This is a genomic window from Gilliamella sp. B2889 (assembly GCF_026536885.1).
GTDB classification, from domain to species: Bacteria; Pseudomonadota; Gammaproteobacteria; order Enterobacterales; family Orbaceae; genus Gilliamella; species Gilliamella apicola_E.
The window spans coordinates 1-230,686 of the sequence record NZ_JAFNNF010000002.1 but is presented as its reverse complement, the minus strand read 5'-3'; the positions used below and the strand labels follow the sequence as shown (position 1 = coordinate 230,686).

Here is a 230,686-nt window from a genome sequence, read left to right as displayed (position 1 = left end):
AAATTATTCGATTGCGGATCGTCAAGTGGATCAGGCGGTCATATCAACAAATTTACCAGCTGCCGACTTTGCCAATCGTTTACGTAAAAATTGTCAAAAATTGGAAAAATGGGCCAGCCAAGAACAACTTGAATGTTACCGTCTTTATGATGCTGATTTGCCGGAATATAATGTGGCTATCGATCGTTACAAAGATAAAATTGTGGTACAAGAATACGCTGCACCTAAAAATATTGATCCACAAAAAACGCGACAACGACTGTTTGATATTATTAATGCTACCATGTCGGTATTGAAATTAACCGCCGATCAATTGGTACTAAAAACCCGTGAAAAGCAAAAGGGAAAACAACAATATCAAAAACTTGGACAAAAACAGGATTACTTTTTAGTTCATGAATATCCAATTAATCACAAAAAAACGCAGTTTTGGGTTAATGTGGTGGATTATTTGGATACTGGTTTATTTTTAGATCACCGCTTAGCCAGAAAAATGATCGGACAAATGAGTGCAGGCAAAGACTTTTTAAATCTATTTGCCTACACGGGTAGTGCAACCGTCTACGCAGGTCTTGGTGGAGCAAAATCGACCACGACAGTTGATATGTCACGCACCTATTTAGAGTGGGCCGATCGTAATCTAAAACAAAATGGCTTAACCGGTAAAAATCATCGATTAATACAGGCTGACTGCTTGCTCTATTTATCTCAAGCTGATGAGCAGTTTGATTTAATTTTTATCGATCCTCCAACATTTTCCAACTCTAAACGGATGAACGATACTTTTGATGTTCAGCGCGATCATCTTAAATTAATGAGTGATTTAAAACGATTATTAAGACCAAACGGTGTAATTGTCTTTTCTAATAACAAACGAGGCTTCAAAATGGATGCCGACGGTATGCAAAAATTAAATCTGACGTTTCAAGACATCACCGACAAAACCTTATCGCTCGATTTCAGACGTAATAAACAGATCCACTGCTGTTTTCTTGTTAAACATCAATAATAAAATACCGCCGAAAGGCGGTATAATCTTAGCTTAGCTATAATGTTCAATTCTTTAGGAAAGCCCCACGAGAAATCATGTCGGCATACCCCCTACTCCATCATTCCATCTTCGCGTACACTAGATTATGCCATTAATTATCTCTAATTTATAAAAAGACAACCTTTTGCACAACAATCTTATTTGGAGTAAATAAATTCTTTATTATCGTTTCCTGCACTTACTTTTTGTAAATATATTGGAGCTTAAAATCTTTTTTAAAATCAAAAAAGGTTGAAGATTTTGAGCAAAAACTGATGTCCTTTTGGAGGACATCAGAAAAATAAAAATTAACGTACTACTAGCACTGATGTTTGTGCACCTCTCACTACACCAGAAGCATTTGATCCAAGTAGATGTGTTGAGATATTTGGGCGTCTTGACCCTATGATAATTAGATCGGGCTCAATCTCTTCCGCTAGATGTAAGATCTCATCTCGTGGATTACCAAACGCGATTGAAAAAGATAAATTTTCTTTTGGTAAATTAATTGAGTCAATCAAGCGATGTAGCCATTGCTCTGTTTGTACTGTAGCTTGATCTTTAAACTCATCAAAACCAAATGAGTAAGCATTTACAATAGCCGATGCAACCGGTAAGGTATGAAAAAAGATAACTTGCGCATTGGATAACTTCGCTAAACACTCAACATGTGGGATCACTTTTTGAGTGAGTTCATCTTCAAGGACATCAATCGGAACTAATATTTTTTTGTACATACCGCCTCCTCATTTTAACTTATCTTTCTTAATTAATTTAAGATGGTGTTAATTTTAAATTAAATCTAATATTGTTATCCTAACGCTAATTTAAAATATTGAAATAACTTTTTTGCAAAATCATGATGGAGATCAACTATGGATAATATTATTTATCGCCATGACATCAAACCCAGTATAGAACAAGCGACATTATTATATTCTCGCTGCTCATTGGCGGAACGTCGACCAATAAGTGATAAACCTCGTTTTCAAGCAATGTTAGATAATGCTAATTTAGTCATTACCGCATGGCATGATCAGAAACTTGTCGGTATTGCCCGCTGTTTAACTGACTTTGTCTACATAACTTATTTAGCTGATTTAGCCGTTGATGAAGCTTATCAAAAATCAGGTATTGGTAAACAGTTGATAAAAGAGATTCAAATTCATACCGATAATCAATGTGCAATTACTTTGCTTGCAGCACCTCAAGCAGTCGATTATTATGGTCATATTGGTTTTAATGCTCATCCTTCCGCATGGATTTTACAAGAACAGTTAAAATGAAAATTATCCTAGCATCAACATCACTTTCACGTAAAAAAGTACTTGAAAAATTAGCTATTCCTTTCGATTGTGTGCCACCGATTTGTGATGAAACACCTCTACCAAATGAAAGTGCACAGCAGCTGGTGGTACGATTGGCTAATGCTAAAGCGCAGTCATTGGTGGCAAGCAATCCTGATAGTTTAATTATTGGTTCCGACCAAGTAGGTGTTTTAGATGGAAAGATTGTATGTAAACCCCTCACTATTGAAAACGCTAAGCAACAATTAAAAAATAGCAGTGGTAAAGCGTTTTACTTTTATACTGGAATGACGGTCATTAATACTCACACAGGCCAATCGCAAACGATTTGTGAACCGTTTAAAGTCACCTTTCGTCAGTTAACTGATGCAGAAATCGATGCTTATATCGCTAAAGAGATGCCACTACAATGTGCTGGCAGTTTTAAATGTGATGAGTTAGGGATTACTCTTTTCGATAAGCTTGAAGGCGATGATATAAATTCTTTAGTCGGATTACCGCTAATAAAGTTAAATAAAATTATGATTGATATGGGCTGTAATCCGCTGTTTTTATAATTGCTGATAATGACAGAGCCGAATTTAATCGATTAACCGCCCCGCTGACATTTTTAATGTTTTTTGGCTGTAACTTGCTACATCATTATCATGAGTAACAATCAATAGTCCTGTGCCTTGTTGATGAATATCGGCTAATAATGCCATAATTTGTGTTGAACTTTCATCGTCAAGATCGCTGGTGGGTTCGTCGGCAATGACTATTTGTGGCTGGCAAATTAGTGCACGTAAAATAGCTATTCGACGCATTTCACCACCTGACATGTTGGCTGGATAAGCATCTTTTAAATAGCTAATTTGGGCTTTTTCTAGCAATTCCATTGCAGAATTTAAGCTCGATTGGTTTTCACGTTTCGTTAAAGAAAACGGTAAGCGAATATTTTCCAGAGCAGTTAAATTAGGTAATAAACTGCTGCCTTGTGGAATGTAACCAATATTTTGATTACGAAATGCTGATACTTGTTTGTCATCAAGATCGAATAAATTGGTGCCGTTAATCGTGATTTTACCTTGAGTAGGCGTTAACAACCCAGCAATCATATTAAGCAGCGTCGTTTTACCACTACCTGATTTACCCATAATGCTGATAAAGTCACTTTGTGCCATTGAAAAACTAACATTATTCACCGCTGAAAAGTGTTGTGATCCGCGCTTGTAATCTTTGCGAAGGTTTTTGATATCCAATAACATTATTCACCCTCTCTTAATGTTTGATAAGTATCAAACTTAGTTAATGATAATGCTGAATATATACTAGACAGCGGACCAATAATTAATGTCAGCAAAAATACGATGAATGCATAAATTAATCCATCTGTAATTGAAATATTCATACATGGCAAACCTATCGTTTGGCATATCAATAAGCTGAAGGCATAAATTAATACGCCAGCAACCACTATACCAGCAAGGCCACCTAAAGCACTAATGATAAGGGATTCTCGCAGTAACATTTTAACCAGATCACTGCGCGATGCACCTAGAATACGTAATAAGCTGATTTCGCGTTTTCGTTCATTAAGAGATGAGGAAAATATTACAAAGATCACAATAATCGCTAACACCCAAAATATTGCCGATAAGCTATAGACAATAGTTGAGAAGCCATTTAACCATTTAGATATATTACTTAACATACCTTTGGTCATCACAAAATCAATATTGTAATCGATAGCATATTTGGGCATGATTTGATTAACAATATCTTTAGACTGATAGTCAGGGTCGACTTTAACAAAAATCGATGACACATAGTTAGCAAAGTGGTCAGTATCGCCTTCAATTAAATTGGCTTCTTTCATAAGCGAATGAGCAGCAGGAATGGTCATAAAAACTGAGGTGTCAAAGCCCATTCCTGTGCTATCCATTTTAGCGGCAATTTTAAAGGGATGATTGAAAAATTTAATTTCATCACCTACATTTGAGGTAATTTTGCTGCCTACCACGACCTGATTGTCTTGCAATGGTTGCTCTAACTGAGTTTGTAGCCAAGGTTTGATTACAAAATCACTTTGCTGATCAAAACCAATTAATTGAACTTTAGAAGTACAACAACCAGCACTTAACGAAGCAATGAATAGTTGTGGTGAGACCGCTTCGATTCCTTTGATATCTTTGATTTTATCAATTAAGTCAGCTTTTAGATAAAAGCTACTTGGTTCGCCTCTTAATAAGGCGACTTCAAGATTTTTTTCATAACCATAAGGCACAATAAGAATGTCCGCACCTAACCGATTAGCCATGCCTGAAATTCCTAAGCTTAGGTTTTTCATCAATACACTACCGCCAAATAGCGTAGCGGAAAAAAGCATAATGATGATAATCAAGCAACAACTTCGAAAAGGTCGTCGTTGGATATTTCGCCATGCTAAATTCGCTATAGTTATTTCTTGCATGTTGGATTTCTCTATAATTGGTGTTAAGGCTGACTAATGCTTTTAATAGTTGCTAATAGTTACTAGCGATTAGCTTGTTTATTTAAATATATCACATTGATAATAGCAACAATCGCTAATACTACTGACAATAATATCAATGCTGGTTTAGCCCCCATATTGCAACGCATCATCTCATTACCGCATACACCAATTAAAATAGTTGGAATCGCAGCTGCTAAGACCGCAGTGCAAGCTATAGCCATACTTAACCCCATACGTACAAATAACGAGCGGCTAAGTAATACCAAGGCACCAATAGCTATCACTAAACTACCAATACCAATTTCCGCCCTTGATGTCCAAAAACATTTCATGATTTTGCCACCAGCATTGTGCATGTGGCCATCCATCGGTGCAGAATGCATAGCATCGGCTGGCATAGATTGCACATCCGGCAGTGGGCAGACGGGTAAAATATAAAGCGGGAATAGAATAAGTAACGCTCCGATTAAGATAAATAGTACAGATGAAACAATGCGATTTTTCATAAATATAGACCTTATAATCATTAATTATTGATAATACTTGCTACTTTACCATGTTCAAGAACTACCGTTGTTTGCGCATGTTTTGATACTTCTGGTGAATGCGTAACAACGATGATTGTGCTTCCTTCTTCGTGAAGTTGATGTAGTAAGTTCATGACCATTGCTTCATTGCTTTCATCTAAATTACCGGTTGGCTCGTCAGCTAAAATCAGTTTTGGGTAATTGATTAATGCCCTAGCAATACAAACGCGTTGTTGTTCACCCCCCGATAATTGACGCGGTAAATGTTTGGCGCGCGCTGCAAGCCCCACACGCTCTAATGCTTGTAAGGCTTCTTTTTCATCTACCATGCTATGATAATATTGTGCCACCATCACGTTTTCTAATGCGGTTAAATAAGATACGAGGTGAAATTGTTGAAAGATTAAGCCGATTTTATCACGCCGAATTTCCGTTAGTTGGGGTAATGAAAGTTGGGTAATATCTTGTCCATCAAGAATTACTGAACCCAGCGACGGTTTATCCATACAACCAATAATATTCATTAACGTGGTTTTACCACTGCCTGAAGGTCCCATAATGGATAGCCATTTACCTTCTTCAACGGTTAAGTTAACTTCTGACAAGGCATGTAAAGAGCCATAGATCTTTGAAACATTATTAACTTCTAGCATATTCATACTTTACTATCCTATTCGCCACGTAAAACTAATGCTGGTTCAACTTCAAGTGCACGTTTTACCGGAATCAAACACGCAATGATGGTTACCACAGCCGAAATGACAATCGTTGTTGGTATCAAATAAAATTCAATGACAATTGAGCGCCCAAATACATTGGCGCTGATTACTTGAGCAAAAATTAAACCACAAATAACCCCAATCACCCCACCAATAATACCTAAAATTAGCCCTTCTACTAAAAACTCTTTGGCAATACTCCTATTGGTTGCACCGATGGCTTTTTTCAGTCCTATCTCTTTGCGACGCTCCATTACTACAGTCATCATGGTAGTGGCCACACAGATCATGGTCAAAATTAACACCACTAAAGTTACTAGGTAGAGTAAAGATGATAGCTTACCGAGCACAGATGCTTCTGATTGCGTTACCCATTTTATAAGATGCGGTTCGATTGTGGTGGAGTGTTCTTTGATGGTTTGAATATAGTGCTGTAACTCATCTTGGGTTGCTGTAATACTAATTTCGACTACTTCAGCTTGATTGCTTTCTTCAAGTAGCGTTTCAAGAACGCTAAGATCGATAAAGATAAAATTATCCTCAACACGGCCTGTTTTCACGATACCAGTAATAGTTAAATCTTCATCAAAGCGAGAGTTTTCTTTAGATTTTCCTGAAATCGGCATGGTGCTACCAATGCTAAGTTTAGCAAACTGGGCTATATCAGTACCGATCATAATTTCATTGGCTTTTTGAGGTAATTCACCTTCTATCTTCCAATAAGGACTGGTTTTGGTGACCTGATCAAATTGTGTGCCAACGATGGTATAGGGTTGTTGATTACTGCGGATAGAGTTATAACGAAAAGGTGTGACACCTAGTACTTTATCTCTCGGTAGTAAATCAACCGCTTTTTTCACCTCAGTCATTGATATGGTAGGTTGATTATTGGCTGGCATCATTAATAAATTTGCGCCATAAGAGCGGAACTCTTGTCCCATTTGTCTTGGAATATCATAACAAAGCGTCACCATACCAAGTAATACTGTCGCTCCAATTGCTACGCCGAGTAGAGCAATAATAATCCTAGAACGACGGCGAATTAGCGAGCTAAATATCGTTTTTAAAATAAAACGTTGGTTTCTATTCATCATCATTTAGCCTCGCTTATCGTCCATGCAATACATCGGTTGGGCGTAAGAACATCATAATACGTAATGCTGGCAAGCTACCTAACAATGTAATCAGGCTTACCATAATTAATACCAATGGAACAATAATCATTTTAGGCTCAACAAACGAACCAAACACCGTCTGGCCAATAATTTGCGCAAAGCCAAGACCAATAAAATAACCAGCCATACCGCCGAATAATGCAATAATCAGTATTTCGCTAAGAATCAACATGGATACCGAGGTATTAGTTGCGCCTAGTGCTTTTAATAAGCCAATTTCAGTGCTACGTTCAATCACGTTAGCAGTAACTAAGTTAGATATCGCCAGTGCCGAACAGATTAACGATAAAATTGTCAGCAATAACATTAATAATTGTGTTTTTTGTAAAATAGAGCCTTCCGATTCAGCTACTTGCATTATCGCTTTTACTCGAATATCTGGCATTAATTCTTCTAATTGATAGGCGATCGAACTGATGTAAGCAGTACAATACCATTTATCCCACTCAGCTCGCGTTAAGCTGTTGGGATCTTGTGCTGCTTTACGGGCTAAATCGTTTTCAGGAGTGGTGAGAGCACTTACTTCAACCCGTTCTACCAACCCTTCTTTGTTCGCCATATACTGAGCAACTGGCAGTGATACATAAAGATCATTGTCTTCAACACCACCACTATGAAAGATGTTATTCACAGTTAGGGTAGTTTTTTTAGTAGCTGAAGTTATCTCAATATTATCACCTAATTTAAGATTCAATTGCTTGGCAATAGTTTCTCCCACCATTACGCCTTGCAAATTATCATCCTTCATGGTGTTGCCTTCAATCGACCACCATGACTTCATGGCTAATATTCCAGTATCAACTTTGTCACCAGTTGGAATAGTCAGATGTTTATTAAACCATGTTCCAACTAGTGTAACCGGTTTATCATTAACCGTAACTTGGGTGGTTAAATAAGGGGCAAAATCAACAATGTTATACGCCCAGAAAATCATTTTAATTTTGACTAAATCATCTTGCTTAATATATGCGTTTTGTTTGTCATCGAGCTGATATAACTCATTAACCATCGACGCACCTTTTGGCACAATGCTTAAGTTAGCGCCATAGGCTTTTAATTCTTGGTTAACTTTATCACCAACGTCAAACATCACATTTAACATGGCAGTCGCAAGTGAAACACCTAAAGCAACGGTTAAAGCAATTAAAAATAGCTTCTTTTTTTGACGAACTAACACGCTAAGTAACATTCTACGAAACATATTTTCTTCCTTTTTATACCGTCTACTTAAAGCGACTCTTTTCTGCTTCAAGATGAGTAGGTCGAATAATCATATTGCCATCTAAAATTTCGTATTTGAGCGGGACAGGATTACAGCCACCAGAAAAACCAATCGTGGCAATGTTCATCACCACATCACACAAAATGCAGACAACTTGATTACCGCGCTGATAGTAACCACTTGCACCACAGATGTCACAAGCATCAAAGCCAACACCATAAGCATTTTCACTTTTCTTTATTACAATAAATCTGATTAATGTTCCATCCGTTGCTTTGTAACCATAACGATGCAGATTGCCATCATTGACTTTATCTAATGGGATTACAATCAAACCATCGGCATTAGGTGTTACTGGCTCAGCCGGGGTTAATTCCACCCCTTTTTCAAAAATATAGCGCGCACGAGTAACGGTGTAAGCGGTGATAGCAATGCCCGCCATTAATAATAATGAGGTCCGACGATCCCGGCGTAAACTTGCTTTCAATTTACGCACTTGGGCAGGATTACTGCCGACTAAGGAGGTAGTTTTGGATTTAATGTATAACAAAATACTTAGTACTAGCACCAATACAATAAAGATAAAGGTAAACAAATTGACATGATCTAAAACGGAAGTCACTAAATCCATCATCCACTTTTGTGGCAAGATAAACCGTCTCACAATTAGGATTCGAAGTAAGTTAATTGCATTTTGTGCAGTAAAGAAAATAATGGCTAGCGATGTAATGGCAATTACAAATCGAGTTGAAAACCTTGTACAAAGCCGATAAACAAACAATCCAATTAAAATACAAACGAATAAAGAAAAACCGTAACCCACCCATTTAAACAGATAATCATTATTGAAAATTGAGTCCATGCCAACATCAAATTCAAATGGGTAAAGCAAAATATTCGGTAGGCTTTGTGAGGTGATAATTCCGGTAGCAATCACTATTAATAAAATATTGAGAGCTTGAGATTTTCTAAAAAATAAACTAATAAGCAATGGAACAACAATGATGCACCAAGCAACATTGGTACCAAGATCATAAAATTCACGAACTGCAATACCCGTATTTCGTTTTAATATTGCATAAATAAACGCGGCTATCATGCCCAATACAAAACCGATGATAAGATGTTTTTTACTTAATTGAATAACTGTCGCACTAAGTAATGCAAACATGATCACTGGTATAAAAGTATTATCGGTAATTTTGATAAGATATTGGAGCATAATAATTGCCTAAAAATTACAACGTCTATTGGCGAGCTGTTATACTCGCCAATATTACAACTAATTATTTATTAATTTAATTCAATTAAAAATAATTATTACCATGCATGAGGGATATAGTTAAAGTCCCAAGAAACTTCAATTGGTTTAGTCCAGAAACGACCTTCAACACCAGTTTCTTTATCAACATGTAATAAATAACCTTGTTTTTCAGGGTTTTCGATAGTAAATGTTACTTTGTATTTACCTGCACCATCTAACTTAATATTGTTACCATAGTGAGGACCATCTGAAGCATTCATAGGCATAAAAGTACCTTCGATAGCTTTATCACTTCCTTCTTTTTGGATTTTATATTTTACAGTTAAGTAAGGCACGAAATCACCAGTACCAAAACCTAAGTTATTACCTTCAGCCGCTGAAATATCAGCTTCAATATGCATATCAGATTTTGAAGCAGGTAAACCACCCATACCAGCAGGTTCCATATCAACAGGTTGGAAATAAACTGCACCAATATGTAAAGGACCAACAGTTACTTCATCACCAATTGGAAACTCTTCGAAGCCTTTTTCTTCACCTGGTGCAGGTGCAGCAGCATAAGCCATTGAAGAAAGTGCAAGTATTGATGAAATACCAGCAGAGACTAATAGTTTTTTCATTGAAAACTCCTTAATTTTGTTTTTCACTTTTAATCACTAATCAATAAAATCATGACTAGTCAATAACAATTTACTACCAATGTATTTACGATTTATCACTAATCATTAATCGTTTTTAATGTTTTATATTAATTATTTCTTTTTATATTTTGTGGAATAGATAATCGACCCTATCACTGCCACTACCATGAACAACTGTGGTAGTAATGTTTCAACTGTTGGATAGATACCCAATATCTCAACCGAATGAACAAAATCGACCGGTGTAACCTGAATAATATCAGCTTCTTGCAACTCTTTTACACCACCACCAGCAAACGCAATCGCCATCAGATACATTAAGGCACTGGTACAAATAAAGAACGGTTTAAGTGGCAATTTAACCGTACCAAAGCGAATAATAACAAACACAAACGCTAATACAATCATTCCCACGCCCAAACCATACCACACCATATCCATATGCTCATTAGCATCTGCTAACATGGCTTGATAGAAGATGATAGTTTCTGCGCCTTCACGAAATACTGCTAAAAAGGCAGCAAATCCTAAAGCAAAACTACTGCCTGTAGAAACCGCATTTTGGACCTTACCTTCCACATAGTTTTTCCATGCTATGGATTCTGACTTAGACAGCATCCAATTACTAATAAAGAACAGCATTACCGTTGCCAATAACATGGCGCAACCTTCCATAATTTCTTGGTTGGCACCGCTTAATCCTACAATTGTATGTAACGCTATCGCCGCTAAAATACTAGCGAACACCGCAAACAAACTACTAAGATAAACGACTTTAAGCATCGGTTTATTATTTGAGCGAACAAGATAGGCAGAGATAGCCGCGATAACCAATATCGCTTCTAACCCTTCTCGGAAAATGATGATAAACGACGCCAAAAAGACACTCCAACCACTCTCTTTTTTACCATCTAACTCGTTGGCATCTTCATGGAGCATTTTTAAAATAACGTCAATTTCTGCTCGCACCGTTTTATTCGGCGCATTTTGTGTCATTAATCGTTTAATTTTTGCAAACTGGTATTCAGTGTCAGTACCGCGCTTACCTGAAATATAAGACATCACTGCGCGCTCAACGCCATGCTTTTCGTAAAATCCAAAGTAAGCATTGTTAACACGGGCTTTAGCACCTTCGACGTCTTTCATAAAATAGATGTTGTAGGCATCATTCAAAATGATATCCATCTCATCAATAATTGCATTCCAGCTTTCATATTTCTTTTCGGCTGCATAAGAAGGGGAACTAAAAACAGCTAAACTTGCAATTAGTAGAACAACTAAAGTTAAATACCTTTTCACTTCCTACTCCTTTATTTTCCTAACAACATAATCCCTATTGGTTTGCTGTTTTCTGGCAATTGTAATGATTGACTAATAAATTCAGGATTGATTGAATGGATATAACGTGTGCTGAGTTTTAATGCTGTCGCCGACAAATAAACATTTTGGCTCATTGCGCCAACAGCAATTTGACTAAAATCATTGGCTTGTTGGGTATCATAATCTTTAAGATTGTCACCATCAGACACAAAAATAAAAATATAAGGTGCACGTTTAGTAAAACTTTGTTTACCGATGTCGCCACGAATATCTTGATTATTGATCTCACGAAGATAGTGCCCTTCCCACTCGTATATAAAGGTTCCCTTTTCACTTGCAACATACAGGCGAACATAAGGTGGTTTACCACTTGCCATTGGTACTGTCCAACCGTTTTTACCTCGATTTAAGCCACTGGCTGCCCAAAGTACACTTGAAAGCTCATCGTCAGACACCATACCTGTTGGAAATCCTCCACCCGGCGTTGAAGCACGCTTTTTAAGACTATCAAATAATCCCATACCCTCTTTCTTTTGTGGGGCCGGTAAAGTGACATCAGCATAGCTATAGGAAAAACAAGATAATAGCAAAACAATGGCAAATCTACGTAACAACATAGCATAAACCTTTCAGCTTTAGGAAATAAAATAATTGTTGCTATCTTATTGCTAATGCTTTCAATTATCAACAATAAACAATAATAATTATCATTAAGCTTGTTACATATAATAAAATCAACGCATTAATATTACCTTGCAATCTACGATTTTTATTTTTCTGATTAAAACGTATATACTGATGCAATATTCCCGTTTTAAGAAAATCTGAGTATCATTAACTATGCCGTTTTCGACTTTAATCGTATTACCACTTTTTATCTTAACTATTACCTTAGCTTCTTTTTTTAAACAAAAAAAATGGCAACTGCTCACTATTGTCTTAATGACCGTCATCATTGTTATGGAACTCACCTCTATCTATTTTAGTGGTGGATTTATTGATTATCAGTTTTACGTGAATTTAAATGTGAATGACATTATTGAAGGATTATTTATCTTCAAGTTACAGGCTGTATTAGTGATTGTAGTCTTTTTAGGATTAGTTTTTATAATTAGTAAATTAGCCAACTTATTTCGCAATAAATGCCGATTGTTATGGCGCTTATCGTTTGCTGTCATCGCAATTGCTTCAATTAGTTATCATAATGGTCCAATTAGTCGCCTCTATGAAATCTATCAAGTCACCTGTGCGCCAAAAGCAACCTTCGAGCAAGCATTACAAACGCTCAATATGAATGATTATGTTGCAAAATCACAGTTAAACAGTCAAAAAGGCAAAAATATTATTGTGTTATCGTTAGAATCTTTCGAGCAAGGATTTTTAGATTTTGCTGATATTACGCCTAATTTAAGACAGCTAAAGCAACAATATACCTTTTATCCAAATATGCCAATGAGTGCAGGTAGTACCTGGACAACCGCCTCAATGTACACTTATATGACCGGTGTACCATTTTTAATTGGTGAACATTCAACATCACCTTTAAAAAACGCTAACTCGACTAAATTAGTCACATTAGGCGATGTGTTAAAACAAGCAGGCTACCAAACTCGTTACGTTATGGCTGGTCCTGAATTTGCGAGCATTGGCCACACAGCAGAAGTAGTTGGAATGCAAGTGGTATCTGAAAAAAACTATCCAGGCAAATACCCAAATGCGCCATTTGGGTTATATGATAAAGATATATTAGACATCGCCGAACAGCAAATACAAGAGATGAAAAATAATGACAAACCATTTGCGCTATTTGTTTCGACCGTCTCAACCCATGCACCAAATGGCTTTAACGATGAACGCATGACCTCTGCTATTAGTCCAAAGCATGACAACATGTCTTTTGTAGCCGCATCTCTCGATTACAATTTAGGGCAATTTATTAACCACCTAAAAGAGCAAGGTTTACTAGACAATACCGTATTTTATATCTTCCCTGACCATTTAATGATGGGTGCGGGTACCGAAACCGTTAAAAAATTGTCGGAAAAAGAACGCAAATTGTACTTATTAACCAATGCGAATAGTGATGATTTACAAAAATCATCCAACCAAACCATTTACCAAATCGACTTACCAAGAATGATTTTGAATGGTGCACAAATTAAAACGAATGCAAAATTCTTAACTGATTACTTAATTGGTGAAAATTTCGATAAAAAGCAATTTATCGAACAACATAAATCAAACATCGCCACGTTAAACAATGCAGCACAAGAGCAAAAATGACAGTCGATACCTTAATTTTGGTCATAACCATTAGTTGTTTAGGCATGATATCACCCGGGCCAGATTTTTTTCTGGTCTTAAAAAATAGTTTAAGCTATAACCGAAAAATAGCATTAATGACCTGCTTAGGAGTAATTAGTGCTATCGCCATTCATATGAGTTACTGTGTGGCAGGCATTGCTGTATTAATCACCGCCACCCCTTGGCTCTATAATGCATTACGTTATGCCGGTGCCGCTTATTTGTTATGGATTGGCGTTAAAGCGTTACTAGCCAAAAGCAGTGGCACCGCCTATGTTTCCAAACAAACGCAGGAACTGGATGTCACAGCCAAATCTGCGTTTATGCAAGGGCTATTATGTAATTTACTTAATCCAAAAGCCACGCTGTTTTTTCTAGCTATCTTTACTCAACTACTTAATGCCAGCTCAACGATGGTAGATAAACTGGTAGTTGCTTTTATAATCTGGCTTGAAGCTGCAATTTGGTGGCCGATGGTAGTATTCGTCTTCCAAACCCAAATTGTCCAACGTCGTTATTTTAAGTTACAGGTGATTATTGATAAGTTGTTAGGCGTGATATTAATCGTGCTTGGAGTTAAAGTTGGATTAGGATTCTAAAGCTTTAAAAACCCCGTTCCTCAACATTTTTTATTCCAAAAAGTGCGCTCCTCAATTATTTCTTATCTTTTTATTCTAAAAGGCTTTTGAATATTGAATAGTTAATTGCTAGACTATTAATAATTTAATCAATATATATTTTTTAGTTTTAATTTGATGAGTGGCTAAAAATGGACAAATTATTACAATATGGTCGAGAATTACTTGAACTTGAGCTTCATGAGGCACAGAAGCTGCCAGCTCGGCTTGGTGAGAGTTTTGTTAAGGCCTGCCAGTTAATTTTGTCAACAAAAGGCAAAGTTGTAGTGTCAGGCATTGGTAAATCTGGTCATATTGGTAAAAAGATCGCAGCATCATTAGCCAGTACTGGTAGCCCAGCATTTTTTATGCATCCATCTGAAGCATTACACGGTGATTTAGGAATGGTGACCGAGAATGATGTCGTGATTTTGATTTCTTATTCAGGACGAGCTAAGGAATTTCAATTTATTTTACCCATTCTTGCAGCAATGAATATTCCAGTTATTGCCATAACAGGTGGGCTTGATTCCCCATTAGCATTAGCTGCGCAAGCAGTGCTGGATATTTCAATCGAAAAGGAAGCGTGTCCAATGGGATTAGCTCCAACCTCAAGCTCAACTAATACGTTAATGATGGGCGATGCGCTGGCAATTGCCGTTATGCGAGCTCGTGGATTTAAGGAAGAAGATTTTGCTCGTTCACATCCAGCTGGCAGTTTAGGCGCTAAACTATTAAATCATGTAAAAGATATTATGCGTAAGGGTGATTTAATTCCTAGAGTACCACAATCAGCAACAGTACTTGATGCCATGTTAGAATTAAGTCGTACTGGTGTGGGGTTAGTTGCAATATGCCAAGATGATAATAAAATAGTTGGCGTTTTTACAGATGGCGATTTACGCCGTTTGTTATTAAAACATGGTACATTACATGATAATATTGTCGATGTAATGACAAGTCCAGGACATCAAATACCTGAAACTTGGAAAGCGGTCGAAGCTTTAAAATCATTTAATGATCATAATATTACTGCTGCACCTGTGGTAAATAATCACGGCGAATTGGTTGGTGCGCTGAATATTCATGATCTGCATCAAGCAGGTATTAGTTAATCGATTAATAAATACCTGTTGCAAAATGGGGCTATCTATTGAGATAATTACCGACCTAAATTTTTGTCGTTAGACGGAGATCCAAGTAAGTTACACAATTCAATACCGAAATGATGAGTTATTTAAGTCATTATAAATTGATATTGTGTTGTAAATTTTAACCAAAATTAATAGATGATGAAACTACAATGGCAGAAAAGCGAAATATCTTTCTAATTGGCCCTATGGGGGCAGGAAAAAGCACAATAGGCCGACAAATTGCACAACAGTTAGGTATGGAATTTTTTGATTCTGACCAAGAGATCGAGAAACGTACAGGTGCTGATATTGCATGGATTTTTGACTTAGAAGGTGAAGACGGATTCCGAGCCAGAGAAGAGAAAGTCATTAATGAGTTGACTGAAAAACAAGGTATAGTTCTTGCTACTGGTGGTGGTTCAATTTTATCTAAAGAGACACGTAACCGTTTATCAGCTCGCGGTATTGTAGTTTATTTAGAAACTACAATAGAAAAACAGATGGCAAGAACCCAGAAAGATAAGCGTCGTCCTTTATTACAAGGTGGCAATACTCCCCGTGAACTTTACGAAGAATTAGCCGAAGAGCGTGATCCACTTTACGAAGAGATCGCTGATATTACGATTAAAACTGATGAGCAAAGTGCTAAAGGTGTTGCTGGATATATTATTGAAAAAATAGAACAAATTTAAAATTTCAATTTTTTAAATTCGGCTGGCCATGAGGCAATAAACCATTTGAAAGGAGTTAATATGCGTGTAGATAAAGATGATCGTTATATACCAGAACAATCAAGTAAGTCTTCTACGCCTTCTTTTAGTATATCAACTTTTTTTCAGCATTATTCGAAGAAAAAATTGATTATTATGGGATTAGCTTTAGCTATTATTGTCTTGTTGGTTTGCTTTGTGATATCTCGTCCATCAAAAAAAACAACCATACTGACTCCTCCTGAAGTCAATGGTGTTTCGTCGACGCAAACGCCTGATTCAACAATCAGTGGCGATAGTGGGGCGTTAGCGCAAGGTCAACAAAATTCTGCACCTGTGCCACCAGCCCCAATTAATAGTAATGTTAATGAGCACGATAATGGGGTTAGTCAACCTCCAGCATCAACACAGTCAACATCGGGTTCTAGACCAGAGCTGCAACCAACGGGTAACAGTACAACTCAAAATACTAGTGGTTCATCAACTAATTTAAATAAACCAATAAATCCAGATAGAGGCAATCCTACTGTTTCTAACTCAAATAATAGTGTAATAACAGGTAATAATTCAACTTCGATTGCCAAAATTAAGAATGATCAGTTTTCAATTCAACTTAGTTCTTCTAGTTCAGTTGATGGTTTGAAAAGATTGGTTAAAGAACATAATCTTACTAATTACCAAATTTATGAAACCAAACGAAATAATGTTAAATGGTATATCTTAGTTAAAGGTACATATGATTCTGCTGACGAAGCCAGAAAAGCGATCAAATCTTTACCAAGTGCACTACAAAAAGATAAGCCTTGGATTAAATCTGGCGAAACAATTAATAAAGAAAAATCAGCAAAATAGGAGTTTCCGTTGAAGAAGCAACGAGCCTTTTTAAAATGGGCTGGAGGAAAATATGAGCTTGTGGACACAATTAAACAATATCTACCAGAAGGGGACCAACTCATTGAGCCCTTTGTAGGCGCTGGTTCTGTTTTTTTAAACACAAACTTTAAAAGTTATATTTTAGCTGATATCAATCATGATCTAATTGCGTTATTTAGGTTATTACAATCCAATCCTGATAAGTTTATTAATGATCTTAAGCTATTATTTAATCATCAGAATAATCAAGCTGAGGCTTTTTATCAGCTACGAGATGTCTTTAATTATAGTAAAGATCAATATCTACGATCGCTTTTGTTTGTCTATTTGAATCGCCACTGTTATAACGGTTTATGTCGCTATAATAATAGCGGGCTTTTTAATGTACCCTTTGGACGTTACAAAACTATCTATTTTCCTGAGAAGGAGCTCTACTATTTTGCTCAAAAAGCACAAAAAGCTGAGTTTATCTGTACTCCTTATCATGAAGCAATGAAAATGGCAAAACGCAATTCTGTCATTTATTGTGATCCGCCTTATCTTTCTCCAAATGAATCTATCGGTTTTACGGCTTATTATTCCAATAATTTTGGTTTTGAAGAACATAAGCGATTGTCACAATTAGCTGAAAAAATAGCTTATAAAAAAAATATTCCTGTACTACTATCAAATCACGATACAGAGTATACCAGAACGTTATATAGTAAAGCGCGCCATCTTTACCGTGCAGAAATGCGACGCTCAATTAGCTGTGCTGGCGAAGGACGCAAAAAAATTGATGAAATATTAGCCTTGTACCAAAAATAACCTATTTTATGTATAAGGTTTTATTAGTAGAGGTATGTTATGAAAGAGTTTATTATTGCACCATCAATATTATCCGCTGATTTTGCTCGTCTTGGAGAAGATACGCAGAAAGTATTAGACGCTGGTGCCGATGTTGTCCATTTTGATGTAATGGATAACCATTTTGTACCAAATTTGACGATGGGTAGTATGTTTTGTAAGGCTCTTCGTGATTATGGTATTAAGGCTCCGATTGATGTTCATTTGATGGTTTCGCCGGTTGAAGATTTAATTACCTCATTTGCCAAAGCTGGCGCAACTAATATCTCTATTCACCCTGAAGCTACTATTCACCTTGACCGTTCTTTGCAATTAATTAAAGATCATGGTTGCAGTGCGGGAATTGTACTTAATCCTGCAACGCCGTTAGATTATTTAGATTATGTGATGGATAAAGTCGACATTATTTTATTAATGAGCGTTAATCCAGGTTTTGGTGGACAATCATTTATACCAAGTACTCTAAAAAAATTGCAACAAGTTAAACAGCGCATTATTGAGTCTGGCAGAAAGATTCGTTTAGAAATTGATGGTGGTGTTAAAGTTGATAATATCGCTGAAATTGCCAGAGCGGGTGCTGATATGTTTGTTGCTGGTTCGGCAATATTTGGTCAACCGGATTATAAAGCCGTAATTGATGCAATGCGTAAAGAATTAGAAGGTGTTAACCATGGCTAAGTTAAATGATATTCAAGCTATTGCTTTCGATTTAGATGGAACTTTAGTCGATAGTGTGCCTGGCCTTGCCTTAGCTGCACAAAAGATGTTAGCAGATTTGGAGTTACCCACCGTTACTAATGAGCAAGTAAAAAACATGGTCGGTAATGGCATTGATGTCATGCTCGAACGCGTATTCAACGTGATTGGTCGCAATCCGTCTAAAGAGGATTTCAATAAAGCGAAACAGTTGTTTAATCATCATTATGATAAGGTTATGGATGAGCAAACAACGCTATTCCCGCATGTTAAAGAAACCTTAAAAACGCTTTATGAAAATCATTATCCCTTAGCTTTAGTTACCAATAAACCTGCGCAATTTTTACCTGCTTTATTGACGTCATTAGGTATTAAAGAATACTTTTCATTGGTACTTGGTGGTGGTGATGTGATTAAGTTGAAACCACACCCTGCCCCACTTTATCAAGTCATGGCAACCTTTGGATTGTTTAGTGATCAGTTGCTGTTTGTTGGTGATTCAAAGAATGATATTACTGCTGCTAAAAATGCTAATTGCCCGACTGTAGCATTAAGTTATGGTTATAATTATGGGGTGTCGATTGCATCTAGCAAGCCTGATTTTTTATTTGATGATTTTAAAGATATTTTAACCTTATTACCTCAGCCAAAGGCTGATGCAAAAAAATAATGAGTATAAATTAGGAATAAATTATGAGTAAACCAATTGTATTTAGTGGCGCTCAGCCATCAGGAGAACTAACATTAGGCAACTATTTAGGGGCTTTGAAGAATTGGGTGTCTTTGCAAAATGAATATGATTGCGTTTATTGTATTGTCAATCAACATGCGATCACGGTCCGTCAAGATCCTAATAAGTTGCGAAAAGCAACACTTGATACGTTAGCGCTTTATTTGGCGTGTGGTATCGATCCACAAAAAAGTACTATTTTTGTTCAATCACAAGTACCAGCTCACGCTGAATTAGGTTGGGCGTTGAACTGTTATACTTATTTTGGTGAACTGAGTCGTATGACGCAGTTTAAAGATAAGTCATCTCGTCACTCTGAAAATATTAACGCCGGGCTATTTGATTATCCAGTATTAATGGCTGCTGATATTTTGTTATATCAAGCTAATTTAGTTCCTGTAGGTGATGACCAGAAACAACATCTCGAGTTATCACGTGATATCGCTATGCGTTTTAATGCACTTTATGGCGATATTTTTACTGTTCCTGAGCCGTTTATTTCTAAAGTAGGTGCTCGTGTGATGTCTTTACAAGATCCAACCAAAAAGATGTCTAAATCAGATGAGAATCGTAACAATGTTATTGGTTTACTTGAGAATCCGAAAGATGTCGAGAAGAAGATTAAACGGGCAATGACCGATTCAGACGAACCACCTGTTGTACGTTATGATTCAAAAAACAAAGCCGGTGTTTCAAATCTGTTAGATATTTTGACAGGTATTACAGGTAAGCCGATTGCTGAACTTGAAAAAGAGTTTGAAGGCAAAATGTATGGTCATCTAAAAACCGAGGTGGCAAATCAAGTTATCGAGATGTTAACCGGTTTACAAGCAAAATATCATCAATATCGAGATGATGAAAATTATCTTCTTTCAATTATGCAAGAAGGAGCACAAAAAGCTCGCGCTAAAGCAGAGCCTACGTTGAAGAAGGTTTATGACGCAATCGGTTTTGTATAATCTAAAATAAGATTGCGATTATTACTAAACAATATCAAACGGCTTTAATTGATATGAGCTCTATTGTTCTAATAATGAGTTAGCTTGAGGCCTTTTGATTATAATAGGTTTATTATGAAAATTATCATTCTTGGTGCAGGCCAAACTGGTAGTGCACTTGCTGAATATCTAGTAACTGAAAAGCAGAACGATGTGACTGTCGTTGATGAAGATCATGATAAATTGCAATCTTTGCAAGAGCGTTTTGATTTACAAGTCATTTGCGGTAAATCCTCTTACCCACAAGTATTAGAGAGTGCTGGCGCGGAATCAGCCGATATGTTAGTTGCCGTTACCAATTCTGATGAAGTCAATATGATGGCTTGTCAGATTGGGCATGTGATGTTTAATATTCCACAAAAAGTTGCTAGAATCCGTGCTCCTGAATATAACGATGAAAGATACCCATTCTTCAATAAAGATTGTATCAACATCGATCATATTATTGCTCCTGAAAACTTAATTACAAATCATATTAGCCAATTAGTTCAATATCCTGGTGCTCTACAGTTTGCTTCGTTTTATGATAATCGTGTCTGTTTGGTTGCTGTAACCGCTTATTACGGTGGTGCGTTAGTGGGGAGCGAACTGTCCGAACTTAAAGAGCATTTACCACATGTCGAAGCGCGTGTTGTTGCTATTTATCGTCAAAATCGTTTTATTCGTCCAATAGGTTCGACTTTAATTGAAGCTGGAGACATGGTTTATTTTATTACCCCTCCTCTTAACATTAAAGCTGTAACCAGTGAACTACAACGGCTAGAAAAACCTTATAAACGTATTATTATTAGCGGTGGTGGTGGCGTTGCCATTGCTTTAGCTAAACGTTTAGAGAATGATTATCAAGTTAAGTTGATTGAACGTAATGCAGAAAAAGCTGAATTAATAGCTGAGCAGTTAGTTAATACCACCGTGTTACATGGTGAATCATCAGACCAAGAATTATTATCGCAAGAGCAAGTCGAGTTAACCGATCTGTTTGTGGCGGTCACTAGCGATGATGAAGCCAATATTATGTCATCTATGCTGGCAAAAAGAATGGGGGCAAAAAAAGTCATCGTTCTTATCCAGCGACAAGCCTACTTAGAATTGATTAACGATAGTGTTATTGATATCGCGATTTCACCACAACATGCCACTATTTCAGAACTACTAAGCCATGTTAGGCAAACGGGTGTAGTTAAAGTTGTCTCATTACGCCAAGGTGAATCAGAAATTGTCGAAGTAGTTGCTCGTGGTGAAGCGGAAAATTCAAAATTAGTCGGTAAAAATATCAACAGTTTAAAATTACCTTCAGGTGCTACGATTGGTGCCGTGGTTCGTGGTGAAGATGTAATTATAGTAAATACGGATTTAATGATTGAAGATGGCGATCATTTAATAATTTTCTTACCGGATAGACGCGCCATTAGTGATATAGAAAGATTATTACAATAACTTGTTTAATTTTTAAACTCAGTTCATAATAGATTCAATTTTATCCAAATTTGTTATTTAGACTCGGGGTGTTTTTTGTTAGAGCAAAAAACTGAGAATTTACCCGTTGAACCTGATCTGGATCATGCCAGCGTAGGGAAGTCTCTGTCTTAATTACCGCTTTTGACACATTCTTCCCTTAATATTATTTATTAGATAAGGAAAGAATATGTCGGTCATTAAATTATTTTCAAATCAAGATGCCATTCCTTTTATTGAGCAAGTTCATCAGAAGCGACCTTTAATCCATTGTATTACCAATGATGTGGTACAAAATTACACCGCTAACGTTCTTTTGGCGATTGGGGCTTCACCAGCGATGGTGGTAGCTGAGCAAGAAGTTGAGGACTTTGTTGCCATTGCAAATGGTTTGTTAATTAATATTGGTACGATCAATAGTCATAGCGCTAAAAGCATGTTACTAGCCGCCGCAAAAGCTAATCAAACTCCTTGGGTATTAGATCCTGTCGCAGTTGGAGCAGCATTGAAATATCGTACTGAAATTGCTAAGCAATTATTAACATTTAAACCGACAGTTATTCGAGGAAATGCTTCAGAAATTCTATCATTAAGTGGTCAACAATCATCATCAAAAGGGCCTGATGGACTGGATTCTACTGATTCTGCATTAAATGCGGCAATGCTATTAGCCAAGAAATATCAAACCATTGTTGCAATAACAGGTGAGACCGATTATGTCACAGATGGTGAGCAGGTTTATAGCATTGTTGGGGGTGATATCGCGCTAACACAAGTAACTGGTACTGGTTGTTCATTATCTGCGATTGTAGCTGCATTGATTGCAAGTTCTGAAGATCATTTAAAGGCTACTGCTTCAGCCTGCTTTATGATGAAAAAAGCGGGTGAACTCGCTAATAAACAGCAAGGGCTAGGTACTTTTGCTATGTCAATTATTGACCAACTTTCTGTTTTCACCACAAATAAGGATTTTTGATGAAGAAGCAACTTGATTTAACACTCTATTTAGTACTTGACCCAGTACTTTGTGATGGCATAAATGGTATGGTTAATACCACTAAGTTTGCAGTTGAAAATGGTGTTACTGCCGTTCAATTACGTTCAGAACAAGAATATTCAGGTAGAAATTGGTATAAAGCCGCCCAAGCTTTAAAAGAAGTATTAATCGACACTCAAGTTCCACTATTGATTAATGATCATATTGATATAGCTTTAGCTGTCGATGCCGATGGTGTTCATGTTGGACAAAGCGATCTACCTGTCGAAGTTGCACGACGATTAATTGGAGAAGATAAATGGATAGGGCTTTCAGTCTCTAATTATTCGCAACTTGAGCGCGTTCCTTGGCAACTAGTCGATTATCTAGGTATTGGCCCTATCTATCCAACCCCCACCAAAAAAGATGCAGCAGAAGCAATAGGCATCGCCCAATTGACTGAACTTGTTAAAGCAAAACAATGCCCTGCCGTTGCGATCGGTGGTATCGGTGTAAACAATTTAACTGAAGTGATTCAAACTGGCATTGAAGGTATTGCCGTTGTATCCGCAATTTGCGGGCAAGGAGATATTGCTAAGGCCACATCTGATTTGATTAGAAAAATAAGACAAGCAAGATAGGAAATTAAACCATGACAACAGTTTCATTAACTATAGCTGGTAGCGATCCTAGTGGCGGTGCAGGTATTCAGGCCGATTTAAAGGCCTTTTCAGCGCTTGGCGCTTATGGGATGTCAGTCATTACTGCTTTAACCGCACAAAGTACACAAGGTGTTAATAGCATATACCCGGTGCCACCCGAATTTGTTGAGGCTCAATTTAACACACTTTATCAAGATATCCATATTGATAGCGTTAAAATCGGTATGCTGATGAATAAAGAGATTGTAACCACAGTTAATCATCTATTAAGCAATAATCCTATTGCCAATATTGTTCTTGATACGGTAATGATAGCCAAAGGGGGGCATCCTTTATTGAGAAATGATGCCATTACCGCTATTCGAGAATTGCTATTACCATTCGCCACTATCATCACCCCTAACCTTCCAGAAGCAGCAGCATTACTTGATTGTCATGAGGCACAAAACGAAGATGAAATGCAACAACAGGGTTATGAGCTACTCAAATTAGGCTGTCAGGCAGTATTAATGAAAGGGGGACATTTGCCAAGTCAAGAAAGTCCGGATTATTTAATCACGCCAACAAAGATCATCAGAATGGCATCACCACGTATCCAAACTAAAAACACACATGGTACAGGTTGCACATTATCCGCAGCTATTGCAGCATTACTACCAAAATATGAGTTAGAAGAAGCCGTTAAACAAGCAAAAAAATACCTACAAGGTGCCATTGAAAATGCAGATAATTTGAAAATTGGTAAAGGAATTGGACCTACTCACCATTTTTATCAATGGTGGGACACCGCAGGAAAAGGCTAGAAAGCTAAATGTGGTATTTTCGGCAAACGCTATTTTCAACAGCTATATACTTCATCGACAATCCGTGCCAATGAAGTATATGAAAACTTTTTTAGTGCATTATCTAGTCAAATAGAGGCTATTGGATATTTGTATTATCTAGTATTTAAGCGATTGTCTTAATCGTTTAAAATGAGAAATTGTAAAAGTATTGCCTTAATACGAAATACCCACAAACTCAAACCCTGCTTGATTAACGGCTTGAATTGCAGCTTCTTGCGAGATAGTACCACCTTCTATATCAACTTCATGTTTCGCTAAATCAACAGTCACTTTAGCTTTAGGATCAATATCATTAATTGCTTTAGTAATGGTTTTAACACAATGTTGACAACTCATATTATCGACGATTAATTTCATCATTATCCCCTTTTGTTATCTATAATTCATCTAGTGCAACGTTGGAACATCTATAATTAAAATAAATTTGCCTGCCATATAAAGTATAGTGATTATATTACGCCAATAAGCCTACAAAAAAAACACCTCAGAATAGTGAAAATTTATAAGATTTATATCTGTTATTAATAAAACGTAATGATTGAGCGTTTCTGCTCCTTTATACTCAAATAAACCATGGTGCCAAGAAAAATAAGCAAGGTTATCCTTCAAGAATAAAAATTGAATAACAGAAATAATCGACTTATACAAAATTAGATTGTATATTTATTCATCTATGTGGTTTTGATAATAAAGTTAGTTTTTGTTTTTAAATATAATTTTAACTTAGATGTATAGTTCCATTTTTATTTTTTCTCATAAACGATATTCAGGTTAATTAGGAGCCTAAAATGCAGCATATTATGGAAACGATTAGAAAAACAGAACAAGAATTTGTTGATATTCGACATCAGATTCATAAACATCCTGAGTTAGGTTTTGAAGAGAAAAAAACCAGTGATTTAGTTGCAAATAAGCTATCTGAATGGGGCTATGAGGTTCATCGTGGTCTAGCAAAAACTGGCATCGTTGGTGTTTTGAAAAATGGCGCTAGTAATAAGAAAATAGGTATTAGAGCTGACATGGATGCATTACCTATTGTTGAAGCTTCGGGTAAACCTTGGAGCAGTGTTAGCCATGGTAAATTCCACGGTTGTGGTCATGATGGGCATACCACTATTTTGCTATGTGCAGCTAAATATCTTGCCGAAACACGCAACTTTGATGGGACTTTACATGTCATTTTTCAACCAGCTGAAGAGTTGTTATATGGTGGGAAAGTGATGGTCGATGAGGGTTTATTTAAACAATTTCCTTGTGATGTGATTTTCGGTATTCACAATATGCCCGGATTTAAGGAAGGCCATTTTTATTTTAAAAGCGGTGCTCTTATGGCTTCATCCGATACGATTCATATCACCATCAAAGGGAAAGGTGCTCATGGAGCCATGCCTGAGCGAGGAATTGATGCGACGCTTGTTGCTTGTTATATTGGCATTGCTTTACAAAGTATTGTTTCCCGCAATGTTTCACCCTTTGAGAAAGCTGTTATCACGATTGGTTGTATTCAATCTGGCGAAGCCCCCAATGTGGTCAATAGCGATGCATTGATGAAGCTAACCGTCAGAGCATTAGATAATAATACCCGGACTTTATTGCTCAAGCGTATTACCGAAATTGCCACTTCGCAGGCGGAAAGTTTTGGCGCCTCAGTTAAAATCGAACATATCAATGGTAGCCCTGTTTTACATAATGGTGCTAATGCAACAAAATTTGCATTAGAAGTTGCTCAGAAATTAGTCGGTAAAGATCGTGTTCATGATAATTGCCATCCTTTTATGGGCAGTGAAGATTTTGCTTTTATGTTAGAGAGCAATCCAAATGGTTGTTACATGATTATCGGCAATGGAGACGAACCAGGATTTTGTAGTGTTCATAATCCTGGTTATGATTTTAATGATAAATGTATTGTTCCTGCTGCGTCATATTGGGTTGCATTAACTGAAACATATTTAAGTAAATAAGGATAAATCGCATCTATGTCTGGTTTAAATATGTCAACTTCAAAGAATTCTAGCACCAAGCAATTTAAAAGTTATAACCGGTTAACATTAGGTATTGTATTAGGAGTTATTACTTTTTGGCTGTTTGCTCAATCAATAGTCAATGTTGGACCGGCTGTTCAGCATACTGTTGGTATCACTCTAGCCTCTTTTAATTTAGCAGTAAGTTTGACTGCACTTTTCTCTGGCTGCTTTATTGTGGTTGCTGGTGGTTTAGCTGATCGCTTTGGACGAGTTCGTTTTACTTACTTTGGTTTTATTTTAAGTATTATTGGTTGTCTTTGTTTGATTTTCGCCCAAGGAGAAATATTATTTACCTTTGGACGCATTATTCAAGGCTTATCTGCAGCCTGTATTATGCCATCGACTTTAGCATTAGTGAAAACCTATTATCAAGGCAAAGATCGTCAGCGTGCATTGAGTTTTTGGTCGATTGGATCTTGGGGCGGCTCGGGCACTTGTGTGCTTGCTGGCGGTGCAATAGCGACTTATTTAGGTTGGCAATGGATCTTTATAATCTCTATTATCTGTGCTGTATTAGGTATGCTTTTGTTGAAAGGAACTCCTGAAACCAAAATTGAAGATCCTTCGAGTCTGCCAAAATTTGATTATGTAGGGCTATTTGTTTTTGTTATTACGTTAGTTTCATTAAATCTTGTGATAACCAAAGGTTCTACTTTTGGATGGACTAGTCTAACAACATTATCGTTGGCTACCGTTTGTTTTGTTTTTATGATTTTATTTTTTGTTATTGAAAAAAGTAAAGCGAGTGGCGCTTTCATTGATTTTGCATTATTTAAAAATATCCCTTACCGTGGTGCTACCTTATCCAACTTTATGCTAAATGCTGTTGCAGGCACGTTAATTGTGGCCAGCACTTATACCCAACAGGGGCGAGGGTTTACCTCTTTCCAAAATGGATTATTAACTATTGGTTATTTAGTTTCGGTTTTATGTATGATTCGTGTTGGTGAAAAAATCTTACAAAAGGTAGGTGCGAAAAAACCAATGTTAATGGGACCGTTAATTACTGGTTCCGGAATTGCATTGATGACGCTGACATTTTTACCAGATATGCTTTATATCATTTCAGTATTAGGTGGCTACATTTTATTTGGTCTTGGTTTAGGTTTTTATGCGACACCTTCGATCGACACAGCAATTTCTAGCGCCCCTGAAGATAAAGTTGGTATTGCATCAGGAATATATAAAATGGCAAGTTCATTAGGCGGTGCTTTTGGTGTCGCCATTTCAGCATCAATTTATGCTGCAGTTATTGCCAGTGGTCAAAGTATAGCAACTGGCGCAGCAATTGGATTATGGATTAATGTCGGATTTTGTCTGTTATGTTTTATTTCAATTTTATTTTTAGTTCCAAATAATGCCGGCAAAAATAAATAGCTTAAGTTAATTTTTAATTCTTAAAACACTTCATAGGGATATGACTTTTTATTTATATCCCTATATTTCTAACCAACATTATGTTCAGCTTATTTACCAATGCAAAATGAGCTGAATATGCGCCCTAGTAGATCATTGGAGGTAAATTCGCCAGTGATTTCACTCAATGACTCTTGCGCAAGCCGAAGTTCTTCTGCTAATAGTTCGCCAGCATGAAATGTTGTGAGCTGGTATTTACCATTATTTAAATGCTCTGCTGCTTTTTCAAGTGCTTATAAATGTCAGTGATAAGCCAAAAGTCTCATCCCGTGCTACTCATAAAACACATTACCTGTTTGATATAATCACATATTTAGGTTAATAGCTGATCCTTTTCGTACTAATTGAATGAGGGAATAGCCATAACGAGTACAAATCTACTTAACCGTCATTGCACAAAACATTAAATGACATTTTACTCAAAAAATCTTTAAACAAAAAAACTCTCGAACTTATGGTTAATTATGTCAAATAATGATTATTGAATTGTGATATTAGGACTTTTTTAACGATTAATTTTTAATATTTGATAAGATCCTGTCGCATATATCACTCCACTTATAACTAAAAGGGCTCCAGCTAACTGTAATAAATTGGGTATTGTACCGGTTATAAAAGCGAGTAATAAAGTAAAAACAGGTACGAAATTGAAAAACAATGAAGTATTAGCTGCACCTAGTTCTTTTATCCCAACATTCCAAAATAAATATGCTAATACTGAACCAACAAGTCCCATATAAATAAGAATAATTTGATTGTATGTTGAAATTTCTTCAATCTCTTTTATTAAGTCACTTTGATAAAAAGAAAATACAACTATTCCTATAGTACCAAATAACATCGTAAAAGCTGTTGTTTGTAATGGTGTCGAATCGGATATAAATCTACGACATCCAACAGTGTAGGTTGCCCAAGCCAGATTTCCCAATAAAATAATCAAATCACCACGAGTAAAATGTAATTTAAATATATTATTTATATCACCATGGCTTATCACTAAAATTACACCAATCAAGCTGATCAACATCCCTACAGTTTGTGGCAATGAAACACGGTGTTTTTCTGTAATTGATGATATTAATATGGTTGTCACTGGCGATGTAGCCATAATAAGTGCACCATTTAAAGCGGATGTAGTTTGTAACCCGATAAAAAAGGCTAAATTGAAGCCTGTAATGCCACATAATCCAAGTAAAATTAATGGTTTCCAATTTAATTTAAATGCATTGATGTTGCCTTTATCTTTAATGATCATAAAAACAAAAATAGCTAATGTTGCAATAATAAAACGTTCAGAAGCTGCTGTAAGTGGCGATACGGAAGAGACAACTATCGAACCAGCATTAAAATTAGTTCCCCAAAAAAAGGTTGATAGTATAACAAGTAAAATTGTAATTTTTTTTTTCATTTTAATCTCTATTTTATTCATAAAAAGGCATCTAATGGTATCAAGTTAGTTCACGTTGCTTAAGGTAGGTCAATAACTGATAGATTTTGATTTTATGAATAATTCATTCATAGTACAATAAACAAAAAAACAAGGTTAAATTTCAAAAATGAAATTATCATTAGATGATTTGGTCATTTTCGTTAATGTAATCAAAGAAGGTAGTATTGTTAAGGCATCGCATAAACTTTGTATGCCTTCACCAACTATAAGCAGACGTCTAACTCAATTAGAAGAGGCTATTGGCGGTCTTTTGATGCATAGAAGCAGTAGGAAGATCACCCTTACCACATTAGGACAAATGTATATTGCTAAATTTACTACCTTAGTTGAGGAGTTCGTTGAAACAGCTGTAGATTTGTATGATTTTAATAAAAAGTTATCCGGAACAATAAGAATAACTGCACCATTAAGCCTAACACATCAATGGCTTGGAAACTGTGTGTTTTCATTTATGAAAACATACCCTGATATAAAAATAGATTTAATGGCTACGAATCAAATTGTCAATTTAGCTGATATGAATATAGATATTGCCATACGTGTGGGAGATTTGACCGATAGTGATTGGATAGCAAAACGAATACTATTATCGAAAAATATATTGTGCTCATCCAAAGATTATTTAGAACAAATACCTATATGTACACATCCCATTGATTTGCTCGACAAAAATTTAATTAATATAAGCCATAACCTAAGCTGGTCACTTACTAATACCACAAATAAAGAATATTATGAGGTACAAGCAAATCCTTATTTAATTATGGATGATACTGAACTAATAATTGACGCAACCAAAGCAGGAATGGGGATATGTTTTGTTCCATCTCAGTTTGTTCAAAAAAGTTTAGTTAATGGAGAGTTAGTGCAAGTGTTACCTAATTGGATCGGTAGCATTCGACCTATCTCTTTAATATTCAAGGATAGAAATTATATGCCAAACAGAGTGAAAGTTTTTAAACAATACATTGAAAATTATGTAAATTTAATGCTTTAGAATCCATACCTAAACGATTATCTCTCGTATTTACTGAGTATATTTTTTATCTTTTTTTGAATAACACTGAATTATTCCAGACATTACAGTAGTTCAACTCTTCTATGTCTTTATGTTCAAAAACCAAAACAACTGAATTCTGGTTTTTGACAAGTATTAGCTCGTTAACTGTAAAACTTGAATTATTTACCAATACAAAATGAACTGAATATTCTTCCTAATAAATCATCTGATGTAAATTGACCAGTGATTTCACTCAGAGCTTCTTGAGCTAATCTTAGTTCTTCTGCTAATAGTTCGCCAGCATGAAATGTTGTGAGCTGGTATTTACCATTATTTAAATGCTCTGCAGCTTTTTCAAGTGCTTGTAAGTGTCGTCGACGAGCTAAAAAGCCCCCTTCTGTACTACTAGTAAAGCCCATTACCTGTTTAAGATGATCACGTAATAAGGTAATACCTTCTCCAGTTCGTGCTGATAGTTGGATAAGGCAATAACCATTTTGTTCACTATAGCCTAATGGTTCACCTGTTAAGTCTGCTTTGTTTCGAATAACGGTTACTGGCATATTTTTAGGCAAGCGTTCAATAAATTCTGGCCAAAGTTTTTCTAGGTTGGCCTCATTGGTTGTTGCGCTATCAACCATAAATAACACCCGATCCGCTTGGTCAATTTCTTGCCATGCCCGTTCAATACCGATTCGTTCTACTTCATCGCTGGCTTCTCGTAGTCCGGCAGTGTCAATGATATGCAAAGGCATACCATCGATATGAATATGTTCACGCAAAACGTCACGTGTTGTCCCTGCTATGTCAGTAACAATAGCCGCCTCACGACCGGCTAATGCGTTAAGTAAACTTGATTTACCCGCATTAGGTCGACCGGCAATGACAACTTTCATGCCTTCCCGCAGTAATGAACCTTGTTTGGCTTCATGACGAACTTTATTTAATCGTTGAATAACTTGGTCAAGCTCTGCTTCTATTTTTCCGTCAGATAAAAAGTCTATTTCTTCTTCAGGAAAATCAATAGCTGCTTCTGTAAAAATACGCAAATGAATAAGCGATTCCACTAATTCATTAATCTTTTTAGAAAACACGCCTTGTAAAGATGACAAAGCAGATTTGGCCGCTTGTTCTGAACTCGCATCAATTAAATCTGCGATGGCTTCAGCTTGTGCAAGATCTAATTTATCATTTAAGAAAGCTCGCTCTGAAAATTCACCCGGTCTTGCAATACGCACACCAGAAATTTCTAAAATACGTTTTAAAAGTAGATCTAAAATAACTGGTCCACCATGACCTTGTAGTTCAAGTACATCTTCACCAGTGAACGAATTTGGATTTGGAAAAAATAAAGCAATGCCTTCATCTAACGTTGTACCATCAGCGGCTAAAAAAGGCAGATAATGAGCGTATCGTGGTTTAGGTAAGATACCTAAAACGACTTTAGCTACCTCTTGTGCTTTAGGTCCAGAAATACGCAATATACCAACACCACCACGACCAGGTGGTGTTGCCTGTGCAACAATTGTGTCTGAATTCATATTTATTAATTGTAATTAAAAATAGCAATGATTAATCATACCATGACTATCATTAAAAATCTGTAAAGGCAAGCTATCTAACTTAATTAGAATGGCTAATTATTATTTTTAACATAATCTAATGGATGGTCAAACAGCCATGAATTAAGTAAAGCTAATGGCTCTCTTATCATTGCTATATATTTATCAATATTGGTATAAGCTAACGGTGCAGGTAAACCAGTAATATCACTAATACCCGAGCGTTTAGCTAGCATAATTGAACGAAGAATATGAAAATCATTGGTCACAACAACTGTTTTGCCTAATGGTAATATTTGATTAGCATAAACAAACTGTTGAGCCGTTCGTCTTGATCTGTCTTCAAGATATACTCTCGAGGAATCAATACCTTTTTTGATTAGGTAATCAGCCATTACACTCGCTTCAGTTGCAGATTCATCGCTTCCTTGCCCACCACAAACAATTACTTTAGTATTTGGATTACTCTGCAAATAATTATATGCTTTATCTAAGCGATTTTGTAAAGTAAGTGGGGCTTCAGCTGGTGTTCCAACCACTTGTGATCCTAATACGACTAAAGTATCAGCATTGGTAGATGGCTTTTGATTAGCATAAATAAAAATAATAATATTACAAATAATGAAATAAACTAATATTAATATTAGGCAATATTTTATTAATTTCATGATTGTCATCAATTTCCCCTCATTTTTTAAAGCAATCTTCGAAATGGTCGTTAACTAAGCCCATAGATTGCATAAATGCATAACAAATTGTTGATCCTACGAATGAAAATCCTTTCTTTTTCAGTGCTTTTGACATTTTATCGGATATTTCTGTATTAACTGGAACCTCACTTTTATCTTTGTAGTGGTTGACTATTGGCTTACCATCAACGAATGACCAAATAAATTGTGAGAAATCCTCATTATTATTTTGCATAGCTAAATAGGCATGGGCATTTTTTACAATGCTATTAAGTTTTAAACGATTTCGAATTAATCCTTTATTTTTAAGTAATGACTCTATATCAATAGCGTTTAATTGAATAATTTTTTCTGGGTCAAAATTAAAAAAACATCGACGATATTCTTCTCTTTTTTTTAGTACGGTAATCCAAGATAATCCAGCTTGTTGTCCTTCAAGACAAATTTTTTCAAATAGTTTAAGGCTATCATATTGTGGATAACCCCATTCATTATCATGATAATTTATATATAACGGGTCTTTTGTAACCCAACTGCATCGTTTTGCCATTATTTTTATCCAAATATTTTAAAATTATTATATGAGATATATAGATAGAATTTTAGCTTAATATCATTTTTTATACATATTATAAATCAAACAAACATATCGCTATTGTTGATTAAATTTTTTTATGATTAAACAAAAGACTACTTTTTATGGCAGAATGCCTTTTCAAGATTAAAATTTATCAAAGAATAGTCATTTCCTTTACTGGCTATATTCATTTAATAATAAAAATAAGGTTTTTTCATGAGTCAATCTGAAATTAACGCTGAATGGCAACCGGTCGCCCGACCATTAAATAGTAAGGATTTTAAAACATTAATATTGTCATCTTTAGGTGGAACGCTTGAATTTTATGACTTTGTTATCTATGCACTATATATTGATACCATTGTCAAGCCACTATTTTTACCACATACCTTGTCACCATTAACCTTAGATTTATTTGCATGGGGGATTTTTGCTGCTGGTTATTTAGTTCGTCCTGTTGGCGGAATTATTATGGCCCATTTTGGAGATAAAGTTGGCCGAAAACGGATGTTTACCTTAAGTGTAGCAATGATGGCTTTACCTACTTTTATTATCGGTATTTTACCAACCTATGAAACAATTGGTATTGTAGCACCATTATTATTATTGTTGATGCGTATGCTACAAGGTGCAGCTATTGGTGGAGAAATGCCGGGTGCATGGGTATTTATCGCAGAACATACACCAAAACAACGCTATGGTTTGGGCGTTGGTACGTTAACATCAGGTATTACAGGCGGAATTTTACTTGGATTTTTCGTTACAATTATTGTTGATCTCTATTTTACTAGCCAAAATATTTTAGATTATGCTTGGCGTATACCGTTTATTATTGGTGGAATTTTTGGTGTGATTTCAGTCTACTTACGAAAATTTTTATCTGAAACGCCAATCTTCAAGGAATTAGCTGCACGTAAAGCATTAGAAAAAAGCATTCCTGTTGTTACCGTACTAAAAAAACATAAGACAGCTTGTTTGATAGTCGCTTTGTTAACTTGGTCATTATCAACAGCAATTATGGTTGGTATTTTAATTACTCCTGGCCGTATCGTTGGCGGTATGTATCATTTTGCTAATCTGGATTGGCGTATAGGTGGATGTATTGCTGCCTTAACATTATCAATTGGCTGTGTTATTTCTGGTTGGTTAGATGATAAATTAGGCACAGCAAAAACAGTCGTCATAACATGGGGTGGATTGGCTGTGGTAAGCATCTATTTCTATAGTTCACTAACGCCAGATATGTCATTAGCTAAACTATATTCGATTTGGGCGATATTTGGCTTATTTATCGGATCAATCGCTATGACACCAATTATAGGAACTAGAACCTTTCCACCAGCCATTCGCTATTCTGGTCTATCATTATCTTACAATTTAGCCTATGCATTGTTTAGTGCAATAACGCCGACTTTAACTATCTACTTATTAAGTCCCGATCATATATTAGGTGAATACAGTTATCTGGGAGCAGGTATTTACATCTCAGCAGTGGCTTTACTTGCTGTTTTAGTTGGTTTTTCATCATTAGCTCAAAATGGTTGGCAAAATAGAGTAGATAATTAATCATTTAACACCATATAAAAACAGGGCTAAAGCCCTGTTTTTTTTAACAAGATATAATAAATTTTCTATACATTAGCGCATTGTAACAAACTCTTCTGCCGCTGTTGGGTGAATGGCGATGGTGTTATCAAAGTCTTTTTTTGTTGCACCCATTTTTAATGCGACAGCAAAACCTTGTAAAATTTCGTCCATACCATAGCCTATACCATGAATGCCGACTATTTTTTCTTGTTCACCAATACAAACTAATTTCATTTTACACGGTTGACGATGAGAAGTTACGGCAGTATACATAGCAGTAAACGTAGATTTATAGACCTTCACGTTTTCAGGGCCATATTGTAACATTGCTTGTGGTTCTGTTAACCCAACTGTCCCGATCGGTGGATGGGTAAATACCACCGTTGGAATATTAGTATAATCTAGATGTTCATTTGGTTTATTGTTGAAAAGTCGTTCAGATAAGCGTCGACCAGCAGCAACTGCAACTGGTGTTAATGCCGCTGCTCCAGTATCATCGCCAACAGAATAAATTCCTGCTACATTAGTATTTTGATACTCATCAACAATAATAAACCCATTACTGTCAACTTTAATGCCAGCTGCAGATAAATTCATTTCTTTAGTTGCAGGTTCTCGTCCTATTGCCCAAATTAAACAATCAACAGTATAATTTTTACCATCTTCTAATGTTAACGTTAATGATTCATCAACGTTTTTAGTGACAGAAGATGGAATTGCAAAAGTATGCAAATGCTGACCATCATTAGTTATAACTTCCATTAATGTTTCAACAATTAATGGATCGAAAGCACGTAAAGGTGTGCCTTGCCGAACAAATTGATGAGTTTCAGCACCTAGCGAGTGTAAAACACTGGCAATTTCACAAGCTATATAGCCTGCACCAACAACGGCCACTCTTTTTGGTAATGCTTTTAATTCAAAGAATCCATCAGAAGTAATTCCATATTGCGCTCCGGGAATATTGGGTATACTTGGCTTACCACCGACAGCAATAAGAATATGATCGGCACTATAATGCACACCATTGACATCAAGCGTTTTGCTATCAATAAATTTAGCATATCCATGAATAACATCGACATTATTATTGTTTAATACTCGATCATAAGATTGATGAACACGATCAATATAAGCTGTTCGGCTAGCGATTAGTTTATCCCAATCAAAATGATTAATTGTCGTATCAAAACCATAATCAGGGCCATAATGATTAATCGCCTCAGCAATTTGTGCACCATACCACATAATTTTTTTGGGAACACACCCAACATTGACACAAGTTCCGCCTAATAATTTAGCTTCAATAATAGCGCACTTTTTACCGTAAGATGCCGCTCGATTAATTGAAGCAATACCCCCACTACCACCACCGATAGCAATATAGTCATAGTGTTTAGTCATAAAAGAAATCCTTTAAATAAATTAGCATTTGGTAGTTGATAGGTTTGCATAAAGCAGATAATAAAAAAAGTATTAATTTTGAAATTTAACGATAGTTATTATCTATTAATTGATTTTAAAATATACCCAAACCTAAATAATTCGATAATTGACTAATTAGCTACTTAAATAAATAGCTAATTATTATATTATTTATTTCTGTTTAATCTTATCAATGATGTTTGTAGTCGAACATCCATCTTCAAAATTAAGGACTTTAACTACTCCACCTGCTTCTATAACTTCTTTTCCACCAACGATATCTTCAGGTTTATAGTCACCACCTTTTACTAATACATCAGGTAAAATACTGGCAATCAACCTTTGTGAAGTCTCTTCTTCAAAAGGAACAACCCAGTCAACTGAATCAAGTGCACCTAATACTATCATTCTTTGCATTAATGGATTTATTGGTCGGGATTCCCCTTTCAATTGTTTTACTGAGGTATCACTATTTACTGCTACAATCAAACGGTCACCAAGCTTGCGAGCATTAGCAAGATATGAAACATGCCCAGCGTGTAAAATGTCAAAACAGCCATTAGTCATGACAATTTTTTCACCACGTAATCGTGCTTTACGAATTTCTTCTTTTAATTCATCTTCAGTCATCACCCCAAAACCATCATCTGCGCGAGCCCGAATAGCATTACTTAATTCAACTTGCGAAACAGTTGATGTTCCCAATTTACCGACAACTACACCGGCTGCAGCGTTTGCTAAATAACAGCTTTCTTCAAGTGATTGCCCTGCAGCTAATGAAGCTGCTAAAGTTGCGATTACAGTATCACCCGCACCGGTAACATCAAATACCTCTTTAGCTTGAGTTGGTAGATGGTAAACAGGTTTATCTAATTGTATTAACGTCATGCCTTTTTCACTACGAGTAACAAGCAAGGCTTTAAGATCATATTGCTTAATAAGTTGAGAACCTTTTTCAATGATCTCTTCTTCTGTTTTACATGTTCCAACTACAGCTTCAAATTCAGACATATTTGGTGTCAGTAATGTTACACCACGATAACGCTCAAAATCAGTACCTTTAGGATCAACCAATATTGGTACATTAACTTTTCGTGCTTGTTTTATCATTTCTTGTACAGCAGTTAATGCACCTTTGGCATAATCCGATAGAACCATTACTTTAGAAGTTGTAAGTGCGGTATCAATACGCTCTAAAATAGGAGTATGATCCACATTATTAAAACCTTCCTCAAAATCAATCCTTATTAATTGTTGATTTCTTGATAACACTCTTAATTTAGTAATAGTTGGATGTGTTGAGACAGATACAAAATCGCAATGAACATGTCGATTAGTAAGTTGCTCATCAAGCACCTTAGCAGGTTCATCCATTCCTGTAAGACCAATTAAACGCGCTTTACCTCCGAGGGAGGTAATATTGAGTGCAACATTAGCTGCACCGCCAGGACGTTCTTCAAGAGAATCAATTTTAACAATTGGTACAGGTGCTTCTGGTGATATGCGATTGGTACCGCCATACCAATAGCGATCTAACATAATATCGCCAACAACAAGAACATTTGCCAGATTAAACTCAGGAAGAGATGTTTTCATTTAGTTATCCTTTACTCGTATTCATTGGATCAATTATCAATCTATTATTCATCGTCTATATTTTTATCATCATCTTGTATGATTTTTTTTCTTGGTTGATAAAACCGGGCAAAGAATGTCCCAACTTCAAATAATAAACAGATAGGTACAGCTAATAAAATTTGTGAAAATACGTCTGGTGGTGTAACAAACATAGCTACAGCAAATACTGCTACAATAATATAAGGTCTTTTTTTACGTAGATTTTTAGGGGTTGTTACTCCTGTCCAGCACAGCAATATTATTGCAACAGGGACTTCAAATGCAAAACCAAAGACTATAAATAATGTCATGACAAAATCAAGATATTTAGTTATATCGGTATTTATCGCAACATCAACTGGAGCAGTATGAATAAAGAAGTAAAAAGCGAGAGGAAATACTGCAAAATAAGCAAACGCAATACCAATATAAAAAAGTACCGTACTTGAAATTATCAATGGCATAATTAGACGTTTTTCATGTTGATATAATGCAGGTGCAATAAATCCCCATACTTGATACAAAATATAAGGAATCGAAATAAATATCGAAACAACAGCAGTCAGTTTAATAGGAGTAAAAAATGGTGCCGCAATGTCAGTTGCAATCATGCTACTACCTTTTGGCAATTGACTAATAAGCGGATTAGCAACAATATGGTAAATATCATTCGAGAAATAGAGTAAACACGTTAATACAATTAATATACAGATGATACATCGTAAAAGCCGTGTTCTTAGTTCTACTAGATGACCAATAAGTGGTTGCGTTGCGTCGTCTGTCATAATTTATCTTTGTCTGAATGAATTGTTGTATCTATTTGAGAGGCGGAATCGATCTCTTTTTGTAGTGTTTCGGTTACGCGTTTTAATTCATCAATGGATTCTTGAATTTCCGGTGTTAGAGTATTTAGCCCACTTTGTTCTGCTTTTTTTAAACTATCTTGTAACTCTTGTAATTTAAGCTCTTTATTCAATTCTAACTGAACAGTTGCAGACATACGGCGGAGTACTTTTATCCAGCTTGCAACAGTTTTAATTGCAATAGGTAGACGCTCTGGCCCTAATACGACCAACCCGATAATTAAGACTAATAGTAGCTGACCAAAGCTAATATCAAACACAAGTTACTCTTTATTGGTGTGGTTATCATCAGATGAGTTAAGACGTTCCACTTTTTGTGAATCATCTGCCTCTTTTTGATCATCGTCGTCATTCATAGCTTTCTTAAAACCTTTAATGGAAGCCCCAAGATCAGAGCCCAATGAACGCAATTTTTTTGTTCCAAATAATAGAACGATAACCGCTACAAATATGAGTAATTTGGGCAAACTTGGCATATGATAAGTCTCCAATAGCTTAAAATAGTAAAATTATACACTTAAATGGTGAGATTCCAAAAAATAACTCGCTTAATGCCCGACAAGTAAAGCAATACATAAAAGACTAAGAATACTAATTGCAAACATTAATCTTTGTTGGTTTCTTTTACTACGTTGAAGTTGTTGATTAATCTGTTTTAACTGAACATGCATCAGCTTAGTCATCCGAGCCTGATCATTCAACTTTTCCGGTAGCTCAACAACAAGGTTTTTCCATTCTGGTAAGGAAGTCCAAACTTGATGTAATAACTTTTTAGCACTGTATTTATCTTCATACCAATTTTCTAAAAATGGTTTAGCCGTTTGCCACAAGTCAAGTTCTGGATAGAGTTGACGCCCTAACCCTTCTATATAAAATAACGTTTTTTCAAGTAAGGTTAATTGAGGTTGAATATCCATCTCAAATTGACGTGCAACTTGAAATAGTGATAATAAAATTTGCGAAAAGGAGAGCTCACCAAGTGGTTTAGCAAATGCAGGTTCGCAAACATTGCGCATAGCCATTTCTAATGCGGCAACATCCGTTGTTTCAGGAACCCAACCTGATTTGATATAAATTTGTGCAATTTTTCGATAATCTTGGTTAAAAAATGCAAGAAAATTTTCAGCCAAATAGCGTTGATCATCTTCAGTCAAAATACCTACAATTGCACAATCTATCCCAATGTAACGAGGATTTTGGGGTTCGCTTATATCCACAAAGATATTGCCCGGGTGCATATCTGCATGAAAAAAATTATCCCTAAATACTTGGGTAAAGAAAGCTTGAACACCACGCTCTGCTAATAACTTCATATTGACATTATTTCTTTTTAATTCATCAACATTAGCTATCGGAGTACCATAAATTCGCTCTTCAACTAAAACATTTTTTCGGCACAAATCTTGGTACACATAGGGAATATAAAGGATCTCACTATTAATGAAATTGTCGCGCAAACGAGCTGTGTTATAAGCTTCTTTCTGAAGATCCAATTCTTTTAGAAGCGTGTTTTCATAATCACTGACAATTTCTACAGCCCGTAACTTTTCACCAAATTTTATCCGTTTAGTAAATTGGTTAGCAATCCAATACATTAAGCGAATGTCAGATTTAATTATAGGTAAAATATTTGGTCGCAAAACTTTGATTACCACTTCAGCTTGGCTACTTTTTAAAGTTGCTGTATGAACTTGTGCGATGGATGCTGATGCTAATGGTTGATCATTAAAATCTGAAAAATAAAAATCGATAGGACACCCTAGAGCAGTTTCAATAATTTGTTTTGCAATTTTTCCATCGAAAGGGGTAACTTGGTCTTGTAATTTGGCTAGAGCATCGACAAGATGTTTTGGCAACACATCGCGTCTTGTTGAAACCATTTGCCCAAATTTTATCCATACCGGGCCTAGCTCTTGTAAGGCTTGACGCAACCTTTCACCAATCTCTTGTTGATTTGATTTAGGTCTAACCCAAAACAAACAAAACAATAATACTCGTAACCACATTGAGACACGGTGTTTTGGTAATAGCTCTTCTAATCGATAAGCTCGAAATATGGTTAATATTTTATAAAGTCGAAAAAATGTCATTATTTGTTTATCACATTAAAATTTAAAACCAGTATGTAAGGCTACAATACCGCCTGTCATATTGTGATATTTAACATCGACAAACCCAGCATCTTCCATCATTTTTTTCAGTGTTTTTTGATCTGGGTGCATTCTGATAGATTCAGCTAAATATCGATAACTATCTGAATCATTCGCTACGATTTTTCCCATTAATGGCAACATAGTAAATGAGTAAAGATCGTAGGCTTTATTTAAAATTTGGTATTGTGGTTTAGAGAATTCTAGAATCAATAAACGCCCTCCTGGCTTTAAAACTCGCCACATAGATTCTAGCGCTTTTTGCTTATCAGTCACATTTCGTAGACCAAATGAGATAGTGATACAATCAAAATAGTTATCTGCAAATGGTAACTCCTCTGCATTTGCTTGTACATATTCAATATTTTTAAATAAGCCTTTATCTCGTAGTTTGTCTCTACCAACCTTAAGCATTGACTCATTGATATCTGCTAATACAACTAAGCCATCATCTCCAACTATTTGTGAGAATTTAGCTGTTAAATCACCTGTACCACCAGCTAGATCAAGGACTTTTTGTCCTTTCCTAACACTACTATACTCAATAGTTATTTTTTTCCAGATTCGGTGAATACCAAATGACATTAGATCGTTCATGATATCGTATTTATCTGCAACAGAATGAAACACCTCTGCTACGCGTTTTACTTTATCTTGTTTTGGAACTTGGGTGTAACCAAAATCAATTTTATCCTGATTTTCATTTGGTTGAGAAGATTGAGACATAAAAATTCACCTATCACAAAAAGTTAGCTTATTTTAACATAAGCTAACCTAAATGTGATGAGCTAAATCAATAACGATTCAACCATTTTAGAAACAATTTCAAAATGCTGTAATGGAGTGGAATTCGCCGGTAATTCATTTTCATGAATAATTAAATCAAATTGGTAGCTACTTTTTAGTCCAATTAAGACTTCATTAGATTTATCAAAAATTTGCTCGTAGTAGTTAGATAATGTCCCAAAATCGATAGAAGTAAAGAGAAGTTTATTAGCATTTTCTAATGATTTACTCATTCTCTCTACATGTAACATTGCAATTCTTAGATAATCATTTTCACTTAAGTAACGTTTATTTTCTAGAGTTGAAATTTCTCGTTGAATATAATTTATATACCCATTTGAAACATATTGTGTATTATAAATATTAGCTAATTTTACGGGCAATTCATTAAATTTATCATGTCCTATGATGGCGACTTTTTTAACAAAAAAAGGTCTAGCTGCTTGGGCAATAAAAGACCAATTTTGATAAGGATTTTCTCGAATTTTGGTCGCACTGATATTAACGAATTCACGATTAGCATCAATAACAAATACTGGGCAACCAAAATAGCGCTCATGCTCCGTTACATCTTGTGGTTCACTAGTAAACACAACAGATGGTTCAATTTTATTTTCTGATAATATATGTTTAATACTATCACTCCACTCTTTCCAACCATTAGGATAATAGTTAATTCCAGTTTCATCAGAAATATAAATATGAATATTATGCCTATCTTTGAAGGTATCTTTTAACCATGAAAAACGATCACTAACTTGTGGCTGTCTAGGTAAACGACTTTTCTCAAATAGTTGTTTATCGCGAGTTGCTTCACAACCAAGCATTACATGTAATTCATCAACTTGCGTTAACGCTTTTTCAATAAGATAAATGTGGCCACTGTGTAATGGATAGAACTTACCAAAAATTAAACCAACTCGATGTTTAGATGACATAATAATTACCAATACATTAAAAAACTCGATACCAATGTACAGAAAAAACAACCATTTTCTAACCAATTGATGCTATTTAATATAATGAGAAGATAAAAGTGTTAACTTCATCAAAATATTCAAAAATAACTAGAGCAATATCAATTAAGATTGATATTTAATAGTAGATAAAACAATCCCTGCTGCAACAGAAATATTTAATGCCGACATATTATCATTACCACTCAAATGCACAACATTATCAGCACAATTAATTAACTTTGTATTAATTTGTTGAAATATAATTAATACAACTTTCTTTTTAAATTCAAGTTGTGATAATTCGGTTGATTTAATAGATTTTGACTGACATGGTAATAAGGCAATTATTTGATAACCATTCTTTTTTAATATATCTATGGATACAATAAAATCATCACTTTTAATTGGTTCAATCGCTTCAATACCACCTTCAGCGACTCGCATTGCTGATCCACTATCAAGCAAATTAGTTTGACGCAAAATGATACCATTAACGCCAAAAAAAGCAGCGCTACGAACTAATCCACCTAAATTATGAGGGTTATTAACATCATCAATCGCAAGAATACAATCACGAACTCTATCATCATGTTCATGTAAATAATCAAGTAAAGAGAGTGGTATCCGTTTTTTAACAATTAAACAAACTCCACCATGATGTAGGTTTTGAGTTATTTTAGTAATTTGTTCTGTTGATACAACGTCATAACCTAGTCGTTGTTTGACTAACCAATTAATTAAATCTTTAAACTGGTAAGTCATTTCTTGAGTAATAAATAATTTCACTATAGCAGAGCGTCGATGCTTAAATACAGCTCTACAACTGTTTTCACTATAAACTAAAGTCTCTTCTTTTTTTTGTCGATACTCATCGTAACCAAATGTTGGAGTTTGATCGTTATCTTTAACTTTTTTTTGCCAAGGAGAATCATGTTCATCTGATAAATTTAAGTTTACTTTAGATGACTTTATAGTTTTATTTGATGATTTTACTTTAAATGTTTCAATTCGATCATTTTTTGCATTTGAATTAGACTGAAAACTATCATTTTTACGCTTACTTCGATGATCATTGCCTTTGTTTTTTACAGATTTCACACTTGATTGACTATTTTTGGCATAAAAAATTGAAGGCCTGCTTTTTTCGATCGTGTCGTTCATAATATTCCCAATTTAAGACAGTTATCGTGTACGAATAGTTGGAGCAACTTTATCCAATACACCATTTATAAATTTGTGGCTTTCTTCTGCGCCAAAAGTTTTCGCCAGATCAATTGCTTCATTGATAACCACTTTATAAGGGACATCATGTCTCTTCATTAATTCATAAGTTGCAATTCGTAGTACCGCTAATTCAATTTGTCCTAACTCATCAACAGTTCTTTCTGTTAGGTAAGGTGCCATTTTTTCATCTAATTCTGCTGTGTTTTTGGCAACACCATGAAGTAATTCTCTAAAATATTTACTATCAACACCTTTCATATCTTGTTCAGCTATAAAACTGCTCTCAACATCAGCAAGATCATTTTTAGAAATTTGCCAAGAGTAAATGGCTTGAACGGCACACTCTCTTGCTCGACGACGAGGATTAACTAACGCCACTAAATTACCCCTTAATTGTTTTGATAACATTTAACATTTCAAGTGCGGTTAATGCTGCTTCAGCACCTTTATTACCCGCTTTAGTTCCAGCTCGTTCGATCGCCTGCTCAATACTTTCGGTGGTTAAGATTCCAAAACCAACTGGTATTGAATACTCTAAACTAGCATTCAATAAACCTGAACTTGATTCTCCAGCAACGAAATCAAAATGAGCCGTACTGCCACGAATTACCGTACCTAATGCTACAATGGCATCATATTTTTTTGATTGTGCAGCAACTTTTGCTGCTAAAGGAATTTCGTAAGCGCCTGGTACCCAAATAACTGAAATGTTTTTATCTTCAACTTGACCAATACGAGTTAATACATCTACTGCTCCAGTAACTAAACTTTCGTTAATAAATTGGTTAAAACGTGCCACTATAATGGCTACTTTAGCTTTTGGTGCAGCAACTTTACCTTTAACTATTTGCATATTTATTCCTTATCGATAGATTCTAGATGCAATTTTATAATCACTTTTAGTGAAAAATTTATAAGCCAATTATAGCACAGATTAAAGGGTTATCCTATTAGCAAAAATAGTGAATTAATATGTTTATAACAAGCATAAGTAAGCATGATTATTCCAAAGTTATTGTTTGTAAATTTACAGTTTATAAAATGTAATTTTTACATTTATAAATTATCATTCCTTCAACAAAGATTTATAAATTTTTTTAATAATTGCATCAAAGTTTTTTCTTACTATAAGAAATTTCGTTTTTATTACTTGCAAGCTGTTATTAACGAATTACAATAATAAGAAAAACTTTTTATAAAAAGGGGTAAAATTGATGTACATTAACACTATTCGAGATGAGCTAAATCAAGCAATTGAAGTTTTAGCCAATTTCATTTCAAATGATGATAATCTTAAACAAATCCAGCAGGCGGCCATTTTAATCGCTAACTCATTTAAACAAGGTGGTAAAGTACTTTCATGTGGTAATGGAGGTTCTCATTGTGATGCTATGCATTTTGCAGAAGAATTAACTGGTCGTTTTCGCGATAACCGACCATCTTATCCTGCTATTGCAATATCAGATGTGAGTCATATATCCTGCGTTGGAAATGATTATGGTTTCGATTCTATTTTTTCTCGCTATGTAGAAGGTGTTGGTCAAAAAGGTGATGTACTACTAGGTATTTCAACTTCAGGAAACTCAACTAATGTCATTAAAGCGATTGAAGCAGCAAAACAAAAAGGTATGAAAATTATCACGCTTACAGGTAAAGATGGTGGAAAAATGAATGGTTTGGCTGATGTAGACATTCGTGTACCTCATTTTGGTTATGCTGATAGAGTTCAAGAAATCCATATAAAAGTGATTCACATTTTGATTTTACTCATTGAAAAAGAGATGGCTTAATATGTGCGAATTATTGGGTATGAGTGCCAATGTACCGACTGATATCTGTTTTAGTTTTACCAGTTTAATCAAACGTGGCGGTGATAAAGGTCCACATAAAGATGGCTGGGGAATAACATTTTATGAAGGTAAAGGATGTCGTACTTTCAAAGATCCTGAACCTTGTAGTTTTTCTCCTATAGCTAAATTAGTTCAACAATACCCAATAAAATCAACGGCAGTAATTGCTCATATTCGTCAAGCTAATCGAGGAGGGGTGGCCTTAGAAAATACTCATCCTTTTACTCGTGAATTATGGGGAAAAAATTGGACATTTGCTCACAATGGGCAATTGACTGATTATCAAACATTAGATATAGGGATTTTTGAACCTGTTGGGTTAACAGATAGTGAATATGCTTTTTGTTATTTAATTAATCAATTGCATAAAAAATATCCCAAACAACCCTCTGATGATATTGAGCTTTTTACTTATATTCAAGAATGTGCGCTTAATCTAAATCAATTTGGTATATTTAATATGCTGCTTTCTAATGGGCAATATGTCTTTGCTTATTGCTCAACTAATTTGCATTGGATAACCCGCAAAGCACCATTTGGTAAAGCTAAATTAATTGATGAGGATGTCGAAATTGATTTTCAAAAGCATACCACACCAAATGATATTGTCACCATTATTTCAACTATGCCATTAACTTCAAATGAAACTTGGCATAAATTAAACGTTGGTGAAGCTATTTTATTTAAATATGGTGAAATTAACCGATATTTTTCATCTTAACTAAATTGATGGGGGTTCATCTTTAAATAAATACTGTAAATAACCTAACGTTAAGAAACCAACTAAAGTTAAAATAATCCACGGCAAATGCGGAAAACTGATCTTGATTGCAATTTCATAAAGCCAACCGGCACCGGTATAACCAACAAACCCACCTAAAGCAAGCCCTAATCGACTAAATCCCATATAACTACCTTTGGCTTTTGGATTAGTTAAAACGGTTGCTAAAGTTTCTCTAGCCGGCTCTGCTACAATTGCCCCAAGGTAAAAAAGCGCTATGAGTGATAACAAAATAGATAATTGGGATGTAAATCCGATTATTATAAAGGCAAACGACATCAATAGTAATCCAAATTTAAGGCGTTGATCTAATCTAAAATGTTTTTCACTAAACCGAGCAATAGGATAAAGCAGAGTTAGTGAGATAATTGCTTCAATCACGTACATCCATTTCACATAGCTTGAACTTCCTGAAATATTGGTAATAGTTAGAGGTAGCATCAACATGACTTGTACCCCAAGCACATAATAACCAGTTAAAGTAAGCACATAATGAGTAAACTTTTTATCTTTCAAAACCATTTTCATACCATTAATAATTGAAGCTTTACCAATTGCAATATGATAAGAGGGTAAAAAAAACAGATTAAAAATGCCACATAAGAAAAAGATAAAAGCGCCGCACCAACAAACTAATTGGAAATCATAATCTATTAAGATACCACCAATAAGAGCACCAATAACTGCACCTGCATTATCTTGTATCATTAATAAAGATATAAATTTGCCTCGTTCGTGAGGTCTAGTAAATTTTATGGTTAATCCCATTCGAGGTGGATCAAATAACAGTCCACCCAATGCAGACAATAAGCAAGATACAAGTAATAACCAGTGTTCAGTTGCTAAAGCCATTGAAATAAAGCCAATCGACCGCAAAAACATACCTGTTATGATCATGGGTTTTGCACCAAATCGATCAGCTATAGCACCACCAATTAAGCCAAATCCTTGTTGAACAAATTGACGAAATCCTAAAGCAAAACCAACAAATAGTGCACTCCAACCTATTTGGCTAACAAAGTGCGTAGAAACGAGCGGAAATACGACATAAAATCCCAATACAATAAACAGATTATCAAATAATAATATGTATCTACCTGTTTTGCGAACTTGTGAAGGAATTGGCATTTATTTTACTCTTTCATTTAAATAGCCTTGATAATCAGGGATCTCTATCTCCACTTCTTGAGTAAATATTGAGGACTGTATTAATGCGTTAGCTGTTGCTTGATTAGTTGCAACCGGAATGTTCCAAACCGTTGATAAGCGTAATAGTGCTTTTACATCTGGATCATGAGGAACGGCATTTAGAGGATCCCAGAAAAATATAAGAATATCAATTTTACCTTCTGCGATTAAAGCGCCAATTTGCTGATCGCCCCCCATTGGGCCACTAAGCATTGGCGTAATATTTAATCCGGTTTCTTTCTTAATTAATGTACCTGTTGTACCTGTTCCACATAAATTATGATGAGAGAGTTCTTCGCGATTTGTTTTGCACCAATTTAATAATGCTTCTTTCAAATGATCATGTGCAACCAATGCAATGTTTTTCTTTCCGGATAGCTTTCGAGTAATATAAAGCATCAAATAATCCTAATTTCTTATTATTTTGTGTGTTTTTTAGCAAACTATCTATTAAAGTGCAAGCAGTATTTGATCCAGAAAGACAAGAAAAAAGGCACCGAAGTGCCTTTATCAAATCAAAAGATAAAATAATTAGAATTGATAAATTAATCCTAATGCAACAGTATCCTTAGCTGTTGCTTTAATTTGAGATTTACTAAATGTACCGTCTTCATATAAAGCACGACGTGCGCCAATATCATTCTTATCTAACAAATTGATTTTATAATCAACAATGGCTGATAAATTTTTATTAAAATCATAAGTTAAGCCAACATCAACATATTTAACTAAATCATTACCTTTAAGACCTGCATCACCACTTCTTGAGAAGTTTGAAGCATCTTGTACTTTATGTTGAATATAAGCAACAGAAGGCGTTAAACGACCAACTTCAAAGTCAATACCATATTGTGCAACTAATTCAAAACCTTTGGTTTTCAAATCATCAGTATTACTTGTGGTTGATGCTTTTTCCCAACCATATTTTTGTTTACCTTGAATATAAAGTGCGGCTAAATAAAGATTGTCGTTATTATATTTAGCACCTGCTGACCATGCTTTAGCATCTTTATGTCCACCAGTTTGCGCATAACCTGCACCAATAGATAAACCACTATCAAGCACATCCCAATCAATTACAGAACCCCATGCTTCTGCACTATCATGGTCAGTACGATCGTGTTTATTTAGATATTGAGTTGAACTATTATCTCCGTTATCTGCATACTGTACTGCAAAACGCAAACCGTCAACTAATCCAAAAAAGTTTGAATTACGGTAAGTCGCTACTGCTTTTGTTCTAGCCGTTAATGCATAAATATCATTATTTGAAGCATCACCACCAAATTCAGGTAGAACGTCAGTATAAGAAGTTAAAGTTTTTAATACGCCATCGTTACGACCGTAGTCAAATGAACCAAAATCACCAAAATTTAAACCAGCATATGCATAACGAGTTTCGTTATCAGCATCTGCTCCAGTTTTTGCTTCATATTCCCAACGACCATAGCCGCTCAAACTATCTGAAATTTGTGTTTCACCTGACATACCTAAACGAGCTGTCGTTTTGTCACCTTCGCCAGTTTGATTATTTCGATCAGTAAGATAATTTAAAGCATAGACTCGACCATAAAAGTCAACTTTATTGCCATCTTTATTCCACACTTCAATAGAAGCGCTAGCTGTTCCGGCAATTAATAGTGCAGGAATAGCAATTGCTAATAGATTACGTTTCATTTAATTACCCTCTTAGGTATTTTATTATTGAAAAAAGATACAAAAATATTTGTTCTTGGTTTAATAAATAGTTGCTTTCAAATAGCAACTAAATTATTACTAGGATATCTACTATTGAATACTAGATTTTTATTGAAACACTGTAGATTAACAATGTTTATCACATGTAATTCTGCGAATCAGGACTATTTTATGACTTAAAATTAATTTTTTTTAAGCATAAAATGTTTTTTTGTATGGTTTGACATTTAATAGACGAAAAAAAAGGCACCTAAGTGCCTTTTTGAGATATTTAAGGATATTAAGAGATTAGAATTGGTAAATTAAACCAACACCTAACACGTCTTTAGTACCTGGTTTGTTCGCATGTTTACCACGTTGAGTTTCAGTATTACTTGCTGCACCGATATCTTTACGATCAAGTAAGTTAAATTTGTATTCAACAATTGCACTAAAGTTTTTATTTAGATCATAAGTTGCACCTACAGATACATACTTAACTTCTGGTGAATTAAATCCTTTGTATTTCCAAGTTTCACCATATCTGTGGAAATTGCTATAATCAGAAGATTTAACTTTGTGTTGAACGTAAGCAATTGACGGAGTTAAACGACCAACCTCAAGATCAATACCATATTGAGCTACTAATTCGAAACCTCTAACTTTGAAATCAGTATTTCTTACAAAAGTATCCACACCAGCTACTTCACCATAGGTAGCAACACCATTTTTGTGTTTACTTTGGAAGTAGTTAGCACCTAAATATAGGTTATAGTTGTCATATTTGATACCTGTTGCCCAAGTGCTATGACGATTATCACTACCAGCATCTTGTGCATAACCACCACCAAGAGTTAAACCAGTATCAAAAATACGCCATTGTGCATTTGCACCCCAAGCTTCTTTTGATTGTTTATTGTACTTATCTAAATGACTATTTGTTAAACGATACGCTTTAGTTGCATCACCATTATCAGCATATTGTAATGCAAAGCTCAAGTCATCAGTTAAACCAAAGAAGTTATTATTACGGTAAGTAGCAACAGCTTTAGTACGTTCAGTTAATACATGCCATTTGTTGTTTGCTGCATCACCACCAAATTGTGGTAATACGTCAGTATATGCAGTGATTGCTTTTAACACACCGTCATTACGACCGTAATCGAATGAACCAAAATCACCAAAGTTTAAACCAGCGAATGCATAACGTACTTCATTGTCAGCATTGTTTTTTCCTGCTTTAGCTTCATATTCCCAACGACCATAACCAGTGATGCCGTCAGTGATTTGTGTTTGACCAGACATACCTAAACGAGCTGAAGTATCATCACCTTCACCTACTTGTCCACGGTCAGTGATGTTGTTAGCAGCTTTTACTCGTCCGTAAAAGTCTACTTTGTTACCATCTTTATTCCATACTTCGATAGAAGCATTTGCACCTGCTGCTACTAAAAGAGCAGGGATAGCGATTGCTAATAGATTACGTTTCATTTCTTACCCTCATGGTTATTTTTCTTAAAAGACACGTCTTTTGGGTTGTGTCAATTTTGTTACAATGATTATTCATCCAAAAATAATGTTTTTAACTATTATTTTTATCTCAATTTTCACAGTACTGTAAATTATGTATAAAAATTTATTAAAATCAAGTGAACTTTTCCTAAAACTTAGTGTCTAAGCTTAAAATTGCATCCGTTTGATTAGTTTTTATACGATTTTTGTATTTTATTTATATTAATTTTTATATCAACTGACAAAAAGTCAGTTGATAATTTGAGCAAATTTTAGAAATTTGCATTACGAGGTGTTCTTGGGAATGGGATCACATCACGAACATTTTGTACTCCAGTGACATACACTATCAATCGTTCAAAACCAAGTCCAAAACCTGAATGTGGTACAGTTCCATAACGACGTAAATCACGATACCACCAGTAGTCTTCTTTTTTAAGACCTAACTCATCCATACGTTTATCTAACATATCTAAGCGTTCTTCACGTTGCGAACCACCAATGATCTCGCCGATTCCTGGCGCTAATACATCCATTGCTGCAACAGTTTTACCATCATCATTCATACGCATATAAAATGCTTTGATATCCTTAGGATAATTTTTAACAACAACAGGCGCTTTAAAATGTTGTTCAGCCAAATACCGTTCATGTTCTGAAGCTAAATCAATTCCCCAACTGACAGGATTTTCAAATTTTGCATCACAGTTTTGTAAAATGGAAATGGCATCGGTGTAATCAACTTGAGCAAAATCAGCATTAATAAAGTTTTCTAAACGATTGATTGCTTCTTTATCAATATGCTGAGTAAAAAACTGCATATCATCAGCACGTTTCTCTAGTACCGTCTTGAAAACATATTTCAACATATCTTCGGCGAGTTTTGCATTATCGTTAAGATCGGCAAAAGCAACTTCCGGCTCCATCATCCAAAATTCGGCTAAATGGCGAGTAGTATTTGAATTTTCAGCCCTAAATGTTGGACCAAAAGTATAAACTTTAGAAAGTGCACAAGCATAAGTTTCTGCATTGAGTTGACCCGAAACAGTCAAAAAGGCTTCTTTACCAAAAAAATCTTTATCAAAGTCAATTTTACCATTATCTGTTTTAGGTAGGTTTAACATATCAAGAGTTGAAACTCGAAACATTTCTCCCGCACCTTCTGTATCTGATGCGGTAATAATTGGTGTTGATAACCAGAAGAATCCACGTTCATCAAAAAATTGGTGAATAGCTTGGGCTAATGTATGTCGTACACGAGTGATTGCTCCCACAATATTGGTTCTAGCACGTAAATGGGCAACCTCACGAAGATATTCAATTGAGTGACGTTTAGCGGCCATAGGATAAGTTTCAGGATCGTCAACAAAACCATAAACTTCAACATTCGTTGCTTGCAACTCATATTTTTGACCTTGACCAGGAGATTCAACTACTTTTCCTGTTACTTTTACTGAACAGCCAGCAGTTAAACGTAAAATATCCTGTTCATAATTTAGTAGATCTTTTTCTATGACAGCTTGAATAGGATCAAAGCATGAGCCATCATAAACAGCCAGAAATGAAATACCGGCTTTCGAATCACGGCGCGTCCGTACCCAGCCTTGAACAGAAATAGTGCTACCAACAGCAATTTTGCCTTGTAACACGTCAACAATAGGAGCAACTGAATTCATTTTAATTATCCATCTCTATTTTATTATCTATATAGTTAATATTATTAAAAGTAATATAAGTTTAAAATGACTAATCATAAAAATTTCCTTTATGATTAATAATACCGGTTAATGATATATTACTTATTTAATTTTTAGCATTAATAATCTACTTTTATTATTAATGATTGACTTTGAACGTTCTTTTCAATTCATCAATATAGGCCAAATCTTTCGAAATCGTTTTTCCAGGACTATCTGATAATTTAGCTACAGGTTGATTATTACATTCAGTGAGTTTTAACACAATATTCAAGGATTTGGTATTAAACTCTGTAGACGGAATGTCACAAGCTAAAAAACCGCCTATACCAAAAGATAATTTTACTCGGTTATTGAAGTATTGATAGATTTTAAGCGCTTTATCAAAGTTTAGGCTATCAGAAAAAACCAGTAATTTTGTTTTAGGATCAATTCCTAATTGCTGATAATGACGAATCGCTTTTTCGCCCCACTCTATCGGATCGCCTGAATCATGGCGTAATCCTTGATAATGAGAGGCTAAATAATAATCAAAATCCCGTAAAAATGCATCCATCGTAATACAATCAGTTAATGCAACACCCAAATCATGTGGATACTCATCTAACCAAACTTGTAGTGCCGTCTTCTGGCAGTCTTGTAAATTGGTACTTAAACGCTGATGAGCTTGAAACCATTCATGTGCTTGAGTACCAATTGGTGTCAATCCTAAACGATATGCCAATAAATAATTACTAGTACTATTAAAATTGGTAAAATGGTTTTGCAAATAACTAACAACGGCTTCTTGTACAGCAAAAGAGTAACGTCTTCGTGTGCCAAAATCCATCAAATTGAAACCAGATATATCGATATCATTAGTATCAAATATTGCTAATTTATCTTTAAGTCTTACCAGTGCTTGATCAACACCAATATTAGGAGAACGATCTTTATGAACAATCTCACTAATTACTGCAAGCAATGGTACTTCCCACAAAATCACATCAACCCATTTACCTTCAATTTGAATAACTAGCTGACCATCTTCATTTTTAATCGTTAACAATTGACTATTAAAATGCCAATTTTTTAGCCAATTTAAATAATCTGGTTTAAAAAAAGAAATATGCGACAAATAGGCGAACTCATCTTCAGTAAGAGCTAGAGACTCCATTAATTTAACTTGATGAGCAATTTCATCAGCATACTGACCTAGTAAATCATCACTACGACACCGGAACTGTGCATTCACAGTCACATCAGGATAATGATGAAAAACAGCTTGCTGCATATGCAATTTATAAGCATCAGTATCTAATATTGATGTAATTATTGCGGGTAACATGTCTATCTATTATCAGTTCTTTTAAGAAAATTCTGGAGATTATAGCAGAATAATAATTAAGATATAGATTAATTATCTAATAAGATTATTTTTAATACGCTATAATAGCCAATAAAGATATTTTGATAAATTAATCCATATCTATTCCAAAATGGTTAATATTGATAATTCATTTACTTTTATCTGATTAATAAATGAAAGTGAAAGTAATTAAGACCTATTTTGATGAATTCAAATACATGATCAGCGCATCACTTTAGAAGGCAAAGAAAAATGAGTACAACTGATATCCAACCAATTGCTAAATTTCGTCATGACTATAAAACACCCAACTTCACGATTACTGATATTGACCTCGATTTTGATTTAGCTGCAGAAACAACTACAGTTATCGCTCGTAGTCATGTTATTAATAAAAATCCTCAAGCTGACGATTTAATTTTAGACGGTGAAGAACTTAAATTAGTTTCAATAAATATTGATGAGCAACCTTGGAGTGATTATCAAATCACAAAAACCGGATTAATCATCAAAAATGTTCCATCTGAATTTACTTTAACCATCGTCAACGAAATCAAACCAATTGATAATACCGCACTTGAAGGACTATATGTTTCAGGTGATGCACTTTGTACACAATGTGAAGCAGAAGGTTTCCGTCATATCACTTACTACCTTGATAGACCAGATGTATTAGCTCGTTTTTCAACTCGAATTACTGCCAATAAAAAACAATATCCTTTTCTATTATCTAATGGAAACCGCATTTCACAAGGCGAACTAGCCGACGGTAGACATTGGGTTCAATGGCAAGATCCATTTCCTAAACCAGCCTATTTATTCGCATTAGTAGCTGGTGATTTTGATATATTAAAAGATCACTTTATTACTCGCTCTAATCGAAAAATTGATATAGAAATTTATGTAGATAAAGGTAATTTAGAGCGTTCACAATGGGCAATGACCAGTTTAAAAAATGCCATGCGCTGGGATGAAAATCGTTTCGATTTAGAATATGACTTAGATATTTTCATGATTGTGGCTGTTGATTTCTTCAATATGGGCGCAATGGAAAATAAAGGACTAAATATTTTCAATTCTAAATATGTCTTAGCTAAACCTGAAACCGCGACAGATGACGATTACATTGGAATTGAATCCGTAATTGGTCACGAATATTTTCATAACTGGACTGGTAATCGCGTTACTTGTCGAGACTGGTTCCAACTTAGTTTAAAAGAAGGGCTAACTGTATTTAGAGATCAAGAATTTACTTCTGACCAAGGACTTAGATCAGTAAAACGTATTAATGATGTCAAACTACTACGAACCGTACAATTTGCTGAAGATGCCAGTCCTATGTCTCATCCTATTCGCCCTGAACAAGTAATTGAAATGAATAATTTCTATACTGTTACCGTATATGAAAAAGGTGCAGAAGTTATACGTATGATGCACACATTATTAGGTGAAGAAAACTTTCAAGCAGGGATGAAACTCTATTTCAAACGACATGATGGAAGTGCTGCTACCTGTGATGATTTTGTTGCTGCTATGCAAGATGCATCAGGCATTGACTTAACACAATTCAAATTATGGTACAGCCAATCAGGCACGCCCGTTTTAACTGTAACTGACAGTTACGATCCTCAAAATCATCAATATACCCTAACTGTTGAGCAACATACACCAGTAACCCAAGATCAAAGCCAAAAACAAGCACTACATATTCCTTTAGATATTGAACTTTATCAACATGATGGCGAAGTAATAGGATTGCAATATCAAAACAAATCTATACATCATGTATTAAATGTAACACAAGCAAAACAACAATTTGTATTTGATAATATTAGTGAAAAACCAATTATATCTTTATTGCGTGATTTCTCAGCACCGGTAAAACTCAATTACGATTACCAAGATGGTGATCTTATATTCTTAATGCAACATGCTAGTAATGCTTTTAGTCGTTACGATGCTGCGCAAATGCTATTAGCAAAATATGTGCGTTTAAATGTCAGTAATTATCAGCATAATTTATCTATGACTTTCTCTGAACTTGTTTTGGATGCTTTTAGAGGAATACTATTATCAGACTCTGTTGAGCCTGCACTTATTGCACAAATATTAACATTACCTTCAGAGAATGAATTAGCAAATCTGTTTGATATTATTGATCCGATTGCGATTTATCAAGCACGCCAATTCTTATTAGGTGTGTTTGCTAATGAACTTTATGATGAGTTAACAGCGGTCTATCATCATAATCAAACAGCTCAATATCATATTGAACATTCAGATATCGGCAAACGTATGCTGAAAAATTGTTGTTTATCATTATTGGCTTATGCTAACAATAAACAGCAAGTAGATGTCTTAGTCAAAAGACAATATGAACAAGCGAATAATATGACAGATTCATTAGCTGCACTTACCGCAGCGGTGAAAGCACAGCTTGATTGCCGTCATACTTTACTTGTCGATTTTGATAATAAATGGCATCAAGATGGTTTGGTTATGGATAAATGGTTAGCCTTGAATGCAACAAGCCCTGAGCAAAATGTATTATCAACAGTAAAAAAACTGCTCAATCATCGATCTTTTTCACTAAATAATCCAAATAGAATAAGAAGCCTAATTGGTGCTTTTGTAAATAATAATCCTGTCGCTTTCCATGCAGAAGACGGTAGTGGTTATCATTTCTTAGTAGAAATATTAACAGAGTTAAACCAAAAAAATCCACAAGTGGCATCACGACTCATTGATCCACTTATCCGTCTAAAACATTATGATAAAGATCGTCAGAAAAAAATGACAGCCGCTTTAAAAAGTTTATTGAAGTTGAATAATTTATCTAAAGATCTTTACGAAAAAATTAGTAAAGCTTTAGCTGCATAATAAAATCCCATCTTGTCATTCTTTAGCAAGATGGGATTTTTAATAAAAAATACATAAAATAGCGTTCAAAAACCCCGTTCCTCAACTTTTTTTAGATAGAATGAGTTTGAATAATGTCAATAATAAAAGAAATAACACCTTTGCAACTAAAACAACAGATCGATAATAACGTACCGCTTTTTTTACTTGATGTACGCGAACCTAATGAAGTAGAAATTTGTGCAATAGCAGGAGCAATACATATTCCTATGAATCTCATACCACTTTATTTAGATAAAATCCCAGATGAAATTGATATTATTATTTATTGCCATCATGGTGTAAGGAGTCTTAACGTTGCAAATTACTTGGTTGAAAATGGATTTGATTGTGATGTTCTCTACAATCTAACTGGTGGCATTGACGCTTGGGCTCGAACTGTTGATACCAGTATGCCTAAATATTAAAAAGCCCGCATTTAAACGGGCTAAATGATCACTATTCTTGTGGCATAACCCAATAACCATTTTGATTATGTGTTTGCATGTAATCTTTAAATTGTTGTGATTGGTAAATACGCTTTATATCTTTTGCCCATTGACTATTTTCATTACCTTCATTAACTACAACCATAATTTCTAAATCAGGAATAATTGTTTCAGACAAAAGTGCTTTTTTCGAGTCAATATTAGCGGAATAAACGATACTGCCTGGAATGACGGCGAAATCTAACTCATTTAAAACTCTTGGAATATTGGCTGAATCCATTTCAACAATATCAACACCCGCAATATTTTCGGCAATATCATTTTTGCCGACAATAATTGGATTACTATTTGGTTTTAACTTAATCCAACCAGCTTTTTCCAACAAGTTGTAAGAACGTGCTGCATTTGATGCATCTTGAGGAATTCCAATTTTAGCACCCGGAAAAACATTTTTTATCGACGTATACTTATTCGAAAATATTGCAGCTGGAACCGAAGGTACATGCACCACTGGTTTTAAATGAGCTTTGCGTTGACTATTAAACACATCCATATATGCAGTATGTTGAGCTACCGTTAAATCAATACTGCCTTCACTTAATGCCACATCTGATTCTAATAAATGTGGAAAATTAACTAACTTAACTTTATAGCCTTCTGATTCTAGTATTGGTTTAACCGCATCATTAAACAGATCATTGTACGGTCCTGGTGAAACGCCCATACTGATCTCTTTTTTAGTTTGATTATCGGTTTTCGATGATGAGTTATCACATGCTGTAATAAAAAAAAGAGAACTAAATAAAGCTAACACCACAACATTATTAACTAATTTTTGCTTGATGAACCTCATTTTCATTTGAACTATCCTCAGTGAAGTGTAAATTTTAAAACTACTCTAACACATAAAAAATAATTCATTTATTCCATGTAATTCTATCTTATAACTTTTTGGAATAAGTTATAAAAAACGATTATTAGAGCCAAAATATCAGCTGTGCTACTGTAAAAATATCAATATTTTTATAAATTGGACTTACCATGACAAAAGCTATTGCATCTATTATCGAGCAGCTTTTTCTCGACTTACATCAAAATCCAGAGCTTTCAAATCAGGAGTTTGAAACAACAAAAAAATTAAGGTATTACTTAGAAAAAGCGAATATTCGCATATTAGAGCTAGGCGCAAAAACTGGTGTTATTGCTGAAATTGGTTCAGGATCACCAGTCTTAGCCTTAAGAGCCGATATTGACGCCCTACCCATTTTTGAACAATCAGACTGCCAATACCGTTCAACCCAAAAAGGAGTAATGCATGCTTGCGGTCATGATCTGCATACTTCTGTTTTAATGGGAGCAGCTTACTTATTGAAAGCCAATGAACGACATTTAAAAGGAACGGTTCGATTACTTTTTCAACCCGCTGAAGAAAATTTTAGTGGTGCATTACATTTCATAGAAATTGGTGCGCTTAATGGCGTTGATGTTATTTTAGGAATGCACAATAATCCTAATTTAACCATTAACCAAATGGCTTCACGAGCTGGCCCCTTTTCAGCAAACGTTGACCGAATTGAAATCACAATAAAAGGTGTTGGAGCCCATGCGGCAAGACCTGAGTCAGGTATTGATCCAATTGTTATTGGTTCACAAATTATTAGTGCTATCCAAACAATATCAAGTCGTACAATAAGTGGTCTTGATGCTGTGGTTGTCAGCATTACAAAATTCTTAGGAGGGAACACATGGAATGTCATTCCTGAAATTGTTGAGATGGAAGGCACTGTAAGAACGCTAACCCCTGATATAAGATTAAAAGTCAAACAACAATTAAAAAGCATTGTTGAAAATATTGCACTTAGCATGGGAGCCAAAGCAGAGTTGAGATGGTTTGATGGCCCGCCATCAATCATAAATGTTGCTAAGTGGGTCGATTTTTGTCAAAAGATTGCCAAACAACAAGGTTATGAAGTTGTTGATTTTCAACCGCAACTTGGTGGTGAAGATTTTGCCCACTATTTGCATCATGTACCTGGCGCATTTATCAATCTTGGTTCACAAAGCCCTTATGCTTTACATCATCCAAAATTTTTAGTTAATACTGACATGATAATGCCAGCAGCCAACTATTTAGCCAATCTCGCTAAGCAAGGATTAATTGTAGTAGCACAACATTGATAGGTATCACATAATGATAAAATTTGAAAATGTATCGAAACAATACGAACGAAATGGAGTTACCACCCAAGCATTACAAAACATCAACTTAACTATCCAAAAAGGCGATATCTACGGCATTATTGGTTATAGTGGTGCAGGAAAAAGTACGCTAGTTCGTCTGATAAACTTTCTTGAAAAACCAACTCAAGGCAATGTTGTTATTCAAAACCAACCATTGAATCAGTTATCAAACTCTCAATTACGCCAAGTTCGCCGTAAAATAGGCATGATTTTTCAACATTTCAATTTACTTGAATCCAAAAACGTATATGAAAATGTTGCGATCCCTCTAGTTCTCATCAAAAAAGATAAACAAACGATTAAAAAGAAAGTTCATGAACTGCTCGAATTTGTTGGATTAAGCGATAAAGCTAATAGCTATCCTAAAGAGCTATCAGGTGGGCAAAAGCAACGTATTGGAATTGCTCGGGCCTTGGCGAACGATCCCGATATTTTGCTTTGTGATGAAGCCACATCGGCACTCGATCCACAAACTACTCAAGCTATTTTGGAATTAATAAAAAAAATTAATGATAAATATAAAATAACTGTCGTTCTAATTACCCATGAAATGCATGTAATACAGCAAATATGTCACAAAGTAGCAGTTATGGAAAAAGGTAAAATTATCGAACATGGCAATGTACTTGATGTTTTTGGTCATCCAACGCATAAAACCACACAAAAATTTGTTAGTTCAGTTATTAATGACCAAATCCCTGAAGGTGTTGTTGAAAATCTGTTAAAAATTGAGGGTGATAAACATAATATTAAGTTGTTTAAGCTTGAATTTTTAGGTCGTTCGGCCTCAGAGCCAGTTATGAATGCATTGATCTTACAGCAGAAAGTAGTAGTGAATATTTTATTTGCCCATATGTCTGAAATCGAAAAAACGGTATTAGGCAGTATGTTTGTTCAATTAAAAGGAAGTGATAATAATATCGAACAATCGGTGCAATTTCTTCGCGAAAATGGTGTTAACGTTACAGAAATCAAACATGGGGAGAACAACTAATGGAAATAGTCAACGATTTTATCAATTATATAAATACTAATTTTCTAACCAGAGTAACCGTTGAGCAATATGCACAAGCATCATTAGACACATTATATATGGTTTTTTTTTCATTAATATTAGGCGCATTAATCGGCGTTCCATTAGCGATCTGCTTAGTCACCACCCGACCATCTGGTTTACTCGAAAATAAACGGGTTTATCAGATTATCAACCCAATTATTAATTTTGTTCGCTCATTACCTTTTATTATTTTACTCTTTTCACTTCATTCATTTACTTACTTTATAGTTCGCACATCAATCGGTACGACAGCAGCAATTGTGCCCTTAACTTTTTATGTTGCTCCTTATATTGCTCGGCTTGTTGAAAACTCATTATTAGAGGTAAAAAGTGGTATTATTGAAGCAGCTGAATCGATGGGCGCAACGCCAGTACAAATTATTTGGCACTTTATGCTACCAGAAGCATTTAGTTCATTGATTTTAACTTTCACAACCGCCACAATTGGTTTGATTGGGGCAACAGCAATGGCAGGGGCTATTGGCGCAGGTGGTATTGGAGATGTCGCCTATTCGCAAGGTTATCAACGTTTTGATGATACCGTCATATATATCTGTGTTGTGATCTTAGTTATTGCAATACAAATTGTACAAAGCATTGGTAATTATTTGGCACGCAAGGCAAGACACGAATGATCCCAACTATTTAAACCCTATTGCAACACTTTATACTGGCGTTTACTTCAAAACGCCACTATTTACCACAAAAAATCAATAAATATAATTCAATATTCTCATATAGTTAAAATATTAAAAAAGTTTTAGCATAAAATGACGAACAAATAAATTCAGCATATTTTATGATTACCGTCACTAAATCAGCTACTTGGTTAATACATTTGTTTATTTGTAATAATCAAGTAAAATAACCAACATTTAATTATGGTAGTGTAGGAACTCATTGTGACCAACACATTACAACAAAATCTGGTCGAAATACACGATATGTCTTTTTATCGTGGGACTCGTCCAATTTATAAAAATATGAACTTGACGGTTCCCAAAGGCAAAGTTACCGCAATTATGGGGCCATCGGGAATAGGTAAAACTACACTATTAAGACTGATTGGCGGGCAACTTAAGCCACAATCAGGTCAAATCCTATTTGATGGTGAAGATATACCTAGTATGACTCGTTCAAGGTTATATGAAGTCCGTAAAAGAATGAGTATGTTATTCCAATCTGGGGCTCTATTTACTGATTTATCAGTATTTGATAATGTTGCTTATCCATTAAGAGAACATTTTAATTTACCAAAACCTATTTTACATAATTTGGTATTAATGAAATTACAATCAGTAGGACTTCGTGGTGCAGCTAACATGATGCCTTCAGAACTATCTGGAGGAATGGCACGGCGGGCAGCATTAGCCAGAGCAATAGCACTCGATCCTGATTTAATCATGTTTGATGAACCTTTTGCTGGGCAAGATCCTATATCCATGGGCGTAATTGTCAAACTTATATCTGAAATTAACCAATCACTTGGATTAACCTGTATTGTTGTTAGCCATGATGTTAGTGAAGTATTAAGTATTGCCGATTATGCCTATATTGTTGCTGAACAACATATTATTGCTGGCGGTACATCTGAAGAATTACGCAATAATGATGATTTACGAGTAAAACAATTCCTTGAAGGATTAGCCGATGGCCCAGTACCATTTCATTATCCTGCGGATGATTACAAATTAGACCTAAGTAGAGGTGCAAACTAATGTTAAACTTAATTGCAAAACTTGGGCGATCAATAATCAATATTATCGCGATGCTAGGTCGCTCAGGCGTAATGCTATTTGGTGCACTTATCGGTAAACCTCAATTTAGCAAACAATTCCCATTACTTGTTAAACAATTTTACTTTGTCGGTGTACAATCGCTATCAATTATTATCGTATCCGGTCTTTTCATAGGAATGGTACTAGCGCTACAAGGTTACTTCATTTTAACCACCTTTGGTGCTGAAGCCAGTTTGGGGATGCTAGTCGCACTTGCGCTGTTGAGAGAACTTGGGCCTGTAGTAGCAGGATTACTATTTGCAGGCCGTGCCGGCTCAGCGTTAACCGCTGAAATTGGTCTAATGAAGGCCACCGAACAATTATCAAGCATGGAAATGATGGCGATCGACCCATTAAGACGAATTATCGCGCCACGATTTTGGGCTGGATTTTTTTGTATGCCGTTTCTAACAGCAATTTTTGTCGCTGTTGGCATTTTAGGTGGTGAATTAGTAGGTGTTGATTGGAAAGGTATTGATGCAGGATTTTTTTGGTCATCCATTCAAAGTAATGTCGATTGGTGGCACGATTTAGGCAATTGTTTTATTAAAAGCTTTGCATTTGCAATCGCTAGTACTTGGATTGCTCTATTTAATGGCTATGATTGTGTGCCAACATCAGAAGGAATCAGTCGGGCAACAACGAACACCGTTGTCTATTCATCATTAGTTATTTTGGGGTTAGATTTTATTTTAACCGCATTAATGTTTAGTAATTGAGGTCATTAAACATGAGTCGTAAAGTTGAAATTACAGTAGGGTTATTTATGGTACTGGTTATCTGCTCAGTGCTGTTTTTATGTTTTAGAGTTACCGATCCAACGTCTTTCGCTCGTCATAACTCCTACCGTGTTTATGCTGTATTTGATAACATTGGTGGATTAAAAGTAAGATCACCAATTAAAATTGGCGGTGTAGTGATTGGTCGTGTAAGCAATATTAGTCTTAAATCAGAAAAAGGTGCAACGTATAAACCTTATGTCACTATGGATTTAGATGCTCAATACAATAGAATTCCAAGTTCTAGCTCGCTTTCAATCAAAACTTCTGGCCTATTAGGTGAACAATTTATTGATATCAATTTTGGGTTAGATCAAAGCATTGAACACGAACTTGATTCATTAGATTCTGATACCACTACAACAACGAGTAATAGTAATAATAAACCAGCTTATCTTATAGATGGTTATGTCATTAACAATACAAAACCAGCCATGGTGATCGAAGACTTGATTGGACAATTTTTATATAGCACAGGCGGATCATCAGATAAAAAACAAGATACCAATGATAGTAAGGAGTAACTATGTTAACCAAATTTAAACAAGCCCTTTTTTTAGTACTTACATTAGTAATAAGTTCGTCAGCATTTGCAAACGATCCTTATAACGATATGCAAGTTGCTGCTGACAAAATATTTAGTACGATGAAAGCTCAATCAGCATCAATTAAGTCAAATCCAAATAAACTTAAAGATATTGTAAGAGCGGATTTATTGCCTTATGTCCAAGTTAAATATGCAGGCGCATTAATTTTAGGTGATGCTTATAAATCAGCAACTGACGCACAACGAACAGCTTATTTCAAAGCTTTTGAAAACTATTTAGTTCAAGCTTTTGCTCAAGCACTTTCTATGTACAACGGTCAAACTTACCAAGTTGAGGCACCAAAAGATTTAACTAACAAATCACTTATTTCAATTCGCGTGCTTTTAAATCAGCCAGATAAAAATCAACAACCTATTCGTATCGATTTTCAATGGCGAAAAAATACAGTAACAGGTGAATGGAAAGCTTATGACTTAACAGCTGAAGGAGTAAGCATGGTTACAACTAAACAAAACGAATGGGCAGCTATTCTTCGCCAAAATGGAATAGATGCATTAACCAAACAATTAAATGATCTATCCAATCGCAAAATTGATCCAAACGCTAAACAAAAAGGTTAGTTCATTATGTCGCGAATCCAAGCAGAAAAACAACAAAATGCACTTAATTTAATCGGTGAACTTGATTTTCACTCTTTAAATGATTTATGGATTGCTCAAGATACACTATTAAGCAATATAAGCCATATTGATGTATCTAGAGTAACACGGGTTGACTCTTCTGGACTCGCGACACTTGTCTATTTTTGTAATCAATATAATGTAAAATTGATTGGGATCAGCCCACAATTACAAACACTAATTGAGCTTTATGATTTGCAAACAGTGATTAATCATTAAAATTGATGCAATTTGAGAGCTCAAAAACCCCGTTCCTCAACTTTTTTTTATAAAATAGTTAATACTGAGTTTAAATAATGGATAAACAAGAAATTATAGCTAAATTAAAAAATTCACTTAACCTCGACGATGTGCATGTACTGACAAACGACGGCAGCCATTTTCAAGTTATTGCCGTTGGTGAAATGTTTGCTGAATTAAGTCGTGTAAAAAAACAACAAGCTATTTATGCACCATTAGCGGAATTTATTAATGATAATCGAATCCATGCATTATCAATCAAAACCTATACACCGACTGAATGGCAACGTGAGCGAAAATTAATGGGTTTATAATTACCCTCCATGAACATAGAAACTTGAATAAAGTTTTTTTAGCCACATGTTTTATAAATAAACATAATCATTGCATAAGGTATTCCAGAATGACTAACCCACTATTAAGTAATTCATCATTACCCCTATTTTCACAAATCAAACCTGAGCATGTTTTACCAGCGATTAAAGAGACATTAAACAATTGTCGTAAAACGATTGAATCTGTGCTTGAACAAAATAGTGAATACACTTGGGATAATCTTGTTCAACCCATTGATGAAATGGATGAAAAATTTAGCCGAGCATGGTCACCGGTTAGTCATCTTAATTCAGTGAAAAACAGCCCAGAACTACGTGAAGCATATGAAGCTTGCTTACCTTTGCTATCTCAATACAGTACTTGGGTAGGACAACATAAACCACTATATAATGCCTATAAACAACTTAAAGATAGCAAACACTTCGAAAATTTAAGCAAAGCACAAAAAAAAGTAATCAACAATGCATTGCGGGATTTTGAATTATCGGGTATTGGATTGGCGGATGATAAGCAAAAACGTTATGGTGAAATTGTTGCCAAACTTTCAGAATTATCATCTCAATATAGTAATAATGTATTAGATGCCACTATGGGCTGGTCAAAATTAATCACGAATATTGAAGATTTATCCGGAATGCCTGAAAGTGCCTTAGCCGCAGCTAAAGAGCAAGCTAAGGCAAAAGAGCAAGATGGTTGGTTATTAACGCTCGATATCCCAAGTTATTTACCGGTAATGACTTATTGCGATAATCGAGATTTACGATTTGAACTCTATCAAGCATACAATACTCGAGCGTCTGACCAAGGACCTAATGCCGGTAAGTGGGATAATACAGAAATCATTAAACAAATTATATCGCTTCGAGCTGAACTTGCTCAGTTACTTGGTTTTGACACATATGCCGATAAGTCATTAGCAACTAAAATGGCTGAAACTGTAACGCAAGTTACCGCATTTTTAACCGATTTAGCAACCAAAGCTAAACCTCAAGGTGAAAAAGAATTAGCCGAACTTAAAAGATATGCTTATGAATATTTTGGTGCAAGTGATATCAAACCATGGGATATCGCTTATTACAGCGAAAAACAAAAACAACATCTTTATACCATCAATGATGAAGAACTTCGTCCATATTTTCCAGAGGATCGAGTTATTAGTGGATTATTTGAAGTCGTTCGTCGTATTTTTGGCATTACTGCAAAACAGCGTCATGATGTTGAAGTTTGGGCACCTGAGGTAAAATTTTATGATTTATATAATGCCAATGGTGAATTAAAAGGTAGCTTTTATCTTGATTTATATGCTCGTGAACATAAACGCGGTGGTGCTTGGATGGATGATTGTATTGGTAAAATGCGTTTTGCTGATGGCCATATCCAAAAACCTGTTGCCTATTTAACTTGTAATTTCAATCGACCAATCGGTGATAAACCAGCATTATTTACTCATAATGAGGTAACCACATTATTCCATGAATTTGGTCATGGACTACATCATATGTTAACTGAAATTGATGTGTCATCTGTGGCTGGTATTAATGGTGTTCCATGGGATGCCGTTGAATTACCGAGTCAATTCTTAGAAAATTGGTGCTGGCAGCCTGAAGCTTTAGAATTTATTTCAGGTCATTATCAAACTGGCGAACCATTACCACAAGAAATGCTAGAAAAAATGCTTGATAGCAAAAACTTCCAAGCTGCATTATTTATTCTGCGTCAGTTAGAATTCGGTTTATTTGATTTTAAATTACATAGCGAAAAAACACCTGATATTTTAGAAACTTTAAAACAAGTCAGAGAACAAGTTGCAGTAGTACCAACCGTAGATTGGGGACGATTCCCTCACGCATTTAGTCATATTTTTGCAGGAGGTTATGCCGCAGGTTATTACAGTTATCTATGGGCTGAAGTTTTATCTGCTGATGCGTTTTCTCGCTTTGAAGAAGAAGGTATCTTCAATGCAAATACAGGTAATGCTTTCCTAGATAATATATTATCTCAAGGTGGCAGTGATGAACCAATGACATTATTCAAAAATTTCCGTGGTCGTGAACCGCAACTTGAGGCATTACTTCGTCACTATGGTATCCACTAAAGTTAACACTGCTCAGCTCAAAAAGTTAGCTGAGCAGTGGCTATTCGAGCATCCTGATCTTCCATTTACTCTCGTTAATCAAAACAATCAACTTGAGTTACAAAAAACTGATGAACCTAAATTAGGTGCAATCGCGGTTAATTTTGTGTCTGGTGCGATGGCTCATCGTCGTCAATTTGGTGGTGGTCGTGGTGAAGCGATAGCTAAAGCTGTTGGCGTTAAAGGTAATTATTTACCCACTATTATTGATGCAACAGCTGGATTAGGACGAGATGCATTCGTATTAGCTTCTATTGGTTGCCATGTTACTATGTTTGAGCGACATCCTGTTGTTGCTGCCTTGTTAGAAGATGGGCTTAATCGTGCTTATCAAGATCCAATCATTGGTCAGCAATTACAAAAGCTGTTACATTTAATTTATAATTCAAGTTTACTTGGGCTCAATTCACATCAAGAAAAACCTGACGTTGTTTATCTTGATCCGATGTTTCCGCATCGACAAAAAAGTGCATTAGTGAAAAAAGAGATGCGAATTTTTCAACAATTAGTTGGTAACGATCTCGATGCAGAAAGCCTACTTGAACCCGCAAGACGATTAGCTAAAAAACGCGTTGTGGTTAAACGACCTGATTATGCACCATTTTTAGCCAATCAAAAACCAACGGCGGAAATTAAAACTAAAAATCATCGTTTTGATATTTACACACCATGTTTATAGGAATAGTATTTGAATATGCGACTGGATAAATTTCTAGCTCACCATCTAGGGGTAAGCCGAACAATAGTCAATAAAGAACTGAAAGCCCAAAAGGTAACTGTTAATGGAGCTGTTGTAAAATCAGGTGCTTACCATATCTCAGATGATCAAATTGTAGAATATGATGGTTTCGAAATTATACCTATTACCGAAAATCGTTATTTCATGCTCAATAAACCACAAGGTTATGTTTGTTCTACTGATGATCCTGATCATCCAACTATCCTCTATTTTATTGATGAACCTATGTCTGAAAAGCTGCATTCAGCAGGTCGACTGGATTTAGACACCACTGGGCTAGTTTTATTAACCGATGATGGTAAGTGGTCACATCGCATTACTTCTCCTAAACATCATTGTGAAAAAGTTTATCAAGTAACCGTTGAGCAACCTCTTAATAATGATCTTATTGAGATATTTAAACAAGGTATTCAGCTAAAAAGTGAAAAAACACTTACTCAACCAGCTAAATTAGTTATCCTTGATGATTACCATGCAGAACTTACAATAAGTGAAGGTCGATATCACCAAGTGAAACGAATGTTTGCAGCTGTAAATAACCATGTCACCCAGTTGCATCGTAAACAGATTGGCAATATTATTCTTGATATACCTGAGGGGGAATACCGCCCTCTTACTCAAGATGAGATCAATTCGTTTAATTAGCCGTTTGATTCTTAACTAATGTTTTCTTTTACTAGGTTTTATAGTTAAAACTTAGTAACTTTGTATCCAAAGGAATGACAACGTGCAAACACAAGAACCACAAGTAGAAATTAAAGTTTCTAAACAAGCACTTATCTTTATTCTTGGTTTCATTTCAATGTTAATGCCATTATCTATTGATATGTATTTACCAAGTATGCCAACTATTGCGAACAAATTTAATGTCGCCGATTCAACTGTGCAGTTGACAATCAGTTTCTATTTATTAGGATTTTCATTAGGTCAGCTTTTGTTTGGTCCACTCACCGATAGTTACGGACGAAGAAAAGTTTTAACTGCTGGACTAATTATTTTCATAATTGCAGCATTATGTTGTGGTCTTGCTGCTAATATAAATCAGTTAATCACAGCCCGATTTTTTCATGGAATAGCAGCATCAGCAACCACTATTGTTATTAATGCATTAATGAAAGATATCTATCGCGATCGTGATGATTTTTCTAAAATGATGTCTTTTGTAACATTGATATCGAATGTTGCCCCATTACTCGCACCGATTATTGGTGGTTTTATTCTTTATTGGTTCGATTGGCAAGCTAACTTCTATGCGCTTTGCTTAATGGCGATTATTTGTTTTGCATTAGTAACAATCAATATCCCTGAGACATTAGCCAAATCCAAACGTGATAAATTCAGTATAATTCGAATTTTAAGTAACTTCATTGCCCTATTTAGACATAGACAAGTGTTTACTTACATGATGATTGGTGCATTTTCCGGAGCCGGATTATTTTCCTTTCTAAGTTTAGGACCATTTGTCTATATGAACTTACATGGTGTTGCATCAACCAATTTCGGCTATTACTTTGCTATTAATGTTATGGTCATGGTTTCAATGAATACGCTCAATAGCCGTATTGTAAAACGGGTTGGTTCTATTAAGATGATTCAGTTAGGCTTACTCCTCCAATTTATTACAGCCATAGGTATGGCTACAGTGAGTATATTTGACTTAGGTTTTGTCTTTTTAGTGGCATGTATTGCTGGTTATATCGGTTGTATTTCAACCATAGGTGGTAATTGCATGGCTGTAATACTCGATTATTATTCTCATATAGCAGGCACAGCCTCCTCGCTTGCAGGCACAATCCGCTTTGCCGTCGCTGGTGCTATCGGAGCCTTACTTTCAACACTCGTTTCAACTCATAATACAGCAACTGTTACGAATAATTTAACAGAATGGCTAATGGTTGGCTCAATGGTTATCTGTAACTTTTTTGCGGCCGGATTGTTTTTGAGTGTCAAAAATATAAAAAGGAATTAACCATGATTTATCAATTAGAAAATCTAAAACCACAAATTAATTCTAAGTGTTTTATTGCTAAATCAGCAGACATCATTGGTGATGTTATTTTAGAAGAAGGCGTATCTATATGGTTTAACGCAGTTTTGCGAGGTGATATCGCAACGATTCATATTGGTAAAAATAGTAATGTTCAAGATAACAGTACTATTCATACAGAAACTGACATTCCCTGTATTGTTGGTGAGAATGTCACCGTTGGCCATAATGTTATTTTGCATAGTTGTAATATTGAGGATAATAGTTTAATTGGTATGGGAAGTACTATTTTAAACAATGCTAGAATTGCCAAAAACTGCCTAGTAGGTGCTAACTCACTAGTTACACATAGTCTGCCTTATGAGGAAGGTTGTTTGATTATGGGATCTCCAGCTAAAATTATTCGTAAACTCACAGATGAAGAAATTCAAGCAAATATTAAAAATGCTCAACATTACGTGTTGAATGCAAAAAGATTTAATCAAACCTTAACGCTATCGAATTAATAGTTGCTAATAAATTAGTTTTTATACACCTTTCACGCTATGAGTAGGTTCAATTTATGATAAAATACTCAAAATTTTTAATTAAGATAGTTTTTAGGTACGTGTTTGAAAAAATCTAAAATTACAAGAAGACAGATTGTTGCACAATTAATTCTATTATCATTAATAGGCCTGTCTGTTTACTTATTTTTATCACTGTTTACTTACAACCCATCAGATCCTGGCTGGTCACGTACAGCTTGGCACTATCCTATTAGCAACTTAGGCGGTTATATTGGTGCATATATTTCTGATATCTTATTTCAGTTTTTTGGATTAATCGCCTATAGTTTACCGGTTATTATTATCTTTTTTTGTTTACAATTAATGGGTTATTTTTACCGCCATGCCAATGATCCTATTAACTATTTTAGTGTTTCTTTCCGAATTATCGGCATTTTAGCTTTTGTACTTAGTTGTTGTGGTTTTTTTGCTCTTAATATTCGCGATCCAGAACAATTCCAAGCAGGTGGTTATTTAGGTTCGATAGTAATTGAAAGCCTTCTACCTGTTATGAGTAGCTTAGCTACCTCTCTAGCTTTGCTTGCAACAACACTAGCATGTATTACGCTTTTAACTGGTTTCTCTTGGCTTTATCTGTTTGAAAAAATTGGTGCGTTAGTTATGTTCATCTTGTCACCAATAAAATGGTTATTTACTCCGGATAAAGTTTCACAACCAGCTGATTCGAATCAAGAAGACAAATTAACAACAGAAAAACAGCCACAATTTGATCTACCTATTGATGTTGATACTAGTGATAATATTGACTCAACCAAATTGGCGACAGAATCAGATATTAGTACAACTAAACCTATTTCATTAAAAGATGATGAAGTATTTATAAAAACTGCTGCTCAATTATTGCAATCTATTGAGGCAAATACATCTCCTAACGAAACCAACCAACCGACTAAAGATATATCTAAAAAAGAAATGGATCCTGACGCGATTTTAGCGCGAATGGAAACTATTTTGAAAAATATGAATGAAAGCACCACGAGTGATATGAGTTCAACAGAATCTGATGGAGTAATTAATAGTCGTGAGGCCTTAGAACCTTTTGAAGAAGATAAATACGCTATTGCCGATGCACCAAGTAAACCTTTATTCACTATGGAGCATAATGAGCCAAAAATTAATCTAAATCATATTACATCTCAAGACTCAGTTGATCCAATTGTAATCGAACCTTTAGCGGAAACATCACCAAGTATTACACCTGAATATCATAATACTAATGATATTCCAGCCGAATTTGAGATACCCGAAGATGTTGATATATCACTTCTTAAAGAAGAAAATCCTCTCATTGATGACATATATCAAAATGAGGTAGTAAACGAATCAAATGAACAACAAACTAATAATGAAATAAAAGAAGTTACGGATGAGGATGAGGAAGAAAGCCTTATTCATCCTTTGCTAAAACGCAATGATAAGCCTTTACCAAAACCAACAACGCCGTTACCTTCGTTAAATTTATTAACGCCACCACCAACAACTCGAATTGAAGTTGACCACGCGGCGTTAAATACAATGTCAGAACAAATCGAAAAAAGCCTCTCTGATTATCGAGTAAAAGCTAGAGTTGTCGATTATTTACCTGGACCCGTTATTACTCGCTTCGAAATTGAACTTGCACCAGGCATAAAGGCAGCAAGAATTTCGACACTTGACCGAGATTTAGCACGCTCATTATCAATGCCTTCAGTACGGGTGGTCGAAGTTATTCCAGGTAAACCGTATGTCGGAATTGAATTACCAAATAAAAATCGGCAAACTGTTTATTTCAGAGAAGTATTAGATAGTCCACAATTTAAAAATGCACAATCTCCTTTAACAATTGTATTAGGAAAAGATATTGCAGGACAATCAGTGGTTGCAGATTTAGCTAAAATGCCACATTTATTGGTTGCAGGAACGACCGGTTCAGGTAAATCAGTAGGTGTTAATGCCATGATATTAAGCATTTTATACAAATCACAACCTGAAGATGTTCGGTTTATAATGATTGATCCTAAAATGTTAGAACTATCTATCTATGAAGGGATTCCTCATCTATTGACCCAAGTAGTAACTGATATGAAAGATGCGGCTAATGCTCTTAACTGGTGTGTTAATGAAATGGAGCGTCGCTATCGATTGATGTCAGCATTGGGCGTTCGTAACATTGCTGGTTTTAACGAAAAAATCAAACTTGCCGAAGAAATGGGACGACCAATTCCAGATCCTCTTTGGAAACCCACTGATAGTTTGGATCTTGAAATACCAACGCTTGAAAAACTTCCATATATTGTGGTTATGGTGGATGAATTCGCCGACTTAATTATGGCCGTTGGAAAAAAAGTCGAAGAGCTCATTGCACGACTTGCACAAAAAGCTCGAGCGGCTGGCATCCACTTAGTGCTTGCAACCCAACGCCCATCAGTTGATGTAATTACTGGTTTAATTAAAGCCAACATACCAACTCGAATAGCATTTACTGTTTCAAGCAAGATTGATTCACGTACAATCCTAGATCAAATGGGGGCAGAATCACTTCTAGGTATGGGTGACATGCTCTATTTAGCACCAAATAGCTCAATTCCTATTCGTGTTCATGGCGCATTTGTACGTGATGAAGAAGTTCATGCAGTTGTACAAGATTGGAAAGCGCGTGGCACACCTAAATATATCGAGAATGTAACAGTTTCAACTGATGATAATGAAGGTAATAGCTTCGATATGACCGATGAAGAACTCGATCCACTTTTCGATCAAGTAGTAGCATTTGTGGTTGAAACCCGTCGAGCATCAATATCAAGCGTCCAACGCAAATTTAGAATTGGTTACAATCGCGCTGCACGAATAGTAGAACAAATGGAAGTGGAAGGCATTATAAGTGCGCCAAGTCATAATGGTAATCGCGAAGTACTTGCACAAGCATCACCTAATGATTATTAGGCTAAATTTCAATAGTAAAACCATTTAACTAATAAGATAGTGTGTCACTATATAAAATTTTAAGTGATCTACTTTCTAAATTTTAACCAGTAAATCATTGATAAAATTGCGCCTATTATTGCTATACCGGCTAAGGCAAAATAGGCGATTATCATCGACCATTTCAAACTAATTATTCCAACAATAATTGGAAATAGCGTCATACCTAGTGCATAAATAGCTTGAAATAATCCCATGGCAGCAGAACGGGCATACGATGGCACATCTATCATCGCTTCAAAATTTAAAAACGAAAATAGTATACCCGTCCCTATACCAGGGATAATTTGCAATAGAAGAATAATATAAACAGAAGAGACCTGAGGTACTAAAATACAATAAAGTGCTAGTAATAGAAAAGATAAAATTACCCAGCTTGAAATTCTCATCAGATTAATCCACTTAGTCGCCCCCAATTTAGCAAATAGAACTGAAGATAACATATAGACAATTGAAGAAATGCCAATTAAAAAGGCATTCCCCCCTAAATCACTCAATATCTGATTAGTAAAAGACATTGTGGTAGACATTTGAATGCCTTGCTGAATTAAAGCAAGAAATGAGAAAAACAATAATTTTCGATTACATAATGCGCTAAACAAAAGATGATAGTTAAAATCATGATGGATCTTTTCCGGATATTTTAGCTTTATTGCTAAAATAAAAGCCAATAACCCGCTAAAGCAACTAAGCACACAAATTCCTACCATATGAATATAATCATACAATAATGTACTTGTTAAAAAGGCTAAAAACACACCTAGATTATTAACCATTATAATTAAACTAGTTGCATACCCTTTTTTAGATTTGGGATAAAAACCTAAAAAAAGCACCATAAAAGAGATCCACATTGCACTGGCGAAACCTGAAATTATATTACCAACGAGAAAACCAGTTCCATTCGGTTCAATAATACGAATCACCGATGCAATTCCAGCAAAAAAGGTGCCTAATACAATAAAAATTTTATGTTTCTCTTTTACATTGGCTAATAAACCAACCGGCAATCTTAAGAATAATTGCGAAAATCCATAAGCACTAACCACCATTCCGATCATAGTAGTCGATATATTTATCGCCGCAAGATAAGGGGTTTGATAAGGAATATAGATATATTGTGCATACCAGAAAAAAAACACAATACACAACAATAAATAAGACTTCTTCTTGGCTGACTTCATTTATCCACAATTTTAATACTGATAATTTTTGCTCTAAAAATATATCTAAATAAATTATTTAGCAATAATTATGACAAACTTGTCTAATTTTTTAAACTATGCTAGCTTGAAGTGAATTAAAAAGTGATAAAAATTGATCTTACTAAATTCATAATACAAACATCTTAATTTTATGATTTATATAATAATGATAATTTTTAGTGTATTAAGCTTTTTTATCAATGAATAACCATTCTTTAAGTAATGGAGAAAATAATGGACTATCAAAAAATTGCACAGCAAATACTCGAATTAGTCGGCGGTAAAGAGAATATTATCAACTTAACACACTGCTTTACTCGCTTACGGTTTCAATTAAATGACAGTAAAAAAGCTAATCGCGAAAAATTATTACAGACAGAAGGTGTGATTTCCGTTGTTGAAAGTAGTGGACAATACCAAGTAGTATTAGGCAATAAAGTCACCAAAATTTATGAGCAACTCCTCCCTCTAATTGGCGAGTTAGAACAAAGTAATCAAACGGAACCTAAAGTTTCATTAGGGGTAAAAATACTTAATGCTTTTGCAGCTATTTTTACACCAATCATCCCAGCTATTGCAGCATCAGGTATGTTAAAGGGAATTTTAGCTATAGCGGTTATGATAGGTAATTATTACTATCAAACTGATATCAAAACTTATAACACCTACACGATTTTACATGCTGCATCAGATGCAGTTTTCTACTTCATGCCAATAATACTTGGCTATACCGCTGCTAAAGTATTTAAAGCTCATGAATTTATATCGATGATAATTGGTGCAACATTATGTTATCCATCAATTGTCAATTTAATGGCTAGTAAAACTGAAGTCACTCTGTTTACCATTGAATTAACCAAAGCAAGTTACACGTCTAGCGTTATCCCAATTATATTAGCGGTATTTATTTTAAGTTATGTACAAAGATTTTTGGAATATATTATCCCTGAAGTATTAAAAATTATCATGGTGCCAACTTTTTCATTACTTATCATGATACCAGCTACTTTACTTATTTTCGGTCCTATTGGCATCTATATTGGCGAATTTATAAACTGGATCTATTACTACATTATGGGCGTTAGCCCTATATTATTAGGAGCATTTATTGGTGGTGTATGGTGTATTTTAGTCATCTTTGGCGCACATCGTGCTATTGTACCAATCGGCATTAATGACGTAGCTCAAACTGGACGCCAGAACTTACTTGCTTTCGCTGGAGCGGCGAACTTTTCACAAGCTGGAGCCGCATTAGGTGTATTTTTCAAAACCAAAAATAAAAATTTAAAAACCGTTGCCGCATCGGCAACAATCACAGCCTTGTTCGGCATTACCGAACCAGCGATTTATGGCGCTAACTTAAGATTGAAAAAACCAATGATTTGTGCGGTTGTGTGTGGTGCACTTGCTGGAGGATTAATGGGTTGGGGAGGATCTTATGGTACAGCCTTTGCCAACCAAGGGGTATTAACAATACCTGTTTATGCGGAAGCAGGTACAAAAGCGTTCTTATGCTATTTAATTGGTATAGGCTTTGCATTTTTTGGTTCATGCATTATGACAATGATTGTTGGATTTAATGACATACCAAACGAAAAAGAATCAAAAACAATTCAAACTCCATTAACCACTGATACAACTATTCTATCGCCTGTTGAGGGTGAGGTCATTGCCTTAAATCAAGTCAAAGATGAAGTATTTGCTTCAGGAGCGATGGGCAAAGGGATAGCAGTTTATCCTAAAATTGGTGAAATAATTGCTCCAGCAGATTGTACAGTATCAGTACTCTACCCTACTTTACACGCAATTGGTCTAAAGTTAGACAATGGCATTGAACTGTTGATCCACATTGGAATTGACACCGTTAAATTACAAGGTAAATATTTTAAATCCTATGTACAAGCAGGACAACACATTAAAAAAGGAACCAAAATAGTTTCATTTAATATTGATAAAATAAAAGAATTCGATTTAACGACTTCGGTTATTGTCGTTAATTCGGATCAATATAAAAATATAGAATATTGTCAAGAAGATCACGTCAGTAAAAAAGACAATTTATTATTTATTCAAGTTTAGAGGTTAATATATGAAAGCTTTTGCTAAGGATTTTTGGTGGGGAGCATCATCTTCTGCCTTTCAAATTGAAGGTGGATGGGATGCTGATGGAAAAGGGATGACCGTTGCTGATTATAACTCATTTCAACGCTCTGCAGTGCAAGCCGATAGCAAAGTTGCCAGTGATTTCTATCATCATGTAGAGAGTGATATTGCTTTGTTTAAAGAATTGGGATTAAAAACTTATCGTTTTTCAATATCATGGGCACGTATTATTCCTGATGGGGACGGTGAAATAAATCAAGCTGGGATTGATTTTTATAATCGAGTAATTAACAAATTAATCAAAAATGATATCATTCCATTTATTACCCTTTATCACTTTGATTTACCATTTGCCTTAGTTAATAAATATAATGGTTGGCAAGACCGCCGTTGTGTCGATGCGTTTAGACACTATGCTCAGGTCTGCTATAAAGCATTTGGTGATCGGGTAAAAAACTGGCAAATCAATAATGAACAAAATTTGATGATTCGTGTTAATGAACGAATGAACATGTACAAAGTCGCACCAGCCGACACAGAAAAAGTGAGAGCTCAAATGGATTATCACATGTTTGTTGCTCATGCGATGGCAACAAATGATTGTCATGAACTAATTACTGGAAGCAAAGTAGGACCAGCGGTATCATCCACCATGACCTATCCTGCAAGTAATAAACCAATGGATGTTTGGGCAGCTAAAATGAATGATAATTTTAAAACTAATTATGCCCTAGATATGTACTGTTTTGGTGATTATCCGGGATACTATAAACATTATTTGCAACGTTGTGGTATCTACCCTATTACACAACCAGAAGATGCCGAAATATTAAAAAAAGCTAAACCTGATTTTATTGCCGTAAATTACTATCGAACATTAGTCGCAAGCTATTTACCGGAAGATGATGCTCATCCATTTGGCACTAAAGAAAAAGATATTGATTTCGATTTATATGGTTATTTCAAAATTGAGAAAAACCCAAATTTAACCGCATCTACTTATGGCGCACAAATTGACCCGATGGGGTTGAGACTAGTATTAAATGAATATTATCGCCAATATCGTTTACCATTAATTATTACTGAAAATGGATTAGGTACTCCAGATACATTAACTGTTGACAATAAAGTACATGATGATTATCGAATTGATTATATCAAATCGCACATATTAGCTTGTCATGATGCAATTGAAGATGGGGTTGAACTATTTGGATATTGTCCATGGTCAGTAATTGATTTACTAAGTTCTCATCAAGGTTTCAAAAAGCGTTATGGCTTTGTTTATGTTGATCGAGATGATCATGACTTAAAAACACTTAATCGAATTAAAAAAGATAGTTTTTATTGGTATCAGCAAGTCATCAAAGATAATGGTATTAAAGATTAAAAACAGGGATGGGCTTTAAAAAAGCCCATGATGATAGTTGTTGAAACAAACAGCTATACTGGAAATGATTGTTTGCCTAATCTTGTCATAACTTCAAATATGAACCACATCATTGTATTAGCCTGATAATAATTCAGTTTTATTCTAAATTAGATGATTTATAGATATGGAGTGATATTGAATTTTTGAGTTGAGGAACGGGGTTTTTGAGGCAAATATAAACACTAATTTAACCACTTTAGTTAGTCAAAAAGTAAAATAGTGCATTATTATGAAAGTAAAGGAAAATAGGATTGATAAAATCAATTATTTCTCAATCCTATTGATCAGCAGATAAAATTTAGATTTGAGCTAGTGCTTGTTCTAAATCATTAAGAAGATCACTGATATCTTCAAGACCAACCGAAATACGTAATAATTGATCGGATATACCTGCGGTTTTACGTGCTTCAGCACTAATTCCTGAATGAGTCATAGTTGCAGGATGACAGATTAAACTTTCCACACCACCAAGTGATTGGGCTAATGTAAATATATTGAGTGCATTTAAAAATTTCGGCATAACATTAGCATCACCGGCTAATTCAAAACTTAGCAGTGAACCAAAACCTTTTTGTTGTCTTTTCGCAATATCATGTCCAAGATTTGAAGGTAATGATGGGTGAAAAACTTTTGCAATTTTAGGGTGATTTGCTAAAAATTCTACCACTTTTTGCGCATTTTCTTGCTGTAATTTAACTCTTGCTGCTAGCGTTCTTAAACCACGCAATAACAAATAACTATCAAATGACGAAGTAGATGTTCCGATATTATTGGCCCACCATAGTACATCCGTTGCTAATTGTTGATCTTTAAACACCAATATTCCAGCGAGTAAATCTGAATGGCCATTTAAAAACTTAGTACAAGAATGGCTAACAATATCAGCACCAAGCTCCAATGGTTTTTGTAAAATTGGTGTCATAAAAGTGTTATCGACTAAAACCAAAGCACCAACCTCATGAGCTTGTCGAGTGATCGCTTCTATATCGACAACTCGTAACAAAGGGTTACTTGGTGATTCAATTAAGACTAATTTAGGTTTTAAGCTAAGTGCTTCTTTCAAAGCAACAGAATCTGATTGGTCAACAAATTTTGTTTTAAAATAGCCTTTTTGACTCAAACTATTAAATAATCGATAACTACCGCCATAACAGTCATGAGGCGCAACAACAACATCATTTGGACTAAGTAAGGCAACGCTAATTAGATGTATTGCTGACATACCGCAATTAGTTAAAATAGCATCCGCCCCATCTTCTAATTTAGCAACGGTTTCTTCGACTAATCGTCTACTTGGATTGGATTTGCGACCATAATCAAACTTCCTCGGTGTTGCAAACTCTTCATAACGATAACATGTTGAAGGCGTAATAACAGGAACTACGCTACCAAATTGATCATCTGTATTAATTCCACCACGAACAGCTATCGTGCCTTGGCTAAAATTAGCACCTTGTCTTAGATTTTTAGAATCACTAGCCATAACAACCTTCCTACCAATCATTTTATATATCTAATAATTGTATAAGAATAGCACAATAAAAAAAGACGTCAACATGTCTAGACGTCTAACTATCTTGGTGTATAGATTGCAGCTAAATAAAAAAAACGCTAAAATTACCCACATTATTTGTGATGTGATTTGGTGAAAAATATGATGGAATGGAACGGCGATTATATCAGCCCTTATGCTGAACATGGTAAAAAAAGTGAACAAGTAAAAAAAATTACAGTCTCAATTCCGTTGAAAGTACTTAAAATATTAACTGATGAGCGAACAAGGCGACAAGTCAATAACTTACGTCATGCAACGAATAGTGAATTATTATGTGAAGCCTTTTTACACGCTTATACTGGTCAACCACTCCCTTGTGATGAAGATCTTCAGAAAGATCGTGATGATGGAATTCCACAACAAGCACAAAAAATGATGAGAGATTTAGGCATCGATCCGGATTTAATCGACTAATGATTGAATTAAAATAGAATAGTAGATACAAAAAAGGCGCTTAAAGCGCCTTTTTGACAACGTTAGTTTAGTAAAACTATTTTTTACCACCAACCATTGCAAAACGTTGTTTGAATTTATCAACACGTCCGCCAGTTGCAACATCACGTTGTTTACCAGTATAAAACGGGTGACATTCACCACATACGTCAAGATGAATATCATGACCAATAGTTGAATGAGTTTTAATTGTGTTACCACAAGAACAAGTTGCTGTAATTGCAGTATATTCTGGATGGATACCTTCTTTCATAATAAACCTCTAAAGTTTGTTCGTATCGCTATATAAACGGCTTAATCGCAAAATCTATACACCATACGAGTGTTAAATAACATGATAAGGGTGCGAATTATACGTCCTATATGAAAGATAATCAAGTAATAATCGACCAATCTAAACCGGTAATTGCCCGATAGTTACTTGAAGTTCAATCTTTTCTCCATTTCGCAAAACTAATATGGGGACGATTGTTCCTGGTTTCAACTCTGCAATTTGATCCATAGTTTCTACTATGGATTTTACTGGTTTATTATCAACCATAATTAATATATCATTTGCTTCAACGCCGGCCTGTAATGAAGGTCCTTCAGCATTGGTAACTAATATACCTAATACCTTCGGTAAATCACTAGGATTTTGCGTTGGGGCGAATTCTAACCCATCAATGCCAATATAACCTCGAATTACTTTCCCATCTTGAATTAATTTATCCATTATTTTAACGGCTAATGCTGTTGGGATGGCAAAACCAATTCCTTCAGGAACATCATTACCGAGATTTTTAGCAAATGTTAATGTATTAATGCCTACCAACTCACCTTTAGTATTTACTAAAGCTCCACCTGAATTACCATGATTAATCGATGCATCAGTTTGAATAAAGTTTTGTCGACGATATGGGCTTAATCCGTCACGCCCTGTCGCACTAATAATACCTTGGGTAATCGTTTGACCGATGTTGTATGGATTACCAATAGCTAAAACAACATCACCAATTTTGGGGTCTCGTTTAGAATTAATAGGTATGACCGGGATATTAGTTGCCTCTATTTTAAGCACAGCAATATCAACCAACTTATCGGAACCTACAGGTAATGCTTCAAAAATTCGACCATCTTGCAAGGCAACAATAATTTGTTCAGCTCCATCAACAACATGATAATTGGTAATAATATAGCCATACTCACTCATAATTACACCAGAACCTAGCGGTGTAATTGGGCCATCTTGTGATTGTTTTGGAACAGAATTAATCGATCGACTGTAGATATTTACTACTGCTGGAGCAGCAATCTTAACCGCGTCAGAATAACTCATAGGTTCTTCATTAAAAATAGATCTAGAAAAATCTGATTGTGTTCCATTTCTTAAAGAAGGGAAAATAATGAGTAATACTATCGCTAACACACCACCAATTAATATTGGCCAAAGAAACTTTTTAAGCATAATTATTATAAAGATGAGAATAGTTGATAGGATTCTATCATATCTAACTGATGGTTAAAATGAAGTTTTCGTCGATGCAAAGCATCGACGATTTTTAGCTATATAATTACTTAGCGTAAGATAAGATATAAACGGCTATCTCCTCGGACAATATTTAAAGCGATTGCAGAAGGATTGCTATCAATCACTTTACGTAGTTCAGAAATACTATTAACTCTAGACTTATTGACCCCAGTGATAAGATCACCTTCTTGTAAACTTAAACGTGAAGCAGGAGAGTTTTTAACAATACTCTCAATTAATACACCTTTTTGTCCTTTTATATCACCATTAACAAGTGTTGCACCTTCAAGTGCTGGATGTAAAGATTTTGCTTCGGTACTGGATGCATCACCGTTTTTCAATTTAACCTCAACAGAAATCTCTTTGCCATCTCGAATCAAACCTAATTTAACTGTACGACCAGCTCCAGTTGTCGCGATTTTTGCGCGTAACTCTGCAAAACTATCAACCGGTTTACCGTCCATAGAAATGATGACATCACCAGATTTAATTCCTGCTTCTTTTGCAGCAGAATCATCTATAACTTCACTAACAAAAGCACCTTTTTGTACTTCAAGGTCAAAAGCTTTAGCAATATCTGATGTTAATTCATTACCTTTTATACCTAAAACACCTCGTTTAACTTCACCATACTCAATAAGTTGAGAAGTCAAACTTCTAACCATATTACTAGGTATAGCGAAACCAATTCCTACATTACCCCCACTTGGCGCAATAATAGCAGTGTTTATCCCAACTAGTTCACCATTTAAGTTAACTAAAGCACCACCGGAATTACCTTGGTTAATTGACGCGTCAGTTTGAATGAAATTTTCAAAGCCATCCATACTTAACCCACTACGAGCTAACGCAGAAATGATACCAGAAGTAACAGTTTGACCGATACCGAATGGATTACCAATCGCAACAACGTAATCACCAACTCGTGTTTTATCTGAATCAGCAAGTTTGATTGAGGTTAATTTTTTTGCATTATCCACTTTTAATAAAGCAATATCACTTTGTGGATCTTTACCAATTAGTTTTGCTTGATATTCATGACCGTCATTTATTACTACCGTAATTTTATCGGCGCTATCAATTACATGATTATTGGTAACAATATATCCTTTTTCAGCATCAATAATGACACCAGAACCTAATCCCGAAAAAGGCCTAGATTGACTATCCGGATAGCCGAAAAATCGTCTAAATTCTTCCGGCATATTATTTTGCATTTGAGCAGTGCCTTCAACTTTAATACTTACTACCGAAGGTAAAACGGTTTCCAACATTGGTGCCAACGATGGTTGTTGTTGGTTATTATCCGTTGGTAAAAATGGGAATGCCGCATTGGCATTAGATAATGTAGCTAAACTTAAACCTAAACTTAATGCAATTATACTTAATAATTTTTTTGGTTTTCGTAAAGAATGACTCATCATAAAACTCTCTTATTTAAGAAATTTGATATTTAAAACATAAATAGCCTAATAAAACTAAGAAATGTTGAAAATTAATTAAGATTTCACTTCATCATTTTTGAATAATCCTGAAGGATTATCTGAATAGTCTTTAGGCTGCTTTTCAAGTGTTAATTCATTTTTGACACTGATATCATTATTGACGGCTTCTAAATCAATCATAGGCATATCATCAGAAGTTACAAATTGCCCAGAAGTTTCAGCAATATGTTGATATAAGCGACGAAAATCTTTGGCCATATTATCCAATATTTCAGCACTATGAGAAAAATGTTTAACCATCATCTGTTTTTGAGATGCTAATTCTTCTTGGGCTTGTTCCAATTCGCGTTTAACTTTGGCATATTTACGTCCTTTTTGAGAAACAAAATTGATGAAAATTATTCCCACAATAAAACCAATTATTAAGGCGATGATAATATAGGTCATCATACTTTTATCCATATTTCACTCCTGTATCTTTTCATTTATTATTTCTAAATATTGTTTAGCTTATTTTGCATGGTTAGCAAGTTTTATCAATTGTTTTTTTAGTTTTTCAGGTGCTTGCTCAGCCAAAGCATTTAAATATATTGTTGTTTGAATCGTAATCACATTATTAATTTTAGCATTCTTATTTGAAAAATTAACTAATTGTGAGTTATTTGTCGCAATAGTGGGATTAATCTTATATTGAATAGAGGATAACGAAGGTAAGATTTTTTCACGTATACCTGAAATCAAATTACTTTGTTCGTATTTTATTCTTGTTAACCAGTTAGCAGAACTAACCTCAAGAATAAGAATGCCTTGACGATAATTTGCGACTCTATATTGCTGATTCAACGGTGCTGGAAGCAATTCATCAATAACCTTCGTTAATTGACTCAGTGCTAATGTCCTTTCTTTTATTTGGGATAATAGAGCCCCTTGTGACAAAAGGCTGGTCAACATTTTTGGCTCATTATCACGCATGAATTAGGCTCATCCTTAGTTCTTGCTAAAATTAAAACAAATCTATTTATAATATAAATAACTCAATACTCAATAATTTACCTGATCTATTCAAAAAAGTCGTGTAAAAAAATAATATTTACACATTATTTGAACTATTAAAAATGAAATAAATAATAAGGCTAATTAAAATAATTAATCAATTTCAAAAAAATAGGTAGAATCAAAAATTTTGATCCTACCTATGTTAGTTATTATTAATTATTTGTTAGTTATCTAGTTATGATTAATTAGTGGTACTTTGATTAACTTGGTTCTCTCGAATAAATGTCCAAAGCACAATTGCACCGATGACATCAAAGAAAGCTAATGCAATAAAGAAAGGACCAAAACCAATTATGCCTACAAATGCACCAATGAAAAGGTTAAATATTAATTGACCTGTCCAAGCACAAGCACCGGCCATCCCAACTGCTGTAGCAACTTGATTTTTCTTAAATAAGTCGCCGCCTAAAGTTGATGCAACAGTAGATAACAATTGATGTGAAAAACCACCAAGGCTGATTAAAAATACCGCTAAGTATGGGTTTTCAACAATACTAACAAAACCAATGGTCATCATTAACACAGCGCCGATGGTAAAGGTGATCAATCTTGAATTGATTAATGATATTCCACGGTCATTAAAAAACTTCGCAACAAAACCACTTGCTAAACAGCCTAGATCAGCCATCAAAAACGGTAGCCAAACAAACATAGCAATTTCTTTTAAACTAAAGTGTAATGTTTCAACGAAGAAAATTGGCACCCAAAAATTGATTGTCCCCCAGGCTGGATCTGCAAGAAAACGTGCAATACCAATACCCCAGAAATTACGCTGAGTAAGGATCGTTTTTAAAGATACTTTTTCTTTATCATTGTCTAAATATTTTTCTTGACCTGCTTCAATATATTCTCTTTCTTCAGGAGACAATATTTTTGAATCTTTAGGGTCACGATAAAAAATAAACCAAGCAAGAGCAGCAATTAATGCTAACGAACCAGAAACAACGAAAGCAAATTCCCAACCTTGGAATAAAATACACCAAGCGATTAGAGGTGGAGCTAACATAGCACCAAAAGATGTCCCCATATTAAACACACCTGATGCGATCCCTCTTTCTTTTGCAGGGAACCATATAGAGGCAGTTTTTATTCCTGCTGGGATAGCTGATGCTTCACTAAAGCCCATTACACCGCGCATGAAAGCTAAACCTTGCCATGTACCTGTCAATGCATGACCCATGGTTGCTAATCCCCAAATTACCGCACAGATAGCAAACCCAAGTCTTAGACCTATAGTATCAATAAAAAAGCCCATGATAGGTTGACCTATCGTATACGCTAACTGGAATGCGCTAACAATCCAAGAATATTGCTCTTTAGTAATACCTGTGGTTTCTAAAATTGTCGGCGCGGCAACGCCTAATGCCGTTCGATCAAGATAATTGATTATTGTAATAGCACAGACAAGTAAAATCATGTACCACCGAAATTTTGGAATTGTTCTCATTTTATTTCCTTCATCTTATTTATTGTTAATTCGTGTTATTTAGAAAAATAATGATTTGCATTGTTAAAACAAATATTTCTAATCATGTTGCCAACTAAGTCAAAATCTTCAGGAATTTCTCCATTTTCCATCCAATTCCCCACCATATTACAAAGAATTCGTCTAAAATATTCATGTCTTGTAAATGATAAAAAACTACGGGAATCAGTTAACATACCGACAAATTGACTTAATAATCCCATTTGAGAAAGTTGCATTATCTGACGTTCCATTCCATCTTTTTGGTCATTGAACCACCAGCCCGAACCAAATTGAATTTTTCCTGCAATATTTGAACCTTGAAAGTTACCAGCCATAGTCGCTAAGACCTCATTATCACGAGGGTTTAGACAATACAAAATAGTTTTAGGCAGTTCATCAGTTAAGTCCAAAATACCTAATAATGAAGAAAGTGGTTCGGCGATGGGTCTATCACCAATCGAGTCAAACCCAGCATCAGGACCAAGCATTTTAAACATTCGTTGATTATTATTACGCAAAGCTCCTAAATGTAATTGCATAACCCAATTACGTTTATGATATTGCTTACCTAACCAAACAAGTACTGCCGTACTAAATTGTGCAATTTCCAGTTCAGAAAGGGACTGATTAGTAAGACGTTTTGCTATTATTTGATCAAGCTGTTTTTCCGAAGGAATATCAGCATAACGGAGAATTTCGATGCCATGATCTGCAGCTTCACAACCATGTTGTTCAAAATGATCTAATCGTTTGGTTAACGCACAAAGTAATTTTTCAAAACTATTAATTTCAATATCAGTTACTTTTCCTAATTCAACAATATAATCAACAAAGCCTGTTAGTTCTATTTTAAAAACTCTGTCTGGTCGCCAACTTGGTCTTACTTTAGTTTTAAATGAAGCATCTAAAGCGATTTGTTTGTGATATTCAAGTGAATCAATAGGGTCATCAGTTGTTCCTACTGCTTTGACATTCATTTGTGTCAAAATACCTCTGGTTGAGAATTCAGCAGTCGCTAATTTATCATTAGCCTCAGACCAAATTTTATCAGCTGTTTTTTCGTTAAGAAGAATATTTTTTATACCAAATGGTCTTTTTAACTCTAGATGAGTCCAATGGTAAATCGGGTTTCCAAGCGTTAAAGGAACAACTTTTGCCCAAGTAAGATATTTTTCATAGTCAGATGCATCACCTGTGATATATTTTTCATCAATTCCAGCTGTCCGTAACACACGCCATTTGTAATGATCACCAGCTAACCAAATTTCAGCTAAATTACGGAAATTTTTATTTTCAGCGATATCTTTTGGTGGTAAATGGCAATGATAATCGTATATAGGTTGATCTTCAGCGTAATCAAAATAAAGCTTTTGTGCCGCATCAGTTTGTAACAAAAAGTTATCATCTAAGAATTTTTTCATTGTTTTTCTTTCCAATTTATAAAGCTAAATCCTTAATAGTCTGTTTGGCACCTTTTTTCATTAAAGAAAGATAATGTTCTGTTATTTTTTCTCTGAATAATGAATTGGCTGGTAAATCTGATCCAAAAACAGCTTCTAAACTTAATAACGAGTTAACTCTTTCTACCCCTTCATCACTCTCAGCAACACGTTTTTTCAACTCATCAACCATTGGATCACGAATATCGATTACTTGTTTATGGTCATCAATACCACCAACATATCGCATCCAACCAGCTACCCCTAAAGCTAGTAATGAAAAATCAGAATTATGTTTAATATGCCAACGGATAGAATCAAGTATGCGTTGCGGTAGTTTTTGTGTACCATCCATAGCGATTTGCCATGTTCTATGTTTTAGTGATGGGTTACTAAATCTTTCAATAAGTTTTTCAGCATATTGTTGTAAATTAACGTGCGAAGGAACATTTAAGGTTGGTGCTTGCTGTTGCATCATTAACGATAAAGTCGCTTTTTTATAATTTTCGTCATTCATACAATCATTGATATGCTCATAACCAGCTAAATAACCTAAATAGGCTAAAAATGAATGGCTACCATTTAGCATTCGAAGTTTCATTTCTTCATATGGCACTACATTATCAACAAATTCAGCACCAGCTTCGTTCCAATTAGGTCGTGAAGTGACAAAATTATCTTCAATAACCCATTGAATAAATGGCTCACAAGCAATACCACACGGATCATACATTCCACCTAAAACATCTTGAATTTCTTCTAAGGTTTCAGATGTTGCAGCAGGAACAATACGGTCAACCATCGTACAAGGGAAAGTTGTATTATTTTCAATCCATTTAGCCAGCTCAAGATCGCGTGCATTCGCTAAATCTAAAATAGCTTTCCTCAAAACTAAACCATTTTCTGGCATGTTGTCACATGATAAAGCCGTAAACGATTTCAATCCTCTTTGCATTCTTCTATATAAAGCTTCAACAATAACACCTGGCGCTGACATAGGTTTACTTGGAGAAGCTAAATCTGCTTTGATTAATTCATTATTCAAATCCAAACCAGTCCCACCAGGCAACATACAGTAACCTTTTTCAGTTACCGTTAATGAAACAATTTCGACAATAGGATCAGCCATTTTTTCTAAAATTGTTTCAATACCGTCTGTTGGTGCTAATAATGATTCTTTTACACTTCCAATAATATAGGCTTGTTTAGATGTCGCGCCTTTTTCAAGCACTGTATATAGATGATCTTGTTTTCTAATATCATTGATTAACTCTTCACCACCAACAATATTTACCTCGCAGATAGCCCAATCACTATTACCTTTATTCAATAAACGATCAGTAAATAGTGCCTGATGTGCTCTGTGAAATGCACCAAAACCTATATGTACAATACGAGCGGTCATTTTCTCCCTATTGTATAAAGGTTTATTTTTGATTGATTGTGGTATTTCTAATAAATTCAACATTTTATACACCGTAATTAACTAACTGCAATATTTATTGGTTAGACATATTTTCATTTGTTGACAAAATTTTCATCTTTATTTTTCAATTTTTGTGATTCACGTCACATTTTTTGGTTTATTTTATAGGGATGTTTGCTAAAATCTTTATAATGGCCGACAATATTGGTAAACCAATTTAAAGATGTAATGGATTTCTTTTATTATTAACTTAGAGGAGTTTAATAATTAGCGTATAATTATCTTCAATAAACTTAATAGTATTCTGAGGATTATAGATTATGCCAAGAGGCAAACGACTCTATCAAGAAATTGGTAATGAGTTAAAATTGTTATTAAAAAGTGGAACTTTTAAAATTGGTGACCGTCTACCACCAGAAAGAGATATTGCTGAGACCTTTGATGTTAGCAGAACGGTAGTTCGAGAAGCATTAATTATGTTAGAGCTAGAAAAATTAGTTGAAGTAAAAAAAGGCTCTGGTGTTTATGTAATTGGTTTACCAAGCGAGTTCTTGTCTGAAAAAGACAGGGAAATAGAAGAAGAGGATTTTGGTCCTTTTGAATTATTACAAGCGAGACAATTAATTGAAAGTAATATTGCCGCTTTTGCTGCCTCACAAATTGTAAAAGCTGATATTGTAGAGTTAAGAGCTATATTAGAACAAGAACGTCAAATTTTAGAACAAGATGTACTTGATGACTATAGTGCTGATGAAATGTTTCATATTGCAATAGCTCGAGCCACAAAGAACTCAATACTTGAGCGGTTATTAGAAGATCTATGGACAAAACGTTCATCAAGTAAAATGTGGGACCAACTACAAAGTAGAATAACCGATCATAGTTATCGAAAAAAATGGTTATATGATCATGAAAAAATTCTACAGGCATTACAGTTGAAAGATGCAATGGCTGCACGCCATGCTATGTGGCAGCACTTAGAAAATGTTAAACAAACATTAATGACTGTTTCTGACAGTGAAGATCCAAATTTTGATGGTTATTTATTTGACTCTATACCGGTCACTATCGTTAACCAATAGAAACAAATATGCATTGTTTATGGATCTTCATTTTAGAATAATTTTGTAAATGAAGTATCTTTGAGGAGAATTTAAATGGAACAAACAATGCGTTGGTTTGGACCTAACGACCCTGTATCATTGGACGATATTAGACAATCAGGGGCAACAGGAATTGTTACAGCTTTACATCATATTCCCAATGGTGAAATCTGGACAATCGACGAAATTAAAAAACGAAAAAAAATGATTGAAGACAAAGGTCTAACTTGGTCAGTTGTTGAAAGTATTCCTGTTCACGAAGAAATTAAAACCCATTCTGGCAACGTTGAACAACATATTGCCAATTATCAACAATCAATTCGTAATTTAGCCGCTTGTGGTATTGATACTGTTTGTTACAATTTTATGCCAGTATTAGACTGGACTCGCACCGATCTAGGTTATGAATTATCAGACGGTTCAAGAGCTCTACGTTTCGATCAAATTGCTTTTGCTGCATTTGATATTCATATTTTAAAGCGACCTAATGCCGAAAAAGATTATTCACAAGAAGATCAGATTTCAGCAAAAAAATATTTTGAAAATATGACGCAAGCCGATAAAGATAAACTTGTTGGAAATATTATCGCTGGGTTACCAGGTGCCGAAGAAGGTTACTCACTAGATCAATTTCGAGCACATCTTGCAACATATGACGGTATTGATAAAGCTAAATTACGTGAGAATTATGCTTATTTCTTGAAAGCTATCGTTCCAGTCGCCGAAGAAGTTGGCGTTGTTCTGACAGTTCATCCTGATGATCCTCCTAGACCTATTTTAGGTTTACCACGCATTGTTTCAACTATTGAAGATATGCAGTGGATAAAAGAAACAGTTGATAGCATTCATAATGGATTCTGCTTCTGTACTGGTTCTTATGGCGTTCGTAGCGATAATGATTTAGTTACAATGGCTGAAAAATTTGCTGATAGAGTTCACTTTATTCATTTGCGCGCAACAGTTCGTGAAGATAATCCATTATCTTTCCACGAAGGTGATCACTTAGCAGGTGATGTTGATATGTATGGCGTAATTAAAGTGCTTATTGCTGAAGAAGAACGACGTAAAAAAGCGGGAATCAAACGTTTAATACCAGTTCGTCCTGATCATGGTCACCAAATGCTTGACGATCTTAAAAAGAAAACCAATCCAGGTTATTCTGCAATAGGACGCTTAAGAGGTTTAGCGGAAATTCGCGGCGTTGAATATGCGATTAGACGTGCATTTTTTGAATAAAGACTAATCGCCTTTGACTAGAGAAGCCCATAATATTGGGCTTTTTTTAATTTGAACATAAAAATAGCGTGATATACACGCTATTGTTCTTATATAGTTAGAATGTCTTTATTTAAAATCATGATTTTAAATATTTATTATCGATATTTTTTATTTAAAGCAACACCAAAAAGATAGCCGAATAAGCACTGCTTAAAAAACATCATATTAAAGAAAGAAATTTTACTGTCTATCCAATTATTTATTCAAATAAAATATAACCAATAATTGGTGAACCAAATACTACTATTATTTTTAGTCGCTGTATTGAGTTATTTATTGAATTTGTGATGTATATCACAATACTTTCTCAAATTGGTATAATAAGTTTTTTGATTGTCGATAGCTTTAATTAATTTGAAAATATGAGCTATTGAATAAAAATATATTTCTAAAACTTTAATAGCATTATTACAAAAAATGCTATTGGTTCATTGTTGCTTTGACACAATTTATATTTAACAGCTATACTTTAGGGGATATTTTCTACATCTATATCGTTAAGCAGTTTTTTAATAAGCAGTTTAAACATAAGGGGTGTAAAATGGGTATCTTAAATAATATTTTTTCTAAAATATTTCCAAGCGCACAAGCCGCTGTAGGTCATGCAAAAGATGCAGTGAAAGAGCAAGTTGATAAAATCACTGACACCGTTAAAGGCAACACATCAAGTAACAACACAAATAGTAATACTGAACAAAATCAACAAAATACATCAGAAAATAAAAACCCAATTTCTGAAATCGATGTGATGTCAATTTTAGATAATTTAGCTAAAAAATTTCCTGAAAAACTTAACTGGAAGACATCAATTGTTGATTTATTGAAATTATTAGGTATTGATAACAGTTTAGATGCACGTAAAAAATTAGCAACTGAACTTAATTATACCGGTAGTACAGACGATACAGCAGCAATGAATACATGGTTGATTAAAGAAGTTATGAAGAAAATTGCTGAAAAAGGTGGTAACGTTACTCACTTATTTTCTTAGTCTGGAATGAATACGTGATTTGTCATCCACCTGTTAATCAGGTGGATTTTTTTTAATTTAGTTGAATACAGAAAATATTAATCTTAGCAAATTTAAGCTTTGAATGAATGCAAACGATTCATTGCACTTTCTACTCCATCTTTCAGTAAGATATCTGTGCAATATACTGATTCATCGATTGCTTTATCAATTAAATCTTGTTCTGGTTTAGATGGTTTATTTAATACATAACCAACTACTTTATTCTTATCACCAGGGTGTCCAATACCAATTCTTAACCGATAAAAATTCAAATTATTGCCAAGTTTATTTGCAATATCTTTCAATCCATTATGACCGCCATGACTACCACCAAATTTTAATTTAGCAATACCAGGATTAAGATCTAACTCATCATGAGCAACTAATATCTCATCGGGCTGAATTTGATAAAAAGAAGCCATTGCTTGAACAGCTTTACCACTTAAATTCATAAAGGTAGTTGGTACTAACAAACGGACATCATGACCATGAATATTAATCCGTGAGCAATATCCAAAAAATTTAGGATCAATTTTTAGCGGTTGGTTATAACGTTCAGCAAGAAGATCTACATACCAAGCTCCTGCATTATGGCGAGTTGCAGCATATTCGTTACCTGGATTAGCTAAACCTACAATAAGTTTAATTGTTGTCATAATAGTCTGTCGTCAATTATTATTAGCAAAAAAGCCCCTAGAAGGGGCATTTATCTAATTCAGAAAAAAAGATTATTGATGGAACATTGCTGAAATTGATTCTTCGTTACTAATACGTCGAATTGCTTCAGCAAGCATACCTGATAATGTAAGTTGGCGTACATTTTTCAATGCTTTCACTTCTGCTGTTAATGGAATTGTGTCACAAACTACAATTTCATCAATGGCAGAATCTTTAATGTTACTTACCGCTTTTCCTGAGAAAATAGGGTGAGTTGCATAAGCGAAAACACGTTTTGCACCACGAGCTTTCAATGCATCAGCCGCTTTACAAAGTGTTCCGGCAGTATCAATCATATCATCAACTAAAATACAATCTCTGTCGGCTACATCACCAATAATATTCATCACTTCTGCTTCATTTGCACGTTGACGACGTTTATCAATAATGGCCATGTCAGTATCATTTAAAAGTTTTGCAATTGCACGTGCACGAACAACACCACCAATATCTGGTGATACCACGATTGGGCGTTCAAAATCACGTTGTAGCATATCTTCTAAAATTACAGGGCTACCAAATACGTTATCAACAGGTACATCAAAAAAGCCTTGAATTTGTTCAGCATGAAGATCAACCGTTAAAACCCTATCTACACCAACAGTTGATAAAAAGTCTGCAACAACTTTAGCTGTAATAGGCACACGGGCTGAACGCACTCGACGATCTTGTCTTGCATAACCAAAATAAGGAATAACAGCAGTAATACGACCGGCAGATGCTCGACGCATCGCATCAATCATTACTAATAATTCCATTAAATTGTCATTTGTAGGCGCACAAGTTGATTGGATAATAAAAACATCTTCACCACGGACATTTTCATTAATTTGGACATTGACTTCACCATCACTAAAACGGCTAACAATAATATCACCAAGAGAAGTATAAAGACGATTAGCTATACGTTTTGCTAGTTCGGGTGTGGCGTTACCAGCAAAAAGCTTCATATCAGGCACGAGAAATCCTCAAGCATGTAATCATGATTACATAAAACGTAATCGGTTAAATCGGAGTGATAATTATATAATCATTTACAGATCATCCTCAACTACATTATAAAAAATTATTACAAATATTTTATATCTATCACAATAATATATAGAAATATAAGTTAAAATGATGTTTTTTGAAGTAGATTAAAAATCGGTTAAAATACTGTACCACAAAGGTGAATAATTACCTTGATAAATCATTTAATACTAACAGCAGACACACAATGAGTGAACAATTAAAAACGAATAATCAAGAGACAGAATCTAAACGAACAATACGTAGTTTTGTATTGAGACAAGGCCGCTTAACTAAAGGGCAGCAACAGGCTTTAACTCATTTATGGCCTATATATGGCATTGAATATAATGCACACTCACAAATCACTTTCGAAAATGACAAACCGCTGGTTCTAGAAATCGGTTTCGGTATGGGTGCATCATTGATTGAGATGGCAAAATCCTCACCAGACAAAAATTTTATAGGTATTGAAGTCCATCGACCTGGCGTAGGCGCTTGCTTAATGGCAATCGAAGAAAATAAATTAACCAATTTAAAAGTAATGTGTCATGATGCAGTTGAAGTATTAGAAAATATGATACCTAATGAATCATTAGATAAAGTTCAAATTTTCTTCCCTGACCCTTGGCATAAAGCAAGGCACAATAAACGCAGAATTATTCAACCTGAATTTGTTAAATTAATTCATGAAAAATTAAAAGTTAATGGTGTATTACATTTAGCTACTGACTGGCAACATTATGCTGAGCATATGCTTGAAGTATTAAGTCAAGCTGATGGGTTTAAAAATTTATCTACAACAAATGACTATATCCCGAGACCTGATGACAGACCTATTACCAAATTTGAAAAACGTGGGCAAAATCTAGGGCATGGTGTTTGGGATTTGCAATTTATAAAAAAATAATGGTGCCTAGGAGCCAATATGCAAAATGAAACAATCGATTTAATTTGTCAGCGCCGCTCAATTCGGTCTTATAAATCAACACCACTGACTAATGAACAGTTGGAATCAATTTTTCAAGCGGCACAATCGGCTCCGAGCTCTAATTTTCTACAATGCACCACAATTATCCGAATTACAGACAGCGATAATCGTTCAAAGCTAGCACATTATTCAGGAGAGCAAAGTTATATTAATCAAGCTTCTGAATTTTGGGTATTCTGTGCCGATTTTAATCGCCACTTTCAAATTGATTCAACTATTCCACTTGAAAAAGCTGAGCAGCTTTTAGTTGGCTGTATCGATACAGCACTTATGGCGCAAAACGCCGTTATTGCAGCACAGTCATTAGGTTTAGGAACTGTTTTCATTGGTGGATTACGCAATAATATTTCGAAAGTTACCGAATTACTAGCATTACCTAAATATGTCCTTCCTTTATTTGGGCTTTGTATCGGTTATCCTGATCAAAATCCAGAAATAAAACCAAGATTACCGAAAGAATTAGTGTTTTTTGAAAATTACTATCAACCAATAGATGATCAACTATTAGCAAAATACGATACTCAAATGAGTGAATACTATAGTCATCGACAGACAAATCAAAAAGCAAGTGGTTGGAGTGATAAAATTGCTGAAACAATTATCAAAGGGCAAAGAGATTTCATTTTAACTTATTTGCATGAACAAGGATGGATAACTAAATGAACAACACTCAATATCAGTTAGACAAAGTCGTTATACTAAGTCGCCATGGCATACGTACTCCATTAGAAAACACGATAGCGTTCTTAGAAAAATCAAGCCCTTTTAAATGGCCAATTTGGGATCATGCTTATGGTTATCTAACAACACGAGGGGCCGTTTTAGAAACGTTCTTTGGACATTATCTATCACAATGGCTAGAGCAACGAAATATTAAGCTCTCACCAGAGAATCCTGATATATATGTTTATGCAAATAGCCTTCAAAGAACAGTAGCTACGGCTCAATTCTTAGTTGGCGGTGCTTATGCTGGTTATGACATACCTGTTCATCACAAATATACCATCGAAAAAATGGATCCTATTTTTGATCCAAGTGTACAAGATGACTCCCCAGAAATTAAACAAAAAGTCTTAAAAGATATTAATGATGCAGACAAAGCAGCATCAATTTTCAAAAATTTAGCGCCGGCTTATCAAATCGTGTCGGATATATTAGATTATAAAAATTCGCAATTATATTCTGAACTTAAATGTGATTTTGCTGATATTCCTTATGAGCTTCATTTTGTGAAAAATGAAGAACCCGAATTACATGGACCATTAGCAATTGGAATTTGTGCCGTTGATGCTTTTTTATTACAGTATTACTCTGCATTTCCTAAAGAACAAATTGCTTGGGGAAGAATAACCAGCCAAGAACAATGGCAACAAATAATACAAATTCGTAACCACTATATTAATTTAGTTTTTCACTCTAAAACGATTGCACGAAGTATTAGTAAATTATTAATCAATAAGATAGATGATTTAATACACAGTCAATCTCATAAAGTCAATTTATTGGTTGGTCATGATAGTACTATTGCTGCACTGCTCGGTGCTTTGGATTTTGCTGAATATCAACTGCCTAATCAATTTGAAAATACACCAATTGGCGGAATGGTTATATTTCAACGTTACCGCCATCTACCATCAGGTGAATACTTCTTCAAAGCTGAATATGTCTACCAAAGTTTTGATCAGCTATTTACTGGTGAAGCTATTGATATTAATAATCCACCACAACATTATCAACTTAAGTTGCTTAATGCAGAACAAAACAGTGATGGATTCTACCGATGGCAACATTTTGAAAATAGGCTAAAAGAGTTTCAATAAAATTCAGATTAGATTGCCGATATGACTTTAAGTTTCAAATCATTAGGCAATCTATAAATATCAGTCACATTTAAAATTGTTATTTTAATTTCGCCTCAAAATGTAATCGATACCACAAAAATAGATAATAATTTTCATAAGTATCTATTCTTTGTATAAAATTTGTTACTTAAAACTTAATTAAAATACTATGAATTACTATTTCAATTAGGCACATATTGAATTTTGATATAACTTATTTGAATGTTATTTAACTAATCCAAAATAATTCAATAAAAATGTAATCGATTTCACAAAATGTTAACTAGATCACTTTTTTTGCATTTTTTTAATGTTATTATCCTGAGCAATTTATAGCTTTTAGTTTATTTCTTACATAAACGATTTCTGAATGATTAGGTAATCATTTAAAGCTTAGCAAAGGAAATTCACTATGAATCAGAAAATTAAATCTGCAATGCATAACAAAAATTATTGGGTATTTAGCCTCTACTTTTTTCTTTATTTTTTCATTATGGGAGCTTACTTTCCATTTTTCCCAGTTTGGTTAAAAATGATAGGTTTAGATCAAGCGGATACTGGATATGTTTTCTCATTTATCTCATTATTTGCACTATTCTTTCAGCCGTTATTTGGGTTGATATCCGATAAGTTAGGTTTAAGAAAACACCTTCTTTGGATTATCACCTTCCTTTTAGTTTTATTTGGACCATTCTTTATATTTATATTAGGTCCTTTACTTAAACTAAATGTTACTCTAGGGGCTACTGCAGGCGGCTTATATCTTGGTATGGTCTTTAGTGGTGGTGCTCCTGCAATTGAAGCATTGGTTGAAAAAATCAGTAGACGTAGTGGATTTGAATTTGGTCGTTGCCGTATGTTTGGTTGCTTCGGCTGGGCGATTTGTGCTTCATTTGTTGGAATCATGATTTCTAAGGATATTAATGCTGTTTTTTGGTTATGTTCTGGCTTTGCCTTAGTGTTACTTATTTTAGTCAAAATAGCCGATCCAGCTAAAACAGCAACCACAGATGTTGTCGACCAAATGGGACTAAATAAACCTGAACCATTTAATTTAAAACTTGCGGTTAATTTACTAAAAATGCCTAAAACTTGGTATTTTATGCTCTACATTATTGGTGTGGCTTGTACTTATGATGTATTTGATCAGCAATTTGCTAACTTCTTCACCTCATTTTTCTCAAGTGAACAAGTTGGTCGTGAAGCATTTGGCTACGTCACAACACTGGGTGAATTTTTAAATGCGACTGTAATGTTTTTTGCTCCAATTATTGTCATGAAAATCGGAAGTAAAAATACTTTACTCGTTGCTGGTGCAATTATGTCAATTCGTATTACAGGTTCAGCATTTGCTAGTAGCGCAGTTGAAGTTATTATTTTAAAAACCTTACATATGTTCGAAGCACCTTTATTGTTAGTTGGTGCATTTAAGTATATTACAAAACATTTCCCAATTCGATTATCAGCAACTGTTTACTTAATTGCTTTTTGTTTTGCAAAACAATTATCTATAATGTTTATGTCCACCTTTGCCGGTTTAATGTATGTTAAAATTGGATTTGAAGGGGCATATTTAGTGCTTGGCTTAATTGCATTAAGTTTTACACTTATTTCTGCTTTCACCTTATCAGGACGTGGACCTTTGGATCTTTTCAAAAAGAAAAGCAACGTTGGAATTGAAGAATAGTTAAATAATAACAATTCAAAAAATTAAGGTATCAAAATGAAAATATTAGTAACAGGTGGTTGTGGGTATATAGGCAGTCACACTTGTGTTCAATTAATTCTTGCTGGCTATACTCCTATTATTATTGATAATTTATTTAATAGTAAAGCCTCAGTATTAGAAAGAATAAAAACCATCACAGGAAAATCAGTCGATTTCTATCATGGTGATGTTTGTGATGGAAATTTGCTTGCAAGAATTTTTAAAGAACACGATATTAAAGCTGTTATTCATTTTGCAGGATTGAAAGCCGTTGGTGAATCAGTATATAAACCACTTGAATACTATGAAAATAATGTTTATGGCAGTATTGTTTTAATGAAAGCAATGCGTGATGCTGGCGTTAAACAATTAGTCTTTAGTTCTTCAGCTACCGTATATGGTGAGCTAGCGCCAGTTCCTTACGTCGAAACATTACCACAAGGTTTACCAACTAGCCCGTATGGAAAAAGTAAGCTTATGGTTGAACAATGTATGATGGATTTAGCTATTGCTGAACCTGATTGGTCCTTAACTTTACTGCGATATTTCAATCCTGTAGGTGCTCATCCTAGCGGTTTAATGGGAGAAGATCCGCTTGGCGTGCCCAATAATCTGATGCCTTTCATTACCCAAGTTGCGATAGGTAAACGAGAATCGCTATCAGTATTTGGTAATGATTACCCAACAGTTGATGGCACATGTGTGCGTGACTTTATTCACGTTGTGGATTTAGCAGATGGTCATATTGCAGCACTTAAAACTGATAGAAATAAAGCTGGAGTTCATATCTATAATTTAGGTTCTGGTGTAGGCTTCAGTGTACTGCAAGTGATTAAAGCCTTTGAAAAGGCATCAGGAAAATCACTTAATTGGCATTTCGCACCAAGGCGAGCCGGTGATCTACCTGCATTTTGGGCTGACGCGAAAAAAGCTGAACAACAATTAGGTTGGAAAACAAAGTTAACCCTTGATGATATGGTAAAAGATTCATGGAATTGGCAATCAAAGAATCCGCAAGGTTATCCTGATTAGAGAAATGTTTACATCAAAATTGCAGTAAAACTATAATTAAAGAGGCAAATATGGATATTTTTAACCCAGTTGATCATCCTCATCGCCGATATAACCCATTGACCGCACAATGGGTGTTAGTTTCGCCCCACAGAGCAAAACGCCCTTGGCAAGGTCAACAAGAAACCTTAAATGAAGAACAGAAACCCCATTATGATCCTAATTGTTATTTATGTCCGGGCAATAAACGTGTCACTGGCGATATAAATCCTGACTACACTGGAACGTACGTTTTCACGAATGATTTTGCTGCATTAATGGAAGATACGCCTAATTCACCCGATAGTAACGATCCTCTATTTCAAATCCAAAGTGCCAGAGGAACAAGCCGAGTTATCTGTTTTTCACCAGATCACAGTAAAACTCTACCTGAACTTGATTTACCTGCAATTGAAACGGTGATAAAAACTTGGATCACCCAGCAACAAGAGCTAGGAAAAAAGTACCCTTGGGTACAAGTTTTTGAAAACAAAGGGGCAGCAATGGGCTGTTCAAACCCTCATCCACACGGACAAGTTTGGGCTAATAGTTTTATCCCTAATGAAATAGCGCGAGAAGATCTCAATATGCGCAACTATTTTCAAAAAAATGGACGAAATTTATTAGTAGACTATGTAGAAAAAGAGTTGATCAATAAAGAACGCATTGTGATAGAAACAGAACATTGGTTAGCCGTCGTTCCTTTTTGGGCTATTTGGCCATTTGAAACCCTACTATTGCCAAAGAAACATATTGCTAGATTAACAATGCTTAACCAATCTGAGCAAAAAGATTTAGCCTTAGCATTAAAAAAACTGACCTGTCATTATGATAATTTATTCAATTGCTCTTTCCCCTACTCTATGGGATGGCATGGTGCACCGTTTGTGGAAGGAAATACTGATTATTGGCAAGTACACGCCCATTTTTATCCTCCGCTATTACGTTCAGCTACCGTAAAAAAATTCATGGTAGGTTATGAAATGTTAGCTGAAGTACAAAGAGATTTAACGCCAGAGCAAGCAGCCGAAAGACTGCGCAACGTTAGTGATGTGCATTATAAAGATAAGAAGGATAAATAAATGAAAGCATTAATCAATAAAACCGCGCAAGCATTTGAGGATCAATTTGGTTATAAACCCGATACCATTGTACAAGCACCGGGCAGAGTAAACTTGATAGGCGAGCACACAGATTACAATGATGGTTTTGTATTACCTTGTGCCATCAATTATGAAACTGTAATTAGCTGTCACAAACGTTCTGACAACTTAGTTAGGGTAATAGCGGTTGATTATAATAATGAACAGGATCAATTTTTACTTAATCCTTCAATTGAAAAACATCCAAATTACCAATGGGCGAATTATGTCCGAGGTGTAATTCAATATATCGTAAAATATTCAGAAGATATTAGAGGTGTTGATTTAGCTATCAGTGGTAACGTGCCACAAGGTGCAGGATTAAGTTCATCCGCTTCACTTGAAGTTGCAATTGGTAAAATGTTTCAGGTGCTTTACGATCTACCTTTTGATGGCAAAAAAATAGCCTTAATCGGTCAAGAGGCAGAAAACAAATATGTTGGTTGCAACTGTGGCATAATGGATCAATTAATATCCGCGCTTGGCCAAGCACAACATGCTTTATTAATTGATTGCCGATCATTAGAAGCATTACCTATTTCTATCGCCAAAGATCTAGCCGTTGTAATCATTAATTCCAATATTAAACGCGGATTAGTTGATAGCGAATATAATACTCGTCGTAAGCAATGCGAAGCCGCAGCCAAAGCGCTAGGTGTAAATGCCCTTCGTGATGCATCATTGGTTGATTTACTACAGATCAAATCCTCACTCGATCCGCTAGTATTTAAACGTGCTCATCATGTCATTACCGAAAATGAACGTACACTTAAAGCCGCTTATGCGCTTGCTAATGAAGATTATCCATTACTCTCAAAATTAATGGCTGAAAGCCACAATTCGATGCGCGATGATTTTGAAATCACAGTACCTGCAATAGACTACCTGGTTAAAATTATACAAGACGTTATTGGAAATGAAGGTGGTGTACGGATGACTGGTGGTGGTTTTGGTGGTTGTGTTGTTGCCTTAGTTCCTAAGAACAAAGTTGATGAGGTAAAAGATGTGGTTAACCAAAACTATCATAAGAAATTTAATATTAAGGAAGATTTTTATATCTGTCAGCCAAGTGAAGGGGCTCATAAATTATGTCTGTAAAACAAATTATCACCCTTAAAAATAGCCAAGGCATGAAAATTAAATTGTCCAATTGGGGCGCAACTTGGCTTTCTTGTACCATGCAAGTTGAAGGAGAAAACCGAGAACTAATACTTGGTTGCCAATCATTCGAACAATACGAACAACAAGATGCATATTTAGGTGCTACTGTTGGACGATATGCCAATCGCATTGCAAATGCTGAAATAGATATAGCAGGAAAACATTATCAGCTTATTGCCAATCAAGGCGTTAATCAGTTACATGGTGGCAAATCAGGCTTTGATAAAAAAATATGGAAAATTGAATCACAATCGGAACAACAAGTTACATTTGGATTAATTTCTCCAGATGGTGACCAAGGCTTTCCTGGCGAACTTAAAGTTACCGCTAGTTATACATTAACTGACGATAATCAAGTCATCGTCGAATATAATGCGAGCACAACCAAATGTACGCCAGTTAACTTAACTAACCATGCCTATTTTAATTTAGATGGTGAAACTAATGATATACTTGCACACAGTTTAAAAGTAAATGCTAACTATTATTTACCTGTCGATGCCAATGGTATTCCATGCAATGATTTGCTTGATGTTACTCAAGACGATATGGATTTAAGACAGTCACGAGTTCTATCCGATAATTTGCTAACTAGCCCAGCACGAAAAATCACAGGCGGTTATGACCACGCTTACTTATTAGATAAATCAAAACCAGTTGCAGCTCAACTTGTATCGTCAGACAAAAAAGTAACAATGGACGTAACAACGTCTTATCCTGCCCTACAAGTCTATACTGGTAACTTTTTAGCCAACACACCAAATCGTCACAATGGTAAATATGCTAATTTTGCAGGAGTAGCATTAGAAGCACAGTTTTTACCCGATAGCCCTCATCATTTGACATGGCCACAACCAAGCTGCTTCTTAGAACCGGGACAAACTTACCATCACCAAATTACCTATCAGTTTTTTATAAGCTGATAAATTTCTCTTTTTATTATTGATGAAAAATAAATAACTTCATCAATAATAAAAATTCAACAAGTTTAACCATACCTCAAATAGATTTATGATAATAAAAAAAGTTGAGGAACGGGGTTTTTGAACATAAAAAAAGAAGATTTTGTACGGTTAAACTAACAATCCAAGTCAAAATTAGGTATCATATTCTCCTATTCGCTAATGGATAAGATAAATGAAAAGTAAAAATCTCACGGCTATTTTTCCGGGAACATTCGATCCAATTACTAATGGTCACATTGATCTGATTACCCGTGCATCCCAACTTTTTCCTCGTTTGATTGTCGCAATAGCGGAAAGCCCTAATAAAAAAACGCTATTTACTTTAGAAGAAAGAGTTAACTTAGCCTCAACACCAGTGGAACATTTACTGAATGTTGAAGTGATTGGCTTTGATAATCTTATGGCTGACTTTGCCCAGAAACACGGAGCAACAGTTATTGTTAGAGGTGTGAGAACAACTCATGATTTTGAATATGAAAGACAACTTGCAGAAATGAATCGAGCATTAAAACCAGATTTAGACACCATCTTTTTAATGCCTTCAATTGCAATGGGATTTATTTCATCTACCATCGTTAAAGACGTTGCTTACCATGGTGGTGATATATCCAATTTAGTCCCCTTGCATGTTAAAACAGAGTTATTGAAACGGTTAACATAATATCGATTTATTAATATGGTCAATTTTTATACTCCTCCGAAAAAAAAACTAGCCTCTCAAAAACTGACAGTTACAGTTACAAAATTAGATGCCTTTGGACAAGGGGTAGCAAATCATAAAGGTAAAACAATCTTTATTAAATCAGCCTTGCCGGACGAGACCGTCGATATTCAATTAACCGAAGATAAAAAAAATTACGCTAAAGCCAAAGTAATAAAGTACCATAATTACAGTCAATATCGAGTTAAACCACAATGTAAGTATTTTACCCAATGCGGTGGCTGTGAATTACAACATATTTCGCCAGATCTACAACAACAAGCAAAATATGAAGCACTAATTAAGCTAATACAAAAAGAAACTGGGGCTTTGTTGGAAGATAACGCACCTAATATCATTGCTGATCAACCCTATCATTATCGTAGACGTGCTCGGTTATCAATTAATTTCTTCAAAGGTGAATTACTTATTGGTTTCAGACAATCCGAATCGAACAAAATTATAAATATTGACCACTGCCCAGTATTAGTTGAACAGCTAGATGATTTACTCATTCCATTACAATCTTGCTTAAGACAAATCAAACAGAAAAAAGCACTTGGCCATATTGAATTAATTGCAGTTGATAGTGGAATAATTATAGTGTTAAGGCATACTGAGCTATTGACTGAGCAAGATAGTCATTTATTAAAACAGTTTGCTGAAATTCATAACATATCACTCTATTTACATGGTGATAATCTGGTTCATGTTTTTGGCAATAAAGAACATTACTACCTTATCGATCAATTAAAACTAACCTTTAGCCCACTCGATTTTATTCAGGTAAATAACCAGATTAATCAAAAAATGGTAAATAAAGCACTTGAATGGTTAGATATATCATCAAATGACAAAATACTTGACCTATTTTGCGGCATGGGCAACTTTTCATTACCTATAGCAAAATATTGCCAATCTATTACCGGTGTTGAAGGCGTAGAGGAATTAGTCGAAAAAGCTAAACTTAATGCCAACTTAAATCAAGATAAAATTCAGGCTAAAACCCAATTTTTTACCTGTAATTTAGAAGATAAACAACAATTTTCGATATGGAATCAAACAGTATTTGACAAAGTATTATTAGATCCTGCAAGAGCAGGCGCTTATAATGCTACAGCAGAAATTGTTAAATTATCACCATCAAAAATAGTTTATATTTCATGTAATCCTGCTACATTAGCTAGGGACTGCAAACTCTTTATTGAGGAAGGATACAATATTGCAAAGATTGCTATTTTGGATATGTTTCCACAAACTAAGCATATTGAATCAATGTTGATGTTAACCAGATCAGGGTAATAATTATGGTATCAATTAGAGGCGCCCATCAACAAAATGACGAGCATTATACTCTAACACAGTTTGATGTTGAACAATGGGCTAAACATGAACTTTTATTAACCAATTTTGAATCCTATCAAAAGTTTAAGGATATCTGGGATTTTTGTTTTGAACACAGTGCTGGTGCGCCTGAACAAACCTACTGCTTCCAAAATGCAATTGAGATGGTTGAGATTTTATCAACCTTGAACATGGACATTAACAGTTTATGTACAGCCCTTTTACTGCCATTCCTTGATACTAAAATTATCCGCCGAGAAGATCTGCCTGAAAATTTCGATCGCGACATTATTCACATCCTTTCCAGTGTTATCAAAATGAAGGATATCAGGCAACTACGAGCCATCCGTAATGGACATGCAACTACTGAGCAAATTGACAGTATTCGTCGTATGTTATTGGCTATGGTAAATGATTTCCGTAGTGTGGTAATAAAATTAGCAGAGCGTATTACTTATTTACGTAATCTAATGAATGCCCCAAAAGAAGATCAAGTCCTTGCAGCTAAAGAGTGCTTTAATATCTATGCTCCTCTAGCCAATCGATTAGGAATTGGGCAATTAAAATGGGAACTTGAAGATTTTTGTTTCCGTTATTTACATCCAGATCAATATCGTTTCATTGCTCATAAGTTACATGAAAAACGATTGGATCGTGAATCATACATTAATCAATTTGTTAAGAATTTACAGGATATGATGAATAAAGATCATATTCGTGCTGAAGTTTATGGTCGTCCAAAACATATCTATAGTATATGGCGAAAAATGGAACGCAAACATCTACAATTTGAAGAACTATATGATATTCGAGCTGTGCGTATAATTTGTGACCGAATTGAAGATTGCTACAATGCATTAGGTATTGTGCATAGCCATTATAAACATATAGCTAAAGAATTTGATGACTATGTGGCTAACCCTAAACCCAATGGCTATCAATCGATCCATACGGTTGTTTATGGTCCACAAGATAAAACTATTGAAATTCAAATCCGTACTGAACAAATGCACAATGATGCTGAATTAGGTGTAGCCGCACACTGGAAATATAAAGAAGGCAGTACGGATAAGATGACAGCTTACGATCAACGAATTTCTTGGTTACGTAAGTTATTAACATGGCAACAAGAAATGTCCGAAAGTGGCGAAATTCAAGAAACCGTCCGTAGCCAAATTTTTGATGACCGGGTTTATGTATTTACGCCTAAAGGTGATGTAGTCGATTTACCAACTGGTTCAACCCCTTTAGATTTTGCATATCATATTCATAGTGATGTTGGACATCGTTGTATTGGCGCCAAAGTGGGTGGTCGTATAGTTCCGTTCACTTATATTTTGAAAACTGGCGATCAAGTTGAAATTATTACTCAGAAACAACCAAATCCAAGTCGTGACTGGTTAAATCCTAATACGGGGTTTGTTAATAGCAGTCGTGCTCGAGCAAAAATACAAGCTTGGTTCAAAAAGCAAGATAGAGATAAAAATATTGCTGCCGGACAACAAATTTTAGAAAACGAGCTAGAGCCATTAAATATTAGCTTAAAAAGTGTCGAAAAAATTCTTATTAGTAAATACAATGCCCACTCTTTTGATGAGGTACTTGCTGGGATAGGTAGTGGTGATGTTAGGATTAATCAACTAGTTAACTTCATTAATGCCCAATTTAATAAACCGACAGCTGAAGAAGAAGATGAAGCTGTTCTAAAACAAATTACCCAAAAATCAACATCTCAAGCTAAAAATACAGGAAAATCGACCGCTATAAAAGGTGGTGAAATTATTATTGAAGGTGTCGACAATTTACTTTACACCATTGCTAATTGCTGTCGACCTATTCCTGGCGATCCGATTGTTGGCTTTGTGACACAAGGACGAGGTATTTCTATTCATCGAGCTGACTGTGAACAATTGCAAGAGTTAAAAAATCATGCTCCAGAGCGCATTACTAGCGCTATATGGAGTGGCAATCACAATTCAAGTTATACAATGGTTGTTAGAATCATAGCTAACGACAGGAGTGGTTTATTGCGAGATATCACCACTATATTGGCTAACGAGAAAGTAAATGTTTTAGGTGTCTCAAGCCGAATTGAAATGAAACAACAAATTGCGACTATTGATATGGATATGCAAATTTTTGATCAAGATTCACTTGAAAGAGTATTAAACAAAATTAAACAACTTCCAGATGTAATTGAGGCAAAACGGTTTCAAGGGTAGCTATTGATTAAGTTGCCACTAATTCTAGGTGGCAACTCATTTATTTTAATTGATTCGTTTTTTCTAGAATCTCAAATTGATAATCATATTGATTTTTTTCATCAGCTTTATGTTGTTCTGAGTGAATTTGTCGCCATGCTATTTGAGAATAATCTGGAAAATAAGTATCACCTTGTAATTGAGCATCAATATGAGTTAAGTAAAGACGATTCACTAAAGGTAATACCTGACTATATATATTACCCCCACCTATAAAAAATGCCTCTTCAACCGACTGTTTATCGATCAACAATATTGCTTCATCAACCGATTGAACCCAGCTAACATCAGAGTTTATTGAAGCTTTGTTATCAGCTTGACGACTAATGACAATGTTATGGCGATTAGGCAATGGTCTACCAATAGACTCAAACGTTTTTCGCCCCATAATAACTGGCTTATTTAATGTATTTTTTTTAAACCATGCTAAATCTGCTGGCATATGCCACGGCATTTGATTATTTAACCCAATAACTTGATTATCCGCCATGGCAACAATAATACTTAATATCATATTAGTTCCTTTACACATACCCTAAGGATTTTATACGCTCATTCACATTGTCAGGGAATATAGTCTGCTGCCAAAGTCTTTGACTTAAAGATAGTAATGATTCTTTTTGACCTGAAACAATCCAATTAGCTAACTCGGTCGCCACATCTGGATAAACAACTGGTTTCGGAGAAGGCAAGCTAACCCAATATTTAAGCTTCATGCTATTTAGATTTTCCATCACAGTTGCCATATCCAAAGATTGCAAACATTGAGCATTATAAACTTGTTCAAATTGACCTGCTACTGGCTTAGTTAGAATCTTCTTCCCTAAAGATAACGCTTCAGATATTAATGCAAATCCAGTATTTGAAATAATCCCAGAACAACTAAGCAAAGCTTGCGTAAAATTATCTCGGCTTAACGGTTGTAATAATAAATTCTTACGCTCTGTAACTTGTTTTACATCGGGATGGAAACAACAAAATTGATATTGTGGAAATTGAGTAACTAATTCTGCAATTTCATTTAAATCTTCAAAAGGTAAATACACAACAATTTTACCATCTTCAGTTGGTACAGTTTCAAATGAATCAATCATTGGTGGAATTAGTTTATGGCCAAAGTGAAACCAATGTAAGCCAATTGGTTTTGTAACAGGTGCATAATATTTCATAATAACATTGGCTATCATGCCGTATTCTTTTGGCTTAAGGTAATGGCAGACAGATTGGTTACTAATCCCTAAACATTCTCGATTTTGATAATGTGCAGCCCATGCACTTACTGGCTCAAAATCACTAATAATGCAATCATATTTTGATAAATCGAGATCACGAACATCTTTAATTAACCTAAAGGCGCGAATTTTTTGGATAGTTTTTCGATAATTAATTTTTCCATTAAGTGTTGCAAAAGATAGACCGCTAAATGTTCGATAATTGCCAAAGGCCTGCATATCAAAATAATCTTTAGGATCACGACCACTGAAAATGTAATCAACATCAGCACCAGCCTTTTTTAGAGCTTTCGCTAAAGTTCTACTACGACTGATGTGGCCATTTCCTGTTCCTTGAACTCCGTAAAGAATTTTCATATCGTTTTTAATCAGAATATTATTTTTATGCAAATATGATACCAGAACCATTTATATTTGGCTTATTTATTTTATGATTATAACAAATAAATGAGTAAGTGATATTTATCATTAAACGTTTGAACAGCTTTAATTCCTTGGTATTAAAATCAAATTTTTATATCAAGAGTTAAAACTGTATAAATTTGCTGCTATTTTTAGTAAAATGGATTCGAGGAGATTAATTGTGTGATGAATAATGTCGCAAATCATTAACAAGAAGCAATTTTATATTTTAATTATATTGGCAATATTTTTGCTTTTTTCTTCTATTGGGCATTTTTCTCTAATTATATCTAAACCTTGTTCAGATCATCATTCACCAAATTTAATATCATCTCAGGTGAACGCAAATCTTAATTATGCAAATACAGATTTGCCGACTTCTAAATCAACAAAATCTTTTATTGGTAATTCGGTTAAACATTGTGCCACTTGCAGTACAATTATAACTAATTATATTGTTAATTTTGATTATCCGATTCATAGTGAACAATATCTACTTACTAAATTTATTCCTGAATATAAAGAATTTATTCCTGAGTTAAAGCCACCAAAATTTATCTAATTTACGCAGTTAAATATTAGTAATAAGTACTGGAAATCAATAACACAATCTCACTTTTTATAGTCTTGACGGTTGTATGCAGGTTATTGTTTAACGTAATAAATAATTATAGGAATACTATGAAACGCCGAAATTTTATAATGAATATTACCGCTGCTGTCGGTGGTTTAATTGCAACTAAAGCCATAGCCAAATTGGATAATTCACCAATGTCTGACATGGTTTGTGATGTTAAATCTGATAATTGTGATAAGGGGGACAACATGCACGATCATATGAATATGAATATGAACATGAATAACAACATGCCACAAAAACTGTTATCGACTACAGCGCTACCACACGGTAAAAACTTATCCGAGTTAACTAATTTAAAAAATACCAGCACCCAAGCTGGCGTATTTGAAGCAACGCTACATTTAAAACCAGTTAAAATAGCCTTAACACCGGAAATTACCACCGAATTTTGGGCATATAATGGCATGATTCCTGGTCCGAAAATCGAAGTATTTGAAGGCGATCATGTTAAAATAACCGTTAAAAATGATCTCCCACAGCCAACAACCGTTCATTGGCATGGTTTGCTGATTCCTTCAGATCAAGACGGCAACCCGCAAGATGCTATTCCGGCAGGTGGCAGCAGAGTTTATGAATTTACCATACCGGAAGGCACTGCCGGAACCTATTGGTATCACCCACATGGACATAATACCGTTGCAGAGCAAGTATTTCGTGGTTTAGCCGGTACCTTTATTGTGCGCAGTAAAAATGATCCACTTGCTTCGCTACCGGAGCAACATTGGTTCTTTTCTGACTTAAAATTAACTGAAAACGGCGAAATCGCCGAAAATTCCATGACCGACTGGATGAATGGTCGGGAAGGACAATTTGTGTTGATCAATGGCGCTTACCAACCCAATATAAAAGTAGAAGGTGCAACACGAGTCAGAATCTGGAATGCGTGTTCAGGCCGATATTTAAATCTATCAATACCGGATTGTGATGTCTTTTTAGTTGCTACCGACGGCGGTTTCATTACCGAGCCGCATCAACTCAATAAACCGTTATTACTTACTCCGGCAGAACGGGCTGAAGTGGTTATCGTTCCGAAAAAAACCGCCAGTCTTTATCTGCAAAACATCGGCTACGATCGTGGCAAAATGGGAAATGTACCGCCGGAACCAAACATCATTCTTTCACAGCTCCAGTTAACTCAAACGGCCAGTACAGTTCTACCAACGCATCTAAAACAAGTACCCATTTTAGGCAAAGCCGTCGCCAAAAAATCACTTGAATATACTGAAGTAATGGATAAAAGTGAGCCTCGAGGTGGTATGCTATTTTTAATTAATGGCAAACGGCATGATATGTCACGAATCGACTTGGAAAGTAAACTTCACGATGTTGAAGAGTGGACAATTGTTAATAACTCACATATGGATCACAATTTCCATATACATGGAGCGCAATTTATTGTGCAATCTCGTGAATTAAATGGCACTAAAACTACACCCGAGTTTGTTGCTTTGAAAGATACCACTAACTTACGCCCGCACGAAACGCTTGTTATTAAAATTCAACAAAATATGCCGGGACTACGTATGTATCACTGTCATATTGTAGAGCATGAAACGCTGGGTATGATGGGGCAATTAATGGTTAAAGAATAAACATTCATTTTTTATTGGATGCAAAAAATTATTAATAAAAAATGAGGAAAATACTATATTTAATTCAATGGAGATTGCAATTTTTACTCATGCAATCTCCTTTTTATAATTATGAATGACTTTACAAATTTTTAATCCAGAAAAAATTAACTATCTGATTAACATAAAATCACATTAGTCTGTTTTTGTAATTCGGCTACTTTAATAACATCAGCAGCATCGTTAGTAATTAAAGCGGTTATCTCATCCCAATTACAAATTTTAAACAGGCTTTTTCGGCTAAATTTAGTATAGTCACCCAAAATATAGCGTTTATCTGCATGGGCAATAATTGCTTTATCAATACAGGCATCAGATGAAGATGGACTTGAAGGACCAGCTAAATTAGCAAAACCGTCAGTACCTAAAAAACAGACATCAACTTGAATTTCACTGATCATCGAAAGCGCCCACCCACCAAATACGGATGAGCTTTTATTGCGCAGTTCACCGCCAAATAAAAACACTTGGTTATCTGAGGCAATCAAGGTATTAGCAACAGGCAAAGAATCGGTAAAAATCTTATAACCAGAACGAAAACATAAAAGCTTAGCTAGCTCTAATGTTGTACTTCCTGTGCCAATAATCATCGAACAATTATCCGGGAGCAAGCTCAAAGCTTTTTGCGCAATACTCTTTTTTAAACTGGCATTTTCTTTTTCTCGAATCTGAAATGGATGTTCAATCACACCTTGCTTTAGCGTTGCTCCGCCATGGCATTTCACTAAAAAGCCTTTTTCTTCTAATTGCGATAGATCTTTTCGAATAGTTTCATAACTTACATCATATTTGCGTGCTAATTCACTAACATATACGGTGCCGGCTGTAATCAAATCTTCTAAAATTAATTCTCTTCTCTCATTCATTAATTGCATAGTTAGCTATCTCTAAGTGTCAAATTTCGGTCGCAATATTAACACTAATCATACTCAATTATTATCGACATTCTACAATAATGTTGCATTTATGCCTCATTAATATCGCATCATTTTCTAAAAAAAGTAAATAAAAGCCATAAAACAACAAATATAATATTGGTTTATATTGGTTTTTATTTTATTTAAAAACAATGTCTTACTAATTATGTGATCTCGATCACATTGACTTACCAACAAAAACCAATTATAAAATTGGTTATCAATTAATTATCACAAGGAAAACCAATGAAAACCAAAATTGCAATTGCTAGCGACGATCTTGGATTTGAATATAAACAAGCGCTTAAAAATTATCTCATTGAGGAAAAAAATGCCGAAGTGGTATATGACCCTGTCAAAGTCAAAGAAGATGGGATTAACACATTTGCCAAATTGGCAGATGAGATGTCGATACTTATTCAAAAAGATGTTTGCCGTCTAGGTGTATACATTTGTGGTACAGGAATTGGATTTACTTGTCAGGCAAACAAACATTGGGGAATACGGGCAACTGCTGTCACTAACCCTTATTCTGCTAAACGTGCAAGGCTTAGTAATAATGCACAAATAATTGGACTGGGATGTCGTGTTAATGGGTTGGAATATACAAAAATGATACTCGATGCTTGGTTTGATGAACCTTTTGACTTTGCCACTGCTCGTGAAAATTCGAAAAAAAACCTATTGCAAGCTGAACGCAATGACAATGCCTTATTAGTTAAACCAGCCCATATCGCTTGGAATATGGGTTTTAGAGCCGATGAATAAGCATCAAAGGAGTAACACATGGAATTAATCACACAATTTATCAACGATTTAGGTAATTTTATTTTTATCCCTATCATCTTTCTTATACTAATGGCCGCGCTTGGGCGGCCTATTTCAGAATGTATATCCTCAGCCATGAAAGTGGGTATTGGCTTTATTGCTTTAAGTATGACAATAAAGTTTATGTTGGATAAAATGGCGCCCGCTGTCACTGGACTTGCTGAAAGTACCGGCTCTTCACTGAGCGCAATTGATGTTGGCGGTGCAGCAACAGCGGTAATGGGATTTGGATCGAGTATGGGACCAATAATTATTCCATTATGTGTTGCAGTCAATGTTTTATTGTTGATTTTAAAAATCACCGATTGTGTCAATGTCGATGTATTTAATCTACATCAAAATGCATCAATGGGGGCAATTGTTGGCGTCTATTCAGGCAGTTTTTTATATGGCGTACTAACAGCCGCACTATTTCATGTTTGGGCATTAATTGCCGCAGACCTTGGCGCTAAAAATAATGAAAAATTCTATAATTTACCGGAAGGTGTTTCCATTTCACACCCTGTCGCAAATACTTATCTGATATTTGCTTATCCATTCAATTGGATTTATGACCGAATACCTGGTTTTAGAAATATCAGTATCACTGCTGAAACTATCCAAAAACGCTTTGGCGTATTAGGTGATCCAACTATTGTTGGTTTTATTATTGGCGTTATGCTTGGTTTTTGTGGTTATTCTTGGCAAAGTCCATATCATACAATCATATCCAGCCTTCAACTTGGCATGTATCTGGCAGCAGTCATGCTTCTACTACCAAGAATGACATCAATAATGATGGAAGGTTTAGTCCCTTTATCCAACGTCGCTCGCAAGAAATTAGTTAAACGATTTCCAAACCGTGATATTACCGTCGGTATGGATACCGCATTGATTGTTGGAAATCCCGCCGTTATCGCTCCAGCTTTATTACTCATTCCGGTTATTGTGATTTTAGCCGTTATTTTACCGGGAAATAAAGTGATGCCGTTAGGCGATTTATCACAATTCGTGTTCTTTATTGCCTGTATGGTGCCTGTATTTAAAGGCAATATTATCCGAACTTGGGTGACATCTATCTTCCTGTTTGGTGGCGGTTTGTATATTGCATCATGGATGACGCCTGCAACTAATGAAGTATTTCAGGAATTTGGTAGCAATCCGGATGCATCAGTTATGTACACCTCATTAAATCCATCAGCAAATCCATTCACAGGGCTATTTGCCGCAACCAGCCATATAGGCGTTCTGGGTTATGTATTAATTGGTTTAATCCTGCTCTCTGTAGGTTACCTATTAAAGAAAAAAGAGAAAAATTCAACTATCAATAGCGAGGTATCAAAATGAAAAAAGTATTAGTTGTTTGTGGAAACGGGATTGCTTCATCATCAATCATGGTGTCAATTTTACAAGACTATCTTAAAGAACAAAAGATTGATGCACAAGTCGATAAATCATCACTTATGGCATGTTCTACCGATACATTCAACAGTTACGATTTAGTGGTGTCTTCCACCAAAATCGATAATCCGGATATTACAACTAAAGTGATTGTTGGTGCCGGTTTATTAACGGGAATCGGTGAAGATGCAATCTTTGAAGCCGTAAAACAAGAACTGACTAAATAAGAGGTAGGTTATGCATATTTTAGTTCATGATCTCGATGAAGGCATCGTTACCTATCAAGATGCTATTAACGCATCAGGCTCTTACTTATTAGAAAAAGATTATATTCAAATTGAATATATTGCAGCATGTATAAATCGGGAAAAATCGTATCCCACCGGATTACTTATGAGCAATGGTATAGGCATTGCCATCCCCCATGCAAATTATCAATTAGTCAAAATAAATTCGATTAGTATTGTACGCTCAATAAATGGAGTTACTTTTGGCGAAATGGAAGATTCTAGTTCGAAGGTAAGTTGCCAATTGATCTTCAATTTAGCATTAGCAACAAGTGATCAACATTTATCAATACTAAAACGTTTATTTACTTTATTTCAAGATGAATCTTTTTTAAATAAATGCCAGCAGTTTAATTGTAAGCAAACTGAAGAATTTATTATTCAACAGTTAAAGCTTTAACATATATTTATGAGTAAGAAAAATAGCATTAGCTATTTTTCGACCGGAGATAAAAATGCAATCAGAATTAATTATTAATGAATTGAGCCATTCAGTAAAAACATTAACTGAGCAAAACATCACCGATTTAATCGAAAATATAAAACAGCATAAACGTATATTTGTTTACGGGACCGGACGCTCCGGGCTTATGTTAAAAGCCTTTGCGATGAGACTCATGCAGCTAGGGCTAAATTCGTTTGTAGTAGGTGAAACAACCACACCTTCAGTGCAAAAAGGTGACCTTTTGATTGTTGCTTCAGCATCAGGCGAAACTGACAGTGTTAACATGATGGCTGAATCAGCAATTAAACAAGATATTGATCTGTTTATTATCAGTGCATCAACCGATTCAACCCTAGCCAAAATTCAAACGCCGGATATAGTGTTACAATCAGGGACTAAATTTTCCCAATCGCAAGTCAGTCAACAACCGCTTGGTAGTCTTTTTGAGCAAATGCTATTAATTATCTTTGATACCGTTATTCTGGCAATGAGTAAACAAGAAAAAGAGAGTAATAATAATATGGCTCATCGTCATGCTAGTTTAGAATAGTATGAAATAAGTACAGCGCTTATCCACTTGTTGGTTATAATACGGCAAGTGGATAATATTTTAGTGAATATTCATTATTTTATTAATTTAACATTCAATTGACTATCTTCTGAATCAAAGACGTTTATCGATTTCTCTTCAGCCATTAAAATGACTCAATGACATTGATGTAATAATTGTTTTAATTTTGGGAAAAAATGCTAGAATGTTGCCACTATGAATGTGATTAGCTATTGTAAAAAACTTCACAAACGCCTCATGATTAAAACAGCCCTATCGCACTTATTATTAGGTGTAATCGCTGCTGGGTTCGGTTTATATGAAGAAAATGCATTACCAGTTCAATCATCTTCCACACAGGTTGGTATTATTGCTATAACAGCAATAGTACAAGATCACCAAGCACCAATAAGAAAAAAATCTCAAACTTCATCTTTGTTAAAAGAAGAGCATTACAATAAACAAATTATCTCACTCAATTATGATGAAGTTACTCCAAATACCGTTATTCGATTATCACCATATAATGGAATAAGAGCGGGTCCTCAAGCTACTGCTTAACGTGTTTTTATATAATTAAATTAATTTATTAAATGAGGTTTATTCCTTATTAGTCCCATTATAAAAAAAGAATAAGAGAACAGTTATGTTATTAAAATTATTAACAAAAGTATTCGGTAGCCGTAATGAACGCGTTTTAAGATCTATGCGTAAACGTGTTGAAAATATTAATGCTCTTGAACCATCTATGGAAGCGCTAACCGATGATGAACTTAAAGCAAAAACCAATGAATTTAAGCAGAAGATTGCAAATGGTACTAAGTTAGATGACATATTAGAAGAAGCTTTTGCAGTAGTTCGTGAAGCAAGTAAGCGTGTATTTGGTATGCGACATTTTGATGTCCAACTCATTGGGGGCATGGTACTTAATGAGCGCTGTATTGCCGAGATGCGTACTGGTGAAGGTAAAACATTAACAGCTACATTACCTGCCTATTTAAATGCATTAACCGGTAAAGGTGTACATGTTGTAACTGTTAATGATTATTTAGCTCAGCGTGATGCAGAAAATAACCGCCCTCTATTTGAATTTTTGGGCTTAACAGTCGGTATCAATTTACCTAACATGCCTCCAGAAATAAAACGTGATGCTTATAATGCTGATATCACTTATGGTACGAATAATGAATATGGATTTGATTATCTACGCGATAATATGGTGTTTAACAAAGAATCACGTGTTCAACGACCGTTACACTATGCTTTAGTCGATGAGGTTGACTCAATTTTAATAGATGAAGCAAGGACTCCATTAATTATCTCAGGTCAGGCTGAAGATAGTTCAGATAAATATATCAGTATTGATAAAATCATCCCTCATCTTATTAAACAAGAAAAAGAAGATTCAGAGCAATTTCAAGGAGATGGAGATTTCTCAATTGATGAAAAATCACGCCAAGTAAATCTTACTGAACGAGGTTTAATTAAAGTTGAAGAACTATTAATAAAACAAGGGATTATGAAAGGTGATGAATCACTTTATGCACCAAGTAATATTGTGTTGATGCACCATGTCAATGCAGCTCTTCGAGCTCATCATTTATTCCACCGTGACGTAGATTATATTGTTAGGGATAATGAAATCATTATAGTTGATGAACATACAGGCCGTACAATGGATGGTCGCCGTTGGTCGGATGGTTTACATCAAGCAGTAGAAGCTAAAGAACATGTAAAAATTCAAAATGAAAATCAAACGTTAGCTTCTATTACCTTCCAGAATTATTTCCGCTTATACGAAAAATTAGCTGGTATGACCGGTACAGCTGATACTGAAGCCTTTGAATTTAACCAAATCTATGGCTTAGATACCATTGTTATTCCAACCAACCGTCCAATGGTTAGGAAAGATTTACCTGATCTTGTCTATATGACAGAAAAAGAGAAAATTAATGCAATCGTTGCTGATGTGCAAGATTGTGTCAAACGAGGACAGCCAGTCTTAGTCGGTACTGCTTCAATTGAGAAATCCGAACTTGTCTCTCATGCATTTAAAAAAGCAGGGATTAAACATAATGTACTTAATGCTAAATTCCATGCTCAAGAAGCTGAAATTATTGCTGATGCAGGTAGTAAAGGCGCTGTAACTATTGCAACAAATATGGCAGGTCGTGGTACCGATATTATGCTTGGTGGTAATTGGCAAAGTGAAGTTGCGAAATTGGAAAATCCAACTGATGATGATATCCAGAAAGCTAAACAAGCATGGCAAATTAAGCATGAAGAAGTCATTCAACTTGGTGGGCTTTATATTTTAGGTACTGAACGTCATGAATCTCGTCGTATTGATAACCAATTACGTGGACGTGCTGGCCGTCAAGGTGATCCAGGAGTTTCACGTTTTTACTTATCTTTAGAAGATCCACTTATGCGTATTTTTGCATCAGAGCGTGTTGGTAATATGATGCGTAAATTGGGTATGAAAGAAGGTGAAGCAATCGAACATCCATGGATCACTAAAGCTATTGCTAATGCTCAGAAAAAAGTTGAAAGCCGCAATTTCGATATTCGTAAACAATTACTTGAATATGATGATGTTGCAAATGATCAACGTAAAGCTATATATAGCCAACGTAATGATTTATTAGATAACGTAGATATAAAAGAAACTATTGATTCTATACATGGAGATGTATTTACCACTGTTATTGATCAATATATTCCACCACAATCTATTGAAGAAATGTGGGATATTCCTGGACTCGAAGCAGCATTAAAAAGTGACTTTGATTTAGATTTACCAATTGCAAAATGGCTTGATGAAGAACAAAATCTTCATGAAGAAACCTTACGTGAACGTATTATACAACTTGCACAAAATAAATATCTTGAAAAAGAAAAAATTGCGGGTTCTGATGCCTTCAGACAGTTTGAAAAAAGTGTTATGTTGCAAACACTTGATACATTGTGGAAAGAACATTTAGCAGCAATGGACTACTTACGCCAAGGTATTCACTTACGAGGCTATGCACAGAAAGATCCTAAACAAGAATATAAACGAGAATCTTTCAACATGTTTGCAAGCATGTTAGATACATTGAAATATGACGTAATTGGTATATTAAGCCGAGTACAAATTCGTTCACAAGAGGAAGTTGAAGAAGCTGAACGCCAACGCCAAGCTGAAGTCGAAAAATTAATGGCTAAGCAGCAAGCTAATCATGAATCAATCGGTGGCATGGGCAATGATGAACAATCAGCAAACTCACAACAACCTGTTGTACGTGCTCAGGCAAAAGTTGGCCGTAACGATCCTTGTCCTTGTGGATCAGGCAAAAAATATAAACATTGTCATGGTGCTGTTAATTAAATCAAAAATTTAGTATGATAAATAATCATTGATGTTTAAATAACCAATTAAGGTAAAAAAACAAATGGGAAAGCAGTTGCTTTCCCAAACTTTAATCACATACAAATTGGATCATGAGAAAACATACTGAAATTGCTGTAGGTATCATTCGTTCGCAAGATTGCCAAATCTTTATCACCCAACGCGGTGAAGACTCTCATCTTGCTGGTTTTTGGGAATTTCCTGGGGGAAAAATCGAAGCCGGCGAAACACCTTATCAAACTTTAGAGCGTGAAATAGCAGAAGAAGTTGATATTCATATTCATCAATCACAATTTTTAAAAACTTTTGAACATAGTTATGATGATCGTGATATCACTATTCATGCTTACCTAGTAGAAGAGTGGGATGGTGTTCCTTTTGCAAAAGAAGGACAACCAAGCCGTTGGATAGATCAGGAAGATCTAAATGCAGATGAATTTCCAGATGCTAACAGACCGATTATCGAAATGCTTAAGAACCTAGACAAACAGATCTAAGTTATTTCCTTATTTAATTTTAATTAGACTCTATAAAAACAATGAAAGAATATAAAGTTGTCATTTATCAAGAAGGGGCTTTGTCTTCATTAGTTTTCGGTACAGCTAATTCAAATGCTGACAAATTTTCCGCTTTTTTAAATAATATTGCCCAAGAAGGCTGGCGCGTAATTACAATGCAAAAAGATATCCGTCGCTTATTTTTATTCTGGCAACGTGAAGCCTATCTAATTGTGATGGAGCGAGATAGAGGACAGGTGAAATAAAAACACGTTTTCTATTTTAGAATTAATAATCACTTCGTAAATAGCTATTTAATGATTTTATAAAATCATTAAAATAATTTAACTCGAAGATTTATTGTGTATTCTTTGTTCAGCCAACGCAAGAAAGATAATCCCAACAATAATAGATAAAGCACCTAATAATCGTGAAATGGTAATTTGTTCGTTAAAAGCAATGACCGACACTATCATTACTGTTACCACTTGTAGGTGAGAAGCAGCAAAAGCTGGACCAACTGGTGCTTTTTGCAATAATACCATCCATGTTATAAATGCACCTGCATACCCAATCATAACTAAATATGCCCAACCATGACTAAAAACTCTTAACAACCAAGCAATATCTGGTTCAAATGGCAACGCTGAAATAGCAGTAAGTTTAAAGCTGGTTTGCCCAAAAGTATCAAAAAAAAGTAGTAAAATAAAACCAATAATATAGAACTTTTTCATTAAGTTAATCCTACTAGTACTACGCCAAGAGTTATAAAAAAAATACCAATCAAACGAAATGGCGTTAAATGTTCTTTAAATAAAACACGCCCAGCAATCATTACTGTAATAATATTAAAAGAGCCTAATAGTATGCTTTTAGACAAAGAAACTTCACTCAAAAAAGCCAACCAAAATACAAAACCGATGAAGTAAGCTCCAAAACCTAACCATAACCACATGTTACCAAATAATTTCTGCCAATAATTTAAACCCTTCTCATCATTAGAAGTAATAGCAGCATATTTGAATGCAATCTGCCCTACCGTGTCACAAGCAATATTAATTAACCATAAAAAAAAGATTAAGGTTGACATGAGTGACAAATTCCATGAATTTCAAGCACACTATGCTTTATTAAGAATTGACTTTGGCTAGCAAGTTGTTTAAGTTGCGACTCGATATTCTCAGAATGTTTTTCGATAATTTGCTGACAATTATCACAAATAAATAAGATTGATATATGCTGAGGATCCTGAAAATGAGGGCAAATGATATAGCAATTGGTTGACTCAACTTTATGAATAAAACCTTGCTCAAGTAGAAACTCAAGAGCTCGATAAATCGTTGGCGGTTTTGCTTGTGGCTCACTAACTTTTAAGAGATCTAAAAGATCATATGCGCTCATAGCTTTATTCGCTTTAAGCATGATATCTAAAACGGTTTTACGCTGAGTTGTCAGCTTAATACCACGTTTTTTGCATAAAGTTTCAATTTTCTCAATCAGCATATTATGCATTCAGTTAAGTTCCCTTCACTTTATTTGTTACTTTTTCAATGCCGCTTTTTTTCTTCTAATTTCTTTTGGGTCATTGATTAAAGCTCGATATATTTCTATACGATCGCCGTCTTTTACTTGTTCATTCAGTTCACAACGTTTTCCATAAATTCCAACAAGATGTTCATCTAATCGAATTTTACATATTGATAAGATATTGGATTTTGTAATGGCTTGCAAGACATTAGTTTGCTCATCAACTGCGCAATCAATAATCGTAGGTTGATTAGGTAGCGCATAGACAACTTGAATATTTATCATATTAATATATCTGCCTTGCTCTTTGAGAAAATGCATTAACCATGTTGGTCATCACCTCCTTAAATATTGGCGTAAAAACAGCACTCATTAATTTATTATTAAACTCAAAGTTTAAATTTAAGCTGATTTTACTTTTTTGCTCATCAATTTTAGTAAATTCCCATCGCCCCTTTAAATGTTTAAATGGACCATCTATCAATGCCATATCAATTGAATTAGGCTCATTAATCTGATTTATGGTGGTAAAAGATTTTTTAAATCCCAATTTTTCAACCTCAATAAATGCAGTTAAAAGATTATCTTGTTTGCTAATAATCCCAGTTGCGATACAATCAGGAACAAACTCAGGGTATCTAGCTATATCATTTACCAACGCAAACATTTGTTGGATTGAATAAGGCTCGATCACTTCGTGAAAAACATGTGCCATAATAATAAAAAATTAAAAGTTAAAATTAGTGGCATATAGTATCATGTAACTCTATAATAACGCACATTATGACTAAGAAAAAATCACATAAGCCTGGTTCGGCTACCATTGCATTAAATAAACGTGCGCGTCATGAGTACTTTATTGAAGAGGAAATTGAAGCAGGTTTATCCCTACAAGGTTGGGAAGTTAAATCACTGCGAGCTGGCAAAGCGAATATCAGTGACAGTTATGTGTTACTTAAAAATGGCGAAGCATGGCTATTTGGTGCAACTATAACTCCATTGAGTGTTGCTTCAACCCATGTAGTGTGTGACCCTATACGCACTCGAAAATTACTGCTAAATGAACGAGAATTGAACTCGCTTTTTGGACAAATAAATCGTCAAGGTTACACTGTTGTTGCACTTTCATTGTATTGGAAAAATGCATGGGCAAAAGTAAAAATTGGCGTTGCAAAAGGTAAAAAAGAATACGACAAACGTACTGATATTAAAGAACGCCAATGGCAAGTTGACAAAGCACGCATAATGAAAAATGCGAATCGCTAATCATAACGTTTAAATTAACGATGGCGTATAATTTGTGGCTCAATAAAAAATTCTAGATGTTTTAATTCTTTAAAATTTAGCAAATCATCAACCACATCTACACAAGTTAGCGCCATATTTTCGATATCTTGTACAATAGCATCTATCGGATAATACGAATAGCCAAGATAGTTATTGTAATCATAAGAACACAAATACACCTGCTCAGGATCAATTCTAGCTGTAACCAAATAACCTAAGACCTCTTCCAATAAATTACCTGATGGTGTAAAAATAGCTTTTGGCATTCGGCCTAACCTTTCATGAACACCTTTAAGTAATTCAAAACCTTTATTAGGAGCATAATCATCACTCACAATCCATTCTGGTTTTACAGTTAATCCCACACTTTCTAAGCCACGCCTGAAACCCTCAAGTCTTGCACATATCGAAGTTAACTGAATATCACAACCAATAAAATAAAATTCGTCTAAATTCTTTGCATAAGGCTTAATTAAATCACTTACAGACTGTAATGATTCACTTGTAATAAAGGGTAATACGGTATCTTTGAGATAACGGTCAAAAAGTAGTACCGGTGTATTTTGATTAATATCTACATACAATTTATCACTGTCTAATGAGGTTACAACAATCATCGCATCAACTTTTCGCTCTACTAAGTTTTGAGCTACTTTGATTTCAACCTCTTTATTATAGTGACTACAAGTAATTAATAATTGGATATTTTTTTGCCGAAAAGATGATTCAAGATGATGCAAAAACATAGAAAAAAATGAATTTGACATATCGGGGACAATAACACCAATCGTATTGGTGCTGTTAGCTTTCACCAAATATTGACGAATATGGGGTTGATCGCTATATTTCTCCGCGATCGATAAGACTCTTTGCCGAGTTTGTGGAGAAATACGATATTTTTTATCTCGTTTGTTAAATATATGACTGACGGTCGTTGCCGACACGCCAGCCAAACGAGCAATATCATTAATTTTTAGTTTATTACTCGCCATAGATCACCTTAATACTAACGTGGAGTACGTTGTTGTTTATTCGGGAACACTGGATTGTGGTTCACCGATGGACTTTGATACCAATAAGCAACACTCGCAATATCATCACAACGTTCATATAGTCTTATATCATCATTACCGATTTGTTGAAACGCTAATTTGATATTTTTGTGAAATGCAATTGGATCTGGAAGATGCCAACGATATAAACCATGTGAAGGCAAACCATCATCACCAAAACCATGTACTGGATTAGAATCTCCAGTTTGGAAAAAGTCACGTGTTGCATCCCGGTTTGTTTGATATGGATATCCCATAAACATTGTTTGGAAACATTTCGCTTTTGGACGACCTTGGCTATCACGGTTATGGAATGCCCAAGCTCCACCAAAGTAATCTTCTGAACCAGTTGAATGTTGTGTTGGATAATCGCTATCATCATCAAGATAGAATTTAAACTCCCCTTCTCCCCACCAATAACGCTCTAAAGCTGTAAGGGCTAAGTAAGTACCTACATAATAACCATAACCTTGAACGTTATCTAATATGACATAATCTTGTGCATGATTAGTTACACGTTGACGACGCCATTGAGCATGAAAGTAAAGTGGATTTTCAAATGGTTTTGGCATCAACGCATAATTAATAGCAAAGAAGAAATGTTGCAAATCAGCTTCATGTTCATTGTGAATTTCAACTCTAGCTTTTTTATTAAATGGCATTCTAAAATAACTATTAAAACCACCTGTTGGATTAACCACTATTGGCATAGAATTAATATCACATCTCGCACCAAAACCATTACAGAAAAAGTCACCAATAGGACTTTCCACTGAAGGAACAGTTTCATCATCCCAATAAATTCGAATCACAACATCACGTAATACAAAGCTTCCACGATGTGTTTTATCAGTTAAAGTAAACCACATATGACGAATTTCCCCTGGGCCAGTAATTTCAGCAATAGTCACTTTTTCACCAGCAGGAATGGATATAAAACCTTGTCCTTTCCTACATGGACCTAAAGCACTAGCTTTCATACACGATTTACCCTTTTCACCAGTCAAATTTTCAGGTGAAATAGTTCTTGTTTGTTCGAAGTGAAACTGTGTTACTGAATCAAATATATTCATTTTGCGTCCTTAATAAGTTTTAACAAATATTATTAATTAAAATATAAATTTCGTTTGCTTAATTACTTTCATTTTCAATTTTGTCTGACTTTCTATCACGACTTAAGAAGGCCATAGCAAATATCATGAAGCCTAAAACAACTAAGCCTAAATAATTAAACGTAGTAGCAGCACCTTCAGTGTCATAAAAATTACCGACAAAGGTAGAAAATAATATTACGCCTACTGAACCGGCTACTTGATAACCGATCAAAAACACTGTAGCTGACAAGCGTGCATTGAAATTGTTATCAATATATTTAAACACTGAGACTAAAATAGTTGAGATCTCTAAACAGTGCATAAGTTTGATTACGGAAATAATTGCAATACTTTCAACATGACCTGTTAAAAATATTCGAGTTGCAGAGATAAATGCAGCAAAGATTAATGCATTTTTTGCACCAACTTTGTTAACCACAAATGGCACACAAAACATAACAGCTGCTTCTAAAAAGACTTGAAATGAATTCAAAATACCATATAAGCGATAACCATCATTTACATCGGTAAACTGCTGAGTAAAAAAGACAGGGAATAATTGTTGGTCATAAATGTTGTACAAGCTATAAGTACCAAGTACATAAACAACAAATATCCAAAACTTTTTCAGTCCAAAGACTGAAACAATTTCATTAAAACTTAGTTTATCTTTCTTCTGAAATACTGCTGCCGATGATTTACTTAAATCTGGTTTGAAATTCAAATTGAGTATCATAAAACAGATACCGACCACTGAAGCAGCCCAAAAGTTAAGATGAGGATTGATACTAATTAAAATACCAGCGATAAAGGTACCCACTGCGTAAGCAATACAACCCCAAGTCCGGCATTGTCCAAATTCAAAATCGAAAGCACGGCTGATTTTTTCACAGTAAGAATCGATCAAGCCCATACCGGCAACCCAACCAAAACCTAAGAAGAAACTGCCAAAGATAACACCAACATAAAAATTATGTCTTAAAAGTGGCTCGTAAACATAGATTAATGCAGGTGCAGCACATGTTATGATGACACTTTGAAACCAAATTAGATGTTTTTTTAAGACTAATTTATCTTGATAAACACCATAAATAATCATGATAATTAACGAAATAAAATAGTTAAAAGAATAGATAATACCAGTCTGTTTTGCTGTTAAACCAATCTCTTTACTAAGCCATATTGCATAAAAAGAAAAAACAAAACTACCCGCCGCGTAATACATAATGCTATAAAACGAAGCAAACCAATAAGTTGGTTTTTTATAAAATGCACTTGTCATAATTTATCCTATAAAGAGTTAAGCACTGTTTTGAGTATGAATAGCTAAAAATTTAGCTTTAACGGCTTTATTAGATAAATGTGATCTACATCAAAATTATTTTGTTTTCGAGAAAGAGAAAAGAAAATTGTCAGGAATGCAAATAATAAGAATAAACAGTATTAAAAGATTGAAGATAAAAAATTGAATGAAGAAATCATACTTAATTAAAACAAAAAATTTTTACATTCAAGAATATTAATAGCAAGATATAATGGTAAAGCTAATAAAAATTTAAAAAATAACCGTTACCAATACGGCAACGGTTATTTTAAATATCATATTTAACTTTTCAAGCTTATTAACTTACCGTCTTGCTTAACAAAAGACTGATTAATATGTACGTCTTCACTATTTTTTACACATAGTGGATCAGTCACAATATTATCAATAATGACATTATTAAATAAAACACTTTGTGCATTCTCAATAAAGAACCCTTTACCAGCCTCCGGTTTGACATCTTTAAACATATCAACCTCGCCTGCTTGAGCATTTTGTTGCATTGAAACACGGATATTATCAAAAGAGATATTAGAAATAGGAGATTCTGGAATACCATATAAAAAGCCGGCATAAGCACGAACATTTTTAGCAATAATGTTTGAAAAGCTAATATTGTGGCATGCTGGTGTAAACTCATTAACGGGTAGAGCATCTTTATTCCAAACAATTGGATCATTTCCTTTTGGACCACAATAATAATAGTAGTTCATAACAAATGCCGATAAAACTTCATCCATTACAATATTACTAAATGTGATATCAGAAATAGTTCCTCCTCGACCTCGACGAGTTTTAAATCTTACACCTCGATCGGTTTTTTGGAATACACAATTTGTAATAGTTACATTACGAATGCAACCACTCATCTCACTACCAAGAACCACCGCACCATGACCATGAATCATATTACAATTAGTAATTAAAATATTCTCACATGGACTTTTTTCAGCTGTTTCTTCAGTGCCTGCTTTTATTGCAATACAATCATCGCCAACATCAATATAACAATTTGAAATTCTCACATTACGACAAGATTCAGGGTTAATACCATCGGTATTCGGTGAATCAGCTGGATTAAGAATTGAAATATTATCGACAACGACATTATTTGATTCCATCGGATGAACAGTCCAGCTAGGTGATTGAGTTAGAAAAACTTTTTCAATTGTAACTCGTTCACAAAAATCAAAACCAATTAAATAAGGTCTTGGATATTTAAGATTGCTTCGATCATGACGGAATGTATGCCACCATTTTTGACCATTACCATCAATTTTACCATTTCCAGTTATAACCACATTTTCAATATGTTGGCCGTATATACAAGGCATATACACATCCTGCTTAACCCCTTCCCAACGAGAATTAACAACTGGATAATCTTTAGCATCATCAGAAAATAATAAAGTCGCCCCTTGCTCAATAACAAGCGTTATGTTGCTACAAAGCTTAATTGCCCCAGTAAAATAGGTACCAACAGGAACAATTAGCGTTCCACCACCTAATTGATCAATATGTTGAATTGCTTTTTCAAAAGCTTGAGTATTTATTGATTTTCCGTCACCAATAGCGCCAAAATCTTTTACAGATATAGTCGTCATGAGTTTATCCTTTATATTTTTACAAACATTTTAATTTACTCTAATGTTTGCAGCTTTAGGTTATAGGATCAGCATACTGATCCTGATAAATATTTTGCTTTAATTAGTTGTGGTCTCTTTTTGCTTAAATCCAATGTTATTATTACCGAAACATTTTTCGTAAGCGATGCCAGATAATTCTTCAACCACTTTTCGTGTTTCAGGCGTAACATCTTCCATTTTGCCACCTTGTCGAATACGAGCAACTTCATTGATAATGATGGAATGAGTAGAGTGATCGAGCTTCATTCTCCAAGCAAAGAATGCCCCAATTAATGCCATTCCTACTACGCCGTATAAAATAATACCATTAATAGCATCAATCGCACTTTGTGGCTGTACATGTGATTTCGATTCAAAGCCATAAGCACTTAATATCATACCAAGCACAAAGACAATTGAAGCACGAACTAGTTTACCTGCCATGGTCATTGCTCCTGCATATACCCCTTCACGACGTCGATTAGTTACAACCTCATCTACATCAGCTAAGAATACATATACACTCCAAGGAATATAGTAAACACCACCAGTACCCAAACCAAACCAAATTGTAATCCCCACTACAATCCAAGTGATATGAGGCAGATTAAAGTAATAAATACCGACATAACCAATCATCGATGAAATAACAATGAGTAATGCGATAATAAATGGTTTTTTGAAGCCTTTCTTAGCACAATACATCATAAAAAATGCGGTTGAAACCAGCTGACAAATACTACTTAATGAATTCATTGAAGCAACAAAAGAACGAGGTTCACCTAAACTAAATACGATGAAATAGGTAAATACCGCAGTAAATAACCACTCAGCACCAAATCCGAATAAATACATTCCTAAATGCGTTCTAAAAGTTTTAACACGGAATGTTGATAAGATATCGATAAAAAGCTTTTTAATTGCTTCAAAAAAGCTATGAACAGATTCATCTTTTACTTCTTCTTTAGGTTTTTCCCAACTATTACAATAAAGCAAAATCAAAGCTAACATCATGATAGTGGCATAAGTGATCCCAGTTAACAAAAATGGTGTTGCGGATTCCTTACTATAGAAATAAAAGAATACACCTGGTATTGCTGCACCTAAGAAATTAGCTACTTTACCAAACATTGCTTTTGAACCAGTTAAATAAGTACGTTCTGAAAAGTTAGATGTCATTTCCACAGGTAACGTATTAAATGGAATCATGATGCTGGTATAAATAATCTCAAATAAAATATATGTTACTAAGTAATACCAAAACCCCATACCATCAATCCATAGCATAGGATAAATGACCATTAATGGAATACCAATCAAAATAAAAAATCGACGTCGTCCAAAACGTTGCCCAATTTTAGTTTGATAGAAATTATCTGTAATAAAGCCCATCAATGGATTCAGTATGACATCCAAATAAGTAGCGATCGAAAAAATTAATGCAGCTTGCACCACACTTAATCCACAAAAAGTGGTATAAAAATAGAGTAGCCAAGCGCCACTAATTGCTAATGCACCACTACCAATTAAATTACCACTGCCGTATGAAAATCTTACTAACCATGTAATTTTATTATTTTTTTCCTTACTCATAAAAGATACCTATAATATTTAAAAAAAACGGTCCCTCGCATCAAGTCCCGAAGGACTTAATGACGTGGATATTTATTCTTGGATTTTTATCTATAGAGTTACACCACTTTTCAATATGGCTAAATTTCTAAAGTTGTTAATTTCGTTTCGTGTTTGTTTCCCGTTAGCAATAAGAACGATATAGTCAATAAACTCTATCAACAAAGATTGCATGGAGACTCCTTGTATCAGTTTACCGGCATTAAAATCGATCCAATTGGCTTTTTTCTCAGCTAATTGTGTATTAGTTGCAATTTTGACTGTTGGCACAATGCCGCCGTATGGAGTGCCTCTTCCTGTAGTGAAAAGCACCATATGACATCCAGCTGCTGATAAAGCACCAGTAGCTACTGCATCATTACCAGGTGCGCTTAGTAAATTTAATCCATGTCTAGTTAACATTTCACCGTATTTAAGAACATCAATAACTTCACTACCACCCGCTTTTTGCGTACAACCTAAAGATTTCTCCTCTAAAGTTGTAATGCCACCAGCCTTATTCCCTGGAGAAGGGTTTTCATAGATTGGTTGATTATTTGAAATAAAATATTGTTTAAAATCATTGATCATGTGTACAGTCTTGTCGAAAGTCGACTCATCAATACAATGTGACATCAAAATGTTCTCAGCACCAAACATTTCTGGTACTTCAGTAAGAACACTCGTTCCACCATGAGCAATAACATAATCAGAAAACAGACCAAGCATTGGATTAGCTGTAATACCTGAAAAACCATCAGAACCACCACACTCCAATCCAAATTTCAATTCACTTAAATGCCCTACTTCACGTTTATCCTGCTTCATAATGGCATAAAGTTCTCTTAAATGAGCCAATGCTGATTCAACTTCATCGGTTTCTTGCTGAGCGATTAAAAATCTAACTCGAGATTCATCATATTCACCTAAACTAGCCTTAAATTCTGAAACCTGATTATTTTCACAACCAAGTCCGATGACCAATACAGCACCAGCATTAGGATGTTTGACTAAATTTTGTAAAATAGTTTTAGTATTTTGATGATCTTGTCCAAGCTGAGAACAGCCATAAGGATGTTCAAGTACAGTTATACCATCAATTTCTAATTGATTATTTAACTCATCACAAAACTGTTTAACAATTTGTTCTGCTATCCCGTTTATACAAGTTACAGTTGGAATAATCCAGAGTTCATTACGGATACCAACTTCACCATTTTTACGTCGATAAATTTGTACTTCCTTATCGGTAATCTCATGCAACAGATCATTTTTCGATAAAGTAGGTTGATATTTGTAATCATTAATATCACTTAAATTGGTTTTTAAATTATGAGAATGAATATGCTCTCCAGCTTTAATTAAGCGAGTAGCATGACCAATTGGTAAGCCATATTTAATAATATTTTCATCTTGGTCGATATCGATAAGTGCAAATTTATGCCCTTGTTTAATAGGCTCTTTTAGATCAATTACCTGTCCATCAACAACGATATTTTCTTCATGTGCTTCTAAATCAGATAATGCCACACCGACATTATCTTTATTGTTTATTTTTATATATTTAACCATTGAATCACTCATGTTATTTGCTACCATTAACACATTTTTCAATTGCTTGACGCATTCCCTCTTCGGTTATGACGGTTAAATATTGTGTTAAAGTTTGTGCTAATTGAGGAATAGTTAATAGATCATGCTCCCAATGAGCCGTGTCACCTAAAACAACTTTGATTAAATCCTCTAATGAACTTTTCCCTTCTGCAATGGCTGTCCAACTATTACTGAAGCGTTCTAACCAGATTGCATCATCTTGTAACGGATAACTTTGTCCATTACGCACACCTCGATAAAATGCGATCAATGCAGCAAAAGAGAACACCAAATGTTTAGGCAATGTTCCTTTTTCTTTTTGATAATTAATTAATTGAGGAAGAATACGTGTTTTAAACTTAGTCATACTGTTTAAAGCAATTGACATCAATTGATGTTCAATAAATGGATTTTTAAAACGACTAATAACTGATTGAGCAAAATCAACCAATTCTTGATGAGGTAAATCTAAAACAGGGATAATTTCATCAAAAATGGTTTCTTTTATATAAGATAAAATCTGAGTGTCATTCATTGATTCGCCAACAGTATCAATACCTGATAAATAAGCAACAGGAACTAATGCAGTATGAGCACCATTTAAAATAGCTACTTTACGCTCTTTATACGGTTTAATATCATCAACAATTTTGATGTTCATATTGCATTTATCAAGGCATAATTTTTCAGCTAACCATTGCGGTCCTTGAATAACAAATAGATAAAAATATTCCGCTGAATCAATAAAGTTATCTTTATAACCTAATTCAGTCTCAAGCTCAGCGATTTGCGCTTTTGGGTATCCTGGAACAATTCTATCTACTAAAGTTGAGCAGAATAAATTATCATTTTCAAGCCAATTGATAAATTGGTCTGACAAGTTCCACTGATTCGCATATTTAAGTACTAATTTTTTAAGTGCATCGCCGTTATAATCAATTAATTCACATGGAATAATAATCAAACCACTTTCTTTACTGCCGGCAAAGTGAACAAATCTTTCATATAAAAATGCAGTCAATTTTGCTGGATAACTCGTTGCAGGTTTATCTGTTAATTTGTCACTTTCAACATAACTAATGCCAGCTTCGGTAGTATTTGAAAAAATAAACTGAATATTCGGATCTTTAGCTAACTCAAGATATTCATCATATTGAGTATATACATTGATTTCGTTATTAACTGAACGAATCAATCTAAACTCTTTCACTGCTTCATTTTGTTCATTCAAACCACGAACAAGCGTTGTATACAACCCATCTTGAATACTTAATGATGGTGGAAAGTCCGTATTTAACGGGCGAACCACAACAATACCAGCATCAAGATCAGTTTTTTCATTAAGAATATCTAACTGCCAATCTAAAAATGCACGTAAAAAATTACCTTCGCCAAACTGAACAATACGTGTCGTATATTTTGCACCCGGAAAATCATTTCTGTTTAATGTTTTCATTACTCTAACTCTTCTTTAATTAATCTAATCACAACGACTTAATGCTTTTTAGCTTAGTTCAATACCAAAATAGTTTTTAGCATTATCAAAACTAATATTTTTAACCATTTGACCTAATAATTGGATATCACGTGGTGCTTCGCCATCTTCAACCCAACGTCCAATCATTCGACATAAAATACGTCTAAAATATTCATGGCGAGTGTAAGATAAGAAACTACGACTATCGGTTAACATACCAACAAAACGGCTTAATAATCCAAGTTGAGCAAGCTGTGTCATTTGACGAATCATGCCGTCTTTTTGATCATTAAACCACCAGCCTGAACCAAATTGCATTTTTCCTTGAATACCTGCTCCTTGGAAGTTACCAATCATCGTACCAAGAATTTCATTATCAGAAGGGTTTAAACAATACAAAATCGTTTTTGGCAATGCATCTTGTTTTGCTTGAGCATCTAATAGACGAGAAAGTGGTTGAGCAATAGGTGAATCATTAATAGAATCAAACCCAACATCAGGCCCCATTAAATTAAACATTCTTGAATTATTATTACGCAATGCACCTATATGATATTGTTGAACCCATTCACGTTTGTTGTATTCAACACCTAAGAAAATAAGTACAGCAGTTTTAAATTGAGCAACTTCTTTAGCGGTTAAAACTTCGCCAGATAAACGTTTAGTTAAAATGGTATCTAACTCTTTTTCAGTAGCTTCTTCATAAACAACTGTATCTAATGCATGGTCAGAAATCTTACAACCATGAGCAGCAAAATGATCCATACGTTTTGATAAAGCCTGACAAAGCGCTTGGAATGATGAAATTTCAACATCGGCTACTGCAGAAAGTTTTTCCATATATGCCGCAAAGAATTCTGAATCAATATTGAATGCTTTATCTGGACGCCAGCTTGGTAAAACTTTAACATCAAATGAACTATCTTCTGCAATAGTTTTATGATGAGCTAAATCATCAATAGGATCATCTGTTGTACCTGCCATCTTAACATTCATTTTTTTCATGATGCTACGAGCTGTAAACTCTGGAGTCGCTAACATCTCATTACAAGTATTCCAAATTTGCTCTGCTGTAGAAGGAGATAATAGAACGTTATCAATACCGAAAGGACGACGAAGCTCTAAATGAGTCCAATGATATAAAGGATTACCAATAGTATGAGGAACAGTTTCTGCCCAAGCCTTGAATTTGTCTAAATCACTAATATCAGTACCAGTACAGAATTTTTCGGCAACACCATTGGTACGCATTGCACGCCATTTATAATGATCACCTTTTAACCAAATATCGTATAAATTCTTGAATTGATAATCTTTAGCAATTTGTTCCGGTGGTAAATGGCAGTGATAATCAAAAATTGGCTGATCAGCAGCAAAATCATGATAAAGCTGACGAGAAAATTCGGTATCTAGTAAAAAGTTTTCAGTTAAAAAACTCATTTTATTCTCCATAAATAGTAGTTAACTATTAAAAGATTACAGGAAAATACATCCTGTAATCTTATTAATTTATTGATTAATTTTGATCTGATGTTGGTTCTTTCAAAATAGTCCAAACCGCTAAGGCAGCTAAAAGATCTAAACAAGATAAAATTACAAATAAAGGACTAAAGCCAACAGTATCAGCAAGTGCACCAACAATAAGTGCAAAAATAGTACTAGCTAGCCATGCAGCCATGCCGGTAAATCCATTCGCTGTTGCCACTTCATTACGGCCAAATACATCAGACGATAAAGTAATTAATGCTCCTGATAATGCTTGGTGAGCAAAACCACCAATACAGAATAAAAAGATAGCAACATAAGGACTTGAAAATAGACCTATCAGACCAGGTGCAATCATAAGCACACCACCAACCGTCACTACCATTTTTCTTGAATTAATTAAGCTTACTTTAAAATGTTTTTGGAAAAATGGTGACATATAACCACCAAGAACACATCCAACATCAGCAAAAAGCATTGGCATCCAAGCAAAAATAGCGATTTGTTTCAAATCAAAACCATAAGCTGTGAACATGAATAATGGAATCCACGCATTAAAGGTACCCCATGCAGGCTCTGCTAAAAATCTTGGTAGAGCAATTCCCCAAAAACGGCGGCTGGTTAAGATTTTACTCGCTGGTAATTTTTCATTATTTGAAGTTTGATGACTTGCTTCTTGACCAGATAAAATATATTTTTTCTCTTCTTCAGAAAGACGTTTCTGTTTTGTAGGGTGACGATAAAGGATTAACCAAAAAATTCCCCAAATAAAACTTAATAAACCACACAATATAAATGCCCATTGCCAGCTATGGAACCAAATTGCCCATGCAACTAATGGTGGTGCGATCATGGCGCCCACTGATGAACCTAAATTAAACCAACCAACCGCGATCGACCTTTCTTTTGCCGGAAACCATTCACTAGTCGCTTTAAGTCCCGCAGGGATCATTGCTGCTTCTGTTGCACCAACAGCACCTCGAGCAAAAGCCAGTCCGATCCAACTACCTGAAAATGCGGTACTAACACAAAATACTGACCACAAAATAGCAAAAACCGCATATCCCGCTCTCGTGCCCAACAAGTCCAAAATATATCCGGCAACTGGTTGCATGATGGTATAACAAGCTGAATAAGAAGCTACCACATATGAATATTGCTGCGTTGTTAATCCCATTACTTCATTAAGAACCGGGGCGGCTACCGCAATCGAATTTCGCGTAAGATAACCAAGAATTGTCCCTACGGTGACTAATGCTATCATATACCATCGTAGGTTTTTTATCGTTTTGTACATCTTTAATTGCTCCTAAATATATAGATATTTTGGCGCATAATAACATGCCTGACAACTAAAAAAGTTGACATACATCACAAAAATGAACTATATCCCTAATAATTAAAGGGATATTTTTTAAACTAAAAAGTTTGTAACTAAAAAATTTAATTAAAAAAATTGGAACAACATTATTTAATTTGAAGCAATTAGATGTTATTTTAAAAGTCTAAAAAAACTTAAAGGATTTATGCAAAATTCATCATGACCCAAGAACAGCACGAGTATCAAAGACTTTATCAAGTTATCGCAACTGAACTTAAAAACCGAATTATTGACGGCATTTATCCAGTAGGAAGCAAATTACCATCTGAAAGATTGATATGTGAAGAACTAAAAGTAAGTCGTTCAGTTGTCCGTGAAGCTATTATTATGCTTGAAGTTGAAGGTTATGTTGATGCAAGAAAAGGCTCTGGAATTCATGTTATAGCTAATAGTTTACAGACCAATATTCTAACCTCCCAGAAAGGATTAAATTTTTCTACGACAGGGCCTTTTGAATTATTGCAAGCCCGCCAACTTATTGAAAGTAACATTGCCGAATTTGCAGCAACACAAATTACTAAAGACGACATCGTCAAATTATTAGAAATTCAACATAATGCTAAAAAAGAAGATCATTATCGTGATTCTGATTGGGATCTAAAATTCCATACACAGATTGCCATGATCACACGGAATACCGCTTTAATTACTATCGTTCAAGAAGCTTGGCAGCAAAGAACATTAAACCCATTATGGAAAAAACTTCATGAACATGTACAACAACAAGACATTGAAAGCTGGTGGGATGAACATGACAAAATATTAGATGCGCTAATTAATCGTGATCCAAAAGCGGCTAAGTTAGCCATGTGGCAACATCTAGAGAACACAAAAAAAATGTTATTTGATGCTGCTAGCGAAGATTTTGAAACAAAACGAGATCACTATCTATTTTCAGATAACCCCGTTATTAGTATTAATGAAAATGAGTAGATTCTATTAAAGTCAATACACTTTGCGCCATTACGCAAAGTGTATTAATTCGCAAAAGTTAAATAATTAACTATTGTTTAAACTATTAACGCTGATCATCAACCGTTACTCCAGCTGGTGGAGTAAACTTAAACTTATCAAGTGCTACCTTACCTAGGGTTTGACGAGATAAATCATAAAAACTACGCTGACCATCTTCCTCGATAATCGTAAAATTTGAAATCATCCCAGTAGGCAAAACAGAAATAACAAAATCTTGGTTAGAACCATCAGTTGGTTTCAATGTAAAAGAGTCTTGTTTACGTGTAACAGTATATGCATTCCAAATAGGATTATGACTATCCGTAATCAAAAGCATTAAACGATTATCCACCGATTTTTTTAAGCTCATTACACTAACTTGTTCAACGGCAGGAGTATAGACCCACATGTTACGCCCATCTGAAATGATTGACGTCTCGTCTGGCTCAGTCATTGTCCAATTAAAGTAATAAGGCCTTGTTACCCACAAATCACCTTTACCTTGTTGAACTGGTTGTTTATCGGCTGTTTTCACATCTTGTGAAAATCGAGCATAAAACCCATCAATTTTAGCTAATCGCTCTTGCAACACCTCTTTATCACCAGCCCATGCTGCACAGCTTGTAATTAACCCAATTAAAATTAAAAACTTCTTCATTACCAATCCTTATGCATTTTGTTTAATACAATAAATTAAACAATCATTTTAATTTAGTTCAAAATATTACCGTTTTTCTGTTAGCTGTGAAAGATATTTTCTTTTCTTTTTCACTTATCAGTTAAGCAGTATATAATAACTGTATTTTGTAAATTTGGATGGTGTAGCATGCCTAGTCTCTCTTTTGAATTTGGGTCAGATGAATTTAAACCTTTAGCGGCAAGGATGCGTCCACGTAATTTATCTGAATATATAGGTCAAAGCCAACTACTTGGTAAAGATAAACCCCTGCCTAAAGCAATTGAAGCAGGTCATTTACATTCGATGATCCTTTGGGGACCACCCGGAACCGGCAAAACCACTTTAGCAGAAATTATTGCGCATCATGCTAATGCCAAAGTAGAACGAATTTCAGCAGTAACTTCAGGGATTAAAGATATTCGCGAAGCGATTGAACGAGCTAAAATTAATCAACAATCCGGAGTAAGAACCATTTTATTTGTTGATGAAGTTCATCGTTTTAATAAAAGCCAACAAGATGCTTTTTTACCTTATGTCGAAAATGGTACAGTAACCTTTATTGGTGCTACCACAGAAAACCCCTCTTTTGAGTTAAATTCAGCACTACTATCCCGTGCCAGAGTCTATCTGCTTAAATCATTAACTAATGAAGATATTGAGCAAATTTTACAACAAGCGATGGATGATCCGGAACGTGGTTATGGCAACCAAAAAATTACGCTACTTGAGGAAACCAGAAAACAGATTGCCGAATTTGTTGGTGGTGATGCAAGACGCGCACTCAACACGCTTGAATTGCTGGTTGATATGTCTGATGGAAAACCATTAACGCCTGAATTACTAAAAGAAGTCATCGGCGAACGTAGTGCAAGATTTGATAATCAAGGTGACCGTTATTATGACCTAATCTCGGCGGTTCATAAATCAATTAGAGGATCTGCACCTGATGCAGCACTTTATTGGTATGCAAGAATCATTTCCGCCGGTGGAGATCCGCTATATGTCGCTCGTCGATTATTGGCTATTGCATCAGAAGATATCGGTAATGCCGACCCAAGAGCAATGCAAGTCGCTTTAGCAGCATGGGACTGTTTTACTCGAGTTGGACCAGCAGAAGGCGAACGAGCTATCGCACAAGCAATTGTTTACCTAGCATGTGCACCTAAAAGTAATGCAGTTTATCTTGCATTTAACCAAGCGATGAAAGATGCAACATCCAAACCTGACTATGATGTTCCAGAACACCTACGCAATGCGCCAACCAGTTTAATGAAAAATTTAGGTTATGGCGCACAATATCGTTATGCACATGATGAACCTAATGCCTATGCAGCCGGTGAAAACTACTTCCCACCAGAAATGGCCGACAGCAAATATTACCATCCAACACAACGGGGTGCTGAGAAAAATTACTCGGAGAAACTGGCTTGGTTGGAAGCACAAAATAAAGCTAGCACAAATCAGCGCTACAAAAAGAATTAGATTGAATATATTAATAGTTACCAAAAGTTCTTGCTTGAGCAAACATGTTGACTGATATTAAATTGATCAAACTAAATCATGCATGTTTAAGCAAAGTTTTTGGTAAATTTGTAAATACCTAAAAATTGATTCACTGATAGGTAAATGAGAGCTCCTTAGCAAAGGCTTATCCTAGTTCTTGAGCATATTTAATTAAAATTATATTTGGGAGATAGCCTTAAACAGCTATTATGCTTTATATCCTTATAAAGCTAAATAGCATTATAAAAGCAAATCTCAAGATAAAAATGAATAATATATTGCTAAATATATAGCTCAATAAACGAAATAGATTCATATTTATGATATGAATTTCGAGTTGTAATTATAGATAGGTAGATCTTATCATTCCCCAATATCTCATTTGGTAAGTAACTACCTATCATTGCCTTTTTTTGACAAAAAAGTTCATATTTCTAAATATCACCCGTAGTCATTGATTTTCGTCAATAAATTAAAGATCACCGCTTATTAAACACACTATATATAGTAATAAAATGATTAATAGGCACTATATATTGTATATTTTGATAAATATCAATTATTATAATCACCATTAAAAACCACAAAAATGGATGGAAAATGAATAAATCAATACTAGTCACAAAACGTGATGGAAACAAAGAACCTATTAATCTAGATAAAATTCACAAAGTAATTACATGGGCTGCTGAAGGTTTAGATAATGTATCGGTTTCTCAAGTTGAATTACGTTCACATATTCAGTTTTATGATGGTATTCGCACTTCCGACATTCATGAAACAATTATCCGAGCAGCAGCAGATCTCATCTCTCAAGATGCACCAGATTACCAATACTTAGCTGCTCGATTAGCGATATTCCATTTACGTAAAAAAGCCTATAACCAATTTACCCCACCACCGCTTTATGAACATGTAAAAAAACTTGTTGCCAGCGAACGTTATGACAAACATCTTCTTGAAGATTATAGCCAAGAAGAGTTTGAACAAATGGATAAAATTATCGATCACTGGCGTGACATGAACTTCTCTTATGCAGCGGTTAAACAACTTGAAGGTAAATATTTAGTTCAAAATCGAGTCACTGGGGAAATTTATGAAAGCGCCCAATTCCTATATATCTTAGTGGCAGCATGTCTGTTTGCGAATTACCCTAAAAATAGTCGACTAGATTATATCAAACGATTCTATGATGCCGTTTCGACATTTAAAATCTCACTACCCACGCCAATCATGGCTGGTGTTCGTACCCCGACTCGTCAATTTAGTTCTTGTGTACTAATTGAATGTGATGACAGTTTAGATTCTATCAATGCCACCGCAAGTGCTATCGTAAAATATGTTTCTCAACGAGCTGGTATCGGTATTAACGCGGGTCGAATTCGGGCATTAGGTAGCTCTATTCGTGGTGGCGAAGCATTCCATACGGGCTGTATCCCATTTTATAAATATTTCCAAACTGCGGTTAAATCTTGTTCACAAGGTGGTGTTCGTGGTGGCGCGGCTACCGTATTTTATCCAATTTGGCATTTAGAAGTTGAAAGTTTATTAGTATTACGTAACAACCGTGGTGTTGAAGAAAACCGTGTTCGACATCTGGATTATGGTGTACAAATCAATAAATTAATGTATCAACGCCTCATTAAAAATGAAAACATTACACTATTTAGCCCATCAGATGTACCAGGGCTTTACGATGCGTTTTTCGCCGATCAAGAGAAATTTGAAGCACTTTATCATCAATATGAACAAGATGTTAATATCAGAAAACGCGTAGTAAAAGCAGTAGAACTCTTCTCATTATTAATGCAAGAACGCGCATCGACTGGTCGAATTTATATACAAAATGTTGATCACTGTAACACGCATAGTCCGTTTAATGCACAACTTGCGCCGGTACATCAATCTAATTTATGTATGGAAATTGCGTTACCAACCAAACCACTTAATAATGTCAATGACGATAAAGGCGAAATCGCACTTTGCACCCTATCTGCCTTCAATTTAGGTAAAATCGAATCGCTTGACGATTTTGAAGAACTTGCCGACTTAACTGTTCGAGCCCTTGATGCATTACTTGATTATCAAGATTATCCTGTTCCTGCGGCTAAAAACGCATCACTTAATCGCCGTACGCTTGGTATTGGTGTGATTAATTATGCTTATTATTTAGCAAAACATGGCGTTAAATATTCTGACGGCAGTGCTAATAATTTAACGCATCGTACTTTTGAAGCGATGCAATATTATTTATTAAAAGCATCGAATAACTTAGCCAAAGAAAAAGGCGCCTGCCCACTATTTAATGAGACGACTTATTCACAAGGGATCTTACCTATTGATACCTATAAACAAGATCTCGATACAATCACTAAAGAGCCACTACATTATGATTGGGAGTCTTTACGTGAATCAATAAAAACTCATGGTTTACGTAATTCAACTTTATCAGCATTAATGCCTTCTGAAACATCATCCCAAATCTCCAATGCCACTAACGGTATTGAACCTCCACGTGGTTATATCAGCATTAAAGCGTCCAAAGATGGCATCTTAAAACAAGTTGTACCTGAATATAATAAATTAAAAGATTTATATGAATTACTTTGGCAAATTCCAAATAATACAGGTTATCTGCATTTAGTAGGCATTATGCAGAAGTTCATTGACCAATCAATTTCGGCAAATACTAATTACGACCCAACCAAATTTCCGAATGACAAAGTACCAATGAAACAACTTTTAGCTGATTTACTAACAGCTTATAAATACGGTGTAAAAACCCTTTATTATCATAATACACGTGATGGTGCTGAAGATATTCAAGGTGATATTGAACTCACATCAAGTGATGATGGTTGTGAAGGCGGAGCATGTAAAATTTAATTGCCCTGTTTAGCACTATAACAAAAGTGAAGGATAGCGATAAGTTATCCTTACTATTCCTACTTTTTCCGAATATTTAGTGAAAAAGTAAACAAAATTAGGAGTTCGACTATGAGTATGAATTACAGCACCTTCTCACACGTCCATAATGATCAACTTAAAGAACCAATGTTTCTTGGTCAACCGGTGAATGTTGCTCGTTATGATCAGCAAAAATATGAAATGTTCGAAAAATTAATTGAAAAACAACTTTCCTTCTTTTGGCGCCCAGAAGAAGTCGATGTATCTCAAGATCGTATCGACTATGCGGCTTTACCTGAACATGAAAAACATATCTTTATTAGCAATTTAAAATATCAAACACTGCTTGATTCAATACAAGGACGAAGCCCCAATGTTGCCTTACTTCCCCTAATATCAATCCCTGAACTAGAAACATGGGTAGAGACTTGGTCGTTCTCAGAAACTATCCATTCACGTTCTTATACGCATATCATCCGCAACATCGTCAATGATCCTTCTGTAGTGTTTGATGATATTGTTACCAATAAAGAAATCCAAAAAAGAGCCGGTGATATTGCGGGTTACTATGATGAGCTAATTAGCTACGCAAGTTATTACAATCTACTTGGGGAAGGCAAACACACTGTCAATAATCGAACCGTCACTATCGACTTGCGTGAACTTAAAAGGCGACTTTACCTCTGCCTAATGAGCGTTAATGCCCTTGAAGCTATTCGTTTTTATGTGAGTTTTGCTTGCTCATTTGCCTTTGCAGAACGAGAATTAATGGAAGGTAATGCAAAAATAATCAAGTTGATAGCTCGTGATGAAGCGCTTCATTTAACTGGTACCCAATTTATGATCAACACCCTAAGAAGTGGTGAAGACGATCCTGAAATGGCCGAAATCGCCAAAGAGTGCGAACAAGATTGTTATGACCTGTTCTTACAAGCAGCCAATCAAGAAAAAGAGTGGGCAGAATACCTATTTGAAGGTGGCTCAATGATTGGATTAAATAAAGATATCCTTTGCCAATATGTTGAATACATCACCAATATTCGTATGCAAGCTGTTGGGCTTAAATTACCATTTGAAGTAAAATCCAACCCAATTCCTTGGATCAACAATTGGCTTGTTTCCGATAACGTACAAGTCGCACCACAAGAAGCAGAAATGAGCTCATATCTTGTTGGTCAGATTGACTCAGAAATCAGCGAAGATGATTTAAGTGATTTCAAATTATAATTGATAGTAGCTTGCATGGATTGAAAAATAAAACTGTGCAAGCTATGTTTAATTATTCGCAATCAGTGCCAAACTAAACATTTATCATTCTGATAAATTTAAGTAATTTAGTTCTTCCAAATTTATCTACCCTATTTTTAAGATTAAATAAAATATCAGCAAATGGTATACACTCCTCAATTATTTTCACACAAAGTATTAACTTACCTTATTCATAAAGTATGAAATGAACCAAGTCATGATTTATTAATACTTATTCTAAGTAACAAAGGATTTGTATTAGGTGAATGTATCCTCAATAAATATTATAAAACGGTATACACTCCTCAATTATTTTTACACAAAGTATTAACTTACCTTATTCATAAAGTATGAAATGAAAAATTCATGAGGTTATTAATACTTATTCTGAGTAAAAAAGCATTTGAATTAGGTGAATGTATCTTTAATAAATATTATCAAACGGTATACACTCCTCAATTATTTTTACAAAAAAATCAAAAATCAATTTTAAAAGGTGCAAATGCTCTTTAATTAAAAGTAAAGGTATTCTAACTTGACACTCTTTTAAAATCGGGAGACGATATGACAATTGAATTATCTCAATTTGATATGATGACTATGACTAATGCGCATTTGTTTTATTCTGTCTCTCCGCTTAATTTTAGTGATAACCAAATCACAGTTCCTTATATAAAACAGCAACTCAATGCGTTTCAACAATGGTCGATTACTCAATTCGAAAACAATGCTGATATTGATGATTTAGTACATCTACGTAGTCAATTTATCGATCAGCTACTTGAACGTTTATGGCATTACTATCAAATTCCAGAACAAATTTCATCGCTATTTAAAAAAAATCGGATTGCACTTATTGCTGTTGGTGGTTATGGTCGTTGTGAACTGCATCCTTTGTCTGATATCGATATTTTGATACTAAGTGATAACTCACTCACCAAAGAGCTTGAAAAACAGATAGGTGATCTAGTTCGTTTACTTTGGGATCTTCATCTGGATATTGGTCACAGCGTCAGGACATTAAAGACCTGCCTGCAAGAAGCTAAAAATGATATCACAATTATGACAAACTTAATTGAATCAAGATTGATTGCAGGAAGTGAGTCATTACTTAAGGAGCTCCAAACACAAATTTTTAGCGATAAAATTTGGCCTTCGCCAGCGTTTTATCGCGCAAAAATCAAGGAACAACAAGAAAGACATCAGCAATATCATAGCACTACCTATAATTTAGAGCCCGATTTAAAAAATAGTCCTGGTGGCTTGCGTGATATGCAAATTATCCAATGGTTAGCTATTCGCCATTTTGGGGGAGAGTTTTTGCAAAAAATTGGACATTTTGATTATCTCACACCCGAGGAAGTCGAAGAATTCAAAGCCTGTCGCAAATTTTTATGGCGGATGCGTTTTTCCCTGCATTGTGTTATTAACCGCTATGACAACCGCCTACTATTCGATCGCCAGTTAAGCATCGCTAAAATGTTAGGTTATAGTGGAGAAGGAAATGCCCCGGTTGAAAACATGATGCATGATTATTATCGGGTAGCACATAATATTACTGAACTCAATCAAATGCTCTTACAGTTATTTGATGAATCAATATTGAAAAGTTACTCACAATATAAAACTTATGATATCGATGAGCATTTCCAAAGTAGAGATAACCTTATTGATGTTAAACATAATAGTGTTTTTACCGATGATCCGGTAACGATTCTTAAGCTGTTCTATACGCTTTTACTTAATCCTCAAATTACCGGACTTTACTCTAATACCATTAGACAACTCCGTTCTGCAAGGCGAAAACTCACGTATTTATTATGTGAAAAGCCAGAGGCGAGAACGTTGTTTATGAAGATCATCAAACATCCTGATGCGATCAAAAAAGCCATTTTACCCATGCATCAATATGGTATTCTGGCGGTTTATATTCCCGGTTGGCAACAGATTTCAGGAATGATGCAGTTTGATTTATTTCATGCTTATACCGTAGATGAACATACTATCCGTTTATTGTTAGAACTGGATCTTTTACGTTCAGAAGATGGCAAACAAAAACATCCAAATAGTTCAATGGCATTGGCTAAATTATCAAAACCTGAATTACTTATTATTACCGGATTATTTCATGATATTGGCAAAGGACGGCATGGCGATCATTCGGAAATTGGCGCAAAATTAGTGGAATCTTTCTGTCAATTACATGAATTAGATGCGAAAGATACTGATTTGATTGTCTGGTTAGTTCGTTACCATTTATTGATGTCAGTAACAGCCCAAAACCGTGATCTGCAAGATCCGGAAGTTATTCGTGAATTTGTTCAACTGGTTAAGAGCAAACGACGATTACAATATTTGCTTTGTTTAACGGTTGCCGATGTTTGTGCAACCAATGAAACCTTGTGGAATAGCTGGAAACAGAGCTTAATGCGTGAGCTTTATCTAACAGCGAAGCGCTCGCTTGATTCTGGCATTCATCAAATACCAGAACAACGCAGTATTGCACGTCAACATAAACAGCAAGCACTAGCTCAATTGCTTGCACAAAATTACGATGAACAATCCATTAAACATTTTTGGCAAAGCTATCGTGTTGACTACTTTTTGCGATATACCGCCGAACAGATTGCTTGGCATGTACAGCTTCTATTGAACCATGAATTGAATCAAACACTCGTTTCAATTAATCCAAATCCTTATCATGGTGGTACGGAAATAATTATCTACTCATCAGATAGACCTTTCCTATTTGCAGCGGCATGTAATGCTTTAAGTATGCTAAATTTAAGTATTCATGATGCTTTAATTATTACCAATAAAAATGGATTTGCGCTTGATACTTTTATTGTACTAGAACCTAATGGGCAAGTGGTGCCTGAAAATCGTCACCAAGATATCATTCAAACTTTAAATAAAGTTCTTCATCAATCAGTTTATAAAGGTGTGACAATTAAGCCGACTAAACAAAGATTACGATCATTTTCTGTTCCGACTCAAGTTAACTTTGTCTCTTCAATTAACGATACTTATATGGAATTAATCGCACTTGATAAACCGGGATTACTTGCTTGTGTTGGTGAAGTCTTTGCAAAGTTAGACTTATCGTTGAGTAGTGCTAAAATAGCGACAATTGGTGAGCATATTGAAGATCTGTTTATTCTAACAGATAAACACAATAAAGCCCTTGATGATAACACCTGTCAAAAACTACGCGAATCGATAGTATTGGCTATAGATTCAATAAACTAATTATCGAAAAGTTAACACAATGCAATTTTTTATTATTTTATTTCCTATTTTTTCTATTTTTATTGTAGGATTTATTGCCCAAAAAGTTCTGAAGTTTGATGTCGCCAATCTTTCCAAAATGTCGCTGTATGTGCTTTCACCTTTTTTGGCTTTTAAAACGTTTTACACACATACCTTAACCAGTGACTATTTTATCTATATTGCCTATATCTTTGGACTCTGCTTTTCTTTGGTATTTATTGTCAGCATGTGGTCAATTGCTATGCGCTATTCGGTAAAAGAGCGTTGTGCGTTGATTTTAAGTTCATGCTTTATGAACAATGGTAATTATGGCACCCCAGTATTACTGGTGTTTTTTGGATCGCTTGGATTCGATTTAGGTGTCATTATGATGGTGTTACAACAATTTGTTATGAGCACCGTTGGTATTTATTATGCGGCTAAAGGCAGTGCACATAGTGATATTGTGAGTCAAAAAGATGTAATAAAAAAAGTGATTAGAATGCCAGTTGCCTATGGTGCTTTTGCCGGAATTATTTTCCAGCTTTGTCATATTCCACTTTCAAAATCTATTATGACTTCAATTGGAATGATCGGTGACTCATCTATTGTCATCATTATGATTATTCTCGGAATGCAGCTAGCTAAAATAAAAATTACCCAACTTGATTACCCAAAGCTCTCATTTGCTTTAACTGCAAGAATGGTTATATCACCAATAGTGGCTTTTGCGATGGTTTATTTTATGCCACTGTCACCCATGTATAAACAAATTCTTATCGTTTTAGCCGCAATGCCAAATGCAGCCAATACGACCTTAATGTCAGTACAATTTGATACTCATCCTGAACTGGTATCTAGTGCAACCTTGGTGAGTACTTTGTTAAGTTTAATTACATTACCTATTGTTCTTTCAATAATTGGTGCGCCAATACCTATCTAAATAAAAATAATAGATGGATAAAATCAATCGATGCCAAGCCATTCTTGTTCAAATTGATTGACAAATTTAACCAATATTTCATGGCGCTGTTCGGCCATTTGTTTAGCGGTGTCAGTATTCATCATATCTTTAAGTAAAAATAATTTTTCATAGAAGTGATTAATTACTGTATTGGTCTGTTTATAATTGTTTTCATCAAGTTTAATTCGAGGTGGGACATTGGGATCATGCATGATATTGTGTTTATTACCACCATAATAAAAAGTGCGCCCAATGCCAATAGCGCCAATTGCATCAAGGCGATCCGCGTCTTGAACAATTTGCCCTTCGAGCGATAATGTGGCTTTTTGTGAAAGATTTTTTCGATAGGACATATTTTCAATAATATCGAAAATAGCGCTAATTTCGGCTGATGTTAATTTCAAACTGCGTAAATACTCTTTTAATTCAATTATGGCACTATCAACATCTTCCGTAACTTTTTCATCAATAACATCATGTAAATAAGCACTCATCAACACAATAAAAGCATTTGCTTGTGGCTGGTGGTTAAGAATTTTTTGGGCTAATTTAACCACTCGCTCAATATGCGCCATATCATGACCAGAAAAATCATGGGAGAGCTTTTGCTTTACATACATTTTAACGTTATTAAGAGTGGTTTGGGGTGATATAGTCATTTTATTATGCTTATTAAAATTTAGTGTAAGATTTTATTAAAACCTGAATATTGTTTATATTACCGCAGTTAAAACTCAACCGCTATTTATCCTTTTAATTAATAATTTTGACAAAGAAATTAATTATAAAAAATGAATAAAATCAATTAAAAAAAATCATTAATCCTAAATTGGTATCATAATTAATGACTGTTTGGTCTCATTTACTAAAAAATGCCTAGTATTTAATGTTTTTTTTAATTTCTTTCGATTGTTTTCACTAATTCCGAGAGGTAGAATGCGCTAATCAAAATTCATAATCAGTGCAACTAACTGGAGTTGATTAAGTGAAAATATCAACACGTAAAGTTTTGCCATGGCAACTTATAGAATGCTTCACTCGATATCGTCAATTCATCGCTCTACTATTTGGACTATCTATTTTTTGTATTGCACTTGTAGTGTGTTGGCATTTATTAAAAACCATCAATATTAACGATTTAAAGTCAGCTCTACACCAACTTCCTTACCATGCAATTTTACTTTCGTGTTTATCAGCAATAGCTAGTTATATTATGCTTATCTGCTATGAATGGTCAGCTGCACGTTATGCAGGTGTTGAACTAAAATTATCAACAATTGCGGTCGGCGGTATTTGTGCTTCGGCGATTGGTAATGCTGTCGGATTATCAGCATTATCAGGTGGCGCCATTCGTTGTCGGCTCTATTTCAAATATGGATTAACCACTATAGATGTAGCAAGGATGTCAATTTTTGTTACTTTTTCATTAGGCTTTACCTTACCGTTATTAGCATCAATCGCGGCACTAATTCATATTGAAAAGACCACGATAGCACTACATACTTCAGTAATCAGTATCGAGTTAATATGTAGTGCAGTATTTATCATTTATGCCGGTGTATTATTATTTTTATATGCTCATCGATTGTCTGAAAAACCAAATAAAGATACGCGTTTATACCAATTTTTTCATTGGAAAATCCGTTTACCTAACTGGCGTTTAGCTAGTAGTCAATTTTTGATTACCTTACTAGATGCTATTTTAGCTGGTGCGATCCTCTATTTCTTATTACCGAATAAGCCAAATTTTATTGTTTTTATCATGATTTATATTCTCGCTTTAGTAGCAGGGGTGCTTAGTCATGTTCCGGGTGGTGTTGGTATATTTGAAGCAATTATATTAGCCGCTTTTTCATCTCAAATTGGTGCGGCATCATTAACTATTGCTTTAGTTATTTATCGATTAATTTATATTATATTACCACTCATTCCCGCAGGAATTTTGCTGTTAATTAATGAAGGTAAAAACTTTCTTTCTGTTCCACAAGTAAAAGAAACCGATACTGGCATTGCTGCAACAATTATGGCCACCTCGGTATTCTTTGCTGGCGTGGTGATGATGTTTTCAAGTGTCATCCCTGGATTCAATCATCATTTTGTCAGCACCTTCATTCCTAACAAAATCGTCAATTTTGCCCATTTAACTGCCAGCTTAATTGGTGTTTTATGTTTATTACTAGCGATGGGATTACGTCGCCGACTTTATTCTGCTTGGGGATTGTCCGTTATCTTGTTGATATTAGGTAGTATCTGCTCATTATTAAGAGGTTTACATTGGATTGAAGCCTTTACTTTATTATCGATAGCAATATCATTGTTCTATTTTAGACACGCCTTTTATCGTAAAAGCCGACTAAGTATTTTGCCCTTTTCGTTAAAATCCTTTGTGATCACTTTTGGCTTACTTATCCTATTTGTTTGGCTAATCTTATTTATTTATCAAGATATTCCTTATAGTCACAATTTATGGTGGCAATTTGAATTAGATAGCCGTGTTCCTCGAGCCTTGCGTGCAGCATTAGGGAGTTTTATATTATTAAGTGGTGTGATGTTATTTTGGTCTTTCAAACCGGCATTACCCATCTTAACCATTCCCACTAAAGAAGAATTGAGCGAAGCTCATCAAATCATCCTCAACTCGAAGCAACCTGAAGGCGGATTAGTGATGAGTGGTGATAAATCATTACTTTTCAATCAATCAAAAACCGCTTTTATCATGTATGCAAGGCGAGGAAGAAGTATGGTTGCGCTTTATGATCCGATTGGTAATGATAGTGCGCGCGCAGATTTAATATGGGAATTTAGGGATCTTTGTGATCAACACCATTTACGCCCAGTTTTTTACCAAGTTAGAGCAAACAATTTACCATTCTATATGGATATAGGGCTTAGAGTGGTCAAACTTGGTGAAGAAGCGTTAGTTAATTTAAATGAATTTGATTTAACATCAAAAGGTTATAAAGATCTTCGATATACTTGGAATCGCGGGCAACGTGATGGACTTAGTTTAAAATTTTATCCACCAGGTACTGCACCGCTTGATGAGCTAAAAATAGTCTCGGATGCATGGTTAAAAAACAAACACTCAAAAGAAAAGAAATTTTCGTTAGGCGCTTTTTCGAAATCTTATTTAGATAATTTCACCATTGCAGTTATTGAATACCAAGGCAAAATTATTGCTTTTGTGAATTTACTCGAAACCAATCAAAACTACAGTGCAACCATTGATTTAATGCGAGTTTTACAAGATATTCCTAAATCCACTATGGAATTTTTGATGGTAGGATTGATTCTACATTATCAGGAAAAAGGCTATCAGTACTTTAGTTTAGGGATGGTCCCGCTTGCGGGTATGCAAAGGCGACGTGGTGCGCCAATGATCCAACGCTTAGGGGCGTTAGTTTTTCGACGTGGTGGACGTTTTTATAACTTCCAAGGTTTACGTCGCTTTAAAGAAAAATTTGCTACTCATTGGGAACCACGTTATATGGCGGTTCCCAATGGACTTGATCCTTTGGTCGCCTTGATTGACACCACTATGTTAATTTCTGGCGGTAAAACGAATTTAACTCACAATAAGAACAAATAAGATGAAAAATATCATACGTTATATTTTATTCTTTCTGATTTTAGTATTCATTGCAGTTTGCATAGCCGTAGGTTGGTATTTTTATAAAAACCAACGAACCGCTTCTGTAAATACCATAGCCATTAATCAAAACTTTTCTATCTTATCGGCTACCCCAAAACAATCAGCTGAGGCTGCTGCTATAATTGTTGCCACTAAAGATAATCATTTTACGGCTGATCAATTATTAAGTTTATCTGAATCAACAGGTGCTAAATTAGTACAGTTTGAATTAGAACCGCAAGGAAGTTGTGAAAAACAGCAAACTCGTTTTGAGGAAGCACAGAAAGTCTTAAATGAAGATAAGTTTGTTGTTGCTGGTATGCAAGAAGGTGCCGCCTTTGCTTATCGGTGGTTAACCCAACAAAATGATGATGCCAAAGCTTTATCGATTGAATTTACATTAGATCATAAAGATTGTGATGCACCTTTACCCGCTCAGGCTAACCATGGAGAATGGCAAGTAATTTGGAATAATCCACCAGATGAACAAGTTGCCATTTTTCCTCGACAACAAAAACAGATTAAAGTAACCACCAAAATTGGCGAATATCAAGCATCACCAATTGAACTGTTAAGTTTACATTTACCATCTATTTTATTTGGTGAGCATGAACCATTACCAGTAATAGAATTACCCGCTAAAGGTAAACAATCGCATCCCAATAGTGTTACTTTTTATTATTCAGGTGATGGCGGTTGGCGAGATTTAGACAAGGTTTCGGCAGAGTATATGGCTTCTCATGGTTATTCTGTCGTTGGTGTTGATGCACTAAAACTATTTTGGCAACATCGTTCCGTTGAACGTAGTGCTAAAGATCTTACTCATTTAATGCAAGAATATCGGGATAAATGGGGCGTTAATAAATTTATTTTAGCTGGCTATTCATTTGGTGGTGATATCTTACCTGCACTATACAATCGATTATCCAAAAACGATCAAGAAAGTGTACAAGCTTTAATTATGATTGCCTTTTCAAAAGACGCTAATTTCGAAATAGAAGTAAGTGGCTGGCTTGGTCAATCTGGCGATGAAATGAAAACCGCGCCGGAAGTAAATCAGATTCCAGCAAATAAATTATTTTGCATCTATGGTGAAGAAGAAAAAGAAGATACCGGTTGTCTACAGCCAGAGATGAAAGGAGAGGCTTATAAATTACCTGGTGGTCACCATTTTGATGAAAACTATACGCATCTCGGTCAAATCATTATGGAAGCGATCGATAAACGCATAACACCTTAAAATAAGCAAAAAAGGGGCAATAGCCCCTTTTAGTGATTCACTTGATTTATAAGATCAATGCTTGCTGATTCTGATTTTTCCTTCTGATAACAATACCCCAATGAGGGTTGATAACGTACCGATAGCCGCGATCCAAGTAAAAGGCTCATTTAAAATAACGACTGCAGCAATAATGGTTAAAATTGGGACTAAATACAGATAGATACTAATTTTTACTGCACCAACTAATTTCACCGCATAATTCCAGGAAGCAAAACAGATAGCCGAAGCCCCAACGCCTAAGAATAGAATATTAAAAAGATTAGCCGTGTGCGTGAAGCGATCCAGTCCCCATTTGAAATCAAACAGATACAACGCTGGTAACATCATCACTAAACCATAAAAAAAGAAGCGTCGTGTTAATAAAATCGTATTGTATCCATAATGACTGCATTTTTTAGTCAAAATTGAATAACATGCCCAAAACAAGCAGGCACCTACCGCAAGCAGATCACCCAATGGATTAAGTGACAGTACAAATTTACCATTCAAACTTATTAATCCAACGCCGAAGATTGCAAACAAACACCCGATATAAAATCGCTTAGCTGGCCGTTCAGTTTTTAAAAAGAAGATCGATAAAAGTGCGGTAAACACGGGCGCTAATGTGGTAATCACCCCTACATTTGAGGCAGTGGTATAAGTTAAGGCAATATTCTCACATAAAAAATAGCAGGTTACACCACAAAACCCGGCACACAAAAACATCAACTCTTGCTTTAAACCTTGCCAAGCAAAGATCCGGGGCGCTAAAATCCAAAGCGTTAAATAACCCAATCCAAACCGGTAAAATAAGATTTCAATAGGTTTAAAATCGATTAACAATACTTTGGTGGCAATAAAAGTGGTTCCCCAAAGAAACACTGTCATCAAAGCAATCAGATGCCCTCTTGTCCTCAATGAAAATAACATTTAAGTTCTTACTCTCCATCGACTATTTATATGTTAATCATTTCCCTATCATTTGGTTGTCAAATTGGATATGCAAAAAATAAAAATATAGGAAAAAGGCTTGGTAATGATAAAAATATCACTATTTTAATTGAAATTTAAGATCGGTTAGATTAACTCGCTGCTAATCTTTTTTCAATATGTTTCCATACATCAATTATTTAGGTAGATTATTTGAATATTAGAAAAGCGTGCAATTGAATTAGTAAAAGCAGTAGATAAAAAAAATCCACTCAAAAATTGAGTGGAAGGCAAAAAATGAATTAACGTAATCTGAATATATAGACAGACTAAATCATAAAAAGTTCCAAATAATTTCAAAAAAATTTAAAGTTTTTATATAAATTATCGTATGCGCTTGATTTATAATAATTTATTTGTTGGATTTTTTTATATATAAAATCACTTAAAATGAATTATCATAACCTTGATACAAGCTAATTGGTAAATTAGTTATGCTTTGATAGGGTTCACCATTAATCATTGCTAACAGTATCGATACTGCATTTTGGGCAATTTGTAGAATTGGTTGACGGATTGTAGTTAAAAACGGCATATGTTGTAGAGTTAATTCAGCACCATCAAATCCAACTACTTGTAATTGCGAAGGTAAAGATAATCCACAATCTCGCGCAGCATTAATTGTTGCAATCGCTGATGAATCATCAGCTAATACTCCATCAATAGTTTGGGACTGTAACCGTTTTTTAATTAACTGATATTTTTCTTCATAGCTAATTGAAAAATCCATATCAAGTGTAATTGACTTAAGACCTGCAACTTGAATGCTATCTTTGTAAGCTTGATACCGTTTATTAGCATCCATATCAACTTGTTTATCATTTGTAATCGAACCAATATAAAGAATTTTCTTACAACCATTTTTTATTAAATGTTGGCTAGCTAGAAGTCCTCCTGCATAGTTGTCACATGAAATAACAGGTATTTTTTCATTTATTTTTCGATCTATTGAGACGATATTCAGATCGGGTATTAGGTAATCAGCTAAATTTTCATTCATAGAGTTAACTATGACTCCTTCAACCTGATGACGCCTTAGCATCGATAAAAAATTTTTTTCCTCTTCTTGATTATGATGACTGTTGCAAATTAATATTTTATAACCTTGGCGAGATAATATTCTTTCTAAATAACTGATTAATTCCATTTGGAATGGATTAGTTAAACTTGGAAAAATCAAGCCTATTAAATTACTTTTATTATTTGATAATGAACGTGCTAATTCATTAGGATAGTATCCCAACGTTTCCATTGCTTCTTGCACACGTTGACGAGTTGTTGCACTAATATATCCACGATTATTTAATACCCGTGAAACAGTAGTAGCGGAAACACCCGCTAGTTTAGCAACATCATCTCTGCTTAATTTCATAATCATCCTTTAACTATCATTAATATTATAACGAGATAATTATAATGCTTTTTATAATGACGTAAATCATTCAGTTGATTTGTAATTTTAAGATCAAATTTTTTAGTGACATTCATCACAAAATCACTTCGGAATAAGTGATATCCCTCACAAATTTTGCATTCTAATTGTGGACGCGGTTGACATATGGACGCGGTTGACATGAAATGAAATAAATTATTTCAAAAGTGAATGACAAAGAAATGTCATTTATTCACATATAAATAAAAGGAGTAAAAAATGCAAAAATTACATTATCAACCAAAAGGCTATTGGGTTGGCGATATTATGCCATTTGGAAAAGACGGGGTTTTTTATCTTTATGATCAACGCGACAATCGCAACCCTTGCCCTTTTGGTGAACCGTTTGGATGGTCACTTGCCACTACGACTGATTTTGTTAATTACCAAAATTTGGGAGATTCTATTAAAAAAGGTGGTGAACAAGATGTCGATCAATTTATCTATGCTGGATGTGTCTTCGAAGCAGAAGGTAAAGGACATGCTTTTTATACAGGTTACAACCGCAATTGGGAGAAAGAGGGAAAAACATCACAAGTATTATTACATGCTTGGAGCGACGATTTTAAAACATGGCATAAATCCTCGCAACTTATAACACTAACACCACAACCTGGTTATGACATTAGTGATTGGCGAGATCCCTGGGTAATTTGGAATGATGAAAAGCAAGAATATTTATTGATTCTAGGCGCAAGATTAAAAGGACCGAAAACAGAACAATCTGGTCGAGTTGTTGCTTTTACATCAAAAGATTTAAAAAATTGGCAATTCCAAGGTGATTTTTGGGTAGCGGGTAAATATACCATGATTGAAATGCCTGACTTATTCAAAATTGGAAACTGGTGGTATTTGATTTATACCGAATATAGTGATCAAAGTAAAACTCGCTACGTCATGAGCCAATCTTTAGAAGGTCCATGGTTCACCCCTAACGACGATGCCTTTGATGGGCGAGCTTACTATGCAGCAAGAACCGCTTTTGACGGTAAACGTCGTATTCTTTTTGGTTGGGTACCAACAAAAGAAGATAATGATGATTTAAAAAATTTCCAATGGGCAGGAACTTTTGTACCTCATGAAGTTTATCAAAAAGCTGATCATACACTTGGTGTAAAAGTAGTGGATAGTTTATGGAATGCTTTTATTCATCCAAAAAAAATTGATGATTTTTCAATTAATTCTCCTTACGCACGTCAAGAACAATTATTAATTGAAAATACAGGCAAAACATTCCGTTTTTCAACGACAGTTAAATTCAGTAAAGGTACTCGAGATTTTTCCATCCGTTTGATGAAAGATAAACATACTGGCGAATCATATGATTTTATTTTTTCGCTTGTTGATAACCGATTAACTTTCGATAAAACCCCTTGTTATCCTTGGTATCGCGTGATGAATAAAGGTTTAGAGCGCCCTATTCATCTTGAAGCGGATCGTGAATATGAGTTACAGATCATCGCTGATGATACGCTATTTACTTTATACATAGATGGTACTGCGCTAAATGTTCGTGGTTATGATCAATTAGGAAATAGCTTGGCAATCGCCGTCAGTGATGGAACTTTAAGCTGTAAAAATAATACTTTTTCAAATGAAGGATGTTTTCCAGAAAAATGGTAATCGTACCTATCAGGTTATTTAACTATCAGGTTAGATGATCATCATGATCAAGGCTTTCATCAACTATTTATGATCAAAGCCTTAATTTAGATAGGCGATTATCTTCAGTAATTTAAATATGGAAAATTCATTGGAGATATCATAATGAATACAACAGTAATTGATAATAATGGTCATATGGCTGACCATGACATCTCATTTAAAGAAAAACTCGCTTATGGACTAGGTGATTTTGCAACAGGCTTTTCGGGTGTTACCGTTGGAACCTTTGCGCTTTACTATTATACCGATATTGTGGGAGTTTCAGCTACTTTACTAGGAGCTGTACTACTATTTTCACGTGTTTTTGATGCTGTGATTAATGTCGTTATGGGTTTTATTGTTGATAGAACAAAAAGCAAACATGGCAAAGCTCGAGCATGGATTTTATGGTCGACAATTCCATTTGGTTTATCTTTGATAATGGTATTTAGTGCACCAGAAAATTGGAGTGAATTTGCATTATTAATTTTCGCTGCCATCACGCTCAATATACATTGGATTATTTACACTTCAAGCAATATCCCTTATGGCACGCTAGCAGCATTAATGACCCAAAACTCTTACCAACGCAGTCGATTAAATACTTATCGTATGCTTTGCTATTTTGCAAGCATGTTAATCATTCCGTATATTACACTACCTTTAGTCGAATTTTTTGGTGGAGGTGAACGCGGTTGGCAGTTTACTATGATAATTTATGCCGCAATTTTAATTTTTACCTTTTTCTATACTTTTTTTAATACTAAAGAGCGGATTAAACCAATTAACCAATTTAAGTACAATGCGCCATCACTTGGTGTTTCATTAAAAACTCTTTTAGCAAATAAGTATTGGGTCACAATGTTCTTCACCATGTTAGTAAGTTTTAGTATTTTAGGACTAATCAATGGTGTGGGTGTTTACTACGCAAAATATCTTTTGGCCGATAGCCAACTTATCGGTTTAATCAATATGGCTTTTGCACTACCGTTAGTTGTAGTATTAATGTGCTCAGCTTATATTTTAAAAATAATGAGCCGTTTAACATTTATAATTGTTGGTATGGCAACCATTATATTAGGTAGTATTATCATGGCAATTGCACCTCATGATACCTATATTGCAATAATTGGAACTATCTTACGAGGAGCAGGTTTTGCACCTATTATGGGAAATGCATATTCTATGCTAGCCAATACCATCGATTATGGCGAATGGAAATTTGGCATTAGAAATGATGGCCTAGTCTATAGTGGAGGAAGCTTTAGCGCGATATTAGGCAGTGGTATTGCTTCCGGAGGAATTGGTTGGATATTAGGAATGGCAGGATATATTGCGACAGATATTGCTAATCAACCTGAAAGTGTATTAACTACTTTACAAGTATTATTTATTTATGCACCCTTAGTATTAAGCGCAATCACCATTATATTATTACGGTTTTATACCTTAGAAAAAATTTATCCTGATATCATCAAAGAACTAGCTCAAAGAACACATAATGTCTATTAACCAGCTGAACTGAGGGATTGATAAAACAATTATTATTCCCTCTACTGCTTAATTTTCTAGATATTAAATATCAACTTCTAATCAAAACATTGCTCCATTATCTCTCAATATGGGAACATTAGCAGTTGAAATTAAGCTCAAAAAGCCCAAAAAAGACTATTGGAATTATTACATTAAAACCTGAAAAACCATGGGTAATTAAATAAATTCGAAAGTAGGTTAACTTGTATTAGTACTTGAATTCACCTATAATGCCCTGATATTACTGATACCACAATTGGGGCTGATTCTGGATTCGACGGGATTTGCGAAACCCAAGGTGCATGCCGAGGTGCGGTAGGCCTCGTAAATAAACCGCAAAAAAATAGTCGCAAACGACGAAAACTACGCACTAGCAGCTTAATAACCTGCATAGAGCCTTCTCTCCCTAGCCTCCGCTCGTAGGACGGGGATAAAGAGGAGTCAAACCCAAACGAGATCGTGTGGAAGCCTTGCTTGGGGCGGAAGCATTAAACTTAATCAAGCTAGTCTATCGGTAGCGTGTTTGTCCGCAGCAGGTAGGCGAAATTTAAAGACAAACTACGCATGTAGTACCAAGGATGTAGAGATTTCGGACGCGGGTTCAACTCCCGCCAGCTCCACCAACTATTTTTCCAAAAACGTTCATAAAAAGTATTAAGACAGTGTTTCATTTTTTATACTTTAAAATCATTTAATTTCATCGTTCATCGAAAGCTTCACCCATTAGCTCATCAGCTCAATTTGGTCTAGCAATAGAAACATAATATAAACCTCTCATATTTTAATAAATTGGTTTATATACCTTATAAATATCGAGATCAACCACATAATCTACTTGAATGCGTTCATCATATGGATAAATATAATAACCATAACGAGCACAGAAAATAGATATAAAATCGCCTAAGTCACAATCGGCTAATACCGCCATCACTCGGTGTTTTAATTGTGCAACAGATGACACTTTGCCAGAGAGTAATGAATCTCCATAAAAACTTTCTATTTTAATTAACATATAAGTCTTTTATTTAATCTTTTTAACGACAGTTTCAGGGTTAATTGATAGTAATCGAGCAATATGCACAAACTACACCACATCTAATTGGCGTTCTCCACTTTCAACCTTGGCAATAAAAGATTGTGGCCGATTTAATGCTTGTGCTAGTTTTTCTTGGGTTATGTTTTGCTTAATTCTTACTTCTTTCAGTGTATGAATAACAAGCCTATATTGTTCTAAATAAATGGATGTCATCACAATTATGAAGCCGTTAAACTCACAAACGCATTAGGCTTTTGTTTTTTTAGCTTGTTATATTGAATAATAAAATCGGCTAATTCATCATCTTCAGCATAAAAATAAGCGCTAGGTACATCAAGAACTTTTGCGAGACGTTTTATCAAGAGTAAAATCAGGTGAATGAACTTCATTTTCATAAGAACTAATGCGGGAACTTGCTGATTCTTCGTCTAACCCTGCTTTCACTCCAAGTTCAGTTTGTGTCAGATCTGCATTAATTCTAGCTATTTTTAATCGCTTACCAATCATGATTATTGCTGCTCATTTTATATAGTTTTGATTAATAATTATCCTCTTCTTCGATTTGAATTTCGTAATAGAATGCTTTAATAAATCATGTATAACTTGAATTTTTATTTTAATTTAATCACAATTAAAGTTTTACATTAATAATTCATGTGATTTCTGATTTTAGGAGGTATTATGAATAGCAAAAAGGACTGGCATCCTGCCGATATTATTACTGCATTGAAAAAGAAAGGAACAACGCTATCTGCGTTATCTAGACAATCTGGCTATGCACCTTCAACACTGGCCAACGCACTTGTACGTCCATGGACAAAAGGCGAGCTGATTATTGCCAATGCATTAGGTGTAGAGGCTAAACGGATTTGACCCTCTCGTTATAGAAAGAAAATCCGAGTATTGCGAAGTAAAAAATGTGAATAGAAACAATCTAATATCTACTACGGACAATACTAAAAAGTCGGGTTCAATAAAATGCACAGTTTACGGCACGCTTATACTTTACACGATAAAAAACGCTTACTAGTTGAAAATCAACAAGAACAGGGAATTAACTAATAAAGAGCTAATGCTGGAGTAGTAAACCAAGATCAATGGGCTCGGCAGATAATTAGCAAAGAATTTAGACATTATCGGGGGGTTTTGGTATTGAATACTGGCTTTTTATAAATGCCTAAATCTCCTTTTATTTCATTAAATTATTTAGACAACATACAAATCTGACTTTAATTTATTTCTACCTATTTTTTGTCCATCTACTATTTCTCATGTTTTACCTTCTATTGTTAATATAAGGATTATGCTATCATTTATTGCATAAATTTAAGTTAAAAAGTTACTCATAACTAAGGTAAAAAATGAATCACAGCGTACACAATAAACTTATTTCTTTTATTTGGTCTATAGCCGATGATTGTTTACGCGATGTTTATGTGCGGGGAAAATACCGTGATGTGATTTTGCCTATGGTAGTTTTACGGCGTATTGACACATTATTAGAACCGACTAAGCAAGCGGTATTAACAGAATATCATGTTCAAAAAACAACCTATAAAAATACTGATCTCGATGATTACCCATTGGAAAAAGCATCCGGTTATGTGTTTTATAACACGAGCAAATGGACGCTAAAACAGCTTCACCTTTCAGCTAATAATAGCAATCAAATTTTATTAACTAATTTTGAAGAATACCTTAATGGCTTTAGCAAAAATGTTAAAGAAATTATTCAATGCTTCAATTTAAAAGCACAGATTCGCCATATGGCGAATAAAGATGTGTTATTAGATGTTATTGAAAAATTTGTGTCACCTAAAATTAATTTGACACCACAAGAGGCTGAAGATCCAGACGGTAACCGTCTGCCAGCTTTGACCAATTTAGGTATGGGGTATGTATTTGAAGAGCTGATTCGTAAATTTAATGAAGAGAATAATGAAGAGGCTGGCGAACATTTTACGCCACGTGAAGTCATTGAACTGATGACCCATTTGGTCTTTGACCCGATAAAAGATCAGTTACCGGGGGTTTTAACTATTTACGATCCTGCTTGTGGTAGTGGTGGCATGCTTACCGAATCACAGAATTTCATCGAAGAAAAATACCCCCTTGAAGGAACGGATCGTATGATTGAACTCTATGGTAAGGAGATCAACGATGAAACCTATGCTATCTGTAAATCCGATATGATGATTAAAGGTAATAATCCACAAAATATCAAAGTTGGCTCAACACTTTCTACCGATGAGTTTGCAGGTCGTCCTTTTGATTTTATGTTGTCAAATCCACCTTATGGAAAAAGTTGGGCATCGGAACAAAAATATATCAAAGATGGCAAAAATGTCATCGATAATCGTTTTAAAGTGAAGTTAAAAGATTATTGGGGTAACGAACAAGAGGTTGATGCTATTCCTCGATCGAGTGACGGGCAATTACTGTTTTTAATGGAAATGGTCAGTAAAATGAAATTGCCACAAGCTGGTGTGCAAGGATCTCGTATCGCATCCGTTCATAATGGGTCTAGCTTGTTCACCGGTGATGCAGGTAGTGGCGAAAGTAATATTCGTCGTTATATTATTGAAAATGATCGCCTTGAGGCTATTGTTCAACTGCCTAATAATCTATTTTATAATACCGGCATAACCACCTATATTTGGTTACTAAGTAGTAACAAAGCTCCGCATCGTCAAGGTAAAGTACAATTAATTGATGCGAGTCTATTATTTCAAAAATTGCGTAAAAATTTAGGTGATAAAAATTGTGAGTTTTCACCTGAACATATCCGAGAAATCACTCAAACCTATTTGAATATGGCGACTATCGAACGGCAACTTGATAATAATAACGACCCGATTGGTATTGCCAGTCAATGTTTTGATAATAGTGATTTTGGTTATTATAAAGTTAATATTGAACGCCCCGATCGTCGTAAGGCACAATTTAATATTGAATCCCTTGCTGAACTGCGGTTTGATAAATCATTACGTGACGTGATGAGCCATTTATATAGTATTTATGGTGAGCATGTTTATCAGACTGGATTTTTAAAACCGCAACAAAAATCGATTCTAGACTGGTGTGAAGATAATGGTATTAGTTTGAATAGCAAAGCAAAAGATAAAATTTTTGATACCAAATATTGGTTAAAGCTACAAACTCTTTATCAATCTGCATTAGCTATCATGCAGCAGGTTGGTGAGCAAGAGTACCGTGATTTTAAACTATTTAAACGGGATGTTGATAAAACAATTAAGACATTGAGTCTAAAACTATCATCTAGTGAGAGAAATGCCATTTTAAATGCGGTGAGTTGGTATGACGAAAATGCCGAAAAAGTGATTCAAAAAGTGCATAGTTTCAATAAAGATAAACTCGAAAAGCTATTAGTGCATCTAGATTGTGAAGTGGAGCAATTAGCTGATTTTGGTTATTTTCCAACAGGTAAGACTAACGAATATATTACTTATGAACCTTGTTCTGATTTACGCGATGCGGAGTCTATCCCACTGAAAGACAATATTCACCGCTACTTTTTAGCAGAAGTGCGACCATATGTCGCAGAAGCTTGGATTAACCTAGATAGTACTCAAATCGGTTACGAAATTAGCTTTAATAAATATTTTTATCGTCACAAGCCTTTACGTTCATTAGAAGAGGTGACTCAGGATATTTTATCTTTAGAGCAACAAGCGGATGGTTTGATTGCTGAAATTTTAGGTTTATCGGATAAAATGGAATAATGACAATGAAAACAGTCACTAAGATGCCTCGTTATTCGGCTTATAAAGATTCAGGAGTTGATTGGTTGAGGGAAATACCTGAAGGGTGGGAGTTAGTACCATTAAGAGGGATACTCAATTTTCGTAATGAAAAGAACGATCCAATAATTACAGAGGATATACTATCATTATCTATCGCAAATGGAGTTACCCAATACTCAGATGAAGGAAGAGGTGGGAATAAAAGAAAGGATGATTTAACAGCCTATAAAATAGCAAGACCTAATGATATTGTTATGAATAGTATGAATATTATTGTTGGTGCAGTTGGACTTTCTAAGTATTTGGGAGCAATTAGTCCTGTTTATTACGCTCTATATGCACAAAGTAGTAGTGTATTTATTTCTTTTTATGAACAAATTTTTCAACATATAGGTTTTCAACGAGGGCTTCTTCGTTTGGGAAAAGGTATTCTTATTAAAATTGGCGACTCGGGAAAAATGAATACAATTCGTATGAAAATTTCTCAAAACGATATGAAATCACTCTTGTTTCCAAAACCAAGTATTGAAACCCAAATTTTAATTACCGATTTTCTTAATCAAAAAACAGCCCAGATCGATCAATCGATTGCCATAAAACAAAAGCAGATTGAACTACTTAAAGAGCGTCAGCAAATTATTATTCAACAAGCTGTAACAAAAGGGTTAGATCCTAATGTGCCAATGAAAGATTCCGGTATTGAGTGGATTGGGATGATCCCTGAACATTGGAAAATATCTAAGCTTAAGTATTTATTAGACGAAATAAATATCAGAACAGCAACTGGTAGTGAAGAACTATTATCCTTAAGTAAATATCAAGGGGTCATACCCAAATCATCTTTGGCAGAAAGAGCCGGTTATGCAGAGTCATTGGTTGGATATAAAATTGTTAAAAAAGGGTGTTTAGTTATAAATAAAATGCAAGCTGTAAACGGGCTATTAGCTGTCTCTAATTTTAATGGAATAACTAGTCCTGATTATTCTGTATATAAAGAAAAAAATAGTAATATTATTAATATAAATTTTCTCTGCCATTTATTACTTTGTCCCGAATTTCTTGCTGAGTTTAAAAAGAGGGTTACAGGAGTAATGGATGGTTTTATTCGTTTATATACTGATGATTTATATTCAATTAGTATATTTTTTCCAGAAAAAGAAGAACAATCAACTATAGTTGATTACATAGAACAAAAGATGAAAAAATATAACAATTTAATTGATATAGAAACACAACAAATCGAAAAACTTAAAGAATATAAAACTACCCTAATTGACAGCGCAGTAACAGGAAAAATTAAAATTACGCCAGAAGAATAAATATTAATAAGGAAGAACATATGGTCAGTCAAACCAATGAGCAAGCCCTTGAAGCAACGATTGAAAAACAGTTAACCGGCACGTGTCTGGAAGAACTTAAGGGTGTAAAGGAACCTAATTTGGATCATTATTCAGACTATTATCAATTAGGGTTGGCAAGCGATTTTAACGCCCAGTATGCTATTGATAACCATTTCTTCTGGTCTTTTTTACATAATACCCAAGCCAATGAGTTGAATAAACTACAGAAGAATCACCCCCACGATTGGCAACGTAAAGTGCTTGATCGTTTTGATAAGTTAATTAAAAAATATGGCATTATACATTTACTTAAAAAAGGCTTAGCCATAGATGATATTCATTTAACACTAATGTACCCAGTACCGCTTGCCAGCAGTGGTGAACAAGTACATAATAATTTTGCACAAAATATCTTTAGCTGTACACGTCAGGTACGTTATTCGCAGCTCAATCCTCTACAAGAAATTGATATGGTGCTGTTTATTAATGGTATCGCCATTATCACCCTTGAGTTAAAAAACCCGTGGACAGGTCAAACGGCTCAATATCATGGTCAAAAACAGTACCGCGAAGATCGAGATATCAATCAACCACTATTAACCTTTGCTCGTTGTTTAGTTCATATGACCGTCGATACTGACGAAGTGTATATGACTACTAAATTAGCTGGTAAGGATACCGTCTTTTTACCTTTCAATAAAGGTAATAACGAAGGTAAAGGTAATCCGGTTAATCCTAGTGGTCATAAAACGGCATATTTATGGGAAAGTATTTTTAAGAAAGCAAGCATTGCCAATATAATTCAGCATTTTGTACGTTTGGACGGTAGCAGTAAAGATTTATTAACCAAACGAATGCTGTTTTTTCCACGATACCATCAATTAGATGTTGTGCGTAAACTTATTGAAGATGTGGCTAGTCGCGGGACTGGTCATACCTATCTTATTCAACACTCAGCCGGTTCAGGCAAGTCCAATTCCATTACATGGGCAGCATACCAATTGATCGAAGTTTGTCCTCATAATAATTCAGTGACTGGCGCAAAAGGTATTGATTTGCCGCTCTTTGATTCAGTGATTGTGGTGACGGATCGCCGTCTTTTAGATAAGCAACTGCGTGATAATATCAGTGGTTTTTCAGAAGTAAAAAATATTATTGCTCATGCTCAAAAATCATCAGATTTAAAAGCAGCACTTGAAAATGGTAAAAAAATTATTATCACCACTATCCAAAAATTTCAGGTGATTGTTGATAGTATTAACGATCTGAGTGATAAACGCTTTGCAGTCATCATCGATGAAGCGCACAGTTCACAAAGTGGTTCAGCTCACGATAATATGAATAAAACTATGGGCAAAACGGCTAATGTCGATACCAATGAAAATGAAGATATTCAAGATGTCATTATCAAAACCATGCAGGCGCGAAAACTACGAGGCAATGCGTCTTACTTTGCATTCACAGCTACGCCTAAAAACATTACCTTAGAAAAATTTGGTGATCAGCAAGCTGATGGTACCTTTAAACCATTTCACTTGTATTCAATGAAACAAGCCATTGAAGAAGGCTTTATCTTAGATGTACTGACTAATTACACTACCTATAAATCTTATTACGAAATAGAAAAGTCGATTTCAGATAATCCACTGTTTGATACTCAAAAAGCACAAAAAAAATTACGCGCTTTTGTTGAGAGAAGTAAGCAAACCATCGCCGTTAAGGCTGAAATTATGTTGGATCATTTCCTTAATCAGGTAGTGAATAGTAAAAAGCTGAAAGGAAAAGCCAAAGGTATGGTAGTTACACAAAATATTGAAAGTGCTATCCACTATTATTTTGCTCTTAATGAACAGCTTAAACAATTCAATTATCCATTTAAAATACTAATTGCATTTTCCGGCGATAAAGAGATTGATGGAATTGAATATAGTGAAGCCAGTATCAACGGGTTTTCAGATAATGATACCTCCGAAAAATTTGACTCTGATGAGTATCGATTACTGGTTGTTGCCAACAAGTATTTGACTGGTTTTGACCAACCTAAACTTTGTACCATGTATGTGGATAAGAAATTACAACATGTGTTAGCTGTACAGGCTCTTTCTCGTCTTAATAGAGCAGCACCTAAATGGGGCAAGAAAACCGAAGATCTATTTGTGCTTGATTTTTTTAATAGTATTGAAGATATTAAGCAGGCGTTTGATCCTTTCTATACTGCAACCTCATTATCTCATGCGACCGATATTAATGTATTACACGAACTGAAAGATATGCTTGATGAACCTGGCATTTATGAATGGCATGAGGTTGAAACGTTTAATCAACTTTACTTTAAAGGTAGTGCAGCCGAATTACTTAGCCCAATTATTGACCTTGCTGCAGATCGTTTTAATGTTCAACTCGAATTAGATAACGACGATAAAGTTGATTTTAAAATTAAAGCGAAGCAATTTGTAAAAATTTATAGCCAAATGGCGGCTATCATACCTTTTGAAATGCCAATATGGGAAAAACTGTTTTGGTTCTTAAAATTCTTAATCCCTAAACTAAAAGTGAAAGATCCAGACATGGATAAATTAGATGAACTCCTTGAATCTGTAGATCTTAATTCATATGGTTTACAACGGGTAAAATTGAATCATAAAATTCAATTAGATACTGAAGATGCCGAACTCGACCCTCAAAATGCTAATCCAAGAGGTGCGCATACTGGCGAAAGTGAAGAAAGTACATTAGACGATATTGTGAATATGTTTAATGAACGTTGGTTTCAGGGTTGGAGCATTACTCCAGAAGATCAACGGGTGAAATTTATTTCCATTGTGCAAGATGTCACTGCTCATAAAGATTTTGATATGAAATATAAAAATAATCACGATCCCTATAATCGAGAATTGGCGTTCGAAAGAATCATGCGCGAAATCATGCTGGAAAATCGCCAGAAAGATATGCAACTCTATCAACTCTATGCTCACGATCCAGCCTTTCGGTCAGCATTTTTAGAGAGTATTAAAAGACAAGTAGGTCTTTTATCAAAGTAAAAGTAAAAGTAAAGGTGGATTGAATATGGCAAAAAAACATGGGCGTATGCAAAGAATGAACAGGATGAGTTCATACAAGATAAAAATGATCCATCTAGATTTCGAACTTTCTATATTTGGGAAGTACTAAAATTAAAAAATACTTTACCAGAAGATTATAAAAAAATTAGTTTTTATAGTACGCAAGCGAATCCGTCAAACAGATCAAGAATGGCGCCAGTTAAGAATGGTTTTTTTAGATATATAGAAAATATGAAAGGTGGCAATAATAGCGAAGGTGATAATGAAACTATTTCCCATTCAACAGCTTTACTTGTTTTATCTGAATTAAAAAATATTAAATTTATTATTAAAGATAAAACTTATTTATTGAATTTTTCAAAGTTTATTATTGAACCACGCTTGCAGTTTGAAAATGGTAATGTTTATTTTCCTGACCTTATTGGTTATTTTTCTTCTGAATGTGATTTAGCAGAGAAATGGAATGGAAAAGTCGTTATCGAAATTACTGTGAAACATAAATGCACGTCACAAAAAATACGTGATTTCTTAGAACATGGAATACCAATAATTGAAGTCAGTATTTCAGATAAAATTTGGTTTTCTAAGGAATTTAACGGAAAAGTTTATGATGCTAATAATGTCGAAAACTACTATAATTTTTTAAAAAAATTATTTAATAATAGAGTTTATGGTCACATACGTTCAAACCCTACATCATCTCATTACTATGAAAAACAATTACTCAAAAAGGATAAAATAATTGATGATAATCAACAGAAATTTAATGAGTTCCAAGAATTATGTAAGCTTAAATTAACAGAGGCAATTAAACGGTATGATAACGTTAGGAATAGCTTAGATAATATAAAATTAACTAACCAACAGTTACAACAAGCATTATCTAAAAGCCAAGAAAACGAAAATGCTTTAAAAAAAAGAATTGAAGAAATAAAGTCTATGAGTTTTTGGGAAAAAATTAAACAGATTTTTAATTAGCTTTAAACTAATACACATCTATTTAAAAAGGTTACAACACCTGCTTTACTAAACTCATAATATATTCTAAATTTTTAGTATCAGACACAGTCAATTCATAATCCCCATTTCCCCAATGACCAACATTCGAAACGTTTTTAGTGAGTTTTTTGGGATCATCCAGTTCATCTTTTTTGGCGTTAATCCATATCTTTAACGATTTACTTTGAATATGAATATCAACAATATTATTTTTACCCTGTTTAAAAGCAATATAAAATTTTTTAGGTGAAATTTCTAAATCTGTCGATAACGCCAAAATAGAATTTTTAAAGCTTTCATAAAGCTCTAGAACATCATCTGATTTATCATTCAAATGATAGTCTTCATCATAAACAACTAACGCTTTAGTTACTTTATCTAATGCCGAATCTTTAGTATGTTGTACTTGTTTAATACTTGGTGCCGACTTAGAACGTTTGATAGGGTTAATCGAAATTAAGTCATTATCAAACCGTTTAATTTCCCATAGTTCTATGGCTAAATCTTTAAAGTTAGTCGATTGTTTTTGATAATCAGTAAATGCAGGGGAAACAAAAATAATTTTACTTTGCGACCAATCAATTTGATGACGTTTTAAATTCGCTTGGCAAGATTCATTATACTCGACAATAAAATCAGCCTGATAATCCAGCATAAGATTTAAGTAGGTCACACCCTGATCGATAACACTAAAATTACGTTCACGTTTATATTCAATAATAACAAATGCCTTCGCTTCAGTATCATAAGCCAAGGTATCAATACGGTAATCTTTGATTTTGAATTCAGATTTTACAAAGGTTAAATTACCAATAATATCTAAATTATGTTCGAATAATGACTGGATCTCTTTTTCTAGTTTGAACGGCTTTTCTTTTAAGATAGTCAATTTTTGATTTTTATTTCCGAAAACTTGCATTATTACTTCCTAATCAATCACATCACTTTTCATAGAATAAACGATTCCGTGTTTTTTTGCATTATCCATAAAAATATTATATATATTAAAGCAGGAAACAAAATAATAAAAATTGGCCTTTATCTTGCAAGATTTTATAGCAACATGTCTGATTGTGGAGTGGTAATTATTATAATCCATGAAAATAAAGAAAATGGTGGAGATTATGCTCGTTACTACCAAGGTGAAATTAAAGGATCTAAGATAAATCTTCGTGTTACTCTTAATAATACACAAACAACCTCAGGATTTGCTAATTTAAAAAAATTTTAATTTGGACTTAGACATTAGAGATGTCTGACTCAAATTCAATAGTAACAGGTAATTTAGTTGGTAATTCACAGTTAAAGATTAACATTCAGTTAAAATTTCGCTGATTTAGTTAGTTACTTAAAAACCGCTCAACTGCGGTTTTTTTCAAAATTCAACGAATAAGCATTCTTTTGTTACAAAAACAAACTTTTATTTATTTTATAAGCAACTATCTTGCACAGATATATTTTAAAGAAGCTTTAGTGATCGCTTCTTCTAAAACCTAAAACCCCAATCTTCTTTTTAATCAACAATAACCCTTCCATGTAATGGCTGAATTGGGCGATTATTATCATGATGCATAATCGAGTGGAATTTTTCGATTTGTTCTGCTGAAGCTTGAGATTGTTGTTGTAACACGATCCATCTTACCCCTTCTGTACATGGAGGTGTTGTTAACGATCCGCTAAAACGGTAATAATTCAATTCCTTTGGGAATAACGCCTTAATATCAACGGCGTTTGCTAAAATGGCGCTTTTTCCTGATTCTGTCGGCATTTGTTGCCATGCTTTTGCTAATTCTGAATTAGCTTCACCTTTATTAAACATTAATGCGATTACGGCCAATTCATTATCTTTGTTTTTATAAACAAAGTGTGCTGCCATTGGGAAATATTTGCCTTTAATGGTGTTTTCACTCGGTGTATGGAAATGAAATTGTTGTAATGTGAATATTTCATCGTCTATTTCTAATTGGTTATTTCCGGAAACATCGATCTCAATAGTATGGCCGTTGTTAATAATATTTTGCTGACCGGCTTCAAAAGTAAGTTTAAGCTTGCTATGTTCTGTTTTTAATACATGATCAATATTGATTGGCGATTGATTTTTACCATTTTCACAAGTTGAATATTCCGGTGAAAGTTTTCCCCAGTTTTCTGGTTTTTCCTGCCCTTCATACCCCCAATGTGGGTGATGTTCAGCTGCAGAACAAGATAAGCTTGTTGCCATAAACATTGCGATAATTACGTTACGTTTCATGTTAGCCTTCAATGAGAATTAAATTTAAGTGTATAAATTTTATACCTCATTTATGAAGATGTCTCAATAAAATATACTTTTTTGCCTCTAAACCTAAATAAAAAGCCATGAACATACTTCTTGTATTATTCATGCTAATTTTCAATAAGTTAAGTGTGATTGATAGTGCAGATATTCTTATTTTATTTGATCAAAATGAACAAGTCTTATCAAAATATCAAAATTGTAGATGATAATAATACTGGAAAAATGTATGGCTAAACTCAAAAGGTAAATAGTTTTAGCTTGATACATGTATTTATGAAGTAAAGATTCAATTAAACATGAAATACCGAGTTAATAATCATCCCAGCTCTCCTATTACGGATGAAACCACCGATCATTTTAAAACTTCTGTGAAAATTTTTCCGCATTACGTTTGGTTTTTTTATGACTAAAAGAATGCACAAAAAAATATTATGGTAAATTTAAATATCCAGGTTTTAAAATGTTTTGATAATCTAACAAATATTCGTAATCTAAATAATGTTTAGGTGAACGAATAAAATTACCAGTCAAATTGACTTTTGTTTCTTTATCTTCTCGTTTATAAGTACCATCTTGTTTATTGTTAAGAACTGATGTCCATTTTAGCAATTTTTTACTATACTTAAATAATGCTTTATTATGGATTTTATTTTTTATATCTTCTTTTGTTACTTCCACTTGAGATAAAAATAAATTATTATCATCCCAATTTATTAATTTATTTGTTTTAAAATATAAATCCATATTATATCTGTTGTATACCATCCATAAGTATTTTACCAATTCTCCTTCGTGATTAAATTCTAAAAAGCTAATGTCTATTCCATAAAATGAATTGTTTATGCAAGCTAAGGGAGTTTCTCCGGCAAAGATTGTCACATAATATTGTTGATGATTAAGGCTTGAAAAGGCATATTCAGCCCATTTTTTAGGATTTTTAATTAACTCTAATTCATCTTTGTTAAGATTATTATCTAAATAGTTTTCTTTGATATTGTTGAGTGTGTTTTCTTCTGAATCTAAACTCTTCTTTATCCAATTGTACTGTTTAAACTGAAAGTTATATTTGCTCATCATTAATCACTTTTTGAATAATACTGAAATATCATCAATTATACTTATACCTTTATTAGATGCATATTTTAAAATATCCTCCGATACCCCTTCATATTATCTACATGGAGGTAAACTTTATCACCAAGATTACCTATTTCATTACTTATTGCATTTTTATATTTAGCAGCGGCCCTAATATAAGATTCAGCTGTCTTTTTAGCCACTTTTGATAGGTCTGTAGTTTTTCTTTCTATTATGCCAATTCCTTCAACAAAACTATCAACATATCCTATTCCACTTTTTGTTCCTCCTTTTGCAAGTTTTACATATAGTTCTTTATAAAATGCTTTTCCTGCATCATCAGCAAATCCTTTTGTAAATAGATTCATTGCTAAATTAAAATTTCGTCCTTTCATGATATTTTGAAACCATGTTTGGGATTCCATTATCATTGTAGAAAAACAAGGCTGCGCATTATGCACCAGCCAAGCGAGTTTGCCGACAAATTAGGTGTGCCAGCCTTCAACTTCAAAATTATAAACTTCTTTCTTAGTATAAAGATAGTTTTACCCTTTTACACGATACCATTTTTTATTTTTGGTTTGTATGTGGTATTATTCGGTGAGGTCGGCGGCATCTTTCCAGCCTTCTTTGGTGTAAAAGGGTGTTCGGCGGTAGTTTCAATGGTTTCGCCTTCCAGCTCTATTTGTACGGTGGTGTCTGTCTCTTAGCGGATAATGACGTTACTTTTTTAGGCTTATTTTGCCACTGGTTTGGTTTTGAGACAATCACAGATCGCCCTCTCGTATTTGTTCTATTTTTTTATGCCTTACTGCGTGTGAACAAGCGTTCCGATAGGTTTGGCAGAGTTTTCCGGTGTAAACTCTGGTGTTCAAAATCATTATGATCATGAACATTGGGGATTTAATATAGATTTTATACATACTACTATTTAATTAGGAAAATAATGAAAACGATAGCTATACTTTTACTCATTAGCTTTTTGACTTCTTGTGCTTATACGCATAAAGAGGAAAAAACAAGCATAAACTCTAGCAAAGTCATTGTGTTAGACCATGATCCTGTTTTAATTCAGTTAGGCAGTAAAAAATTAGCATTAAAAGGATTAAACCCTGAAGACTTTTCACTGGTACAAAAAGGTAAGACGCTTTTTATCATTAAAAAGCTGTATCTGGGTATAGATGATCTCCAAATAGAATTTATAGATAACAAGGATCAAGATTTCCTATTAACTGGTGAAATAGAATATGCGGTTTCTCAAAACTTAATTGATGATATTGATAGGGGAAATGTATTTTTACCATTTTCTTTTAAAGAAGATATACTGCTACATAACAATAAAGGTAAATTTATTTTATCAACAGCGATTAAAACTACACCACAGCTAGAAGCCATTTGCCATGAAAGATATTTTGATGAGATCCGAAAAGAGTCTTATTTGGTTCAAAAACAGTTCTATCAGAATGAAATAATCGATAACCCAGAAAAATATAAGGATTGTTGCCCTGAGTATATTGAATATGCAAAAAAGTTTTTATCTAAAAAAGAGCGTGATTTTCACTCATTACAAAGCCTGTTTGTTGAATTTACCTATAAAAAAATAAAGTTAAACATGGGTGATGGTTATCATATCGTCTTTAATAATATTAGTGATTTTGTTCCTGAATAAAAATGAGTGATTATGCGGATTGTATTAGTTTAACTAAATAGAAATAAAATATATACCGTATATAATATTCATTTATCTATTTATAACTTTCGAGAAATCCCTAATATCTATGCATAAAATAATTATTTTACTTACATTGACTCTATGGTTGGGTTGTTCGTATGGGCAACCGATAATAACTTATACACCTGCCACTCCCGACACAGCAAAAGATTTGTCAGGTGCACTTATATCACCACCATTAGGGCAGCGGGCAATACTCCATAAAGCAAAAAACGAAGATTCAATTGCAGAGTTGTACAATAATTTTGTTCATAGATATGGAAGTAGGGATAGCTTTTGTTCTTTACTTGGTTGTGAGGAAACCGTAAATTATAATCCTAAACTTTTTAAAATAGAATATTCAGATTCTGATGAGGTTTTTAGCAGATATAATTTATATAAAGAAGAAGCGATACCTTTTATTATTTCATTCAAATACCTCAAAAAAGGCGATAAAATCTTAAAATTAGCAATACAAAAATCAGAATCTAACAGTTATCTAAATCTATCTATATATCTGTTATCCTTAAAAAATGGAGTACAGGTTGATTCTAGAAGAATTTATTATAATCGCTCAGGAGAAATGGGTTTTACAGATGGTAAAATTTTTTATATAGATGAAAACCTGATCATTTCCACCCGAGACTATTCCTTTACTGAGGACGGAATAACACAAACACCGTTTTATCAATATCAACTAAATGACGAAGGCAAATTTATTCGTTACTATCCTAAAAATGGTAACTATAAAGATAATCAAGAGCAAGGTTTAGTTAAAAACCATACTCGCGAAGGTTTATGGATTGAGAAGAAAGTAAACCATTTAATTGGTACTTCATATTTTGAAGCCGAATATAAAAATGGGTTAATACAGGGTGAAGGCAAGTTTTATAAATTAGAATATAAGTTAAAAGACGACTCTATTCCCTATTCTTCTGCTAAAAAAGGCAAACTTTTGTACACAGAAACCTATAAAGACGGTGAGCTTGTCGAACGCAAATTTGTGGATAAACAAATTGATGAATTGAATTAAAGGTTGTGTAGTAAACAAACGATTATTATGCTTATCACTCTCATAATTATGAACGGTAGTAAGTAAACCGATATAAATGAGTAAATTAAAAAGAATAATCATTCAAAACTAATCATTATAATGGCGTTAGTTTTTTTGAAATTTAATAACAAGAGTCCGATAACAAAAGATATGTAACTAGAGTGTTTTTTATGATGATATCCCTAAATAATAAATTGATTATCACTACTCTATTAAGCCTTTTTTTATTCAGCTGTAACCCCGATAAACAAGGAAATATGAAATGGATAGCCAAATACGATTTTAATCAATTATACCAATTAACCGACCAAGCAACTGTCTTAGATCCGATGTCTGCTTTTCGTTTTGAAGATTTTATAGCCCCCAATGAAAACACCATTATTTTGATTGGAAATAAAGATCTTAATGCCTTTGATTCAAGCCAAAGAGGGTATCAAGCAGTAATACATGTATCGAAAGATCGGGGCAAAAGTTATCAAGAGTTATCGCTTCCCGAACAAGAGATGAGATGGATTTATCCCAGCAATGATTATTCATTAATAAAAGCTCAAAGTAGATTACCAGACAACAGTAAAAAAAATTCCATGTATCTTTTAGATAACAACAGTTTAAAAATCGTTAAAATAGATGAATATGATTCTGAAGCTGATATCTCCTATTATAATTTTAATGGAAAATATGCCGTGTATTCCCATAACAAGGCATTAAAACTGGTTAATTTATTGAATCGAGAGGAACAGTATCCTTTACCCTACGAATTAAACAACCGTTCTTTTTGGGTTACTGCTGATGATACATTACTTATTCTAGATGCCAAACAAGTCATTCGCTACGACCCGAAAAATAATACAAAAACCGTCATACAGCAATTACATAATAATTATGATGTGCTGACTTATAAGGATGGTGAATATTTTTACTAAATTCAATGAAAATAAGTCTAAAGGTGGAGGTTCTTATTATAATAATAAAGAAGAGCTTTTATATACTTTCGAAAAAGGGGATAGAAGCCGATATTATCGCTATAAAAATTTTGTATGCGACTATAAACTTATTTCATCCCTTTATCCTATTTTCCGATATTCTTATGACTATGGACAAACTTGGTTTGAACAAAAGTTTACAGGCTTTTTTTCAGCCTCTTATCCAATTGGATTTTATAAAGATAAATTCATCATTTTTCATGCATCATTCCATGATAAACCAGATCCTGAAGATCGAGGGGGACGAATTTTAATCGGTGAGTTTGAAAAATAAAAAAATCTTATGGGAACAAGTAAAAGAGATTTACCTTTTTATCCGAAAAATATATCTAAATACATGCAGAAATCGAAAATAAAATGAAAATAATAGCTCTCTGTTTACTTGTTCCTTTTATCGCTAATTGCAGCAAAGGAAATGTGTCTAACGCCATTAAAACAAATATAGAATCAAAAGATGAAAACTTCATTCTTAGTCATTCCCTTACCTTAATAGATGGTGAAAAAATCTCATTATCAAATATATATACCATACCTAACAATATAGATTCTATACAAGTGGATAATGTGCAATTTGAAGCAACATTGTCTGATTATTGTGGGAAAGGAAACTATATATATGATGAAGAAAAAATGGATGGTTTTTTATCTAAAAAAATCGAATTTATCCTTTATTATCAATATAAAAAGGCTAATACAGAACCCACTGCATTTAACTTTAAACAAGATAATACAAATCTTTACTTAACCGTTACTAACCATGAAATAATTACAAAATATTGTAGTAAAACAAATATACGAACACGAAATACCGCATTTTTATTAAAGGTTTATTCAAACGGAGCTAGATATAATTTACTGGCTATTAATGATGTAAAACCTATTGAATAAATATTAAAACAAAAGAATAATGAGGTGAAAAATTTATTTGGCAAGTATAACCGATAATTGAAAAAGAAGACTAAACCAATGAAATATATTTTAACAATATTAAGCTTTTTAGTTATAGGATGTGTAAATAGTAACATTCAAGGTATTTATTCATTATCTAATAACAGAGTTTGTCACGAACCATTGAAAATAGAATTAACAAATAGTGAAACTAATAATCTAAAAAAGTTTTCAATAAACTTTATAGAAGAAAAAGCAGCGCACAAGAATTCAGTCATATGAAAAAAATTTATGACCCAATGATTGAAAAAAATGATAAAAGATTTATAAAGACAGAAACATACTTAAAAGTGAACAATAAAACCTATATAAATAATTTGAACGATAACGAATCCATGAAAATTTATGACTATTATGGTTATTGGAAACCCTTGAATAAGGATATTATTAAAGTTTCATATTATGAAGATAGTGAGGTTAAAATTCAGGATAACAAAAATAATACAATTACTTTACAAGGAATACCCTATATAAATAAGGCAAAAACGCATTTTACTACCTTTTACATAGATTATGAAGCATCAAAGTCCATTATAGACTTATACAAGATTAAAAATAATCATATAAAGCATAATTTTCGTTTCGAAACAGAAAAATGGATTATTTGGGATTTGGTTTGGAATGACAATATCCTATACATAAAAGTAACTAATACTATATGGAACGAAAAAGGTTTTTATAATACTGATTATAAATATAAAAAATTAATTATTGAAAAAATCAACTAACTTCCTGATGAAAATTATAACGCAAATTTGTGGATAAAGAAATTTATGAATTGAAGTAACGATAGTATATTAAATATACTGGTTATTTTACTTATCACCTTTATTAATATAAACGGTGGTAAGCAAGCCGATATAAATGAGTAAATTAAAAAGAATAATCATTCAAAACTAATCCTTATAATGGTTGTTAGTTTTTTTGAAATTTAATAACAACAGTCCGATTACAAAGGATATGTAACTAGAGTATTTTTTATGATGATATCCCTAAATAATAAATTCATTATCACTACCCTATTAAGCCTTTTTTTATTCAGCTGTAACCCCAATAAACAAGGAAATATGAAATGGATAGCCAAATACGATTTTAATCAATTATACCAATTAACCGATCAAGCAACTGTCTTAGACCCAATGTCTGCTTTTCGTTTTGAAGAATTTATAGCCCCCAATGAGAACACCATTATTTTGATTGGAAAAAAAGATCTTAATGCCTTTGATTCAATTCAAATAGGATATCAAGCAGTAATACTTATATCGAAAGATCGGGGCAAAAGTTATCAAGAATTATTGCTACCCGAACAAGAGATGAAATGGATTGATACCAGTAATGATTATTCATTAGTAGAAGCTCAAAATAGATTACCCGATAACAGTAAAAAAATTTCCCAATATCTTTTAGATCATAAGAGTCTAAAAGTGGTTAAAATAGATGAGTATTTATCTGCCGATGATATCGATTATAAAAAATTCAACGGTAAATATGTCATATATTCCAATCGAGGCAATTTAAAACTGATTAATTTATTGAATCGAGAAGAAGAATACCCCTTGCCTGACGACTTAAACAATCAGCCATTTTATTTAACCGCACAGGGTAACATTCTAACTTTACAAAAAAATCAGATCATTAGTTATGACCCTAAAACCCAAAACCAGCAAATCATCAAAAGTTTCAAAAATAACTATGATGTCTTACTATATCAAGATGACACTTTTATTTTGGGTAAAGCTAACCTGTTAAAAACGTCTGCAACTTTTTATAATGAAGAGGAAAAAGAGTTATATACACTTGATTCAAAAAATGTGAACTTTTACCGATATAAAAATTTTGTATGCGACTATAAACTTTTATCATCTATTAACCCGTCAATTCGATATTCATATGACTATGGACAAACTTGGAATAAGTATGAGTTAAAAGGTATGTTTGCTACTTCTAGACCTGTCGGATTTTATAAAGATAAATTTATCATTTTACGTGCATCATTCCATGATAAACCAGATCCTGAAGATCGAGGGGGAAGAATTTTAATCGGTGAATTTGAAAAATAGGACAATGTTAAACACGCTTAGTATAATATAATTATTTTTGATTTAATTTATCTATTAATCATACAAATTTTATTGGTATCATGAGCAATTAATGAAATGTAAAAGTCCCCAATGGTTTAGAAGAAGAAAGAAGTTTACAGAAATATTAAAAGGTATAATGAAATATAATGAGTGTATTAATAAAAAATAAAGGAATCTTTTTTACTCTAATAATGATATTAACTTTTTCTTGTCAAGGACAAGTTAAAAATGTTTATAGTAAACAAAAGATTCAAGATGAGAGCGAAGCTGATATTATTAAAAATAATATTTTTCATATTCAATTTGATAATGCAGGGAAACTCCATAAAAATTTAGTATCGGATCAACCTTATGATCATTTTATAATTCAAATAGAACAAGGAAATATAAAATTTAAAGAAAACTATAAATTATTAATTAGTAACTATGGTGATAGAAATGATCTAACATTTACTTTGACAAAAGTAAGTAAAAAAGAATATACCTTAGAAATTATACAAGAAACCAGACATTTAACGGTTGATAAATTCATCTTTGAAAAGGATAAAAACAACTTATTAGAATTAATATCCATGGAACAAATCCAATCAGGAAATACTATTCAAATCTGTAAATATAGTATGTCAAGAAAGAAAGGAAATGAAATTAATTTAATCATAAATTCAATTGATGATCCTAAATGTTTCAACATCAAAAATAAATAATATTAAAAGTTAGATACATAAACAAAAAATAAGTCTACAACCCAAAATGGGAAAAGGAGCAACCTCGCCGGACAATAAACAATCACAATCCAATCAACCCGACAACAAGGTATTACAACCTAAAACCGATTCCTAGTCAGCTAATCCTAACCAAATTGTCTATGATTTGTTACTTCAATCTAATTTTGATATTAATGTAGCAAATGTCTATTTTGTAAAAAAAGTAAATGCTCCGAATATACCTAATGAATATACCTATTTAAAATTAAATCAAGCCTCTTTGGGTGACACAATTTATCTGTGTTGCCAAATGTTACGATACTCCCCGAAAAGGTAAATTAGTGCTCAGACTCAGAGAAATTGAAAATACCGATACTACCCAAAACCTGTATTCAAATAATCCATTTCCTTTTTAGTCAATGGATAAGAAAAAACAGAAATGGAATGCACGGTAGACGGCTCCATTACCTATATCAAGGAAATAGTAAAAACGTTGTTAAAGTTGCCAATAATAAAGAAGCTATCTATTTTCACTGTGATATAGCTACTAATAACAAAGCGGATTATTTTATTTCAATTCATGTGGATGGCTTAACCAATTTTACTTCCGGCGCTCATGTTATCTGTAATGAAGGAGATAAAAAAGGGCTAGAATTAGCTAATGATATTTTTAATTGTTATACTGTTGTCAATATAGGAAAGAAACACCCTGATGCTAGAAATAATGTAGGAGTTCTTTTGGGAAAAAATCAAACGAAAGATAAAGTTTTAATCGAGCTTGGTTATATTACCCCCCCTAAAGATGCAAAAAGTATTTACGACAATATGGATTTAATAGCAGAGCAACTTGCTCAAGGGTTAGTAATCAACATTAATAAACATTTTTAAGAATAAAATGAAAAAATTACTAATAGTATCTATTTTTTTTGTTGGCATTTTGGCATGTATTCAACGCATTGAAGCAAAAAATATTTCCGAAGCTACCCCTTCAAATTCAGTACGAATTAAAGAATCCAATACTCCTGAGGGTTTTCTACGGTATGAATATTATATCAATGGCAATAAAGCAGCGGATTATATAGAAACTTACTATACTAAAGGCGGTCAATTAGAATCTGTGTATTATATGTCATCATATCAACGAGACGGCATTTCTTCTCAAGGATTTTACCCAAATGGAAAACTAAAATTCATCCGTTATGTAAGAGATGAAGTTAAAAAAGGAGATGTATTATATGTTATTTATTATCCTAATGGACAAATAAATCTTATAGAAACAATAGTTACTGACTCTTTAGAATTACCCAAACTCACTACTATTTACTTTGAAAATGGCGTTAAGCAATATGAAGGGTTTATGGATATGTATAATGCTACCACAATACCTGTAGGATTATGGAAAACATACGATGAAAAAGGCGATTTAATCGAAACCACCTATTATCATCCTGATGAATTAGGCAAAGACTATAAAATCGTAACTCAATATAAGAATGGAAAAGTTGTTTCAAAGAAAATTTACAATTTTGATGATTTATATGAGACTGAGTTAAAAGAGCTTTTCACCATACCGAATAATACTTATTCAGTAAATATTTATAGTGAGTTGCCCTATACGAACGAGCTTTCTTTTGGTAAAGAAGAACTGATATCAACACATTTTCCTAAGAAATGGACAACCCAATTTTGGCAAGAAAAAGTTGAAAGGAATAACAGTAGGATACAACGTAATTATGATTCAGTAATTTTTTATTTGAGTAAATATTCAAATGATTATTTATATCCAGAATTATATTTAAACCCTCAATTAACAACTCTTAAAGACAGATTTTATGAATCTGAAATGAGTAATTTTTACTATGATAAACTATCACATTTTTTTGATAAAAATATTAAAAAAGATAATTATCTTTCACCAGTAAGCAAAATAAATATTAATGATAAAAATCTAAATCTATTTCTATTAACATCTTCTCATACAACACTTGAAGACAAGCCAGTTTATAATAGTGAATACGAGCCTTATAATTATTCTAGAATGGATTTAATCACAACAGATAGTACTAACACTATCGATAAATTAAATGTTTATTATTCTTTATCATGGGTAATTAATGGTTATAGAAAATTATTTTTTATAGATAAGAACAATATTATTCATATTAAATATTTTGAAGAAGATGAAGAGGATACGCATTTTATCCGTTATGAAAAATTCCAAATTTCGCCTGAAGGCAAATTTATTCGATATTACGACCAAAACGGATTTTTCCAAAATGAAGAAGAACAAGGATTAGTCGAAAATCATACCCGTGAAGGTTTGTGGGTTGAGAAGAAGCCAAATGGTTATTATACTTACCTTTATACTTACCTTGAAGCAAATTACCAAAAAGGGTTACCGATTGGAATTTGGAAGTTTTATAAATTAGATTACCAAGAGATGCCAGAAGGATCTGTTGATCTATCTTCTGCTAAAAAAGGCAAACTTTTGTACACAGAAACCTATAAAGACGGTGAGCTTATCGAACGAAAATTTGTGGATAATGAAATTGATGAAATGAAGTAATGATAGTATTTTAAACTGCTTTTTATTTTGCCTATCACCCTCATAATTATGAACGGTGATAAGTAAACAATAAATTAAAAAATATAAATAATTACTTAATCATCCTATAATGGAAAACTAAAGCCTTCATACAGAAAATATAAAATCCTCTAAAGATCAACCCAAACGAGTAGATTCTTATTCAGCCAATCCTAACCAAATTGTTTCTGATGTGTTACATCAATTTGATTTTGACATTATTGATTTATAAACAAATAGAGATGTATAGATATGAGATAAAGTGAAAAGTTGGCTCCTCCAACTGGACTTGAACCAGTGACATACGGATTAACAGTCCGCCGTTCTACCGACTGAACTATGGAGGAACACTTGACGGACAGAATATTAACTATCTATGACGATTATGTCAATCTATAAAACACTAATTAAGTTTAACTGCTCAGCTTGTAAGCAAATAGCGTGAATACTATGCTAAAATAGTACAGATTAACAAGTAGAGTAAAATTTATGAAAAAGAATATTTGTGTTTTTTGTGGTGCTAGTGAAGGGAATCGTCCAGAGTATCGTACAGCGGCTATGCAATTAGGCAAGGTTATTGCCAATCAAAATAGACGATTAATCTATGGCGGAGGCAATAAAGGATTAATGGGCATAATTGCTAATTCCGTTTTAGATCATGGTGGCGAGGTTATTGGCATCATTCCAGAAAAATTAGTCAAAGCCGAAACTGCACACCTTGGTATTACTCGATTAGAAGTTGTTGAAAATATGCATCAACGTAAAGCAAGACTAACTGAACTTGCCGATGGATTTATTGCAATGCCAGGGGGAACGGGCACGTTAGAAGAGCTTTTTGAAGTTTGGACAGGGATGCAAATTGGTTATCATGAAAAACCCGTCGCACTATTTAATAGCCAATTTTGGCAACCTTTACTGAACTTCTTAAATCACGCAGTACAAGAAGGTTTTATTCGAGAAAGTTTTTATCAAACATTAATTATCTCAGATAGTGCTGATTCAATGTTAGAAAAAATGGACAGCTTTATACCAAAAGACTTACAACGATGGGTAAAAAATAATTTAATATAAAAAAACGCCATCAATTGATGGCGTTTTTAGTTGCATAATTATTATGCGATAGCTGTTGTTTGTGATTCAGGTTTCTTAATCAATGCGTAAGCAACACCTGCAATTACAGAGCCTGCAACGATTGATAATATATATCCACCAACAGGTTTAACTACGCCAGGGATTGCTAATGCAAATAAACCACCATGTGGCGTCATTAACGTTGAACCAAATGCTAATGCCATACCACCAGTGATTGCACCACCAACAATACAACAAGGGATAACACGTAACGGATCACGCGCTGCAAAAGGAATTGCCCCTTCAGAGATAAAGCATAAGCCTAAAACTAAAGACGCTTTACCACTTTCTTGTTCTGCTTTAGCAAATTTTTTGCGAGCGATTAAAGTAGCTAATCCCATCGCTAATGGAGGAACCATTCCCCCCGCCATAACTGCAGCCATAGGCGCATAAACTTGTGAAGAAATCATACCAGTACCAAAAGCATAAGCAACTTTATTAATTGGTCCACCCATATCAGTACACATCATACCGCCTAATAATGCACCTAACATAACAGCATTAGCACCATTCATGGTATTTAGCCATACAGTAATAATTTTCATTAACCATGCGATTGGCGTACCAACAACAAATTGCATAACAAGACCAGTAATTAAAGTTGCAAGTAAAGGCACAATTAATATTGGTTTCAATGCTTCCATACTTTTTGGTAATGGTAAGTATTTTGTAATAGCTAATGCGACATAACCTGCAAAATAACCAATGATAATACCACCTAAGAATCCTGCACCAGTTGAAACTGCAAGTAAACCACCAACTAGGCCAGGAGCAAGCCCTGGTCTATCAGCAATTGAGTAAGCAATATAACCAGCAAGCAATGGAACCATTAACGAGAAGGCTAAACCACCAATTTGAGCTAAATGAGGTTCACCAACAAGCTCATTTACAAGAGTTTGTTTAACAACTTCTACGCCATTTTCAAGTACAGTAACTGTTTTTAATACCTCTTGGAACTGACCAAAAGCAAAAGAAAGCGCAATGATCAAACCACCTGCAACCACCATTGGCAACATGTAAGACACACCTGTTAGTAGATGTTGATAAAAGCCTTTCTTTTCATTGCTTGATGTTGCAACAGAAGTAGAACCAGACGGTTGATAAATTGTTGCTTCTTCAAATGCTTTATCTAATTCCTGAGCGGTCTTTTTAAGAGCTGGACCAGTTTTGGTACGATAAAGTTTTTTACCAGCAAATTTGCTTAAATCAACATCAATATCACATGCAGCTATAACTACATCAGCAGAAGCAATCTCTTCTGGTGTTAATTCATTTCCAACACCAACAGAACCACGAGTTTCTACTTTACACCACCAACCACGTTTTTTCGCTTCTTCTTCAATCGCTTCAGCTGCCATAAATGTATGAGCAACACCTGTTGGGCAAGCAGTTACCGCAACAATACGTTTTTGTCCACTGTTTGCCACAGAAGTGCTAGTATCACCAGTCGATTGTTCATAAACAGTTGCTTTACTTTGTGCATCATTTAAGATTTTTTTAGGATCAGCAAAAACATCATTTATATCATTAACAACATAAACTTTTTTGCCAATAACTGATTTGTCACTAATATTACCGCTACCAACCGAAATGATAGTATCGGCTGATGTTGCATTATCAACAATTTTAAAATTTAAAGAATTAGCAGCTAACGCTAATTCCGCTTTAGCTAATCGCCCATTAACTGGGCCTGAATTGCTACCTTCAACAATGTATATATTCATGAATACTCCTATCCAGCGATTATTTCAATTTTTTTCGACATGTTGGTAACCGCTTGACGGTCTGACACACCAACACCAGCTTGTTCAACAGATAAAGCGGCAACACTTGATGCAAATACTAGGGTGTCTTTGATTGATTTATTATTTAATAAACCATACATTAACCCACCGACCATTGAATCACCAGCACCAACAGTGCTAACCACTTTACATTTAGGTGGTTTGGCTAACCATGCTTCACGTTTAGTCACCCACAAAGCACCTTTGCTGCCCAGTGAAATTACTACGTTCTCTACCCCACCATCGATAAGTTCCATGGCTGCTGTTTTAATTTCTGATAATGTGGATAATTTTCTGCCTACCCACATTTCCAGTTCTTTATCATTTGGTTTAATTAACCAAGGGTTGGCCTTAAGCCCTGCTACTAAAGCATCACGGCTACTATCAAATACCACTTTAGGACAAATTGCTTTAACTTGTTTCATCCATTCTGTGAATTTTTCCAGTGATACTCCAGCAGGTAAACTACCACTAATGGCAACCATATCTATCTCTTTCAACCATTCTAAAGAATTGGAAACGAAAGTTTGCCAATCTTGATCGTTAATCGTGAAACCTGAAAAATTTAGGTCAGTGACTTCACTATTTTCTTCAGTGAGTTTAACGTTAATTCGGGTACGACCATCAACGGTCTGGAATTTATCATCAACATTCAGAGATTTAAAAAGTAAATTAAAACCATCACGATTCTCTTTACCTAAAAATCCACCCACGGTTAATTGAATACCAAGATCAGATAATACTTTGGCAACATTGATACCTTTACCCGCAGCAAGCAAAGCATTAGTTTGAACTAAGTTAACATCACCAAGCTCAACTTTTGGGCAAAAACCTAATAGATCATAAGCAGGATTTAAAGTGATCGTTGCAACACGATAAGTCATGATTAAGCACCCTCTCCTAAACCACTTTCAATTGCTTTACCGATTGCATCTAATACTTGTTCTGCATCATTACCAACAGCAGTGAATTGTAAACGGCTACCTTTTTTCGCACCTAGCGCAACAATTTTCATTAAACTAGTTGCACTAACTGGCTCGTTTTTACCATCTAGATTAGCTACCGTCACTTTGCTATTGAACTCTTTAACTAATTTGACAAGAACTGATGATGGACGAGTGTGTAAGCCATTTTCATTTGGAATAACAAATACTCGGCTTAATTCTTCACCATTAGCAAGACTGTTTGATGAATCATTAGGTGTTACATTTTCTGATGTTTCAGATGATACAGAATGATCCCCTGATAGGAGTAGATTATTAAAATCATCACTTTTTGCAGAAATTAATAATGCTAATTTTTGGTTATAAGCTAATGATGCAATGTTATTCACGATAGCTGTAACTGAATCATCAACAGCTGAAATAGTAATAAGAAGCTTAACTGGTTTGCCATCTTGATTAAGATCATTCACCGTACGGCTAATAGCAATCGCATTTTTTAAATTGCCTTCGCGGCTGTCACTTAACCATACCCCATTACCTAAATAACTTGGTTTATTATCAAGTACGTTCGTAATAAAGCTGACATTAACCGCATCGTGTTGTTTTAAACGTGAAGCATTTAAAGCTTGTAATGTAGTTAAGCTATCAGCTTGTATATCCAATAATAATGAGGATTCATCAATTACAAATTGACTATCTTCTACACTTTCTTTGCCAGTTAAAATAGCTAAAGCTTCATCGGCAGTTTGGATTTTTTTGATTCGCTCTTCAACCCCATCAGCACCAAGGACATGAGTTAATTGACGAAGTAATTCTAAATGCTCATCAGAACTCGCAGCAATACCAATAGCTAGATAAGCTTTTTCACCATCATCACCCCACTCAACGCCTTGAGGAAAACAAAAAACTTGAACCCCTGTCTTTTTAACTAAGTGGCGAGTTTTAGGTGTGCCATGAGGTATAGCAATACCAATACCTAAATAAGTTGCAGCTTGACTTTCACGTTCAAGCATACCATCAACGTAGCCTTCTTCAACATAACCAGCGCTAGTTAATGCGGCTGCAATCTTCTTAATTGCCTCACTTTTGTTGGCTGCTTGTTCATTTAAATGGATATCTTCTTTAACTAAATGAAACATATAATAAATACCTCTGGGTTATAATATTGGATGTACTAAAAACAACTCAGCAATCCCATAATCGTTATTGAATCATGATTGAATCGTTTCAGCGATAATGAATATAAACGTCCTAATTATCAAATAAATTATATCTATTAATTCCTAAAATGTGATCTAGATCAGCTTTTTGAGTAAATCTTTTTAGCTCTATGACGATTTAATTTGACTTTTTAGCAATTGTTCTCGACTCAGGCTACCTCGATAAATTAAACGTCGCGGTATGATTGTTGTTCCTGGTTGATAGTTCTTTTTATGCAAACTATTTAATAATAATTCAATGGTTACTTTTGATACTGATTTATGATCTTGAGATAACGCAATCAATTTACACGGTAAAAAATCGAGTAACTCATTATCACCAAAGGTGGCAATTGTTAGATTATCCGGTAAACGACCAAACTTTTTCAGAATTGCATCAATGGTGCCTTGTAATAAAGAAAAAGAAGTGGAAAAAATGCCGTTTGGTAAATCATTATTTGCCAACCATTGACTAAAAGTAACCTCTGCATCGCGACGACTATAATTATTTGCACACAAAAAATCAACTTTATTGCTATGATTTAGAGCAACTTCCTTAAAACCCTCCATTCGTAGCTGGCTAACAGACAAATTAGGTAATGCACCAATATAAGCGACTGTTCCATCAACAAATTGATTAAAAGCTTGAGCTAGCATTTTAGAATCTTCTTTATCAGATCCAACAACATTCCTAAATTCAGATGTTGAGAGTGTTCTGTCTAATGCAAATAAAGGAGTATCACTATTTTGCCAACCGTTGTAAAACGCATAATCAGAATCATTAACAAACGATGAAGAAATGACTAAAGCATCTACACGGCGTTGTTTTAAATGTTTTACACACTCTTTTTCAATTTCCGGATTATCTTCAGAACAAGAAAGCAATAATTGATAGCCTTCTTTTCTTAACAACTGCTCTAAGTAACTTGCAATTCGGGTATAACTTATATTTTCAAAGTCTGGAATGATGATACCAATAGTACGTGTTTTCCCCGCTCTTAGACCTGCTGCTACAGCATTGGGTTGGTAATTATATTCTTTCACTACTGCCATCACTTTAGCAATGGTTTTATCACTAACTCGGTAGTGTTTAGCTTTACCATTTATTACATAGCTGGCTGTCGTTCTTGAAACGCCAGCTAACAGTGCAATTTGTTCTAATTTCATGAATATATCTCAATAAAAAAATTCATCAGTTATTTAAACTGAACACAAATTAAATGTAAACAGAACTTATCATTTAAACTTAACGAATTATAAGAAAAAAAGGATTTAGTGTGAATCTAAACCCTTTTAGTTAAAAAATCTTTTATTAATAATAAATAGCAATGTTTTGGTTATGGATAGTTTCTATTTTTACTGGCGTATCAAATATATCTTCTAAAATAGTTGAATTCATAATTTCTTTTGGGCTACCTTGATAGACAAGTTGGCCATCTTTCATGGCTAAAATATAATCAGAATAAACTGAGGCAAAATTGATATCATGGATAACAATAACAATCGTTTTACCGAGCTCATCGGCCGCTCGGCGTAACTGTTTCATCATCGAAACTGCGTGTTTCATATCAAGATTGTTTAGCGGTTCATCAAGCAAAACATACTCAGTATCTTGACAAAGCACCATAGCAACATAAGCACGTTGTCGTTGCCCGCCAGAAAGTTCATCTAAAAACCGATCTTTATACTCAGTTAAATTTAAGAATTCCAGTGCTCGATGGATATGTGCTAAGTCATCTTTATTTAATCGCCCTTTTGAATAAGGATAACGTCCAAATCCTACTAATTCAAAAACAGTTAATCTGCTAGTAAAACGGTTTTCTTGCCTCAATACCGATAAGTAGGTGGCAAGTTTGTCACTTGGCGTATTAACCACGTCCATACTTTGTATTTTTACTTGTCCTTCATCAGCCAGTAATAGACGACTAATAATTGATAATAATGTCGATTTACCTGCACCATTAGGACCTATGATAGCTGTCACTCCACCTTGTGATATGGTCGCATTCACATTTTTTAATACAGATATGGTTTGATATTTTTTACTAATATTATCAATTTCTATCACATTGGAACCTTTTTCAATAATAAGAAGATAAACAGCGAACCACCAATAAACTCAATTACAATAGATAATGCACCAACCATGTTTAAAACATGCTCTAAAAACATTTGCCCACCAACAAGGAAAATAATTCCTAATAAAAATGCGGTTGGCAATAAAAAGCGATGTTGGCTGGAACCACTAATACTGTAAGCTAAATTTGCAATAAGTAAGCCTAAAAACGTAAATGGACCAACTAATGCGGTCGATATTGACACTAATACCGAAACTAATAATAAAATAATGGTGACACTTTTTTGATAATCGATACCAAGATTAATCGCATTATCACGACCTAATGCTAGTACATCAAACCGAAAACGCATTCGCCATAAAAATAGACCAATTATGCTCGAAATAACTAATGAAAAGACAATTAGTACGGGTTCAGCTCGAGTAAATGTTGCAAAAATTCGACTTTGTAATACAGCAAATTCAGTCGGCGCCATTAGACGTTGTAATAAATTGGAAAAACTACGGAACAGCGTTCCTAGAATAATCCCAATTAATAAAACTAAATGAAGATTTTGTTTAAGTTTGTTGAATAATCCTCGATACAAAAATAGAGAAAATAAAATTAATAGTAATGACTCAAAGATAAATTTACCGACAATACCAATATAAGGGATACCTTGGACATCAATAAAAAATATTACCACTGTTTGAATCAACACAAACAGTGATTCAAACCCCATTATTGAAGGTGTTAAAATTCGATTATTCGTAACAGTTTGGAAAAGTAATGTTGACGTTGCCGCCGAAAAAGCAACTAAAATCATCGTTAATACAATCCAAGTCCGATGTGTCAAAATGTAGCTGATGTTGCCTTTTAAATTAAATGTCATGAAAAAAACAACACAAAGCACAGCAATACCAAGTAATAACCATACTGTTTTTCGGCTAGAAATATGGCGTTTTTGATTAACTAGCATGACATTTTTTACTCAACAATACTAAAAAAATAATAGCCCCTACTACACCAAGAATGACACTGGCTGGTATTTCAAATGGATAACGGATAACGCGTCCAATAATATCACATAGCAAAACAAGCCCACTGCCTAATAAACAGATCCAAGGAATCGTTTTTCTAACATTATCACCAAATAATAAACTGACAATATTGGGAACAATCAGTCCTAAAAATGGCAATACACCAACCACCACAACGACTATTCCACCTATCAAAGCAATCACAACAAGACCAATTAACATGACTCGATTATAATTAAGCCCAACATTAACCGAAAAGTCTCTACCTAAACCGGCAACAGTGAACCGATCTGCACTCCAACAAGCGAGTAGAGTAATACCTCCAACTAACCATAATAACTCATAACGACCTTGCAAGATTCCGGAAAAGTCTCCTGACTCCCAACCACCAAGTGATTGTAATAGGTCAAAATACATCGCAAAAAAAGTACAAATGGCACTAATTACCGCACCAAGCATAATCCCAATAAGAGGCACCATCAGGGCAGATTTATAAATAATCTTGCGAGAAATGAACATAAATAACATAGTGCCCGCCATAGCAAATAAGCTGGCAACCACCATTTTCATCATCACACTTGCACCAGGCGCAAGCACCATCATCACTAATAAACCAAGACTAGCCGACTGAGTTGTACCTACTAACGACGGTTCCACAAAACGATTTTGGGTAAGGAGTTGCATAATTAAACCAGCAACACTCATCGCGCTGCCAGCTAATAATAGTGCCACTGTTCTAGGTACTCGACTAACAAAAAAGATTTGTCGCATATTACTGTCAGACCATAAATCAGCTAACGTAACATGCCCAGCACCAATAAAAAGGCTTAATGCAGCCATTGCGAATAAAAAAACAATGCCTGCAATAAAGTAAACCGTTTTAGACATGATTTATATTAATTTGCTGATGATTTTTGTAAAACATCACTTATTTGATCCATCAAACGACTATAAGTTTGAATACCACCAGAGATATACATAGAAGTAGAATCTAAATAAACAATATGGTTTTGTTGCCATGCATCGGTTTTTTGAATTAATTCGTTATTTAAAACCTGTTGTGCAGATTGTGCTTCTTTATTACCAATTGCGTTATCTCTATCAAGCACAAATATCCATTGTGGATTAACACTTAATACAAATTCAGAAGTTACTGCATTACCATGACGTCCTGCTTCTTGGAATGTTGTTGCAGGTTTAAAACCTAATACATCAAAAATAAAACCAAAACGTGATTTAGGGCCATATGCAGACATTTTGCCGCCATTAACCATAATCACTAAAGCCGTTCCAGCAGTGCTAGTTTTTGATTTTAAGCTATCAATTTTTTGATTAAAATCAGCAATTAGTTTTTTAGCTTCTGCTTGTTTACCAAAAATATTACCTAACTGCTCAGTACGCTGCGTCAAACTAGCCACAAAATTATTAGGATCAATATCAAGCGAAATTGTCGGCGCAATATCACTTAATTTTTTATATACATCATTGGCCCGACCACCTGCAATAATCACATCAGGTTGTAATGAACTTAATACTTCATAATTTGGTTCAAATAATGTGCCGACATTGGTATAAGTTTTATCAGCATATTTAGATAAGAACTCGGGAAAATGCACATCAGATTGAGGAACTGCTGTAACGGGAATATTTAATGCATCAATAATATCAAGTGTTGCAGTATTAAATACGACTACTTTTTTCGGATTTTCAGGAACCTCTGTTTTACCTTGAGCATGTTCAACAACAATTGATGTTTTATTAGCGGCAGGTGCTTCTTTTTTATCATCACAACCAACCAAAGCAAATAAAGCGGTTAGTAATACTAAAAATTTAAATTTGATAGATGAAAACATTGTAACTCCTAATTATTAGCTTAGTTCAAAAGCGCGTAAATGATAAATAGAATGATTATCATTTAGGCTGAATTGTAACTAAAAATAAATAAGTGTTCAATGAACTTTGATAAACAAAAAAATCAATAATTAATAAGCTTATAAAAACATCAGCCAATAATATTAAATTAAAGGCTGATTATTGATCAATTCTACGTCAATTAATAATTGGAATCTTCGGATAATTCTTTAAGCTTTCTGGTTAACGTATTTCGTCCCCAACCTAAAAGGTTGGCAGCATCTTGTTTGTGACCACGAGTAAAATTAAGTGCGCATTTCAATAAAATCCGTTCAACTTCACTAACGGTTTGTGTCAATATCCCTGTTTGGCCCGCTAATAATGCTTGCTTAGCCCACTGTTCGAGCATCGTTTTCCAATCTGTTAACGGCTGAGGATGGGTATTAACGTCATAATTAACAGATGTAGCGGGCACCGATAACTGTAAAAGTTCTGGAGGTAAATCTTGAACAAAAATTTCATTATTTGACGACATTACAGTCACCCAACGACAAACATTTTCCAATTGCCTAACATTGCCCGGCCAATTAAACATACATAATAAATTAAGTGCTTCAGGACTCAGCACTTTACTTTCGACGCCTAACTCTTTGGCAGTAGTACGTAAAAAATGTTCAGCCAGTTTTGGAATATCTTGTGCTCTATCTCGTAATGGCGGTAATAAAATACGAATAACATTTAAGCGATGGAATAAATCTTCTCTAAACTTACCTTCTCTTACTCTCGCTTGAAGATCTTGATGGGTTGCGGCAATAATACGAACATCAACTTTAACCGGTGAATAACCACCGATCCGATAAAATTGACCATCGGCAAGCACTCTTAATAATCTCGTCTGCACATCTAACGGCATATCGCCAATTTCATCCAAAAATAGCGTACCACCGTTGGCCTGCTCAAAACGCCCATGCCTTATTTGGGCTGCACCAGTGAATGCGCCTTTTTCATGACCAAACAATTCAGATTCAATCAGATCTTTTGGAATGGCAGCCATATTCAGTGCAATAAAAGGTGACTGAGAACGTGGACTATGGGTATGCAATGCTTTAGCAACTAACTCTTTACCAGTTCCTGATTCGCCGTTAATCAGCACACTAATAGATGATTTTGAAAGTCGCCCAATAATACGAAACACTTCCTGCATTGATGGAGCTTCACCGATAATACCAGTAGAAGCTTTACTGCTAGAAGGACTGCTCGGTTTATTGCTTTGAGTTTGTAAAATAGCTCGTTCCACCAGTTGAATAACTTCATCAACATCAAAAGGCTTAGGAATATAATCATAAGCACCTTTTTGGTAAGCATTAACAGCGGCATCAAGATCGGAATGCGCCGTCATAATAATCACAGGCAAATTGGGCATTTGCTCTTTAATATAATTAAGTAAAGATAAACCATCAATTCCAGGCATTTTTATGTCAGATAAAATGACGGCTGGCTTTTGTGGGTGATTCACTAAAGCATCAATCACATCTTGACCACTTGAAAAACTGATGCAATTAAAATGAGCATTAGTAAGTGCTTTTTCTAACACCCATCTAATCGAACTATCATCATCAACAATCCAAACATTCATTTCAATTAACCTCATTGTTTGATGGGCAGATAGATAGAAAACTCTGTGTGGCCTGGCCAACTATTAAACTCAATTTTTCCATGGTGCTGATCGATAATATTATGAGCAATCGACAAACCGATACCATTACCACCTTCATAACCACTCACCATCGGATAAAACAACGTATCTTGAATATGCACTGGAACGCCAGGTCCATTATCTTCAATATCGATGCGAACACAAAGTCGGTAACGCTGACCATGCAAAGTAACCTGAAATGCCGTTCGCGTTCTTATTGTGATAGAGCCTGTTTTCGAACCAATCGCTTGTATCGCATTACGAATGATATTTAAAACTACCTGTTCAATCTGTTCAGAGTCATGCACTAATTCAGGCAGACTAGGATCATAATCACGTATAATCGTTACGTTTGACGGCTTTTCTAAACTTAAAAGCGCATAAATTCGCTCAATAGCTTGGTGAATATTCTGCTGTTTTTGTTGTAAACGTTGTTGTGGGCCTAATAACCTATCAACAAGATTCCTTAATCTATCTGCTTGTTCAATAATAATTTGTGTATAGTCTTGCAACTCATTTTTAGGCAGTTCACGTGATAATAGCTGCGCTGCACCTCTAAGCCCACCTAATGGGTTTTTAATTTCATGGGCAAGTCCGCGGACTAGCTCACGTGCTGCATTTTGTTGAGCTTGTTGTAATTGTTCTTGGCTTAGTTTTTTATGGCTATTAAGTGGTGCCATTTCTATTAAAATATGGCCATTAGCAAGCAGTTGTGCCGTCAATGATAAAATATGTAGTTCATTATTTATCACTAAATTTACTTCACTATCGGTAAAACCTTGGTTTTGATCTAAGGCATTTTGCATTAAATCAAGGTCTAACGAAAAATACCCTAACAAATCAGGAAGACAACTTTCTAATATTTTTTTAGAACTTTGGGCTAGTAATTGTTGTGCCGCAGTATTGGCATAAAGAATATTGAGCTTTTTATCAAGTAATAAAATATTGGTTATCATAGAGTCGAGAACAAGATTCGCATCAGATTCATTATCAAATGTCATCGTAAGCACTCCGTTCTCATTTTAGATACCACCGCCAAATAGCGGTGGTTAAAACGTTAAATAATAAAATAATGACTTATAGGCTGTAATACAATTCAAATTCAACCGGATGTGGAGTCATGCGTACACGATCAACATCTTGGCGTTTTAAATCGATATAAGCATCGATAGTGTCATCAGTAAACACATTACCACGAGTTAAGAATTCACGATCCGCATCTAAAGCATTTAACGCTTCTTCAAGTGAACCTGCAACTTGTGGAATTAATTTAGACTCTTCTGGTGGTAAGTCATATAAGTTTTTATCCATCGCATCGCCCGGATGAATCTTATTGATAATACCATCTAAACCAGCCATTAACTGTGCAGCAAATGATAAGTATGGGTTACCAGCTGGATCTGGGAAACGAACTTCGATACGACGAGCCTTAGGACTAGTAACAACAGGGATACGAATTGATGCAGAACGGTTACGAGCAGAATATGCAAGCATAACGGGTGCTTCATAACCCGGTACTAAACGTTTATAAGAGTTTGTTGCTGGATTAGCAAAAGCATTAATTGCTTTAGCGTGTTTGATAATACCACCGATATAGAATAAAGCCATTTCAGAAAGGCCAGCATATTTATCACCAGCAAAAAGGTTCACACCATCTTTAGCAAGTGATTGATGGCAGTGCATACCAGAACCGTTATCACCAAACATTGGTTTTGGCATAAATGTCGCGGTTTTACCATAAGCATGTGCAACATTTTGTACTACATATTTATAGATTTGCACTTCGTCAGCTTTTTTAGTTAATGTATTGAAACGGCAAGCAATCTCATTTTGACCAGCAGTTGCAACTTCATGGTGATGAGCTTCAACAACTAAACCTAGTTGCTCCATAATTAAACACATTTCAGAACGGATATCTTGTGAAGAATCAACAGGAGGAAGCGGGAAGTAACCACCTTTTACACCTGGGCGGTGACCTTTGTTACCTTCTTCGTATTTAGTACCTGAGTTCCAAGCAGCTTCAATATCATCAATATGAACAAAACTACCTGACATCGGCGTTCCAAAACGCACATCATCAAATAGGAAGAATTCTGGTTCTGGTCCAAAAATAACAGTATCAGCAATGCCTGATGATTTTAAAAACTCTTCAGCGCGTTTAGCAATTGAGCGCGGGTCACGATCATAGCCTTGTAATGTTGCTGGCTCTAAAACGTCACAACGAATATTCAATGTCACATCTTCAAAAAATGGGTCAATCACGGCACTTGATGCATCTGGCATTAACACCATATCTGATTCGTTAATCCCCTTCCAACCTGCAATTGAAGAGCCATCAAACATCTTACCATCTTCAAAAAAATCTGCGTCAATTTGACTAACTGGAATAGTAACGTGTTGTTCTTTACCTTTAGTATCAGTAAAACGTAAATCAACAAATTTAACATCGTTTTCTTTTATTAGTGTAAAAACTTTTTGTGTAGACATGTAGCTTCTCCATTGAGGACATATAAAATAAATGTTCAGTTCAAAGGCATATTTGCCTATTTATTAAATTATATGCAAATTTGATGCCAATTTTTTAACCACGATTTTTAAACGGTTTTTATTGGTTAGATAATAGCAAAAATTAACATTAATGCACCAAAATAATGCACATAGCACCAAAATAATGCACCGAAATGTAACATACTGCTACTTGCGTTACATTTTGGTGCCATTAATGAAAAGTGAATTTGCTAACTCTTTCGAATGATCTACGATTCTTTTCGATAACCTGTTATTACTAAATAAAAGGTTGTTTTATCCCAATCCTTTTTTAGAGTTTCTTCTGAAATAAATGTAGCCTCATATAATACATTATCTTTTGGATTGACAATTGCTACTGGTTTTAGTTGTTCCCAATAACAACATACGAATTTCAAATCGCCCATTCCCATAGTCTTAATTAAATATTCATGAGCTTGCTTAGCATATTTACCTTCAACTTTATAAATAACCTCAATAGGCCATGTTTGCCCATAGTCGGTTGTCCTACACTTTTCATATTGAAAAAAATCAGGGGCATTTGGATCAATCTCATGGAAAAAGTCTCGACACGTTAAATTCGGATCAAACCCTAATGAACTAGATTGACTATCTTCCTTTAATTCCTCTAGGCTTAGTATTTCGTCAGTATTAAGATTATTTGATTCTGCTAATGCTGACGAAATTAAAGTAACGAAAATGAATGGCAACAAAATAAATCTTTTAAATAACATAGTTTCAATCCTTAAAACTTTTAAATCTTATTAGCTTAAAATAAGATTTCTCCTTTAGGTCTATATTTCAGTAGACAATATCGTTATAATCTTAACCTATTTTTAATAATACTAGGTAATCATAAAAGTATGGACTTTGTTACAATCGAAATTATACCTTTTATCCAAAATCACCTTTTACTTTCATTAGGTTGGATTGTGTTATTTGTTGCAATCATTGTAATGACCGTGAAAAGTAAATTATCAAAAGTGAAAATAATTAATAACGCGCAAGCAATTAGTATGATCAACAAACAAAACGCAGTTATTGTCGATATTCGCTCAGCAGATAGTTTCAAAAAAGGGCATATTACTGAATCTCACAACATTTTACCCGTTGACATTAAAAATGCTAGCGCAAAAACCATTGAAAAATTTAAAGAAGATATTATCATCGTGGTTGATGATAATGGTTTAACATCAGCAAGCATTGGTGAAGTATTAGTCAAACAGGGCTTTTTGCATGTATTTACATTAAAAGATGGTATTGCTGGATGGAACGGCGAAAACTTACCATTAGTTAGAAAATAATATAATATTAAAATAAGGTTTTATCATGACAGAACAAAACAATACACCTGAAACACAATTTGCTATTCAACGCATTTATACCAAAGATGTTTCATTTGAAACAAACAACGTTCCAGAAATTTTCACAAAACAATGGCAACCAGAAATGAATTTAGAACTAAATTCATCATCACAAGCGTTGAGTGAAGGTGTGCATGAAGTTTCTTTACGTGTCACAGTAACAGTAAAACAACAAGAAGAAGTTGTATATATTTGTGAAGTGACTCAGTCAGGTATTTTCTCGCTTATCGGATTTGACGACGCTCAAATTCAACATTGTGTAGGTGCTTATTGTCCTAATATTTTATTCCCTTATGCGCGTGAAGTTATTTCAAGCTTAGTAAATAAAGGAACTTTCCCACAACTTAATTTAGAACCTGTAAATTTTGAAGCTTTATTCATTAGCTATTTGCAACAGCAAGAAGCTAAAACCGAATCGACTGAAACTTTACAGTAATTACTAGTTAATAAAGTCTATGTTTATGAATAAAAATGCAGCAGTGACAGTGATTGGCGCAGGTTCTTATGGAACCTCGCTGGCAATATTACTGGCACGAAATGGCCACTCAACTTTATTATGGGGGCACAACCCAGATAAAATGGCTATTTTGCAACATGATAGACAGAATAGACAATTTTTACCGGATATTTCTTTTCCTGACCAACTTCAAGTTGAAGCGGATCTTAAAACTGCCGTTTCAGCTTCACCAATTTTATTAATTGTTGTACCAAGCCACGCATTTGGTAGCATTCTTAAACAAATCAAGCCATTTTTAAGAAAAGATAGCAAAATTGTTTGGGCAACCAAAGGACTTGAAGTCGATACAGGTCGACTATTACAAGATGTTGCCAAAGAAGTATTGGGTGATAAAATCCCATTAGCGGTTATTTCAGGCCCTACTTTCGCTAAAGAAGTTGCATCAGGCTTACCAACAGCAGTAACCGTTGCCTCAACCGATGATCAATTTCTAACTGAACTCCAAAATTTATTTCACTGTAGTAAATCATTCCGTGTTTATAGCAGTAAAGACTTTATTGGCGTTCAACTTGGTGGCGCGGTAAAAAATGTTATTGCAATTGGTGCTGGTTTGTCCGATGGGCTGGGTTTTGGTGCTAATGCGAGAACAGCTTTAATAACCCGCGGACTTGCCGAAATGATGCGATTAGGCGAAGCTCTTGGTGCCGATCCTGCCACGTTTATGGGGATGGCTGGTTTAGGCGATTTGGTACTTACTTGTACAGATAATCAGTCCCGAAATCGTCGATTTGGTATTTTATTAGGTCAAAACAAATCCATTCAAGAAGCACAAGATATTATTGCTCAAGTGGTTGAGGGTTGCCGAAATACTAAAGAAGTTTGGGCATTAGCTCAAAAATATCATGTTGATATGCCTATCACAGAACAAATCTATAAAGTGCTTTACGAACATAAAGATCCAAAACTTGCAGCCATGTCATTATTGGGTCGCTCACAAAAACAAGAATTAAAAAGCGAGTCTTAGATCTTTAAAAACCCCTCTCCTCAACTTTTTTTGATATGTTGTGGCGTTTTTGGGAGGGCGTTTTAAACACTCATTCCTAGGCCCTTTTCCTTGGCTTTCTGGTAAATATCATAACCAACATAGACATCTAAAACTGCCGTTCCCACACTTTTAAATAACGTGATTTGCTGATCGTTTTGGCGACATTTTTGTGGATCAATAACTAAATCACCTAATTCATAAAAATCTTGTTTTGTAACTAAATGTTGATTAATTGGATCGATAATATCACCCGCCTCAGAAAATACACCATCTTTGGTATCAAGTACGCGAATATCAGCATTTTTAACAATATTACTTGGTATTTCGTGCATTTCTGGCGTGTAAGCACCTACTCCATTGATATGTGTTCCTGGTTTAACCAAATCGCCATTGAATGTCACAACTTTTGATGTAGTGACAGAGGTAATGATATCTGCTTGGCAAATATCTTCATCTAGATCGTTCGAAAAATAGAGGTTAGCGGAGAAATGAGCGAATCGTTTCTTCATCTCTTCAGTAAATTGCTTGCCTTTATTGACATCAAGCCCAAAGATCGCCACATCAGTCAATTGACGGACGGTTAACATCGCTTCTAACTGTGAAGCCGCTTGTCCACCAGTACCAATTAATACGGCTCGTTTAGCATCTTTTCTGGCTAATAAATCGGTAGCTGCACCTTGTACCGCGCCTGTGCGTAATTGGGTCACAAATGTGCCATCTAACATCGCACAAACTTCACCTGTTAACGGATCGATCATAAACACTTGCGCGGGAACAGATGGCTTACCAAGTTTCGGGTTATCAGGAAAAACCGAGACAATTTTCAAGCCAACCACATCATTTTCTTTTATATGAGCAGGCATAATCAAACATTGCCCTTTTTGCATGTCAAAGTTGATGCGTAATGGAACTTCACTATTACCTTGAGTATAGATTTTCAGTGCTTGTTTATCCGCCGCAACAGCATCTTTCATAGTATAGAATTGTTGAATATCTTGGGCAGTTAAAATTAACATTTCGATTCCTTATTTAATATTTATTTTCATATTATTTATTATCCATTATTTAATCTTACCAACAAAAAATTAAATACTCTTGTTTAATATCAATATAAATAGATAATTTTCGCTTTCTTGTATATTTAATTTATTTTCATTATTATTACAAAGTACAATTTTGTACGGAAATTGAGAAATCAGATGTTATTTAAAATATTAAAGTTTTTTCTAAAAATTTTATTTCATGTAAAGATTCAAGGGAATCTCAATAATTTAAAACAAGACAGATTACTTATCACACCTAATCATGTTTCCTTCCTAGACGGCATTTTAATCGGCGTATTTTTACCAGTTAAACCAGTATTTGCTATCTACGCAGGCTACATTGATCATTGGCTAGTCCGTTTAGCCAAACGTTACGTTGATTTTGTGCCAATGGATCCATTAAGTCCAATGGCGATTAAAAGGTTAGTTCGTGAAATTGAAAAAGGACGACCAATTGTTATTTTCCCGGAAGGTCGAATTACCATAACCGGCTCATTAATGAAGATTTATGACGGTGCAGCATTTGTTGCTGCTCGTTCTCAAGCAACGATTGTACCTGTCTGGATTGAAGGTGCAGAATTTACGTTAACTAGCCGTTTAAAAGGCTTATTTAAACGTCATCTATTTCCTAAAATTACAATTCATGTATTGGAACCAACATCAATCCCAATGCCTGATGCACCAAAAGCAAGTGAACGACGATATATTGCTGGTGAAAAATTACATCAAATTATGATGAATGCCAGAATGGCAAGCCGACCAAAATTGACACTTTTTGAAGCGTTGCTCGAAGCCCAAGTTCGTTATGGGGTAAAATCGCGAATGGTTCAAGATCCTACCACTCACGAAGCCTCTTATCGAAACTTGCTTAAGCAAATTATCGGTGTTAGTTGCATTATTTCTAAGATTACCAAACAAAAAGAAAGAGTTGGTTTATTGCTCCCTAATGCAACGATTACTGTTGCAACTATTTTTGGTCTATCAGTCAAAAATCGTATTCCAGCCATGCTTAATTATACAGCAGGAACTAAAGGGTTAACCTGTGCAATTACTGCGGCTGAAATAAAAACGATCATTACTTCACGCAAATTTATTCAAAAAGGTAAGCTTGATTATCTATTAGAAGAAATTAAGGACGTAAATTGGTATTTCCTTGAGGACTTGCGTAGTAGTTTGACTTTTGTTGATAAACTTTATGTTGCACTTCATCAATACATTCCACGTTTAGTGAAACGACAACAATCAAGTGATGATGAAGCTTTAGTGTTATTTACATCAGGCTCAGAAGGCAATCCTAAAGGTGTAGTGCACAGCCATGGTAGTTTATTGGCAAATGTTGAACAGATTCGTACCGTTATCGATCCGACACCGGCTGACCGTTTTATGTCCGCATTGCCATTATTCCATGCTTTTGGTATTACTGCTGGTTTATTCTTACCGTTGTTTTCTGGAAGTCGTACCTTCTTATATCCAAACCCACTACATTATCGTATGGTGCCAGAAATCATTTATGACCAAAACTGTACCGTGTTATTTGGCACACCAACATTTTTAGCCAATTATGCTCGCTACGCTCATCCTTATGATTTTATGCGATTACGTTATGTGGTTGCCGGTGCTGAAAAACTTTCCGATGCGGTGCGTGAACAATGGAAAGATAAATATGGCATTCGAATCTTAGAAGGTTATGGCGTAACCGAATGTGCACCAGTTGTTGCCCTTAATGTGCCAATGGCATTTAAAGCAGGAACTGTTGGTCGGCTATTGCCAGGTATGCAATCAAGATTAATACCTATCCCAGGGATTACCAATGGCGGGGAATTACAGCTTAAAGGACCTAACGTAATGAAAGGGTATTTACGAGTTGAAAAACCCGGTGTACTTGAAGAGCCTGTTGCCGTTGATGAAAATGGTAATGCAGAAAAAGGCTGGTATGATACTGGCGATATCGTAGATATTGATAAAGATGAGTTTTTGACAATTAAAGGACGACTGAAACGCTTTGCTAAAATTGCTGGCGAAATGGTTTCACTGGAAAGTGTTGAAGCGCTAGCTAGAAAAGTCGATCCTGATGCCATGCATGGCGCTACAGTAAAAGCTGACGCAGCTAAAGGTGAAGCGCTTGTGCTATTTACTACTTCAACTACATTAACTCGAGAACAGCTTAATCAGGCAGCACAAGATTTAGGTATTCCTGCATTAGCCATTCCTAGAGATATTCGTGTGGTTAAAGAATTACCATTGCTTGGTACTGGCAAAATCGATTTTATTACGCTACGCAAAATGGCTGATGAAAATGAATAATAGCAAGGATTCACTATGAATAAACAGCCTTTATTAACTGTTGGCATGGCTGCAACCATGCTAGCCCAGTTTTTTTCAGCCTTTGCTGATAATGCTATTTTCTTTGCAATATTAGCTTTTATTAAACAACTCAATTATCCAGAGTGGAGCCAATCGGCATTACAAATCGGTTTTGTCATCCCTTTCATCCTTCTTTCGCCATTTGTTGGTCAATTTGCTGACAGCATGTCTAAAGGCAGAGCGATGATGATCTCAAATGGTATTAAATTATTAGGTGCTGCTGTTATTTGCCTAAATATCAATCCATTTTTAGGTTATTTTCTAGTTGGTGTGGGAGCAGCCGGTTATTCACCAGCAAAATATGGTATTTTAGGTGAGCTAACCTCAGGCGATAATTTAGTGAAAGCAAATGGTTTAATTGAAGCATCAACAATTGCAGCTATTTTACTAGGCTCACTTGCTGGAGGCCATATTGCTGACTTAAACATCACATTTGCATTACTTACTTGTGTAATAATGTATGGCCTAGCTGTTATAGCAAATATTTTTATTCCTAAACTTCCTGTCGCTCGAAAAGACATTGAGTGGAAGTTTATGAGTATGATAAAGGATTTTGCTAAAACCTTTAAAATTATTTTCAATAATAAACAAGCACTTTATACTTTACTCGGCACTAGCCTATTTTGGGGAGCGGGTATTACCTTGCGCTTTTTATTAATTAGCTGGGTGCCAATTGTGTTAGGTATTACTGACAACTCAACCCCAACAAATCTAAATGCCGTTGTGGCAATAGGTATTGTTGTTGGTGCTGGCCTTGCTAGTGCTATGGTTTCAATATCCAATACATTACGGTGTATTCCAGCAGGAATATTAATGGGGTTTGCCGTCATTGCATTTACCTTGCAAAGCAATATGACGAGTTCTTATATTCTATTAGTGATTATTGGTGCTTTAGGTGGTTATTTTTTAGTCCCACTAAATGCATTAATTCAAAAAATGGGGAAAGAGCTTATTGGTGCTGGTAGTGTAATTTCAATACAAAACTTAAGCGAATATAGTGCAATGATGATTATGCTCAGTGCTTATACGTTAGCTATTGCTTGTGGATTATCTGTTATTACTATCGGTGTAGGTTTTGGTATGCTATTTGCCATTCTTATCGGGTTTGTATGGTTAGGTTTAAAATCACATGTCAAACATTAATTTATCAGCAATGATCACCGAAAATCGCAATAGTGCGAGCGAGAACATCGACTGCGCATCCACCCTTGAAATACTTCAAATTATCAATAATGAAGATAAAAAAGTGGCAATCGCTGTCGAAAAACAATTAGCTAATATAGCCAATGCGGTAGATGCAATTAGCGATGCTTTCTTAAATCATGGCCGTTTAATTTACCTTGGTGCCGGCACTTCTGGACGATTAGGTATTTTAGATGCGAGCGAGTGCCCACCTACTTACGGAACGCCTCCAGAACAAGTCGTTGGATTAATTGCTGGCGGGCACCCTGCCATATTTAAAGCGGTTGAAAATGCAGAAGATTCACCCGAGCTAGCAGTTAATGATCTAAAAAATATCAATTTTAGCAAAAAAGATATTTTAGTAGGTATCGCAGCAAGTGGCCGCACACCTTATGTTATCGGCGGTATGCAATATGCTCAATCACTGGGTTCAACAGTAATTAGCTTATGTTGCAACCCCAATGCACCGATGATTAACTTGGCCAATATTGCCATTACCCCAATTGTTGGCGCAGAAGTAGTTAGCGGTTCATCAAGAATGAAAGCCGGTACAGCACAAAAATTAGTACTTAATATGTTAACCACAGCCAGCATGATTAAAATTGGTAAGGTTTACGGTAATTTAATGGTTGATGTTGAGGCCACTAATGCTAAACTCGTAGAACGTCAAATATCAATTGTCATGCAAGCGACCGATTGTAGTCGGGAGACGGCTATCTCCACGCTAAGTCAATGTAACAAAAATTGTAAAACAGCTATTTTAATGATTCTTGCAGGTTTAACAGCTCAGCAAGCAAAAACAGCATTACAACAAAATAACGGTTTTATCCGTAAAGCATTAGAACAAAGCAATAAATAATCTTTCTTAGCATTACACAAATGTTACTATTCTGATAAAGAAAGATTATTCTAAAATTTAGCAATATATTTTATCAAACCTTGATGAAGATCGAATTTATAAATCATATTGTTAACTAAAATAAGTAAATAGATTTATTTTATTAACTTTATATTAGCAATAATATAAAAAACTGGGAGGTACGTTATGGTTGGAATAATCTTGGCAACTCATGGTGAGTTTGCTGAAGGTATTTTACAATCAGGGACGATGATATTTGGAGAGCAAGAAAACGTTAAAGCCGTTACTTTGCATCCAAGTGATAGTCCTGAAAGTTTAAAGGAACGGATGCTGGCAGCAATTGCTACTTTCGATGATCAAAATGAAGTACTTTTTTTAGTCGATTTATGGGGTGGAACACCATTTAACCAAGCCAATACACTCTGTGGAGAACATCCAAATTGGGCTATCGTTGCAGGTTTAAATCTTCCAATGTTGATTGAGGCATACTCATCACGTTTATCGATGGAGACCGCCAAAGAAGTGGCTGCCGCCATTATTGAATCAGCCCAAGATGGTATTAGAACAACGGTTGAAGTGGCAACTAAACCAACGCAAAACAATCAACAAACAAGCACTATCCCTGAAGGTACTGTTTTAGGTGATGGTAAATTGAAAATTGTATTAGCTCGCGTTGATTCACGCTTGTTACACGGACAAGTGGCAACATCTTGGACTAAAACGACTAACCCTAATCGTATTATTGTGGTTTCAGACTCAGTTGCCAAAGATGAATTAAGGAAAAAACTGATTGAAGAGGCCGCACCTCCTGGTGTTAAAGCCAATGTTGTGCCAATAAAAAAAATTATTGAAGTTGCGCATGATCCCCGTTTTGGTAACACCAAAGCCTTATTACTTTTCGAAAACCCTGAAGATGTACTTCGCGCTATAGATGGCGGTGTTGATATTCAAACATTAAATGTTGGTTCAATGGCGCATTCTGTCGGCAAGGTAATGGTCAACAAAGTGCTGTCAATGAGCGCTGAAGATGTTGATACATTCGAGAAATTAAAAGCGAAAAATGTGAAATTCGACATTCGCAAAGTACCTAATGATTCTGAGGATAATATGGATGAATTATTAAAGAAAGCGAAACAAGAATTAGCTGAACAAAAGAATTAGTTTAATTAAGGGGTTATTATTATGACTTTATCAATTATTGCTATCATTTTAGTGATAGTTATTGCGTTCTTAGCTGGAATGGAAGGTATTTTAGACCAATTCCAATTCCATCAACCATTAGTTGCTTGTTCACTAATTGGTCTAGTGACAGGAAATCTAGAAGCTGGCGTAATGTTAGGTGGTTCATTACAGATGATAGCATTAGGCTGGGCAAATATTGGCGCAGCGGTTGCACCTGATGCCGCGCTTGCTGCTGTTGCTTCATCTATTATTTTAGTTCTTGGTGGACAAGGTGAGGCTGGAGTATCGACAGCTATCGCTATTGCCATCCCACTAGCAGTTGCTGGCTTATTTTTAACGATGATTGTGCGAACTATTGCCGTTCCATTAGTGCATTTAATGGATGCTGCAGCAGAGCAAGGTAATATCCGAAGAATCGAATGGTTACAAATATTAGGGGTTTGTTTACAAGGTTTACGTATTGCAATACCAGCAGCAGCGCTGTTATTTATTCCTGCTGAAGTGGTAAAAGACGCATTAAATTCAATGCCTAAATGGCTATCAGAAGGTATGGCTATTGGTGGAGGCATGGTAGTGGCTGTTGGTTATGCGATGGTAATTAATATGATGGCAAGTCGTGAAGTTTGGCCATTTTTCATTATCGGTTTTGTTGTTGCCGCGATATCACAATTAACCTTGATTGCAATTGGTGCTCTAGGTATTGCTCTAGCACTAATTTATCTAAATCTTTCTGAACGTGGCAATTCATCAAATGGTGGTAGTAAAGGCGATCCACTTGATGATATTTTAAATGATTACTAAGAACTTGGAGAAGAACATGACAGATCGAATTCATTTATCGAAAAAAGACCGTTTATCGGTAGCTTGGCGTTCAACTTTCCTTCAAGGTTCTTGGAACTACGAACGTATGCAAAATGGTGGCTTGGTTTATTCAATGATTCCTGCTATCAAAAAATTATATACCACAAAAGAAGATCGTTCGGCAGCACTTAAACGCCATTTAGAATTTTTCAATACACATCCTTATTTAGCATCACCTGTACTTGGTGTGACGTTAGCCCTTGAAGAAGAACGAGCTAATGGAGCGCCTGTAGATGATGTAACTATTCAAGGGGTAAAAGTGGGAATGATGGGACCTTTAGCTGGGGTTGGTGATCCAGTTTTCTGGTTTACACTTCGTCCTATGCTTGGTGGACTAGGTGCCTCACTTGCCTTAAGTGGTAATATTCTAGGTCCAATTCTATTCTTCCTACTTTGGAACATTATTCGCATGTGCTTCATGTGGTTTACCCAAGAATTAGGTTACCGTACTGGTTCTAAAATTACCGATAACTTAAGTGGTGGTGTACTCCAAAAAATCACTAAAGGTGCGTCTATCTTGGGGATGTTTGTACTGGCAGCTTTAGTACAAAGGTGGGTATCAATAAAATTCCAACCAGTCGTATCAACCGTAAAATTAGATAATGGTGCATTTATTGATTGGAATTCCCTACCTGCTGGTGCCGAAGGTATACAAAAAGCATTGATGCAAATGCAAGAAGGACTCGCACTTAGTCAAAACCAAGTAATGACTTTACAAAATAACTTAGATCTATTAATTCCTGGACTTGTACCATTACTATTAACGTTCTTCTGTATGTGGTTACTTCGTAAAAAAGTATCACCTATTATAATTATTCTTGCACTATTTTTAGTCGGTGTTACTGGTCATGTTATTGGTCTTTTATAAAGCCAACAATGTTGACAAAAAAAGTTGAGGAGCGCACTTTTTAAGCAAAAATGCTGTTTTTCCTCAAACATAAATCACCCTTTTCTCCATAAATAATGAGAAAAGGGTGCCTTAGCAACTCAGATTAAAATAATGGATATAAGTAGCTAAATGGTTCAATCATTAAATACCAAAGTAGATTTAACAGTAAAAGCGACTGCTTTTTCAGGTTTTTCAGAATATGGCCAGATTATGATTGGTGATAAGGCGTTCGAATTCTATCATCAACGCGATCCTCGGAAATATATTCAAATTCCTTGGGAAGAGGTCGATTATGTTATCGCATCGGTATTTTTTAAAGGTAAGTGGATATCTCGTTACTCCATACAAACAAAAAAAGACGGTACGTTCGCTTTTGCGTCCAAAGAGCCGAAAAAAGTATTAAAAGCAATACGTGTCTATGTTGATAGCAAAAAAATGGTCAAAGCGTTAGGATTTTTTGACGTGTTAAAACGAGCTTTGTTCCGGAAAAAGTCTTAAAGATCAACCATCACTTTTAAAATATATCATTATATAGCAAGCAAGCTCACCATTATCAATGAAGCTAATTATTTATAATATAACTAGTTAAAAAGATGAATTTATGTTCATTTATAACTAAGCTTGTCGATAACTGATGCTACCTAACTTTCTCACACACAATCAGCCATTGCACTTTTTGCTAGAAAGAGTATAATTTTGGGGCTTTGATTTTGTCCGTGTTGGGCAAAAGAAAGATTATTTTTTAATTTAAGAGGATGTTATGGTAACTATTCGTTTAGCTCGTGGTGGCTCTAAAAAGCGCCCTTTTTATCAAGTAGTTGTCACTGATAGCCGTAACCCACGTGATGGTCGTTTTATTGAGCGCGTTGGCTTTTTTAATCCAATTGCACAAGGTAAAGCAGAAGAATTACGTTTAGATCTTGATCGCGTAAATTATTGGGTTGGTTTAGGTGCTACTATTTCTGATCGTGTTAATACATTGATCAAACAAGCACAAAAAGCTGCTTAATTAAGTAATAGTGTAAAGATGAATACTGAGAATCTAATCGTTGTTGGTAAACTTGGTTCAAGCTACGGCATTCGTGGATGGCTCAGGATTTTTTCGTTTACAGAATTTCCAGATAGTATTTTTGATTACAAACCTTGGTATATCCAGCGTGCTGGAAAATGGCAGGAAGTAATCGTTGAGAGCTTTAAACCTCATAATCAAGATATGATTGTCAAACTCAAAGGCGTTGATGATCGAGATCAAGCCAATGCGTTAACTAATGCTGAAGTATTCGTTGATGCAGAAGAATTGCCTGAGCTTAATCAAGGCGATTTCTATTGGAAGGATTTGATTGGCTGTAGTGTGAAAACAATTAACGGTTATGATTTAGGTCAAGTAACTGATTTAATGGAAACCGGTTCTAATGATGTGTTGGTTGTTAAAGCAAATCTAAAAGATGCATTTGGAGCAACAGAACGTTTAATTCCTTTTGTTGAAGAACAATTTATTAAACAAGTTGATTTAACAACAAAAATGATTGTGGTCGATTGGGATCCCGCATTTTAATCGGTAAGGTAAGAATATGTGGATTGGCGTAATTAGCCTTTTTCCCGAAATGTTCCAAGCTATTACCTGTTATGGTGTAACTGGTCGAGCAGTAAAAAACGGACTGTTAACAGTAGAATATTGGAACCCGCGCGATTTTGCGCATGATAAGCATAAGACTGTCGATGATAGGCCTTATGGTGGTGGTCCCGGCATGTTAATGATGGTACAACCACTTAGAGATGCGATTCATGCTGCGAAAGCAGTAGCAGGTGAAAATACAAAAGTAATCTATCTTTCCCCACAAGGGCGCAAATTAAACCAACAAGGTGTTTGCGAGTTGTCACAATATCAAAAATTGATTTTGATTTGTGGTCGATATGAAGGTATAGATGAACGCGTTATCCAAACCGAAATTGATGAAGAATGGTCAATTGGGGATTACGTGTTAAGTGGCGGTGAATTACCGGCGATGACAATGATTGATGCATTAGCAAGGTTTATTCCAGGTGTATTGAATCATGAATCATCAGCAGAAGAAGACTCTTTTGCAAACGGTTTACTTGATTGTCCACACTATACCAGACCTGAGGTGTTAGATGGAATGGCGGTGCCTGATGTGTTAATGTCTGGTCACCATGAAGCGATTCGTCGCTGGCGATTGAAACAATCACTAGGACGAACTTGGTTGAGAAGAGAAGATCTTCTTGAAAATCTAGCTCTGACTGATGAAGAGCAACGTTTACTCACTGAATTCCAACGTGAATATCGTGATAAACCGAGCCATTAATATTTCAGTATAACTAGTAAGAGACAAAATTATGAAAAATGCAATTATTCAGCAATTAGAACAAGAACAAATGAAAAAAGACATCCCGTCTTTTCGTCCGGGTGATACGGTAGAAGTTAAAGTATGGGTTGTTGAAGGTAACAAAAAACGTCTTCAAGCATATGAAGGTGTGGTTATTGCAATTCGCAATCGTGGTTTACATTCTGCATTTACAGTACGTAAAATTTCGAATGGCGAAGGTGTTGAACGAGTATTCCAAACTCACTCACCAACTGTTGATTCAATTACTGTGAAACGTCGTGGTCAAGTACGTCAAGCTAAACTTTACTACTTACGCGAACTTCGTGGTAAAGCGGCTCGTATTAAAGAGCGCCTTAACTAATTCAAATTGGTTAATATTTAATAAACTATTAAAATTATATCCAATTAAATATGGTCACCTTTATGGTGACCGTTTTTATGTGTATAGTTGATTCCCGCCAACAATTGTTGACAGATTTCAAGCAATATCTAAAGCTATAAAGGGTAATACTATGGATAACTATCTTGTTGAAATTCTCGCCACCACAACCAAGTTATTCGCGTTAATGACACCACCAGCAGTGCTAAGTGCATTCTTAAGTGGTACTAAACAATATGATGAACAACAACGCCGAAAGACTGCACTTAAAACATCGTGTGCCGTTTTTATTATTGGTATTGTGTTATTCTTTTTTGGTAACGCCATGTTTAGTGTGTTTGGTTTTACACTCGATGCTTTTAGAATTGGGTCGGGAGCATTACTATTTATTACCGCTGTTTCATTGATGAATGATTCACCTGAAAAAAATAAAATTCATACTGATGATGATGATATTAGTGTGGTTCCTCTTGCAATACCTTTATGTATGGGACCAGCCTCCATTGGTACGATTATTGTTATGGGGACAAGTTCGGTAGGTATGCAAAACCTGATTGGCGCCCTTTCGCTATTGATTGCCTCAAGCGGTATTTATGCCATGTTACTATGCGCAAAAAGCATTGCTAACGTTTTAAAAAATACTGGTATTGCAATTTTGTCAAAACTTACTGGGTTATTAATATCAGCTATTGCCGCTCAAGTTGTATTTACTGGCGTCTCTGCATTTTTAAAATAAGTTTTATAATTCAGATAATTAAAATTTCAATTCTAACAGTAAGTAATCACCTACAATTGCTAGTTAAGGTGATTACATAAACTGATAATAAAGTTAATCGGATTTACGTTTTTTGAAAAAGTAATATGAAGCTAAAATTACGAAAATTAAGATTATCTCAGATAATAAAATAAAATGCCCTGATTCACCAAACCATACCCCAACAATAATAATAATGTTAACAGTAATAGAAATCATCGCTAACCAAGGAAATAGCGGAGATTTAAATTTGATCATATCTTTAGAGTATTTGCCTTCATTCACTCCCTTACGAAATTGATATTGGCACCAAGCAATAATAATCCAAGCAAAACAACCAACTTGTCCAGTACTTGCTACCAGATAGAGATATAATTTTTCAGCAGCAATATATTTAGAAAACAGCGAAACTAACGCAATAATTGCGATAAATAATATTCCTTTAGTTGGCACGCCTCGTTTATTGACTTCTGAAAAGTATTTTGGTGCTAAATCATCTTGAGCCATCGACCATAGCATTCTCGAGCTGGCATAAACAGCCGAATTAGCGGCCGATATTGCAGCACAAAAGATAACAAAGAGCATCACATATGAAGCAAAGGTAATCCCGGCTTTATTGAATACCCAAACAAATGGGCTAATTTCATTATGGGTTGCTCCATAAGGGTAAACTAGTGCTAACACTGCAATCGCTAACACATAAAACAAGATAATACGAAAAGCCACACCAGTGATAATTTTTGGCAATACGCTTTGAGGTGATTGCGCTTCACCCGCTGCACTACCAATTAATTCGACGCCCTGAAATGAATAAGTAACAATTGTCATACAAACAAAAATTGATAAAAATCCACTAGGAAACCAACCTTGTTCGGTTTTAAGTGTTGGTAATACATGTGTTTGATTATATTGATGATAAAGTAAATAAATGCCAACAGCTATAAATGCAATAATTGCCAATACTTTTATCGTTGAAAACCAGTATTCACTTTCGCCAAAAGCTCTAACAGACGTTAAATGGACACAAGTAATAACGGTTAAAATAATTAGACTAAGAATATAGATGGGAATAGAGGAAAAAACTTGGTGAGCGATCATCGAAGCTGCAGTTAAGTCAGCAGCCATAGACAGTACCCAGCTTAACCAATATAACCAGCCAATGGTATAACTCCAAATAGGATGTGGAATAAACATTAGTGCATAATGCTGAAAAGAACCCGCATGTGGGAATGCACAAGAAAGTTCACCTAAGCAAAGCATGGTCGACAGCATAATACTACCCGCTAGTAGATATGCGATAATCGTGCCTAACGGTCCAACCGTGCTAAGTGGTGCTGCAATACCAATAAATAATCCAGTTCCTATTGAGCCACCTAACGAAATCATCAATAAATGACGATTTTTTAAGTTTTTCTTTAAGGTACTGGGATAAGGACTTTCTTGAGATTCTGATGTTGCCATGTAAACCGCCTAGTAATCAATAATAGCTGCTGGTTGCCCAGCAGCTGATAGATATTAATAAACAAACCGTTTTTCTACACCATTGGTTTGGCAAGCCATAAGTAGGGCTGTATAATCAAGCTCAAACCCAATCATATCGCCAACACGTAATGTTTCAGAAACATCTTCAATATCAACAATAGTATGATCGCTGGTTTGACCTAAGACCGTAATGTTGTCATTAATCGGTATACAGCTTTCTGCTGGCACATCTTGACGGCCAAAAGCGAGAAGCGCGCGTTTACGAGTACCATGATCAACAAAAGTTTTGCTGTTCAAAAAGGCATCAACACCTAATTCTCCAACAGGAACGGTTGGTTTACTATTAAGCTCGATGATTTGTGCATACAATTTATACATGTCACTACAAGCTTTTTCTACAGGTTTGTTTGAGTGATGAAACTCATCAAGATATTTCATATCCACATACTCAATACCAAACTCATGTAAACCACCAATTCGAATGTGATTAAGCCCTTCTGGCCAGATCCCTTTATCAAGCAGATGGTAACTTGTACAATTACCAGCTGATAGATACTTGATCTTGATATTACAAGCTTCTTCTACTTTACGCGCTATGTGTAAAAAATCCACACCATTTTTAACAGTTGGTAGAACAGTACCATAGCAGTTGAAGTTGGTCCCAAGCCCATAAAGCTCAACACCCGGTAAAGATAAGATTAGTTTGACTGTTTCGATGATATCATCGACATGTTCAAACCAAATACCTTCACGTAAATCGCCCATATCAACCATTAAAAGTACTTGATGGACTTTTTGTTGTTTTACCGCTTCATCAGAAAGTGCTTGGATAACTTGTTTTTCACTGTTTAAGCTAATATCTGCGTATTTCACTACTTCACTGATCTCACTTAAACAAGGACTACGTAATAAACAAGTTTTACAATTTAAAGCATCTTTAAGTTTCTTCAAATTGTAGGTCCTTGATTCAGCTATAACATCAATACCACCATCAAGCACCGCTTTGGCGGTTTCAACACAGCCATCAAAGACTTTATTTACCGCCATCACTTCAATGCCGTGTTTAGCAAGAAGCTCTTTTTCAACACGGGCATTGTCTTTTAATTTACCTAAATCAATTTCCAATATAGGTTTGTACATAAATTTACTCCTCTATATCTTATTGCAAGCGGTTACGTCTTTGTGCGCGATGGTATATCCATTCAGCTAACACAATTGCAAGCACTGCACCACCAACAATTTTAGCGATGTACTCAACATATCCCCCCATATCAATTTGTGCTGGTGGAATAAAGACTAAGATCACCGCAAATAGCGTAGATAAGAAACCTAAACCAGGTAAAATAATTGGTAAAACTTTACCAGGAATCTTGAAGCTACGTGGTACATCTGGTTGAGTAATACGTAAGCGATAGTACGCAATAAACATCACTAAATAAGGAATAAAGTAACAAATGGTTGTTAATGCAGTTAACATCCAATATGCAGCAGCAATACTTGGTGATACGAATGTTGAGAAACAAAGTACCGTTACAATTATTGCTTGGATAACTAAAGCAAATGCTGGTGTTTGATATACAGGATGTAATCGACCAATACGTTCACCAAGTAAGTTATCTTCTTTTGATGCTTCTTGTAACATATAGATAGGACCAACTAACCATGAGTTAATTTGACCTAATGCACCAAAGAACAAACAAATTGCCATTACTGGTAATAACCAAGGCATGTGTAGCTCTTTAGCAGCAGCTTCCATCGCTTGCATTACACCGGCAACAATATCAGTATCAGCAGCTGGTAATAAGGTATTAATTGCCCAAGTACCAATCATATAGATACCAACGATAACAACTGCAGATACCGCCATCGCTTTAGGGAAGTCACGTTGTGGATCACGAGTACGACCAGCGATCATTGGTGCAACTTCTAGCCCAGCAAAAGCAAACATCATGCTTGATAAAAATACAATAGTATCCCAGCTACTTAAATCCGGAATCCAATCACTAACATGGCTATAATCAGTTGCCATTGGATGACCAGTCATTAACCATACAATAGCTAATAACACGATAATAGCAGCAGGAATAAATACACCTAACCATGCACTAACACTGTTAATGATTTTAGTCCATTTCATGCCTTTGATATTCATTAACGTTAAGATCCAGAATACTGCCATGGAGCCAACACCAATAAATACCTGATTCTGAGCAAGTTCAGGGCTAAACATATAACCAATTGCAGTAAAACCAAACTGCAACATTAATGGGAAGAAAAGCACACATGAAAACAGGAAGCAAACAACCACTATCCAACCGACACGTTTACCAAATGCTTCTTTTACCCATACAAAGATCCCACCATCTTTTGGCCAGCCTGTTGAAAGCTCACCACAAACCATGGCTAATGGAAAAAACAAACAAAATGCAGCAAGTAGCCAAAGCACCATTGCTGACGCTCCGTAAGGAGCAACATTAGGAATTTGACGTAAACTCAATATTGCAATGACATTCATAAACACAATGTCTTTAATACCAAGTAAACTTGAATCTTTAGAATCACTCATAATAACCTCACATAATAACAACTGGGGCAGTTATTGCCCCAGCCAGTTCATGATTAATACACGTCGTATCCAACCATATCCTCGTAAGTGTCTTCACGGCGAATCAATCGATCTTTGCCTTCTTTATCAATCATAACAACAGCAGTACGTGGGCGGTTGTTATAAACTGTTTGGCTTTCGATGGTATAAGCACCGGCATCAAGGAAAGCAATGATATCGCCAATTTGTGTGTCTTTAGGTAATAAGAATTCTTCACCTTTAACACCCACATGGAAATAGTCACCACCGTCACATAATGGACCCGCTAATTTAATGTACTCATCATGTTGCTCAGTGATTCTTGATGCATCATAAACATAGAAGAACCAATCAAAGTGTTGACTGTCAGATAATACGCTATAACCCGCATCAACAAATTTCCATTCAACATGTTCTTCGATGTTACCGTCTAAATCGTAATTAGTTTTACGTTTTTCACAAGCAACTTCAGTTAATAGCACACCAGCAGAACCGGTTACTTTACGACCAGGTTCGATACAAATTTCAACGTCAGTACGCCATTTATGTACTTCACTGATTACCGCATCGGCGAAATCTTGTGCAGTAATACCAGCATACATATTGTCTTCTAATGGATTACCATTTTCTTCGTCATATTTATATGGAACAGGAATACCACCACCAACGTTGATTAAATCAAATTTAATGCCAAGAACTTCTTCTAAACGTCGTGATTCATCAACTAATACTTTAGTCGCTTTTGCAAAAGGTTCTGCTTCTGGTACTTGATCCCCTACGTGCATATGTAAACCACGTAAATGAACATAAGGCATTTCAAGAATACGACGGCAAGTCTCTTCAGCTTGTTCTAAGTCGATACCAGATTTAGCGTGATAAGCGGTTACTAATTCTGCGTGAGTTGCTGACGGTACATTTGGTTCAACACGCACACAAACATTTGCAACTTTTTTCAAACGTCGTGAAATCTCATCAATAATATCAAGCTCATATAGGCTATCTACGTTGATGATGTAAAGATCGTTTTGGATAGCAAATTCTAAATCAACCGGTTTTTTAACCACACCGTTGAAAACAATTTGGCTACCTGGGAAACCGATTTCTAAACATTTACGAACTTCAAACATTGAGTTAGCTTCTGCATAGATACCCGCATCTTTAATCGCTTTAAGCACACCCATTACTGAACATGTTTTTGACGCATAGAAAATCTTAGTATTTGGATGAGCTTTAAACGAATCTTTGATCTCCTGAATATTACGGTCAATTTCTTTTTCAGAAAATACGTAAAAAGGTGTTGGATATTTCTTTGCTAATTCTTCCAAATTCACACCATCAAAACAAAGTTTGCCGCCTTGAGCACTGAAACGACGATCTTTAGTTATAAGATCTGTGCGTATTTTGTTATAATTTGACATAATTGTGTCGGACATATGACCTCCAGTTAATTAGTACATAAAAAAGGTAAGTAAAAAGATTACTCACTTACAATGCAATCAACGTGCCAACTTAAAAAAACACAAACAATCAATTGTTTAACAGAATAATTACAAATTTAATATTAGTCATTTAGTAAAAAATATGTTTTTATGACAAAAATTTGTCACTTTTTTTAGTAATAATTGAAAGATATTTAAATTAACGCTCGCTATACTTAGTAAGAATCCAACTTTCAAAAGGTTTTAGTATCATGATAATTGATCCTGAATTATTACAAGCATTGGAAATATTTAAACATTTTTTTGATCTAATACATCAGCCTATGGCTATTATTGACAAAGAAGGTAAATATATTTACTACAATCAGGAAAGTGCAGAACTTGATGGCTATCCAATGGAACAAGCCATAGGTAAACCAATGCTTAAAGTTTACCCTAATTTGAAAAAAGAAGATAGTACTATGCTACAAGCTTTACATGGTAAAGAATATCAAGATACCTATCAAACCTATTATAATCATGTGGGCAAATTAGTTGATTATCAACATACAACGGTTCCTCTTTATAATCACAAAAAAGAAATTATTGGCGCGGTTGAAATTGGTCGTAATTTATCTAATGTTAGACAACTGCAAGATCAGGTATTCAGTCTTAATAGAAAATTATATCAAAATAAAGAACAGCCATTACCAGAAATCGTTTTTGCTTCAAAAAAAATGCAACAGGTGATCGACCAGACTAATATTTTAGGTAGTAATGATGTGCCAGTATTGATTGTTGGCGAAACCGGCACTGGGAAAGAGCTATTTGCTAGATTAATTCACCAAACTAGCCAACGCCGTGATAAAGCGTTTATTTCACTTAACTGTAGCGCTTTGCCTACAACATTGATTGAAAGTACTTTATTCGGGACTGTCAAAGGAGCATTTACTGGAGCTGAAAATCGCCAAGGTTATCTTGAACTTGCTAATGGTGGTACGTTATTTCTTGATGAACTTAACGCGATGCCACTTGAAATGCAAAGCAAACTGTTACGATTCTTACAAGAAAAAACCTATTGGCCACTAGGCGGGAATAAAGAGCAACATGCTGATGTTCGAATTGTTGCAGCTATGAATGAATCACCGGCTGATTTATTAAAAACAGGCAAAATGCGTAGTGATCTATTTTATCGATTAAATGTCGGATTAATTAAACTGCCAGCACTACGCGAAAGACAAGAAGATATTCCTGTATTGGCAAGATACTTTATTGATAAACATAAAACTGATGTAAGTGTTGTGATTACTGGTATTAGTGAACATGCATTACAGCAACTTATGTCAGCGCCTTGGCCGGGTAATGTGCGAATGCTAGAAAACGCTATTGTCCGTAGTATGGTTTTACAAAATGAGCCAGGAGAATTGCAGCAGATTATTCTTGATGAAGAATTATTTGACCTTCATAGCCCTTACCCACAAGACGAAGCTAAACTTGAAAAACCGACTACCAGCGAAATAACTGGTAATCTTACCGAACAAGTCGAAAATTATGAAAAGCAACTTATTATTGATGCATTAAATCAGGCCAATGGGAAAATTATTACAGCGGCAAAATTACTCGATGTTTCGCGAACCACCTTACAATATAAAGTTAAGAAATATGATATACATATGGGGGTAATTGATAATTAATCAAAGGCTTGCGCGCAAGCAAATGCACTGCTCCAAGCCCATTGGAAATTATAACCACCTAGCCAACCAGCTACATCAACAACTTCACCAATAAAATAGAGATTGAGGTGATTTTTCGCCTCCATCGTCTTTGACGATAAAGCATCACAGCTCACACCACCCAAAGTTACCTCAGCTGTACGATAGCCTTCCGTTCCATTCGGTGTAACCATCCACCTAGTTAATGTTTGGTAAAGCACTTGCTGCTGAGTAGGCGTTAATTGCTTAACGGTTAAATCGGCTATCAAATTTAATTGCATCAAAACTTCAATTAACCGCTTCGGTAATATTTGCGCCAAACAATTTTTAATGCTTTGATTGCGATTATTTTCTAACAAGCGTTGAAAATCACCTTCAAAGCTTACGTCTGGCAACAAATTAATGGTAATGGCTTCACCTGCTTGCCAATAACTAGAGATTTGTAAAATCGCTGGTCCAGATAATCCTCGATGAGTAAATAGCAAATTCTCTTTAAAAGATATTCGTTCATTAGATACTTCAACCGGCACGGCAATGCCCGACAAAGTGGATAATACTTCTAGCAAAGGTTTATGTAAGGTAAATGGCACCAACCCTGCTTTTACGGGCACAACAGGAATCAAAAATTTTTCGGCAATTTTATATCCGATAGCGGTCACACCTAGTGCTGGCATAGATTGCCCACCAGTTGCTACAATTAATTTATCAGTATGAACAAAACCTTGTGAAGTCGATAATTTAAATCCTTGCTGCTCAGCCTCAACATCTTCAAGCTGAGTGTTTAACATGAATTTAACTTGCCCCTTTTGGCACTCTTGGGCAAGCATATCAACAATATCTTGCGCTGAATTATCACAAAATAACTGACCATGATCTTTTTCGTGATAGGCAATATTGTATTGATTAACCAGTTGAATAAAATCCCATTGAGTAAAGCGCTTTAATGCAGACTTACAAAAATGACGATTTTCTGAAATATAATGGGTCGATTCTACGTTAAGGTTGGTAAAATTACATTTACCACCACCAGACATTAAAATTTTGCGTCCTAATTTTTTACCATTATCAATAACAGTTACATCATAACCTTTTTGTCCTAATAATCCGGCACAAAAAAGCCCAGCAGCACCCGCACCAATAATTGTAATTTTATTTTGCATATAAAACCTATTACCCATAATAAAGATTATCTATTATATAAGAGTAGCGATTCTAACTCACTCATTCTTGAAAAAATGTGTAAAAATCGCCAATTTTGATGCTCAAAAACCCCGTTCCTCAACTTTTTTTAATCAAATATTAATTATTATTATGAGAAAAAAACCAATTTCTGAAACTTTTGTCTCTATTAAATTTTAATTATAGTATAAACAAATAGTTAATATGAGATATTAGCTTCATTAATAAATATAGACTGAGTTATTAAAAGATTGACTTATAAGTAATATTTATTTGACCAAAAACCTATTTTTAATTACCTTCACACCTATTATGGGATTAATGCCTATATCTTCTCAAAAAATAATAACGATGAATTAGAGGCAATGATATGTTATATAACCAGCATCATGAGAAAGATAACTGCGGATTTGGTTTAATCGCTCATATTGAAGGGCAACCAAGTCACAAAGTGGTGCGTACTGCAATCCACGGACTTGCTCGAATGCAACACCGTGGTGCCATTTTATCCGATGGTAAAACGGGCGATGGCTGCGGGCTTTTAATGCAAAAACCAGATCGATTTTTTAGAGTTGTCGCAGAAGATGCCGGATGGCGTTTGGCAACAAACTATGCTGTAGGCATGCTATTTTTAAGCCAAGATGAAGCCGAAGCCCAAGCAAGCCGTGATATTGTAGAAGAAGAGTTAGCCGAAGAAACTTTATCTATTTTAGGTTGGCGTGAAGTACCAATTGATAAAAGCGTTCTGGGTGAAATCGCCCTGTCATCACTGCCAAGAATCGAACAAGTTTTTGTTAATGCCCCTGCTGGATGGACAAAAATTGATTTAGAGCGTCGTTTATATATGGTACGACGCCGCATAGAAAAACGTGTGCAAGATGATACGTTTTACGTATGTAGTTTTTCAAATCAGGTCAATATCTATAAAGGCTTATGTATGCCTAAAGATTTACCTAGATTCTATTTAGATTTGGCTGATATTCGTATGGAAACAGCAATTTGTTTATTCCATCAGCGTTTTTCAACCAATACCGTACCGCGTTGGCCACTTGCTCAACCATTTAGACATTTAGCCCACAATGGTGAAATTAATACTATCGAGGGTAATCGGCAATGGGCTAAAGCGCGATCTTACAAATTCAAAACGCCACTTATACCCGATTTACAAGATGCCGCGCCGTTCGTTAATGTTACGGGCTCGGATTCAAGCTCGCTAGATAATATGCTTGAATTATTCTTAGTAGGCGGTATGGATATTGTTCGTGCTATGCGTTTACTTGTACCTCCTGCATGGCAAAACAATCCGGATATGAATGAAGATCTCCGTGCTTTTTTTGATTTCAACTCTATGCATATGGAACCGTGGGACGGCCCTGCAGGTATCGTTATGTCCGATGGACGTTATGCCGCTTGTAACTTAGATCGTAATGGCCTTCGCCCTGCACGTTATGTGATTACCACTGACAAACTAATTACTTGTGCATCCGAAATTGGTATTTGGGATTATCAACCAGATGAAGTAGTGACCAAAGGACGTGTTGGCCCCGGTGAATTACTAGTGATTGATACTGAAGAAGGTCGCATTTTACAATCGTCAGAAACGGATAACGATTTACAAAAACGTCATCCGTACAAAGAATGGATGGCTAAGAATGTAAAACGGCTGATTCCATTTGAAGATCTTCCTGATGATGATATCGGCTCTCGTGATTATGACGATACTTTACTAGCTACTTACCAAAAACAATTTGGTTATAGCAGTGAAGAACTTGACCAGTGTATTCGAGTCTTAGGTGAAAATGGTCAAGAAGCAACAGGCTCTATGGGCGATGATACGCCATTTGCGGTATTATCAAGTCGTCCTCGCTTAATTTATGATTACTTCCGACAAAAATTTGCTCAGGTAACTAACCCACCTATCGACCCATTACGTGAAGCACACGTGATGTCACTATCAACGAGTATTGGTCGTGAAATGAATGTGTTTGCTGAAGCAGAAGGTCAAGCTCATCGAGTTGCTTTTAAATACCCGGTATTAGTTCATTCGGATTTTAAACAATTAACGACCTTAGAATCACGCTACTACAAATCTGAAACGCTTGACATCACTTATGAAATTGATGGTAGCTTACGTGATGCAATTGAACAATTATGTGGTGATGCCGAAGCAAAAGTACGTGAAGGAACTGTACTACTAATCCTATCTGATAAAAATATAGCGCCAGATCGCTTACCTATTCCAGCCCCAATGGCTGTTGGCGCAGTGCAACAACGTTTAGTTGAAAAAAATCTACGCTGTGATGCCAATATCATTGTTGAAACCGCAAGCTGTCGAGATCCGCATCAGTTTGCAGTCTTGCTAGGGTTTGGCGCAACTGCAATTTATCCATACTTAGCTTATGAAACTTTAGCGCAAATGGTCGATAATGGTACGATGAATAAATCTTACCGTGAAGCGATTATTAATTACCGTAATGGTATTAATAAAGGCTTATATAAGATTATGTCAAAAATGGGGATTTCAACAGTCGCCTCTTACCGTTGCTCTAAACTATTTGAAGCAGTTGGTCTCCATGAAGAAGTCGTTGAGCTATGCTTCCAAGGTGTAACTAGCCGTATCAGTGGTGCCAATTTTGAGGACTTTGCTCAAGATCAGTTTAATTTATCTAAAAAAGCATGGTTACGACGTAAACCATTAGAACAAGGTGGATTACTCAAATTTGTTTATGGTGGTGAATACCACGCTTATAATCCAGATGTAGTGCAATCACTACAAAAAGCAGTTAATGAAGGTAATTATGAAGATTATCAACGTTATGCGGATATTGTAAATAATCGACCACCAGCAACTCTACGAGATTTATTAAAACTAAATCCTCCTGAAAACGCGGCTATTTCGCTTGATGAAGTTGAACCAGAATCATCATTGTTTAAACGCTTTGACTCCGCTGCCATGTCAATCGGTGCCTTAAGCCCAGAGGCGCATGAATCATTAGCTGAAGCAATGAATACATTAGGTGGTTTTTCTAATTCTGGTGAGGGTGGAGAAGATCCCGCTCGTTACAACACGATAAAAGTATCACGTATCAAACAAGTGGCTTCTGGTCGATTTGGTGTTACACCAGGCTACTTAATGAGTGCCGATGTTATTCAAATCAAAGTAGCCCAAGGCGCAAAACCAGGTGAGGGAGGACAATTACCTGGTGATAAAGTCACCCCTTATATTGCAAAATTACGTTTTTCTGTGCCGGGGGTAACATTAATTTCACCTCCTCCACACCACGATATTTATTCAATTGAAGATTTAGCTCAATTGATTTTTGACTTGAAACAGATTAATCCAACTGCAATGATTTCGGTTAAATTAGTCTCTGAACCGGGAGTAGGCACTATCGCAACAGGGGTTGCTAAAGCATATGCAGATTTAATCACCATTTCAGGTTATGACGGTGGTACTGGTGCCAGCCCATTAACATCAGTTAAATATGCGGGTTCCCCTTGGGAGCTTGGCTTGGTTGAAACCCAGCAATCATTAGTTGCTAACGGGTTACGTCATAAAATACGTTTGCAAGTTGATGGTGGGTTAAAAACCGGGGCAGATATTGTAAAAGCTTCAATTTTAGGCGCTGAAAGTTTTGGTTTTGGTACTGGGCCAATGGTTGCATTGGGTTGTAAATACCTCCGTATTTGTCACCTAAATAACTGTGCAACCGGCGTGGCCACTCAAGACGAAAAATTACGTAGCGAACATTATCATGGATTGCCAGAAAAAGCGATGAACTACTTCCGTTTTCTTGCGCGTAATACTCGAGAAGTTATGGCTGAACTTGGTGTTAGACAAATTGTTGATTTAATTGGTCGTACTGATCTGCTTATTGAACTAGATGGTATTACTGCAAAACAGCAAAAACTGGATTTATCAAGTTTACTTAAAACAGCATCACCTATTGAAGGCAAACCAGTTCATTGTATTGAAGATAACAAACCATTTGATAAAGGTGTGCTTAATAAAGAGATCATAACTCAAGCACAAGATGCGGTTGATAATCGTCAAACTAAAAGTTTCTACTTTGACATTCAAAATACAGATCGCTCTGTTGGTACCACTTTATCCGGTTATATTGCTAAAAAATATGGCGATCAAGGCTTGGTTACCTCCCCTATTTCGTTGAACTTCAATGGTACTGCTGGCCAAAGTTTTGGCGTTTGGAATGCTGGTGGTGTGGATTTAACCCTTACAGGGGATGCTAATGACTATGTTGGTAAAGGCATGGCTGGTGGTCGCATTGTCATTCGTCCACCACAAGGTTCTGCATTTTTGAGCCATGAAGCAACCATTGCTGGTAATACCTGTTTATATGGCGCAACTGGCGGTAAATTATTTGCTGCTGGTCGGGCGGGTGAGCGTTTTGCTGTGCGTAACTCTGGAGCCATAAGTGTGGTTGAAGGCATTGGTGATAATGGCTGCGAATATATGACGGGCGGAATTGTCTGTGTTTTAGGAAAAACTGGCGTAAACTTCGGTGCTGGTATGACTGGTGGTTTTGCTTATATTTTAGATACCGATGGTGATTTGCATAAGCGTATAAATAAAGAGTTGGTGGAAATGTTAAATGTGGCTGACTACTCGATTCATGAAGAACATTTACGTGGTTTAATCATGGAACACGCACAGCTTACTCATTCATCTTGGGCAGAAGAGATATTAGCTAATTGGGAAGATTTTGCGAAACAATTTGTTTTAGTTAAACCAAAATCTAGTGATGTTAAAGCGTTATTAGGTCACCGTAGTCGCTCTTCAGCAGAGCTACGTGTGCAAGCACAGTAAGGAGAAAACACGATATGAGTCAAAATGTTTATCAGTTTATCGATTTACAACGTGTTGATCCGCCTAAAAAATCGCTAAACGTCCGTAAAATTGAGTTTGTTGAAATTTATGAAGGCTTTTCAGCCTCGCAATCTCAAGCACAAGCAGATCGTTGTCTGGCTTGTGGTAATCCTTATTGTGAATGGCGCTGTCCAGTACATAACTATATTCCTAATTGGTTAAAATTAATTAATGAAGGAAAGATTTTAGAGGCGGTTGAGCTATCTCACCAAACCAATAGTCTACCAGAGGTGTGTGGACGAGTTTGTCCGCAAGATCGTCTTTGTGAAGGTTCCTGTACTTTAAATGCTGAATTTGGAGCCGTAACGATTGGCAGTATTGAACGTTATATTACTGATGAAGCCTTTAAAATGGGATGGAAACCAAATCTATCTAACGTTGAAAAAACTGGACTAAGAGTCGCAATTATTGGTGCAGGCCCTGCTGGATTAGCTTGCGCTGATGTCTTAGTACGTAATGGTGTTACACCAGTTGTTTTTGATCGTCATCCGGAAATTGGGGGCCTATTAACTTTTGGTATTCCTGCTTTCAAATTAGATAAAGAAGTCTTAATTCACCGCAGACATGTCTTTACCGAAATGGGAATTGAGTTTCGCCTTAATACTGAAGTGGGTAAAACTGTACAATTAGCCGATCTCATCAATGAATTTGATGCAGTTTTTGTTGGTACTGGTACTTATCAATCAATGCGTGCAGGCCTAGAAAATGAAGATGCCGATGGAGTTTATGATGCCCTACCATTTTTAATTGCTAATACCAAACATATTATGCAACACCAACAAACTGATGATGCGCCTTATGTCGATATGAAAAATAAACGCGTCGTGGTATTAGGTGGTGGTGATACAGCAATGGATTGCGTTCGAACGTCTATACGTCAAGGTGCAACTGAAGTGACTTGCGCCTATCGCCGTGATGAAGCTAATATGCCGGGTTCTAAACGCGAGGTTAAAAATGCTAAAGAAGAAGGCGCACAATTCCAATTCAATGTACAACCTCTGAGCATCGAAATCAATGATGCCGGTCATGTTACTGGTGTAAAAATGGTAAGAACGGAGCTTGGCGAACCTGATGCAAAAGGACGTCGTTCTCCGGTGATAATTCAAGGATCGGAATTTGTACTTCCGGCAGATGCAGTTGTAATGGCATTTGGCTTTAAACCTCATTCTATGCCGTGGTTAGCCGAACATGGTGTTGATTTTGATGATAGAGGGCGCATAATCGCATCACAAAGCAAAGGTTACCAAACCAGCCATCCAAAAATCTTTGCTGGTGGTGATGCGGTAAGAGGATCGGATTTAGTGGTGACTGCCATTAGCGAAGGTCGCAAAGGGGCAGAAGGGATTTTAGATTACTTAGAAGTATAAAGTGATTAACTAAGTAAACCTTATTTCCATTCCCTACTGAGTGGGAGTAAGGCTTATTACTTAATATTTATTGATCTGCCTAAACCATAACGTTTATTGATTACAACCTAAATATCGTCATTTATCGAGTTGAAATCGCCAATGCATATTCACTTTGATAATTGGCATTAATGACTATTAGCTGATAACATGAAATTGTATCAGCTAATAACCTTTAATTATTGTATTATTTGGTTATAAATAGACAATCTGAGAACCATTTTCAGGATTTTTAGTCGCCTCAGCAAACCCTTCTAAGAAAAAGGCTAGATGATCAGCTTCATCCCCTAAAAGGCGCCCTTTGACTTTATTCCAAGTTAATAACACGATAGCTGCTTGTGGTTCACAACAAATTAACATCGGTTGTTCAAGTTCTTCATTCCAATAAAACTCACCGCCGTATAATTTTTGGGCTGTCAGTAATAAGTAACAACCATACTCTTGAGCAATCATATTAAGCTGTTCTTCAGGGATACTAAAATTTTTATCAGCTAATTCACCAATAATAATTTCAACAACAGAAATACTTTTTTCGGAATAATCGAGCTGGTTAATACTCCACGTTGGGCTATGTAAAATGGCATTTTGTGCCCATGCTTCGATTTCTTGATATAATTCATTTTTTTGTTCAGTCATTTTGATTTACTTCGCTAGATAATTGTTCAGATTGTTTGACAATTTGCCATGCATCTTCCATTTCTTCAAGTGTTGCATCAATTAAATTTTGATTTTTTTGTTTAAGTAATAATTCTACCTGCTTAAAACGCCTTATAAACTTGTTATTGGCATTTTGTAAACATAACTCAGATTTAACTTTTAAATGTCTGGCTAAGTTAACGGTGGCAAAAAATAAGTCGCCAAGCTCTTCTTCAATTTTGGATTGATCTTGTGCGGTTTTATTCAATTCCTCTTCCACTTCGCTAAGCTCTTCTTTAACTTTATCAATAACAGGTTTTAACTCTACCCAATCAAATCCAACTGATGCACAGCGTTTTTGTATTTTTTCAGCTTTCATTAATGCTGGAATGGCGGTGGGAATATCATCTAATAGTGAATATTGTGCTCGTTTATCACGTTCTTGTTGCTTAAGTTGTTCCCAATTTGGCTTAACAGTAGTATCATTTGAAAAGACATGGGGATGACGACTAATCAGCTTATCAGCAACAGAGAGGCAGATATCATCAAAATTAAATAAACCTTGTTCATTTGCTAAGTCAGCATAAAAAACAATCTGAAACAGTAGATCACCCAGTTCATTTTTAAGTTCAGCCATATCTTTTTTTTCTATGGCATCTAAGACTTCATAAGTTTCTTCTAGAGTATATGATTTTAATGATTCAAAAGTTTGCTTACTGTCCCATTCGCAACCTTTAATTGGATTACGTAATTGTTTAGTAATAGCTTGTAAACGTTCTAATTGGTTCACGATATTTCTCACAAAGTAGTAATTGTTAAATAACATTGTATCAAAACAAAATAGTAATGTTTTAATAACTAAATAGTAAGCATCCAAAATTTAATAAAAATATTTCCATTTAAAAACAATGGATAAAAATTTAAAAACAATAAAATCACACAGATTTACACTCAAAACACACAATTAAGTATATAATACATTTAATTTAAACTTAAAAAACACTAAAAATATGAATAAACTACGAGAACTTACATTTAGAGGTATTATTCTTGGTGCACTGATAACAATGATTTTTACTGCATCAAATGTTTATCTGGGCTTAAAGGTCGGTTTAACTTTTTCATCTGCAATTCCTGCAGCTGTAATTTCTATGGCGATTTTGCGGTTTTTCCCTAATTCAACCATTTTAGAAAATAATATGGTTCAAACGCAAGCTTCTGCTGCAGGGACATTATCTTCAATCATTTTTGTTATTCCGGGCTTATTAATGATGGGATACTGGCATGATTTCCCATTTTGGTTAACCTTTGCTGTATGTTTGGCTGGTGGTATGTTAGGTGTGTTATTTTCTATACCGCTTCGACATGTCATGGTAGTAAAAAGCGATTTACCTTACCCTGAGGGTGTTGCTGCTGCCGAGATATTAAAGGCTGGGTCAAAGGCAGAAGGAAATGACGCTAATGGTGGATTAAAAGATATTTTATTCGGTGGCGTAATTGCTTCTTTAGTCAGTTTATTTACTAATGGATTTAAACTGCTATCTGGAAATACAGCTTATTGGTTCACAGCAGGCAAAGCAATATTTCAAATACCCTTAGGGTTTTCTTTAGCATTATTAAGTGCAGGCTATCTAATTGGTATTATTTCAGGTATTGCAATACTACTTGGGACTATTATTGCTTGGGTATTTGGCATACCGATTTTAACAGTTATCAACGGTTATGATTCAAGTTTACCTTTATCTCAAGTTGCCATGCAAATTTGGGACAACGATATCCGTTTTATTGGTGCAGGAACGATTGCTATTTCAGCTGTTTGGACTTTGCTCTCTTTAATAAAACCAGTTATTGAAGGAGTGAAAATTTCTTTTAAAACTCTACGTTCAGATGTGTCAATAAAAGACACAACAGAACGCGATCTATCCCCTAAATGGATTTTTTCTATTATGGGGATGATGTTAGTCATTTTAGTCGTGACTTTTTATTCATTTATAGCTGATAGTGGCTTATCTACAGGCATAGCTTGGTCATTAGTTGCATGTGCGGTATTGTTTTCTTTTATTATGGGTTTTTTAGTTGCTGCAGCTTGTGGATATATGGCTGGTTTAGTCGGATCATCAGCAAGTCCTATGTCTGGTATTGCAATAGTTGCAGTTATTGCTGTTTCACTTATTTTATTAGGACTAGGTGAAATTAATGGCATGTTATCAACGATTGAAGGATCGAATTTTGCAACAGCATTAGCATTATTTACGACAAGTACTGTTTTAGCAATAGCATGTATATCAAATGATAATTTGCAAGATTTAAAAACAGGCTATCTAGTCAATGCAACACCATGGAAGCAACAAGTTTCTTTATTAATTGGTTGCTTTGTGGGTGCTTTAGTTATAGCTCCTATTCTAGAAACCTTATATCACGCTTACGGATTTACAGGTGCTGTTCCTCGCAGTGATATGGATCTTTCTCAAGTTTTAGCTGCTCCTCAAGCATCTTTAATGACAACTATTGCACAAGGTATTTTTTCGCATAAACTTGATTGGACAATGATTTTTATTGGCCTAGTATTAGGGGGAATAATTATCATCACTGATTTAATTTTTGCTAAAAATAACTCAAAATTTAGATTACCAGCTCTTGCTGTCGGATTAGGCATTTATTTACCACCAAGTGTCACTACACCGATTTTTGTTGGCACATTACTATCTTGGATTATAAAACGTTATACTTATGCTAACGCAAAGAAAAATAATGTTGATCCAGAAATACAATTTAAAAAAGTGGATAGCAAAGCAGCATTAATTGCATCTGGCTTAATAGTTGGTGAAAGTTTAATTGGCGTTATATTAGCGGTAGTAATTGTGATAAGTATTACTAATGGAGGAAGTGATGCCCCATTGGCAATATTTAAAAACTTAGGTGATTTACCACAATACCTAGGATTATTGGTATTTATCCTTATCTGTTGGCTTTTTATTCGCAGAGCTTTGTCGGCAATAAAAAGTAAAATTTAAGTGATATTAATATTTAGGCAATTATTACATTAATTATTAAATATGATTTTTATTCAACATATTAATAAATAATCTTATTTTATCATTTTCCGCATTGTTTACCGTATCAATCATAAATATTCGATTCAAATGCAATGCGGATAAATCACCGGTAAAACGTATTGCATAAAGTTCTTTTTTTGTTAGCATAGCTTTTTTTTAGAGTAATAGATGGCAATATTATGATTGTTTTTGATTCTATCCAAATTCGTCGTGGTGTTAATCTGCTTTTAGATAACGCTTCAGCAACAATTAATCCTAAACAAAAAGTTGGATTAGTAGGTAAAAATGGTTGTGGTAAATCCACCCTTTTTTCATTAATTAAAGGCGAAATTCACTCTGATGCTGGAAGTGTATCAATACCTACACAATGGCAGCTTGCTTGGGTTAATCAAGAAACACCTGCTTTAGATGTTCCAGCTATTGAATACGCTATTGATGGGGATCGAGAATATCGCCAATTAGAACAAAAACTAACGATTGCTAATCAAGCAAATAATGGTGAGCAAATTGCGATTATTCACGAACAACTCGATACCATTGATGCTTGGACAATACGGGCAAGAGCCGCAACACTATTACATGGTTTAGGATTTTCTAACGAACAACTCAATTTACCGGTTAAATCCTACTCGGGCGGTTGGCGGATGAGACTAAATTTGGCGCAAGCGTTAATGTGCCGTTCTGATTTACTGCTGCTTGACGAACCAACTAACCACCTTGACTTAGATGCAGTGATTTGGCTTGAAAAATGGTTGAGTAATTATCAGGGAACGCTTATTTTAATCTCTCATGACCGAGACTTTTTAGATCCACTTGTTAATAAAATTATTCATATTGAACAAAAAAGTTTATTTGAATATACCGGAAACTATTCTTCATTCGAAAACCAACGTATAACTAAATTGGCACAACAACAATCATTATACGAAAGTCAGCAACAAAAAGTCGCCCATCTGCAAAGCTATATTGATCGCTTTAGAGCAAAAGCAACCAAAGCAAAACAGGCTCAAAGCCGAATTAAAATGTTAGAAAAAATGGAGCTTATTGCACCGGCACATGTGGATAATCCTTTCCATTTCAATTTTAAACCTTCTGAATTTTTACCAAGTCCATTATTGATGATGGATAAGGTGGTTGCTGGTTATGGAGATAAAATCGTCCTTGAAAAAATTAAATTAAATCTTGTTCCCGGTTCGAGAATTGGTTTATTAGGACGGAACGGAGCTGGTAAATCGACTTTAATTAAATTATTAGCGGGAGAATTACAACCTAAAGAAGGTCATATTAATTTAGCCAAAGGTGTTCAATTAGGCTATTTCGCTCAGCATCAGTTAGAGTATTTGCGTGGTGAAGAATCCTCACTTTGGCATTTAACCAAGCTTTCTGATCCTAAAATAACAGAACAAGAATTGCGTAATTACTTAGGTGGTTTTGATTTTCATGACGATAAAGTCAATGAACCTGTAAAAACATTTTCAGGTGGTGAAAAAGCTCGACTAGTTTTAGCATTAATTGTTTGGCAAAAACCAAACCTACTGTTACTTGATGAGCCAACTAACCATTTAGATTTAGATATGCGCCAAGCATTAACTGAAGCGCTTATTGATTTCGAAGGCGCGTTAGTTGTTGTATCGCATGATCGCCACTTACTACGCTCAACAACTGATGAGTTTTATTTAGTTCACGATCACAAAGTTGAACCATTTAATGGTGATCTCGATGATTATCAAAAATGGCTTGCCGACGAACAAAAAGCTGAAAATCAGCCACCGCAACAAGATGATAGTCATAATGACAATAGCAAAAATCTTTCTGCACAAGACCGTAAAGAACAAAAACGCAAAGAGGCCGATCGGCGAGCACAAATGCAACCGCTGAAAAAACAGTTACAAAAAGAGGAACAGACCCTCGAACAGTTAAGTAAGCAATTAAAATTGATTGAAGAGCAATTAGCCGATTCATCTATTTATGAAGCAGATAAAAAAAGTGAGTTAACACAATTATTGTTACAACAAAGCCAGTTAAAAGGTAAGCAAGAAGAGTCAGAATTGGCATGGTTGGATTTACAACAACAACTTGAAGAGTTTGAATCGGCATAAAACGATTGGTAAGAATTGACAAAAACCATGGAGTATAAGTCAATTCAGATATCGCCTTATTAATACTGTTCTACATTAATAAGACAAAAAAAATCACAGAATTAATTCTGTGATTTTTTATATGGGTATTTTGAGATATTAGCTTTTTTCGACTTGGCTAAAATCAAGTTCAACCGGTGTTGAACGACCAAAAATTGATACCGATACTTTTAGGCGACTTTTTTCATAATCAACTTCTTCAACTACACCATTAAAGTCTGCAAACGGTCCTTCATTAACTCGAACAAGTTCACCTGGTTCAAATAGGGTTTTAGGACGTGGTTTATCACCAACTTGTTGTAAACGATTCATGATAGCGTCAACTTCACGCTGGCTTATTGGTGCTGGTCGATCTGATGTTCCACCAATGAATCCTAGAGTTCTTGGAACACTTTTAACTAGATGCCAAGTCGCATCGTTCATCATCATTTCAACTAAAACATAACCTGGGAAAAATTTACGTTCACTTTTACGGCGTTGACCGCTTTTCATTTCGACAACTTCTTCGGTTGGTACTAAAACTTCACCAAAGGAATCTTCCATATTATGTAATTTAATATATTCACGTAATGATTGTGCAACACGTGCTTCATAGCCAGAATAAGCTTGGATCACATACCAGCGTTTTTGTTGTGTTTCACTCATATTAACGCCCTATTAATGTTAAATAAAAGATGACTGAACGGAATAAAGAATCCATACCCCAAAGAGCTGTACCAACAATAATTGTAATAACAGCTATTAATAAAGTTGTTTGTACTGTTTCTTTACGAGTTGGCCATACAACTTTTCTTAACTCTTTTCGTGATTCTTGCAGAAATGTTATAAATGATTTTCCTTTATTGGTTGTAAATGCAATAAATAAGGTTAAAAGCGAAATGACAACAACCGCAATAATTCGAACAACTGTATTTGGTTGATATATATCATTAGGCGCAGAGAAATAAGAATTTCCCCAAACAATTAACGCAATTAATACTAGAACCAAAACCCATTTAAACTTGTCTAGAACTGTGCTTGTATCTTGACTCTCGTTACTTACTAGCATATAGAACCTATAATTATGTTATTTATAATATTATCCATTTTCCAAAATGCTCTTTTTAATAAAAACATTTTGCTAAACAGACTAGATAAGAAAGGGCATCAAACGACACCCTTTCTAAATAGTGCTTGCTTAAATTATTTAATAACCTTAGCAACAACACCAGCACCAACAGTACGACCACCTTCACGGATAGCGAAACGTAAGCCGTCTGCCATTGCGATTGGGTGAATTA

General features: G+C 34.9%; 207 protein-coding genes, 1 tRNA gene, 1 other RNA gene, 7 pseudogenes and 1 riboswitch (1 of these 217 cut by a window edge). Of the genes and pseudogenes, 117 read left to right on the top strand and 99 right to left on the bottom strand.

The window, feature by feature from the left end:
* On the top strand, nt 1-1,009 hold the 3' end of the coding sequence (rlmKL, locus tag J3U09_RS04000) for a bifunctional 23S rRNA (guanine(2069)-N(7))-methyltransferase RlmK/23S rRNA (guanine(2445)-N(2))-methyltransferase RlmL (protein ID WP_267357198.1). 1,112 nt of this gene lie to the left of the window's left edge; only the last 1,009 of its 2,121 coding nucleotides appear in the window; the start codon falls outside the window, past its left edge; it ends in the stop codon at nt 1,007-1,009.
* Nucleotides 1,010-1,338: 329 nt separating this feature from the next.
* On the opposite strand, the gene J3U09_RS03995 is transcribed toward rlmKL, so the two are convergent.
* A complete protein-coding gene (locus J3U09_RS03995) occupies nt 1,339-1,767 on the bottom strand; it encodes a universal stress protein (protein ID WP_065734636.1) in 429 nt (142 codons plus the stop codon).
* A gap of 138 nt (nt 1,768-1,905) precedes the next feature.
* Between J3U09_RS03995 and J3U09_RS03990 the strand changes: the two genes are divergently transcribed.
* Nucleotides 1,906-2,316, top strand: coding sequence for a GNAT family N-acetyltransferase (locus tag J3U09_RS03990; RefSeq protein WP_065563559.1), 411 nt, complete (start codon nt 1,906-1,908; stop codon nt 2,314-2,316).
* Nucleotides 2,313-2,894 (top strand): Maf family protein, encoded by a 582-nt coding sequence (locus J3U09_RS03985; RefSeq protein ID WP_267357197.1) that lies wholly within the window; start codon nt 2,313-2,315, stop codon nt 2,892-2,894. The genes J3U09_RS03990 and J3U09_RS03985 overlap by 4 nt, the downstream gene beginning before the upstream one ends.
* A gap of 24 nt (nt 2,895-2,918) precedes the next feature.
* On the opposite strand, the gene J3U09_RS03980 is transcribed toward J3U09_RS03985, so the two are convergent.
* The 10 genes from J3U09_RS03980 to J3U09_RS03935 all read right to left on the bottom strand — a co-directional run bounded on the left by J3U09_RS03980 (nt 2,919) and on the right by J3U09_RS03935 (nt 12,298).
* Nucleotides 2,919-3,584 (bottom strand): ABC transporter ATP-binding protein, encoded by a 666-nt coding sequence (locus J3U09_RS03980; protein WP_065563561.1) that lies wholly within the window; start codon nt 3,582-3,584, stop codon nt 2,919-2,921.
* Entirely contained in the window at nt 3,584-4,789 is a 1,206-nt protein-coding gene (locus J3U09_RS03975) for an ABC transporter permease (RefSeq protein ID WP_081299563.1), read from the bottom strand. The genes J3U09_RS03980 and J3U09_RS03975 overlap by 1 nt, the downstream gene beginning before the upstream one ends.
* A 62-nt stretch (nt 4,790-4,851) precedes the next feature.
* The gene (locus tag J3U09_RS03970) at nt 4,852-5,319 is read right to left on the bottom strand and encodes a DUF4418 family protein (RefSeq protein WP_065734639.1); all 468 of its coding nucleotides are present in this window, start codon (nt 5,317-5,319) and stop codon (nt 4,852-4,854) included.
* Nucleotides 5,320-5,339: 20 nt separating this feature from the next.
* Nucleotides 5,340-5,999 carry an ABC transporter ATP-binding protein gene (locus J3U09_RS03965; RefSeq protein WP_065563564.1) on the bottom strand — a complete coding sequence of 220 codons (660 nt, stop codon included), beginning with the start codon at nt 5,997-5,999 and terminating at the stop codon, nt 5,340-5,342.
* A gap of 11 nt (nt 6,000-6,010) precedes the next feature.
* A complete protein-coding gene (locus tag J3U09_RS03960; RefSeq protein WP_267357196.1) occupies nt 6,011-7,153 on the bottom strand; it encodes an ABC transporter permease in 1,143 nt (380 codons plus the stop codon).
* A gap of 13 nt (nt 7,154-7,166) precedes the next feature.
* Nucleotides 7,167-8,435, bottom strand: a complete 1,269-nt coding sequence (locus J3U09_RS03955) for an ABC transporter permease (protein ID WP_267330489.1) — start codon at nt 8,433-8,435, stop codon at nt 7,167-7,169.
* Between the two features lie 22 nt (nt 8,436-8,457).
* Nucleotides 8,458-9,678: a Fe-S-containing protein gene (locus tag J3U09_RS03950; protein ID WP_267357195.1), complete on the bottom strand. Its 1,221-nt coding sequence runs from the start codon at nt 9,676-9,678 to the stop codon at nt 8,458-8,460.
* 98 nt (nt 9,679-9,776) lie between these two features.
* A complete protein-coding gene (locus tag J3U09_RS03945; protein ID WP_065734643.1) occupies nt 9,777-10,340 on the bottom strand; it encodes an iron transporter in 564 nt (187 codons plus the stop codon).
* Between the two features lie 132 nt (nt 10,341-10,472).
* Nucleotides 10,473-11,660, bottom strand: a complete 1,188-nt coding sequence (locus J3U09_RS03940; protein WP_065563569.1) for an FTR1 family iron permease — start codon at nt 11,658-11,660, stop codon at nt 10,473-10,475.
* Nucleotides 11,661-11,671: 11 nt separating this feature from the next.
* Nucleotides 11,672-12,298: a nitroreductase family protein gene (locus tag J3U09_RS03935; protein WP_065563570.1), complete on the bottom strand. Its 627-nt coding sequence runs from the start codon at nt 12,296-12,298 to the stop codon at nt 11,672-11,674.
* A gap of 223 nt (nt 12,299-12,521) precedes the next feature.
* On the opposite strand from J3U09_RS03935, the gene J3U09_RS03930 reads away from it, so the two are divergent.
* From J3U09_RS03930 to thiD, 13 genes are all read left to right on the top strand, one after another.
* Nucleotides 12,522-13,964 (top strand): LTA synthase family protein, encoded by a 1,443-nt coding sequence (locus tag J3U09_RS03930; RefSeq protein ID WP_267357194.1) that lies wholly within the window; start codon nt 12,522-12,524, stop codon nt 13,962-13,964.
* A complete protein-coding gene (locus J3U09_RS03925) occupies nt 13,961-14,584 on the top strand; it encodes a LysE family transporter (RefSeq protein ID WP_220225724.1) in 624 nt (207 codons plus the stop codon). Before J3U09_RS03930 ends, J3U09_RS03925 begins: the two co-directional genes overlap by 4 nt.
* Before the next feature lie 170 nt (nt 14,585-14,754).
* Nucleotides 14,755-15,717, top strand: coding sequence for an arabinose-5-phosphate isomerase GutQ (gene gutQ / locus J3U09_RS03920; protein WP_267357193.1), 963 nt, complete (start codon nt 14,755-14,757; stop codon nt 15,715-15,717).
* 188 nt (nt 15,718-15,905) lie between these two features.
* A complete protein-coding gene (gene aroK / locus J3U09_RS03915; protein WP_065563574.1) occupies nt 15,906-16,427 on the top strand; it encodes a shikimate kinase AroK in 522 nt (173 codons plus the stop codon).
* A 60-nt stretch (nt 16,428-16,487) separates the two neighbouring features.
* Complete coding sequence (locus tag J3U09_RS03910) at nt 16,488-17,297, top strand: SPOR domain-containing protein (RefSeq protein ID WP_065563575.1); 810 nt, start codon at nt 16,488-16,490, stop codon at nt 17,295-17,297.
* A gap of 9 nt (nt 17,298-17,306) precedes the next feature.
* On the top strand, nt 17,307-18,125 hold the full coding sequence (locus tag J3U09_RS03905) for a Dam family site-specific DNA-(adenine-N6)-methyltransferase (protein ID WP_065563576.1): 819 nt from the start codon (nt 17,307-17,309) through the stop codon (nt 18,123-18,125).
* Between the two features lie 39 nt (nt 18,126-18,164).
* Nucleotides 18,165-18,842 (top strand): ribulose-phosphate 3-epimerase, encoded by a 678-nt coding sequence (gene rpe, locus J3U09_RS03900; protein ID WP_065734647.1) that lies wholly within the window; start codon nt 18,165-18,167, stop codon nt 18,840-18,842.
* Nucleotides 18,835-19,530, top strand: coding sequence for a phosphoglycolate phosphatase (locus J3U09_RS03895; RefSeq protein WP_065563578.1), 696 nt, complete (start codon nt 18,835-18,837; stop codon nt 19,528-19,530). Before rpe ends, J3U09_RS03895 begins: the two co-directional genes overlap by 8 nt.
* Before the next feature lie 23 nt (nt 19,531-19,553).
* Nucleotides 19,554-20,549: a tryptophan--tRNA ligase gene (gene trpS, locus J3U09_RS03890; protein ID WP_065563579.1), complete on the top strand. Its 996-nt coding sequence runs from the start codon at nt 19,554-19,556 to the stop codon at nt 20,547-20,549.
* A 114-nt stretch (nt 20,550-20,663) separates the two neighbouring features.
* On the top strand, nt 20,664-22,025 hold the full coding sequence (trkA, locus tag J3U09_RS03885) for a Trk system potassium transporter TrkA (protein ID WP_065563580.1): 1,362 nt from the start codon (nt 20,664-20,666) through the stop codon (nt 22,023-22,025).
* Between the two features lie 54 nt (nt 22,026-22,079).
* A riboswitch (TPP riboswitch) is annotated at nt 22,080-22,181 on the top strand.
* A gap of 52 nt (nt 22,182-22,233) precedes the next feature.
* Nucleotides 22,234-23,019, top strand: a complete 786-nt coding sequence (thiM, locus tag J3U09_RS03880; RefSeq protein WP_267357192.1) for a hydroxyethylthiazole kinase — start codon at nt 22,234-22,236, stop codon at nt 23,017-23,019.
* Nucleotides 23,019-23,660 carry a thiamine phosphate synthase gene (gene thiE, locus J3U09_RS03875; RefSeq protein WP_065563582.1) on the top strand — a complete coding sequence of 214 codons (642 nt, stop codon included), beginning with the start codon at nt 23,019-23,021 and terminating at the stop codon, nt 23,658-23,660. The genes thiM and thiE overlap by 1 nt, the downstream gene beginning before the upstream one ends.
* Nucleotides 23,661-23,671: 11 nt before the next feature.
* Nucleotides 23,672-24,484 (top strand): bifunctional hydroxymethylpyrimidine kinase/phosphomethylpyrimidine kinase, encoded by an 813-nt coding sequence (gene thiD, locus J3U09_RS03870; RefSeq protein WP_267357191.1) that lies wholly within the window; start codon nt 23,672-23,674, stop codon nt 24,482-24,484.
* A 195-nt stretch (nt 24,485-24,679) separates the two neighbouring features.
* Here thiD and J3U09_RS03865 read toward each other — a convergent pair whose 3' ends face one another.
* Entirely contained in the window at nt 24,680-24,886 is a 207-nt protein-coding gene (locus tag J3U09_RS03865; RefSeq protein WP_065563584.1) for a heavy-metal-associated domain-containing protein, read from the bottom strand.
* A 428-nt stretch (nt 24,887-25,314) separates the two neighbouring features.
* On the opposite strand from J3U09_RS03865, the gene J3U09_RS03860 reads away from it, so the two are divergent.
* Together J3U09_RS03860 and J3U09_RS03855 are read left to right on the top strand one after the other, a co-directional pair.
* Nucleotides 25,315-26,487, top strand: a complete 1,173-nt coding sequence (locus J3U09_RS03860; RefSeq protein WP_267357190.1) for a M20 aminoacylase family protein — start codon at nt 25,315-25,317, stop codon at nt 26,485-26,487.
* Nucleotides 26,488-26,502: 15 nt separating this feature from the next.
* Nucleotides 26,503-27,927, top strand: a complete 1,425-nt coding sequence (locus J3U09_RS03855; RefSeq protein WP_267357189.1) for an MFS transporter — start codon at nt 26,503-26,505, stop codon at nt 27,925-27,927.
* An 89-nt stretch (nt 27,928-28,016) separates the two neighbouring features.
* Here the strand turns inward: J3U09_RS03855 and J3U09_RS03850 are convergent.
* Both J3U09_RS03850 and J3U09_RS03845 read right to left on the bottom strand, forming a co-directional pair.
* A pseudogene (locus J3U09_RS03850) lies at nt 28,017-28,199 on the bottom strand (tRNA uridine-5-carboxymethylaminomethyl(34) synthesis GTPase MnmE); the annotation flags it as partial.
* A gap of 272 nt (nt 28,200-28,471) precedes the next feature.
* Entirely contained in the window at nt 28,472-29,374 is a 903-nt protein-coding gene (locus tag J3U09_RS03845; RefSeq protein WP_267331779.1) for a DMT family transporter, read from the bottom strand.
* Nucleotides 29,375-29,522: 148 nt separating this feature from the next.
* Here J3U09_RS03845 and J3U09_RS03840 point away from each other — a divergent pair, with 148 nt between their 5' ends.
* Nucleotides 29,523-30,413 carry a LysR family transcriptional regulator gene (locus J3U09_RS03840; RefSeq protein WP_267357188.1) on the top strand — a complete coding sequence of 297 codons (891 nt, stop codon included), beginning with the start codon at nt 29,523-29,525 and terminating at the stop codon, nt 30,411-30,413.
* A 182-nt stretch (nt 30,414-30,595) separates the two neighbouring features.
* Here J3U09_RS03840 and mnmE read toward each other — a convergent pair whose 3' ends face one another.
* The 3 genes from mnmE to J3U09_RS03825 all read right to left on the bottom strand — a co-directional run bounded on the left by mnmE (nt 30,596) and on the right by J3U09_RS03825 (nt 33,217).
* Nucleotides 30,596-31,957 (bottom strand): tRNA uridine-5-carboxymethylaminomethyl(34) synthesis GTPase MnmE, encoded by a 1,362-nt coding sequence (mnmE, locus tag J3U09_RS03835; RefSeq protein WP_267357187.1) that lies wholly within the window; start codon nt 31,955-31,957, stop codon nt 30,596-30,598.
* 95 nt (nt 31,958-32,052) lie between these two features.
* On the bottom strand, nt 32,053-32,655 hold the full coding sequence (locus J3U09_RS03830; protein ID WP_267357186.1) for a YdcF family protein: 603 nt from the start codon (nt 32,653-32,655) through the stop codon (nt 32,053-32,055).
* A 10-nt stretch (nt 32,656-32,665) separates the two neighbouring features.
* Nucleotides 32,666-33,217 (bottom strand): DNA-3-methyladenine glycosylase I, encoded by a 552-nt coding sequence (locus J3U09_RS03825; RefSeq protein ID WP_267357185.1) that lies wholly within the window; start codon nt 33,215-33,217, stop codon nt 32,666-32,668.
* 243 nt (nt 33,218-33,460) lie between these two features.
* On the opposite strand from J3U09_RS03825, the gene J3U09_RS03820 reads away from it, so the two are divergent.
* The gene (locus tag J3U09_RS03820; RefSeq protein WP_267357184.1) at nt 33,461-34,810 is read left to right on the top strand and encodes an MFS transporter; all 1,350 of its coding nucleotides are present in this window, start codon (nt 33,461-33,463) and stop codon (nt 34,808-34,810) included.
* Between the two features lie 72 nt (nt 34,811-34,882).
* On the opposite strand, the gene gorA is transcribed toward J3U09_RS03820, so the two are convergent.
* From gorA to ribE, 11 genes and pseudogenes are all read right to left on the bottom strand, one after another.
* Nucleotides 34,883-36,235 carry a glutathione-disulfide reductase gene (gorA, locus tag J3U09_RS03815; protein WP_220225717.1) on the bottom strand — a complete coding sequence of 451 codons (1,353 nt, stop codon included), beginning with the start codon at nt 36,233-36,235 and terminating at the stop codon, nt 34,883-34,885.
* 192 nt (nt 36,236-36,427) lie between these two features.
* Complete coding sequence (hldE, locus tag J3U09_RS03810) at nt 36,428-37,852, bottom strand: bifunctional D-glycero-beta-D-manno-heptose-7-phosphate kinase/D-glycero-beta-D-manno-heptose 1-phosphate adenylyltransferase HldE (RefSeq protein ID WP_267357183.1); 1,425 nt, start codon at nt 37,850-37,852, stop codon at nt 36,428-36,430.
* Nucleotides 37,853-37,896: 44 nt separating this feature from the next.
* A complete protein-coding gene (gene tatC / locus J3U09_RS03805) occupies nt 37,897-38,658 on the bottom strand; it encodes a twin-arginine translocase subunit TatC (RefSeq protein WP_065563592.1) in 762 nt (253 codons plus the stop codon).
* Between the two features lie 14 nt (nt 38,659-38,672).
* Nucleotides 38,673-38,996, bottom strand: a pseudogene (gene tatB, locus J3U09_RS03800) (Sec-independent protein translocase protein TatB); the annotation flags it as partial.
* A 3-nt stretch (nt 38,997-38,999) separates the two neighbouring features.
* Complete coding sequence (gene tatA / locus J3U09_RS03795; protein WP_267357182.1) at nt 39,000-39,212, bottom strand: twin-arginine translocase TatA/TatE family subunit; 213 nt, start codon at nt 39,210-39,212, stop codon at nt 39,000-39,002.
* A 72-nt stretch (nt 39,213-39,284) separates the two neighbouring features.
* Nucleotides 39,285-40,826, bottom strand: a complete 1,542-nt coding sequence (gene ubiB, locus J3U09_RS03790; protein ID WP_267357181.1) for a ubiquinone biosynthesis regulatory protein kinase UbiB — start codon at nt 40,824-40,826, stop codon at nt 39,285-39,287.
* A gap of 15 nt (nt 40,827-40,841) precedes the next feature.
* Complete coding sequence (gene ubiE / locus J3U09_RS03785) at nt 40,842-41,612, bottom strand: bifunctional demethylmenaquinone methyltransferase/2-methoxy-6-polyprenyl-1,4-benzoquinol methylase UbiE (protein WP_065563595.1); 771 nt, start codon at nt 41,610-41,612, stop codon at nt 40,842-40,844.
* Nucleotides 41,613-41,674: 62 nt separating this feature from the next.
* A complete protein-coding gene (gene nadR, locus J3U09_RS03780; protein ID WP_267357180.1) occupies nt 41,675-42,610 on the bottom strand; it encodes a multifunctional transcriptional regulator/nicotinamide-nucleotide adenylyltransferase/ribosylnicotinamide kinase NadR in 936 nt (311 codons plus the stop codon).
* Nucleotides 42,611-42,754: 144 nt separating this feature from the next.
* A complete protein-coding gene (locus tag J3U09_RS03775; RefSeq protein WP_267357179.1) occupies nt 42,755-43,792 on the bottom strand; it encodes a TrmH family RNA methyltransferase in 1,038 nt (345 codons plus the stop codon).
* A gap of 21 nt (nt 43,793-43,813) precedes the next feature.
* Nucleotides 43,814-44,233 carry a transcription antitermination factor NusB gene (gene nusB, locus J3U09_RS03770; protein WP_218058472.1) on the bottom strand — a complete coding sequence of 140 codons (420 nt, stop codon included), beginning with the start codon at nt 44,231-44,233 and terminating at the stop codon, nt 43,814-43,816.
* Nucleotides 44,234-44,237: 4 nt separating this feature from the next.
* The gene (gene ribE / locus J3U09_RS03765; protein ID WP_416380031.1) at nt 44,238-44,708 is read right to left on the bottom strand and encodes a 6,7-dimethyl-8-ribityllumazine synthase; all 471 of its coding nucleotides are present in this window, start codon (nt 44,706-44,708) and stop codon (nt 44,238-44,240) included.
* Nucleotides 44,709-45,069: 361 nt separating this feature from the next.
* On the opposite strand from ribE, the gene lpcA reads away from it, so the two are divergent.
* Together lpcA and J3U09_RS03755 are read left to right on the top strand one after the other, a co-directional pair.
* The gene (gene lpcA, locus J3U09_RS03760) at nt 45,070-45,645 is read left to right on the top strand and encodes a D-sedoheptulose 7-phosphate isomerase (protein ID WP_267357178.1); all 576 of its coding nucleotides are present in this window, start codon (nt 45,070-45,072) and stop codon (nt 45,643-45,645) included.
* A 1-nt stretch (nt 45,646) separates the two neighbouring features.
* Nucleotides 45,647-46,426, top strand: coding sequence for a class II glutamine amidotransferase (locus J3U09_RS03755; RefSeq protein WP_267331791.1), 780 nt, complete (start codon nt 45,647-45,649; stop codon nt 46,424-46,426).
* Here the strand turns inward: J3U09_RS03755 and mdtH are convergent, their stop codons facing one another.
* The 6 genes from mdtH to pncB all read right to left on the bottom strand — a co-directional run bounded on the left by mdtH (nt 46,427) and on the right by pncB (nt 53,887).
* Nucleotides 46,427-47,614, bottom strand: a complete 1,188-nt coding sequence (gene mdtH, locus J3U09_RS03750) for a multidrug efflux MFS transporter MdtH (RefSeq protein ID WP_267357177.1) — start codon at nt 47,612-47,614, stop codon at nt 46,427-46,429.
* Nucleotides 47,615-48,073: a methylglyoxal synthase gene (locus tag J3U09_RS03745; RefSeq protein WP_267357176.1), complete on the bottom strand. Its 459-nt coding sequence runs from the start codon at nt 48,071-48,073 to the stop codon at nt 47,615-47,617.
* 132 nt (nt 48,074-48,205) lie between these two features.
* A complete protein-coding gene (locus tag J3U09_RS03740; protein ID WP_267330465.1) occupies nt 48,206-49,351 on the bottom strand; it encodes a porin in 1,146 nt (381 codons plus the stop codon).
* A 309-nt stretch (nt 49,352-49,660) separates the two neighbouring features.
* Complete coding sequence (locus J3U09_RS03735) at nt 49,661-50,842, bottom strand: porin (protein WP_267357175.1); 1,182 nt, start codon at nt 50,840-50,842, stop codon at nt 49,661-49,663.
* Between the two features lie 293 nt (nt 50,843-51,135).
* Nucleotides 51,136-52,539, bottom strand: a complete 1,404-nt coding sequence (gene asnS / locus J3U09_RS03730) for an asparagine--tRNA ligase (RefSeq protein ID WP_267357174.1) — start codon at nt 52,537-52,539, stop codon at nt 51,136-51,138.
* A gap of 160 nt (nt 52,540-52,699) precedes the next feature.
* Nucleotides 52,700-53,887, bottom strand: coding sequence for a nicotinate phosphoribosyltransferase (gene pncB, locus J3U09_RS03725; protein ID WP_267357173.1), 1,188 nt, complete (start codon nt 53,885-53,887; stop codon nt 52,700-52,702).
* A gap of 273 nt (nt 53,888-54,160) precedes the next feature.
* Between pncB and pepN the strand changes: the two genes are divergently transcribed.
* The gene (gene pepN, locus J3U09_RS03720; protein ID WP_267357172.1) at nt 54,161-56,788 is read left to right on the top strand and encodes an aminopeptidase N; all 2,628 of its coding nucleotides are present in this window, start codon (nt 54,161-54,163) and stop codon (nt 56,786-56,788) included.
* Nucleotides 56,789-56,901: 113 nt separating this feature from the next.
* A complete protein-coding gene (locus J3U09_RS03715) occupies nt 56,902-57,234 on the top strand; it encodes a rhodanese-like domain-containing protein (protein ID WP_267331797.1) in 333 nt (110 codons plus the stop codon).
* Nucleotides 57,235-57,265: 31 nt separating this feature from the next.
* Here J3U09_RS03715 and J3U09_RS03710 read toward each other — a convergent pair whose 3' ends face one another.
* A complete protein-coding gene (locus J3U09_RS03710) occupies nt 57,266-58,114 on the bottom strand; it encodes a MetQ/NlpA family ABC transporter substrate-binding protein (protein ID WP_220225705.1) in 849 nt (282 codons plus the stop codon).
* Between the two features lie 182 nt (nt 58,115-58,296).
* Between J3U09_RS03710 and J3U09_RS03705 the strand changes: the two genes are divergently transcribed.
* From J3U09_RS03705 to J3U09_RS10980, 15 genes are all read left to right on the top strand, one after another.
* On the top strand, nt 58,297-59,433 hold the full coding sequence (locus tag J3U09_RS03705) for an amidohydrolase (protein ID WP_267357171.1): 1,137 nt from the start codon (nt 58,297-58,299) through the stop codon (nt 59,431-59,433).
* 13 nt (nt 59,434-59,446) lie between these two features.
* Nucleotides 59,447-60,490, top strand: coding sequence for a methionine ABC transporter ATP-binding protein (locus J3U09_RS03700; protein WP_267357170.1), 1,044 nt, complete (start codon nt 59,447-59,449; stop codon nt 60,488-60,490).
* 98 nt (nt 60,491-60,588) lie between these two features.
* Entirely contained in the window at nt 60,589-61,188 is a 600-nt protein-coding gene (locus J3U09_RS03695; protein WP_416380037.1) for a methionine ABC transporter permease, read from the top strand.
* A gap of 264 nt (nt 61,189-61,452) precedes the next feature.
* Nucleotides 61,453-62,271 carry a phospholipid ABC transporter ATP-binding protein MlaF gene (mlaF, locus tag J3U09_RS03690; protein ID WP_081299570.1) on the top strand — a complete coding sequence of 273 codons (819 nt, stop codon included), beginning with the start codon at nt 61,453-61,455 and terminating at the stop codon, nt 62,269-62,271.
* Nucleotides 62,271-63,050, top strand: a complete 780-nt coding sequence (gene mlaE, locus J3U09_RS03685; RefSeq protein ID WP_267357168.1) for a lipid asymmetry maintenance ABC transporter permease subunit MlaE — start codon at nt 62,271-62,273, stop codon at nt 63,048-63,050. Before mlaF ends, mlaE begins: the two co-directional genes overlap by 1 nt.
* 11 nt (nt 63,051-63,061) lie before the next feature.
* Nucleotides 63,062-63,634, top strand: a complete 573-nt coding sequence (mlaD, locus tag J3U09_RS03680; RefSeq protein ID WP_065563613.1) for an outer membrane lipid asymmetry maintenance protein MlaD — start codon at nt 63,062-63,064, stop codon at nt 63,632-63,634.
* Nucleotides 63,635-63,636: 2 nt separating this feature from the next.
* Complete coding sequence (mlaC, locus tag J3U09_RS03675; RefSeq protein ID WP_267357167.1) at nt 63,637-64,278, top strand: phospholipid-binding protein MlaC; 642 nt, start codon at nt 63,637-63,639, stop codon at nt 64,276-64,278.
* A 6-nt stretch (nt 64,279-64,284) separates the two neighbouring features.
* Nucleotides 64,285-64,557, top strand: coding sequence for an STAS domain-containing protein (locus tag J3U09_RS03670; RefSeq protein WP_267357166.1), 273 nt, complete (start codon nt 64,285-64,287; stop codon nt 64,555-64,557).
* A gap of 77 nt (nt 64,558-64,634) precedes the next feature.
* Nucleotides 64,635-64,892, top strand: a complete 258-nt coding sequence (locus tag J3U09_RS03665; RefSeq protein WP_220225699.1) for a BolA family protein — start codon at nt 64,635-64,637, stop codon at nt 64,890-64,892.
* A gap of 89 nt (nt 64,893-64,981) precedes the next feature.
* The gene (prlC, locus tag J3U09_RS03660) at nt 64,982-67,009 is read left to right on the top strand and encodes an oligopeptidase A (RefSeq protein WP_065734682.1); all 2,028 of its coding nucleotides are present in this window, start codon (nt 64,982-64,984) and stop codon (nt 67,007-67,009) included.
* Entirely contained in the window at nt 66,996-67,727 is a 732-nt protein-coding gene (locus tag J3U09_RS03655) for a class I SAM-dependent methyltransferase (protein WP_267331803.1), read from the top strand. The genes prlC and J3U09_RS03655 overlap by 14 nt, the downstream gene beginning before the upstream one ends.
* Before the next feature lie 15 nt (nt 67,728-67,742).
* Nucleotides 67,743-68,432 (top strand): 16S rRNA pseudouridine(516) synthase RsuA, encoded by a 690-nt coding sequence (gene rsuA, locus J3U09_RS03650; protein ID WP_220225696.1) that lies wholly within the window; start codon nt 67,743-67,745, stop codon nt 68,430-68,432.
* A gap of 82 nt (nt 68,433-68,514) precedes the next feature.
* Complete coding sequence (locus J3U09_RS03645) at nt 68,515-69,756, top strand: Bcr/CflA family multidrug efflux MFS transporter (protein ID WP_267357164.1); 1,242 nt, start codon at nt 68,515-68,517, stop codon at nt 69,754-69,756.
* A 2-nt stretch (nt 69,757-69,758) separates the two neighbouring features.
* Nucleotides 69,759-70,280 carry a gamma carbonic anhydrase family protein gene (locus J3U09_RS03640; protein WP_065734685.1) on the top strand — a complete coding sequence of 174 codons (522 nt, stop codon included), beginning with the start codon at nt 69,759-69,761 and terminating at the stop codon, nt 70,278-70,280.
* Between the two features lie 105 nt (nt 70,281-70,385).
* Nucleotides 70,386-73,265, top strand: coding sequence for a DNA translocase FtsK 4TM domain-containing protein (locus J3U09_RS10980; RefSeq protein ID WP_416380030.1), 2,880 nt, complete (start codon nt 70,386-70,388; stop codon nt 73,263-73,265).
* A gap of 68 nt (nt 73,266-73,333) precedes the next feature.
* On the opposite strand, the gene J3U09_RS03625 is transcribed toward J3U09_RS10980, so the two are convergent.
* Complete coding sequence (locus tag J3U09_RS03625) at nt 73,334-74,488, bottom strand: MFS transporter (RefSeq protein ID WP_065734687.1); 1,155 nt, start codon at nt 74,486-74,488, stop codon at nt 73,334-73,336.
* 255 nt (nt 74,489-74,743) lie between these two features.
* Between J3U09_RS03625 and J3U09_RS03620 the strand changes: the two genes are divergently transcribed.
* Together J3U09_RS03620 and J3U09_RS03615 are read left to right on the top strand one after the other, a co-directional pair.
* Nucleotides 74,744-76,588 carry a beta-glucoside-specific PTS transporter subunit IIABC gene (locus J3U09_RS03620; protein WP_267357163.1) on the top strand — a complete coding sequence of 615 codons (1,845 nt, stop codon included), beginning with the start codon at nt 74,744-74,746 and terminating at the stop codon, nt 76,586-76,588.
* Nucleotides 76,589-76,598: 10 nt separating this feature from the next.
* Nucleotides 76,599-78,002 carry a glycoside hydrolase family 1 protein gene (locus tag J3U09_RS03615; RefSeq protein WP_267357162.1) on the top strand — a complete coding sequence of 468 codons (1,404 nt, stop codon included), beginning with the start codon at nt 76,599-76,601 and terminating at the stop codon, nt 78,000-78,002.
* A 340-nt stretch (nt 78,003-78,342) separates the two neighbouring features.
* Here J3U09_RS03615 and metB read toward each other — a convergent pair whose 3' ends face one another.
* Nucleotides 78,343-79,527 carry a cystathionine gamma-synthase gene (gene metB, locus J3U09_RS03610; RefSeq protein WP_267352978.1) on the bottom strand — a complete coding sequence of 395 codons (1,185 nt, stop codon included), beginning with the start codon at nt 79,525-79,527 and terminating at the stop codon, nt 78,343-78,345.
* 171 nt (nt 79,528-79,698) lie between these two features.
* On the opposite strand from metB, the gene metJ reads away from it, so the two are divergent.
* Nucleotides 79,699-80,013 (top strand): met regulon transcriptional regulator MetJ, encoded by a 315-nt coding sequence (gene metJ, locus J3U09_RS03605; protein ID WP_267352977.1) that lies wholly within the window; start codon nt 79,699-79,701, stop codon nt 80,011-80,013.
* A gap of 76 nt (nt 80,014-80,089) precedes the next feature.
* Here the strand turns inward: metJ and rpmE are convergent, their stop codons facing one another.
* The 8 genes from rpmE to J3U09_RS03565 all read right to left on the bottom strand — a co-directional run bounded on the left by rpmE (nt 80,090) and on the right by J3U09_RS03565 (nt 88,438).
* A complete protein-coding gene (rpmE, locus tag J3U09_RS03600; RefSeq protein WP_065563627.1) occupies nt 80,090-80,305 on the bottom strand; it encodes a 50S ribosomal protein L31 in 216 nt (71 codons plus the stop codon).
* A 141-nt stretch (nt 80,306-80,446) separates the two neighbouring features.
* Nucleotides 80,447-81,499 carry an outer membrane-stress sensor serine endopeptidase DegS gene (gene degS / locus J3U09_RS03595; protein WP_065563628.1) on the bottom strand — a complete coding sequence of 351 codons (1,053 nt, stop codon included), beginning with the start codon at nt 81,497-81,499 and terminating at the stop codon, nt 80,447-80,449.
* 110 nt (nt 81,500-81,609) lie between these two features.
* Nucleotides 81,610-82,983 (bottom strand): Do family serine endopeptidase, encoded by a 1,374-nt coding sequence (locus J3U09_RS03590; protein ID WP_065563750.1) that lies wholly within the window; start codon nt 82,981-82,983, stop codon nt 81,610-81,612.
* A gap of 78 nt (nt 82,984-83,061) precedes the next feature.
* Nucleotides 83,062-83,469: a YhcB family protein gene (locus tag J3U09_RS03585; protein ID WP_267331808.1), complete on the bottom strand. Its 408-nt coding sequence runs from the start codon at nt 83,467-83,469 to the stop codon at nt 83,062-83,064.
* A 48-nt stretch (nt 83,470-83,517) separates the two neighbouring features.
* Entirely contained in the window at nt 83,518-83,979 is a 462-nt protein-coding gene (locus J3U09_RS03580) for a DUF721 domain-containing protein (RefSeq protein ID WP_267357160.1), read from the bottom strand.
* A 265-nt stretch (nt 83,980-84,244) separates the two neighbouring features.
* On the bottom strand, nt 84,245-85,510 hold the full coding sequence (locus J3U09_RS03575; protein ID WP_065563631.1) for an MFS transporter: 1,266 nt from the start codon (nt 85,508-85,510) through the stop codon (nt 84,245-84,247).
* Between the two features lie 35 nt (nt 85,511-85,545).
* Entirely contained in the window at nt 85,546-86,952 is a 1,407-nt protein-coding gene (uxaC, locus tag J3U09_RS03570; protein WP_267357158.1) for a glucuronate isomerase, read from the bottom strand.
* A 16-nt stretch (nt 86,953-86,968) separates the two neighbouring features.
* Entirely contained in the window at nt 86,969-88,438 is a 1,470-nt protein-coding gene (locus J3U09_RS03565) for a mannitol dehydrogenase family protein (protein WP_267357157.1), read from the bottom strand.
* A gap of 278 nt (nt 88,439-88,716) precedes the next feature.
* Here J3U09_RS03565 and J3U09_RS03560 point away from each other — a divergent pair, with 278 nt between their 5' ends.
* From J3U09_RS03560 to J3U09_RS03550, 3 genes are all read left to right on the top strand, one after another.
* The gene (locus tag J3U09_RS03560) at nt 88,717-89,478 is read left to right on the top strand and encodes a GntR family transcriptional regulator (RefSeq protein ID WP_065734694.1); all 762 of its coding nucleotides are present in this window, start codon (nt 88,717-88,719) and stop codon (nt 89,476-89,478) included.
* Nucleotides 89,479-89,553: 75 nt separating this feature from the next.
* Nucleotides 89,554-90,735 (top strand): mannonate dehydratase, encoded by a 1,182-nt coding sequence (uxuA, locus tag J3U09_RS03555; protein WP_065734695.1) that lies wholly within the window; start codon nt 89,554-89,556, stop codon nt 90,733-90,735.
* A 583-nt stretch (nt 90,736-91,318) separates the two neighbouring features.
* Nucleotides 91,319-91,768 (top strand): DUF3597 domain-containing protein, encoded by a 450-nt coding sequence (locus J3U09_RS03550; protein ID WP_065563636.1) that lies wholly within the window; start codon nt 91,319-91,321, stop codon nt 91,766-91,768.
* A 92-nt stretch (nt 91,769-91,860) separates the two neighbouring features.
* Here the strand turns inward: J3U09_RS03550 and pth are convergent, their stop codons facing one another.
* Nucleotides 91,861-92,445 (bottom strand): aminoacyl-tRNA hydrolase, encoded by a 585-nt coding sequence (gene pth / locus J3U09_RS03545; protein WP_324170051.1) that lies wholly within the window; start codon nt 92,443-92,445, stop codon nt 91,861-91,863.
* Between the two features lie 72 nt (nt 92,446-92,517).
* A complete protein-coding gene (locus J3U09_RS03540; protein WP_086319756.1) occupies nt 92,518-93,465 on the bottom strand; it encodes a ribose-phosphate pyrophosphokinase in 948 nt (315 codons plus the stop codon).
* Nucleotides 93,466-93,725: 260 nt separating this feature from the next.
* Between J3U09_RS03540 and trmB the strand changes: the two genes are divergently transcribed.
* The 11 genes from trmB to relA all read left to right on the top strand — a co-directional run bounded on the left by trmB (nt 93,726) and on the right by relA (nt 106,641).
* Nucleotides 93,726-94,427, top strand: coding sequence for a tRNA (guanosine(46)-N7)-methyltransferase TrmB (trmB, locus tag J3U09_RS03535; RefSeq protein ID WP_220225683.1), 702 nt, complete (start codon nt 93,726-93,728; stop codon nt 94,425-94,427).
* Nucleotides 94,428-94,445: 18 nt separating this feature from the next.
* Nucleotides 94,446-95,171 carry an oxygen-insensitive NADPH nitroreductase gene (gene nfsA, locus J3U09_RS03530; RefSeq protein WP_220225682.1) on the top strand — a complete coding sequence of 242 codons (726 nt, stop codon included), beginning with the start codon at nt 94,446-94,448 and terminating at the stop codon, nt 95,169-95,171.
* Nucleotides 95,168-96,328: a histidine-type phosphatase gene (locus J3U09_RS03525; RefSeq protein WP_065734699.1), complete on the top strand. Its 1,161-nt coding sequence runs from the start codon at nt 95,168-95,170 to the stop codon at nt 96,326-96,328. The genes nfsA and J3U09_RS03525 overlap by 4 nt, the downstream gene beginning before the upstream one ends.
* A 433-nt stretch (nt 96,329-96,761) precedes the next feature.
* Nucleotides 96,762-98,036, top strand: a complete 1,275-nt coding sequence (locus J3U09_RS03520; RefSeq protein WP_255561366.1) for an MFS transporter — start codon at nt 96,762-96,764, stop codon at nt 98,034-98,036.
* Nucleotides 98,037-98,072: 36 nt separating this feature from the next.
* Nucleotides 98,073-99,089: a UDP-glucose 4-epimerase GalE gene (gene galE, locus J3U09_RS03515; protein WP_065563641.1), complete on the top strand. Its 1,017-nt coding sequence runs from the start codon at nt 98,073-98,075 to the stop codon at nt 99,087-99,089.
* A 50-nt stretch (nt 99,090-99,139) separates the two neighbouring features.
* The gene (gene galT, locus J3U09_RS03510) at nt 99,140-100,189 is read left to right on the top strand and encodes a galactose-1-phosphate uridylyltransferase (protein WP_267357154.1); all 1,050 of its coding nucleotides are present in this window, start codon (nt 99,140-99,142) and stop codon (nt 100,187-100,189) included.
* Nucleotides 100,190-101,347 (top strand): galactokinase, encoded by a 1,158-nt coding sequence (gene galK / locus J3U09_RS03505; RefSeq protein WP_267357153.1) that lies wholly within the window; start codon nt 100,190-100,192, stop codon nt 101,345-101,347.
* Nucleotides 101,338-102,333: a galactose-1-epimerase gene (gene galM / locus J3U09_RS03500; protein ID WP_267357152.1), complete on the top strand. Its 996-nt coding sequence runs from the start codon at nt 101,338-101,340 to the stop codon at nt 102,331-102,333. Before galK ends, galM begins: the two co-directional genes overlap by 10 nt.
* A gap of 214 nt (nt 102,334-102,547) precedes the next feature.
* Nucleotides 102,548-103,036, top strand: a complete 489-nt coding sequence (coaD, locus tag J3U09_RS03495; protein WP_065734703.1) for a pantetheine-phosphate adenylyltransferase — start codon at nt 102,548-102,550, stop codon at nt 103,034-103,036.
* A 15-nt stretch (nt 103,037-103,051) separates the two neighbouring features.
* On the top strand, nt 103,052-104,377 hold the full coding sequence (gene rlmD / locus J3U09_RS03490; protein ID WP_267357151.1) for a 23S rRNA (uracil(1939)-C(5))-methyltransferase RlmD: 1,326 nt from the start codon (nt 103,052-103,054) through the stop codon (nt 104,375-104,377).
* A gap of 5 nt (nt 104,378-104,382) precedes the next feature.
* Entirely contained in the window at nt 104,383-106,641 is a 2,259-nt protein-coding gene (gene relA, locus J3U09_RS03485; RefSeq protein ID WP_065563647.1) for a GTP diphosphokinase, read from the top strand.
* 40 nt (nt 106,642-106,681) lie between these two features.
* Here relA and folA read toward each other — a convergent pair whose 3' ends face one another.
* Nucleotides 106,682-107,212, bottom strand: coding sequence for a type 3 dihydrofolate reductase (gene folA, locus J3U09_RS03480; RefSeq protein WP_416380029.1), 531 nt, complete (start codon nt 107,210-107,212; stop codon nt 106,682-106,684).
* Nucleotides 107,205-108,320 carry an MJ1255/VC2487 family glycosyltransferase gene (locus J3U09_RS03475; RefSeq protein ID WP_081299571.1) on the bottom strand — a complete coding sequence of 372 codons (1,116 nt, stop codon included), beginning with the start codon at nt 108,318-108,320 and terminating at the stop codon, nt 107,205-107,207. Before J3U09_RS03475 ends, folA begins: the two co-directional genes overlap by 8 nt.
* Nucleotides 108,321-108,995: 675 nt before the next feature.
* On the opposite strand from J3U09_RS03475, the gene J3U09_RS03470 reads away from it, so the two are divergent.
* On the top strand, nt 108,996-110,546 hold the full coding sequence (locus tag J3U09_RS03470; protein ID WP_267357149.1) for a multicopper oxidase family protein: 1,551 nt from the start codon (nt 108,996-108,998) through the stop codon (nt 110,544-110,546).
* Between the two features lie 158 nt (nt 110,547-110,704).
* On the opposite strand, the gene J3U09_RS03465 is transcribed toward J3U09_RS03470, so the two are convergent.
* Nucleotides 110,705-111,460, bottom strand: coding sequence for a DeoR/GlpR family DNA-binding transcription regulator (locus tag J3U09_RS03465; protein WP_267357147.1), 756 nt, complete (start codon nt 111,458-111,460; stop codon nt 110,705-110,707).
* Between the two features lie 288 nt (nt 111,461-111,748).
* On the opposite strand from J3U09_RS03465, the gene J3U09_RS03460 reads away from it, so the two are divergent.
* The 9 genes from J3U09_RS03460 to J3U09_RS03420 all read left to right on the top strand — a co-directional run bounded on the left by J3U09_RS03460 (nt 111,749) and on the right by J3U09_RS03420 (nt 119,146).
* Entirely contained in the window at nt 111,749-112,270 is a 522-nt protein-coding gene (locus J3U09_RS03460; protein ID WP_267337081.1) for an RpiB/LacA/LacB family sugar-phosphate isomerase, read from the top strand.
* A gap of 18 nt (nt 112,271-112,288) precedes the next feature.
* Nucleotides 112,289-113,656 (top strand): PTS galactitol transporter subunit IIC, encoded by a 1,368-nt coding sequence (locus J3U09_RS03455; RefSeq protein WP_267357146.1) that lies wholly within the window; start codon nt 112,289-112,291, stop codon nt 113,654-113,656.
* Nucleotides 113,653-113,937: a PTS sugar transporter subunit IIB gene (locus J3U09_RS03450; protein WP_267337083.1), complete on the top strand. Its 285-nt coding sequence runs from the start codon at nt 113,653-113,655 to the stop codon at nt 113,935-113,937. The genes J3U09_RS03455 and J3U09_RS03450 overlap by 4 nt, the downstream gene beginning before the upstream one ends.
* Nucleotides 113,938-113,947: 10 nt before the next feature.
* The gene (locus tag J3U09_RS03445; RefSeq protein ID WP_267357145.1) at nt 113,948-114,397 is read left to right on the top strand and encodes a PTS sugar transporter subunit IIA; all 450 of its coding nucleotides are present in this window, start codon (nt 113,948-113,950) and stop codon (nt 114,395-114,397) included.
* Between the two features lie 55 nt (nt 114,398-114,452).
* The gene (hxlB, locus tag J3U09_RS03440; RefSeq protein WP_267357143.1) at nt 114,453-114,992 is read left to right on the top strand and encodes a 6-phospho-3-hexuloisomerase; all 540 of its coding nucleotides are present in this window, start codon (nt 114,453-114,455) and stop codon (nt 114,990-114,992) included.
* Nucleotides 114,993-115,250: 258 nt separating this feature from the next.
* The gene (locus tag J3U09_RS03435) at nt 115,251-115,553 is read left to right on the top strand and encodes a hypothetical protein (RefSeq protein ID WP_267357141.1); all 303 of its coding nucleotides are present in this window, start codon (nt 115,251-115,253) and stop codon (nt 115,551-115,553) included.
* A gap of 85 nt (nt 115,554-115,638) precedes the next feature.
* Nucleotides 115,639-118,362 (top strand): preprotein translocase subunit SecA, encoded by a 2,724-nt coding sequence (gene secA, locus J3U09_RS03430; protein WP_267357139.1) that lies wholly within the window; start codon nt 115,639-115,641, stop codon nt 118,360-118,362.
* Nucleotides 118,363-118,475: 113 nt separating this feature from the next.
* A complete protein-coding gene (mutT, locus tag J3U09_RS03425) occupies nt 118,476-118,880 on the top strand; it encodes an 8-oxo-dGTP diphosphatase MutT (RefSeq protein WP_065563652.1) in 405 nt (134 codons plus the stop codon).
* Nucleotides 118,881-118,921: 41 nt separating this feature from the next.
* On the top strand, nt 118,922-119,146 hold the full coding sequence (locus J3U09_RS03420) for a DUF4177 domain-containing protein (RefSeq protein WP_065563653.1): 225 nt from the start codon (nt 118,922-118,924) through the stop codon (nt 119,144-119,146).
* Nucleotides 119,147-119,224: 78 nt separating this feature from the next.
* On the opposite strand, the gene J3U09_RS03415 is transcribed toward J3U09_RS03420, so the two are convergent.
* Genes J3U09_RS03415 through J3U09_RS03395 form a run of 5 tightly spaced genes read right to left on the bottom strand, consistent with a single transcriptional unit; the run spans nt 119,225 to nt 121,122 of the window.
* Nucleotides 119,225-119,614, bottom strand: coding sequence for a DMT family transporter (locus J3U09_RS03415; protein ID WP_065563654.1), 390 nt, complete (start codon nt 119,612-119,614; stop codon nt 119,225-119,227).
* Nucleotides 119,614-119,970 carry an EamA family transporter gene (locus J3U09_RS03410; protein ID WP_065563655.1) on the bottom strand — a complete coding sequence of 119 codons (357 nt, stop codon included), beginning with the start codon at nt 119,968-119,970 and terminating at the stop codon, nt 119,614-119,616. The genes J3U09_RS03415 and J3U09_RS03410 overlap by 1 nt, the downstream gene beginning before the upstream one ends.
* Nucleotides 119,958-120,392: a zinc uptake transcriptional repressor Zur gene (gene zur / locus J3U09_RS03405; protein ID WP_065734711.1), complete on the bottom strand. Its 435-nt coding sequence runs from the start codon at nt 120,390-120,392 to the stop codon at nt 119,958-119,960. The genes J3U09_RS03410 and zur overlap by 13 nt, the downstream gene beginning before the upstream one ends.
* A 27-nt stretch (nt 120,393-120,419) precedes the next feature.
* The gene (locus tag J3U09_RS03400) at nt 120,420-120,692 is read right to left on the bottom strand and encodes an RnfH family protein (RefSeq protein ID WP_065563657.1); all 273 of its coding nucleotides are present in this window, start codon (nt 120,690-120,692) and stop codon (nt 120,420-120,422) included.
* A gap of 1 nt (nt 120,693) precedes the next feature.
* Nucleotides 120,694-121,122 (bottom strand): type II toxin-antitoxin system RatA family toxin, encoded by a 429-nt coding sequence (locus tag J3U09_RS03395; RefSeq protein WP_065734712.1) that lies wholly within the window; start codon nt 121,120-121,122, stop codon nt 120,694-120,696.
* A gap of 68 nt (nt 121,123-121,190) precedes the next feature.
* Between J3U09_RS03395 and smpB the strand changes: the two genes are divergently transcribed.
* Nucleotides 121,191-121,673 (top strand): SsrA-binding protein SmpB, encoded by a 483-nt coding sequence (gene smpB, locus J3U09_RS03390; protein ID WP_065563659.1) that lies wholly within the window; start codon nt 121,191-121,193, stop codon nt 121,671-121,673.
* 14 nt (nt 121,674-121,687) lie between these two features.
* On the opposite strand, the gene J3U09_RS03385 is transcribed toward smpB, so the two are convergent.
* From J3U09_RS03385 to J3U09_RS03345, 9 genes are all read right to left on the bottom strand, one after another.
* Nucleotides 121,688-122,686: a LacI family DNA-binding transcriptional regulator gene (locus J3U09_RS03385; protein ID WP_267357137.1), complete on the bottom strand. Its 999-nt coding sequence runs from the start codon at nt 122,684-122,686 to the stop codon at nt 121,688-121,690.
* A gap of 14 nt (nt 122,687-122,700) precedes the next feature.
* Nucleotides 122,701-123,819, bottom strand: a complete 1,119-nt coding sequence (locus J3U09_RS03380) for a glycoside hydrolase family 172 protein (RefSeq protein ID WP_065563661.1) — start codon at nt 123,817-123,819, stop codon at nt 122,701-122,703.
* 58 nt (nt 123,820-123,877) lie between these two features.
* Nucleotides 123,878-125,122 (bottom strand): oligosaccharide MFS transporter, encoded by a 1,245-nt coding sequence (locus J3U09_RS03375; protein ID WP_065563662.1) that lies wholly within the window; start codon nt 125,120-125,122, stop codon nt 123,878-123,880.
* 323 nt (nt 125,123-125,445) lie between these two features.
* The gene (locus J3U09_RS03370) at nt 125,446-126,768 is read right to left on the bottom strand and encodes a glycoside hydrolase family 28 protein (RefSeq protein WP_267357135.1); all 1,323 of its coding nucleotides are present in this window, start codon (nt 126,766-126,768) and stop codon (nt 125,446-125,448) included.
* A gap of 99 nt (nt 126,769-126,867) precedes the next feature.
* Nucleotides 126,868-128,382 (bottom strand): MFS transporter, encoded by a 1,515-nt coding sequence (locus J3U09_RS03365; protein WP_065563664.1) that lies wholly within the window; start codon nt 128,380-128,382, stop codon nt 126,868-126,870.
* Nucleotides 128,383-128,472: 90 nt separating this feature from the next.
* Nucleotides 128,473-129,972: a UxaA family hydrolase gene (locus J3U09_RS03360; protein WP_065563755.1), complete on the bottom strand. Its 1,500-nt coding sequence runs from the start codon at nt 129,970-129,972 to the stop codon at nt 128,473-128,475.
* 13 nt (nt 129,973-129,985) lie between these two features.
* Nucleotides 129,986-131,449, bottom strand: coding sequence for a tagaturonate reductase (locus J3U09_RS03355; RefSeq protein ID WP_267357133.1), 1,464 nt, complete (start codon nt 131,447-131,449; stop codon nt 129,986-129,988).
* 48 nt (nt 131,450-131,497) lie between these two features.
* Nucleotides 131,498-132,910, bottom strand: coding sequence for a glucuronate isomerase (gene uxaC / locus J3U09_RS03350; protein ID WP_065734722.1), 1,413 nt, complete (start codon nt 132,908-132,910; stop codon nt 131,498-131,500).
* 76 nt (nt 132,911-132,986) lie between these two features.
* Nucleotides 132,987-134,252 carry an MFS transporter gene (locus J3U09_RS03345; protein WP_220225663.1) on the bottom strand — a complete coding sequence of 422 codons (1,266 nt, stop codon included), beginning with the start codon at nt 134,250-134,252 and terminating at the stop codon, nt 132,987-132,989.
* A gap of 243 nt (nt 134,253-134,495) precedes the next feature.
* On the opposite strand from J3U09_RS03345, the gene exuR reads away from it, so the two are divergent.
* Nucleotides 134,496-135,269 (top strand): transcriptional regulator ExuR, encoded by a 774-nt coding sequence (exuR, locus tag J3U09_RS03340; protein ID WP_065734724.1) that lies wholly within the window; start codon nt 134,496-134,498, stop codon nt 135,267-135,269.
* A gap of 85 nt (nt 135,270-135,354) precedes the next feature.
* Here the strand turns inward: exuR and lolA are convergent, their stop codons facing one another.
* On the bottom strand, nt 135,355-135,948 hold the full coding sequence (gene lolA / locus J3U09_RS03335; protein ID WP_220225662.1) for an outer membrane lipoprotein chaperone LolA: 594 nt from the start codon (nt 135,946-135,948) through the stop codon (nt 135,355-135,357).
* A 168-nt stretch (nt 135,949-136,116) separates the two neighbouring features.
* On the opposite strand from lolA, the gene J3U09_RS03330 reads away from it, so the two are divergent.
* From J3U09_RS03330 to J3U09_RS03310, 5 genes are all read left to right on the top strand, one after another.
* On the top strand, nt 136,117-137,451 hold the full coding sequence (locus J3U09_RS03330) for a replication-associated recombination protein A (protein WP_065563670.1): 1,335 nt from the start codon (nt 136,117-136,119) through the stop codon (nt 137,449-137,451).
* Between the two features lie 621 nt (nt 137,452-138,072).
* Nucleotides 138,073-140,358, top strand: a complete 2,286-nt coding sequence (gene nrdA / locus J3U09_RS03325) for a class 1a ribonucleoside-diphosphate reductase subunit alpha (RefSeq protein ID WP_267357131.1) — start codon at nt 138,073-138,075, stop codon at nt 140,356-140,358.
* A 117-nt stretch (nt 140,359-140,475) separates the two neighbouring features.
* Nucleotides 140,476-141,606, top strand: a complete 1,131-nt coding sequence (nrdB, locus tag J3U09_RS03320) for a class Ia ribonucleoside-diphosphate reductase subunit beta (protein WP_416380036.1) — start codon at nt 140,476-140,478, stop codon at nt 141,604-141,606.
* Between the two features lie 585 nt (nt 141,607-142,191).
* A complete protein-coding gene (gene glnD, locus J3U09_RS03315) occupies nt 142,192-144,876 on the top strand; it encodes a bifunctional uridylyltransferase/uridylyl-removing protein GlnD (protein WP_267357129.1) in 2,685 nt (894 codons plus the stop codon).
* Between the two features lie 19 nt (nt 144,877-144,895).
* On the top strand, nt 144,896-145,819 hold the full coding sequence (locus J3U09_RS03310; RefSeq protein ID WP_267357127.1) for an AEC family transporter: 924 nt from the start codon (nt 144,896-144,898) through the stop codon (nt 145,817-145,819).
* Between the two features lie 23 nt (nt 145,820-145,842).
* Here the strand turns inward: J3U09_RS03310 and J3U09_RS03305 are convergent, their stop codons facing one another.
* Nucleotides 145,843-146,499 (bottom strand): HD domain-containing protein, encoded by a 657-nt coding sequence (locus J3U09_RS03305; RefSeq protein ID WP_220225657.1) that lies wholly within the window; start codon nt 146,497-146,499, stop codon nt 145,843-145,845.
* A gap of 326 nt (nt 146,500-146,825) precedes the next feature.
* Here J3U09_RS03305 and mprF point away from each other — a divergent pair, with 326 nt between their 5' ends.
* The gene (mprF, locus tag J3U09_RS03300) at nt 146,826-149,429 is read left to right on the top strand and encodes a bifunctional lysylphosphatidylglycerol flippase/synthetase MprF (RefSeq protein ID WP_267357125.1); all 2,604 of its coding nucleotides are present in this window, start codon (nt 146,826-146,828) and stop codon (nt 149,427-149,429) included.
* Between the two features lies 1 nt (nt 149,430).
* Nucleotides 149,431-150,711, top strand: a complete 1,281-nt coding sequence (locus J3U09_RS03295; protein WP_267357124.1) for a virulence factor family protein — start codon at nt 149,431-149,433, stop codon at nt 150,709-150,711.
* Between the two features lie 54 nt (nt 150,712-150,765).
* Here the strand turns inward: J3U09_RS03295 and J3U09_RS03290 are convergent, their stop codons facing one another.
* Nucleotides 150,766-151,662: a DMT family transporter gene (locus tag J3U09_RS03290; protein WP_220225654.1), complete on the bottom strand. Its 897-nt coding sequence runs from the start codon at nt 151,660-151,662 to the stop codon at nt 150,766-150,768.
* Nucleotides 151,663-152,107: 445 nt separating this feature from the next.
* Nucleotides 152,108-153,094, bottom strand: coding sequence for a LacI family DNA-binding transcriptional regulator (locus tag J3U09_RS03285; protein ID WP_065734732.1), 987 nt, complete (start codon nt 153,092-153,094; stop codon nt 152,108-152,110).
* A 279-nt stretch (nt 153,095-153,373) separates the two neighbouring features.
* Here J3U09_RS03285 and J3U09_RS03280 point away from each other — a divergent pair, with 279 nt between their 5' ends.
* The 3 genes from J3U09_RS03280 (at nt 153,374) to ssrA (ending at nt 156,954) form a co-directional block, all read left to right on the top strand.
* Nucleotides 153,374-154,777 carry a hypothetical protein gene (locus J3U09_RS03280; RefSeq protein ID WP_267357122.1) on the top strand — a complete coding sequence of 468 codons (1,404 nt, stop codon included), beginning with the start codon at nt 153,374-153,376 and terminating at the stop codon, nt 154,775-154,777.
* A gap of 144 nt (nt 154,778-154,921) precedes the next feature.
* Nucleotides 154,922-156,310, top strand: a complete 1,389-nt coding sequence (locus J3U09_RS03275) for an MFS transporter (RefSeq protein WP_081303387.1) — start codon at nt 154,922-154,924, stop codon at nt 156,308-156,310.
* 279 nt (nt 156,311-156,589) lie between these two features.
* Nucleotides 156,590-156,954: a transfer-messenger RNA gene (gene ssrA, locus J3U09_RS03270) on the top strand.
* A 158-nt stretch (nt 156,955-157,112) separates the two neighbouring features.
* Here the strand turns inward: ssrA and J3U09_RS03265 are convergent.
* The 3 genes and pseudogenes from J3U09_RS03265 to J3U09_RS10975 form a co-directional block, all read right to left on the bottom strand.
* A complete protein-coding gene (locus J3U09_RS03265; RefSeq protein WP_065563679.1) occupies nt 157,113-157,346 on the bottom strand; it encodes a hypothetical protein in 234 nt (77 codons plus the stop codon).
* A 75-nt stretch (nt 157,347-157,421) separates the two neighbouring features.
* Nucleotides 157,422-157,583, bottom strand: a pseudogene (locus J3U09_RS03260) (helix-turn-helix domain-containing protein); the annotation flags it as partial.
* A gap of 5 nt (nt 157,584-157,588) precedes the next feature.
* Nucleotides 157,589-157,877, bottom strand: a pseudogene (locus J3U09_RS10975) (helix-turn-helix domain-containing protein).
* Nucleotides 157,878-158,051: 174 nt separating this feature from the next.
* Between J3U09_RS10975 and J3U09_RS03250 the strand changes: the two are divergent.
* From J3U09_RS03250 to J3U09_RS03230, 5 genes are all read left to right on the top strand, one after another.
* Nucleotides 158,052-158,243, top strand: a complete 192-nt coding sequence (locus J3U09_RS03250; RefSeq protein ID WP_267357118.1) for a helix-turn-helix domain-containing protein — start codon at nt 158,052-158,054, stop codon at nt 158,241-158,243.
* Nucleotides 158,244-158,731: 488 nt separating this feature from the next.
* Complete coding sequence (locus J3U09_RS03245; protein ID WP_065563682.1) at nt 158,732-161,113, top strand: type I restriction-modification system subunit M; 2,382 nt, start codon at nt 158,732-158,734, stop codon at nt 161,111-161,113.
* Nucleotides 161,114-161,118: 5 nt separating this feature from the next.
* On the top strand, nt 161,119-162,453 hold the full coding sequence (locus J3U09_RS03240) for a restriction endonuclease subunit S (protein ID WP_218058479.1): 1,335 nt from the start codon (nt 161,119-161,121) through the stop codon (nt 162,451-162,453).
* 20 nt (nt 162,454-162,473) lie between these two features.
* Nucleotides 162,474-165,515: a type I restriction endonuclease subunit R gene (locus J3U09_RS03235; protein WP_267357116.1), complete on the top strand. Its 3,042-nt coding sequence runs from the start codon at nt 162,474-162,476 to the stop codon at nt 165,513-165,515.
* 210 nt (nt 165,516-165,725) lie between these two features.
* On the top strand, nt 165,726-166,514 hold the full coding sequence (locus tag J3U09_RS03230) for a hypothetical protein (RefSeq protein ID WP_065563684.1): 789 nt from the start codon (nt 165,726-165,728) through the stop codon (nt 166,512-166,514).
* Nucleotides 166,515-166,545: 31 nt separating this feature from the next.
* On the opposite strand, the gene J3U09_RS03225 is transcribed toward J3U09_RS03230, so the two are convergent.
* A complete protein-coding gene (locus J3U09_RS03225) occupies nt 166,546-167,454 on the bottom strand; it encodes a DUF5655 domain-containing protein (protein WP_065563685.1) in 909 nt (302 codons plus the stop codon).
* A gap of 144 nt (nt 167,455-167,598) precedes the next feature.
* Here J3U09_RS03225 and J3U09_RS03220 point away from each other — a divergent pair, with 144 nt between their 5' ends.
* Nucleotides 167,599-167,766, top strand: coding sequence for a hypothetical protein (locus tag J3U09_RS03220; protein ID WP_081299577.1), 168 nt, complete (start codon nt 167,599-167,601; stop codon nt 167,764-167,766).
* A 282-nt stretch (nt 167,767-168,048) separates the two neighbouring features.
* On the opposite strand, the gene J3U09_RS03215 is transcribed toward J3U09_RS03220, so the two are convergent.
* The 3 genes from J3U09_RS03215 to J3U09_RS03205 all read right to left on the bottom strand — a co-directional run bounded on the left by J3U09_RS03215 (nt 168,049) and on the right by J3U09_RS03205 (nt 170,285).
* Complete coding sequence (locus J3U09_RS03215) at nt 168,049-168,786, bottom strand: carbonic anhydrase (protein WP_065563686.1); 738 nt, start codon at nt 168,784-168,786, stop codon at nt 168,049-168,051.
* Nucleotides 168,787-169,242: 456 nt separating this feature from the next.
* A complete protein-coding gene (locus J3U09_RS03210) occupies nt 169,243-169,890 on the bottom strand; it encodes a hypothetical protein (RefSeq protein ID WP_141673972.1) in 648 nt (215 codons plus the stop codon).
* A 65-nt stretch (nt 169,891-169,955) separates the two neighbouring features.
* On the bottom strand, nt 169,956-170,285 hold the full coding sequence (locus J3U09_RS03205) for a hypothetical protein (RefSeq protein WP_141673973.1): 330 nt from the start codon (nt 170,283-170,285) through the stop codon (nt 169,956-169,958).
* Nucleotides 170,286-170,345: 60 nt separating this feature from the next.
* Between J3U09_RS03205 and J3U09_RS03200 the strand changes: the two genes are divergently transcribed.
* The 11 genes from J3U09_RS03200 (at nt 170,346) to J3U09_RS03150 (ending at nt 179,937) form a co-directional block, all read left to right on the top strand.
* Nucleotides 170,346-170,600 carry a hypothetical protein gene (locus tag J3U09_RS03200; RefSeq protein ID WP_267357115.1) on the top strand — a complete coding sequence of 85 codons (255 nt, stop codon included), beginning with the start codon at nt 170,346-170,348 and terminating at the stop codon, nt 170,598-170,600.
* Nucleotides 170,601-170,836: 236 nt separating this feature from the next.
* Nucleotides 170,837-171,559: a hypothetical protein gene (locus J3U09_RS03195; protein ID WP_267357114.1), complete on the top strand. Its 723-nt coding sequence runs from the start codon at nt 170,837-170,839 to the stop codon at nt 171,557-171,559.
* 109 nt (nt 171,560-171,668) lie between these two features.
* Entirely contained in the window at nt 171,669-172,634 is a 966-nt protein-coding gene (locus J3U09_RS03190; protein WP_267357113.1) for a hypothetical protein, read from the top strand.
* Between the two features lie 278 nt (nt 172,635-172,912).
* A complete protein-coding gene (locus J3U09_RS03185) occupies nt 172,913-173,578 on the top strand; it encodes a hypothetical protein (RefSeq protein WP_267357112.1) in 666 nt (221 codons plus the stop codon).
* A complete protein-coding gene (locus tag J3U09_RS03180) occupies nt 173,562-173,912 on the top strand; it encodes a hypothetical protein (RefSeq protein WP_267357111.1) in 351 nt (116 codons plus the stop codon). The genes J3U09_RS03185 and J3U09_RS03180 overlap by 17 nt, the downstream gene beginning before the upstream one ends.
* Before the next feature lie 83 nt (nt 173,913-173,995).
* Complete coding sequence (locus J3U09_RS03175) at nt 173,996-174,526, top strand: hypothetical protein (protein WP_267357110.1); 531 nt, start codon at nt 173,996-173,998, stop codon at nt 174,524-174,526.
* 278 nt (nt 174,527-174,804) lie between these two features.
* Nucleotides 174,805-175,314 (top strand): hypothetical protein, encoded by a 510-nt coding sequence (locus J3U09_RS03170; protein ID WP_267357109.1) that lies wholly within the window; start codon nt 174,805-174,807, stop codon nt 175,312-175,314.
* A gap of 339 nt (nt 175,315-175,653) precedes the next feature.
* Entirely contained in the window at nt 175,654-176,646 is a 993-nt protein-coding gene (locus J3U09_RS03165; RefSeq protein WP_220225640.1) for a hypothetical protein, read from the top strand.
* Nucleotides 176,647-176,813: 167 nt separating this feature from the next.
* The gene (locus J3U09_RS03160; protein ID WP_267357108.1) at nt 176,814-177,371 is read left to right on the top strand and encodes a hypothetical protein; all 558 of its coding nucleotides are present in this window, start codon (nt 176,814-176,816) and stop codon (nt 177,369-177,371) included.
* Between the two features lie 360 nt (nt 177,372-177,731).
* A complete protein-coding gene (locus tag J3U09_RS03155) occupies nt 177,732-178,259 on the top strand; it encodes an N-acetylmuramoyl-L-alanine amidase (protein ID WP_267357107.1) in 528 nt (175 codons plus the stop codon).
* Between the two features lie 7 nt (nt 178,260-178,266).
* Nucleotides 178,267-179,937 (top strand): toxin-antitoxin system YwqK family antitoxin, encoded by a 1,671-nt coding sequence (locus tag J3U09_RS03150; protein WP_267357106.1) that lies wholly within the window; start codon nt 178,267-178,269, stop codon nt 179,935-179,937.
* A gap of 289 nt (nt 179,938-180,226) precedes the next feature.
* Here J3U09_RS03150 and J3U09_RS03145 read toward each other — a convergent pair.
* A tRNA-Asn gene (locus J3U09_RS03145) sits at nt 180,227-180,302 on the bottom strand.
* 142 nt (nt 180,303-180,444) lie between these two features.
* On the opposite strand from J3U09_RS03145, the gene J3U09_RS03140 reads away from it, so the two are divergent.
* Nucleotides 180,445-181,026 (top strand): TIGR00730 family Rossman fold protein, encoded by a 582-nt coding sequence (locus tag J3U09_RS03140; RefSeq protein WP_267357105.1) that lies wholly within the window; start codon nt 180,445-180,447, stop codon nt 181,024-181,026.
* A 41-nt stretch (nt 181,027-181,067) separates the two neighbouring features.
* Here J3U09_RS03140 and fruA read toward each other — a convergent pair whose 3' ends face one another.
* The 12 genes from fruA to J3U09_RS03080 form a co-directional block, all read right to left on the bottom strand.
* The gene (fruA, locus tag J3U09_RS03135; RefSeq protein ID WP_267357104.1) at nt 181,068-182,810 is read right to left on the bottom strand and encodes a PTS fructose transporter subunit IIBC; all 1,743 of its coding nucleotides are present in this window, start codon (nt 182,808-182,810) and stop codon (nt 181,068-181,070) included.
* 8 nt (nt 182,811-182,818) lie between these two features.
* Nucleotides 182,819-183,754: a 1-phosphofructokinase gene (fruK, locus tag J3U09_RS03130; RefSeq protein ID WP_267357103.1), complete on the bottom strand. Its 936-nt coding sequence runs from the start codon at nt 183,752-183,754 to the stop codon at nt 182,819-182,821.
* A gap of 2 nt (nt 183,755-183,756) precedes the next feature.
* Complete coding sequence (gene fruB, locus J3U09_RS03125; RefSeq protein WP_267357102.1) at nt 183,757-184,953, bottom strand: fused PTS fructose transporter subunit IIA/HPr protein; 1,197 nt, start codon at nt 184,951-184,953, stop codon at nt 183,757-183,759.
* A gap of 189 nt (nt 184,954-185,142) precedes the next feature.
* Entirely contained in the window at nt 185,143-186,180 is a 1,038-nt protein-coding gene (gene cra, locus J3U09_RS03120) for a catabolite repressor/activator (RefSeq protein WP_267357101.1), read from the bottom strand.
* Between the two features lie 145 nt (nt 186,181-186,325).
* Nucleotides 186,326-187,081, bottom strand: coding sequence for an ABC transporter ATP-binding protein (locus J3U09_RS03115; RefSeq protein WP_220225631.1), 756 nt, complete (start codon nt 187,079-187,081; stop codon nt 186,326-186,328).
* Nucleotides 187,078-188,049, bottom strand: a complete 972-nt coding sequence (locus tag J3U09_RS03110; RefSeq protein WP_267357100.1) for an iron chelate uptake ABC transporter family permease subunit — start codon at nt 188,047-188,049, stop codon at nt 187,078-187,080. Before J3U09_RS03110 ends, J3U09_RS03115 begins: the two co-directional genes overlap by 4 nt.
* Nucleotides 188,039-188,998: an ABC transporter permease gene (locus J3U09_RS03105; protein WP_267337135.1), complete on the bottom strand. Its 960-nt coding sequence runs from the start codon at nt 188,996-188,998 to the stop codon at nt 188,039-188,041. The genes J3U09_RS03110 and J3U09_RS03105 overlap by 11 nt, the downstream gene beginning before the upstream one ends.
* An 8-nt stretch (nt 188,999-189,006) precedes the next feature.
* Nucleotides 189,007-189,963, bottom strand: a complete 957-nt coding sequence (locus J3U09_RS03100) for a siderophore ABC transporter substrate-binding protein (RefSeq protein ID WP_267338792.1) — start codon at nt 189,961-189,963, stop codon at nt 189,007-189,009.
* Between the two features lie 200 nt (nt 189,964-190,163).
* Nucleotides 190,164-191,597, bottom strand: coding sequence for a nitrogen regulation protein NR(I) (gene glnG, locus J3U09_RS03095; RefSeq protein ID WP_267357099.1), 1,434 nt, complete (start codon nt 191,595-191,597; stop codon nt 190,164-190,166).
* Between the two features lie 11 nt (nt 191,598-191,608).
* A complete protein-coding gene (gene glnL / locus J3U09_RS03090) occupies nt 191,609-192,658 on the bottom strand; it encodes a nitrogen regulation protein NR(II) (RefSeq protein ID WP_267357098.1) in 1,050 nt (349 codons plus the stop codon).
* Nucleotides 192,659-192,734: 76 nt separating this feature from the next.
* Nucleotides 192,735-194,144, bottom strand: coding sequence for a glutamate--ammonia ligase (gene glnA, locus J3U09_RS03085; RefSeq protein ID WP_267357097.1), 1,410 nt, complete (start codon nt 194,142-194,144; stop codon nt 192,735-192,737).
* Nucleotides 194,145-194,413: 269 nt separating this feature from the next.
* Nucleotides 194,414-194,917 (bottom strand): DUF4952 domain-containing protein, encoded by a 504-nt coding sequence (locus tag J3U09_RS03080; protein ID WP_267352919.1) that lies wholly within the window; start codon nt 194,915-194,917, stop codon nt 194,414-194,416.
* 129 nt (nt 194,918-195,046) lie between these two features.
* Between J3U09_RS03080 and J3U09_RS03075 the strand changes: the two genes are divergently transcribed.
* From J3U09_RS03075 to gpsA, 3 genes are read left to right on the top strand one after another with little or no spacing between them, the layout of a single operon-like run.
* Nucleotides 195,047-195,487, top strand: coding sequence for a rhodanese-like domain-containing protein (locus J3U09_RS03075; RefSeq protein WP_065563713.1), 441 nt, complete (start codon nt 195,047-195,049; stop codon nt 195,485-195,487).
* 25 nt (nt 195,488-195,512) lie between these two features.
* Nucleotides 195,513-195,983 (top strand): protein-export chaperone SecB, encoded by a 471-nt coding sequence (gene secB, locus J3U09_RS03070; RefSeq protein ID WP_065563714.1) that lies wholly within the window; start codon nt 195,513-195,515, stop codon nt 195,981-195,983.
* 25 nt (nt 195,984-196,008) lie between these two features.
* Nucleotides 196,009-197,028, top strand: coding sequence for an NAD(P)H-dependent glycerol-3-phosphate dehydrogenase (gene gpsA / locus J3U09_RS03065; RefSeq protein WP_267357095.1), 1,020 nt, complete (start codon nt 196,009-196,011; stop codon nt 197,026-197,028).
* 62 nt (nt 197,029-197,090) lie between these two features.
* On the opposite strand, the gene J3U09_RS03060 is transcribed toward gpsA, so the two are convergent.
* Nucleotides 197,091-198,065, bottom strand: coding sequence for a hypothetical protein (locus J3U09_RS03060; RefSeq protein ID WP_267357093.1), 975 nt, complete (start codon nt 198,063-198,065; stop codon nt 197,091-197,093).
* 183 nt (nt 198,066-198,248) lie between these two features.
* On the opposite strand from J3U09_RS03060, the gene aas reads away from it, so the two are divergent.
* From aas to J3U09_RS03000, 13 genes and pseudogenes are all read left to right on the top strand, one after another.
* The gene (gene aas, locus J3U09_RS03055; RefSeq protein WP_267332419.1) at nt 198,249-200,396 is read left to right on the top strand and encodes a bifunctional acyl-ACP--phospholipid O-acyltransferase/long-chain-fatty-acid--ACP ligase; all 2,148 of its coding nucleotides are present in this window, start codon (nt 198,249-198,251) and stop codon (nt 200,394-200,396) included.
* Between the two features lie 15 nt (nt 200,397-200,411).
* Complete coding sequence (lplT, locus tag J3U09_RS03050) at nt 200,412-201,599, top strand: lysophospholipid transporter LplT (RefSeq protein WP_065563718.1); 1,188 nt, start codon at nt 200,412-200,414, stop codon at nt 201,597-201,599.
* Nucleotides 201,586-202,497, top strand: coding sequence for an N-acetylmuramic acid 6-phosphate etherase (gene murQ / locus J3U09_RS03045; RefSeq protein WP_267342925.1), 912 nt, complete (start codon nt 201,586-201,588; stop codon nt 202,495-202,497). Before lplT ends, murQ begins: the two co-directional genes overlap by 14 nt.
* A 186-nt stretch (nt 202,498-202,683) precedes the next feature.
* Nucleotides 202,684-203,056 (top strand): annotated as a pseudogene (locus J3U09_RS10970) (PTS sugar transporter subunit IIA); the annotation flags it as partial.
* A gap of 59 nt (nt 203,057-203,115) precedes the next feature.
* A pseudogene (locus J3U09_RS10965) lies at nt 203,116-203,658 on the top strand (PTS system mannose/fructose/N-acetylgalactosamine-transporter subunit IIB); the annotation flags it as partial.
* Nucleotides 203,659-203,679: 21 nt separating this feature from the next.
* Entirely contained in the window at nt 203,680-204,480 is an 801-nt protein-coding gene (locus J3U09_RS03035; RefSeq protein WP_267357091.1) for a PTS mannose/fructose/sorbose transporter subunit IIC, read from the top strand.
* A 16-nt stretch (nt 204,481-204,496) separates the two neighbouring features.
* Nucleotides 204,497-205,408 carry a PTS system mannose/fructose/sorbose family transporter subunit IID gene (locus tag J3U09_RS03030; protein ID WP_267352917.1) on the top strand — a complete coding sequence of 304 codons (912 nt, stop codon included), beginning with the start codon at nt 204,497-204,499 and terminating at the stop codon, nt 205,406-205,408.
* A gap of 150 nt (nt 205,409-205,558) precedes the next feature.
* A complete protein-coding gene (locus J3U09_RS03025; protein WP_065563723.1) occupies nt 205,559-205,927 on the top strand; it encodes a DUF956 family protein in 369 nt (122 codons plus the stop codon).
* A gap of 262 nt (nt 205,928-206,189) precedes the next feature.
* Nucleotides 206,190-206,438: a 30S ribosomal protein S16 gene (gene rpsP / locus J3U09_RS03020; protein ID WP_065563724.1), complete on the top strand. Its 249-nt coding sequence runs from the start codon at nt 206,190-206,192 to the stop codon at nt 206,436-206,438.
* Between the two features lie 18 nt (nt 206,439-206,456).
* Nucleotides 206,457-206,984 (top strand): ribosome maturation factor RimM, encoded by a 528-nt coding sequence (rimM, locus tag J3U09_RS03015; RefSeq protein ID WP_267352915.1) that lies wholly within the window; start codon nt 206,457-206,459, stop codon nt 206,982-206,984.
* A 16-nt stretch (nt 206,985-207,000) separates the two neighbouring features.
* Entirely contained in the window at nt 207,001-207,753 is a 753-nt protein-coding gene (gene trmD, locus J3U09_RS03010) for a tRNA (guanosine(37)-N1)-methyltransferase TrmD (protein ID WP_267330388.1), read from the top strand.
* Nucleotides 207,754-207,784: 31 nt separating this feature from the next.
* On the top strand, nt 207,785-208,135 hold the full coding sequence (rplS, locus tag J3U09_RS03005; protein WP_065563727.1) for a 50S ribosomal protein L19: 351 nt from the start codon (nt 207,785-207,787) through the stop codon (nt 208,133-208,135).
* 151 nt (nt 208,136-208,286) lie between these two features.
* Entirely contained in the window at nt 208,287-208,889 is a 603-nt protein-coding gene (locus J3U09_RS03000) for a MarC family protein (RefSeq protein WP_065735090.1), read from the top strand.
* A 93-nt stretch (nt 208,890-208,982) separates the two neighbouring features.
* On the opposite strand, the gene J3U09_RS02995 is transcribed toward J3U09_RS03000, so the two are convergent.
* Genes J3U09_RS02995 through lysA form a run of 4 tightly spaced genes read right to left on the bottom strand, consistent with a single transcriptional unit; the run spans nt 208,983 to nt 214,406 of the window.
* Nucleotides 208,983-210,368, bottom strand: a complete 1,386-nt coding sequence (locus J3U09_RS02995; protein ID WP_220225621.1) for an amino acid permease — start codon at nt 210,366-210,368, stop codon at nt 208,983-208,985.
* 54 nt (nt 210,369-210,422) lie between these two features.
* Complete coding sequence (locus J3U09_RS02990) at nt 210,423-211,529, bottom strand: alanine/ornithine racemase family PLP-dependent enzyme (protein ID WP_065735086.1); 1,107 nt, start codon at nt 211,527-211,529, stop codon at nt 210,423-210,425.
* Between the two features lie 19 nt (nt 211,530-211,548).
* On the bottom strand, nt 211,549-212,955 hold the full coding sequence (locus J3U09_RS02985) for an APC family permease (RefSeq protein ID WP_065563731.1): 1,407 nt from the start codon (nt 212,953-212,955) through the stop codon (nt 211,549-211,551).
* Nucleotides 212,956-213,008: 53 nt separating this feature from the next.
* Entirely contained in the window at nt 213,009-214,406 is a 1,398-nt protein-coding gene (gene lysA, locus J3U09_RS02980) for a diaminopimelate decarboxylase (protein ID WP_065563732.1), read from the bottom strand.
* 254 nt (nt 214,407-214,660) lie between these two features.
* Between lysA and J3U09_RS02975 the strand changes: the two genes are divergently transcribed.
* The gene (locus tag J3U09_RS02975) at nt 214,661-216,085 is read left to right on the top strand and encodes a sigma-54 interaction domain-containing protein (protein ID WP_416380035.1); all 1,425 of its coding nucleotides are present in this window, start codon (nt 214,661-214,663) and stop codon (nt 216,083-216,085) included.
* Here the strand turns inward: J3U09_RS02975 and J3U09_RS02970 are convergent.
* Nucleotides 216,082-217,263: an NAD(P)/FAD-dependent oxidoreductase gene (locus J3U09_RS02970; RefSeq protein WP_267357089.1), complete on the bottom strand. Its 1,182-nt coding sequence runs from the start codon at nt 217,261-217,263 to the stop codon at nt 216,082-216,084. The two genes, J3U09_RS02975 and J3U09_RS02970, sit on opposite strands and share 4 nt — an antisense overlap.
* A gap of 389 nt (nt 217,264-217,652) precedes the next feature.
* Between J3U09_RS02970 and gltB the strand changes: the two genes are divergently transcribed.
* Complete coding sequence (gene gltB, locus J3U09_RS02965; protein ID WP_267357087.1) at nt 217,653-222,110, top strand: glutamate synthase large subunit; 4,458 nt, start codon at nt 217,653-217,655, stop codon at nt 222,108-222,110.
* Between the two features lie 14 nt (nt 222,111-222,124).
* Nucleotides 222,125-223,537 carry an FAD-dependent oxidoreductase gene (locus tag J3U09_RS02960; RefSeq protein ID WP_267357085.1) on the top strand — a complete coding sequence of 471 codons (1,413 nt, stop codon included), beginning with the start codon at nt 222,125-222,127 and terminating at the stop codon, nt 223,535-223,537.
* A gap of 234 nt (nt 223,538-223,771) precedes the next feature.
* On the opposite strand, the gene J3U09_RS02955 is transcribed toward J3U09_RS02960, so the two are convergent.
* Nucleotides 223,772-224,212 carry a hypothetical protein gene (locus tag J3U09_RS02955; protein ID WP_065735074.1) on the bottom strand — a complete coding sequence of 147 codons (441 nt, stop codon included), beginning with the start codon at nt 224,210-224,212 and terminating at the stop codon, nt 223,772-223,774.
* A complete protein-coding gene (gene mazG / locus J3U09_RS02950) occupies nt 224,205-225,002 on the bottom strand; it encodes a nucleoside triphosphate pyrophosphohydrolase (protein WP_267357083.1) in 798 nt (265 codons plus the stop codon). Before mazG ends, J3U09_RS02955 begins: the two co-directional genes overlap by 8 nt.
* Before the next feature lie 220 nt (nt 225,003-225,222).
* On the opposite strand from mazG, the gene J3U09_RS02945 reads away from it, so the two are divergent.
* Complete coding sequence (locus tag J3U09_RS02945) at nt 225,223-227,226, top strand: OPT family oligopeptide transporter (RefSeq protein ID WP_267357081.1); 2,004 nt, start codon at nt 225,223-225,225, stop codon at nt 227,224-227,226.
* A 221-nt stretch (nt 227,227-227,447) separates the two neighbouring features.
* Nucleotides 227,448-229,367 (top strand): ABC transporter ATP-binding protein, encoded by a 1,920-nt coding sequence (locus J3U09_RS02940; RefSeq protein WP_267357079.1) that lies wholly within the window; start codon nt 227,448-227,450, stop codon nt 229,365-229,367.
* A gap of 138 nt (nt 229,368-229,505) precedes the next feature.
* Here J3U09_RS02940 and nusG read toward each other — a convergent pair whose 3' ends face one another.
* The 3 genes and pseudogenes from nusG to J3U09_RS02925 form a co-directional block, all read right to left on the bottom strand.
* A complete protein-coding gene (nusG, locus tag J3U09_RS02935; RefSeq protein WP_065563741.1) occupies nt 229,506-230,051 on the bottom strand; it encodes a transcription termination/antitermination protein NusG in 546 nt (181 codons plus the stop codon).
* Nucleotide 230,052: 1 nt separating this feature from the next.
* Nucleotides 230,053-230,454 (bottom strand): preprotein translocase subunit SecE, encoded by a 402-nt coding sequence (gene secE, locus J3U09_RS02930; RefSeq protein WP_065563742.1) that lies wholly within the window; start codon nt 230,452-230,454, stop codon nt 230,053-230,055.
* Between the two features lie 134 nt (nt 230,455-230,588).
* Nucleotides 230,589-230,686: pseudogene (locus tag J3U09_RS02925) on the bottom strand (elongation factor Tu); the annotation flags it as partial.

Bases quoted from the DNA above. Each gene is read 5' to 3' on its own strand.
- J3U09_RS03995 (WP_065734636.1), bottom strand. From the start codon at position 1,767: ATGTACAAAAAAATATTAGTTCCGATTGATGTCCTTGAAGATGAACTC.
- J3U09_RS03990 (WP_065563559.1), top strand. From the start codon at position 1,906: ATGGATAATATTATTTATCGCCATGACATCAAACCCAGTATAGAACAA.
- J3U09_RS03985 (WP_267357197.1), top strand. From the start codon at position 2,313: ATGAAAATTATCCTAGCATCAACATCACTTTCACGTAAAAAAGTACTT.
- J3U09_RS03980 (WP_065563561.1), bottom strand. From the start codon at position 3,584: ATGTTATTGGATATCAAAAACCTTCGCAAAGATTACAAGCGCGGATCA.
- J3U09_RS03975 (WP_081299563.1), bottom strand. From the start codon at position 4,789: ATGCAAGAAATAACTATAGCGAATTTAGCATGGCGAAATATCCAACGA.
- J3U09_RS03970 (WP_065734639.1), bottom strand. From the start codon at position 5,319: ATGAAAAATCGCATTGTTTCATCTGTACTATTTATCTTAATCGGAGCG.
- J3U09_RS03965 (WP_065563564.1), bottom strand. From the start codon at position 5,999: ATGAATATGCTAGAAGTTAATAATGTTTCAAAGATCTATGGCTCTTTA.
- J3U09_RS03960 (WP_267357196.1), bottom strand. From the start codon at position 7,153: ATGATGAATAGAAACCAACGTTTTATTTTAAAAACGATATTTAGCTCG.
- J3U09_RS03955 (WP_267330489.1), bottom strand. From the start codon at position 8,435: ATGTTTCGTAGAATGTTACTTAGCGTGTTAGTTCGTCAAAAAAAGAAG.
- J3U09_RS03950 (WP_267357195.1), bottom strand. From the start codon at position 9,678: ATGCTCCAATATCTTATCAAAATTACCGATAATACTTTTATACCAGTG.
- J3U09_RS03945 (WP_065734643.1), bottom strand. From the start codon at position 10,340: ATGAAAAAACTATTAGTCTCTGCTGGTATTTCATCAATACTTGCACTT.
- J3U09_RS03935 (WP_065563570.1), bottom strand. From the start codon at position 12,298: ATGTTGTTACGTAGATTTGCCATTGTTTTGCTATTATCTTGTTTTTCC.
- J3U09_RS03930 (WP_267357194.1), top strand. From the start codon at position 12,522: ATGCCGTTTTCGACTTTAATCGTATTACCACTTTTTATCTTAACTATT.
- J3U09_RS03925 (WP_220225724.1), top strand. From the start codon at position 13,961: ATGACAGTCGATACCTTAATTTTGGTCATAACCATTAGTTGTTTAGGC.
- gutQ (WP_267357193.1), top strand. From the start codon at position 14,755: ATGGACAAATTATTACAATATGGTCGAGAATTACTTGAACTTGAGCTT.
- aroK (WP_065563574.1), top strand. From the start codon at position 15,906: ATGGCAGAAAAGCGAAATATCTTTCTAATTGGCCCTATGGGGGCAGGA.
- J3U09_RS03910 (WP_065563575.1), top strand. From the start codon at position 16,488: ATGCGTGTAGATAAAGATGATCGTTATATACCAGAACAATCAAGTAAG.
- rpe (WP_065734647.1), top strand. From the start codon at position 18,165: ATGAAAGAGTTTATTATTGCACCATCAATATTATCCGCTGATTTTGCT.
- J3U09_RS03895 (WP_065563578.1), top strand. From the start codon at position 18,835: ATGGCTAAGTTAAATGATATTCAAGCTATTGCTTTCGATTTAGATGGA.
- trpS (WP_065563579.1), top strand. From the start codon at position 19,554: ATGAGTAAACCAATTGTATTTAGTGGCGCTCAGCCATCAGGAGAACTA.
- trkA (WP_065563580.1), top strand. From the start codon at position 20,664: ATGAAAATTATCATTCTTGGTGCAGGCCAAACTGGTAGTGCACTTGCT.
- thiM (WP_267357192.1), top strand. From the start codon at position 22,234: ATGTCGGTCATTAAATTATTTTCAAATCAAGATGCCATTCCTTTTATT.
- thiE (WP_065563582.1), top strand. From the start codon at position 23,019: ATGAAGAAGCAACTTGATTTAACACTCTATTTAGTACTTGACCCAGTA.
- thiD (WP_267357191.1), top strand. From the start codon at position 23,672: ATGACAACAGTTTCATTAACTATAGCTGGTAGCGATCCTAGTGGCGGT.
- J3U09_RS03865 (WP_065563584.1), bottom strand. From the start codon at position 24,886: ATGATGAAATTAATCGTCGATAATATGAGTTGTCAACATTGTGTTAAA.
- J3U09_RS03860 (WP_267357190.1), top strand. From the start codon at position 25,315: ATGCAGCATATTATGGAAACGATTAGAAAAACAGAACAAGAATTTGTT.
- J3U09_RS03855 (WP_267357189.1), top strand. From the start codon at position 26,503: ATGTCTGGTTTAAATATGTCAACTTCAAAGAATTCTAGCACCAAGCAA.
- J3U09_RS03845 (WP_267331779.1), bottom strand. From the start codon at position 29,374: ATGAAAAAAAAAATTACAATTTTACTTGTTATACTATCAACCTTTTTT.
- J3U09_RS03840 (WP_267357188.1), top strand. From the start codon at position 29,523: ATGAAATTATCATTAGATGATTTGGTCATTTTCGTTAATGTAATCAAA.
- mnmE (WP_267357187.1), bottom strand. From the start codon at position 31,957: ATGAATTCAGACACAATTGTTGCACAGGCAACACCACCTGGTCGTGGT.
- J3U09_RS03830 (WP_267357186.1), bottom strand. From the start codon at position 32,655: ATGACAATCATGAAATTAATAAAATATTGCCTAATATTAATATTAGTT.
- J3U09_RS03825 (WP_267357185.1), bottom strand. From the start codon at position 33,217: ATGGCAAAACGATGCAGTTGGGTTACAAAAGACCCGTTATATATAAAT.
- J3U09_RS03820 (WP_267357184.1), top strand. From the start codon at position 33,461: ATGAGTCAATCTGAAATTAACGCTGAATGGCAACCGGTCGCCCGACCA.
- gorA (WP_220225717.1), bottom strand. From the start codon at position 36,235: ATGACTAAACACTATGACTATATTGCTATCGGTGGTGGTAGTGGGGGT.
- hldE (WP_267357183.1), bottom strand. From the start codon at position 37,852: ATGAAAACATCTCTTCCTGAGTTTAATCTGGCAAATGTTCTTGTTGTT.
- tatC (WP_065563592.1), bottom strand. From the start codon at position 38,658: ATGACAGACGACGCAACGCAACCACTTATTGGTCATCTAGTAGAACTA.
- tatA (WP_267357182.1), bottom strand. From the start codon at position 39,212: ATGCCAAGTTTGCCCAAATTACTCATATTTGTAGCGGTTATCGTTCTA.
- ubiB (WP_267357181.1), bottom strand. From the start codon at position 40,826: ATGACATTTTTTCGACTTTATAAAATATTAACCATATTTCGAGCTTAT.
- ubiE (WP_065563595.1), bottom strand. From the start codon at position 41,612: ATGTCTCAATCTTCTCAACCAAATGAAAATCAGGATAAAATTGATTTT.
- nadR (WP_267357180.1), bottom strand. From the start codon at position 42,610: ATGTCATCTAAACATCGAGTTGGTTTAATTTTTGGTAAGTTCTATCCA.
- J3U09_RS03775 (WP_267357179.1), bottom strand. From the start codon at position 43,792: ATGAACGACACGATCGAAAAAAGCAGGCCTTCAATTTTTTATGCCAAA.
- ribE (WP_416380031.1), bottom strand. From the start codon at position 44,708: ATGCAAATAGTTAAAGGTAAAGTTGCTGCACCAAAAGCTAAAGTAGCC.
- lpcA (WP_267357178.1), top strand. From the start codon at position 45,070: ATGTACATTAACACTATTCGAGATGAGCTAAATCAAGCAATTGAAGTT.
- J3U09_RS03755 (WP_267331791.1), top strand. From the start codon at position 45,647: ATGTGCGAATTATTGGGTATGAGTGCCAATGTACCGACTGATATCTGT.
- mdtH (WP_267357177.1), bottom strand. From the start codon at position 47,614: ATGCCAATTCCTTCACAAGTTCGCAAAACAGGTAGATACATATTATTA.
- J3U09_RS03745 (WP_267357176.1), bottom strand. From the start codon at position 48,073: ATGCTTTATATTACTCGAAAGCTATCCGGAAAGAAAAACATTGCATTG.
- J3U09_RS03740 (WP_267330465.1), bottom strand. From the start codon at position 49,351: ATGAAACGTAATCTATTAGCAATTGCTATTCCTGCACTATTAATTGCC.
- J3U09_RS03735 (WP_267357175.1), bottom strand. From the start codon at position 50,842: ATGAAACGTAATCTATTAGCAATCGCTATCCCTGCTCTTTTAGTAGCA.
- asnS (WP_267357174.1), bottom strand. From the start codon at position 52,539: ATGAATTCAGTTGCTCCTATTGTTGACGTGTTACAAGGCAAAATTGCT.
- pncB (WP_267357173.1), bottom strand. From the start codon at position 53,887: ATGTTACCCGCAATAATTACATCAATATTAGATACTGATGCTTATAAA.
- pepN (WP_267357172.1), top strand. From the start codon at position 54,161: ATGAGTACAACTGATATCCAACCAATTGCTAAATTTCGTCATGACTAT.
- J3U09_RS03715 (WP_267331797.1), top strand. From the start codon at position 56,902: ATGTCAATAATAAAAGAAATAACACCTTTGCAACTAAAACAACAGATC.
- J3U09_RS03710 (WP_220225705.1), bottom strand. From the start codon at position 58,114: ATGAAAATGAGGTTCATCAAGCAAAAATTAGTTAATAATGTTGTGGTG.
- J3U09_RS03705 (WP_267357171.1), top strand. From the start codon at position 58,297: ATGACAAAAGCTATTGCATCTATTATCGAGCAGCTTTTTCTCGACTTA.
- J3U09_RS03700 (WP_267357170.1), top strand. From the start codon at position 59,447: ATGATAAAATTTGAAAATGTATCGAAACAATACGAACGAAATGGAGTT.
- J3U09_RS03695 (WP_416380037.1), top strand. From the start codon at position 60,589: ATGGTTTTTTTTTCATTAATATTAGGCGCATTAATCGGCGTTCCATTA.
- mlaE (WP_267357168.1), top strand. From the start codon at position 62,271: ATGTTAAACTTAATTGCAAAACTTGGGCGATCAATAATCAATATTATC.
- mlaD (WP_065563613.1), top strand. From the start codon at position 63,062: ATGAGTCGTAAAGTTGAAATTACAGTAGGGTTATTTATGGTACTGGTT.
- mlaC (WP_267357167.1), top strand. From the start codon at position 63,637: ATGTTAACCAAATTTAAACAAGCCCTTTTTTTAGTACTTACATTAGTA.
- J3U09_RS03670 (WP_267357166.1), top strand. From the start codon at position 64,285: ATGTCGCGAATCCAAGCAGAAAAACAACAAAATGCACTTAATTTAATC.
- J3U09_RS03665 (WP_220225699.1), top strand. From the start codon at position 64,635: ATGGATAAACAAGAAATTATAGCTAAATTAAAAAATTCACTTAACCTC.
- prlC (WP_065734682.1), top strand. From the start codon at position 64,982: ATGACTAACCCACTATTAAGTAATTCATCATTACCCCTATTTTCACAA.
- J3U09_RS03655 (WP_267331803.1), top strand. From the start codon at position 66,996: ATGGTATCCACTAAAGTTAACACTGCTCAGCTCAAAAAGTTAGCTGAG.
- rsuA (WP_220225696.1), top strand. From the start codon at position 67,743: ATGCGACTGGATAAATTTCTAGCTCACCATCTAGGGGTAAGCCGAACA.
- J3U09_RS03640 (WP_065734685.1), top strand. From the start codon at position 69,759: ATGATTTATCAATTAGAAAATCTAAAACCACAAATTAATTCTAAGTGT.
- J3U09_RS03625 (WP_065734687.1), bottom strand. From the start codon at position 74,488: ATGAAGTCAGCCAAGAAGAAGTCTTATTTATTGTTGTGTATTGTGTTT.
- J3U09_RS03620 (WP_267357163.1), top strand. From the start codon at position 74,744: ATGGACTATCAAAAAATTGCACAGCAAATACTCGAATTAGTCGGCGGT.
- J3U09_RS03615 (WP_267357162.1), top strand. From the start codon at position 76,599: ATGAAAGCTTTTGCTAAGGATTTTTGGTGGGGAGCATCATCTTCTGCC.
- metB (WP_267352978.1), bottom strand. From the start codon at position 79,527: ATGGCTAGTGATTCTAAAAATCTAAGACAAGGTGCTAATTTTAGCCAA.
- metJ (WP_267352977.1), top strand. From the start codon at position 79,699: ATGATGGAATGGAACGGCGATTATATCAGCCCTTATGCTGAACATGGT.
- rpmE (WP_065563627.1), bottom strand. From the start codon at position 80,305: ATGAAAGAAGGTATCCATCCAGAATATACTGCAATTACAGCAACTTGT.
- degS (WP_065563628.1), bottom strand. From the start codon at position 81,499: ATGCTTAAAAAGTTTCTTTGGCCAATATTAATTGGTGGTGTGTTAGCG.
- J3U09_RS03590 (WP_065563750.1), bottom strand. From the start codon at position 82,983: ATGAGTCATTCTTTACGAAAACCAAAAAAATTATTAAGTATAATTGCA.
- J3U09_RS03585 (WP_267331808.1), bottom strand. From the start codon at position 83,469: ATGGATAAAAGTATGATGACCTATATTATCATCGCCTTAATAATTGGT.
- J3U09_RS03580 (WP_267357160.1), bottom strand. From the start codon at position 83,979: ATGCGTGATAATGAGCCAAAAATGTTGACCAGCCTTTTGTCACAAGGG.
- J3U09_RS03575 (WP_065563631.1), bottom strand. From the start codon at position 85,510: ATGAGAACAATTCCAAAATTTCGGTGGTACATGATTTTACTTGTCTGT.
- uxaC (WP_267357158.1), bottom strand. From the start codon at position 86,952: ATGAAAAAATTCTTAGATGATAACTTTTTGTTACAAACTGATGCGGCA.
- J3U09_RS03565 (WP_267357157.1), bottom strand. From the start codon at position 88,438: ATGTTGAATTTATTAGAAATACCACAATCAATCAAAAATAAACCTTTA.
- J3U09_RS03560 (WP_065734694.1), top strand. From the start codon at position 88,717: ATGCCAAGAGGCAAACGACTCTATCAAGAAATTGGTAATGAGTTAAAA.
- uxuA (WP_065734695.1), top strand. From the start codon at position 89,554: ATGGAACAAACAATGCGTTGGTTTGGACCTAACGACCCTGTATCATTG.
- J3U09_RS03550 (WP_065563636.1), top strand. From the start codon at position 91,319: ATGGGTATCTTAAATAATATTTTTTCTAAAATATTTCCAAGCGCACAA.
- pth (WP_324170051.1), bottom strand. From the start codon at position 92,445: ATGACAACAATTAAACTTATTGTAGGTTTAGCTAATCCAGGTAACGAA.
- trmB (WP_220225683.1), top strand. From the start codon at position 93,726: ATGAGTGAACAATTAAAAACGAATAATCAAGAGACAGAATCTAAACGA.
- nfsA (WP_220225682.1), top strand. From the start codon at position 94,446: ATGCAAAATGAAACAATCGATTTAATTTGTCAGCGCCGCTCAATTCGG.
- J3U09_RS03525 (WP_065734699.1), top strand. From the start codon at position 95,168: ATGAACAACACTCAATATCAGTTAGACAAAGTCGTTATACTAAGTCGC.
- J3U09_RS03520 (WP_255561366.1), top strand. From the start codon at position 96,762: ATGAATCAGAAAATTAAATCTGCAATGCATAACAAAAATTATTGGGTA.
- galE (WP_065563641.1), top strand. From the start codon at position 98,073: ATGAAAATATTAGTAACAGGTGGTTGTGGGTATATAGGCAGTCACACT.
- galT (WP_267357154.1), top strand. From the start codon at position 99,140: ATGGATATTTTTAACCCAGTTGATCATCCTCATCGCCGATATAACCCA.
- galK (WP_267357153.1), top strand. From the start codon at position 100,190: ATGAAAGCATTAATCAATAAAACCGCGCAAGCATTTGAGGATCAATTT.
- galM (WP_267357152.1), top strand. From the start codon at position 101,338: ATGTCTGTAAAACAAATTATCACCCTTAAAAATAGCCAAGGCATGAAA.
- coaD (WP_065734703.1), top strand. From the start codon at position 102,548: ATGAAAAGTAAAAATCTCACGGCTATTTTTCCGGGAACATTCGATCCA.
- rlmD (WP_267357151.1), top strand. From the start codon at position 103,052: ATGGTCAATTTTTATACTCCTCCGAAAAAAAAACTAGCCTCTCAAAAA.
- relA (WP_065563647.1), top strand. From the start codon at position 104,383: ATGGTATCAATTAGAGGCGCCCATCAACAAAATGACGAGCATTATACT.
- folA (WP_416380029.1), bottom strand. From the start codon at position 107,212: ATGTGTAAAGGAACTAATATGATATTAAGTATTATTGTTGCCATGGCG.
- J3U09_RS03475 (WP_081299571.1), bottom strand. From the start codon at position 108,320: ATGGTTCTGGTATCATATTTGCATAAAAATAATATTCTGATTAAAAAC.
- J3U09_RS03470 (WP_267357149.1), top strand. From the start codon at position 108,996: ATGAAACGCCGAAATTTTATAATGAATATTACCGCTGCTGTCGGTGGT.
- J3U09_RS03465 (WP_267357147.1), bottom strand. From the start codon at position 111,460: ATGCAATTAATGAATGAGAGAAGAGAATTAATTTTAGAAGATTTGATT.
- J3U09_RS03460 (WP_267337081.1), top strand. From the start codon at position 111,749: ATGAAAACCAAAATTGCAATTGCTAGCGACGATCTTGGATTTGAATAT.
- J3U09_RS03455 (WP_267357146.1), top strand. From the start codon at position 112,289: ATGGAATTAATCACACAATTTATCAACGATTTAGGTAATTTTATTTTT.
- J3U09_RS03450 (WP_267337083.1), top strand. From the start codon at position 113,653: ATGAAAAAAGTATTAGTTGTTTGTGGAAACGGGATTGCTTCATCATCA.
- J3U09_RS03445 (WP_267357145.1), top strand. From the start codon at position 113,948: ATGCATATTTTAGTTCATGATCTCGATGAAGGCATCGTTACCTATCAA.
- hxlB (WP_267357143.1), top strand. From the start codon at position 114,453: ATGCAATCAGAATTAATTATTAATGAATTGAGCCATTCAGTAAAAACA.
- J3U09_RS03435 (WP_267357141.1), top strand. From the start codon at position 115,251: ATGATTAAAACAGCCCTATCGCACTTATTATTAGGTGTAATCGCTGCT.
- secA (WP_267357139.1), top strand. From the start codon at position 115,639: ATGTTATTAAAATTATTAACAAAAGTATTCGGTAGCCGTAATGAACGC.
- mutT (WP_065563652.1), top strand. From the start codon at position 118,476: ATGAGAAAACATACTGAAATTGCTGTAGGTATCATTCGTTCGCAAGAT.
- J3U09_RS03420 (WP_065563653.1), top strand. From the start codon at position 118,922: ATGAAAGAATATAAAGTTGTCATTTATCAAGAAGGGGCTTTGTCTTCA.
- J3U09_RS03415 (WP_065563654.1), bottom strand. From the start codon at position 119,614: ATGAAAAAGTTCTATATTATTGGTTTTATTTTACTACTTTTTTTTGAT.
- J3U09_RS03410 (WP_065563655.1), bottom strand. From the start codon at position 119,970: ATGTCAACCTTAATCTTTTTTTTATGGTTAATTAATATTGCTTGTGAC.
- zur (WP_065734711.1), bottom strand. From the start codon at position 120,392: ATGCATAATATGCTGATTGAGAAAATTGAAACTTTATGCAAAAAACGT.
- J3U09_RS03400 (WP_065563657.1), bottom strand. From the start codon at position 120,692: ATGATAAATATTCAAGTTGTCTATGCGCTACCTAATCAACCTACGATT.
- J3U09_RS03395 (WP_065734712.1), bottom strand. From the start codon at position 121,122: ATGGCACATGTTTTTCACGAAGTGATCGAGCCTTATTCAATCCAACAA.
- smpB (WP_065563659.1), top strand. From the start codon at position 121,191: ATGACTAAGAAAAAATCACATAAGCCTGGTTCGGCTACCATTGCATTA.
- J3U09_RS03385 (WP_267357137.1), bottom strand. From the start codon at position 122,686: ATGGCGAGTAATAAACTAAAAATTAATGATATTGCTCGTTTGGCTGGC.
- J3U09_RS03380 (WP_065563661.1), bottom strand. From the start codon at position 123,819: ATGAATATATTTGATTCAGTAACACAGTTTCACTTCGAACAAACAAGA.
- J3U09_RS03375 (WP_065563662.1), bottom strand. From the start codon at position 125,122: ATGACAAGTGCATTTTATAAAAAACCAACTTATTGGTTTGCTTCGTTT.
- J3U09_RS03370 (WP_267357135.1), bottom strand. From the start codon at position 126,768: ATGACGACTATATCTGTAAAAGATTTTGGCGCTATTGGTGACGGAAAA.
- J3U09_RS03365 (WP_065563664.1), bottom strand. From the start codon at position 128,382: ATGAGTAAGGAAAAAAATAATAAAATTACATGGTTAGTAAGATTTTCA.
- J3U09_RS03360 (WP_065563755.1), bottom strand. From the start codon at position 129,972: ATGGTTAAATATATAAAAATAAACAATAAAGATAATGTCGGTGTGGCA.
- J3U09_RS03355 (WP_267357133.1), bottom strand. From the start codon at position 131,449: ATGAAAACATTAAACAGAAATGATTTTCCGGGTGCAAAATATACGACA.
- uxaC (WP_065734722.1), bottom strand. From the start codon at position 132,910: ATGAGTTTTTTAACTGAAAACTTTTTACTAGATACCGAATTTTCTCGT.
- J3U09_RS03345 (WP_220225663.1), bottom strand. From the start codon at position 134,252: ATGTACAAAACGATAAAAAACCTACGATGGTATATGATAGCATTAGTC.
- exuR (WP_065734724.1), top strand. From the start codon at position 134,496: ATGACCCAAGAACAGCACGAGTATCAAAGACTTTATCAAGTTATCGCA.
- lolA (WP_220225662.1), bottom strand. From the start codon at position 135,948: ATGAAGAAGTTTTTAATTTTAATTGGGTTAATTACAAGCTGTGCAGCA.
- J3U09_RS03330 (WP_065563670.1), top strand. From the start codon at position 136,117: ATGCCTAGTCTCTCTTTTGAATTTGGGTCAGATGAATTTAAACCTTTA.
- nrdA (WP_267357131.1), top strand. From the start codon at position 138,073: ATGAATAAATCAATACTAGTCACAAAACGTGATGGAAACAAAGAACCT.
- nrdB (WP_416380036.1), top strand. From the start codon at position 140,476: ATGAATTACAGCACCTTCTCACACGTCCATAATGATCAACTTAAAGAA.
- glnD (WP_267357129.1), top strand. From the start codon at position 142,192: ATGACAATTGAATTATCTCAATTTGATATGATGACTATGACTAATGCG.
- J3U09_RS03310 (WP_267357127.1), top strand. From the start codon at position 144,896: ATGCAATTTTTTATTATTTTATTTCCTATTTTTTCTATTTTTATTGTA.
- J3U09_RS03305 (WP_220225657.1), bottom strand. From the start codon at position 146,499: ATGACTATATCACCCCAAACCACTCTTAATAACGTTAAAATGTATGTA.
- J3U09_RS03295 (WP_267357124.1), top strand. From the start codon at position 149,431: ATGAAAAATATCATACGTTATATTTTATTCTTTCTGATTTTAGTATTC.
- J3U09_RS03290 (WP_220225654.1), bottom strand. From the start codon at position 151,662: ATGTTATTTTCATTGAGGACAAGAGGGCATCTGATTGCTTTGATGACA.
- J3U09_RS03285 (WP_065734732.1), bottom strand. From the start codon at position 153,094: ATGAAATTAAGCAGAGATGATGTTGCTAAACTAGCGGGTGTTTCCGCT.
- J3U09_RS03280 (WP_267357122.1), top strand. From the start codon at position 153,374: ATGCAAAAATTACATTATCAACCAAAAGGCTATTGGGTTGGCGATATT.
- J3U09_RS03275 (WP_081303387.1), top strand. From the start codon at position 154,922: ATGAATACAACAGTAATTGATAATAATGGTCATATGGCTGACCATGAC.
- J3U09_RS03265 (WP_065563679.1), bottom strand. From the start codon at position 157,346: ATGTTAATTAAAATAGAAAGTTTTTATGGAGATTCATTACTCTCTGGC.
- J3U09_RS03250 (WP_267357118.1), top strand. From the start codon at position 158,052: ATGAATAGCAAAAAGGACTGGCATCCTGCCGATATTATTACTGCATTG.
- J3U09_RS03245 (WP_065563682.1), top strand. From the start codon at position 158,732: ATGAATCACAGCGTACACAATAAACTTATTTCTTTTATTTGGTCTATA.
- J3U09_RS03240 (WP_218058479.1), top strand. From the start codon at position 161,119: ATGAAAACAGTCACTAAGATGCCTCGTTATTCGGCTTATAAAGATTCA.
- J3U09_RS03235 (WP_267357116.1), top strand. From the start codon at position 162,474: ATGGTCAGTCAAACCAATGAGCAAGCCCTTGAAGCAACGATTGAAAAA.
- J3U09_RS03230 (WP_065563684.1), top strand. From the start codon at position 165,726: ATGGCGCCAGTTAAGAATGGTTTTTTTAGATATATAGAAAATATGAAA.
- J3U09_RS03225 (WP_065563685.1), bottom strand. From the start codon at position 167,454: ATGCAAGTTTTCGGAAATAAAAATCAAAAATTGACTATCTTAAAAGAA.
- J3U09_RS03220 (WP_081299577.1), top strand. From the start codon at position 167,599: ATGTCTGATTGTGGAGTGGTAATTATTATAATCCATGAAAATAAAGAA.
- J3U09_RS03215 (WP_065563686.1), bottom strand. From the start codon at position 168,786: ATGAAACGTAACGTAATTATCGCAATGTTTATGGCAACAAGCTTATCT.
- J3U09_RS03210 (WP_141673972.1), bottom strand. From the start codon at position 169,890: ATGATGAGCAAATATAACTTTCAGTTTAAACAGTACAATTGGATAAAG.
- J3U09_RS03205 (WP_141673973.1), bottom strand. From the start codon at position 170,285: ATGAAAGGACGAAATTTTAATTTAGCAATGAATCTATTTACAAAAGGA.
- J3U09_RS03200 (WP_267357115.1), top strand. From the start codon at position 170,346: ATGCACCAGCCAAGCGAGTTTGCCGACAAATTAGGTGTGCCAGCCTTC.
- J3U09_RS03195 (WP_267357114.1), top strand. From the start codon at position 170,837: ATGAAAACGATAGCTATACTTTTACTCATTAGCTTTTTGACTTCTTGT.
- J3U09_RS03190 (WP_267357113.1), top strand. From the start codon at position 171,669: ATGCATAAAATAATTATTTTACTTACATTGACTCTATGGTTGGGTTGT.
- J3U09_RS03185 (WP_267357112.1), top strand. From the start codon at position 172,913: ATGAAATGGATAGCCAAATACGATTTTAATCAATTATACCAATTAACC.
- J3U09_RS03175 (WP_267357110.1), top strand. From the start codon at position 173,996: ATGAAAATAATAGCTCTCTGTTTACTTGTTCCTTTTATCGCTAATTGC.
- J3U09_RS03170 (WP_267357109.1), top strand. From the start codon at position 174,805: ATGAAAAAAATTTATGACCCAATGATTGAAAAAAATGATAAAAGATTT.
- J3U09_RS03165 (WP_220225640.1), top strand. From the start codon at position 175,654: ATGAAATGGATAGCCAAATACGATTTTAATCAATTATACCAATTAACC.
- J3U09_RS03160 (WP_267357108.1), top strand. From the start codon at position 176,814: ATGAGTGTATTAATAAAAAATAAAGGAATCTTTTTTACTCTAATAATG.
- J3U09_RS03150 (WP_267357106.1), top strand. From the start codon at position 178,267: ATGAAAAAATTACTAATAGTATCTATTTTTTTTGTTGGCATTTTGGCA.
- J3U09_RS03140 (WP_267357105.1), top strand. From the start codon at position 180,445: ATGAAAAAGAATATTTGTGTTTTTTGTGGTGCTAGTGAAGGGAATCGT.
- fruA (WP_267357104.1), bottom strand. From the start codon at position 182,810: ATGAATATATACATTGTTGAAGGTAGCAATTCAGGCCCAGTTAATGGG.
- fruK (WP_267357103.1), bottom strand. From the start codon at position 183,754: ATGACTTATCGTGTTGCAACGATCACTTTAAATCCTGCTTATGATCTA.
- fruB (WP_267357102.1), bottom strand. From the start codon at position 184,953: ATGTTTCATTTAGTTAAAGAAGATATCCATTTAAATGAACAAGCAGCC.
- cra (WP_267357101.1), bottom strand. From the start codon at position 186,180: ATGAAATTAGAACAAATTGCACTGTTAGCTGGCGTTTCAAGAACGACA.
- J3U09_RS03110 (WP_267357100.1), bottom strand. From the start codon at position 188,049: ATGCTAGTTAATCAAAAACGCCATATTTCTAGCCGAAAAACAGTATGG.
- J3U09_RS03105 (WP_267337135.1), bottom strand. From the start codon at position 188,998: ATGTCTAAAACGGTTTACTTTATTGCAGGCATTGTTTTTTTATTCGCA.
- J3U09_RS03100 (WP_267338792.1), bottom strand. From the start codon at position 189,963: ATGTTTTCATCTATCAAATTTAAATTTTTAGTATTACTAACCGCTTTA.
- glnG (WP_267357099.1), bottom strand. From the start codon at position 191,597: ATGAATGTTTGGATTGTTGATGATGATAGTTCGATTAGATGGGTGTTA.
- glnL (WP_267357098.1), bottom strand. From the start codon at position 192,658: ATGACATTTGATAATGAATCTGATGCGAATCTTGTTCTCGACTCTATG.
- glnA (WP_267357097.1), bottom strand. From the start codon at position 194,144: ATGTCTACACAAAAAGTTTTTACACTAATAAAAGAAAACGATGTTAAA.
- J3U09_RS03080 (WP_267352919.1), bottom strand. From the start codon at position 194,917: ATGTTATTTAAAAGATTTATTTTGTTGCCATTCATTTTCGTTACTTTA.
- J3U09_RS03075 (WP_065563713.1), top strand. From the start codon at position 195,047: ATGGACTTTGTTACAATCGAAATTATACCTTTTATCCAAAATCACCTT.
- secB (WP_065563714.1), top strand. From the start codon at position 195,513: ATGACAGAACAAAACAATACACCTGAAACACAATTTGCTATTCAACGC.
- gpsA (WP_267357095.1), top strand. From the start codon at position 196,009: ATGAATAAAAATGCAGCAGTGACAGTGATTGGCGCAGGTTCTTATGGA.
- J3U09_RS03060 (WP_267357093.1), bottom strand. From the start codon at position 198,065: ATGTTAATTTTAACTGCCCAAGATATTCAACAATTCTATACTATGAAA.
- aas (WP_267332419.1), top strand. From the start codon at position 198,249: ATGTTATTTAAAATATTAAAGTTTTTTCTAAAAATTTTATTTCATGTA.
- lplT (WP_065563718.1), top strand. From the start codon at position 200,412: ATGAATAAACAGCCTTTATTAACTGTTGGCATGGCTGCAACCATGCTA.
- murQ (WP_267342925.1), top strand. From the start codon at position 201,586: ATGTCAAACATTAATTTATCAGCAATGATCACCGAAAATCGCAATAGT.
- J3U09_RS03035 (WP_267357091.1), top strand. From the start codon at position 203,680: ATGACTTTATCAATTATTGCTATCATTTTAGTGATAGTTATTGCGTTC.
- J3U09_RS03030 (WP_267352917.1), top strand. From the start codon at position 204,497: ATGACAGATCGAATTCATTTATCGAAAAAAGACCGTTTATCGGTAGCT.
- J3U09_RS03025 (WP_065563723.1), top strand. From the start codon at position 205,559: ATGGTTCAATCATTAAATACCAAAGTAGATTTAACAGTAAAAGCGACT.
- rpsP (WP_065563724.1), top strand. From the start codon at position 206,190: ATGGTAACTATTCGTTTAGCTCGTGGTGGCTCTAAAAAGCGCCCTTTT.
- rimM (WP_267352915.1), top strand. From the start codon at position 206,457: ATGAATACTGAGAATCTAATCGTTGTTGGTAAACTTGGTTCAAGCTAC.
- trmD (WP_267330388.1), top strand. From the start codon at position 207,001: ATGTGGATTGGCGTAATTAGCCTTTTTCCCGAAATGTTCCAAGCTATT.
- rplS (WP_065563727.1), top strand. From the start codon at position 207,785: ATGAAAAATGCAATTATTCAGCAATTAGAACAAGAACAAATGAAAAAA.
- J3U09_RS03000 (WP_065735090.1), top strand. From the start codon at position 208,287: ATGGATAACTATCTTGTTGAAATTCTCGCCACCACAACCAAGTTATTC.
- J3U09_RS02995 (WP_220225621.1), bottom strand. From the start codon at position 210,368: ATGGCAACATCAGAATCTCAAGAAAGTCCTTATCCCAGTACCTTAAAG.
- J3U09_RS02990 (WP_065735086.1), bottom strand. From the start codon at position 211,529: ATGTACAAACCTATATTGGAAATTGATTTAGGTAAATTAAAAGACAAT.
- J3U09_RS02985 (WP_065563731.1), bottom strand. From the start codon at position 212,955: ATGAGTGATTCTAAAGATTCAAGTTTACTTGGTATTAAAGACATTGTG.
- lysA (WP_065563732.1), bottom strand. From the start codon at position 214,406: ATGTCCGACACAATTATGTCAAATTATAACAAAATACGCACAGATCTT.
- J3U09_RS02970 (WP_267357089.1), bottom strand. From the start codon at position 217,263: ATGCAAAATAAAATTACAATTATTGGTGCGGGTGCTGCTGGGCTTTTT.
- gltB (WP_267357087.1), top strand. From the start codon at position 217,653: ATGTTATATAACCAGCATCATGAGAAAGATAACTGCGGATTTGGTTTA.
- J3U09_RS02960 (WP_267357085.1), top strand. From the start codon at position 222,125: ATGAGTCAAAATGTTTATCAGTTTATCGATTTACAACGTGTTGATCCG.
- J3U09_RS02955 (WP_065735074.1), bottom strand. From the start codon at position 224,212: ATGACTGAACAAAAAAATGAATTATATCAAGAAATCGAAGCATGGGCA.
- J3U09_RS02945 (WP_267357081.1), top strand. From the start codon at position 225,223: ATGAATAAACTACGAGAACTTACATTTAGAGGTATTATTCTTGGTGCA.
- J3U09_RS02940 (WP_267357079.1), top strand. From the start codon at position 227,448: ATGATTGTTTTTGATTCTATCCAAATTCGTCGTGGTGTTAATCTGCTT.
- nusG (WP_065563741.1), bottom strand. From the start codon at position 230,051: ATGAGTGAAACACAACAAAAACGCTGGTATGTGATCCAAGCTTATTCT.
- secE (WP_065563742.1), bottom strand. From the start codon at position 230,454: ATGCTAGTAAGTAACGAGAGTCAAGATACAAGCACAGTTCTAGACAAG.